The organism is Cupriavidus sp. H18C2 (assembly GCF_049393795.1).
GTDB lineage: Bacteria > Pseudomonadota > Gammaproteobacteria > Burkholderiales > Burkholderiaceae > Cupriavidus > Cupriavidus pauculus_C.
Genome location: NZ_CP186010.1, coordinates 1,402,912 through 1,632,590, shown reverse-complemented (window position 1 = coordinate 1,632,590; position 229,679 = coordinate 1,402,912). Strand labels below are relative to the sequence as shown.

Annotated in this window: 192 protein-coding genes, 4 tRNA genes and 7 pseudogenes (2 of these 203 only partly in view); 101 read left to right on the top strand and 102 right to left on the bottom strand. The window is 68.0% G+C overall.

Going from position 1 to position 229,679, the window contains the following annotated elements; genetic code table 11:
* Window positions 1-1,074, top strand: partial view of a PAS domain S-box protein gene (locus EPAKOI_RS07485; RefSeq protein ID WP_423193407.1) — the 3' portion only. The gene continues 834 nt to the left of window position 1, outside the view; the window shows 1,074 of its 1,908 coding nt (coding positions 835-1,908); the start codon falls outside the window, past its left edge; the stop codon is at window positions 1,072-1,074.
* A gap of 385 nt (window positions 1,075-1,459) precedes the next feature.
* Here the strand turns inward: EPAKOI_RS07485 and pdeM are convergent.
* The 5 genes and pseudogenes from pdeM to EPAKOI_RS07460 all read right to left on the bottom strand — a co-directional run.
* A pseudogene (pdeM, locus tag EPAKOI_RS07480) lies at window positions 1,460-2,128 on the bottom strand (ligase-associated DNA damage response endonuclease PdeM); the annotation flags it as partial.
* Window positions 2,125-4,815: a ligase-associated DNA damage response DEXH box helicase gene (locus tag EPAKOI_RS07475; RefSeq protein ID WP_423193406.1), complete on the bottom strand. Its 2,691-nt coding sequence runs from the start codon at window positions 4,813-4,815 to the stop codon at window positions 2,125-2,127. The gene EPAKOI_RS07475 and the pseudogene pdeM, both read right to left, overlap by 4 nt.
* Entirely contained in the window at window positions 4,812-6,479 is a 1,668-nt protein-coding gene (locus EPAKOI_RS07470; RefSeq protein WP_423193405.1) for an ATP-dependent DNA ligase, read from the bottom strand. Before EPAKOI_RS07470 ends, EPAKOI_RS07475 begins: the two co-directional genes overlap by 4 nt.
* Window positions 6,476-7,573 (bottom strand): ligase-associated DNA damage response exonuclease, encoded by a 1,098-nt coding sequence (locus EPAKOI_RS07465; RefSeq protein WP_423193404.1) that lies wholly within the window; start codon window positions 7,571-7,573, stop codon window positions 6,476-6,478. Before EPAKOI_RS07465 ends, EPAKOI_RS07470 begins: the two co-directional genes overlap by 4 nt.
* Before the next feature lie 25 nt (window positions 7,574-7,598).
* A complete protein-coding gene (locus EPAKOI_RS07460; RefSeq protein WP_124684308.1) occupies window positions 7,599-7,880 on the bottom strand; it encodes a hypothetical protein in 282 nt (93 codons plus the stop codon).
* Between the two features lie 296 nt (window positions 7,881-8,176).
* Between EPAKOI_RS07460 and EPAKOI_RS07455 the strand changes: the two genes are divergently transcribed.
* The 12 genes and pseudogenes from EPAKOI_RS07455 (at window position 8,177) to purT (ending at window position 26,263) form a co-directional block, all read left to right on the top strand.
* A complete protein-coding gene (locus EPAKOI_RS07455) occupies window positions 8,177-9,028 on the top strand; it encodes an STAS domain-containing protein (protein WP_423193403.1) in 852 nt (283 codons plus the stop codon).
* Window positions 9,029-9,045: 17 nt separating this feature from the next.
* Window positions 9,046-9,408: an STAS domain-containing protein gene (locus EPAKOI_RS07450; protein WP_124684310.1), complete on the top strand. Its 363-nt coding sequence runs from the start codon at window positions 9,046-9,048 to the stop codon at window positions 9,406-9,408.
* Window position 9,409: 1 nt separating this feature from the next.
* Window positions 9,410-9,820: an anti-sigma regulatory factor gene (locus EPAKOI_RS07445; protein WP_253699850.1), complete on the top strand. Its 411-nt coding sequence runs from the start codon at window positions 9,410-9,412 to the stop codon at window positions 9,818-9,820.
* Window positions 9,795-10,841 (top strand): ATP-binding protein, encoded by a 1,047-nt coding sequence (locus tag EPAKOI_RS07440; protein ID WP_423193402.1) that lies wholly within the window; start codon window positions 9,795-9,797, stop codon window positions 10,839-10,841. Before EPAKOI_RS07445 ends, EPAKOI_RS07440 begins: the two co-directional genes overlap by 26 nt.
* Window positions 10,842-10,891: 50 nt before the next feature.
* Window positions 10,892-11,824: a sensor histidine kinase gene (locus EPAKOI_RS07435; RefSeq protein ID WP_216643983.1), complete on the top strand. Its 933-nt coding sequence runs from the start codon at window positions 10,892-10,894 to the stop codon at window positions 11,822-11,824.
* Window positions 11,814-13,781, top strand: coding sequence for a response regulator (locus tag EPAKOI_RS07430; protein WP_423193401.1), 1,968 nt, complete (start codon window positions 11,814-11,816; stop codon window positions 13,779-13,781). Before EPAKOI_RS07435 ends, EPAKOI_RS07430 begins: the two co-directional genes overlap by 11 nt.
* Before the next feature lie 264 nt (window positions 13,782-14,045).
* A complete protein-coding gene (locus EPAKOI_RS07425) occupies window positions 14,046-16,226 on the top strand; it encodes a TonB-dependent siderophore receptor (protein ID WP_423193400.1) in 2,181 nt (726 codons plus the stop codon).
* Between the two features lie 505 nt (window positions 16,227-16,731).
* Window positions 16,732-16,803, top strand: a pseudogene (locus tag EPAKOI_RS07420) (ESPR-type extended signal peptide-containing protein); the annotation flags it as partial.
* A gap of 70 nt (window positions 16,804-16,873) precedes the next feature.
* Window positions 16,874-20,890: a beta strand repeat-containing protein gene (locus tag EPAKOI_RS07415; RefSeq protein ID WP_423193399.1), complete on the top strand. Its 4,017-nt coding sequence runs from the start codon at window positions 16,874-16,876 to the stop codon at window positions 20,888-20,890.
* On the top strand, window positions 20,820-21,206 hold the full coding sequence (locus tag EPAKOI_RS07410; RefSeq protein ID WP_423193398.1) for a hypothetical protein: 387 nt from the start codon (window positions 20,820-20,822) through the stop codon (window positions 21,204-21,206). The genes EPAKOI_RS07415 and EPAKOI_RS07410 overlap by 71 nt, the downstream gene beginning before the upstream one ends.
* 465 nt (window positions 21,207-21,671) lie before the next feature.
* On the top strand, window positions 21,672-24,815 hold the full coding sequence (locus tag EPAKOI_RS07405; RefSeq protein ID WP_423193397.1) for a filamentous hemagglutinin N-terminal domain-containing protein: 3,144 nt from the start codon (window positions 21,672-21,674) through the stop codon (window positions 24,813-24,815).
* A gap of 245 nt (window positions 24,816-25,060) precedes the next feature.
* Window positions 25,061-26,263, top strand: a complete 1,203-nt coding sequence (purT, locus tag EPAKOI_RS07400; protein WP_313839405.1) for a formate-dependent phosphoribosylglycinamide formyltransferase — start codon at window positions 25,061-25,063, stop codon at window positions 26,261-26,263.
* A 537-nt stretch (window positions 26,264-26,800) separates the two neighbouring features.
* Here the strand turns inward: purT and EPAKOI_RS07395 are convergent.
* From EPAKOI_RS07395 to EPAKOI_RS07365, 7 genes are all read right to left on the bottom strand, one after another.
* The gene (locus EPAKOI_RS07395; RefSeq protein ID WP_124684318.1) at window positions 26,801-28,141 is read right to left on the bottom strand and encodes a mechanosensitive ion channel family protein; all 1,341 of its coding nucleotides are present in this window, start codon (window positions 28,139-28,141) and stop codon (window positions 26,801-26,803) included.
* A gap of 78 nt (window positions 28,142-28,219) precedes the next feature.
* The gene (locus EPAKOI_RS07390; RefSeq protein WP_313840178.1) at window positions 28,220-29,410 is read right to left on the bottom strand and encodes an HD-GYP domain-containing protein; all 1,191 of its coding nucleotides are present in this window, start codon (window positions 29,408-29,410) and stop codon (window positions 28,220-28,222) included.
* 49 nt (window positions 29,411-29,459) lie between these two features.
* Complete coding sequence (locus EPAKOI_RS07385; protein WP_423193396.1) at window positions 29,460-30,140, bottom strand: hypothetical protein; 681 nt, start codon at window positions 30,138-30,140, stop codon at window positions 29,460-29,462.
* Window positions 30,137-30,799 (bottom strand): SCO family protein, encoded by a 663-nt coding sequence (locus EPAKOI_RS07380; RefSeq protein ID WP_423193395.1) that lies wholly within the window; start codon window positions 30,797-30,799, stop codon window positions 30,137-30,139. The genes EPAKOI_RS07385 and EPAKOI_RS07380 overlap by 4 nt, the downstream gene beginning before the upstream one ends.
* A 10-nt stretch (window positions 30,800-30,809) precedes the next feature.
* Window positions 30,810-31,412 carry a c-type cytochrome gene (locus EPAKOI_RS07375; protein WP_124684321.1) on the bottom strand — a complete coding sequence of 201 codons (603 nt, stop codon included), beginning with the start codon at window positions 31,410-31,412 and terminating at the stop codon, window positions 30,810-30,812.
* A 1-nt stretch (window position 31,413) separates the two neighbouring features.
* Window positions 31,414-32,010 carry a cbb3-type cytochrome c oxidase subunit II gene (locus EPAKOI_RS07370; RefSeq protein WP_423193394.1) on the bottom strand — a complete coding sequence of 199 codons (597 nt, stop codon included), beginning with the start codon at window positions 32,008-32,010 and terminating at the stop codon, window positions 31,414-31,416.
* A 3-nt stretch (window positions 32,011-32,013) separates the two neighbouring features.
* Window positions 32,014-33,597 (bottom strand): cbb3-type cytochrome c oxidase subunit I, encoded by a 1,584-nt coding sequence (locus EPAKOI_RS07365; protein WP_423193393.1) that lies wholly within the window; start codon window positions 33,595-33,597, stop codon window positions 32,014-32,016.
* Between the two features lie 328 nt (window positions 33,598-33,925).
* On the opposite strand from EPAKOI_RS07365, the gene EPAKOI_RS07360 reads away from it, so the two are divergent.
* Entirely contained in the window at window positions 33,926-35,005 is a 1,080-nt protein-coding gene (locus EPAKOI_RS07360; protein WP_423193392.1) for a DnaJ domain-containing protein, read from the top strand.
* Between the two features lie 69 nt (window positions 35,006-35,074).
* On the opposite strand, the gene EPAKOI_RS07355 is transcribed toward EPAKOI_RS07360, so the two are convergent.
* The 7 genes from EPAKOI_RS07355 to mltG form a co-directional block, all read right to left on the bottom strand.
* The gene (locus EPAKOI_RS07355) at window positions 35,075-35,818 is read right to left on the bottom strand and encodes an ankyrin repeat domain-containing protein (protein ID WP_124684324.1); all 744 of its coding nucleotides are present in this window, start codon (window positions 35,816-35,818) and stop codon (window positions 35,075-35,077) included.
* Window positions 35,811-36,608, bottom strand: coding sequence for a TatD family hydrolase (locus EPAKOI_RS07350; RefSeq protein WP_313840184.1), 798 nt, complete (start codon window positions 36,606-36,608; stop codon window positions 35,811-35,813). Before EPAKOI_RS07350 ends, EPAKOI_RS07355 begins: the two co-directional genes overlap by 8 nt.
* Before the next feature lie 13 nt (window positions 36,609-36,621).
* Window positions 36,622-37,131, bottom strand: coding sequence for a GNAT family N-acetyltransferase (locus EPAKOI_RS07345; protein WP_423193391.1), 510 nt, complete (start codon window positions 37,129-37,131; stop codon window positions 36,622-36,624).
* Window positions 37,132-37,174: 43 nt separating this feature from the next.
* Window positions 37,175-37,594, bottom strand: a complete 420-nt coding sequence (locus EPAKOI_RS07340) for a PilZ domain-containing protein (RefSeq protein ID WP_409559085.1) — start codon at window positions 37,592-37,594, stop codon at window positions 37,175-37,177.
* A gap of 105 nt (window positions 37,595-37,699) precedes the next feature.
* A complete protein-coding gene (locus tag EPAKOI_RS07335) occupies window positions 37,700-38,713 on the bottom strand; it encodes a DNA polymerase III subunit delta' (RefSeq protein ID WP_423193390.1) in 1,014 nt (337 codons plus the stop codon).
* Window positions 38,714-38,798: 85 nt separating this feature from the next.
* Window positions 38,799-39,401 carry a dTMP kinase gene (gene tmk / locus EPAKOI_RS07330; protein WP_423193389.1) on the bottom strand — a complete coding sequence of 201 codons (603 nt, stop codon included), beginning with the start codon at window positions 39,399-39,401 and terminating at the stop codon, window positions 38,799-38,801.
* A 4-nt stretch (window positions 39,402-39,405) separates the two neighbouring features.
* Window positions 39,406-40,404 (bottom strand): endolytic transglycosylase MltG, encoded by a 999-nt coding sequence (mltG, locus tag EPAKOI_RS07325; RefSeq protein ID WP_423193388.1) that lies wholly within the window; start codon window positions 40,402-40,404, stop codon window positions 39,406-39,408.
* 207 nt (window positions 40,405-40,611) lie between these two features.
* Here mltG and EPAKOI_RS07320 point away from each other — a divergent pair, with 207 nt between their 5' ends.
* Genes EPAKOI_RS07320 through EPAKOI_RS07310 form a run of 3 tightly spaced genes read left to right on the top strand, consistent with a single transcriptional unit; the run spans window position 40,612 to window position 42,826 of the window.
* Window positions 40,612-41,622, top strand: coding sequence for a YgfZ/GcvT domain-containing protein (locus EPAKOI_RS07320; RefSeq protein ID WP_124684330.1), 1,011 nt, complete (start codon window positions 40,612-40,614; stop codon window positions 41,620-41,622).
* Window positions 41,623-41,642: 20 nt separating this feature from the next.
* Complete coding sequence (locus tag EPAKOI_RS07315) at window positions 41,643-41,933, top strand: DUF4936 family protein (RefSeq protein WP_423193387.1); 291 nt, start codon at window positions 41,643-41,645, stop codon at window positions 41,931-41,933.
* A 35-nt stretch (window positions 41,934-41,968) separates the two neighbouring features.
* Window positions 41,969-42,826, top strand: a complete 858-nt coding sequence (locus EPAKOI_RS07310) for an NRDE family protein (protein ID WP_124684332.1) — start codon at window positions 41,969-41,971, stop codon at window positions 42,824-42,826.
* Between the two features lie 22 nt (window positions 42,827-42,848).
* Here the strand turns inward: EPAKOI_RS07310 and EPAKOI_RS07305 are convergent, their stop codons facing one another.
* On the bottom strand, window positions 42,849-43,973 hold the full coding sequence (locus EPAKOI_RS07305) for a citrate/2-methylcitrate synthase (protein ID WP_423193498.1): 1,125 nt from the start codon (window positions 43,971-43,973) through the stop codon (window positions 42,849-42,851).
* A 126-nt stretch (window positions 43,974-44,099) separates the two neighbouring features.
* Between EPAKOI_RS07305 and EPAKOI_RS07300 the strand changes: the two genes are divergently transcribed.
* The 4 genes from EPAKOI_RS07300 (at window position 44,100) to EPAKOI_RS07285 (ending at window position 47,631) form a co-directional block, all read left to right on the top strand.
* Entirely contained in the window at window positions 44,100-45,053 is a 954-nt protein-coding gene (locus EPAKOI_RS07300) for a 2-hydroxyacid dehydrogenase (RefSeq protein ID WP_423193386.1), read from the top strand.
* Window positions 45,054-45,069: 16 nt separating this feature from the next.
* Window positions 45,070-45,750: a fumarylacetoacetate hydrolase family protein gene (locus EPAKOI_RS07295; RefSeq protein ID WP_423193497.1), complete on the top strand. Its 681-nt coding sequence runs from the start codon at window positions 45,070-45,072 to the stop codon at window positions 45,748-45,750.
* Window positions 45,751-45,789: 39 nt separating this feature from the next.
* Entirely contained in the window at window positions 45,790-46,548 is a 759-nt protein-coding gene (locus EPAKOI_RS07290) for an SDR family oxidoreductase (RefSeq protein WP_423193385.1), read from the top strand.
* Window positions 46,549-46,638: 90 nt separating this feature from the next.
* Window positions 46,639-47,631, top strand: a complete 993-nt coding sequence (locus EPAKOI_RS07285; protein WP_423193384.1) for a Bug family tripartite tricarboxylate transporter substrate binding protein — start codon at window positions 46,639-46,641, stop codon at window positions 47,629-47,631.
* 34 nt (window positions 47,632-47,665) lie between these two features.
* Here EPAKOI_RS07285 and EPAKOI_RS07280 read toward each other — a convergent pair whose 3' ends face one another.
* Window positions 47,666-48,100 carry a GNAT family N-acetyltransferase gene (locus EPAKOI_RS07280; RefSeq protein WP_124684337.1) on the bottom strand — a complete coding sequence of 145 codons (435 nt, stop codon included), beginning with the start codon at window positions 48,098-48,100 and terminating at the stop codon, window positions 47,666-47,668.
* 176 nt (window positions 48,101-48,276) lie between these two features.
* On the opposite strand from EPAKOI_RS07280, the gene EPAKOI_RS07275 reads away from it, so the two are divergent.
* The 7 genes from EPAKOI_RS07275 (at window position 48,277) to denD (ending at window position 55,206) form a co-directional block, all read left to right on the top strand.
* Window positions 48,277-49,020 carry a FadR/GntR family transcriptional regulator gene (locus EPAKOI_RS07275; RefSeq protein ID WP_423193383.1) on the top strand — a complete coding sequence of 248 codons (744 nt, stop codon included), beginning with the start codon at window positions 48,277-48,279 and terminating at the stop codon, window positions 49,018-49,020.
* A gap of 10 nt (window positions 49,021-49,030) precedes the next feature.
* Window positions 49,031-49,924 carry an L-threonate dehydrogenase gene (ltnD, locus tag EPAKOI_RS07270; RefSeq protein WP_423193382.1) on the top strand — a complete coding sequence of 298 codons (894 nt, stop codon included), beginning with the start codon at window positions 49,031-49,033 and terminating at the stop codon, window positions 49,922-49,924.
* 4 nt (window positions 49,925-49,928) lie between these two features.
* Window positions 49,929-51,200 carry a 3-oxo-tetronate kinase gene (otnK, locus tag EPAKOI_RS07265; RefSeq protein ID WP_423193381.1) on the top strand — a complete coding sequence of 424 codons (1,272 nt, stop codon included), beginning with the start codon at window positions 49,929-49,931 and terminating at the stop codon, window positions 51,198-51,200.
* Window positions 51,197-51,841: an aldolase gene (locus EPAKOI_RS07260; RefSeq protein WP_423193380.1), complete on the top strand. Its 645-nt coding sequence runs from the start codon at window positions 51,197-51,199 to the stop codon at window positions 51,839-51,841. Before otnK ends, EPAKOI_RS07260 begins: the two co-directional genes overlap by 4 nt.
* Window positions 51,842-52,035: 194 nt before the next feature.
* A complete protein-coding gene (locus tag EPAKOI_RS07255; RefSeq protein WP_124684342.1) occupies window positions 52,036-53,394 on the top strand; it encodes an MFS transporter in 1,359 nt (452 codons plus the stop codon).
* A gap of 39 nt (window positions 53,395-53,433) precedes the next feature.
* Window positions 53,434-54,216 (top strand): 2-oxo-tetronate isomerase, encoded by a 783-nt coding sequence (otnI, locus tag EPAKOI_RS07250; protein ID WP_423193379.1) that lies wholly within the window; start codon window positions 53,434-53,436, stop codon window positions 54,214-54,216.
* Between the two features lie 18 nt (window positions 54,217-54,234).
* Window positions 54,235-55,206 (top strand): D-erythronate dehydrogenase, encoded by a 972-nt coding sequence (gene denD, locus EPAKOI_RS07245; protein ID WP_124684344.1) that lies wholly within the window; start codon window positions 54,235-54,237, stop codon window positions 55,204-55,206.
* Between the two features lie 188 nt (window positions 55,207-55,394).
* On the opposite strand, the gene EPAKOI_RS07240 is transcribed toward denD, so the two are convergent.
* The 3 genes from EPAKOI_RS07240 to EPAKOI_RS07230 all read right to left on the bottom strand — a co-directional run bounded on the left by EPAKOI_RS07240 (window position 55,395) and on the right by EPAKOI_RS07230 (window position 57,998).
* On the bottom strand, window positions 55,395-55,832 hold the full coding sequence (locus EPAKOI_RS07240) for a YbgC/FadM family acyl-CoA thioesterase (RefSeq protein ID WP_124684345.1): 438 nt from the start codon (window positions 55,830-55,832) through the stop codon (window positions 55,395-55,397).
* A 59-nt stretch (window positions 55,833-55,891) separates the two neighbouring features.
* On the bottom strand, window positions 55,892-56,875 hold the full coding sequence (locus EPAKOI_RS07235; RefSeq protein WP_423193378.1) for a tripartite tricarboxylate transporter substrate binding protein: 984 nt from the start codon (window positions 56,873-56,875) through the stop codon (window positions 55,892-55,894).
* A gap of 112 nt (window positions 56,876-56,987) precedes the next feature.
* Window positions 56,988-57,998 (bottom strand): alpha/beta hydrolase fold domain-containing protein, encoded by a 1,011-nt coding sequence (locus tag EPAKOI_RS07230; protein WP_423193377.1) that lies wholly within the window; start codon window positions 57,996-57,998, stop codon window positions 56,988-56,990.
* 280 nt (window positions 57,999-58,278) lie between these two features.
* Between EPAKOI_RS07230 and EPAKOI_RS07225 the strand changes: the two genes are divergently transcribed.
* The gene (locus EPAKOI_RS07225; protein ID WP_124684348.1) at window positions 58,279-58,800 is read left to right on the top strand and encodes an O-acetyl-ADP-ribose deacetylase; all 522 of its coding nucleotides are present in this window, start codon (window positions 58,279-58,281) and stop codon (window positions 58,798-58,800) included.
* 33 nt (window positions 58,801-58,833) lie between these two features.
* Here EPAKOI_RS07225 and EPAKOI_RS07220 read toward each other — a convergent pair whose 3' ends face one another.
* The 11 genes and pseudogenes from EPAKOI_RS07220 to EPAKOI_RS07170 all read right to left on the bottom strand — a co-directional run bounded on the left by EPAKOI_RS07220 (window position 58,834) and on the right by EPAKOI_RS07170 (window position 71,282).
* Window positions 58,834-59,754, bottom strand: a complete 921-nt coding sequence (locus EPAKOI_RS07220; RefSeq protein WP_313837878.1) for an alpha/beta hydrolase — start codon at window positions 59,752-59,754, stop codon at window positions 58,834-58,836.
* A gap of 66 nt (window positions 59,755-59,820) precedes the next feature.
* The gene (locus EPAKOI_RS07215; protein WP_124684349.1) at window positions 59,821-60,723 is read right to left on the bottom strand and encodes an SDR family oxidoreductase; all 903 of its coding nucleotides are present in this window, start codon (window positions 60,721-60,723) and stop codon (window positions 59,821-59,823) included.
* A gap of 196 nt (window positions 60,724-60,919) precedes the next feature.
* A complete protein-coding gene (locus tag EPAKOI_RS07210) occupies window positions 60,920-61,855 on the bottom strand; it encodes a glutathione S-transferase family protein (RefSeq protein ID WP_423193376.1) in 936 nt (311 codons plus the stop codon).
* A gap of 39 nt (window positions 61,856-61,894) precedes the next feature.
* Window positions 61,895-62,737, bottom strand: coding sequence for a class II aldolase/adducin family protein (locus tag EPAKOI_RS07205; RefSeq protein ID WP_423193375.1), 843 nt, complete (start codon window positions 62,735-62,737; stop codon window positions 61,895-61,897).
* A gap of 38 nt (window positions 62,738-62,775) precedes the next feature.
* A complete protein-coding gene (locus EPAKOI_RS07200) occupies window positions 62,776-63,789 on the bottom strand; it encodes an NADP-dependent oxidoreductase (protein ID WP_423193374.1) in 1,014 nt (337 codons plus the stop codon).
* Window positions 63,790-63,847: 58 nt separating this feature from the next.
* Window positions 63,848-64,279 (bottom strand): PaaI family thioesterase, encoded by a 432-nt coding sequence (locus tag EPAKOI_RS07195; RefSeq protein WP_124684353.1) that lies wholly within the window; start codon window positions 64,277-64,279, stop codon window positions 63,848-63,850.
* 45 nt (window positions 64,280-64,324) lie between these two features.
* Complete coding sequence (locus EPAKOI_RS07190) at window positions 64,325-65,107, bottom strand: SDR family oxidoreductase (protein WP_423193373.1); 783 nt, start codon at window positions 65,105-65,107, stop codon at window positions 64,325-64,327.
* Between the two features lie 62 nt (window positions 65,108-65,169).
* Entirely contained in the window at window positions 65,170-67,029 is a 1,860-nt protein-coding gene (locus EPAKOI_RS07185; RefSeq protein WP_124684355.1) for an acyl-CoA dehydrogenase, read from the bottom strand.
* 198 nt (window positions 67,030-67,227) lie between these two features.
* Complete coding sequence (locus EPAKOI_RS07180; protein ID WP_313837770.1) at window positions 67,228-68,406, bottom strand: acetyl-CoA C-acyltransferase; 1,179 nt, start codon at window positions 68,404-68,406, stop codon at window positions 67,228-67,230.
* An 88-nt stretch (window positions 68,407-68,494) separates the two neighbouring features.
* Window positions 68,495-69,164: pseudogene (gene pncA / locus EPAKOI_RS07175) on the bottom strand (bifunctional nicotinamidase/pyrazinamidase).
* 36 nt (window positions 69,165-69,200) lie between these two features.
* Window positions 69,201-71,282 carry a 3-hydroxyacyl-CoA dehydrogenase NAD-binding domain-containing protein gene (locus EPAKOI_RS07170; protein ID WP_423193372.1) on the bottom strand — a complete coding sequence of 694 codons (2,082 nt, stop codon included), beginning with the start codon at window positions 71,280-71,282 and terminating at the stop codon, window positions 69,201-69,203.
* A gap of 521 nt (window positions 71,283-71,803) precedes the next feature.
* Here EPAKOI_RS07170 and EPAKOI_RS07165 point away from each other — a divergent pair.
* Window positions 71,804-73,294 (top strand): amino acid permease, encoded by a 1,491-nt coding sequence (locus EPAKOI_RS07165; RefSeq protein WP_423193371.1) that lies wholly within the window; start codon window positions 71,804-71,806, stop codon window positions 73,292-73,294.
* Between the two features lie 65 nt (window positions 73,295-73,359).
* Here the strand turns inward: EPAKOI_RS07165 and EPAKOI_RS07160 are convergent, their stop codons facing one another.
* From EPAKOI_RS07160 to EPAKOI_RS07135, 6 genes are all read right to left on the bottom strand, one after another.
* Window positions 73,360-74,073 carry an ABC transporter ATP-binding protein gene (locus EPAKOI_RS07160; RefSeq protein WP_313837774.1) on the bottom strand — a complete coding sequence of 238 codons (714 nt, stop codon included), beginning with the start codon at window positions 74,071-74,073 and terminating at the stop codon, window positions 73,360-73,362.
* The gene (locus EPAKOI_RS07155) at window positions 74,070-74,849 is read right to left on the bottom strand and encodes an ABC transporter ATP-binding protein (protein ID WP_124684362.1); all 780 of its coding nucleotides are present in this window, start codon (window positions 74,847-74,849) and stop codon (window positions 74,070-74,072) included. The genes EPAKOI_RS07160 and EPAKOI_RS07155 overlap by 4 nt, the downstream gene beginning before the upstream one ends.
* Window positions 74,846-76,156 carry a branched-chain amino acid ABC transporter permease gene (locus EPAKOI_RS07150; protein ID WP_423193370.1) on the bottom strand — a complete coding sequence of 437 codons (1,311 nt, stop codon included), beginning with the start codon at window positions 76,154-76,156 and terminating at the stop codon, window positions 74,846-74,848. Before EPAKOI_RS07150 ends, EPAKOI_RS07155 begins: the two co-directional genes overlap by 4 nt.
* A gap of 3 nt (window positions 76,157-76,159) precedes the next feature.
* Complete coding sequence (locus EPAKOI_RS07145) at window positions 76,160-77,107, bottom strand: branched-chain amino acid ABC transporter permease (protein ID WP_124684364.1); 948 nt, start codon at window positions 77,105-77,107, stop codon at window positions 76,160-76,162.
* A 109-nt stretch (window positions 77,108-77,216) separates the two neighbouring features.
* Window positions 77,217-78,476 carry a branched-chain amino acid ABC transporter substrate-binding protein gene (locus EPAKOI_RS07140; protein WP_124684365.1) on the bottom strand — a complete coding sequence of 420 codons (1,260 nt, stop codon included), beginning with the start codon at window positions 78,474-78,476 and terminating at the stop codon, window positions 77,217-77,219.
* Window positions 78,477-78,621: 145 nt separating this feature from the next.
* Window positions 78,622-80,247 (bottom strand): 3-(methylthio)propionyl-CoA ligase, encoded by a 1,626-nt coding sequence (locus EPAKOI_RS07135; RefSeq protein ID WP_423193369.1) that lies wholly within the window; start codon window positions 80,245-80,247, stop codon window positions 78,622-78,624.
* Between the two features lie 432 nt (window positions 80,248-80,679).
* On the opposite strand from EPAKOI_RS07135, the gene EPAKOI_RS07130 reads away from it, so the two are divergent.
* The 8 genes from EPAKOI_RS07130 to EPAKOI_RS07095 all read left to right on the top strand — a co-directional run bounded on the left by EPAKOI_RS07130 (window position 80,680) and on the right by EPAKOI_RS07095 (window position 85,829).
* The gene (locus EPAKOI_RS07130; protein WP_423193368.1) at window positions 80,680-82,230 is read left to right on the top strand and encodes a protein adenylyltransferase SelO; all 1,551 of its coding nucleotides are present in this window, start codon (window positions 80,680-80,682) and stop codon (window positions 82,228-82,230) included.
* 37 nt (window positions 82,231-82,267) lie between these two features.
* On the top strand, window positions 82,268-82,675 hold the full coding sequence (msrB, locus tag EPAKOI_RS07125) for a peptide-methionine (R)-S-oxide reductase MsrB (protein ID WP_124684368.1): 408 nt from the start codon (window positions 82,268-82,270) through the stop codon (window positions 82,673-82,675).
* A 93-nt stretch (window positions 82,676-82,768) separates the two neighbouring features.
* Window positions 82,769-83,323, top strand: coding sequence for a septation protein A (locus EPAKOI_RS07120; RefSeq protein ID WP_313837778.1), 555 nt, complete (start codon window positions 82,769-82,771; stop codon window positions 83,321-83,323).
* Window positions 83,324-83,369: 46 nt separating this feature from the next.
* A complete protein-coding gene (locus EPAKOI_RS07115) occupies window positions 83,370-83,654 on the top strand; it encodes a BolA family protein (protein ID WP_423193367.1) in 285 nt (94 codons plus the stop codon).
* A 35-nt stretch (window positions 83,655-83,689) separates the two neighbouring features.
* Window positions 83,690-84,484 carry a peptidylprolyl isomerase gene (locus EPAKOI_RS07110; protein ID WP_423193366.1) on the top strand — a complete coding sequence of 265 codons (795 nt, stop codon included), beginning with the start codon at window positions 83,690-83,692 and terminating at the stop codon, window positions 84,482-84,484.
* A gap of 220 nt (window positions 84,485-84,704) precedes the next feature.
* Window positions 84,705-84,998, top strand: a complete 294-nt coding sequence (locus EPAKOI_RS07105) for a hypothetical protein (protein WP_124684372.1) — start codon at window positions 84,705-84,707, stop codon at window positions 84,996-84,998.
* A gap of 211 nt (window positions 84,999-85,209) precedes the next feature.
* On the top strand, window positions 85,210-85,653 hold the full coding sequence (locus EPAKOI_RS07100) for a hypothetical protein (RefSeq protein ID WP_124684373.1): 444 nt from the start codon (window positions 85,210-85,212) through the stop codon (window positions 85,651-85,653).
* 38 nt (window positions 85,654-85,691) lie between these two features.
* A complete protein-coding gene (locus EPAKOI_RS07095; protein WP_172966060.1) occupies window positions 85,692-85,829 on the top strand; it encodes a hypothetical protein in 138 nt (45 codons plus the stop codon).
* 69 nt (window positions 85,830-85,898) lie between these two features.
* On the opposite strand, the gene purL is transcribed toward EPAKOI_RS07095, so the two are convergent.
* The gene (gene purL, locus EPAKOI_RS07090) at window positions 85,899-89,945 is read right to left on the bottom strand and encodes a phosphoribosylformylglycinamidine synthase (RefSeq protein WP_423193365.1); all 4,047 of its coding nucleotides are present in this window, start codon (window positions 89,943-89,945) and stop codon (window positions 85,899-85,901) included.
* A 220-nt stretch (window positions 89,946-90,165) separates the two neighbouring features.
* A complete protein-coding gene (locus EPAKOI_RS07085) occupies window positions 90,166-90,744 on the bottom strand; it encodes a winged helix DNA-binding protein (RefSeq protein ID WP_124684375.1) in 579 nt (192 codons plus the stop codon).
* A gap of 300 nt (window positions 90,745-91,044) precedes the next feature.
* Here EPAKOI_RS07085 and EPAKOI_RS07080 point away from each other — a divergent pair, with 300 nt between their 5' ends.
* The 6 genes from EPAKOI_RS07080 (at window position 91,045) to pgi (ending at window position 98,484) form a co-directional block, all read left to right on the top strand.
* Window positions 91,045-92,016 carry a TRAP transporter substrate-binding protein gene (locus tag EPAKOI_RS07080; RefSeq protein WP_423193364.1) on the top strand — a complete coding sequence of 324 codons (972 nt, stop codon included), beginning with the start codon at window positions 91,045-91,047 and terminating at the stop codon, window positions 92,014-92,016.
* Between the two features lie 133 nt (window positions 92,017-92,149).
* Window positions 92,150-92,701 (top strand): TRAP transporter small permease subunit, encoded by a 552-nt coding sequence (locus EPAKOI_RS07075; RefSeq protein ID WP_423193363.1) that lies wholly within the window; start codon window positions 92,150-92,152, stop codon window positions 92,699-92,701.
* Entirely contained in the window at window positions 92,701-94,011 is a 1,311-nt protein-coding gene (locus tag EPAKOI_RS07070; RefSeq protein WP_124684378.1) for a TRAP transporter large permease, read from the top strand. Before EPAKOI_RS07075 ends, EPAKOI_RS07070 begins: the two co-directional genes overlap by 1 nt.
* Before the next feature lie 129 nt (window positions 94,012-94,140).
* Window positions 94,141-95,679 carry an NAD(P)H-hydrate dehydratase gene (locus tag EPAKOI_RS07065; RefSeq protein ID WP_423193362.1) on the top strand — a complete coding sequence of 513 codons (1,539 nt, stop codon included), beginning with the start codon at window positions 94,141-94,143 and terminating at the stop codon, window positions 95,677-95,679.
* On the top strand, window positions 95,676-96,635 hold the full coding sequence (locus tag EPAKOI_RS07060) for a DMT family transporter (RefSeq protein WP_313837784.1): 960 nt from the start codon (window positions 95,676-95,678) through the stop codon (window positions 96,633-96,635). Before EPAKOI_RS07065 ends, EPAKOI_RS07060 begins: the two co-directional genes overlap by 4 nt.
* A 220-nt stretch (window positions 96,636-96,855) precedes the next feature.
* Complete coding sequence (gene pgi / locus EPAKOI_RS07055; protein WP_313837785.1) at window positions 96,856-98,484, top strand: glucose-6-phosphate isomerase; 1,629 nt, start codon at window positions 96,856-96,858, stop codon at window positions 98,482-98,484.
* Window positions 98,485-98,530: 46 nt separating this feature from the next.
* Here the strand turns inward: pgi and EPAKOI_RS07050 are convergent, their stop codons facing one another.
* Window positions 98,531-99,229, bottom strand: a complete 699-nt coding sequence (locus EPAKOI_RS07050; RefSeq protein ID WP_423193361.1) for an ABC transporter ATP-binding protein — start codon at window positions 99,227-99,229, stop codon at window positions 98,531-98,533.
* A gap of 88 nt (window positions 99,230-99,317) precedes the next feature.
* On the opposite strand from EPAKOI_RS07050, the gene EPAKOI_RS07045 reads away from it, so the two are divergent.
* Window positions 99,318-99,902, top strand: a complete 585-nt coding sequence (locus EPAKOI_RS07045) for an arylesterase (RefSeq protein ID WP_313837786.1) — start codon at window positions 99,318-99,320, stop codon at window positions 99,900-99,902.
* Window positions 99,903-100,010: 108 nt separating this feature from the next.
* On the opposite strand, the gene EPAKOI_RS07040 is transcribed toward EPAKOI_RS07045, so the two are convergent.
* The 8 genes from EPAKOI_RS07040 to mnmC all read right to left on the bottom strand — a co-directional run bounded on the left by EPAKOI_RS07040 (window position 100,011) and on the right by mnmC (window position 111,286).
* A complete protein-coding gene (locus EPAKOI_RS07040; RefSeq protein WP_313837787.1) occupies window positions 100,011-101,954 on the bottom strand; it encodes a SurA N-terminal domain-containing protein in 1,944 nt (647 codons plus the stop codon).
* Window positions 101,955-102,344: 390 nt separating this feature from the next.
* A tRNA-Asp gene (locus tag EPAKOI_RS07035) sits at window positions 102,345-102,421 on the bottom strand.
* 38 nt (window positions 102,422-102,459) lie between these two features.
* Window positions 102,460-102,535 (bottom strand) — tRNA-Val (locus EPAKOI_RS07030).
* Between the two features lie 246 nt (window positions 102,536-102,781).
* Complete coding sequence (lon, locus tag EPAKOI_RS07025; RefSeq protein ID WP_124685116.1) at window positions 102,782-105,193, bottom strand: endopeptidase La; 2,412 nt, start codon at window positions 105,191-105,193, stop codon at window positions 102,782-102,784.
* A 266-nt stretch (window positions 105,194-105,459) separates the two neighbouring features.
* Complete coding sequence (clpX, locus tag EPAKOI_RS07020) at window positions 105,460-106,737, bottom strand: ATP-dependent Clp protease ATP-binding subunit ClpX (RefSeq protein WP_124684385.1); 1,278 nt, start codon at window positions 106,735-106,737, stop codon at window positions 105,460-105,462.
* 275 nt (window positions 106,738-107,012) lie between these two features.
* Window positions 107,013-107,663: an ATP-dependent Clp endopeptidase proteolytic subunit ClpP gene (gene clpP, locus EPAKOI_RS07015; protein ID WP_124684386.1), complete on the bottom strand. Its 651-nt coding sequence runs from the start codon at window positions 107,661-107,663 to the stop codon at window positions 107,013-107,015.
* Window positions 107,664-107,769: 106 nt separating this feature from the next.
* Entirely contained in the window at window positions 107,770-109,119 is a 1,350-nt protein-coding gene (gene tig / locus EPAKOI_RS07010) for a trigger factor (protein WP_124684387.1), read from the bottom strand.
* Window positions 109,120-109,276: 157 nt separating this feature from the next.
* Window positions 109,277-111,286, bottom strand: a complete 2,010-nt coding sequence (gene mnmC / locus EPAKOI_RS07005; RefSeq protein ID WP_423193360.1) for a bifunctional tRNA (5-methylaminomethyl-2-thiouridine)(34)-methyltransferase MnmD/FAD-dependent 5-carboxymethylaminomethyl-2-thiouridine(34) oxidoreductase MnmC — start codon at window positions 111,284-111,286, stop codon at window positions 109,277-109,279.
* A gap of 114 nt (window positions 111,287-111,400) precedes the next feature.
* Between mnmC and EPAKOI_RS07000 the strand changes: the two genes are divergently transcribed.
* On the top strand, window positions 111,401-112,258 hold the full coding sequence (locus EPAKOI_RS07000; RefSeq protein WP_423193359.1) for a 23S rRNA (adenine(2030)-N(6))-methyltransferase RlmJ: 858 nt from the start codon (window positions 111,401-111,403) through the stop codon (window positions 112,256-112,258).
* Here the strand turns inward: EPAKOI_RS07000 and EPAKOI_RS06995 are convergent.
* Window positions 112,233-112,571 carry a VanZ family protein gene (locus tag EPAKOI_RS06995; protein WP_313837790.1) on the bottom strand — a complete coding sequence of 113 codons (339 nt, stop codon included), beginning with the start codon at window positions 112,569-112,571 and terminating at the stop codon, window positions 112,233-112,235. The two genes, EPAKOI_RS07000 and EPAKOI_RS06995, sit on opposite strands and share 26 nt — an antisense overlap.
* 155 nt (window positions 112,572-112,726) lie before the next feature.
* Between EPAKOI_RS06995 and EPAKOI_RS06990 the strand changes: the two genes are divergently transcribed.
* A complete protein-coding gene (locus EPAKOI_RS06990) occupies window positions 112,727-112,927 on the top strand; it encodes a DUF2188 domain-containing protein (RefSeq protein WP_409559026.1) in 201 nt (66 codons plus the stop codon).
* Here EPAKOI_RS06990 and EPAKOI_RS06985 read toward each other — a convergent pair.
* On the bottom strand, window positions 112,903-115,611 hold the full coding sequence (locus EPAKOI_RS06985) for an excinuclease ABC subunit A (RefSeq protein ID WP_423193358.1): 2,709 nt from the start codon (window positions 115,609-115,611) through the stop codon (window positions 112,903-112,905). The two genes, EPAKOI_RS06990 and EPAKOI_RS06985, sit on opposite strands and share 25 nt — an antisense overlap.
* A 700-nt stretch (window positions 115,612-116,311) precedes the next feature.
* Here EPAKOI_RS06985 and wecB point away from each other — a divergent pair.
* From wecB to EPAKOI_RS06935, 10 genes are all read left to right on the top strand, one after another.
* The gene (wecB, locus tag EPAKOI_RS06980) at window positions 116,312-117,484 is read left to right on the top strand and encodes a non-hydrolyzing UDP-N-acetylglucosamine 2-epimerase (protein ID WP_423193357.1); all 1,173 of its coding nucleotides are present in this window, start codon (window positions 116,312-116,314) and stop codon (window positions 117,482-117,484) included.
* A gap of 72 nt (window positions 117,485-117,556) precedes the next feature.
* Complete coding sequence (locus EPAKOI_RS06975) at window positions 117,557-117,925, top strand: hypothetical protein (RefSeq protein WP_423193356.1); 369 nt, start codon at window positions 117,557-117,559, stop codon at window positions 117,923-117,925.
* A gap of 71 nt (window positions 117,926-117,996) precedes the next feature.
* Window positions 117,997-119,823, top strand: a complete 1,827-nt coding sequence (locus EPAKOI_RS06970; RefSeq protein ID WP_423193355.1) for a hypothetical protein — start codon at window positions 117,997-117,999, stop codon at window positions 119,821-119,823.
* 62 nt (window positions 119,824-119,885) lie between these two features.
* Complete coding sequence (locus tag EPAKOI_RS06965; RefSeq protein WP_423193354.1) at window positions 119,886-121,298, top strand: glycosyltransferase family 2 protein; 1,413 nt, start codon at window positions 119,886-119,888, stop codon at window positions 121,296-121,298.
* Between the two features lie 2 nt (window positions 121,299-121,300).
* Complete coding sequence (locus tag EPAKOI_RS06960; RefSeq protein WP_423193353.1) at window positions 121,301-122,404, top strand: hypothetical protein; 1,104 nt, start codon at window positions 121,301-121,303, stop codon at window positions 122,402-122,404.
* Window positions 122,401-123,411 carry a hypothetical protein gene (locus tag EPAKOI_RS06955; RefSeq protein ID WP_313837796.1) on the top strand — a complete coding sequence of 337 codons (1,011 nt, stop codon included), beginning with the start codon at window positions 122,401-122,403 and terminating at the stop codon, window positions 123,409-123,411. The genes EPAKOI_RS06960 and EPAKOI_RS06955 overlap by 4 nt, the downstream gene beginning before the upstream one ends.
* Before the next feature lie 78 nt (window positions 123,412-123,489).
* On the top strand, window positions 123,490-124,332 hold the full coding sequence (locus tag EPAKOI_RS06950) for a YaiO family outer membrane beta-barrel protein (protein WP_313837797.1): 843 nt from the start codon (window positions 123,490-123,492) through the stop codon (window positions 124,330-124,332).
* 2 nt (window positions 124,333-124,334) lie between these two features.
* Window positions 124,335-125,135, top strand: a complete 801-nt coding sequence (locus tag EPAKOI_RS06945; RefSeq protein ID WP_423193352.1) for a hypothetical protein — start codon at window positions 124,335-124,337, stop codon at window positions 125,133-125,135.
* Between the two features lie 17 nt (window positions 125,136-125,152).
* On the top strand, window positions 125,153-125,449 hold the full coding sequence (locus tag EPAKOI_RS06940) for a hypothetical protein (RefSeq protein WP_423193351.1): 297 nt from the start codon (window positions 125,153-125,155) through the stop codon (window positions 125,447-125,449).
* A gap of 155 nt (window positions 125,450-125,604) precedes the next feature.
* The gene (locus tag EPAKOI_RS06935) at window positions 125,605-126,540 is read left to right on the top strand and encodes a LysR family transcriptional regulator (RefSeq protein ID WP_423193350.1); all 936 of its coding nucleotides are present in this window, start codon (window positions 125,605-125,607) and stop codon (window positions 126,538-126,540) included.
* Here the strand turns inward: EPAKOI_RS06935 and EPAKOI_RS06930 are convergent.
* Both EPAKOI_RS06930 and EPAKOI_RS06925 read right to left on the bottom strand, forming a co-directional pair.
* Complete coding sequence (locus EPAKOI_RS06930) at window positions 126,512-128,818, bottom strand: molybdopterin cofactor-binding domain-containing protein (RefSeq protein ID WP_423193349.1); 2,307 nt, start codon at window positions 128,816-128,818, stop codon at window positions 126,512-126,514. The two genes, EPAKOI_RS06935 and EPAKOI_RS06930, sit on opposite strands and share 29 nt — an antisense overlap.
* Window positions 128,815-129,297 carry a (2Fe-2S)-binding protein gene (locus tag EPAKOI_RS06925; RefSeq protein WP_124684400.1) on the bottom strand — a complete coding sequence of 161 codons (483 nt, stop codon included), beginning with the start codon at window positions 129,295-129,297 and terminating at the stop codon, window positions 128,815-128,817. The genes EPAKOI_RS06930 and EPAKOI_RS06925 overlap by 4 nt, the downstream gene beginning before the upstream one ends.
* Before the next feature lie 180 nt (window positions 129,298-129,477).
* Between EPAKOI_RS06925 and EPAKOI_RS06920 the strand changes: the two genes are divergently transcribed.
* A complete protein-coding gene (locus tag EPAKOI_RS06920; RefSeq protein ID WP_423193348.1) occupies window positions 129,478-130,734 on the top strand; it encodes an MFS transporter in 1,257 nt (418 codons plus the stop codon).
* Window positions 130,735-131,044: 310 nt separating this feature from the next.
* Window positions 131,045-131,440: pseudogene (locus EPAKOI_RS06915) on the top strand (phage virion morphogenesis protein); the annotation flags it as partial.
* A gap of 206 nt (window positions 131,441-131,646) precedes the next feature.
* Here EPAKOI_RS06915 and EPAKOI_RS06910 read toward each other — a convergent pair.
* The 4 genes and pseudogenes from EPAKOI_RS06910 to EPAKOI_RS06895 all read right to left on the bottom strand — a co-directional run bounded on the left by EPAKOI_RS06910 (window position 131,647) and on the right by EPAKOI_RS06895 (window position 135,426).
* Window positions 131,647-132,860, bottom strand: a pseudogene (locus EPAKOI_RS06910) (MFS transporter).
* A gap of 11 nt (window positions 132,861-132,871) precedes the next feature.
* Complete coding sequence (locus EPAKOI_RS06905; protein WP_423193496.1) at window positions 132,872-134,068, bottom strand: chromate transporter; 1,197 nt, start codon at window positions 134,066-134,068, stop codon at window positions 132,872-132,874.
* A gap of 58 nt (window positions 134,069-134,126) precedes the next feature.
* Entirely contained in the window at window positions 134,127-135,095 is a 969-nt protein-coding gene (locus EPAKOI_RS06900; protein ID WP_423193347.1) for a chromate resistance protein ChrB domain-containing protein, read from the bottom strand.
* A 124-nt stretch (window positions 135,096-135,219) separates the two neighbouring features.
* Entirely contained in the window at window positions 135,220-135,426 is a 207-nt protein-coding gene (locus tag EPAKOI_RS06895; protein ID WP_423193495.1) for a YHYH domain-containing protein, read from the bottom strand.
* Between the two features lie 631 nt (window positions 135,427-136,057).
* On the opposite strand from EPAKOI_RS06895, the gene EPAKOI_RS06890 reads away from it, so the two are divergent.
* Complete coding sequence (locus EPAKOI_RS06890) at window positions 136,058-136,675, top strand: phage baseplate assembly protein V (protein WP_313837804.1); 618 nt, start codon at window positions 136,058-136,060, stop codon at window positions 136,673-136,675.
* Window positions 136,676-136,717: 42 nt separating this feature from the next.
* Window positions 136,718-136,930: pseudogene (locus tag EPAKOI_RS06885) on the top strand (hypothetical protein); the annotation flags it as partial.
* Window positions 136,931-137,013: 83 nt separating this feature from the next.
* Here EPAKOI_RS06885 and EPAKOI_RS06880 read toward each other — a convergent pair.
* From EPAKOI_RS06880 to EPAKOI_RS06855, 6 genes are all read right to left on the bottom strand, one after another.
* Window positions 137,014-137,718 carry a hypothetical protein gene (locus tag EPAKOI_RS06880; RefSeq protein ID WP_423193346.1) on the bottom strand — a complete coding sequence of 235 codons (705 nt, stop codon included), beginning with the start codon at window positions 137,716-137,718 and terminating at the stop codon, window positions 137,014-137,016.
* A 324-nt stretch (window positions 137,719-138,042) separates the two neighbouring features.
* A tRNA-Leu gene (locus EPAKOI_RS06875) sits at window positions 138,043-138,129 on the bottom strand.
* Between the two features lie 221 nt (window positions 138,130-138,350).
* Complete coding sequence (locus tag EPAKOI_RS06870) at window positions 138,351-139,676, bottom strand: MFS transporter (protein ID WP_423193345.1); 1,326 nt, start codon at window positions 139,674-139,676, stop codon at window positions 138,351-138,353.
* Window positions 139,677-139,837: 161 nt separating this feature from the next.
* Window positions 139,838-141,160 (bottom strand): amidase, encoded by a 1,323-nt coding sequence (locus tag EPAKOI_RS06865; protein WP_423193494.1) that lies wholly within the window; start codon window positions 141,158-141,160, stop codon window positions 139,838-139,840.
* A 65-nt stretch (window positions 141,161-141,225) separates the two neighbouring features.
* Complete coding sequence (locus EPAKOI_RS06860; protein WP_313837807.1) at window positions 141,226-141,903, bottom strand: DUF2848 domain-containing protein; 678 nt, start codon at window positions 141,901-141,903, stop codon at window positions 141,226-141,228.
* A 34-nt stretch (window positions 141,904-141,937) separates the two neighbouring features.
* Window positions 141,938-142,651, bottom strand: coding sequence for a GntR family transcriptional regulator (locus tag EPAKOI_RS06855; protein ID WP_423193344.1), 714 nt, complete (start codon window positions 142,649-142,651; stop codon window positions 141,938-141,940).
* Window positions 142,652-142,884: 233 nt separating this feature from the next.
* On the opposite strand from EPAKOI_RS06855, the gene EPAKOI_RS06850 reads away from it, so the two are divergent.
* Window positions 142,885-143,667, top strand: a complete 783-nt coding sequence (locus EPAKOI_RS06850; protein ID WP_313837881.1) for an IclR family transcriptional regulator — start codon at window positions 142,885-142,887, stop codon at window positions 143,665-143,667.
* A 377-nt stretch (window positions 143,668-144,044) separates the two neighbouring features.
* Here the strand turns inward: EPAKOI_RS06850 and EPAKOI_RS06845 are convergent, their stop codons facing one another.
* Entirely contained in the window at window positions 144,045-145,292 is a 1,248-nt protein-coding gene (locus EPAKOI_RS06845; RefSeq protein WP_423193343.1) for a Zn-dependent hydrolase, read from the bottom strand.
* A 261-nt stretch (window positions 145,293-145,553) separates the two neighbouring features.
* Here EPAKOI_RS06845 and EPAKOI_RS06840 point away from each other — a divergent pair, with 261 nt between their 5' ends.
* The 7 genes from EPAKOI_RS06840 (at window position 145,554) to EPAKOI_RS06810 (ending at window position 152,893) form a co-directional block, all read left to right on the top strand.
* A complete protein-coding gene (locus EPAKOI_RS06840; RefSeq protein WP_313837882.1) occupies window positions 145,554-147,131 on the top strand; it encodes an ABC transporter substrate-binding protein in 1,578 nt (525 codons plus the stop codon).
* Between the two features lie 93 nt (window positions 147,132-147,224).
* A complete protein-coding gene (locus EPAKOI_RS06835) occupies window positions 147,225-148,175 on the top strand; it encodes an ABC transporter permease (protein WP_423193342.1) in 951 nt (316 codons plus the stop codon).
* Window positions 148,176-148,183: 8 nt separating this feature from the next.
* A complete protein-coding gene (locus tag EPAKOI_RS06830; RefSeq protein ID WP_313837810.1) occupies window positions 148,184-149,071 on the top strand; it encodes an ABC transporter permease in 888 nt (295 codons plus the stop codon).
* Between the two features lie 2 nt (window positions 149,072-149,073).
* Complete coding sequence (locus tag EPAKOI_RS06825; RefSeq protein ID WP_423193341.1) at window positions 149,074-150,156, top strand: ABC transporter ATP-binding protein; 1,083 nt, start codon at window positions 149,074-149,076, stop codon at window positions 150,154-150,156.
* A gap of 18 nt (window positions 150,157-150,174) precedes the next feature.
* Complete coding sequence (locus EPAKOI_RS06820) at window positions 150,175-151,206, top strand: ABC transporter ATP-binding protein (protein ID WP_313837812.1); 1,032 nt, start codon at window positions 150,175-150,177, stop codon at window positions 151,204-151,206.
* A gap of 35 nt (window positions 151,207-151,241) precedes the next feature.
* A complete protein-coding gene (locus EPAKOI_RS06815) occupies window positions 151,242-152,432 on the top strand; it encodes an amidase (protein WP_423193340.1) in 1,191 nt (396 codons plus the stop codon).
* Window positions 152,433-152,479: 47 nt separating this feature from the next.
* The gene (locus EPAKOI_RS06810) at window positions 152,480-152,893 is read left to right on the top strand and encodes a DUF3830 family protein (protein ID WP_423193339.1); all 414 of its coding nucleotides are present in this window, start codon (window positions 152,480-152,482) and stop codon (window positions 152,891-152,893) included.
* Window positions 152,894-152,927: 34 nt separating this feature from the next.
* Here EPAKOI_RS06810 and EPAKOI_RS06805 read toward each other — a convergent pair whose 3' ends face one another.
* Both EPAKOI_RS06805 and EPAKOI_RS06800 read right to left on the bottom strand, forming a co-directional pair.
* On the bottom strand, window positions 152,928-156,038 hold the full coding sequence (locus tag EPAKOI_RS06805) for an efflux RND transporter permease subunit (protein WP_423193338.1): 3,111 nt from the start codon (window positions 156,036-156,038) through the stop codon (window positions 152,928-152,930).
* Window positions 156,039-156,047: 9 nt separating this feature from the next.
* Window positions 156,048-157,175 (bottom strand): efflux RND transporter periplasmic adaptor subunit, encoded by a 1,128-nt coding sequence (locus EPAKOI_RS06800; protein ID WP_423193493.1) that lies wholly within the window; start codon window positions 157,173-157,175, stop codon window positions 156,048-156,050.
* A gap of 496 nt (window positions 157,176-157,671) precedes the next feature.
* Here EPAKOI_RS06800 and hpnD point away from each other — a divergent pair, with 496 nt between their 5' ends.
* A complete protein-coding gene (gene hpnD, locus EPAKOI_RS06795; protein WP_423193337.1) occupies window positions 157,672-158,502 on the top strand; it encodes a presqualene diphosphate synthase HpnD in 831 nt (276 codons plus the stop codon).
* A 32-nt stretch (window positions 158,503-158,534) separates the two neighbouring features.
* On the top strand, window positions 158,535-159,797 hold the full coding sequence (locus EPAKOI_RS06790) for a Zn-dependent hydrolase (protein WP_423193336.1): 1,263 nt from the start codon (window positions 158,535-158,537) through the stop codon (window positions 159,795-159,797).
* Here EPAKOI_RS06790 and EPAKOI_RS06785 read toward each other — a convergent pair whose 3' ends face one another.
* Window positions 159,798-159,920: a hypothetical protein gene (locus tag EPAKOI_RS06785; RefSeq protein WP_423193335.1), complete on the bottom strand. Its 123-nt coding sequence runs from the start codon at window positions 159,918-159,920 to the stop codon at window positions 159,798-159,800.
* Between the two features lie 536 nt (window positions 159,921-160,456).
* Here EPAKOI_RS06785 and ompR point away from each other — a divergent pair.
* The 6 genes from ompR (at window position 160,457) to EPAKOI_RS06755 (ending at window position 166,345) form a co-directional block, all read left to right on the top strand.
* Complete coding sequence (gene ompR / locus EPAKOI_RS06780; protein WP_010810107.1) at window positions 160,457-161,179, top strand: two-component system response regulator OmpR; 723 nt, start codon at window positions 160,457-160,459, stop codon at window positions 161,177-161,179.
* Between the two features lie 22 nt (window positions 161,180-161,201).
* On the top strand, window positions 161,202-162,551 hold the full coding sequence (locus EPAKOI_RS06775; RefSeq protein ID WP_124684419.1) for an ATP-binding protein: 1,350 nt from the start codon (window positions 161,202-161,204) through the stop codon (window positions 162,549-162,551).
* Between the two features lie 246 nt (window positions 162,552-162,797).
* The gene (locus EPAKOI_RS06770; RefSeq protein ID WP_423193334.1) at window positions 162,798-164,087 is read left to right on the top strand and encodes an MFS transporter; all 1,290 of its coding nucleotides are present in this window, start codon (window positions 162,798-162,800) and stop codon (window positions 164,085-164,087) included.
* 280 nt (window positions 164,088-164,367) lie between these two features.
* Window positions 164,368-164,916 carry a peroxiredoxin gene (locus EPAKOI_RS06765; RefSeq protein ID WP_124684421.1) on the top strand — a complete coding sequence of 183 codons (549 nt, stop codon included), beginning with the start codon at window positions 164,368-164,370 and terminating at the stop codon, window positions 164,914-164,916.
* Window positions 164,917-165,036: 120 nt separating this feature from the next.
* Window positions 165,037-165,558 (top strand): carboxymuconolactone decarboxylase family protein, encoded by a 522-nt coding sequence (locus EPAKOI_RS06760; protein WP_124684422.1) that lies wholly within the window; start codon window positions 165,037-165,039, stop codon window positions 165,556-165,558.
* Between the two features lie 205 nt (window positions 165,559-165,763).
* Window positions 165,764-166,345 (top strand): GNAT family N-acetyltransferase, encoded by a 582-nt coding sequence (locus EPAKOI_RS06755; RefSeq protein ID WP_124684423.1) that lies wholly within the window; start codon window positions 165,764-165,766, stop codon window positions 166,343-166,345.
* A gap of 22 nt (window positions 166,346-166,367) precedes the next feature.
* On the opposite strand, the gene ispF is transcribed toward EPAKOI_RS06755, so the two are convergent.
* Together ispF and ispD are read right to left on the bottom strand one after the other, a co-directional pair.
* Window positions 166,368-166,874: a 2-C-methyl-D-erythritol 2,4-cyclodiphosphate synthase gene (gene ispF / locus EPAKOI_RS06750; protein WP_124684424.1), complete on the bottom strand. Its 507-nt coding sequence runs from the start codon at window positions 166,872-166,874 to the stop codon at window positions 166,368-166,370.
* Window positions 166,875-166,908: 34 nt separating this feature from the next.
* On the bottom strand, window positions 166,909-167,697 hold the full coding sequence (gene ispD / locus EPAKOI_RS06745; RefSeq protein WP_313837822.1) for a 2-C-methyl-D-erythritol 4-phosphate cytidylyltransferase: 789 nt from the start codon (window positions 167,695-167,697) through the stop codon (window positions 166,909-166,911).
* Window positions 167,698-167,811: 114 nt separating this feature from the next.
* On the opposite strand from ispD, the gene mfd reads away from it, so the two are divergent.
* From mfd to EPAKOI_RS06715, 6 genes are all read left to right on the top strand, one after another.
* Window positions 167,812-171,264: a transcription-repair coupling factor gene (mfd, locus tag EPAKOI_RS06740; RefSeq protein WP_423193333.1), complete on the top strand. Its 3,453-nt coding sequence runs from the start codon at window positions 167,812-167,814 to the stop codon at window positions 171,262-171,264.
* Window positions 171,265-171,319: 55 nt separating this feature from the next.
* Entirely contained in the window at window positions 171,320-172,528 is a 1,209-nt protein-coding gene (argE, locus tag EPAKOI_RS06735) for an acetylornithine deacetylase (protein WP_423193332.1), read from the top strand.
* 102 nt (window positions 172,529-172,630) lie between these two features.
* Complete coding sequence (gene serB / locus EPAKOI_RS06730) at window positions 172,631-173,485, top strand: phosphoserine phosphatase SerB (protein ID WP_423193331.1); 855 nt, start codon at window positions 172,631-172,633, stop codon at window positions 173,483-173,485.
* Window positions 173,486-173,823: 338 nt separating this feature from the next.
* Complete coding sequence (locus tag EPAKOI_RS06725) at window positions 173,824-174,057, top strand: hypothetical protein (RefSeq protein WP_253699871.1); 234 nt, start codon at window positions 173,824-173,826, stop codon at window positions 174,055-174,057.
* Window positions 174,054-174,344, top strand: a complete 291-nt coding sequence (locus EPAKOI_RS06720; RefSeq protein ID WP_423193330.1) for a hypothetical protein — start codon at window positions 174,054-174,056, stop codon at window positions 174,342-174,344. Before EPAKOI_RS06725 ends, EPAKOI_RS06720 begins: the two co-directional genes overlap by 4 nt.
* Before the next feature lie 10 nt (window positions 174,345-174,354).
* On the top strand, window positions 174,355-175,986 hold the full coding sequence (locus EPAKOI_RS06715; protein WP_423193329.1) for a PepSY-associated TM helix domain-containing protein: 1,632 nt from the start codon (window positions 174,355-174,357) through the stop codon (window positions 175,984-175,986).
* Between the two features lie 72 nt (window positions 175,987-176,058).
* On the opposite strand, the gene EPAKOI_RS06710 is transcribed toward EPAKOI_RS06715, so the two are convergent.
* From EPAKOI_RS06710 to phaC, 8 genes are all read right to left on the bottom strand, one after another.
* Complete coding sequence (locus EPAKOI_RS06710; RefSeq protein ID WP_423193328.1) at window positions 176,059-177,273, bottom strand: cystathionine beta-lyase; 1,215 nt, start codon at window positions 177,271-177,273, stop codon at window positions 176,059-176,061.
* A gap of 95 nt (window positions 177,274-177,368) precedes the next feature.
* A complete protein-coding gene (locus EPAKOI_RS06705) occupies window positions 177,369-177,935 on the bottom strand; it encodes a hypothetical protein (RefSeq protein ID WP_124685124.1) in 567 nt (188 codons plus the stop codon).
* Between the two features lie 85 nt (window positions 177,936-178,020).
* Window positions 178,021-179,205: a beta-ketothiolase BktB gene (gene bktB / locus EPAKOI_RS06700; RefSeq protein WP_124684433.1), complete on the bottom strand. Its 1,185-nt coding sequence runs from the start codon at window positions 179,203-179,205 to the stop codon at window positions 178,021-178,023.
* 115 nt (window positions 179,206-179,320) lie between these two features.
* On the bottom strand, window positions 179,321-180,694 hold the full coding sequence (gene rimO, locus EPAKOI_RS06695; protein ID WP_124684434.1) for a 30S ribosomal protein S12 methylthiotransferase RimO: 1,374 nt from the start codon (window positions 180,692-180,694) through the stop codon (window positions 179,321-179,323).
* A 277-nt stretch (window positions 180,695-180,971) separates the two neighbouring features.
* Window positions 180,972-181,523: a polyhydroxyalkanoate synthesis repressor PhaR gene (gene phaR / locus EPAKOI_RS06690; RefSeq protein ID WP_124684435.1), complete on the bottom strand. Its 552-nt coding sequence runs from the start codon at window positions 181,521-181,523 to the stop codon at window positions 180,972-180,974.
* A 411-nt stretch (window positions 181,524-181,934) separates the two neighbouring features.
* Window positions 181,935-182,675, bottom strand: a complete 741-nt coding sequence (locus tag EPAKOI_RS06685; protein ID WP_124684436.1) for a 3-ketoacyl-ACP reductase — start codon at window positions 182,673-182,675, stop codon at window positions 181,935-181,937.
* A gap of 111 nt (window positions 182,676-182,786) precedes the next feature.
* On the bottom strand, window positions 182,787-183,965 hold the full coding sequence (locus EPAKOI_RS06680; RefSeq protein WP_423193327.1) for an acetyl-CoA C-acetyltransferase: 1,179 nt from the start codon (window positions 183,963-183,965) through the stop codon (window positions 182,787-182,789).
* 75 nt (window positions 183,966-184,040) lie between these two features.
* Window positions 184,041-185,972 (bottom strand): class I poly(R)-hydroxyalkanoic acid synthase, encoded by a 1,932-nt coding sequence (gene phaC / locus EPAKOI_RS06675; protein WP_423193326.1) that lies wholly within the window; start codon window positions 185,970-185,972, stop codon window positions 184,041-184,043.
* Window positions 185,973-186,289: 317 nt separating this feature from the next.
* Between phaC and EPAKOI_RS06670 the strand changes: the two genes are divergently transcribed.
* On the top strand, window positions 186,290-186,523 hold the full coding sequence (locus EPAKOI_RS06670; RefSeq protein ID WP_124684439.1) for a hypothetical protein: 234 nt from the start codon (window positions 186,290-186,292) through the stop codon (window positions 186,521-186,523).
* On the opposite strand, the gene pgeF is transcribed toward EPAKOI_RS06670, so the two are convergent.
* Together pgeF and EPAKOI_RS06660 are read right to left on the bottom strand one after the other, a co-directional pair.
* Window positions 186,520-187,314, bottom strand: a complete 795-nt coding sequence (gene pgeF, locus EPAKOI_RS06665; RefSeq protein WP_423193325.1) for a peptidoglycan editing factor PgeF — start codon at window positions 187,312-187,314, stop codon at window positions 186,520-186,522. The two genes, EPAKOI_RS06670 and pgeF, sit on opposite strands and share 4 nt — an antisense overlap.
* Entirely contained in the window at window positions 187,298-188,506 is a 1,209-nt protein-coding gene (locus tag EPAKOI_RS06660; RefSeq protein ID WP_124684441.1) for an RluA family pseudouridine synthase, read from the bottom strand. Before EPAKOI_RS06660 ends, pgeF begins: the two co-directional genes overlap by 17 nt.
* Before the next feature lie 16 nt (window positions 188,507-188,522).
* On the opposite strand from EPAKOI_RS06660, the gene EPAKOI_RS06655 reads away from it, so the two are divergent.
* On the top strand, window positions 188,523-189,353 hold the full coding sequence (locus EPAKOI_RS06655; protein ID WP_124684442.1) for an outer membrane protein assembly factor BamD: 831 nt from the start codon (window positions 188,523-188,525) through the stop codon (window positions 189,351-189,353).
* A gap of 446 nt (window positions 189,354-189,799) precedes the next feature.
* Window positions 189,800-190,396, top strand: a pseudogene (locus EPAKOI_RS06650) (sugar transferase); the annotation flags it as partial.
* On the opposite strand, the gene EPAKOI_RS06645 reads toward EPAKOI_RS06650, so the two are convergent.
* From EPAKOI_RS06645 to EPAKOI_RS06600, 10 genes are all read right to left on the bottom strand, one after another.
* Window positions 190,390-191,382, bottom strand: a complete 993-nt coding sequence (locus tag EPAKOI_RS06645; protein ID WP_423193324.1) for a hypothetical protein — start codon at window positions 191,380-191,382, stop codon at window positions 190,390-190,392. The pseudogene EPAKOI_RS06650 and the gene EPAKOI_RS06645 sit on opposite strands and share 7 nt — an antisense overlap.
* A gap of 70 nt (window positions 191,383-191,452) precedes the next feature.
* Complete coding sequence (locus EPAKOI_RS06640; RefSeq protein ID WP_423193323.1) at window positions 191,453-192,742, bottom strand: lipopolysaccharide biosynthesis protein; 1,290 nt, start codon at window positions 192,740-192,742, stop codon at window positions 191,453-191,455.
* Window positions 192,733-193,944, bottom strand: coding sequence for a polysaccharide pyruvyl transferase family protein (locus EPAKOI_RS06635; protein WP_423193322.1), 1,212 nt, complete (start codon window positions 193,942-193,944; stop codon window positions 192,733-192,735). The genes EPAKOI_RS06640 and EPAKOI_RS06635 overlap by 10 nt, the downstream gene beginning before the upstream one ends.
* Window positions 193,941-195,062 (bottom strand): glycosyltransferase family 4 protein, encoded by a 1,122-nt coding sequence (locus tag EPAKOI_RS06630; RefSeq protein ID WP_423193492.1) that lies wholly within the window; start codon window positions 195,060-195,062, stop codon window positions 193,941-193,943. The genes EPAKOI_RS06635 and EPAKOI_RS06630 overlap by 4 nt, the downstream gene beginning before the upstream one ends.
* 23 nt (window positions 195,063-195,085) lie before the next feature.
* Window positions 195,086-197,290 carry a polysaccharide biosynthesis tyrosine autokinase gene (locus EPAKOI_RS06625; protein WP_423193321.1) on the bottom strand — a complete coding sequence of 735 codons (2,205 nt, stop codon included), beginning with the start codon at window positions 197,288-197,290 and terminating at the stop codon, window positions 195,086-195,088.
* Window positions 197,287-197,733, bottom strand: coding sequence for a low molecular weight protein-tyrosine-phosphatase (locus EPAKOI_RS06620; protein WP_423193320.1), 447 nt, complete (start codon window positions 197,731-197,733; stop codon window positions 197,287-197,289). The genes EPAKOI_RS06625 and EPAKOI_RS06620 overlap by 4 nt, the downstream gene beginning before the upstream one ends.
* The gene (locus tag EPAKOI_RS06615; RefSeq protein WP_313837836.1) at window positions 197,730-198,830 is read right to left on the bottom strand and encodes a polysaccharide biosynthesis/export family protein; all 1,101 of its coding nucleotides are present in this window, start codon (window positions 198,828-198,830) and stop codon (window positions 197,730-197,732) included. The genes EPAKOI_RS06620 and EPAKOI_RS06615 overlap by 4 nt, the downstream gene beginning before the upstream one ends.
* A gap of 171 nt (window positions 198,831-199,001) precedes the next feature.
* A complete protein-coding gene (locus EPAKOI_RS06610) occupies window positions 199,002-201,110 on the bottom strand; it encodes an ATP-dependent DNA helicase (RefSeq protein ID WP_423193491.1) in 2,109 nt (702 codons plus the stop codon).
* A gap of 218 nt (window positions 201,111-201,328) precedes the next feature.
* Window positions 201,329-201,532, bottom strand: a complete 204-nt coding sequence (locus EPAKOI_RS06605; protein ID WP_124684450.1) for a YdcH family protein — start codon at window positions 201,530-201,532, stop codon at window positions 201,329-201,331.
* Window positions 201,533-201,587: 55 nt separating this feature from the next.
* Window positions 201,588-202,316 (bottom strand): hypothetical protein, encoded by a 729-nt coding sequence (locus EPAKOI_RS06600; RefSeq protein WP_423193319.1) that lies wholly within the window; start codon window positions 202,314-202,316, stop codon window positions 201,588-201,590.
* Between the two features lie 210 nt (window positions 202,317-202,526).
* On the opposite strand from EPAKOI_RS06600, the gene EPAKOI_RS06595 reads away from it, so the two are divergent.
* The gene (locus EPAKOI_RS06595; RefSeq protein WP_423193318.1) at window positions 202,527-204,884 is read left to right on the top strand and encodes a Tex family protein; all 2,358 of its coding nucleotides are present in this window, start codon (window positions 202,527-202,529) and stop codon (window positions 204,882-204,884) included.
* Between the two features lie 248 nt (window positions 204,885-205,132).
* Here EPAKOI_RS06595 and EPAKOI_RS06590 read toward each other — a convergent pair whose 3' ends face one another.
* The 8 genes from EPAKOI_RS06590 to EPAKOI_RS06555 all read right to left on the bottom strand — a co-directional run bounded on the left by EPAKOI_RS06590 (window position 205,133) and on the right by EPAKOI_RS06555 (window position 214,970).
* A complete protein-coding gene (locus EPAKOI_RS06590; protein WP_124684453.1) occupies window positions 205,133-207,034 on the bottom strand; it encodes a potassium transporter Kup in 1,902 nt (633 codons plus the stop codon).
* 396 nt (window positions 207,035-207,430) lie between these two features.
* Window positions 207,431-208,147 (bottom strand): ABC transporter ATP-binding protein, encoded by a 717-nt coding sequence (locus EPAKOI_RS06585; protein WP_124684454.1) that lies wholly within the window; start codon window positions 208,145-208,147, stop codon window positions 207,431-207,433.
* Window positions 208,144-208,917 carry an ABC transporter ATP-binding protein gene (locus tag EPAKOI_RS06580; protein ID WP_124684455.1) on the bottom strand — a complete coding sequence of 258 codons (774 nt, stop codon included), beginning with the start codon at window positions 208,915-208,917 and terminating at the stop codon, window positions 208,144-208,146. The genes EPAKOI_RS06585 and EPAKOI_RS06580 overlap by 4 nt, the downstream gene beginning before the upstream one ends.
* Window positions 208,914-209,993 (bottom strand): branched-chain amino acid ABC transporter permease, encoded by a 1,080-nt coding sequence (locus tag EPAKOI_RS06575; RefSeq protein WP_423193317.1) that lies wholly within the window; start codon window positions 209,991-209,993, stop codon window positions 208,914-208,916. Before EPAKOI_RS06575 ends, EPAKOI_RS06580 begins: the two co-directional genes overlap by 4 nt.
* A gap of 169 nt (window positions 209,994-210,162) precedes the next feature.
* Entirely contained in the window at window positions 210,163-211,029 is an 867-nt protein-coding gene (locus EPAKOI_RS06570) for a branched-chain amino acid ABC transporter permease (protein WP_124684457.1), read from the bottom strand.
* 111 nt (window positions 211,030-211,140) lie between these two features.
* Window positions 211,141-212,358, bottom strand: a complete 1,218-nt coding sequence (locus tag EPAKOI_RS06565) for an ABC transporter substrate-binding protein (protein ID WP_423193316.1) — start codon at window positions 212,356-212,358, stop codon at window positions 211,141-211,143.
* Between the two features lie 74 nt (window positions 212,359-212,432).
* On the bottom strand, window positions 212,433-213,260 hold the full coding sequence (locus EPAKOI_RS06560) for an alpha/beta fold hydrolase (RefSeq protein ID WP_423193315.1): 828 nt from the start codon (window positions 213,258-213,260) through the stop codon (window positions 212,433-212,435).
* A gap of 33 nt (window positions 213,261-213,293) precedes the next feature.
* Entirely contained in the window at window positions 213,294-214,970 is a 1,677-nt protein-coding gene (locus tag EPAKOI_RS06555) for a benzoate-CoA ligase family protein (protein ID WP_423193314.1), read from the bottom strand.
* A 264-nt stretch (window positions 214,971-215,234) separates the two neighbouring features.
* On the opposite strand from EPAKOI_RS06555, the gene EPAKOI_RS06550 reads away from it, so the two are divergent.
* From EPAKOI_RS06550 to aat, 9 genes are all read left to right on the top strand, one after another.
* The gene (locus EPAKOI_RS06550) at window positions 215,235-216,191 is read left to right on the top strand and encodes a helix-turn-helix transcriptional regulator (RefSeq protein WP_124684460.1); all 957 of its coding nucleotides are present in this window, start codon (window positions 215,235-215,237) and stop codon (window positions 216,189-216,191) included.
* A 115-nt stretch (window positions 216,192-216,306) separates the two neighbouring features.
* Window positions 216,307-217,989 carry a 2,3-epoxybenzoyl-CoA dihydrolase gene (gene boxC, locus EPAKOI_RS06545; RefSeq protein WP_423193313.1) on the top strand — a complete coding sequence of 561 codons (1,683 nt, stop codon included), beginning with the start codon at window positions 216,307-216,309 and terminating at the stop codon, window positions 217,987-217,989.
* Window positions 217,990-218,029: 40 nt separating this feature from the next.
* Entirely contained in the window at window positions 218,030-219,454 is a 1,425-nt protein-coding gene (boxB, locus tag EPAKOI_RS06540; protein ID WP_423193312.1) for a benzoyl-CoA 2,3-epoxidase subunit BoxB, read from the top strand.
* A 27-nt stretch (window positions 219,455-219,481) separates the two neighbouring features.
* Window positions 219,482-220,759 (top strand): benzoyl-CoA 2,3-epoxidase subunit BoxA, encoded by a 1,278-nt coding sequence (gene boxA, locus EPAKOI_RS06535; RefSeq protein ID WP_423193311.1) that lies wholly within the window; start codon window positions 219,482-219,484, stop codon window positions 220,757-220,759.
* A gap of 96 nt (window positions 220,760-220,855) precedes the next feature.
* Window positions 220,856-221,242 (top strand): antitoxin Xre/MbcA/ParS toxin-binding domain-containing protein, encoded by a 387-nt coding sequence (locus EPAKOI_RS06530; RefSeq protein ID WP_124684464.1) that lies wholly within the window; start codon window positions 220,856-220,858, stop codon window positions 221,240-221,242.
* Window positions 221,202-221,966 carry an RES family NAD+ phosphorylase gene (locus tag EPAKOI_RS06525; protein ID WP_423193310.1) on the top strand — a complete coding sequence of 255 codons (765 nt, stop codon included), beginning with the start codon at window positions 221,202-221,204 and terminating at the stop codon, window positions 221,964-221,966. The genes EPAKOI_RS06530 and EPAKOI_RS06525 overlap by 41 nt, the downstream gene beginning before the upstream one ends.
* Before the next feature lie 111 nt (window positions 221,967-222,077).
* Window positions 222,078-222,154, top strand: a tRNA-Met gene (locus tag EPAKOI_RS06520).
* Window positions 222,155-222,373: 219 nt separating this feature from the next.
* Window positions 222,374-222,958 carry an NUDIX hydrolase gene (locus EPAKOI_RS06515; protein WP_124684465.1) on the top strand — a complete coding sequence of 195 codons (585 nt, stop codon included), beginning with the start codon at window positions 222,374-222,376 and terminating at the stop codon, window positions 222,956-222,958.
* Between the two features lie 34 nt (window positions 222,959-222,992).
* A complete protein-coding gene (gene aat / locus EPAKOI_RS06510) occupies window positions 222,993-223,757 on the top strand; it encodes a leucyl/phenylalanyl-tRNA--protein transferase (RefSeq protein WP_423193309.1) in 765 nt (254 codons plus the stop codon).
* Window positions 223,758-223,761: 4 nt separating this feature from the next.
* Here the strand turns inward: aat and EPAKOI_RS06505 are convergent, their stop codons facing one another.
* Window positions 223,762-224,151, bottom strand: coding sequence for a hypothetical protein (locus tag EPAKOI_RS06505; protein ID WP_423193308.1), 390 nt, complete (start codon window positions 224,149-224,151; stop codon window positions 223,762-223,764).
* A 181-nt stretch (window positions 224,152-224,332) separates the two neighbouring features.
* On the opposite strand from EPAKOI_RS06505, the gene EPAKOI_RS06500 reads away from it, so the two are divergent.
* From EPAKOI_RS06500 to EPAKOI_RS06480, 5 genes are all read left to right on the top strand, one after another.
* Window positions 224,333-225,130, top strand: a complete 798-nt coding sequence (locus EPAKOI_RS06500; protein WP_124684468.1) for an arginyltransferase — start codon at window positions 224,333-224,335, stop codon at window positions 225,128-225,130.
* Between the two features lie 117 nt (window positions 225,131-225,247).
* Window positions 225,248-226,285 (top strand): quinone-dependent dihydroorotate dehydrogenase, encoded by a 1,038-nt coding sequence (locus EPAKOI_RS06495; protein WP_124684469.1) that lies wholly within the window; start codon window positions 225,248-225,250, stop codon window positions 226,283-226,285.
* Window positions 226,286-226,647: 362 nt separating this feature from the next.
* The gene (locus tag EPAKOI_RS06490) at window positions 226,648-227,628 is read left to right on the top strand and encodes an ABC transporter substrate-binding protein (RefSeq protein ID WP_124684470.1); all 981 of its coding nucleotides are present in this window, start codon (window positions 226,648-226,650) and stop codon (window positions 227,626-227,628) included.
* Window positions 227,629-227,728: 100 nt separating this feature from the next.
* Window positions 227,729-228,625, top strand: coding sequence for an ABC transporter permease (locus EPAKOI_RS06485; protein WP_124684471.1), 897 nt, complete (start codon window positions 227,729-227,731; stop codon window positions 228,623-228,625).
* Window position 228,626: 1 nt separating this feature from the next.
* Window positions 228,627-229,421 (top strand): ABC transporter ATP-binding protein, encoded by a 795-nt coding sequence (locus EPAKOI_RS06480; protein ID WP_124684472.1) that lies wholly within the window; start codon window positions 228,627-228,629, stop codon window positions 229,419-229,421.
* Window positions 229,422-229,603: 182 nt separating this feature from the next.
* On the opposite strand, the gene EPAKOI_RS06475 is transcribed toward EPAKOI_RS06480, so the two are convergent.
* On the bottom strand, window positions 229,604-229,679 hold the end of the coding sequence (locus tag EPAKOI_RS06475) for a hypothetical protein (RefSeq protein WP_423193307.1). It continues 194 nt past the right edge of the window; 76 of the gene's 270 nt are visible here — the last part of the coding sequence; its start codon lies off the right edge, out of view; the stop codon is at window positions 229,604-229,606.

Genomic DNA, 229,679 nt, shown 5'->3' with positions numbered 1-229,679 from the left:
TTCCTGGCAACGCTTTCGCACGAACTGCGCAATCCGCTGGCGCCGATCCGCAACGCGCTGACCGTGATGCAGATGCGCGCCGACGACCCCGAGGCCATGCAGAAAAGCGTGGGGCTGGTGGAGCGGCAGATGTCGCACCTGACCCGGCTCGTCGACGACCTGCTGGACGTGGGCCGCATCGCCGCCGGCAAGATCGACCTGCGGCTGGAGTCTGTGGACGCGCGCGAGATCATCGCGCTGGGCATCGAGGCGTCCGAGCCGGCGCTGGCCACCAAGGCCCAGACCGTCAGCGTGACCACCGACGCCTCGCCCATGCCGCTCTACGCCGACCGCACGCGGCTGAGCCAGGTGATGCAGAACCTGCTGCTCAATGCGTCGAAGTTCTCGCAGCCGGGCTCGCAGATCGCCGTGTCGGCGTCGATCCGGATGCGCACGCTGGTGATCCAGGTGATCGACCGCGGCCGCGGCATCTCGCCCACGGCGCTGGAATCGATCTTCAACCTTTTCGTGCAGGAAGACCGCCCCGGCAGCACCGCGCAGGGCGGGCTGGGCATCGGGCTGTCGCTGTGCCGGTCGCTCGTGGAAATGCACGGCGGCTCCATCGCCGCCACCAGCGAGGGCCCCGGCCTGGGTGCCGCGTTCACGGTGCGGCTGCCGCTGGCGGCCACGCCGGAAACACCGGCCACGGGCGACGGCGACGGCGTCCACACCGGCCGCAAGCGCCGCGTGCTGCTGGTGGACGACAACCGCGACGCCGCCGACAGCATGTCGATCCTGCTGGAAATGTCCGGCCACGAAGTGACCATCGCCTACGACGGCATGGAAGCCATCCACGCCGCCGCCCGCGTCCGCCCCGACGTGGCACTGATCGACCTGGCCATGCCCGGCATGGACGGCTTCGCGGTCATCCACGCGCTGCGCGGCATGCCCGCCTTGGCCAACACCCGCTACGTCGCCCTGACCGGCTTCGGCCAGGCCTCCGACCGCGAACAAACCAAGGCCGCCGGCTTCGACGTGCACCTGGTGAAACCGGTGGAGCTGGACTTGCTGCTGAAGGTGATGATGGGGGATTGAGATGGGGGCGGATGGCGGGCTGGGCAATTTGCACCGCCCGGCCCTCTCCCCCGCCCCCTCTCCCGCAACGCGGGAGAGGGGCTGGGGGTGAGGGCGTTGAAGCTCTGCTTGCCGACAAGTCGCAATTTGAACCGCCCGGCCCTCTCCCCCGACCCCTCTCCCGCAACGCGGGAGAGGGGAGCAAAACAGCGGGATATCGAGCGCTAAGGCGAATTCCCGCGACGGTTGTCTCCCCTCTCCCGCCTGCGGGAGAGGGGCTGGGGTGAGGGCGTTGAAGCTCTGCTTGCCGACAAGTCGCAGTTTGAACCGCCCGGCCCTCTCCCCGCAACGCGGGAGAGGGCAGCAAGACAGCAGCAAATCCAGCCGCAGCCCCACCATCACCCCCCGGCAACCCCCACACGCGGCCATCGCCCACTACGTAGATCCGTTCCCCCTGCCCGGCGCGCACGGTGGCGTGGCCGGTGAACGCGCCGAACGCTGGCAGGATCATCCGCGTAGCGCCGACCACGAAGCATGGCAGCCGCAGCACGTCGCTGCCGCGGCCGCGCAGTACGCACGCCGGGTGCAAGTGGCCAGCCAGCACGTACCCGTCGGCCCGGGCGTCCGGTTCGTGGCACAGCGCGAACGGCGGGGCCATCAGCGGTTCGCTGACCACCTCGAAGCCGAGTCCTTCGGGCGGATCGCCGGCATGGGTGTCGTGGTTGCCGCGCACCAGCGTGCAGCGGACCCGCGTCGGCAGCGCGCGGCGCCAGTCGTGCAGGGCCAGCACCACGGCGGCCGTGCGGGCGGCGCGGGCGTGCAGGAAATCGCCCAGGAAGACCAGGTCGCGGACCGGGTACTGGCGCGTCAGGTCCAGCAGCCGGCGCAGGTTGTCGGCCGTGGTGCCGTGCGGCACGGGCTGGCCGAGCGCGCGGAATGCGGCGGCCTTGCCGATGTGGACGTCGGCCAGCATCAGCATCGCGGCGTCCGGCCACCAGACCGCGTGCTCGGGCAGCAGCCACAGCGTCTCGCCGGCCAGCCGCACGGCCTGGGCGCCTGCGTCTTCCGGGGTCATAGCAGCGGCAGCGGTTTCGACGGCTTGCGCGGGCGACGCGGCCGGCGCGGCCCGGCCGGGCCGGCGTGGTCGGCCATGCCGAATTTCGCGGCGTCGGCCACGGTCGCGGCGTCCACGTCGTGCATCGGGCCGCGATACTTGCCCGTCTCGGGCTCGGCGGCGGCCTGCTCCAGTTCGGCCAGCATCCGGGCGATACGGTCGGCCAGCTTCTCGGTGCTCAGTTTCTCGCGCAGGAACTCGACGATCAGCGGGAACGACAGCGGCGACGGCCGCCGCAGCGGGCGCAGGTCCAGTTCCAGCGCCGCCAGCCGCGCCAGCGTATCGGCCAGCCGGTGGGCGTCCAGTTCCTGCATCAGCACCTCGCGCTCGGCCTGGCCCAGCAGCAGGTTGTCCGGATCGTGCTTGCGGAACACCTCGTAGAACAGGCTCGACGATGCCTGCAACTGCCGCGCGCTGTGGTGCGCGCCCGGATAGCCCTGGAAGATCAGCCCGGCCACGCGCGCGATTTCCCGGAAACGCCGCAGCGACAGCTCGCCCGCGTTGAGGCTGCCCAGCACGTCGGCCGCCAGGTCGCGCTGCTGTTCCTCGGCCAGCACCTCGGGCAGCCAGCGGCCCCAGTCCAGCGGCGCCGACGCCAGCAGTTCCAGCCCATAGTCGTTGACCGCCACCGAGAACGTGGCCGGCACCTTCTGCCCCAGCCGCCACGCCAGCAGGCTGCCCAGCCCCAGGTGGACCGACCGCCCCGCGAACGGGTACAGGAACAGGTGCCAGCCCTCCCGCGAGTGCAGCGTCTCGGCCAGCAGCGTGCGGGGCGATGGCAGCGCCGACCAGCGCCCCTGCAGTTCGACGATGGGCGCGATCAGAGGCAGCTCCGGCGTGCTCGCGGGGTCCAGCCGGCCCGCCTGCACGTCGTCGAGCGTGGCGACGACGGCCTCGGCCAGCTCGGTCGACAGCGGCATCTTGCCGCCGTTCCAGCGCGGCACCGACGCCCGCTTGCCCGTGGCGCGGCGCACGAACGCCGTCATTTCCTGCACGCGCACCAGTTCCAGCAGCCGGCCGCCGAACAGGAAGCAGTCGCCCGGGGCCAGCCGCGCGATGAAGCCTTCCTCCACCGTGCCCAGCGACGCCCCGCCGCTGCCCGCCCGCGTCCAGAACCGCACCTGCATCGACGCATCGCTGACGATGGTCCCCACGCTCGTGCGATGGCGCCGCGCCAGCCGCGCGTCGGGCACGCGCCAGATGCCGTCGTCGTCGGGCATGGCGCGGCGGTAGTCGGGATAGGCCGACAGCGTCGGCCCGCCCTGCCGCACGAAATCCAGGCACCAGCGCCATTCGTCGTCGGTCAGCGCGCGGTAGGCCCAGGTCTGGCGCACCTCGTCCAGCAGCGCGTCGGCCGCAAAGCCGCCGCCCAGCGCCACGGTCACCAGGTGCTGCACCAGCACGTCGAGCGGCTTGTCGGGCGATTCGCGCGCCTCGATCCGCCCGGCCTCGATGGCGCGGCGGGCCGCCACCGCCTCCACCAGTTCCAGGCTGTGGGTCGGCACCACGGTCACGCGCGACGCCCGGCCCGGCGCGTGGCCCGACCGCCCGGCCCGCTGCAGCAGCCGCGCGACGCCCTTGGGCGAGCCAATCTGCAGCACGCGCTCCACCGGCAGGAAGTCAACGCCCAGGTCCAGGCTGGACGTGCAGACCACGGCCCGCAGTGCGCCGTTCTTGAGATTGACCTCGACCCACTCGCGCACGGCCCGGTCCAGCGAGCCATGGTGCAGCGCGATCTGGCCGGCCCATTCCGGCCGCGCGTCCAGCAGCGCCTGGTACCAGAGTTCGGCCTGCGAGCGCGTGTTCAGGAATACCAGCGTGGTGCTGCTCTCGTCCAGCTCGCGCACCACGTGCGGCAGCATCGACAGGCCAAGATGCCCGGCCCACGGAAAGCGTCCGGCGCGGTCCGGCAGCAGCGTATCGACGATCAGCGTCTTGGGCGTGTGGCCGTGCACCAGCGTCCGCCTGGCCTCGGGCACGCCCGCCAGCAGCACGTCGCGCGCATGGTCCAGGTTGCCAAGCGTGGCCGACAGCCCCCAGACGCGCAGGTCGGGCTGCCAGCGGTGCAGCCGCGCCAGCGCCAGCTGCACCTGCACGCCGCGCTTGCTGCCGATCAGTTCGTGCCATTCGTCGACGACCACCAGCCGCACGCGGCCCAGCGTCTCGCGGGCATCGGCGCGGGTCAGCAGCAGCGACAGGCTCTCGGGCGTGGTGACCAGCGCGGTCGGCAGCCGGCGCGCCTGCGCAGCGCGCTCGCTGCTGCCCGTGTCGCCGGTGCGAAGCTGCACGGTCCAGTCGAGTCCCAGTTCGGCCAGCGGCGCCTGCAGCGCGCGCGTGGTATCGGCGGCCAGCGCACGCATCGGCGTCAGCCACAGCACGGTCAGCCCGGGCGGCGCGGCACCGGCGCGGGCCGGCGGCTCGGCAAAGGCCAGCAAGGCGCCCAGCCAGGCGGCGTAGGTCTTGCCGGTGCCGGTGGTGGCGTGCAGCAGGCCGCTCTGGCCACGGACGATGGCGTCCCAGACTTCGCGCTGGAACGCGAACGGCTCCCAGTTGCGGGCCGCGAACAGCGCCGGCAGCGATTCCGCGACGGGCGGCGCCGGCGTGAAAGACGGGTCCGCCGCCGGGCGGGCAGGCTTGCGGGGGGTCATGCGGCGTCCTTGGCTGGGGCCGGCGGCAGCATCGCTTCCAGCGTGGCCAGCGTGTCGGCCTCTTCCACCGGCTTGTCGGTGCGCCAGCGCAGCATCCGCGGAAAGCGCACCGCGATGCCGCTCTTGTGCCGGCCGCTGCGCCCGATGCCTTCGAAGCCCAGCTCGAAGACCTGCGTCGGCGTGACGCTGCGTACCGGGCCGAACGATTCCACGGTGGTGCGCCGCACGATGGCGTCCACCTCGCGCATCTCGGCATCGGTCAGCCCCGAGTACGCCTTGGCGAACGGCACCAGCGCGCGGTCCGGCGTGCCGGGCGGCGCGTTCCAGACCGCGAACGTGAAATCGGTGTACAGGCTGGCGCGCCGGCCGTGGCCGCGCTGGGCGTAGATCAGCACGGCGTCGACGGTATAGGGGTCGATCTTCCACTTCCACCAGATGCCGACGTCGCGCGTGCGGCCGGCCCCGTAGCCGGCGTCGGCGGCCTTGAGCATGAAGCCTTCCACGCCAAGCTCGCGCGAGGTCTCGCGCAGCCGGGCGAAGTGCGGCCAGTCGTCGGCCTCTACCAGCGGGCTCAGTTCCAGCGCGGGGTGGATGTGCGCGGCCACCACGCGCTCCAGTTGCGCGCGGCGCTCGGCCTGCGGGCGGGCGCGCCAGTCCTCGCCCTGCCATTCCAGCAGGTCGTAGGCCATCAGGATGGCCGGCGCGTCACGCAGCAGCCGGGCGCCCACGGTCTTGCGGCCAATCCGTTGCTGCAGCAGGCCAAACGGCTGCACGCGGCCGTCGATCCAGACGATGATCTCGCCGTCGATCACGGTGCCGTCGGGCAGCGTGCCGGCGGCTTCGGCCAGTTCCGGAAAGCGGTCGGTAATCAGTTCCTCGCCGCGCGACCAGAGCCACGACTGCCCCTGGCGCCGCACCATCTGCGCGCGGATGCCGTCCCACTTCCATTCCACCAGCCAGCGGCCCGGCGCGCCCAGCAGCGTGTCGAATTCATCGACCGGCGCCTGCAGCGGATGGACCAGGAAGAACGGGTACGGCTGGCCGCCGCGCGGCAGCGTGGCGCCCTCGCCGGTGTCCGGCGCCACCAGCGCCTGGAACCGCTCGGGCGTGGGCCGCAGGGCAATGTCGGTGTAGCCGACCAGCCGCTCGGCCACGCGCTTGGGATCGATGCCGGCCACCTCGCCCAGCGCGCGCGTGACCAGCAGCTTCGACACCCCCACGCGGAAGCTGCCCGTGATCAGCTTGAACAGCACCAGCCGGCCGCGCGCGTCCAGCGGGCGCCACAGCGCGTCCAGCGCCGCCGCCTGCACGTCGGGCGGCTGGCCGCGCAGCGGCAGCAGGCGCTGCTCGACCCATTCGGCCAGCCCGGCCGTATCGACATGCTCGGCGTCGGGCAGCAGCAGCGCGATGGTCTCGGCCAGGTCGCCCACGGCCTGGTAGCTTTCCTCGAACAGCCATTCGGGCAGCGCCGCGGCGCGCTGGGCCAGCTCGCGCAGCGCGGCCACGGGCACGATCTGGCGCGGCTTGCCACCGGCCAGGAAGTAGACGGCCCAGGCGGCATCGGCTGGCGGCGCCCGGTGGAAATAGGCGGCCAGCGCGGCCAGCTTGGCCTTGCTAGACGTGGTGCCGTCCAGTTCGCTGTACAGGTCGGCAAACGCCTTCATGCCGCGCCCTCCCCGGCCTCCGGCTGGCTCGACTGGCTTGGCTCGCGCTGCTCCATCGGCTCGGCGGCGGCGCCGGTGGCGTCGTCGTCATCGCCGAATTCGGTGCGAAAGCCCTGGGCGTCCAGCCCCTGCTCGCACAGGTAGCGGACCATCACGGGCACGTTGCCGTGCGTCACGATCACGCGCTGGGCGCCGGTGGCGCCGATGGCCGACAGCAGGCCGGGCCAGTCGGCATGGTCGGACAGCGCGAAGCCGCGATCCACGCCCCGGCGGCGTCGGGTGCCGCGCAACTGCATCCAGCCGCTGGCAAAGGCGTCGGACGCATCGCCAAAGCGGCGCAGCCAGGTGGAGCGCTGGGCCGACGGCGGCGCCACGACCAGCGCGCGCCGCAGGGCCGGGCTGCGCGCGGGCAGATCGGCCGTGGTCATGGTGGGCGGCAGCGCCACGCCGGCGTCGGCATAAGCGCGTGTCAGGCTGGTCATCGCCCCGTGCAGCACGATGGGGCCCGGCATGGCCAGGTCCGCCCCGGCGTGGCGCAGCAGCCCGTGCAGCAACCGCTGCGCCTTGCCGAACGCATAGCAATAGAGCACGCTGGCGCGCCCAGCTGCCGCGTTGGCCTGCCACCAGTCGAAGACCTCGGCCATCAGCGTGGCCTGGCGCTGCCAGCGGTAGATCGGCAGGCCGAACGTGCTTTCGGTGATGAAGGTGTCGCAGCGCACGGGCTCGAACGCGTCGCAGGTGCCGTCGAACTCGACCTTGTAGTCGCCGGACGCCACCCAGACCTGCCCGCCGTGTGCGAGCCGCACCTGCGCCGATCCCAGCACATGGCCGGCTGGATGCAGGCTCAGCGTGACGCCGTGGTGGGTGATGCGCTGGCCGTACGGCAGCGTGTCCAGCGTGATGCCGGGCAGCCGGGCCAGCAGCACGCCCCGGCCGGGCGCGGCGCACAGGTAGCTGCCGTGGCCAAACCGGGCGTGGTCCGAATGGGCGTGGGTGATGACGGCGCGCGCCACGGGCCGCCAGGGATCGATATAGAAGTCGCCGGGCGGGCAGTACAGCCCCTCCGGCCTTGCCACGATCAGGTCTGAAGCCATCTCCGCCATGTTCCCGGCCAGCCGGCTAGCCCGGCGCGCCCTCCCGATCCGCCTTGCCGCCCTGCCGGGCGCGCTCGGCCTTGTCCGCCTTGGCCTGGCCGCGGATGTTCAGCACCGCCAGCGCAAACTGCAGCACCACCAGCGCCCAGGCGCCGGTGTGCCAGCCCCAGCCCACCCACATCGCGTTGCTGACCAGGAAGCACCAGAACCCGGCCTTGCGGCGGCCCGCCGACTCGCTGCCGACCAGCCATGTCGCCAGCACCGTGATGGCCATCGCCGGCCATTGCAGTACGTCCAACCAGTCCAAGCTCGACCCTCCCCCGAACACCGTGTCCTGCCCGATGCTCCCAGCCTAGGGCGCGCCGGCCGGGCGCGGCAGCCGGGCCAATCCCGTTCCGGTGTCGGCGGTTTCTCACAGCCGGCCCGGCGCCGGTTACTATCGACATCGCAATATGCTTAATTTTGATCCGCCGTCAATCAGCCGCCCGCCGATAGTGTGAGCTATCAATCTCTCCTAGAATGGGGAGATTCATCTCCGGCCGGCGCGGTCCTTGCGTCGGCCATATTCCATCCATCCGAGCCAACCCATCTGAGCAACTGCCCATGCGCACCGAAAACCAGCGTCTTGCCGACCTCCTGCGTCAGGAACAAGACAACATCATGCGTGGCTGGACCGAGGAGTACCACATCTATGCCGAAGGCCGCGGCCTGACGCAGAACGTGGCGATCGAACAGCAGGGCATCCTCCGCGCCCTGGACGCCGGGCTGCGGGCGAACGGCGAACCGGGCAACTTCAGCGCCGGCGCCTGGACCGAACTGCGCGAGGCGCTGGCCGCGCTGTCGCGCAACCGCGCGGCACAGGGCGAGACGGCCGACGTGACCAGCGGCTTCGTGCTGGCGCTCAAGCGGCCCATCTTCGAAGCGCTGCAGCGCCAGTCGAGCGGCGTGGAAGGCCAGATCGACGTGATCTGGCTGATGTCGTCGCTGGCCGACCGCATGGCGCAGTGGACCGTCTCCACCTACCAGAAGACGCGCGAGGACATCATCGTGCGCCAGCAGCACGAGCTGATGGAGCTGTCCACGCCCGTGATTAAGCTCTGGGACGGCGTGCTGGCGGTGCCCGTGATCGGCACGCTGGACAGCAGCCGCGCCCAGATCGTGATGGAAACGCTGCTCGAACGGCTGGTGGAAACCGGCTCGGCGCTGGCCATCATCGACATCACCGGCGTGCCCACCGTGGACACGCTGGTGGCCCAGCACCTGATGAAGACCGTCACGGCCATCCGCCTGATGGGCGCGGAGAGCATCATCAGCGGTATCCGGCCGCAGATTGCGCAGACCATCGTGCACCTGGGCATCGACCTGCAGGGCATCATCACCAAATCGACGCTGGCCGACGCGCTGGGCACCGCCATGCGCATGTCCGGTCACATCGTGTCCCGCAACGCCAACTGATCGCCGCCACCCCTGCCATGGAACGCATTCCAATCTTGCGGATGGGCAAGAACCTGCTCGTGACCATCCAGATCGACATGCAGGACCAGACGGCCCTGCAGCTGCAGGAAGACCTGGCGACGATGGTCGAGAAATCCGGCGCGCACGGCGTGCTGATCGACGTCTCGGCGCTGGAAATGGTCGACTCGTTCATCGGCCGCATGCTGGTGAGCATCTCGGACATCAGCCGTATTCTCGGCGCCACCACGGTCGTGGTCGGCATCCGCCCCGCCGTGGCCATCACGCTGGTAGAGCTGGGCCTGTCGCTCGGCGGCGTGAAGACCGCGCTCAACGTGGAGCGCGGGATGGCGATGCTGGATGCCGCCGCGCAGGTGGCCTGACGTGACGACCGACCTTGCCCAGACCGGTAGCGCCCCCATCCGCGACGAACGCGACATCGTCCAGGCCCGCGCCGTGGTGCGCACCCTGACGTCGCAGCTGAAGTTCTCGCTGGTGGAGCAGACTAAGATGATTACGGCGGCCAGCGAGCTGGCCCGCAACACGATGGTGTACGGCGGCGGTGGCGAAATGCGCTGGGAGCTGCTGACCGAGGGCATGCGGCGCGGGCTGCGCCTGCATTTCGAGGACCGGGGCCCGGGCATTCCCGACGTCGAGCAGGCGCTCGTCGACGGGTGGACCTCGGGCGGCGGGCTGGGCATGGGCCTGTCCGGCGCGCGCCGGCTGGTCAACGACTTCCAGATCCGGACTCAAGTTGGCGAGGGAACCTGTGTCAGCATCACTCGGTGGAAGTAGGAACCACGGGCCGCACCTGGCCGTGCCGATGGGCGACCCCAGCCGCGTGGGCGAGGCCCGGCGGCATGCCGCCGAGATGGCCACGCGCCTGGGTTTCGACGCCACGCAGGCCGGCAAGCTGGCGCTGGCCGTCAACGAGTTGGGCAACAACCTGCTGCGCCACGCCACGGGCGGGCGCCTGCTGCTGGCCGCGCGCGAGCTGGCCGGCACGCTGGCCATCGAGCTGCTGTCGATCGACGACGGCCCCGGCATGGCCGACCTGCAGGCGTGCATGCGCGACGGGTTTTCCACGGCTGGCAGCGCCGGCCAGGGCCTGGGCGCGGTGCGCCGCATGGCCGACGACTTCGACGTCCATACGCGCGCCGGCGACGGCAGCCTGATCCTGGCCCGCTTCTACCGCGACCGCGAGCCCGGCGACCGGCCGCGCCGCCCCAACGGCGGCTTTGCCGTGGGCGCGGTCTGCCTGGCCGCGCCGGGCGAGCGCGTCAGCGGCGACGGCTGGAGCGTGGCCGTGCAGGATGACCGCGCCGACGTGGTGGTCGTGGACGGGCTGGGCCACGGCCCCGACGCCGCAGACGCCGCCATGGCCGCGCTGACCCTGTTCGACGTCCGGCACGGCGCCGCACCGGGCGCCTACGTGGAACGCGCCCACGCCGCGCTGCGCGGCACGCGCGGGGCCGCCGTGGGCGCCTACCGGCTCGACCGCAACAGCCACCGCGTGCGCTTTGCCGGCGCGGGCAACATCCTCGGCCGCGTGATCTCCGGCATCGGCGACCGCACGCTGGTCAGCCAGAACGGCACGGCCGGCCTGCACGTGCGCGCCGTGCAGGAGCAGGAAATGGAATGGCCGCAGCACGCGCTGGTGGTGCTGCACTCCGACGGCATCCAGTCGCGCTGGCAGTTCGACGACCCCACCCTGCTGCAGCGCGACCCGGCCATCGTGGCCGCCTTCGTCCTGTGGAAGTTCAGCCGCGGCCGCGACGACGCCACCGTGGTGGTGGTACGCCGGGCGGAGCGCTGACCATGACCGTTTCAGATACGCTGCCAGACAACCTTCCCGCCATGCCAGACATGCCCGCCTCCGACCCCGCCCAGCGCGCCACCCCGGACGACATCGCCGCGCTGCGCGCCGCGCTGGACGCGCGCGACCAGGAAGTGCTGGCGCTGCGCGCCGAGATCGAGGAAACCAACCGGGGCGTGGTGGCGCTCTATTCCGAACTCGACATGCAGGCCGAGCAGCTACGCCAGGCCACCGAGCTGAAGAGCCGCTTCCTGGCCTACATGAGCCACGAGTTCCGCACCCCGATCGTGTCCATCCAGAGCATCACGCGGCTGCTGATGGACCGCGTGGACGGCCCGCTCACGGCCGAGCAGGAAAAACAGGTCAAGTTCGTGCGCGACACGGCGGCCGAGTTTGCCGAGATGGTCAACGACCTGCTGGACCTGGCCCGGCTGGAAGCGGGCCGCGTGGACGTGTCGCCCGCCTGGTTCGACATGGTCGCGCTGTTCGACGCGCTGCGCGGCATGTTCAAGCCCGTGCTGACCAACCCCGACGTGTCGCTGATCTTCGAGGAGCCGCACGGCGTGCCGAAGCTGTTCAGCGACGACCGCAAGGTGTCGCAGATCCTGCGCAACTACATCTCCAACGCGCTGAAGTTCACGCCCAGCGGCGAGGTGCGCATCGCGGCCACCTGCGAGGCGCCGGGCACGATCACGTTCTCGGTGCGCGATACCGGCATCGGCATCCCGCCAGAATCTCACTGCGAGGTGTTCCAGGACTTCGTGCAGATCGATTCGCCGCTGCAGCGGCGCTACCGGGGTTCGGGCCTGGGCCTGGCGCTGTCCAAGCGGCTGGCCGAACTGCTGGGCGGCCACGTGGGCTTCGAGAGCCAGGTAGGCGTGGGATCGCGCTTCTTCGTGACGCTGCCCACCACGTTCCCGGCCGCCGACCTGGAACTGCCAGCGCGGCCGGCGGCAGCCGCCGGAGACCACCATGCCGGATGACCATCGCGACACCCGCCCCGCCCCGCAGGCCAGCCCGCTGGTGCTGGTGGTGGACGACAACCCGGTCACGCGCTACGCCACGGTGCGCGTGCTGACGGCGGCCGGCTATCGCACCATCGAGGCCGAGAGCGGCCAGGAGGCGCTGCAGCGGGCCGACCTGAGCGTGTCGGCCGTGGTGCTGGACGTGAACCTGCCCGACATCGACGGCTTCCAGGTCTGCCGCTCGCTGCGCAGCCGGCCCGAGACGGCCACCGTGCCCGTGGTGCACCTGTCCGCCACCTACGTGGCCGACTACGACAAGGTGCGCGGGCTGGACGCCGGCGCCAGCGCCTACCTGATCCATCCGGCCGAGCCGGGCGTGCTGGTGGCCACCATCGCGTCGCTGCTGCGCGCCAGCGCGGCCGAGCGGTCCATGCGCGAGAGCGAGGCCCGCTTCCGCGCGATCTACCACCAGGCCATCGGCGGCATCTGCACGCTGGACCTGGCCGGGCGGTTCGTCGACGTCAACCCGGCCATGCTGACCATGCTGGGGCGGCCCGAGGCCGCGCTGGTGGGCCAGCCCGTGGCCGCGTTCGCCCCGCCCGAGTTCCGCGAGAAGGTGGCCGAGGCCACCGGCCACACGGGCCAGACCGGCTGGCAGGGCACGTTCCCGCTGTGCGACGCGCGCGGCGAGACCATGCACCTGGAATGGAGCATCTCCGCCGTGCTGGAAACCGGCGTGAAGGTGGCCGTGGTGTCGAACATCACCGACCACGTCAACCTGGAACGCCAGCGCGAGCAGTTGATCGAGCGCGAACAGGCCGCGCGGGCCGCCGTGGAGCGGCTGAACCGGATGAAGGACGACTTCATCGCCATCCTGTCGCACGAACTGCGCAACCCGCTCAACGTGATTTCCGTCTGGACCCACGTGCTGGCGCGCCATATCGACTCCGAGGAAGGCCGCCGCGGGCTGGCCGCCGTGGAGCGCAACATCGCCATCCAGCGGCGGCTGGTGGCCGACCTGGTCGACGTGTCGATGCTGAACGTCGGCAAGATGAAGCTGGAACGCGAGCGCGTGAACCTGCCCGAGCTGGTGCGCAGCGCCGTGGACACGATGCAGACCCAGGCCGCCGAGCGCCACGTGACGCTGGACCTGCGGCTGGCGCCGACCGTGGCGATGTCCGCCTGGCTGGACGCCGCGCGCTTTCAGCAGATCCTGTGGAACCTGGTGTCCAACGCAATCAAGTTCTCGCCCGAGGACGGCACGGTGCAGATCGAGCTGTCGTCGGACGCCGACAACCTGCATCTGCGCGTGATCGACAACGGCCGCGGCATTCCGCAGGAATTCCTGCCGCTGCTGTTCGACCGCTTTACCCAGAGCGAGGACGCCAACCGCCGCAAGCACGGCGGGCTGGGCCTGGGGCTGGCCATCGTCAAGCACCTGGCCGAGATGCATGGCGGCACCGTGCAGGCGTCCAGCGCCGGCGTGGGCCTGGGCGCCACCTTCGAGGTGGTGATCCCGCTGATGCCGACCGCGCCGGCCGAAATGCTGCCGGCCCAGGAAAAGCCGGCGCTCAAGCAGTCGGTGCCGCTGACGGCGCTGGACGTGCTGATCGTGGAAGACGACGCCGACGCTGCCGCCGCGCTGTCGGCCATCCTGGTCGACTACGGCGCCCGGGTGCGCACGGCGCGCGACTGCGACGAGGCGCTGGACGCCGTGCAGCAGGCGGTGCCCGACCTCGTCATCAGCGACATCGGCCTGCCCGGCCGCGACGGCAACGACCTGATCCGCGAGATCCGCGTGCGCGAGGCCGTGGAGGTGCTGCCGCGCGTGCCGGCCGTGGCGCTGACCGCGTTCACCCGGCAGCAGGACCGCCGCGCCGCCATGGAATCGGGCTTCGACGCGGTCTGCGGCAAGCCGCTGCGGCTGCAAGAGCTGATGGATGCCATCGAGGTGGCGCTGACGCCGACGCGGTAGTCGTTGGCTTGCATCTGTGCGTGGATGTGGCTTTAACGCCATATCGACGCATTCACGCATTGTTGATCGTCGCCGCAACAATGTGTCGAAATCGTATCGACACGGCCATCTGTTGGAAATAACACACCGAAACGGCCTGGAAACGGCGCCCGACCCGCGCGGCGCTTGACGCCTCAATGGCCGGGGCCGCATTATTCCGCCCTGCCACACAAATGCGAATCGTTCGCATTTGTGTCTACATTTCCAATAAGAGCCATTCCTGTCATGACGTCCTGCCCGTCGCCGGCCCGCCGCCGGCCTTCCGCGCCTTCGCGCGTCCGTCCCATCGCCGCTTTTGCCCGTGCCGCCGTGCTGGCCGGTTTTCCGCTGTGCGGCACCGTGCTGGCCCAGACGGCGCCCGCCGACCAGGCGCTGCCGTCGGTGACCGTGAGCGCGCGGCAGGATGTCGACGTCGGCCCGCAACTGCAGAAGAAGGCGTCGGGCGGCGCGCTGGGCAGCCGCACGCAGCTCGACACGCCGTTCTCGACTACCGTTGTGGGCAGCGAGGACATGGCCGACCGCCAGGTGGCCAAGATCGGCGACGTGTTCTTCAACGACGCCTCGGTCTCGGACAACAGCAACGGCAACAACGCCTGGGCGGCCTACACCACCGTGCGCGGCCTGCAACTGGACTGGCGCAACGCGTACAAGATCAACGGCATGCCGTTCATCAGCTATGGCCTGACCCTGCCCTACGAACAGCTTGAGCAGGTGGAGCTGCTGAAGGGCCCGAACGGCTTCATGTACGGCTTTGGCAACCCCGGCGGCACCATCAACTACGTCACCAAGCGTCCGACCGACCAGTTCACGGCCAGCGTGGAAGTGGGCTACCGTTCGTCGCACGTCTGGAGCGAGCACGTGGACGTGGGCGGCCGCGCCGGCCCCGACAACATGTTCGGCTACCGCCTGAACCTGACGCACGAGGAAGGCAAGCCGTCCAACGCGGTCGGGCTGAACCGCAACTCGGTGTCGCTGGGCCTGGACGCCCGCATCACGCGCGACCTGACCTGGACGTTCGACGGCATCTACCAGGACCGCAACACGTGGGGCGCCACGCCGTCGTTCTATACCGGCGGCATCACCAACGGCCAGCTTCCCGGCGTCATCAGCGGCCGCGGCGGCCTGCTGGGCGGCCCGGACACACACTTCTACTCGAACCTGCAGTTCTACCAGACCGGCCTGCGCTACAACCTGAACCCGGACTGGACGGTCAGCACCAGCTACAGCTTCAGCAAGCAGTCCCGCAGCCGCAACGAGACCACGCTGTTCCTGACCGATGCCTCGGGCGACTACACCAGCTCGCGCTACGACGGCGCCGAAAGCCAGCAGTTCAGCAACTGGACGACGATGGTCGAGGGCAAGTTCCGCACTGGCATCTTCCGCCACGAACTGGTGGCCGGCCTGAGCTGGCAGAAGCAGATCGACCGCTTCAGCAGCAACGCGTACAACAACTTCTCGCTGGCCGACGGCAACATCTACGGCCCGTACACGGGCGTCTACTGGAGCCAGACCGCGTTCCAGAAGTACCGCGCCGGCGATACCACGCAGAAGGCCGCGTTCGTCAGCGACACCATGCACCTGACCGACCAGTGGTCGGTGCTGGCCGGCCTGCGCGTCACCAACTTCGAGCAGAACAGCTACAACGCCAACGGCGTGGGCAACACCAGCTACACCAAGAACGGCCTGGTCTCGCCGACCGCCGCGCTGATGTACAAGCCGTGGGCGTCCACCACGTTCTACGGCAGCTACGTGGAATCGTTCGACGGCGGCGGCGTGGTGGGCAGCACCTACCTCAATGCCGGCCAGGGCCTGACCCCGGCCAAGAGCCGCCAGTACGAAGTGGGCGTGAAGACCGACCAGGGCAAGTGGAACGCCACGGCCGCGCTGTTCCGCATCGAACGCCGCAGCGAATTCACGCGCGACAACGGCGCCGGCGTGCTGCCGTCGTTCGTGCAGGACGGCCAGTCGGTCTACCAGGGCCTGGAACTGGCCGCGTCGTCGCGCATCGGATCGCAGTGGGAAATTGGCGGAAGTACGATGCTGCTGCATAGCGAGTACACCGAGGGCGACACCAACATCGGCAACCGCGTGGCGGGCGCGCCCAACTTCCTGCTGACCGGCCGGGTGGCATACCGCGTACCGTTCGTGCCGGGCCTGAAGGTAGGCGTGGACGGCAAGTACACCGGCCCGACCAAGCTCAACGCCTCCAACACGGCCACGCTGGGCGGCTACACGGTGTTCAACCTCGGCGCCACGTACAACACGCGCGTGGCCGGCAAGGACCTGACGCTGCGCGCCGCGCTGACCAACCTGACCAACAAGCGCTACTGGGGCTTCCAGTACGAGAACTACATCCAGCCGGCCGATCCGCGCGCCATCAGCCTGAGCGCCAAGATCGCCTACTGATCGTTCCATCGCTTGATCGTCTGATCGCTTGATCGTCTGATTACCAGATCGCCCGTCGGTCCGGTTCCGCGCCCGGTTCTGCCGGGCGCTCTGCATTCCCCGCCTTGCGCACGCGCGTCGGCCGTTTCCTGAGACGGTCGGCGTCGCCCTTCTTCGCCTCCCCTCCCATTTCCATCGTAGTTCTACGAGTTCGTACGTCTGAGAGACGTTCGGAAGCTTGTCCGTTGACTACGGCGAGGTCTTTTCTCGCAACTTGGAGGCGCCTTTCGTATTTCTACGATTCCCCGCCCCTACCCAGATTCCTAGCATTGCCATCAAGGAAATCGCGGGGACCAGGTACGTCCACAACCCGCGCGGCATGTTCAGCAAGCGCGCCCCCCGGATTCCCGAGCCAGAGCGAGTCATCTCGCGCTTTATGAATTGACGCATGACCCCACTTCGGCCGCGCCTTCCTGCGGCATAACCGGGCCGCGTCACGTTGCAACTTCTGTTGGGTTTCTCAACCATGAACAAGAATCGGTATCGCCGCGTATTCAGCAAGCATCTCGGCATGCTTGTGGCCGTTGCGGAGAATGTGAAGAGCCGCGGCAAGGCGCCGGGTGAAGGCAGCGCCGGAGGCATCGCCCCAACTGGGCGTGGTATCGGCGATGACGGCCATCGCCCTCGCCCTGTTTGCCTGGGACATGGACGAAGCCCGTGCCCAAGGTCTGCCGACCCAGGGCAACGTCGTGGCCGGTCAGGCCACCATCTCGCAGCCGAACGGCTCGACGATGACCATCAATCAGGGCAGCCAGCGCGCTGTCATCGACTGGAACAGCTTCAGCATCGGCCAGGGCAACACGGTCCAGTTCAACCAGCCCAACGCGCAGGCCCAAGCGCTGAACCGCGTGATCGGCGGCCTGCCCTCCAATATCCATGGTTCCCTGCTGGCCAACGGCCAAGTGCTGATCCAGAACGCCAACGGCGTGCTGTTCGGCCGAGGCGCAGTGGTCAATGTCGGCTCGCTGCTGGCCACCACCAAGTCCATCGACTCCAACGCCTTCATGGCCGGCAGCCCGCTGGCACTGAGCGCCACCGGCACGCAGGCCGGCATCATCAACGAAGGCTCCATCAACGCCCAGGGTTACGTGACGTTCATGGGCGACCAGGTTCGCAACGCGGGCGACATCAAGACCGGCCCGGGCGGACAAGTCCTGCTGGCCGCTGGCGATAGCGCCACGGTCGCGCTGCACAACGGCCAGGGCATCTCGCTGGTCCTGAACGACGCCACCGCCAACGCGCTGGCGGAAAACAGCGGCAACATCCATGCCCAAGACGGCACGGTCCTCATTACCGCGCGCGGCAAGGACACGCTCCTTAATACGGTGGTGAACCTGTCCGGCGTCGTCCGCGCCGGCACGGTCGTGGCCGATGCCGGCAAGACCGGCGACGTGGTCATGACCGGCAGCATCGACGCCTCCAACCGCAACGGCGGCCAGGGCGGCACGGTGGTACTGGCCGGCGACCGCGTCGGCCTGTTCGACAGCGCCTCGATCGACGCTTCGGGCGACTCGGCCGGCGGCAAGGTCATCCTTGGTGGTGACTCGCTGGGCAAGCTCGAAGGTACGGAAGCTCGCAAGCTGCTGCAGGACGGTGCTGGCTTCGCCAACTTTACGCAGGTGGGCGTCAACGCGCGGATCGATGCGGGTGCACGGCATGGCGATGGCGGGTTCGTGGAAACCTCGGCTCACAACCTCAACGTCCAAGGCACGGTGACCGCCTCAGCGCCGAACGGCAAGTCTGGCGAATGGTTGATCGATCCGACCGATATCACTATCGGCACAGGTAACGATGCTGGCTACAGCGGTAGCGTCTCGGGTGGCTTCACGCCCACGGGCAGCACTGCCACGGTTCGCAACACGTCCATCAACGACGCCCTGAACGCAGGCACCGACGTCACGATCACCACGGCCAGCTCAGGTACGGCGGCCGGGAATATCGTGCAGAGCGCCGGTGCCGACATTACAAAGACCGGCGGCGGCGCGGCGAATCTCACGCTGGTGGCAAACAGATCGATTACCCTCAACGGCAATATCACGTCCACCTCCGATGCGCTGAATCTGAATCTGACCTCGGGGATGGGCGGCGGATATGGCACCGTTTTCCAAGCAAGCGGCAGAACCATCGACTTGAATGGCGGACGGCTAACGGCGTACGGGGACACGACAAGCGCCTCAAGCGGCCATGCCATCAACATAAGCGGCACCCTGGCAAATATCGGCGGCGGCACCATTACGGGCTTTAGCGCCGGCAGCATTGGCGTGTATATGAACACCGCCCTGACGCAGGTGGGTGGCAGCCTCTCCATCTATGGCAGTTCCCGCTCGCAGACCGGCATCTATATTGACAACGGATCCAACCTTACGATCTCCGGAGGCTCGCAACTGGTCATCAATGGGGACGGTGGCGGCTACGACGGCATCATGCGCCGCGGCGTTCTTACCCTCAATGATGATGCCGCCGTCAGCTTGATTGGCAACACGACGGGCAATTTGTACTCGGGCATTCGTCTCAACACGCTCAAGATTACAGTCAACAACAACGCCTCGCTGGATATCGAAGGCCGCTCCACGGGCTCAGGAATCGACTCGCAAGCCGTGACGATCCTGGGTGGCAATTACGCGACCAGCAGCATCTCGGTCTCGGGCAACGGGGTCGTCAACATTACCGGCGTAGGCAACTACGCGGAAGGTATTCGAGCCTGCGGTCCGACGTCTATCAATATCTCGGACAACGGCGCGGTGAACCTCACCGGTACATCGAACAACGAGTCAGGCATATGGTTCGACACACTTCGGTATGACCTGCAGAACAATGCCACGCTGAATCTCAGCGGCAGCGGTAACGGATCGAATCCCGAATGGGCCGGCGTGGCTATCCTTGGCCAAGGATCCATGTCCGGAGACAGCAAGCTGACAGTCAACGGCGACGGACCCAAGGCCGCCGGTGTACGTTGGCAAGGTACGTTGAATATGTCGGGAAACGCGACCGTCGACATGACCGGCCAGTCGGATACCCAGGACGGCGTACTGATCCAAACCGTCATCAACGCCACTGACGATGCTCGAATCAACGTTTCGGGCACGTCGCGCGCCAACACCGCCACCTCAGCCGGCGTGCGCTTCGCATCCAACTCCAGCCTGAATCTCTCTGGAAACGTGAAGACCGACATCACTGGCGATTCGCGGTACCGTGAAGGGGTCCATTTCCAGGGTGGCGTCAACATCACCGACAACGCCTACATGAACGCTACCGGCACCTCCAGCGGTGGCGGTGACGCGGGCATCGGCGTGCGCGTGGGCACCACCAGCAACATTACCGTGAACGGCAACGGTACTGCCGTCCTGACGGGCGCCGCCCCCGACGGCCGCGACCACGCGCTAGAGGGCCGCATGCGGGTAAACGGAAACGGTGCCATCCACATCCTGACCGGCGATCGCGTCGCGCCTACCGATGGCAATGGCAACGGGACTGACGGTAACGGCGCGGACGGTGGCAACGGCTCCGACGGTGGTAACGGCACCGATGGTGGCAACGGCACCGACGGTGGTAACGGCACCGACGGTGGCAATGGCACGGACGGTGGCAATGGCACCGACGGTGGCAACGGCTCCGACGGCGGCAATGGCTCCGATGGTGGCAACGGCTCCGACGGTGGCAACGGCTCCGACGGTGGCAATGGCTCGGACGGTGGCAACGGCCCCGACGGTGGCAACGGCTCCGACGGTGGCAACGGCTCCGACGGTGGCAATGGCTCCGACGGTGGCAATGGCACCGACGGTGGCAATGGCTCCGACGGTGGCAACGGCACCGATGGCGGCAATGGCTCCGATGGTGGCAACGGCACGGACGGCGGCAATGGCGCGGACGGTGGCAACGGCTCCGACGGTGGCAATGGCTCCGACGGTGGCAACGGCTCCGACGGTGGCAACGGCTCCGACGGTGGCAACGGCTCCGACGGTGGCAACGGCTCCGACGGTGGCAACGGCACGGACGGTGGCAACGGCACGGACGGTGGCAACGGCACCGATGGTGGCAATGGCTCCGACGGCGGTAACGGCTCGAACGGTGGCAACGGCTCCGACGGTGGCAACGGCTCCGACGGTGGCAATGGCTCCGACGGTGGCAACGGCACCGACGGTGGTAACGGCTCCGACGGTGGTAACGGCTCCGACGGTGGCAACGGCTCCGACGGTGGCAACGGCTCCGACGGTGGTAACGGCTCCGACGGTGGCAACGGCTCCGACGGTGGCAACGGCTCCGACGGTGGCAACGGCTCCGACGGTGGTAACGGCTCCGACGGTGGCAACGGCACCGACGGTGGCAATGGCTCCGACGGCGGCAATGGCACTGACGGTGGCAACGGCACCGATGGTGGCAATGGCTCCGACGGCGGTAACGGCTCGAACGGTGGCAACGGCTCCGACGGCGGCGACAAGACGCCTGACGGTGGTTCGGACGGTTCCAGGCGGTTCGGGCTCGGGTGGCTCCAACTCGGGTGCCACGGCCGGTGCGATCCTGGGCGCGGTTGGCGCGGGCGGTATCCTCGCCTACGTGATCGACGACCTGGCCGACGCAAGCTGGTACCTCGATGCCCCGGTGCCCCTGACCGTCGAGTCCGATGAGGACAAGGCGTGGGAAGGTGCGCTGATGTCGGGTGCCACCGTGGAGGTGAAGGGCACGACTGCAATCGTCCAGGTGAAGACACGCACCGGGACGGTCGAGCGGGTTCTGACCCTGCAGGACGGCGCCAACGGGACGAAGCACTTCGTCTACGAGGACCCCGTCACCAAGACCAAGGCCGATCTGGCGGTGAACATGGAGACACGCGAGTTCTTCTACACCGAAGCCGGTGCCCCGAACGGCAAGCGATACGTCGTGAAGAGCCACGGCTGGTTGAAGGACGGCACGCCCTCGAAAGCTGCCGCTCCGGCAAGCTGATTGCGGGCTCTCAACTAGAAGCTACTAGCTAGCATCTGCCTGTAGGAAAACGATGTGCCGGTGTCGAAAGACGTCGGCACATCGTCCTTTTCCGAGGGGCAATCAGAATCTGTTGGTCCCCTGCTCCACTTCCCAAGTCATCGTAGTTCTACGAAATATTTCACCGGGCTCTGCGCAGACCCCCGTCGCTTCGTGACGCTGCGACATTTGCATGCAACCCCGCTGCGTGTTTCGTGTTTCTACGATTCCCCGCCCTTCCCCAGGTTTCTAGCATTGCCATCAAGGAGATCGCGGGACCCGGTACGACCACAGACCGCGCGGCAACTCAAGTAAGCGCGCCCCCCGATCCCGAGCTAGAGCGGGTCAACTCGCGTTCCATGAATTGACGCACGACGCCTGCATCGGCCGCCTTCCTGAAGGCAGAGCCGAGCCGCGTCACGTCGCAACTTCTGTTGGGTTTCAACCATGAACAAGAATCGGTATCGCCGCGTATTCAGCAAGCATCTCGGCATGCTTGTGGCCGTTGCGGAAAATGTGAAGAGCCGCGGCAAGGCGCCTGGTGAAGGCGCCGCTGCGGAGGCATCGCCCCAACTGGGCGTGGTATCGGCGATGACGGCCATCGCCCTCGCCCTGTTTGCCTGGGACATGGACGAAGCCCGTGCCCAAGGACTGCCGACCCAGGGCAACGTCGTGGCCGGCCAGGCCACCATCTCGCAGCCGAACGGCTCGACGATGACGATCAATCAGGGCAGCCAGCGCGCTGTCATCGACTGGAACAGCTTCAGCATCGGCCAGGGCAACACGGTCCAGTTCAACCAGCCCAACGCACAGGCCCAGGCGCTGAACCGCGTCACGGGTGGGCTCCCCTCCAATATCCACGGCTCGCTGCTCGCCAACGGGCAGGTGCTGATCCAGAACGCCAACGGCGTGCTGTTCGGCCGGGGTGCAGTGGTGAACGTCGGCTCGCTGCTGGCAACGACGAAATCCATCGACTCCAACGCCTTCATGGCCGGCAGCCCGCTGGCACTGAGTGCCACCGGCACGCAGGCCGGCATCATCAACGAAGGTTCGATCAACGCCCAGGGTTACGTGACCTTCATGGGCGACCAGGTCCGCAACGCCGGCGACATCAAGACCGGCCCGGGCGGACAAGTCCTGCTGGCCGCCGGCGATAGCGCCACGGTCGCGCTGCACAACGGCCAGGGCATCTCGCTGGTCCTGAACGACGCCACCGCCAACGCGCTGGCGGAAAACAGCGGCAACATCCATGCACAAGACGGCACGGTCCTGATTACCGCGCGCGGCAAGGACACGCTGCTCAATACCGTGGTGAACCTGTCTGGCGTGGTCCGCGCTGGCACGGTCGTGGCGGACGCCGGCAAGACCGGCGACGTGGTCATGACCGGCAGCATCGACGCCTCCAACCGCAACGGCGGCCAGGGCGGCACGGTGGTACTGGCCGGCGACCGCGTCGGCCTGTTCGACAGCGCCTCGATCGACGCTTCGGGCGACTCGGCTGGCGGCAAGGTGATCCTTGGTGGCGATTCGCTCGGCAAGCTGGAAGGCACCGAAGCGCGCAAGCTGCTGCAGGACGGTGCTGGCTTTGCCAACTTCACGCAGGTGGGTGTCAACGCCCGGGTCGATGCCGGTGCACGGCATGGCGACGGCGGGTTCGTGGAGACGTCAGCCCACGACCTTAACGTCTTCGGCACCGTGACCGCCGCCGCGCCGAACGGCAAGTCGGGTGACTGGCTGATCGATCCGACCGACATCATCATCACCACGTGGGATTCCGGCTACACCGGCAGCGTCAGCGACGGATTTACGGCGGGCACCACCGGAGCCAAGGTCAGCAACACGTCGATCAACAACGCGCTGAACAACGGCACGGACGTCATGATCAGCACCGCCAGCTCGGGTCCCGCGGCCGGCAATATCACGCAGCAAGCGAATATCACAAAGACCTCGGGTGCCGCGGCCAACCTCACGATGATTGCCCAGGGGAATGTCTCCCTGACCCGCATCACCACAACTGGCGAGGCCATCAATCTCACCATTCGGGCGGGCGAAGGCACCGGCAAGGGCAGAGTGACATCGACTACAGATACCGTCCTCGACCTGGGCGGCGGCTACCTCGATATCGCGGCGACGTCGGAACTTCGCGGCACTCATGGCGCCGTGGAGCTTTACGGCCGCACATCGAATATCGGTGGCGCGACGATCGTCGGCCATGGGAATCTGGGGATGGGCGTTATCCTGAGTAACTTCACCGTCCTTGGCGACGGCCATCTGGAAGTCATCGGCACGTCGAAGGGCTATTACCATGGGGTAATGTTCAGCGGGACGGTGAACATCGGTGGCAATGGCACTGCTAACATTTCTGGCACGTCGACCGATAATTCTGGGGTATACCTTGGCGGGCAACTCAACGTGTCCGGCAACCGCACGGTTAACTTCAACGGTAAATCCCGCGACAGCTACGGTGTGTACATGCAGAGCCCCGGCCTCACCGCCAGCGAGAACGGGACCATCAACATCAACGGCCGATCGGAGAATGGGACCGGCATCTACATCTCAGGCAGCCAAGTCGAGCGCGATAACGGCGAGATCAACTTCAACAGCCAAGACCGTGCAGGTCCAGAACCCGTTGTGCCCCCGGACGACGGTAACGGCTCGAACGGCGGCAATGGCACCGACGGCAATGGTTCCAACGGTGGCAACGGCCCCGACGGTAACGGTGACGGCCCGGACGGGAACGGCAATGGGCCCGACGGCAACGGCAACGGTCCCGACGGCAACGGTAACGGCCCGGACGGCAATGGCAACGGCCCGGACGGTAACGGCAATGGGCCCGACGGTAACGGCAATGGGCCCGACGGTAACGGCAATGGGCCCGACGGTAACGGCAATGGCCCGGATGGAAACGGCAATGGCCCCGACGGGAACGGTAACGGCCCTGACGGCAATGGCAATGGTCCCGACGGAAATGGCAATGGCCCGGATGGGAACGGCAACGGCCCCGACGGTAATGGCAACGGTCCTGACGGGAATGGCTCCGACGGCGGTAACGGCTCGAACGGCGGCAACGGCTCCGACGGCGGCGACAAGACGCCTGACGGTGGTTCGGACGGCTCGGGCGGTTCGGGCTCGGGTGGCTCCAATTCGGGTGCCACGGCCGGTGCAATCATGGGCGCGGTTGGCGCGGGCGGTATCCTGGCCTACGTGATCGACGACCTGACCGACGAGACGTGGTACCTCGATGCCCCGGTGCCGCTGACGGTCGAGTCCGACGAGGACAAGGCGTGGGAAGGTGCGCTGATGTCGGGTGCCACCGTCCGGGTGAAGGGAACGACGGCCACGGTCCAGGTGAAGACCAGGTCCGGGACTGTCGAGCGCACGCTGACGTTGCAGGACGGCGCCAACGGGACAAAGCACTTCGTCTTCGAGGACCCCGTCACCAAGACCAAGGCCGATCTGGCGGTGAACATGGAGACACGCGAGTTCTTCTACACCGAAGCCGGTGCCCCGAACGGCAAGCGCTACGTCGTGAAGAGCCACGGCTGGTTGAAGGACGGTTCTGCGCCCGAATCGGCTGCGGCGGCCCGCTGACCGAGGGAGGCGAACCGGAACCCTGACCAGTACTCAGAAGTAACCCAGCAGTAACCCAGCAGTAGAAGACCAATGTGCCGGCGTCGCAAGACGTCGGCACATTGCCGTTTACGCCCCCGCCCGCCGCAAACCACCACCCGCCGCCGCCCCATGCACACCATCCGCGCCAGCCCCTCGACCCCGGCAACCACGCCGCACCGCCTTGCTACAATCGCGTCTTTTCTTCCTCCCGCGAGCCCCCCGCCATGACGACCCTTGGAACGCCCCTCTCCCCCTCCGCCACCAAAGTCATGCTGCTCGGCTCCGGAGAGCTCGGCAAGGAAGTGCTGATCGCGCTACAGCGCCTGGGCGTGGAGACCATCGCCGTCGACCGTTACGAGAACGCGCCCGGCCAGCAGGTGGCGCACCATGCCCGGACGATCACGATGAGCGATGGCGATCAGCTCAAGGCCCTGATCGAGGCCGAGCGGCCGCACCTTGTGGTGCCCGAGATCGAAGCCATCGCCACGCCGACGCTCGAAGCGCTGGAAGCCGCCGGCGTGGTGCGCGTGATTCCCACCGCGCGGGCGGCCCGGCTGACGATGGACCGCGAAGGCATCCGCCGCCTGGCCGCCGAGACGCTGGGCCTGGCCACGAGCCCGTACAAGTTCTGTGATTCGCTGGAAGAGCTGCAGGCCGCCATCGACGGCGGCATCGGCTACCCGTGCGTGGTCAAGCCGGTGATGAGCAGCTCGGGCAAGGGTCAGAGCAAGATCGACGGTCCCGAGGGCGTCAAGGCGGCCTGGGACTATGCGATGGCCGGCGGCCGGGTCAGCCATGGCCGCGTGATCGTCGAGGGCTTCATCGATTTCGATTACGAGATCACGCTGCTGACGGTGCGCGCCGTCGGCGCCAGCGGCCAGGTGGAGACGCATTTCTGCGAGCCGATCGGACACGTCCAGGTGGCCGGCGACTATGTGGAAAGCTGGCAGCCGCACCCGATGCACCCGAAGGCACTGGAAGCCGCCCAGCACATCGCCCGCGCCGTCACGGCCGACCTGGGCGGCCAGGGCCTGTTCGGCGTGGAACTGTTCGTCAAGGGCGAGCAGGTCTGGTTCAGCGAAGTCAGCCCGCGCCCGCACGACACCGGCATGGTCACGATGATCTCGCAGTGGCAGAACGAGTTCGAACTGCACGCCCGCGCGATCCTGGGGCTGCCGGTGGACACCAGCCTGCGCGCGCCGGGCGCCAGCGCGGTGATTTATGGCGGAGTCGATGCGGAAGGCATCGTGTTCGACGGCGTCGACGAGGCGCTGCGCGTGCCGCAGACCGAACTGCGCCTGTTCGGCAAGCCGGAGTCGTTCACCAAGCGTCGGATGGGGGTGGCACTGGCCTACGACGCCGACGTGGAGACCGCCCGGCGTCGCGCCAAGGAGGCCGCGGCAAAGGTCAAGCCGCGCAAGGGCTGAGAGTTTTTGGGATTGGATGCGCTGGCCCTCTCCCCCGACCCCTCTCCCGCGATGCGGGAGAGGGGAGCAAACCGGCGGGAGATTTGCTTCTAGCAGGCTTGAAATTCCACTGTCTGGCTCCCCTCTCCCGCCTGCGGGAGAGGGGTTGGGGGAGAGGGCGTTGAGGCTCTGCTTGCCGACTGGCCGCAGTTTGGACTGCTGGCCCTCTCCCCCGGCCCCTCTCCCGCGATGCGGGAGAGGGGAGCAAACCGGCGCGGAATTTGAACCTAGCAGGCTCGAAATTCCCGCTGTCGCGCTCCCCTCTCCCGCCTGCGGGAGAGGGGTTGGGGGAGAGGGCGTTGAGGCTCTGCTTGCCGACTGGTCGCAGTTTGGACTGCTGGCCCTCTCCCCCGGCCCCTCTCCCGCGATGCGGGAGAGGGGTTGGGGAGAGGGCGTTGAGGCTCTGCTTGCCGACTGGTCGCAGTTTGAACTGCTGGCCCTCTCCCGCGATGCTGCAGAGGGAGGTCAAACCAGCGGCCCCACGCCCTCCACCGCCCCTCAAACCACCCGGTCCGCCCTGTCCATCGGCGATTGCGTTGGCTCCCTGGCCCCTGGGTCTGTCGCCGCGGCGGCCAAAGCAGCGTGGGCGCCATGGGGTGAAAACTCCCGCACGCCGGCCAGATCGGCGCCGGACGGCGCCTGGTACAGCCGCAGCCCCAGTTCCGGCAGGATGGCCAGCAGGTGGTCGAAGATATCGCCCTGGATGCGCTCGTAGTCCATCCAGCCCGTGCGGTTGCTGAAGCAGTAGACCTCGATCGGGATGCCCTGCGAGTCGGGCTCCATCATGCGCAGGTTCAGCAGCAGGTCGTGGTGGATGTCGGGGTGCGCGCGCAGGAAGGCGATGCCGTACGCCCGGAACGTGCCCAGGTTGGTCAGCCGGCGGCGGTTCACCGGGTCGGTGTTCTCGCCCAGCAGCGCGCGGTTGGTCTGCTCCACCTCCTGCTGCTTGACCTCCAGGTAGTCGTGCAGCAGCCGGAACCGCATCAGCGCCGTCACCTCGTCGTCGTCCAGGAACCGCACCGTGGAAGCGTCGATCCGCAGCATCCGCTTGATCCGGCGCGCGCCGGATTCGAACATGTGGCGGTAGTTGCGGTAGCTTTCCGAGAACAGCTTGTACGTGGGCACCGTGGTCACGGTGTTGTCCCAGTTCTTGACCTTGACCGTGTGCAGCGCGATGTCCATCACGAAGCCGTCGGCGTTGGACTGCGGCATTTCGATCCAGTCGCCAATGCGCAGCATGTCGTTCGACGTAAGCTGCGTGCTGGCCACCAGCGACAGCAGCGTGTCCTTGAACACCAGCAGCAGCACCGCCGACAGCGCGCCGATGCCCGACAGCATCCACAGCGGCGAGCGGTCGATCAGGATCGACAGCACCAGCACGCCGCAGACCAGCCACAGGGCCAACTGGGCGATCTGGACGTAGCCCTTGATGGACCGCGTCTGGGCACGCCGGCTGTTGGCGAAGACGGTCTGCCAGGCCGCCAGCACGCCGGACAGCATCAGGAACATGCTGACCCACGTGCCGGCGTGCGCCAGTCGTTCGATCAGGATCGAGAATTTGCCCAGGTCAGGCACCTGGCTGATGCCCACCGTGATCACGGCCAGGAACACCGCGTAGCCCAGCCGGCGATAGGTGCGATGGCGCATCAGCGCGGCGGCCCATTCGCGGTTGCCGGACAGGCTCAGCACGCGGTAGACCACGCGGCCCACCACCCGGGCCACCAGCCACTGCGACAGCGCGGCGATCACCACCAGCGCCAGCACATACAGCGAGATCTGTGCCCAGGGATGGGCGGGAATGCGTTGCTGGAACAGGTCCAGCAGGGCGTCAAATGTCATCGGGAGAATGCAATCGGTCGGACCGGACAAGCCCCGAGTTTACTACCACCGCCCTGCCCGGCCCGCCGCCGGCCCGGCTTACCTGGCGTGGGGCGCGTACATCGCCATCAACTGGTCGTCGCTGAAGCCCCACTGCTTGGCGTCCTCGAAGGCGATGACCGTGTCGTCGTCGTGCGACAGGTCCAGCACTTCGGGCGGCAGCGGCTTCGAATCGGTCACCGAGTAGAACACCATCACGCGCGGCCGCAGCGGTTCGCCCTCGTTCTGGCCGCAGACCACGGCCAGCCGGCCCGAGCGCAGCCGCAGCACCGTGCCCAGCGGATAGATGCCGATGGTGCGCGTAAACGCCTTGAACACGCGGCGGTCGAACAGCGTGTCGACGCGTACGGCGATGTACTCCATGGCCCGCGCCGGCGACCACGCCTGGTGGTTCGGCCGCGGCGACGTCAGCGAATCGTACGTGTCGCAGATGGCCGCGATCTTGGCGTGGATGCTGATCTCGTGCTCCAGCAGCCCGAACGGGTAGCCCCGGCCGTCCACGCGCTCGTGGTGGTGCACGCAGACGTCGAGCGGGATGTTCGTGTAGAGCCGGGCCTCGTTCAGGATGCGATAGCCGGCCGACGGGTGGCGCCGCATCTGCTCCTCCTCGGCCGGCGACAGGTCGCCCGCCTTGAGCAGCAGCGCGTCGGGCAGCGTCAGCTTGCCGATGTCGTGCACCAGCCCGGCCAGCCCCAGTTCGCGCACCTCGCCGTCGGGCAGCTTCAGGTTGCGGCCCACGGCGATCATCAGCGCGCAGACCGAGAACGCGTGCAGGTAGGAATAGTCGTCCTTGGCCTTGAGCCGGGCCATGGCCAGCAGCGCCTGGGAATGGCGCGACAGCGACGTCGATGCCGAATCCACCAGCAGCAGCGCGCCGTGGGTTTCCAGCGCGCGGCCCATGCGCACGTCGTTGAACAGGTTGCCGATCAGCGCGCGGCCGGTCTTGATCAGCTCGCGCGCCCGTTCCAGCTCATCCTCGAAGCTGGCCTCGGGCGCGTCGTCGCCGGCGTCGGCCTCCATGGTCTCCGGCGTGGCCGGCGTGGGCAGGTTGCGGCCCTTGAGGATGTCGATCCAGACGTCCTGCACGTTGGCCGACTGGATCTGCTCCACCTGCTCGTCGCTGGTGACCAGGAACCGCGACCGCCAGAACGGGTGGTTCATCCACGGCCCGCCCAGCCTTGCCACGAACATGCCAATCTGTAGCTGTTCCGCCTTGATTCTTCTCAGCATGCGCTCGCCCCTATCAAATGGCCCGCGCGGACGCGCCGCGCGCTGCCGATCAAGCGGGGCTCTGGTCAGGCCCCGTCTTGTGATGACACTTCTCGTTGGCCGCCTTTATCGGCAGCCTGCCCGCTTTCTTTAGTTTTTTTCGCATCCCGGCCGATGGCGCGGCGTCCGCCTGCCGCGCGGCCCAGGCCAGCAGCCAGCCCCCCAACCCCAGCGACAAGGCGATCAACCCGGCGCCAGCCACGCGCTGGTCGTCCAGCAGGTAGCTGGCGCAGAGCCGCGCCGGCGCGTCGACGAACAGGATGCCAAAAGTCAGGCCCATCCAGACCAGGTTGCCGCCAAAAAACAACACCAGCGGCCACGGCGCCAGCCGCACGGCCAGCGCGGCGGCCAGCCCGGCCGCGCAGACCGACACGTCGCGCGCCACCCCGAGCGGCCACGCCATCCGCGACAGGTCGATGGCGATCGGCAGCATCCAGACGCCATAGCCGGCCGACGCCGCCACCAGTAGCGCCAGCGCATGGGGCCGCAGCCGCGCCAGCGCGCGGGCCCGGCGCCGGGGCGCCCAGCGGGCCGCCAGCAGGCGCGGCAGCAGGCAGCCCGCCGCGAACAGGCCCGGCAGCAGCGCGAGCATCAGCAGCGCCATCGACGACTCGAACAGGCCGCGCAGCGGCGGCAGCGCGGGCAGCCCCAGCAGCGCCGCCAGCCACCAGCCCGCGCGGATGCGCCTCATCGCGGACCCCGTCGGGCGTGCGCCAGCGCTGATGCATAGGCCGTCTGGAAGTCTTCGAGCGGATAGGTCGCCAGCACCGTGCCGTCGGCGCCGACCACATGCAGGCCGCCGTTGTGCGCAAAGCCGCCCAGGCCGTCCGGGATGGCGATCACGTCGGCATCGGCCAGCAGCCGCGCCATGTCGGCCGGGGCCACGGCCGCCGCCACGCGCCAGCCCGGCGCGCGGGCGTGGTGGGTGCTGGCATAGCCGCGCAGGTCCGGCAGCATGTCGCGCGGATCGAACGACAGCGACACCAGCGCGATGCGGCCGGCCATGCCGACGGCGTCGCGCTGCCGCTGCAGCTGGTCGAACTCGGCGCCCAGCGCCCGGCAGACCGTGGCGCAGCGTGTGTAGATGAAATCGACAAGATAGACGGCCGGCGGCGGATCGTCGGCCGTCGCAGCCTCACGGGCGGCACCGGCAGCACCGGCGCCGCCGAACAGCCGCACGCGCTGGCCGTCGTGCGTGTGGACGTCGATCGGCGGCAAGCGCAGCGTCTGGCGCGCGATACGGGCCGCGCGCCGCTGGTCGAGCGTCCACGCCGACAATCCGTCGGTCAGCCCGTGGATTGCCGCGCCCGCCAGCGCCAGCACGCCGGCCAGCACCGCCCACGGCGGCAACGGCCGGCGCCTAGCCGCCCGGCTTGCCGAGGGCGGCGTCACCATCGTACGGCGCCTGCATGGCGGCGGTGTCGGCGCGGGCGGCGGCCACGGTCGCGGCCGTCACGGGCGGCGCGGCATTGCCCCACTGGCTGCGCACGTGCGTCAGCACGGCGGCGATCTCGGCGTCGCCAAGCTGGTCGGCAAACGCCGGCATGGCGCCCTGGTAGGCCGTGCCCTTGACGGTCAGCTTGCCGGTCACCCCGCGCAGCACGATCCGCGCCGCCGTGGCGTCCGGCCCCGTCACCCATTCCGATCCGGCCAGCGGCGGAAACACGCCCGGCAAACCCTGCCCGCTGGCCTGATGGCAGGCCACGCAACGGCTCTGGAACACGGCGGCGCCATCCACGGCGGCGGACTTCGGCTGGCCGCGCAGGTCGGCCTCGGTGCGGCGGTCGCCGAGTGCCGGCGGCTGGTCGATCGGCGCCGTGGCGATATACCACGCGCCCCACCCCACCAGCACGGCCACCATCGCCAGCACGTAGCGCGGAATCGGCGCGCGGTTCTCGTGCGGGTCGGCGTGCTCGCGGGCGCGGGCGGCCGTGGCGTGGCGGTCATCGCGCGAATCTGTCATGTCAGTCTCCCGCCCTGGCCGCCGCCGGCAGTGCGGCCCCGGTCCGGTTCAGCGATTGCAGGTACGCCACCAGGTCCAGCGCGGCGGCGGTCGGCACCACCACCTTGCCGATGGGCGCATAGCCGGGCGGCAGCGGCACGGCCTTCTCGCCGGCCTCGGGCGCGTCCTTGACGTCGAACAGGTACGGGTAGCTCGGCATGATGCTGCCGCTGACGTACGCGCGCGGCTGGTACAGATGACCCAGGTGCCAGTCCGCGCTGGGCTGGCGCACGCCGATATTGAGCAGGTCCGGCCCGGTGCGCATGGTGCCCAGCAGGTGCGGCTTGTCGTAGTAGTAGTCGCCGGCCACGGCAGCCCGGCCCCAGCCCCGCCTGGCGTCCGGGGCAAAGCTGCTGTCGCGCGGCTGCTGGGAATGGCAGTAGATGCAGCCGTTGGCGATGTAGACCTCGCGCCCGCGCAGCTGCGCGGCCGTATAGGGCTTGACGCCCTCGGTGGGCTTCACGTCATGCAGTTGCAGGTAAGGCAGCACCACCAGGGCGCTGGTCGCCAGCGCCAGCATCGTCATGCCGCCGGCCAGCAATACGCTTTCGTTGTTCATCGCTCAGACTCCCTGCGCCGGGGCTCGGCGCGGGTGGAACAGCGCCGGACGGTCGCGGTTGGGCCCCAGGCCCACGATCACGCAGACGAAATTGGCGGCAAAGCAGAGATGGCTGGTCAGCATCATCAGGCCGCCCAGCGAGCGCGCCTTCAGGTACGGCACGGTCAGCAGCACCGAATCCATGAACGGCCGCGCGGCGTCCAGCATCGCCAGCCCCTGCAGCCAGCCGCCGATGGTCAGGCTGACGAAATAGACGCCGATGCCGCCCACGGCCAGCCAGAAGTGGCTGTAGATCAACCAGCGGTACGGCCATTCCCGGCCCGTGATGCGCGGCACGATGAAATAGATGGCGCCAAAGAACGCGAAGCTGACGAACGCGTAGAGCCCCAGGTGGGCGTGCGCCACGGTGTAGTGCGTGAAGTGGGCCACGCGGTTGACCCCGCGCAGCGCCTCGAACGATCCCTGGATCGAGCTCAGCGTGTACATCATCCCGCCGAAGGTGACAAAGCGCAGCGTCGGCGAATCCACCAGCCGGCGGAAGTTGCCGCGCAGCGTCTGGTGCTGGTTGATCGAGAACGCGATGACCGGGATCAGCATCATCATGCTCTGCACCACCGACAGCGTGATCAGCCAGCCCGGCACCGGCCCGCCCACCAGGTGATGCCCGCCCACCTGGCCGTAGAAGAACGCCAGCGCCCAGAACCCCAGCAGCGACAGGCCGTACGACTTCACCGGCTGGCCGATGACCTTGGGCAGGAAGTAGTAGATCGACGCCAGCGCCAGCGGCGTGTAGAACAGCCCCAGCACGTTATGGCCGAACCACCAGTTCATCGTGGCCTGCTCCACGCCGAAATGGAGTCCGGGGAAGTTGGCCACCAGGAACAGCACCGGGAACCAGAACAGCGCGCAGCCCATGTACCAGACCGACACGTAGAGGTGATCCACCTTGCGGTTCAGCAGCGTCAGCACCAGCGGAAAGCCGACGAACGCGCCGCCGGCCACGAACAGGATGTCTACCTGCCACGGGATCTCCAGCCATTCGAGCCCGTCCGAGATGCCCGCCGCGATGCTGCCCACGCCCGCGATCAGCCCGGCGTTCCACAGCGCCGCGCCCAGCACGGCCCAGCGCGCGCCCACCAGTTCGGTGCGCAGCAGACGCGGCAGCAGGAACATGGCGATACCCAGCCCGGCCATCGGCGCCCAGCCGTAGGCCACGGCATTGAGGTGGATCGTGCGGATGCGGCCGAACGTCAGCCACGGCACCGACGCCCACAGGTCGGGCGCATGGAGCTTGACCGATGCCGTGAGCCCGGCCGCCGACGCCACCACCAGCCACACCATCGCGCAGCACAGGAACAGGAAGACCACCGGCGCCGACGACCGGTCGGCCGCCTCGCGCGAGGGGTCGGGCAGCCCGGCGCGGGCAGCGCCGGGGTCTTCGGGATGGCCGGTTTCGGCATCGCCGAAGATGACCCGCGCGGCGGCCGGCGAGGTATCGAAGAAGCCTTTCTGCATGCTCCAGATAAACGCCCCGAGGGCGAAGACGGAGAGCAGGAACGCTGACAACAGGATGGCAACGGTGTTCATGGCAGGCTCGCGGGCGCGGGCGGACATCGGGGGCGGAACAGGTCAGGCACGGGTCGCGCCGGGCGACCTCCTGAAAAGTTGCATCGAAGATACCGATTCAGCCAGGCCGGGCCAATCATCCTTAGGTGCTACTGCGGCCGCGGCCGCCGCCGACTAGAATTCGCGGCCCCTGCCACGTCCAGGCACTTTGTTGGGCACCCCGCAGACACGCGCCCGCCCGTGGCGCGACACTGTCGGCGCCGCCCCGTCCTGCGCAGAAAAGCCTTGAAAATGGCGGCCACTTGCCGTTATCTGTTGTCGACCACCGCCATTGCGTCTTTCCCGCTTGATGCATACCCACTACGACAACCTCAAGGTTTCCCGCGACGCGCCGCCCGAAGTCATCCGGGCCGCCTACAAGTCCTTGAGCCAGAAATACCATCCCGACCGTCACGCCGACGGCGAGGAAGCCAACCGCATCATGCGGCTGCTGAACGCCGCCTACGACGTGCTGCGCGACCCCGACAAGCGCGCCGAGCACGACCAGTGGATCGCCGCCGAGGAAAAGCGCGAGGCCGAGCAGCAGTTGCGCCGCGCGCAGGCCCAGCGCACCGCCGCCGCCCAGCGGCAGGCGGCCCAGCGCCAGCAGGCGGCCCGGCAGGCCGCGCGGCCCGCGCAGGCGGGCGGCGGCAACGCCGGCCAGGCCCGCCCAGGGCCGGAGGACAGCCAGCAGGACGCGCCGTTCCGCGCGCGCAAGGCGTCGCGTCCGCGCGCCGAGCGTCCGGCCCGCAACCGTCCCGCCGATGGCCCGGCCGCGCCGCTGCCGAAGTACGGGTCGTTCGCGCTGTACGCGGCCATCGGCGCGATCATCCTGATCCTGCTGGGCGACTGGTCCGGCAGCGGACAGGCGTCGGCCAGCGACGGCACCCGTGCGGCGCAGCCGGCCAGCACGGTGCAGACGCTGGCCAAGGCGCTCACGCCGGGCACGGCGCCGGGCGCGTCCGATCGCCGCTACACGCGGCCGTCGATGACGCCGCGCGGCATGCCGTGGCCCGACCACTCGGGCTACCTGCCGGGCTATCCGGTACTCAATGGAAATGGACTGTCGACGCTGACGGTCGACAACTCGGGCAGCGCGTCCGACGTCCTGCTGAAGCTGGTGGCCGTCGACGGCAACGCGCCACTGCCCGTGCGCACGAGCTTCGTGCGGGGCGGGTCGTCGTTCACGATGGAAAACATCTCGCCGGGCGCCTACGACCTGCGCTACCAGAGCCTGGATTCGGGCGAGATCTTCCGCTCCGAGCGCTTCGACCTGAGCGAGATCCGCGAGGCCCGCGGCACCAGCGCCAATCGCAACGTTTTCAAGCTGTACGCGGTGCCGGGCGGCACCTCGCGCTCGGTGGCGATCTCCGAGCGGGAATTTCCCTGACGCGCCACGGCGTCAGGGCATGGCCGGCGCGGTCGGCGCGGTCGGCACGATCGGCCACCGGCGGCTGGATCAATACGCCTTGGGTTGCGGCTGGCCGTTGGGCGGCACGTAGGGCTTCGGCTTGGGTGCCGCCGGCGGCACATTGCCGTAGAGCTTCTGCCAGCGCGACTTCAGGCCGTCGGCAATTTCCTTCTGGTTGTACTGCTCGGCAAAGTCGATCACCGTCATGCCCTGCTGGTTCTTCAGGCGCAGGTCCGCGCCCTCGTCCAGCAGCAGCTTGACCGTGTCGATATGGCCGCCGCGCGCCGCCATCATCAGCGGCGTGGTGCCATTCGGGCTTTCGGCGTCGATATAGGCCGCATGGTCCACGAGGTACTTGACCACGTCGTTGTGGCCGTTGGTCGCGGCGTAGTGCAGCGGCGCCCAGCCCTTCTTGTTGACCTCGGCTTCCTCGCCGTCGACCATCAGCTTGATCATGTCCAGCTCGCCGTTGAGCGCCGCCATCATCAGCGCGTTCTCGCCAGCCGGGTTGGTCTTGTCGAAGTCGATGTTCTTGGCCTTGATCAGCGCCGTGGCCGCTTTCTTCGATTTCTCGCGCAGCGCCACCACCAGCATCGGGTTGCCGCGGTTGTCCACGAGGTTCGGGTCCACGCCCTTGGCCAGCAGCTTCTGCACCGTGTTGCCGTCGTCGAATTCCACGGCCTTGCGCATGTCGTCGGCCGGGGCGGCCTGCACCAGCGCGCAGCCCGACATCGCCGTCAAACCCACCAGCGCCATGGCCGACGCCAGGCGTCGAATCTTCAGATCAAGCATGAGCATTCCTGTCTATGTGCTTGAAAAGGCGGAAGAAATTTTCCGTGGTCTGTTCCGCCACCTTTTCCACCGGCTCGCCGCGCAGCTGGGCGATGAACTCGCCCACATGGCGCACCCAGGCCGGTTCGTTGGTCTTGCCGCGGTATGGCACGGGGGCCAGGTACGGCGAATCGGTCTCGATCAGCATCCGGTCCAGCGGCACCTTCTTCGCCGTTTCCTGCAGGTCGGCGGCGCTCTTGAACGTGACGATGCCCGAGAACGAGATATGGAAGCCCTCGTCCAGCGCCTGCTTCGCAATGTCCCAGGTCTCGGTGAAGCAGTGCATCACGCCGCCGGCCTCGCGGGCGTTTTCCTCGCGCATCAGCCGGATCGTGTCGTCGGCCGACGAGCGGGTATGGATGATCAGCGGCTTGCCGGTCTGGCGCGCGGCGCGGATATGGGTGCGAAACCGCTCGCGCTGCCATTCCATGTCGGCGATGCTGCGGCCGTTGAGCCGGTAGTAGTCCAGCCCGGTCTCGCCGGTGCCCACCACGCGCGGGTGGGCGGACAGGGTCACCAGCCGTTCCAGCGTCGGCTCCTCGGCGTCTTCCTCGTAATCGGGATGCACGCCCACCGACGCGTAGAGATTGGGATGCTGCTCGGCCAGCGCGAGCACGCGCGGGAAATCCTCCAGCGTCACCGAGATGCACAGCGCGTGCGTGACCTGGTTGGTCTTCATGTTTTCCAGCAACTGGGGCAGGCGCTGCGCCAGCTCGGGAAAATCGATATGGCAATGGGAATCGACAAACATGGTGCTGCCCGTATCAGTCGAGCCGGCGGCCCAGGATTACCAGGTCGCGCTCCACGCCGTCGAGCACGGCCACGCGCGGCAGGTCGCCCCAGCGCGAGAAGCCGTGGCGCTCGAACAGCGCCAGGCTCGGCGCGTTATGGCCAAAGATAAAGCCCAGCAGCGTGTTCACGCCCACCTTGGGCGCATGCGAGATGGCCTCGTCGAGCAGCAGCCGGCCCAGGCCCTGGCCGCGGAAATCCTCGTGGAGATAGATCGAGATCTCGGCCGTGGCGCCGTAGGCGGGCCGGCCGTAGAAGTCCGAATAGCTGACCCAGCCGGCCATGCGGCCATCGGCGGCCTCGCAGACCCAGAGCGGACGGCGCGCGGGCTGGTGCGCATCGAACCACGCCTCGCGCGACGCCACGCTGACCGGCTCGGTATCGGCCGTGACCATGCGCGACGCCACGGTGCTGTTGTAGATGTCGACGATGCCGGGCAGGTCGTCGCGCGTCGCCAGACGCAGCGTAAAACCAGATTTACTCATAAATACAATAACTTGCGAAGCAAACTTCGCCTTTCACATCAGGTTAGAGGGTCTGCGTGGGGCGCCCCGATTCGATGGCCTTGCCCAGCAGTTCCTCGACCGCGCGCCGCAGCACGCGGCCGTTTTCGTCGTCCGGCAGATGCACGCCCACGCCGGGCGTCTTCATCGGCGTGCCGGCCGGGGTGATCCATGCCACGGTGCCCTGCACCTGGTACTTCTGGGGCCGGTCCAGCAGCGACAGCACCAGGAAGACCTGCTCGCCCAGCCGGAACGGCCGGTTCGACGGCACGAAGATGCCGCCGCGCGCCAGAAACGGCATGTACGCGGCGTACAGCCCCGCCTGGTCCTTGATCGACAGCGACAACACGTTGGGCCGCTGCGGCGCGCCGCTTGCGGGCCCCGTGGCCGGATTGCCGGGCATCGCCCCCGCTGCGCGCGGCGGCGTCGTGACTGGTGCATTCATGTTCGACCCCTGACTGCTGCCGGCTTGTGCCGGCTATTGGATTTAGGAAACACGTGGCTCGACTTTTACCACGTGTGCCCATCGATGCCTATGCTTTTGTACCGGTCAGCGGAACAACTGGCGGTAGTCCAGAAAGACCGATTCCATGACCAGCCGCGCCGCCAGCGGATGGCTCTCGCTGCGCCGGTGATTGACCAGCCGCGCCGCGAACGCCTGCAGCCGGTGCGCGTCGGTGGCGCCGGCGCAACGGGCCAGCGCCGCCTGTTCCTTCGGGAAGTAGCGCACCGCGCCCGTGCCGACGCACAGCGCCAGCAGGTCGTACGTCCAGCGCTGCAACACGCCCAGCACGGCCGGCACCGGCAGCTTCTGGAGCTGGTCGGCCGCCGCCAGCGCATCAAACGCCGCGCCGGCGCCAAGCTGGCTCACCAGCCAGCGTTGCAGCGGCTGCTCCTCGGCCTCGGCGGCGTGCAGCGCGGTCAGCGGCGCCCCGCCGGCCACGGCCAATTGGGCCTCGACGTCGGCCACGCCCTGGCTGCGCAGCCAGTCCAGCGCCGCCGCCAGGGTCGGGCGCGTCACCGAGAACTGGCGGCAGCGCGACAGGATAGTCGGCAGCACGCGGTCGATACGGTCGGTCACGAGCAGGAAGACCGTCGACGGCGGCGGCTCCTCCAGCGTCTTGAGCAGCGCGTTGGCGCCCTCGGTCTGCAGCGCATCGAGCGGATAGACCACCACCACGCGCAGCCCGGCCCGGTGCGTGCCAACGCCCACCGCCTCGATCAGCCCGCGCACCTGCTCCATGCGGATGATCTTGCTGGGCGCCTTCTTCTTGCTGCCACCCGCCTCGGCATCGCCCTCGGCCGCGTCGCCGGCTTCCAGCGCCTCCGGCCGCACCACGGTGAAATCGGGATGGTTGCCCTGGCTGAACCAGTGGCAGGCGCTGCACCGGTCGCACGGCTGGCCGTCCGCCAGCGGCGTCTCGCACAACAGCCCCTGCGCAAAGTGCAGGGCGAGGTCGCGCTTGCCGATGCCTTGCTGGCCATGCAGCAGCAACGCGTGGGGCAGCCGCTCGCGCAGCGCCGCCAGCCGTTGCCAGTCGTCTTGTTGCCAGGGATAGAGCATGCAGATCAATCGGTTAGCGCGTGGTGCTCATGTATTGTCGGAGGCGTCCGCGGACACATCATCACGCGCATATATCGTAGGAATATCAGAGGCTTGCGAGGATTTCTTCAAGCGTCACGCGAATCTCGTCGATCGAGCGCGTGGCATCGATCACGCGAAAGCGCTGCGGCGACTCGGCGGCCCGGCGCAGGTACTCGGCGCGGGTGCGCTCGAAAAACGCGCGCGACTCGGCTTCGAACTTGTCCGGCTCCCGCGCGTTCGCCAGCCGGGCGGCGGCCGTTTCCAGCGGTACGTCGAACAGCAGCGTCAGGTCCGGCTGCAGGCCGCCCTGCACCCACTGCTCCAGCACCTCCAGCCGCGCGCGAGGCAAGCCGCGCCCACCGCCCTGGTAGGCAAACGTGGCGTCGGTGAAGCGGTCGGAAATCACCCAGTCGCCCCGGGCCAGCGCCGGTTCGATCACTTCGGCGATATGCTCGCGGCGCGCCGCGAACATCAGCAGCGCCTCGGTCTCCAGGTCCATCTGGCGATGGAGCAGCAGGCGGCGCAGGTCCTCGCCCAGCGGCGTGCCACCGGGTTCGCGCGTGGTGACGACGGTGGCGCGTTCGCGCAGGCGGCCGGCCACCCATTCGACATGGGTACTCTTGCCGGCGCCGTCGATGCCTTCGAAAGTGATGAATCTGCCGCGCATGGAATCAGGGTTTTCCGCGCTGGTACTTGTCGACCGCGCGGTTGTGTTCAGGGAGAGAGCTGGAAAAGTGGCTGCTGCCGTCGCCACGGGCCACGAAGTACAGCGCATCGGTGGGCGCCGGCGTGGTGGCCGCGGCCAGCGAGGCCAGGCCCGGCAGCGCGATGGGCGTCGGCGGCAGGCCCGTCCGGGTGTACGTATTGTACGGGGTGTCGGCCTGCAGATCGCGCTTGCGCAGGTTGCCGTCAAAGGTCGGCCCCACGCCATAGATCACGGTCGGATCGGTCTGCAGCATCATGTTCTTGCGCAGCCGGTTGACGAACACGGCGGCGATCATCGGCCGCTCGCCGGCCTGCCCGGTTTCCTTCTCGACAATCGACGCCATGATCAGCGCCTCATACGGCTTCTTGTACGGCAGGTCCGGCGCGCGGGCGTTCCAGGCGTCGTTCAGGCGCTTCTGCATGGCCCGGTAGGCGTGCTTGTAGAGGTCGATGTCGCTGCTGCCGCGCGCGAACAGGTAGGTATCGGGAAAGAACAGCCCTTCGGGTGACGTTTCCGCCGCCCCGATGGCCTGCATCAGCTCGGCGTCGGTCATGCCCCTGGTGTCGTGCCGGAGCGCCGGGCTGGCATCCACGGCCGCGCGCATCTTGCGGAATTCCCAGCCCTCGATCACGGTGACCACGTAGTGCGACACCTCGCCCCGGGCCAGTTTCTCGATCACGTCCAGCGGCGTCACGCCGGTTTCGAACTGGTAGCCGCCCGCCTTCAGGTCGGCGCCATGCCGGGTCACGCGGGCCAGCAACTGGAACAGGCGCGGGTCCATGGGCACCCCGCCGCGCTGGATCTGCCGGCCGACGCTGGCCACGCCGGAGTTCGGCTTGACGATGACCTCGACGGGCGACGCGGACAGCGTGAGCGGCTGATGGGCCCACCAGGCAAAGCCGCCGGCAGCGGCGACGGCAAAGACCACCAGCGCCCCGACCAGGCGCGAGAACAGACGTTTCATGAAAGTGAGGATAGGGCCCGCCGCCTTGCCCCCGCCGGCGGGTCGGGATCAAGGGCGCGGCCGGCCGGAATGGCGACAGGCCCATATAATACCGGGAGCCTTGTGGCCGATGTGTCACCGAGCGTTACCGTCCGGCCCGCACACGTTGTGTTTCGCGCGTGGCGCCCCCAATTCACCGCATCCCTTCGATTTCCAGGACCGTTCCGCATGTCCGCCAATGATTTCCCGTCGCTTGCCGACAGCCTCGCCGCCCTGCCCGCCGCCGGCATCGTGACCGCCCCCGCCGGGCTGGGCCTGATCCGCGTGGCCGGCGACGACGCCGCCAGTTTCCTGCACACCCAGCTCACCAACGCCGTGGAAGACCTGCCGGCCGATGCCGCGCGGCTGGCCGGCTATTGCTCGCCCAAGGGCCGGCTGCTGGCCAGCTTCCTGGCCTGGCGCGACCCCGACGGCATCGTGCTGCAGTTGTCGGCCGACATCCAGCCGGCCATCCAGAAGCGGCTGTCGATGTTCGTGCTGCGCGCCAAGGCCAGGCTGTCGGACCTGTCCGCCACGCATCGCGTGCTGGGCGTGGCCGGCGCCGGTGCCGAGGCCGCGCTGGCCCAGGCCGGGCTGCCGGCGCCGCACGGCCCGCTGGCCGTGGCGCAGGCCGATGGCGCCACCGTCATCCGCCTGCCCGACGCCGAGGGCCAGCCGCGCTGGCAGGTGGTGGCCGCCGCCGAACGCGCCGCGTCGCTGCAGCAGGCGCTGGGCGGCACGCTGGCCGCCGCCGCGCCGGCGTTCTGGGACTGGCTCGACATCGGCGCGGGCATCCCGCGTATCGCCGCCGCCACGCAGGAGCAGTTCGTGCCGCAGATGATCAATTTCGAGCTGATCGGCGGCGTGAATTTCCGCAAGGGCTGCTATCCGGGCCAGGAAGTGGTGGCGCGCAGCCAGTACCGCGGCACGCTCAAGCGCCGCATGTGGCGTGTGCATGGCGAAGGCGACGTACCGGCCCCTGCCGCCGAGATCTTCCGTCCGGAAGACCCCGGCCAGCCGTGCGGCATGGTGGTCAACGCCGCGCCCGCGCCGCAGGGCGGCTGGGACGGCCTGGCCGAGCTGAAGATCGACGCCGCCACGGGCGCGCTGCACCTGGGCGCCGCCGATGGCCCGGCGCTGGCCACGCGTGCGCTGCCGTACGAAGTGCCGCTGCCCAACGAGGCCGAGGCGGCCGGCTGAACGCCCCCGGGAACTCCACCATGAGCGATCATCTCTACGTCTACTTCAAGGTGCCCGACGCGCACGCGGCCGACGCCCTGCCGCACTGGCACCGCTGGATGGAAACGGTCGCCGAGGCAACCGGGATTGGTGGTACGCTGATGCGCAGGCCCGAGACCCGGGCCGGCCTGCAGACGTGGATGGAGTGTTATGCCGATGTCCCGCCCGCGTTCGATGCAACGCTCGACGGTCTCTGGCGCCAGACCGGTCTGGCGCAATGGATCAGCGGCGAACGCATGAGCGAGCGGTTCATCGACCTCGACGCGCTGTAGCCCCCGCGGGCCAGCGCCGTAGCAAAGGAAGCCCCATGTGTCTGATACTGGTGGCCTGGCAATCCCACCCGGACTATGCCCTGGTGGTGGCCGGCAACCGCGACGAATTCTATGCCCGCCCGGCGGCGCCCGCGCACTGGTGGCACGACGCCCCCGAGGTGCTGGGCGGCCGCGACCTGGCGGAAGTGATTGGCGATGCCGGCACGTGGATGGGCATCGCCAATGCCGCGTCGCCCGAATGGCCCGACGACTCCCGCGCGCGCTTTGCCGCGCTGACCAACTTCCGCGCCCCGTCCGAAAAACGCACAGACGCCCGCTCGCGCGGCGAGCTGGTGTCGCATTTCCTGCGCGGCGGCCAGGGCCCGGCCGACTACCTGCAGGACCTGGCCCGCGCGCACGGCGCCTACAACGGCTTCAACCTGCTGGCGAGCGACCTGCACGATCTCTGGTGGTACAGCAACCGGTCGAAGTCCGGCCAGCCGCAGCGGCTCAAGCCGGGCCTGTACGGCCTGTCGAACGCGCTGCTCGATACGCCGTGGCCCAAGGTGCGCAGCCGCGTGGGCGCGCTGTGCGAGGTACTGGCCGCCGACCGTGGCCAGTTCGGATCAAGCCCCGACCCGTACCTGCAGATGCTGGCCGATGAGAAGCAGGCGCCCGACTGGGAATTACCCAGCACCGGCGTGGCCCCCGAGTGGGAAAAGCTGCTGTCGTCGGCGTTCATCCGCTCGCCCAGCTACGGCACGCGCGCCAGCACGGTGCTGCGTGTGCGCCATGACGGCCGGTTCGATTTCGTCGAGCGCAGCTTCGACGCCGACGGCCAGACCGGCGAGGTCAGCTACCAGGGCCGCCTCAACGTCACCCGCGACACCGGCACCGTGCCGGCGCCGCGCTAGTCCTCCGCGCTAGTCCTCCGCGCTAGACCCGCGCCGGGGCCGCGCCGACGTAGCGGCCGCGCGGGCGAATCACCTGCCCCACGCTCAACTGTTCCAGGCTATGCGCCAGCAGCCCGACGCTGCGCGCGATGGCGAACGTGCCGAACGCGGCGTCGTCCGGCAGCCGGTAGTGCGTGACCAACGCCGCCAGCGCCACATCAAAGTTCGGCTGCAGCCCGGTCAGCCGGGTGGCCTTCTCGATAAAGCGCGCGATCACGGGCGGCGGATCGAACCGTTTCAGCAACGCCGCCGCGCGGGGGTCGCCCTCGGGATAGAGATGGTGGCCAAAGCCCGGCAGCGGCTGGCCCGTCGACAGATGGTGCGCCAGCACCTCGTCCTCGCCCTGGCGATCCAGTTCCGCGAACAGCGCCTTGACCCGGCCCGACGCATCGCCATGCAGCGGCCCCGACAGCGTCGTCAGCCCCGACAGCAGGCAGGCCGGCAGCGACGCCCCGGTGGATGCCGCGATGCGCGCCGCGAACGCCGAACTGGTCAATTCGTGGTCGAGCAGCAGCACCATCGCAATCCGTAGCAATTCGGCCACCGCTGGCGGCTGTCCCCAGCCCTGCGCCAGCCGCAGGTGCAGCGGCTGCGCGCCCGGCTGCGCGCCGAACGCATTGGCCAGCAATCCCACCAGCTCCTGACCCTCGCCATGCAGCACGCGCGTCATGCGTCCGTGCGTGGAATGGCCGGTCGCGGCGCGCTCGGCCAGGGCCTGGAACGCGGCCACGCGGCCCGGCTTGCCGATCGGCGTCGATGACGAAAAATCCACGGGCTGGGCGGCGTCCCAGAGCAGGTGCGCGGCCTGCTCCAGCGTGGCCGATTCGGCCAGCGCCACGGCGTCGTGGCCCCGGTAGTAGAGCCGTTCGCGCACGAATGTCGAGATGGCGGTGGGGATGCTCGGCTCGGCGCCGAACAGCGTGTTGGTGGCCAGCGTCTCGTGCTTGCGCCCGGCCTGCTTGCGGCGCGACAGCATCGCCACGTCCTCGGCGCGGTACAGGCTGCGGCGCGTATCGGTCGGGTCGGACATGACCTCGATCTTGCCGCGACTCACGTATGCATAGACGGTCTGCGGCCGCACACCCAGGCGCGAACACGCCTCGTCCATCGAAATCCAGGTTCCCACAAGTCACTCGCTTGGCTGATTTATGTTGATTTTATATATCAAGATTGCGTCGACAATCAACTATTGCCTACGATGCTGTCAACCTGCAACGAGAGACAAGCCCCCGCGATGAAGCCCCAGATCCTGCAACTGAATCCGATCCTGATCCCGGCCGCCAATGAAGAGCTGGCCGCGCTTTACCACGTGCACAAGTTCTTCGAGATCGCCGATCCGGCCGCCTGGCTGCGCGAGCACGGCGCGTCGATCCAGGCCGTCATCACCGGCGGCCACACCGGCATTTCGCGGGCGATGCTGGAGCAGTTGCCGGCGCTCAAGGTGGTGGCCGTCAATGGCGTGGGCACCGATGCCGTGGACCTGGCGTGGTGCCGCGAACGCGGGCTGCCGGTCACGGCGACGCTGGGCGCGCTGACCGAGGACGTGGCCGACCTGGCCATCGGTTTGCTGATCGCGGCCTGCCGCAACATCTGCGCCGGCGACCGCTTCGTGCGGGACGGCCAGTGGGAACTGCATCCGTCGCCGTCGGCGATTCCGCTCGCGCGCCGCTTCAGCGGCATGCGCGTCGGCATCGTCGGCATGGGCCGTGTCGGCCGGGCCGTCGCCACGCGCGCCGCCGCGTTTGGCTGCCCCATCCGCTATACGGACCTGCGTGCGATGGATGACGTGCCGCACACCTTCGTGCCTGGCCTGCTCGACCTGGCGCGCGACAGCGACGCGCTGGTGCTGTGCGCCGCCGCCGACAAGGCCGAGGGCATCATCGACGCCGCCGTGCTCGACGCGCTGGGCCCGCGCGGCTATCTGGTCAACGTGGCGCGCGGCCGGCTGGTCAACGAGGCCGATCTGGCGCAGGCCATCGAGGCGGGCCGCATCGCGGGCGCCGGGCTGGACGTGTTTGTCGACGAGCCGCGCGTGCCGGCGGCGCTGCGCCAGTCCGACCGCACCACGCTGCAGGCCCACCGCGCCAGCGCCACGTGGGAGACGCGCGGCGCCATGGCCCGCATGGTGCTGGACAGCGTGGCCGAGGCGCTGGCCGGCAAGCGTCCGACCATGAGCCTGACCACCTGAGCGCGCCATGGTGGCCATGACCGAATACGTCGTCCCGCCGCTGGCGCCGCGCGCGCTGCCCGTGGTCGGCAGCACCGCGCAGTTTCCCGTCGCCCGCGTGTTCTGCATCGGCCGCAACTACCGCTGGTCGCCCGACGAGCCGGCGCCGCGCGAAATGCCCGCGTGGTTCATGAAGCCGGCCACGGCCGTCGAACCCGCGCGTGGCGCGCTGCCCTACCCGCCCGGCACCGACGAGTTCTGCCATGAGGTGGAACTGGTGGTCGCCATCGGGCGCGGCGGCCGGGACATCGACCCGGGCCAGGCGCTGGCGCATGTCTGGGGCTATGCGGTCGGGCTCGACATGACGCGGCGCGACCTGCAGCGGGTTGCCAAGCAGTCCGGCGGCCCGTGGGAACCGGCCAAGGCATTCGACCATTCGGCGCCGTGCAGCCCGATCCTGCCGGCGGCGCGCTGCGCAGACCCGGCCAGCGGCGCCATCCATCTGTCGGTCAATGGCGAGACGCGCCAGCGCGCCGATCTGGCCGATTTGCTATGGCCGGTGCCCGAGCTGGTGGCGATGCTGTCGCGCTCGGTGGCGCTGCTGCCGGGCGACCTGATCTTTACCGGCACGCCGGCCGGCGTCGCGCCGTTGCAGCGCGGCGACGTGGTGCGCGCCGGCGTGGCCGGCATCGGCGATATCGCGCTGACCGTCGGCTAGACGGCCCCGCCCCCGCGACACAACACAAAAGGAGACACCATGAACGCATCCCGACGCATTGCCCTGGTGACCGGCGCTGGCAGCGGCGTGGGCCGGCTGACCGCGCTGGCGCTGCTCGACGACGGCTGGACCGTCGTGCTGGCCGGCCGGCGCGCCGACCCGCTGCAGACGCTGGTGGCCGACGCCGCCACGCGCGGCCAGTCCGCGCTGGCCGTGCCGACCGACGTGACCAACCCGGCCAGCGTGCAGGCGCTGTTCGACACCATCGAGCGCGCGTTCGGCCGGCTCGACCTGCTGTTCAACAACGCCGGCGTCAACGCCCCGGCCGTACCGGTCGACGAACTGCCGCTGGAAAAGTGGTTCAACGTGATCGACACCAATGTGACCGGCGTCTTCCTGTGCGCGCGGGCCGCGTTCGGCCTGATGCGCCGCCAGACGCCGCAGGGCGGCCGGATCATCAACAACGGCTCGGTGTCGGCCCACACGCCGCGGCCGTTCACGGCGCCGTACACGGCCAGCAAGCACGCGGTCAGCGGGCTGACCAAGGCGCTGGCGCTCGATGGCCGCGCCTACGGCATCGCCGCCGGGCAGGTCGACATCGGCAACGCGCTGACCGAGCTGTCCGAGCGCATGACGCGCGGCGTGCTGCAGGCCAACGGCACCACGGCGCCCGAGCCGATGATGGACGCCCGGCACGTGGCCGACGCCGTGCGGCACATGGCGTCGCTGCCGCTGGACGCCAACGTGCTGAACATGACCGTCATGGCCACGGCCATGCCGTTCGTCGGCCGCGGCTGACTTCCCGATCCCCGCGCGCCCCGGCTTGGCAGCCGGGGGGGCGCCACCAGAGTTGACATCAGCTCAACCGCATCCATACGGAGACAAACCATGCGTATCACCACTCGCCCGTTCACGACCCTGATTGCCACGATGGCCGGCTGCGCCGCCATGATGGTGGCGCCCGGCACGGCCCTGGCCCAGCCCAACTACCCCGCCCGTCCGGTCACGATCATCGTGCCCGCGCCCGCTGGCGGCGGCATCGACCTGATCGCGCGCGTGGTTGGCGAGAAGCTGTCGGTCAAGCTGGGCCAGCCGTTCGTCGTGGAAAACCGCCCCGGCGCGTCCAACAACCTCGGCACGGCGATGCTGGCCAACGCCAAGCCGGACGGCTACACGATCGGCATCGTCGGCGGCAGCCACAACATCAACAAGTTCCTGTTCAAGAACCTGGGCTGGGACCCGGAAAAGAGCTTCGAGCCGATTGTCTACACGCACGAGATTCCACTGGTGTTTGCCGCGTATCCCAAGCTGCCGGTCAAGACCGTGCCGGAACTGGTGACGTGGATGAAGGCCAATCCGGCCGAGGCCAAGGTGGCCACGTCGGGCCGTGGCAGCGCGCAGGAAATGGCCGCCGAGATGTTCCGCATGGTCAGCGGCGCGCCGGTGCTGCTGGTGCCGTACAAGGGCTCGTCGGCCGCGCATCCGGACCTGATCGCGGGCCGCACGGTGCTCTACATCGACACGATCAGCGCCATCCAGGAACAGGTGAAGTCGGGTAACGTGCGGGCGCTGGCGGTGTCCACGCGCAAGCGGTCCAAGGCGCTGCCGAACGTGCCGACGGCCGAGGAACAGGGCCTCAAGGGCTACGACGCCAACACCAATGGCGGTTTCCTGGCGCCGGCCGGCACGCCGAAGGAAATCGTGGCGAAGCTCAATGCCGAGATCAACGCCGCGCTGAAGCTGCCCGAGGTGCGGGCCAAGCTGGAAGCGGCCGGTATCGAGGTACAGGGCGGCACGCCGCAGGAGTATGCGGCGCTGATCAAGTCGGACCTGGCCAAGTGGGGCAAGGTGGTCAAGGAGGCGGCGATCCAGCCGGAATGACCGTCGGGCGGGCCCGCGCCGCCTGGCGCCGGGCCTAGCCGATGCGCTTGCGCATCTCCACGTGCGGGATGCCGGCTTCCTCGAATTCCCCGCCCACCTGCGCAAAGCCCACGCGCGCATAGAACGGCGCGGCGTGGGTCTGGGCGTTCAGGATCAGCTCGGCGTAGCCGAGTTCGGCCGCCTTGGCCATCAGGGCGTCCAGCACCCGGGCACCCATGCCGGTGCCGCGCGCCGATTTCAGCACCGCCATCCGGCCGATGTGGCCGTCGGGCAGCAGCCGGCCGGTCGCCACGGGCGTGCCGTCGGCGTCGAAGGCCAGCGCGTGCCAGCTTGGCGCGTCCATGTCGTCCCATTCCAGTTCCACCGGCACTCCCTGCTCCTCCACGAACACGCTGTAGCGGATGGCGCGGGCGCGCTCGCGGGCGTCATCCCATGGGCAGACCAGGACGGAATTGGCAGTGGCGGACATGATGCGGGGGAATCAGGAAGTCGGAAGAGAGGCGCAATCATACGCCGCGCCTGGTCAAGCCGCCAACGCGCGTTGTGCGATTACCGGACAGCGTGCGCACCATCCTAGGGATAACCCGCCTGCCACACGTCCGTGAAATTTGTATGATGACCTGACTACCCGATGACGTGACGACGATGTTCCAGAAAATTCCTGCCCGTGCGTTGACCGACAGCGTGGCCGAACAGCTACTCGAAAAGATCGAGGGCGGCGTGTTCCCGCGCGGCGCCAAGCTGCCGACCGAGGCCGTGCTGTCCGAGGAGTTCGGCGTCAGCCGGACCGTGATCCGCGAGGCCATCGCCCGGCTCAAGTACGAGGGGCTGGTGGAATCGCGCCAGGGCAGCGGCGTGTTCGTGACCGAGCAGGCCGGCATCCGGCCGCTGCGGATTGACTACACCGACGTCGCCACGCTGGAATCGGTGCTGCAGATCGTCGAGCTGCGCCGGTCGATCGAGGCCGAGGTGGCCGCGCAGGCCGCCCGGCGCCGCTCCGACGCGGCCATGGCGGGCATCGACGCCGCACTGACGCGCATCGATGCCGAGGTGGCCGACGGCGGCGACGGCGTGGCCGCCGACGTGGCGTTCCACCGCGCCATCGCCGAGGCCACCGGCAACCCCTACTTCCTGAAGACGCTGGCGTTCCTGAGCCAGTACCTGGAAACCGCCACGCAGGTCACCCGGACCAACGAGGCGCGCCGCGAGGATTTCTCGCGCCAGGTGCGCGAGGAGCACCAGGCCATCGTCGCCGCCATCCGCGCGGGCGACCCCGACGCCGCGCGCAACGCGGCCCAGAACCACATGTACAACGCGGCGCGCCGGCTCTCGCAGCTTGGCGACGACGACAGCGCCGCCGGCGACCTGCCGTCCGGCCTGTCGCACTGAGGAGAATTCCATGTCCAGAAATATTGGCGTCATCGGCCTGGGCGCGATGGGCTACGGCGTGGCGCAGTCGCTGCTGCGCGCCGGCTTTCGCGTGCATGCGTGCGACCTGCGCGACGACGTGCTGCGCCGCTTTGCCGATGCCGGCGGCGTGCCGTGCGGCAGCCCGGCCGAGCTTGGCGAACGCTGCGACGTGGTGCTGACGCTGGTCGTCAACGCCGCGCAGACCGAGGCCGTGCTGTTTGGCGAACAGGGTGCCGTGCCGAAAATGGCGGCCGGCAAGCTCGTGATTGCCAGCGCCACCGTGCCGCCCGGCTTTGCCGAATCGCTCGGCAAGCGGCTGGCCGGCCATGGCCTGCTGATGCTCGACGCGCCGGTCTCGGGCGGCGCGGCCCGTGCCGCCAGTGGCGAAATGACGATGATGACGTCGGGCCCGGCCGATGCCTACGCGCTGGCCGAGGACGTGCTGGACGCCATCGCCGGCAAGGTCTACCGGCTGGGCGACGCCCACGGCGCCGGCTCCAAGGTCAAGATCATCAACCAGTTGCTGGCCGGCGTGCATATCGCCGCGGCGGCCGAGGCCATGGCGCTGGGCCTGCGCGAAGGCGTGGACCCCGACGCGCTGTACGACGTGATCACCCATAGCGCCGGCAATTCGTGGATGTTCGAGAACCGCGTGCCGCACATCCTGGCTGGCGACTACACGCCGCTGTCGGCCGTCGACATCTTCGTGAAGGACCTGGGCATGGTGCTGGACACGGCCCGCACCAGCAAATTCCCGCTGCCGCTGTCCGCCGCCGCGCACCAGATGTTCATGATGGCGTCCACGGCCGGCCACGGCGGCGAGGACGATTCGGCCGTTATCAAGATCTTCCCGGGCATCGACCTGCCGCAGCCCAAGGAGTAAGACGATGAGCAACCGTCCCCTGCTTGGCTGCATCGCCGACGACTTCACCGGCGCCACGGACCTGGCCAACACGCTCGTGCGCAACGGCATGCGCACCGTGCAGACGATCGGCGTGCCGGTCGGCACGGTGGACGCCGACGCGGTGGTCGTGGCGCTGAAGTCGCGCACGATCCCGGCCGACGACGCCGTGGCGCAGTCGCTGGCCGCGCTCGAATGGCTGCGCGCCCAGGGCTGCCGCCAGTTCGTGTTCAAGTACTGCTCGACGTTCGATTCGACCGACGCCGGCAACATCGGCCCGGTGGCCGAGGCGCTGCTGGGCGCGCTGGGCAGCGACTTCACGATCGCCTGCCCGGCCTTCCCCGAGAACGGCCGCACGATCTTCCGCGGCCACCTGTTCGTGGCCGACACGCTGCTCAGCGAATCGGGCATGGAGCACCATCCGCTCACGCCGATGACCGACGCCAACCTGGTGCGCGTGCTGCAGCGCCAGAGCCAGGCGCCCGTGGGCCTGCTGCGCTACGACACGGTGGCGGGCGGCGCCGCTGCCATCCGCGCCCGGATCGACGCACTGCGCGGCCAGGGCGTGAAGCTGGCGATTGCCGATGCGATTTCCGACGCCGACCTGCTGGCGCTGGGCGAAGGCTGCGCCGCGCTGCCGCTGATCACGGGCGGCTCGGGCATTGCGCTGGGCCTGCCCGAGAACTTCCGCCGCGCCGGGTTGCTGCCGGTGCGCGACAACGCGGCCGAGGTGCCGGCCGTGGCCGGGCCGGGCGTGGTGCTGGCCGGCAGCGCGTCACGCGCGACGAACGGCCAGGTGGCGCGCTGGATCGCCCAGGGCCGCCCGGCCATGCGGATCGATCCGCTGCGGCTGGCCCGCCAGGACGGCGTGGTGGACGAGGCGCTGGCCCTGGCCGCGCAGCACGACGACCCGGTGTTGATCTACGCCACCGCGCAGGCCGACGAGGTCAAGGCCGTGCAGGCCGAACTGGGCGTGGCGCGCGCCGGCGAGCTGGTGGAGCACGCGCTGGCCAGCATCGCGGCCGGGCTGAAGGCGCGCGGCACGCGACGCTTTGTGGTGGCGGGCGGCGAGACGTCGGGCGCGGTGGTCCAGGCGCTGGGCGTGCAGTCGCTGCGCATCGGCCGCCAGATTGCCCCCGGCGTGCCGGCCACGGTCACGCTGGACGACGCGCCGCTGGCGCTGGCCCTGAAATCGGGCAACTTCGGCGGCGAGGACTTCTTCGACGAGGCGCTGCGGGCGCTGGGAGCGGCGGCATGACATCGAGCCGGGAAAGCGCACTGCGCGAGGAAATCTGCCAGGTCGGCGCCAGCCTGTACCAGCGTGGCTACACGGTCGGCACGGCCGGCAACATCAGCGCCCGGCTGGACGACGGCTGGCTGATCACGCCGACCGATGCGTGCCTGGGCACGCTGGACCCGGCGCGCGTGGCCAAGGTGGCCACGGACGGCACGTGGGTGTCTGGCGACAAGCCGTCGAAGACGCTGACGCTGCATCGCTGCGTCTACGACAACAACCCGAACGCGCACGGCGTGGTCCACGCGCATTCGACGCACCTGGTCGCGCTGACGCTGGCCGGCGTCTGGCAGCCCGACGACGTGCTGCCGCCCATCACGCCGTACTACGTGATGAAGGTCGGCCATATCCCGCTGATCCCCTACCACCGCCCCGGCGACCCGGCCGTGGCCGCGCGCGTGGCCGAGCTGGCCAACGCCGTGCGCGGCGTGCTGCTGGCGCGGCTGGGGCCGGTGGTGTGGGAAGACAGCGTGTCGCGCGCGGCATGGGCGCTGGAGGAGCTGGAAGAGACCGCCCGGCTCTGGATGATGCTGCGCGACAAGCCCGGGGCGCTGGACGAAACCGCGCTGGCGGAGCTGCGCGACACGTTCGGCGCGAAGTGGTAGGCCGGTAGGTCCGTCCACGCCACACCCATAGTTTTGCGCCCCGCTGCCGCGCGCGGCGGCGGGGCCGGGGGAGAAGGCCAGCGCCCGGACCGGGCGACGACCCATAACAACGCCCTGCCCTCTCCCCGGCCCGGTCCCGCCCAGCGGGAGCGGGAGACCACCCCCAGCCGGTTCCATCAAGGAGACTTTTCAAAATGACCGCATCCAACCCCGCGGTGGGGACCCCTGCCGCCGACGGCCGGCTAGACGCCGACCAGGCCGTTGAAAAACGCGCCTACAACAAGGTGTTCTGGCGCATCATGCCGTTCCTGATGCTGTGCTACGTGATCGCCTATCTCGACCGCGTCAACGTCGGCTTTGCCAAGCTGCAGATGGCGCAGGACCTGCAGTTCTCGGAGACCGTGTTCGGCCTGGGCGCCGGCCTGTTCTTCATCGGCTACTTCCTGTTCGAGGTGCCCAGCAACCTGCTGATGCACAAGATCGGCGCGCGGGTCTGGATCGCGCGGATCATGATCACCTGGGGCATCATCTCGGCCGCGTTCGTGTTCGTGCAGACGCCGACGCAGTTCTACGTGATGCGCTTCCTGCTGGGCCTGGCCGAGGCCGGCTTCTATCCGGGCGTGATCCTGTACCTGACGTACTGGTACCCGTCGCACCGGCGCGCCAAGATGATCGCGCTGTTCATGTCGGGCATCCCGGTGGCCGGCATGTTCGGCAACCCGCTGTCGGGCTGGATCATGGACGCCTTCCACGACACGCACGGCTGGGCCGGCTGGCAGTGGATGTTCTTCATCGAGGCGCTGCCCGCGTTCGTGATCGGCATCGTGACGGTCTTTGTGCTGCGCGACGGCATCGACAAGGCCCCATGGCTCAGCGCCGACGAAAAGCGCGTGCTCAAGCGCAACATCGAGGACGACGAGCGCGCGGCGTCCGCCGCGGCCACCACGGGCGGCCAGCGCAACGTGCACTCGCTGGGCGCCGTGTTCAGCGACCGCCGCGTCTGGTGGATGTGCCTGATCTACTTCTGCTTCGTGACCGGCCAGTACGCGCTGACGTTCTGGATGCCGACGCTGGTCAAGGCCAGCGGCGTGACCGGCAACCTCAACATCGGGCTGCTGTCGGCCATTCCGTTCCTGTGCGCCATCGTGGTCATGAACATCCTGGGCCACAGCGCCGACGCCCGGCGCGAGCGCCGCTGGCACCTGATCGTGCCGGCGCTGATGGGCGCCACGGGCTTTGCGATTGCGGCATCGTTCACCCACAATACGACGGTGGCCATCGCGGCGCTGTCGCTGGCCGCCGCCGGGGTGCTGACCTGCGCGCCGCTGTTCTGGTCGCTGCCGACCGCGTTCCTGAGCGGCATCGCCGCCGCGTCGGGCATCGCCGTGGTCAACTCGGTGGGCAACCTGGCCGGCTTTGTGTCGCCGTACATGGTGGGCGCGCTCAAGGACCTGACGCAGAGCACGCAGCTGCCGATGTACGTGCTGTCGGCCATCCTGGTGGTGGGCGCGCTGCTGGTCTGGCTGACGCCGGCGAAGCTGGTCAACCGTTGATATCGAACCTGTCGAACCTGTCGTCCAAGGAGACCTGACATGCCGCGCTTTGCCGCGAACCTCTCGATGATGTACACGGAGCACGACTTCCTGGACCGCTTTGCCGCCGCGGCAAAGGACGGCTTCCAGGCCGTGGAGTACCTGTTCCCGTACGACCATCCGGCCGCCGAGATCCGCAAGCGGCTCGACGACCACGGCCTGACGCAGGCCCTGTTCAACGCGCCGCCGGGCGACTGGGCCGCCGGCGAACGCGGCATGGCCGCGCTGCCGGGCCGCGAGGCCGAGTTCCGCACCGCGTTTGCCCGCGCGCTGGAGTATGCGGCGGTCATCGGCAACGACCGCGTCCACGTGATGGCCGGCATCGTGCCGGCGGACGCCGACCGCGCCCGCTGCCGCGCGGTCTACCTGGAGAACCTGGCCTACGCGGCTGCGTCGGCCGCCGCGCACGGGATGACCGTGCTGATCGAGCCGATCAACGCGCGCGACATGCCCGGCTACTTCCTGAACCGGCAGGACGACGGCCAGGCCATCTGCCAGCAGGTGGGCGCCGCCAACCTGAAGGTGCAGTTCGACTGCTACCACTGCCAGATCGTCGAGGGCGACATCGCCAGGAAGCTGGAGCGCGACTTTGCCGGCATCGGCCATATCCAGATTGCCGGCGTGCCCGAGCGCCACGAGCCGGACGTGGGCGAGCTGAACTACCCGTACCTGTTCGACGTGATCGACCGCCTGGGCTACACCGGCTGGATCGGCTGCGAGTACCGGCCGCGCGCCGGCACGTCGGCCGGGCTGGGCTGGCTCAAGCCGTACCTGAAGCGATAACCGAGGATTGTCCGCACCATGAACGTACTGATCACCGGCGGCGCCGGTTTCCTGGGCCTGCAGCTGGCCCGCCTGCTGCTCAAGCGCGGCAGCCTGAACCTGGACGGCCGCGCCGTCTCCATCGACCGCCTGACGCTGCTGGACGTGGTGGCGCCGCAGATCGACGATGCCCGCGTGCGCGTGGTGACCGGCGACCTGTCGGACCCCGCCGTGCTGGCGCAGGCCATCGACCGCGACACCGGCGCGATCTTCCACCTGGCCGCCGTGGTCAGCGGGCAGGCCGAGGCCGATTTCGACCTGGGCATGCGCGTGAACCTGGACGCCTCGCGCGCGCTGCTGGAAACGTGCCGCCAGCTCGGCCACGTGCCGCGCGTGGTGTTCACGAGTTCGGTGGCGGTGTACGGCGGCAAGCTGCCGGCCGTGGTGCAGGACGACACGGCGCTGAACCCGCAGTCGTCGTACGGCGCGCAGAAGGCCATCGGCGAGCTGCTGCTGTCCGACTACAGCCGCAAGGGCTTTGTCGATGGCCGCGTGCTGCGGCTGCCGACCATCAGCGTGCGGCCGGGCAAGCCGAACGCGGCGGCATCGTCGTTCGCCAGCGGCATCATCCGCGAGCCGCTGGCCGGCGTGGCCGCCAACTGCCCGGTGCCGCCGGACACCGCGCTGTGGCTGCTGTCGCCGCGCGGTGCCATCCAGGCGCTGGTCAACGGCATCGAACTGGACGGCGCCCGCTTTGGCAACCGCCGCGTGGTCAACCTGCCGGGGCTGTCGGTGACGGCCGCCCAGATGGTCGACGCGCTGCGCCGCGTGGCCGGCGACGCCGTGGCCGACCGCGTGACGTGGCAGCGCGAAGAACGCATCGAGAAGATCGTCGGCACGTGGCCGGCCGCGTGGGACACCACCCGCGCCCTGGAACTGGGCTTCGTCGGCGACGCGAGCTTCGACGACGTGGTGCGGGGGTATGCGGAGGATGCGGGGGTTGTGGTTTGATTGAAGGGCGTCGGCGGGGGAAAGGCTTGCCCTCTCCCCCGACCCCTCTCCCGCCATGCGGGAGAGGGGAGCACCCCGACAGCCGTCGAAATGCCCGTGGTGGTCTCCCCTCTCCCGCGTTGTGGGAGAGGGGCCGGGGGAGAGGGCCAGCGCCCCGCCCCCCACCACGCCCATCCAATCACCCCCAATCACCCCCCCGGCTTCACCACCTCCCACGCCCCGATCGTCTCCCGCACCTGTGCCGGGATTGCCGCCGACTTCTGGGTCTTCGGGTCGGCGCACACATAGACGATCTCGCCGGTAATCAGGTGTTCCTCGCCGCGATACATCTCCACGCGGAACAGCATGCTGGAGCGGCCCAGGCGTGCCATGCGGCCGCGGATGTCGAGCATGTCGTCGAAGCGGGCCGACGCGTGGTATTCCAGCGTCGACTTGACCACGAAGATGTCCACGCCGTGGGCGTGCAGCACGTCCTCGGGATAGCGGATGCCCACCGCGCGCCAGTATTCGGTCACGCAGATGTCGCAATACGTCAGGTAGTGGGCGTTGAAGACGATCGACTGCGGGTCCACTTCGGCCCAGCGCACGCGCAGCGGCATGCTGTGGCGGAAATCCTCTTTTGCCATGCGGCTCCCCAAAAGCAAAACGGGGCGCTCCGTGGAACGCCCCGCCGGTTCATTGCGGCTTACTGCGGCTTGGCCAGCCCCAGCTTTTCGATGATTGCCCGCTCGCGCTTGACCGTGTCGGCGGCAAACGCGGCGTACTGGGCGCTGCCCATGTAGTACGGCTCCATGTCGAACTTGGCCAGCGACTCGCGGTAGTTCGGCATCTCCATGGCCTGCTTGAACGCGTCATGCAGCTTCTTGACGATGGCCGGGTCCGTGCCCTTGGGCGCCACCAGGCCGAACGGCGACGTCTGCACGATGCCCATGCCCAGTTCCTTGAGCGTCGGCACGTTCGGGAAGCGGGCCGAGCGCTTGTCGCCCCACGTCGACAGCAGGCGCAGCTTGCCCTGCTCCACGTACTGGGCCCAGGCCGGCGTGTCGGCCACCGACATCACGTGGCCGCCCAGCAGCGCCTGCATCGATTCCGAATTGCCCTTGTACGGGATGTGCGAGAACTGCACGCCCTGGCGCATGGCCAGGTCTTCCATGGTCAGGTGCAGCGTGGTCATCGACCCCGGCGAGCCGTAGGTGAGCTTGCCCGGGTTGGCCTTGGCGTAGGCGATGTACTCCTGCATCGTCTTGATCGGCGAATCGGCCGGCACGACCAGGCCGAACGAGTAGCCGGCCAGGTTGATGACGTAGCTCAGGTCCTTGACCGGGTCCCAGTTGATCTTGGTGGTGTACGGCAGGCGGTAGACGGGCATGGCCACCTGGGCCAGCGTGTAGCCGTCCGGCGCGGTGGACTGCATCATCTGCGCGGGCAGCACGCCGCCGGCGCCGGGCTTGTTCTCGACGATCACGGGCTGGCCCAGGATCTTCGAGGCGTTTTCCGCGAGCACGCGGAACGGGATGTCGGTGGAACCGCCGGCGGTGTAGCCGATCACGAGGCGGATCGGGCGGTTCGGAAACTTGTCCGCCTGGGCGTGGGCCGGCATGGCGGCCAGTCCGACAGCGGCCGAAGCGGCGAGCAGGCCCACCTGGGCCATAAAGTGGCGGCGTTGCATGAGTAGTGTCTCCTTCTGCTGCAAAAATGCACTGTTGCGACTTCGATAAAGCGTGAAACAGGTGCTGGCCCGCCCCCGGTTCTGGTGGGGGGTCGGGCCGGAATGCGTCGTGCTACGTCCCGGGCGCCGCCCCAAAGGCTTGCCGCAGGGCGGCCACGGCGTCGGCATGGGCGCCGGCCACCGCGTGGATGAAGCGCCCGAGCTTGAAGAAATCGTGAATCATCGTCGGATAGTCGGCCAGCGTTGCCACAACGCCCGCCGCCCGGAGCTTGGCCGCGTAGGCCACGCCCTCGTCGTGCAGCGGGTCGTAGCCGGCCACGGCTATCCAGGCCGGGCAGACGCCGCGCACGTCGGCCCCCTGCCCGCCGCCATCGAGCGGCGCAAAGCGCCAGTCGTCGCGGCTGGCGTCGCGGTCCAGGTACTGCGCGAAGAACCATTGGATCATGTCGGCCGTCAGCAGGTAGCCGTCGGCCAGCGCGCGGTGCGAAGGCGTGTCCTGCCGCGCGCTGGTGCCCGGATAGACCAGCATCTGCAGCACCGGCGCCAGGCCGGTATCGCGGGCCTCGATGGCGCAGGCCGCGGCCAGCGTGCCGCCGGCGCTGTCGCCGCCCAGGGCGATGCGCGCCGGGTCGGCGCCCAGGCGGGCCGCTTCGGCGAACACCCAGTGCAGCACGTCGAATGCATCGTTGGCGGCGGTCGGGAATTTCCAGTCCGGGCCGAGCCGGTAGTCCACCGACAGCACCAGGCAGTCCGCGCCGTTGCAGAACACGCGGCACAGCGAATCGTGCGAGTTGACGCTGCCGACCGTGAAACCGCCGCCATGGAAATAGACCAGCAGCGGCAGCGGATCGGCCCAGCTGGCCTCGCGCGGCGCGTACAGCCGCACCGGAATGGCAAACCCGTCGCGCGCCGGCACCGTGAAATCCTCCACGCCGTGCACCGGGGCCGGCGACAGATCCAGGATCGGCGCGCTTTTCTCGTAGCCGATCTTGGCGTCGGCCGGGTCCATCGTATGGATGGCCGGACGCCTGGCGCGCGCAATCAGCTCCAGCAACTGCGCGACCTGGGGGTCGAGCGGCTGGGCAGGCAGGCCGGGAACGGACGGGGCGGGCTGGGCGGACATGGTGACAGGCGGTGTCGGGCGGTCGGTCAGTGTAGACCAGCCCCGACCGGGGGCGTTCGGGTGACGGAGGTTCGAATTGTGAACGGTCGTTCGATTTCCGTATATTGCCAGCGTTTGACCCGCCCGGCAGTCCGAAATAACCCTCGACATTGCCTTTGCTGCACCTTTTGCGCGATCACCGGCCATGCTGCCAGCAGCACGTTTGCCGCCTATGCTGGAGGGGTGCCGCGCCGGGCATGACGCCCGCGGCACCGGCAGCCCCATCGAACCAGGAGACACCATGACAGGCGAACACTTGCAGGTTGTGCACGGGGATATCACGCGGATGGAGGTTGATGCCATCGTCAATGCCGCCAACAGCGGGCTGCTGGGCGGCGGCGGCGTGGACGGCGCGATCCATGGCGCGGGCGGGCCGGCCATCATGGCCGCGTGCCGGGCCATCCGCGACGCACAGGGCGGCTGCCCGGCCGGCGAGGCGGTCATCACCACGGGGGGCCTGCTGCCCGCGCCGTACGTGATTCATGCCGTGGGGCCGGTCTGGCACGGCGGCAGCCAGAACGAGGACGCGCTGCTGGCCGGCGCCTACCGCAACAGCATCCGGCTGGCCGCGGAGCACAACCTGCGCACCGTGGCGTTTCCGAACATCAGCACCGGCATCTATGGGTTTCCGCGCGAGCGGGCGGTGGACATCGCCATCGGCGCCGTGCGCGAGGCGCTGGCCCGCGCGCCCAGCATCGAGCAGGTGACGTTCGTCTGCTACGACGACGAGAACTACCGGCTCTACCGGCAGCGGCTGGCCTGAGCCGCCCTGCCCGGTCGGCCGGGCTGGCAGCGCTCAGGGCAGCGCGCTGCGGATCAGCAGGTTCACCCGTTCGGGTTGCTCGTGGATGATCCAGTGCGTGCCTTCGGGAATGCGCTCCAGCCGCAGGTCGGGCACGAAGTCGCCCAGCCCGTCGACCAGCGTCTTGGGCAGCGCGCGGTCGTTCTCGCCCCAGATCACGAGCGTGGGAACGCGCACGACGAACATGGCCGGGTCCAGCCGAGAAATGTCCGGCGCGGTCTCGCCCTGGGCCGGCGGGTGCATCGGCGTGGCCCGGTAGTAGTTCACGCCGCCGGTCAGCGGATGCGAGCCGTCGTCGCCCGGTTCCGACCACGCGCCGTGATAGCGGCTGCGCGTCTCGCCGGTGAACCAGGCCGGCAGCGCGCCGGCTTCGCCAGTCAGCATCTTTTCCAGCAGCGCGAAGTCGTTGGCGGCCAGCGCCTGCTCGGCGCCGGGCTTGCGCAGCCAGTTCATGTAGGCCGACGCCTGCTGCTGCGCCGGGTCGGCCGACAGCGCGCGGGCGAACAGGTACGGGTGGGGCGAGTTGATGATGACCAGCCGCTCCACCAGGTCGGGCCGCTGCGCGGCCAGGTTCCAGCAGACGGCGCCGCCCCAGTCGTGCGCCACGATCACGCAGCGTTCGTAGCCGAGCACGCGGATGAACTGCACCAGGTCCTCGACCAGCAGCTTCGGCTTGTAGGCATCCGGGCTGGCCGGCTTGCTCGACAGGTTGAAGCCGCGCAGGTCGGGTGCCACCGCGAAGTGGGTCTGGCCGAAATCGGCAAGCTGGCGCTCCCAGGCGTACCAGAACTCCGGAAAGCCGTGCACGAACAGGATCAGCGGCTTGCCCTGCTCGCCCGCGCTGCCGTAATGCAGCCGCGTGCCGTTGGGCAGGTTGGCGAACTGCAGGTGGTGAATCACGGCGGGTGCGGTCATCATGGTCTCCCTGGCCATCTCTGCCATCACTGGTCTCCCGTTCGACGATGCAAGAATGTGGCCAGGTCAGCCGCGCAGCGCGGCCACCAGGCCGGCGCGCACCTCGGGCTTGTCGCCAAACGCATCGCCGGGGTTCTGCTGGCGGACGATGTGTTCCATGCGGGACTGCACCGTCGCCAGGGCCTGCGGGTGCGAATAAATATAGAAGCTTTCGTCGCGGATGGCGTCGAATGTCAGCCGCGCCACGTCGGCGGCGGTGACCTTGCCCGAGCTGACCGCCTTGTCCGACAACGCCTGCGACACCATCTGCGAGCGCGTGGGCGGCGCCTCGTTGGCCAGCCCTGCGGGCCGGTTGCGGTGCGACTGGCTGATGCCGGTTGGCACGAAGTACGGGCACAGTACCGAACAGCGCACCTGTTCGGTGACCAGGCCCAGGTCGTGGTACAGCGTCTCGGTCAGCGACACCACGGCGTGCTTGGACACGTTGTAGACGCCCATCGCCGGCGGGTTCAGCAGCCCGGCCATCGACGCGGTGTTGACGATGTGGCCCTGGAAGGACGGGTCCTTCCTGGCGGCGTCCAGCATCAGCGGCGTGAAGATGCGTACGCCGTGGATCACCCCGTACAGGTTGACCCCGAGCACCCATTCCCAGTCCTTCTCGGTGTTTTCCCAGACAAAGCCGCCCGCGCCGACGCCGGCATTGTTGAACACCAGGTTGACCTCGCCAAACGCGGTCATCGCCGCGTCAGCCAGCGCCTGTACCTCTTCGGCCTTCGACACGTCGGTGCGCAGGCCGATGACCTGGGCGCCCTGGCCCTTGAACTCGGCCACGGTGGCGTCTAGCGCGTCTTCCTGGACGTCGGCCAGCACCAGCCGCATGCCCATCTGCGCGCCCATCCGCGCAAACTCCTTGCCGAATCCCGACGCCCCGCCGGTAATCACGGCAACCTTGTTCTCGAATTGCTTCATGGGTGTCTCCTCGATGTTGTCTATGGTCTTTGGTCTTTGGTCTTTGCTCCCCTCTCCCGCACGCGGGAGAGGGGTTGGGGGAGAGGGCTCGGCCGATCCATCAGCGACCTGTCTGAATTTGACCCGCCTGCCCTCTCCCTGGCCCCTCTCCCGCTGGCGGGAGAGGGGAAACACCGTTGGCTCACCGCACAGGCAGTCAGCCGGCCGCCTGCACGTGGTAGTTCTGGCGCGGGAAATGGACGTTGACGGCGCCGCCGCGGGCGTCCTGGCGGCGGATCGTCACCACGTGCTCGGTCAGCGTCAGCAGCAGGCCGGACACCGGGTCCTTGGCGTAGTCGGTGGGCGTGACGGTCACCGCGTCGCCGGCGGCAAAGCCGGCGCCGGGAATGATCGTCGGGTCATGCGGCAGCGGATCGTGGTCGTAGGCGTCGGCCAGCGCCGATTCGGACGGGATCACGCGCAGCTTGCCGTGCCCGTACGCCTGCATGCGCGCATACCACGTCTTGACCAGCGGATAGCCGTCCAGCAGCGCCGCCAGCGCCGTGGCGCGGCGGACGAACCAGAGGCAGTGGAACAGCGAGAAATCGGCAATCGACAGCTCCGGGCCGGCCACGTGCTGCACGCCCGCCGCGAACTGCTGCTGCAGCGACCCGAGCGTTTCGTGCAGCATGGCGGCGGCCTCGGGCAGCGGCATGCGCAGCGCGTTGGTGTCGCCGCGCATGGCCTTGCGGTCGGCCATGAACGCCTGTACCTGCGCCGGCGACAGGTGCGCCAGCATCGACTGCACGCCCGCGGGCTGCATGGCGTAGGTGACGGCGGCCGTGAACAGTGCGCTGTCCAGCCACGCGGCCATGATCCGCGACTGGGCCGCCTGGAAGGCGGGATACAGCGGCGGGTTCGGCGCCATCCGGTCCAGTACGGCGCAGATCAGCGCGGTATCGCAGTAGATGTCGGCGCCGATCTGCATCACCGGCGTGCGGCGGTAGCCGCCGGTCAGGGCCGTCACGTCGGGCTTGGGCATGATCGGCGGGATTTCCACCGCGCACCAGGACAAGCCCTTGGCGCCCAGCACGAGCCGGACTTTCTCCGAGAACGGCGAGGTTGCGTATTGATGAAGGATGATGTCGGGCATCTTGGCCTTTCCAGCGGTTCGAGGTCGATCGACCCCGTCTTAATCGAGCAGATCCGGCTGTTCTTTCACGATGCGGGCGTAGAGCGGCTGGAACTGGAACCACCCGGCCTGGGCCGTGCCGACGATCGAGTACGACTGGCGCGCCGCGGCGTCGCTGATCAGCTTCGGCGCCTGGCCGGTACGCGCCGCCGCCGATTCGGCCAGGATCTGCACCTGGCACGACCGCTCCATCGTGATGAACCACCACGCGGCCTCGTCCACGGTCTTGCCGACGGTCAGCAGGCCGTGGTTCTGCAGGATGGCCGCCTTGTTCGGCCCCAGCGCGTTGGCAATGCGCTGGCCCTCGTCCAGCTCCACCACCACCCCGCCAAAGTCATCGTACAGCGCATGGTCGTTGTAGAACGCGCAGACGTCCTGCGTCAGCGGGTCGAGCTTGCGGCCCAGCGTGGACCACGCCCGCCCGTAGGTGCTGTGCGAATGCGCGGCGGCCACGGCGTCCTCGCGCGTCTGGTGGATGCGCGAGTGGATGGCAAAGGCGGCCGCGTTGACCGGATAGTCGCCCTCCACCACGTTGCCATGGTGGTCGCAGCGGATCAGGTTCGACACGTTCACCTGGCTGAAATGCACGCCGAACGGATTGACCCAGAACGTGTCCGTGAACTCGGGGTCGCGGGCCGTGATGTGGCCGGCCACGCCCTCGTCGAACCCGAACTTGGAGAACAGCCGGAACGCCGCCGCCAGCCGCTGCTTGCGGTGCAGCCGCTCCTGCGCCGGCGTGTCGAACCGGGACGGGCGCGGCAGCACGCGGTAACGGGCCTTGATCTCCTCGGACAGGCCAGCGGCCATCTCGTCCTTGTCGACAGCGGTTTGCGGGGCGTTCATGGGCGGTCTCCTGTGCTTTTGTGGGGATGGGGCGCCGGTCAGGCCAGCTTGACGAGCTGCTTGCCGAAGTTCTTGCCCTTGAGCAGGCCCATGAAGGCTTCCGGCGCGCTGGCCAGGCCCTCGGCGATGCTCTCGCGGAACTTCAGCTTGCCCTGCGCCACGTAGCCGCCCAGCTCCTTGAGCGCCTGCGGCCAGACGTCCATGTGCTCGGACACGATGAAGCCCTCGATCCGGCAGCGCGACACCAGGATGGCGCGCGGGTTGCGCAGCGGCATGTCCTGGCCGTCGTAGCCGGCGATCAGGCCGCAGACGGCGATGCGGGCGAACGGGTTCAGGCGGGCCAGCACCACGTCCAGGATGTCGCCGCCCACGTTCTCGAAATAGCCGTCGATGCCGTTCGGCGTCACGGCCTTGACCATCGCGTAGAGTTCCTTGGCGTCCTTGGCGACCTTGTAGTCGACGCAGGCGTCAAAGCCCAGCTCGCCGGTCACGTAGTCGCACTTTTCCTTGCCGCCGGCCACGCCCACCACATGGCAGCCGGCCAGCTTGGCCAGTTGGCCGACCACGCTGCCCACCGCGCCCGACGCGGCGCTGACGACGATGGTCTCGCCCGCCTTCGGCCCGATGATCTTGTTCAGGCCGTACCAGGCGGTCACGCCGGGCATGCCCACCGAGCCCAGGTAGGCCGACAGCGGGATGTGGGTCGTGTCCACCTTCTGCATGCCGCCGCCGTCGGTGATGCCCATTTCCTGCCAGCCGAACATGCCGACGACCTTGTCGCCAACGTTCCACTTCGGGTTCTTGCTGGCGACGACCTCGCCCACGGTGCCGCCGATCATCACCTCGCCCAGCGGCTGCGGGTCGGCGTACGACTTGCCTTCGCTCATGCGGCCGCGCATGTACGGGTCCAGGGACAGGAAATGGTTGCGCACCAGCACCTGGCCGTCGGCCAGCTCCGGCACGGGCACTTCCTCCAGACGGAAGTTGTCCGGCGTGACGGCCGCCGTGGGGCGCGAGGCCAGGACGATGCGCTTGTAGGTTTGCTTCGACATGATCGTTTCCTTCGCTTCGGGGATAGAGGGTGAAAGGAGGATGGCTGGCGCGACGGGATCAGCCGTCGGCGCCGGAATCGGCCGCGCCGGTGTCCCGTTTGGGCGGCATCCGCTTGATGTACTTGAACGTGCCGGACGCCCTGGACACGATCTTGCCGTCGGCGTCGACGATCTCGCCTTCGCAGAACACCATCGTCGACGTCCGGTGCACGGTCTGGCCGCGCGCGGTCAACTTGCCGCGCCCGGGCGCCATGAAACTGGTCTTCATCTCGATGGTGACCACGCCGCGGCCGTCGGTGTCGGCCGAACGGCCGGCGATGGCCATGGCCACGTCCAGCAGCGTCATGATGACGCCGCCGTGGGCCATGTCCCAGCTATTCTGGTGGCGCTGCTGCAGGTCGAGCTCGATCTCGCTGCGGCCGCCCTCCATGTAGTTGCAGAGCACGCCGAGATCGGCCAGGAACGGAATGTTGAGGGGGCGCTGGGTCATGTTGGGGGCGGGTGGAAATGCGTGGCGTGATTATGCGCCGATGGACTAGACCGCGCTCACCCCGCCATCCACCGCCAGCACCTGACCCGTGATGTGCTTGCCGGCGTCCGACGCGAACAGCAGCGCGGCGCCCTTCAGGTCTTCGTCGTCGCCCAGCCGGCGCAACGGCACGCCTTCGCACATCTTGTCCACGCCCAGCCGCTCCAGCGAGCCCTTGGTCATCTTGGACGGGAAGAACCCCGGCGCCAGCGCGTTGACCGTGATGTTGTGCTCGCCCCATTCGGCCGCCAGCGTGCGCGTGAAGTTGACCACGGCGCCCTTGGACGTGTTGTAGGCGATGGTCTCCATCGTCCCCGGCGGGTTGCCGGCCAGCCCGGCGATCGACGCCACGTTGATGATGCGGCCGTGGCGGCGCGGGATCATCGACAGCTTGCCGATCCGCTGCGACAGCAGGAACAGCCCGCGGATGTTCAGGTTCATCACCTTGTCCCACGCCTCCACCGGGTGGTCCTCGGCCGGTGCGCCCCAGGTGGCGCCGGCGTTGTTGACCAGGATGTCGACATGGCCAAGCCGGGCCAGCGCCGCGTCGGCCAGGCGGGCGATCTCGTCGTCGCGCGCCGCGTCGGCGGCAATCCAGTCGGCCTCGATGCCGCACGCCTTGAGGTGCGCCTGGGCCGAAGCCAGCTCGTCGGCCTTGCGCGCCGACAGCACCAGCCGCGCGCCCTGCTCGCCCAGCGCCTCGGCAATCTGCAGCCCCAGGCCGCGCGAGCCGCCCGTGATCAGCGCCGTGCGGCCCTTCAGATCGAACAGTTGCCCGATGGTCTTCATGTATGTCTCCTTGTGTACGCGTGTACTCGTGTACTTGTCAGCGTTCCGGCGCGGTTGGCGGCTCAGAACCAGCTGTCCTGCATGTCGAGCGTGGTGCGGTCCAGCGACGCCAGCAGGTCGAGCTGCGGGTAGACCTTCGGCAGCTCGAACCGGAAGAAGTACGCCGCCGCGGCCAGCTTGCCGCGATAGAAGTCGGCTTCCTCGCCCGCGGCGCCGTCCAGCGCCTGCCGGGCCACCAGGGCCTGTTCGAGCCAGATCCACGCCACCACCACGTGGCCGAACGCTTCGAGATAGACCGATGCATTGGCCAGCGTCACGTTCGGATCGCCGGCCGCCCACAGCGTGCGCGTGACCTCGGCCAGCCGCGCGGCGGCCTTGCCCAGCGCGGCGGCCTGCTCGCCCAGCGTGGCGTCGCCGCTGCCGGCCGCGCGCGCGCAGGTGGCCTGCACGCGCTGACCGAGCAACTGGAACGCCGCGCCGTCCTGCATCACGACCTTGCGGCCCAGCAGGTCCAGCCCCTGGATGCCGTGCGTGCCTTCGTGGATCGGGTTCAGGCGGTTGTCGCGGTAGAACTGCTCGACGTTGTATTCGCGCGTGTAGCCGTAGCCGCCGTGCACCTGGATCGCCAGGCTGTTGGCCTCCAGGCACCATTGCGACGGCCAGCTCTTGGCGATCGGGGTCAGGATGTCCAGCAACAGCGACAGGTCGCGCTGCGTGGCCGCGTCGCCGGCCGCGCGGGCGGCATGTTCGTCGTCCACCAGGCGCGCGCAGTACAGGTTCAGCGCCAGGCCGCCTTCGACGTAGCTCTTCTGCGCCAGCAGCATGCGGCGCACGTCGGCATGTTCGACGAGCCTCACCTGCGGGCTGGCGGGGTCCTTGCCCTGCGGCCCCACCGGCCGGCCCTGCGGACGGTTGCGCGCGTAGTCCAGAGCGTGCAGGTAGCCCGTGTAGCCCAGCGCCACCGCGCCCAGGCCCACGCCGATGCGCGCCTCGTTCATCATGTGGAACATGCAGGCCAGGCCCTTGTGCGGCTCGCCCACCAGGTAGCCGATGGCGCCGGCCTTGCCGCCGGGCCGGTACTTCATGCCTTCGCCAAAGTTCAGCAGGCAGTTGGTGGTGCCGCGATAGCCCATCTTGTGGTTCAGGCCGGCCAGCACCACGTCGTTATGCTCGCCCAGCGAGCCATCCTCGTTGACCAGGTACTTCGGGACGATGAACAGCGAGATGCCCTTGACGCCGGGAATCAGCTTGCCGTCCGGCCCCGGGATCTTGGCCAGCACCAGGTGGACGATGTTGTCCGACAGTTCGTGCTCGCCGGCGGAAATCCACATCTTGTTGCCGCGCAGCCGGTACTGCTGGCCTAGCGGCGATTCGCCCTCGTAGTCGGCGCGCGTGGCCACGTCGGACAGCGACGATCCGGCCTGCGGCTCGGACAGGCACATCGTGCCGAAGAAGCGCCCTTCCAGCTCCGGCCGCACGAACGTGTCGATCTGGGCCGGCGTGCCGTGCGTCAGCAGCAGGTTGGCGTTGCCGATGGTCAGGAACGGGTACGAACTCGTGCCGACGTTGGCGGCCTTGAACCACGCGAACGCCGCCTTCTCCAGCGTGACCGGCAGTTGCATGCCGCCGTACGCGTAATCCTGGCCGGCGGCCATCAGGCCGGCCTCGCAGAACGCCTTCAGCGCGGCCTTGACCTCGGGGATGATGGTGACCGTCTCGCCATCGAAGTGCGGTTCGTTGGCGTCGCTCTTCTTGTTGTGCGGCGCGAACAGGTCCGTGGCGATCTTCTCGCAGGTATCCATCGCGGCGTCGAAGGTCTCGCGCGAATGGTCGGCAAAACGGGGAATCTGGGTCAGTGTCTCGGCCTGGAGCCATTCGTACAGCACGAAGTTGAGATCACGACGGGAAAGAATCAGCGACATGGAATGCGGGGCTCCGGGCTGAGACGACTGGAAGTCGATGGGGAAGGTTGTTGCTCCCCTCTCCCGGGAGCGAGAGGGGGGTTGGGGGAGAGGGCAAGCGGCTCAGGACACGACAGGTCGCGTGATGGAGCCGCCCCGCCCTCTACCCCGGCCCCTCTCCCACAGGGAGAGGGGAAAACATCGGCCGAACGACGCGCCTTACAGCACCTCGAACAGCCCGGCGGCGCCCTGGCCGCCGCCGATGCACATCGTCACCACGACGTACTTGACGCCGCGGCGCTTGCCTTCGATCAGCGCGTGGCCGACCAGGCGGGCGCCCGACACGCCGTACGGGTGGCCCACCGCGATGGCTCCGCCATTGACGTTGAGGCGGTCCATCGGGATGCCGAGCTTGTCGGCGCAGTACAGCACCTGCACGGCAAACGCCTCGTTCAGCTCCCACAGGCCGATGTCCTCGACCTTCAGGCCGGTCTTCTTGAGCAGCTTGGGCACCGCGAACACCGGGCCGATGCCCATTTCGTCAGGCTCGCAGCCGGCCACGGCAAAGCCGCGGAACACGCCCAGCGGCTGCAGGCCCTTGGCGGCCGCCACGCGGGCGTTCATGACCACGGCTGCCGACGCGCCGTCCGAGAACTGCGACGCATTGCCGGCCGTGATCACGCCGCCGGGCATGGCGGTGCGGATCTTCGACACGCCTTCCAGCGTGGTGTCGGCGCGGATGCCCTCGTCGGCATCGATCGTCACTTCCCTGGTCATCAACTGGCCGGTGGCCTTGTCGGCGACGCCGGCGAGCACCGTCATCGGCACGATCTCGTCCTTGAACTTGCCGGCTTCCAGGGCGGCGGCCGCGCGCAACTGGCTCTGCACGCCGTACTCGTCCTGGCGCTCCTTCGAGATGTTGTAGCGCTTGGCCACGTTCTCGGCGGTCTGCAGCATGCTCCAGTAGATTTCCGGCTTGTTCTTGTTGAGCCAGCTTTCCTGGATCATGTGGCGGTTCATCTCCTGCTGGACGCACGAGATGGACTCCACGCCGCCCGCCACGAAGATGTCGCCTTCATCGGCGATCACGCGCTGCGCGGCCATGGCGATGGTCTGCAGGCCCGACGAGCAGAAGCGGTTGACGGTGGCACCCGGCACGGTGACCGGGCAACCGGCGCGCAGGGCAATCTGGCGCGCGATGTTGGCGCCGGTGGCGCCTTCGGGGTTGGCACAGCCCATCAGCACGTCTTCCACTTCGCCGGCCTCGATCTTGGCGCGCGCGATGGCATGCTGCACCGCATGGCCGCCCAGCGTGGCGCCATGGGTCATGTTGAAAGCGCCCTTCCAGCTCTTGGCCAGCCCGGTGCGGGCCGTGGATACGATGACTGCCTCGTTCATGTGTTGCTCCTCGGTATCTTGGTGTCTCCGCCTGCCGCGGAGGAATGTTCGGTGTGTTGGGTAGCGCTCGGGGCGGACGGGTCGCGGATCAGGATTCGGGCAGCCACGGGTTGTGCGGGCCGCTGGTGCTGACGAGCAACGCCTGCGACGTCGTGCGCTGGACGCCGGCCTGGGCCAGGTCCTGCCACGCCCGTGCCAGCGACCCGTCGAGGTCGATGGCACGGCACGCATCCTCGACGACCACCGCCTCGAAGCCGGCGGCGCGCGCATCGAGCGCGCTCCAGGCCACGCAGTAGTCGGTCGCCAGGCCCACGCAGACCACGCGCCGCACGCCCTGCTCGCGCAGGTAGCCGGCCAGGCCGGTGCGCGTGGCGCGGTCCGCTTCCAGGAAGGCGCTGTAGCTGTCCACGCCGGCCTGGTGGCCCTTGCGGATCACCAGCCGCGCATGCGGCACGTCGAGCCCGGCATGCAGCGCCGCGCCCGGCGTGTCCTGCACGCAGTGGTCGGGCCACAGCACCTGCTCGCCATAGGCAAGCCTGGTGGTCTGGAACGGCGCATGGCCGGCGTGCGACGTGGCAAACGACGCGTGGCCGGCCGGATGCCAGTCCTGCGTCAGCACCACATGCTCGAACGCCCGCGCCAGCCGGTTGATGACGGGCACCACCTCGTCGCCCTGCGGCACGGCCAGCGCGCCCCCCGGGCATGAAGTCGTTCTGCACGTCGATCACCAGCAGGCAGTCCTGCGCGCCGTAGGCCATGGTTGCGGTCTCCCTGTCCGTTTCCGTCCGGGCCGGTCAGCCGTTGAAGCCCTTGCCTTCGTCGGCCAGCTTCTGCAGCAGCGGTGCCACGGTCCAGGCTTCGCCGTGGTAGCCCTTGGCATAGCGCTTCATCGACTGGGCGACGTTGAACAGGCCCACCTGGTCCGCGTACAGCATCGGGCCGCCGCGGAACAGCGGGAAGCCGTAGCCGGTCAGGTAGACCATGTCGATGTCCGACGCCTTCGAGGCAATGCCCTCTTCCAGGATCTTGGCGCCCTCGTTGACCAGCGCGAACACCAGGCGCTCGACGATTTCCTCGTCGGAGATCTTGCGGCGCGTGATACCGAGTTCCTTCGAATGCTCGACGATCATCTCGTTGACCTGCTGGTTCGGGTACGGCTTGCGGTCGCCCGCCTTGTAGTCGTACCAGCCCGCGCCGGTCTTCTGGCCAAAGCGGCCCAGTTCGCAGAGCTTGTCGGCGGTCTTCGAGTACTGGATGTCCGGCTTGTCCACGGCGCGGCGCTTGCGGATGGCCCAGCCGATGTCGTTGCCGGCCAGGTCGCCCATGCGGAACGGGCCCATGGCAAAGCCGAACTTCTCGATGGCCTTGTCCACCTGCTCGGGCAGCGCGCCTTCGTCCAGCAGGTAGCCGGCCTGGCGGCTGTACTGCTCGATCATGCGGTTGCCGATGAAGCCGTCGCAGACGCCCGACACCACGGCCGTCTTGCGGATCTTCTTGGCGATCTGCATCACGGTGGCCAGCACGTCCTTGCCGGTCTTGTCGCCGCGCACCACTTCCAGCAGCTTCATCACGTTGGCCGGGCTGAAGAAGTGCATGCCCACCACGTCCTGCGGACGCTTGGTGAACGACGCGATCTTGTTGACGTCCAGCGTCGACGTGTTCGACGCCAGGATGGCGCCGTCCTTCATCACTTCGTCCAGTTTCTTGAAGACGATTTCCTTGACGCCCATTTCCTCGAACACGGCCTCGATGACCATGTCGGCGTCCTTGATGTCGTCATAGGACAGCGTGGTGGTCAGCAGGCCCATGCGCTGCTCGACCTTTTCCTGCGTCAGCTTGCCCTTCTTGGCGCTGTTCTCGTAGTTCTTGCGGATCGTGGCCACGCCGCGGTCCAGCGCTTCCTGCTTGGTTTCCAGCATCGTCACGGGGATGCCGGCGTTCAGGAAGTTCATGGTGATGCCGCCGCCCATCGTGCCGGCGCCGATCACGGCCACCTTCTCGACCTTGCGCACCGGCGTGTCGCCGGGGACGTCCGGGATCTTGCTGGCGGCGCGCTCGCCGAAGAACGCATGGCGCAGCGCGCGCGATTCCGGCGTGCCGACCAGGTACATGAACCCTTCGCGCTCTTCCTTCAGGCCCTGCTCGAACGGCTTGAGCGATGCGGCCACGGCTTCCACGCACTTCGACGGGGCCGGGAAGTTCTTGGCCACGGCGGCCACGGTGTTCTTGGCGAAGGCCAGGAAACCCTCGGCGTTCTCGTGGCGCACCTTCAGGTCGCGCACCTTCGGGTACGGGCCGGGGGCCGCGGCCACGTTCTGCGCGAACTTGACGGCGGCCGGCAGCACGTCGCCATCGACGATCTCGTCGAACAGCTTCGAACCAGCAAACTTTTCCGAGGGAATGGCCGTGCCGGACACGATCATGTTCAGCGCGTGCTCCAGGCCGATCAGGCGCGGCAGGCGCTGCGTGCCACCGGCGCCCGGCAGTAGGCCCAGCTTGACTTCGGGCAGCGCGATCTGGGCGCCCTTGGCGGCCACGCGGTAGTTGCAGCCCAGCGCCAGTTCCAGCCCGCCGCCCATGGCGACCGAGTGGATCGCGGCCACGACCGGCTTGGTCGACGCTTCCAGCGCGCGGATCACCGAATGCAGCGTCGGCTCCTGCGTGGCCTTGGGGGTGTTGAATTCGCGGATGTCGGCGCCGCCCGAGAACGCCTTGCCGGCACCGGTAATGACGACGGCCTTGACGGCGGCATCGTCCAGCGCACGGGTCAAGCCTTCGACGATGCCCAGGCGGGTGCTGTGACCGAGCCCGTTGACGGGGGGATTGTCGAGCGTGATAACGGCTACGCCGTCCTGTACCTGATACTGCGCGGTCATACGCGTTCCTTTGGTAGCTGGGAGCCCTTCGTTCTTCCTAGGGGCTCATGGGTTGTCTCGGGATTCGAATTCTCGAATGGAGTTCTTGCTATGGGTACCGCCAGGACTATCGGCGCCGGCCCGGCCGGGCCCGCAATCCCTTGTGCCACAAGCCCCGGGGGCTGGAGAGCGGAACAAGCATACACAAAATAGCACGGTCGTTCAATTTCAATTTTCTGCGATGGAAAGCGCGTCATGCGCGGCCTTCATGCCGCAGTTTTCCGCCGTTCATGTTGAGCCTGCAGGCACCCCGAAACCCTCAGGGGGAACCCGTAGAGCGCGGCGTTCGAAGACGTCGATTATGGAGAAAGAGGCACTTGCAGCGCGGTGCGACGAAGCACGACTCGATTATTTGACGCCGACCTCCAATCGTGGGCGGCGAGAGCCGGTAAACTCGCGCCTTTCGTTTTTCCGGATGCGCGCCTGCCCTGGCTCAGAAAGCCAACGTGCAATGCCGCGCGCCTGACGACCCAGCGACCCTGATGTCTTCCGACCCTACTTCCGACACACACCAGCATCCGGTCGTCGAGCACGACGACCTGCACCGCAAGCTCAAGGCGCGCCACCTGACGATGATCGCCCTGGGCGGCGCCATTGGCACCGGGCTGTTCGTGGCCTCGGGCGCGTCCATCGCCCAGTCCGGCCCCGGCGGCGCGCTGCTGGCCTACTGCCTGATCGGGCTGATGGTCTACTGCCTGATGACGAGCCTGGGCGAGCTGGCCGTCCACATGCCGGTGGCGGGATCGTTCGTTACCTACAGCGCGCTGTACGTGGAGGAAGGATTCGGCTTCGCGCTGGGCTGGAACTACTGGTTCAGCCTGGCCGTGACCATCGCAGTGGAGCTGACGGCCGCGCAACTGGTCATGCAGTACTGGTTTCCGGACGTGCCAGGCATCTATTGGAGCGCGGGCTTCCTGGCGCTGATGTTCGCGCTCAACGCCTTCTCGGTGCGCGGGTTCGGCGAGGCGGAGTACTGGTTCGCGCTGATCAAGATCGTGACCGTCACGGTGTTCCTGATCGTCGGCGTGCTGATGATCTTCGGCATCCTGCAGGGCGGGCCACAGTCGGGCTGGCACAACTTCACCATCGGCGAGGCGCCGTTCGTGGGCGGCCTGCCCGGCATGTTCATGGTGGCGATGATCGCGGGATTCTCGTTCCTCGGCACGGAAACGGTGGGCGTGGCGGCCGGCGAGGCCGACGATCCGTCGCGCACCATCCCGCGCGCCATCCGCCAGACGTTTTGGCGCATCCTGCTGTTCTACGTGCTGGCGATCCTGATCATCGGCGTGCTGATTCCCTACACCGACCCGAGCCTGCTGCGCAACGACGTGACCGACGTGGGCGTCAGCCCGTTCGCGCTGGTGTTCCGCCACGCCGGCCTGGCGCTCGCGGCCGGCGTCATGAACGCGGTGATCCTGACCGCCCTGCTGTCGGCCGGCACATCGAGCATGTACGTCTCGACGCGGATCCTGTACGGCCTGGCCGTCAGCGGCCGCGCACCCCGGGCCTTCGCCCGGCTGACCAACAACGGCGTGCCGTTCAACGCGCTGCTGGCCACCACGGCCGTCGGGGCGCTCTGCTTCTTCAGTTCGCTGTTCGGCGACAAGGCGCTGTACCTGTGGCTGCTCAACACCTCCGCCATGACCGGCTTCTTCGCATGGTTCGGCATCGCGGTCAGCCACTACCGCTTCCGCAAGGGCCTGATCGCCCAGGGCTACCAGGTCACCGACCTGGCCTACCGCTCCCCGCTCTACCCGTTCGGCCCGATCTTTGCCGGCGTCCTGTGCCTGGCCATCGTGGTCGGCCAGAACTACCAGGCCTTCACCGACATCCCGGGCCGCTGGCAGGAAATCGTCGCCACCTATATCGGCGTGCCGGTGTTCCTGGCGCTGTGGCTCGGCTATCGGCTGGTGCGGAAGTCGCGGGTCGTCGCCTATGAAGACATGCCGTTCGATATTGAGAGGAAGGGGTAGCAGGCAGTGTGATCGCCGCGGCCACCGACGCCCCCTTGATCGTCAGCAACGTGGCCATCCCCGCCCTACACCTCCAGCCACTCCTTCCTGACCTGCGCGTTGGCCTTCAGGTCGCGCGGGGTGCCTTCGAACACGATGTGGCCGTGTCCCATCACGTAGACGCGCTGCGAGATATCCAGCGCGATGGCGAGCTTCTGTTCGATCAGCAGCACCGAGACGCCGCGTTCCTTGAGCGTTTTCAGGAAATCCCCGACCAGGGTGACGATCATCGGCGCCAGGCCCTCGGTGGGTTCGTCGATCAGGATCAGGTCGGGGTCGCCCATCAGGGTGCGGCACAGCGTCAGCATCTGCTGTTCGCCGCCGGACAGCACGCCGGCCGACGTGTTCTCGCGTTCCTTGAGGCGCGGGAACATGCGGAACATGTCGTCCACGCTCCAGCGCGGCGTCTGCTGGCGCGGGTTGCGTTTCTCGCCGAGCAGCAGGTTCTGGCGCACGGTCAGCGTGGGGAAGATGTCGCGGTTCTCGGGCACGTAGCCGATGCCGGCGTGCGCGATCTCGAACGTGCGGCGGCCCAGGATCTCCTGGCCGCGAAAGCGGACCGACCCCTCGGCGCGGACCATGCCGAGGATGGCCTTGGCCATGGTCGAGCGGCCCACGCCATTGCGGCCCAGCAGCGCGACGATCTCGCCGTCGTCGATGTGGGCGTCCACGCCGTGCAGGATGTGGCTCTTGCCGTAGTAGGCATGCAGGCCGGTGACTTCGAGCATGGGCTGGCTCATCCAAGCGCTCCTTCTTCGGCGTGTTCGTCGAGCGTGGTGCCCAGGTAGGCTTCCTTGACGCGGCGGTTGTTGCGGATGGCTTCGGGCGTGTCCGTGGCGATGACCTCGCCGTAGACCAGCACCGAGATCCGGTCCGCCAGCCCGAAGACCACGCTCATGTCGTGCTCCACCATCACCAGCGTCTTGCCGGCCGTGACCTTGCGGATCAGTTCGACCGCATGGTCAGATTCAGACCGGCTCATGCCGGCGGTGGGCTCGTCCAGCAGGATCACGTCGGCGCCGCCGGCGATGGTGATGCCGATCTCCAGCGCGCGTTGCTCGGCGTAGGTCAGCAAGCCGGCCTGGGTGTTGCGGCGATGCTGCATGCCGATCAGCTCCAGCACCTCCTCGGCGCGCTCCTTCGCGTCGCGCAGTGCCGACAGCCGGTGCCAGAACGAATACTTGTAGCCCAGCGCCCAGAGCACCGCGCAGCGCAGGTTCTCGAACACCGAGAGCCGGTGGAAGATGTTCGTGATCTGGAAGCTGCGCGACAGCCCCATGCGGTTGATCTCGAACGGCCGCAGGCCGGCGATGCTCTGCCCGTTCAGCTTCACGGTGCCCGACGTGGGCGAAAACCGCCCGGAGATCAGGTTGAACGTCGTGGACTTGCCCGCGCCATTCGGCCCGATCAGCGCGTGGCGCTCGCCCTTGCCGATGGACAGCGTGACGCCGCGGATGATCTCGGTCTGGCCGAATTTCTTGCGGACGTCGGAAAGTTCCAGTGCGACCATGCTCATGCCCTCCCCGTTTCGGCCTGGATGGCGTCCAGCTCGGCCCGCACCTTGCCGCCCGTCCAGCGCCACGCCGCGAAGCCCACCGCCCACAGCACGGCCGCCACGATCCACGGCGCCAGCGTGCCCGCGTCGAAACCGATGCCCAGCAGCGACATCGCCGTGCCATTGGCGCTGTCCACCTGGACCTTGTAGACCATCTCGACGGTCAGGATGGCGGCCGCCAGCAGCACCAGCCCGGCCACGCCGGCCTGCGCGTACGACGGCAGCATGCGGCCAAACTGCTTGCGGGCCACCAGCGGCAACTGCATCAGCAGCAGGCTTGCGATGCCGCCGGGCACGAACATCACCATCATCACGAAGAACAGGCCCAGGTACAGCAGCCACGCCTTGGTCAGGTCCGACAGCGCCACGGCGAACAGCGTGAACACGATGGCGCCGATGACCGGGCCGAAGAACACGCCCGCCCCGCCGATGAACGCGGCCAGCAGCACGCCGCCCGAGCGCACCGCGCTGACGTTCTCGGCCGACACGATCTCGAAGTTGATGGCCGACAGCGCCCCGGCAATGCCGGCGAAGAACGCGGACAGGATCAGCACCAGGTAACGCACGCGCTGGGTGTTGTAGCCGATGAATTCCACGCGCTCGGGGTTGTCGCGCACGGCGTTGGCAATGCGGCCGAGCGGCGTCTGCGTCCACGCGTACATCGCCACCATCGACAGGAAGCACCAGATGGCGATCAGGTAGTACACCTGCCGGCCGGGGCCGAAGGTGATGCCCAGGAACGGGTCGCCGACCACGCGGTTGGTCGAAATGCCGCCCTCGCCACCGAAGAAGTCCGGGAACATCAGCGAGCTGGCGAACACCATCTCGCCGATGCCCATCGTGATCATGGCAAACGTCGTGCCGGACTTCTTGGTCGTCACGTAGCCAAAGATCACGCCGAAGAACGCGCCGGCCAGCCCGCCCACCAGCGGCAGCATCGACACGGGCAGCCAGACCTTGCCCGCGCCGACCATGTTCAGCACGTGCACGGCGATGAACGCGCCCAGGCCCGAATAGACCGCATGCCCGAACGAGAGCATGCCGGTCTGGCCCAGCAGCATGTTGTACGACAGCGCGAAGATGATCATGATGCCCATCTGGGACATCAGCGTGACCGCAAACCCGCCGGTGAAGATCAGCGGCATGACCAGCATCAGCAGCGCGGTGGCCGTCCAGATCACCCAGCGCGCCAGGTTCAGCGGGCGGTAGCGCAGCGTGCGTCCCGTGACCACGGGCTCGGAGCGTTGTTGCATCGTCGTGGACTCCATCGCTCAGCTCTCCCGGGTACCCATGAGCCCGCGCGGGCGGAAAATCAGCATCACCACGAGCAGCAGGTACGGCAGCACGGGCGCCACCTGCGCCACGGTCAGCTTCCATACCGAACTGAGCGGCGTGGCGTCTGTGACCGGCCAGCCGAAGCTGCCGAACAGCCCGGCCAGCGACGCGTCGATGGTTACCGCGAACGTCTGCAGCACCCCGATCAGGATCGACGCGATGAACGCGCCGACCAGCGACCCCATGCCGCCGACCACCGCCACCACGAAGACGATGGACCCAACGGCCGCCGCCATCGACGGCTCGGTCACGAACGCGTTGCCGCCGATCACGCCGGCCAGCCCCGCCAGCGCCGCCCCGCCGCCGAACACCAGCATGAACACGCGCGGCACGTTGTGGCCCAGGGCCTCCACCATCTCCGGATGGGTCAGCGCGGCCTGGATCACCAGCCCGATGCGCGTGCGCGTGAGGACCAGGTAGATCGCCACCAGCATGCCCAGCGACACGAGCATCATGAAGGCGCGGTATTTCGGGAAGGACGAGGTGAAGACCGTGAACAGCGGCCCGTCGAGCTCGGCCGGGATGCGGTACGGCACGGCGGCCAGGCCCCAGACCAGCTTGACGCCTTCCTCGATCAGGTAGGCCAGCCCGAACGTGAACAGCAGTTCGGCCACGTGGCCGTATTTGTGGACGGTGCGCAGCCCGAACCGCTCCACCAGCGCGCCGGCGCCCGCCACCAGCAGCGGCGCCAGGATCAGCGCGGGCCAGAAGCCCAGCTTGGTGGCCAGCGTGTAGGCAAAGTAGGCGCCCAGCATGTAGAAGCTGGCGTGCGCGAAATTGAGCACGCCCATCATGCTGAAGATCAGCGTGAGCCCCGATGACAGCATGAACAGCAGCAGGCCATAGCTGATGCCGTTCAGTAGCGAGATGACGAAGAATTCCACGGCAAGTCCCTCAGGGCGGTTCCCGGAGCTGGAACGCAACCCGGCAAAAGCCATATTGTCGGGGGTTCCCGCGTCACGGGGAACCCCATCCCACGTCGTGGCCCCGGTATCAGCCGCCGCTGCCCGGACGCTTCATCTGGCACGAGGTGGGCTGCGCCGCCACGAACTGGTCGAGCGCCGCCTCGGTCTTCCAGCCATAGCCGGTGTTTTCCTGGTCGAACTTGATGTCCTTGCCGTTGACCTTGGTCCAGGTGGCCACCACCAGCGGCTGCTGGGCCTGGTGGTCCGTGTTGCGCATCTCCACGGTGCCGTTCATGCTTTCCACCTTGATGCCTTCCATGGCCTTGGCCACCTTGACGGGATCGGTGGAGCCGCTGTCCTTGAACGCCTTGGCCAGCATGGCGATGCCCGTGTACGACGCCATCACGTAGAAATCGTCGTTGTACTTCTTCTTGTAGCCCTCCACGATGTCCGCGCCGCGGAACGTCTGGTTGTTCGGGTTGTAGTACCCCACGTACTTGACGCGCTCGGCGCCGGCCGCGCCCATCGCCGTCGGCACGCCGGTGGTGGCGGCATAGTAGGTGTAGTAGTTGACCGGCAGGCTGGCGTCCTTGCCCGCCTTGATCAGCAGCGCCAGGTCGCTCCCCCAGTTGCCGGTGATGACCGTGTCGGCGCCCGACGCCTTGATCTTGGCGGCGTACGGTGCAAAGTCCTTGACCTGGGCCAGCGGGTGCAGGTCCTCGCCGACGATCTGGATGTCAGGCCGCTTGCGCTTCAGGTAGTCCTTGGCGGCGCGGGCCACCTGGTGGCCGAACGAGTAGTTCTGGTTGATCAGGTAGACCTTCTTGACGTTCGGGTCCTTGGCCAGGAACGTGGTCAGGGCCTCCATCTTCATGTCCGAGTTGGCGTCCAGCCGGAAATGCCAGTAGCTGCATTTGCTGTTGGTCATGTCCGGGTCTACCGCCGCATAGTTCAGGTAGACGATCTCCTTGCCAGGGTTGCGCTCGTTGTGCTTGGCCACGGCGTCTTCCAGCGCCAGGCCCACCGACGACCCGTTGCCCTGCACGATGTAGCGGATGTTCTGGTCCACCACCTGCTTGAGGATGGTCAGGCTTTCCTGCGGGCTCAGCTTGTTGTCGAAGCCCACCACCTCGAACTTGTGCGCGCCGCCCCAGCCCTTCTGGTTCGCCACGTCGGCCACGTACTGCCAGCTCTTGAGCTGGTTCTGCCCCACGGGGGCCATCAGCCCCGACAACGGATCGATGAAGGCGATCTTCACCGTTTCGGCGGCCGCCATGCCCGAAGCCAGCGCCGAACCCAGTGCAACCACCGCAGCCACACTTCTTACCAGCGGACGCAACGTCGTCATACCTGTCTCCTTCACTTTGTTGTCGTTGGCGATTGGCGACCGCCCGCGCCCTCCTCGCGCGGGCGGCCGCGTCTGCGCTTGCCCCGGCGGGGCACCGCAAATGCCTGCCGCCTGACCGGACCGTCCGGCCCGGCGGCGCGCCGCCTCAGGCGGAGGGCAGCTTGTAGTCCTTGAACTGCTCGCGCAGCTTCAGCTTCTGCATCTTGCCGGTGGCCGTCAGTGGAATCTCGGTGACGAATGCCACGTCGTCCGGAATCCACCACTTGGCGACCTTGCCTTCGAAGAAGGCCAGCAGTTCCTCGCGCGTGACGTCCATGTTGGGGCGCCGGACCACCACCAGCAGCGGGCGCTCGTCCCACTTCGGGTGATAGGCCGAGATGCAGGCGGCCATGTGCACGGCCGGGTGCGCGGCGGCCACGTTCTCGACGTCGATCGAAGAAATCCACTCGCCGCCGGACTTGATCACGTCCTTGCTGCGGTCCGTGATCTGCATGTAGCCCTCGTCGTCGATGGTGGCCACGTCGCCGGTCGGGAACCAGCCATCCACGAGCGGATCGTTGTCGTTGCGGTAGTAGCGGTCGATGACCCACGGGCCGCGCACGAGCAGGTCGCCGAACGCCTTGCCGTCCCACGGCAGTTCCTGGCCCTCGCCGTCCACGATCTTCATGTCGACGCCGTAGATCACGCGGCCCTGCTTTTCCAGGATCTTGTGCCGGGCGTCCTCGGGCAGATCCTTGTGGCGCGCCAGCAGCTTGCACGACGTGCCCAGCGGCGACATCTCGGTCATGCCCCAGGCGTGGATCACTTCCACGTCCAGCGCCTCCAGCGCGCGGATCATCGCCGGCGGCGCGGCCGATCCGCCGATCACCGTGCGGCGGAACGTGGAGAACTTGAGCTTGTTGGCCTGCACGTGCTGGAGCAGGCCCAGCCAGACCGTCGGCACGCCGGCCGAGAACGTCACGCCTTCCTGCTCGAACAGTTCATAGAGCGATGCGCCGTCCAGCTTGGCGCCCGGAAACACCAGCTTGGCGCCCACCAGCGGCACCGAGTACGGCAGCCCCCAGGCGTTGACGTGGAACATCGGCACCACCGGCAGGATCACGTCCTTGGCCGAGCAGCCCAGCGCGTCGGGCAGCGCCGACGCATACGAGTGCAGCACCGTCGACCGGTGCGAGTACAGCGCGCCCTTGGGATTGCCCGTGGTGCCCGACGTGTAGCACAGGCTCGACGCCTGGTTCTCGTCGAGCGCCGGCCAGGTGTACGCGCCGTCCTGGGCGTCGATCAGGTCCTCGTAGCACAGCAGTTCCACCTTCGGGCTGGCCGGCATGTGGGCCCGGTCGGACATCATGACCCAGCCCTTCACGTTCGGGCAGTGCGGCGCCACGCCCTCCACCAGCGGCAGGAACGTGGCATCGAAGAAGACATAGCGGTCTTCGGCGTGGTTGACGATGTAGGCGATCTGCTCCGGAAAGAGGCGCGGATTGATCGTGTGGCAGACCGCGCCCATGCCCGAGACGCCGTAGTAGATCTCCAGGTGGCGGTAGCCGTTCCAGGCCAGCGTGCCCACCCGGTCGCCCTGCTGCACGCCCAGCGCCTCCAGCGCCTGCGCCACCTTGCGGGCGCGCAGTTCGCATTCCCGGTAGGTGTAGCGATGCAGATCTCCTTCTGTTCGCCGCGAGACGATTTCGGTGCTGCCGTAGTAGCGCGCAGCGTGCTTGATGATGGAGGAAATGAGCAGCGGCGCGCTCATCATTTGACCCATCAATGCCATGAAACGGTCTCCTTGGTTCGGAAGAAAACGAACAACCGTTCTTATTTTTGGCCGATCTTTCCCACACCCTGCAAAAGCATCGACAAAAATGAAGAAACTTGTTGGTGATGTTGGTGGACTGACGCGAAGGGGGTCTCTCTCTCACAACCCAGACGCGTACCCTGCCATGCACGGGATTGATGTCCACCATATGCGTCGTTTTTTGAATGGTCTACGAGCAGCGGACAACCCTTGGCCGACAGGGGAAAACCGGTGCAAGTACAATACTGCGAGCCCTGATGTGTCTCAATATGTCGTTTTCCCCTAGCGTCATGCACGCCGTCTATGTGCACCCGAACGGGGCCCGCGGCAATGCCATCCGGCGCACGCCCCGGCCAGCGATTGCACCGGGCCGCTCAACGGCCACCACCCGCCCCCACGCCAGCGCATACGATGCCTACTGATTCCACCGACGTCCCGCCGCGCATCCCGTTCGCCGTGCCCTTTGCCACGGCCCCGGGCATGGCGGCGCTGGGCGAGCGCTTTTTCACGCGGCTGGCGCCCACGCCGCTGCCTTCGCCCTACCTGGTCAGCGTCGCGCCGGCCGCCGCCGCCCTGCTGGGCTGGGATGCCCCGGGGCTGGCCGCCGCCAGACAGGACCCGCGCTTCCTGGACACCTTCATCGGCAACGCCGTGCCCGACTGGGCCGATCCACTGGCCACGGTCTACTCGGGACACCAGTTCGGCGTCTGGGCCGGCCAGCTTGGCGACGGCCGCGCGATCCGCCTGGCCGAGGCAAAGATGCCCGACGGCCCGTGGGAGATCCAGCTCAAGGGCGCCGGCCTGACGCCCTACTCGCGCATGGCCGACGGCCGCGCGGTGCTGCGGTCGTCGATCCGCGAATACCTGTGCTCCGAAGCCATGCACGCGCTGGGCGTGCCCACCACGCGCGCGCTGGCCATCGTCGGCTCCGATGCGCCGGTGCGGCGCGAGACGCTGGAAACCGCCGCCGTGGTCACCCGGCTGGCGCCGAGTTTCATCCGCTTTGGCCATTTCGAGCATTTCGCGGCGCGCGAGGACCACGCGTCGCTGAAGCAACTGGCCGATTTCGTCATCGACCCCTTCTATCCGGCCTGCCGGGAGGCCGCCAGCCCGTACCAGGCCCTGCTGCGCGAGGTATCGCTGCGCACCGCCGACATGGTCGCCCACTGGCAGGCGGTTGGCTTCTGCCACGGCGTGATGAATACCGACAATATGTCGATCCTGGGCCTGACGATCGACTACGGTCCGTTCGGCTTCCTGGACGCCTTCGACGCCAACCACATCTGCAACCATTCCGACCAGCAGGGCCGCTACGCGTACAGCCAGCAGCCGCAGATCGCGTTCTGGAACCTGCATTGCCTGGCCCAGGCGCTGCTGCCGCTGTGGCGCGACACCGCCGCGGCCGACGCCGAAGCCGCCAAGGAAGCGGCCGTGGAAGCCGCCCGCGAGGCGCTGGACCCGTTCCGCGACCGCTATGCGGCCGCGTTCTTCCGCCATTACCGTGCCAAGCTGGGCCTGCGCACCGAGCAGGACCAGGACGAGACGCTGATGACCAACCTGTTCCGCGTGATGCACGCCAATCGCGTCGACTACACGCTGTTCTGGCGCAATCTGGCCAGCGTGGCGTCCCAGGACGCCTCCGGCGACGCCCCGGTGCGCGACCTGTTCCTGGATCGCGCCGCCTGGGACGCCTGGGCCGCCAAATATCGCGCCCGCCTGCAGGCCGAACAGTCGGACGACGCGGCGCGCGGGGTTGCAATGCGCCAGGTCAACCCGAAATACGTGCTCCGGAACCATATGGCCGAAACCGCGATCCGCGCCGCCCGCGACAAGGACTTTTCGGAAACGGACCGTCTGCTGGCCGTGCTGTCGAAACCGTTCGACGAGCAGCCCGAGGCGGCCCGCTACGCCACCCTGCCGCCCGACTGGGCGTCGGGGCTCGAAGTCAGTTGTTCGTCCTGAGCCGCGCGCTACGCGGCCTGCCCCCAAAGGAAACGAGATGACCACCAACAAGACCGACGCCGAATGGCGTGCCCAGTTGTCCGACATCGAATACCGCGTGACGCGCGAAGCGGCCACCGAGCGCCCGTTCACCGGCCGCTACTGGGACCATTGGGACCAGGGCATCTACCACTGCGTGGGCTGCGGCACGCCGCTGTTCGAATCGGCCACCAAGTTCGATGCCGGCTGCGGCTGGCCGAGCTATTTCCGGCCGATCAACGGCGAGGTCATCGCCGAGCACGTGGACCATAGCCACGGCATGACCCGCGTGGAAGTCCGCTGCAAGGAATGCGGCAGCCATCTGGGCCATGTCTTCGAGGACGGCCCCGCGCCGACCGGCCTGCGCTATTGCATCAACTCGGCTGCGCTAAAATTCGACGATCGCGATCCGGCCGACCGCGGGTGACGCCACCCGCACACCGGGCGCGTCGTCCGATCCGCCCCGCGGATCGCCCCCGGCCAGGCCGCCGCGCCTGGCCGCCAACCTGATTTGGTCCGCATGAAATTCCTGTTCGACCTGTTCCCGGTCATCCTGTTTTTTGTCGCCTTCAAGCTGTTCGGCATCTATGAGGCCACCGCCGTGGCCATCGTGGCGACGGTGCTGCAGATTGCCTGGGTGCGTTTGCGCCACGGCAAGGTGGAGCCGATGCAATGGGTCAGCCTGCTGATCATCGGCGTCTTTGGCGGCGCGACGATCGTGCTGCACAACGAAACGTTCATCAAGTGGAAGCCGACCGTGCTGTACTGGCTGTTCGCGGTCACGCTGGTGGCGTCGGTCATCGGCTGGCGCAAGAACCTGATCCGCGCGATGATGGGCAAGCAGGTGACGCTGCCCGAGCCGATGTGGGGCAAGCTCAACGCCGCCTGGGCCGCGTTCTTCGCCGTGATGGGGGTGCTGAACCTCTACGTGGCGTACCAGTTCTCCACGGACACCTGGGTCAACTTCAAGCTGTTCGGCAGCATGGGGCTGATGGCCGTCTTCATCGTGGCGCAGAGCGTCTGGCTGTCGCGCCACATCCAGGAAACCCCGTCGCAGGAAGGCCGCTCCGAGTAAGCCGGCGCCCGCCCCTGCCCGCCACTATTCATTGGAAGGACCACCGATGGCCGCCGATCCCGCCACCATCGAGACGCTGCTGCACGCGGCGCTCCAGCCCACCCGCCTGACCGTGCAGGACGACAGCGCGGCCCATGCCGGCCACGCCGGCGCGGCCTCTGGCGGGGGCCATTACAACGTGCTGATCGTGAGCGACCGGTTTGCCGGCCACTCGCGCGTGGCGCGCCATCGTATGGTGTATGATGCGCTGCGCGAACTGTTCCCCTCGCAAATCCATGCGCTGGCCGTCAGCGCCTACACCGACCAAGAATATCAATCCCGCGAAGCATGACGCGACGCGCTCTCGCTACTTTCAGACCTGACCCCATGAAGACCACCGTCCTCTCGTTCAGCCTGGCGGCTGTGCTCGCTGCTGGCAGCCTGCCCGTGTTCGCCCAGAACGCCGCCGTTGTGAATGGCAAGCCCATCCCGTCGGCCAAGGTGGACAAGCTGATCGCCGGCACCGGCCAGCCCGCCACGCCCGAACTGCGCGACCGTGCACGCACCATGCTGATCGATCGGGAACTGCTGGTACAGGAAGCGTCCAAGCGCGGCATCCTGCAACGGGACGACATCCAGGACCAGCTGGAACAGGCCCGCCTGAACGTGCTGGCCGGCGCCGTCTTCGAGGACTACGTGCGCACCCACGGCGCCAACGACGACGAACTGCGCAAGCAGTACGACAAGATCAAGGGCCAGTTCGGCAACGGCAAGGAATACCATGCCCGCCACATCCTGGTAGAGAAGGAAGCCGACGCCAAGGCCCTGATCGCCAAGATCAAGGGCGGCGCCAAGTTCGAGGACATGGCCAAGTCGTCGTCGAAGGACACCGGCTCGGCAGCCAACGGCGGCGACCTGGACTGGGCCAACAGCGGCAGCTACGTGCCGGAGTTCTCGGCCGCCATGACCGGCCTGAAGAAGGGTCAGATGACCGACACGCCGGTCAAGACGCAGTTCGGCTGGCACATCATCGAACTGGTCGACGTGCGCGACGCCAAGATCCCGTCGTTCGAGGAAGTGAAGCCCCAGCTTCAGCAAATGCTGATGGGCGACCAGGCCTGGCAGCGCGAGCAGTTCCAGGCGATGATGAAGTCGCTCAAGGACAAGGCCAAGATCCAGTAACCCTGGCCCCTTGCTCAACGAAAACCGGCGCCCATGCGCCGGTTTTTGCTTTTTTAGGGCCCGCCGCGCCGGCCAACCGTGTGCGGTTTGGCGCGCTCGGTAACACACTGGTGCAGTTTGCCGGTTTCCTTGCCCCGCCCCGGTCAGTAATATCGGACGGATCGACAACACGGCCGGACACCCGTCCCGGCCAGTCACCGGTTGCGGAGATTCAAGGCTTATGGGTGTGACCAACGGCTACTGGTACATGTGGCACCTGTACTCAAGCGGCATCGTCTATTGCGCCCTGGGCATGCCACACGTGGAATGCACCAACGGCCGCTGGCGCGACCTGCACCGCCATCTGCCCGCGCGAGACCGCTACGCGCAGTCCAAGCTGCTCCAGGCCACCATCGCCTTCATGGAAGTTCGCGGCGAGATTGCCGTCCCGCCCGGCGCCGACCGCATGCGGCTGCTGTATTCCCGCTACCTGCCCTGGAGCGCGCGGCTGGGTGGACAGGGGTCGCCGGCATAACGCACGGCGAGAAATCGGTCCGAAGTCGCCTGTCCCGTTGCACTTTGAGACGCGTCTCATGACCTGACTCAAGCTCCCGGTTTTCGGACACACAAGTTCACAAAACCCCTCTTGGCGCCCCATTGCCCGCGGCCTAGGATCACACCGCTGTCACCGGGCGAGCAGCCATCGCTGCCCCGCGCAGCGCTATCCATCGGCTCTCGGGGACGACATGGGAGAGGTATCCACACTGGTCGGCTGGCTCGTCTTTAACGTGGCGATTCCACTATTGGCGCCGTTCGCACTGCTGCCTTTTGCCAAGGTGGCCGTGTTCTCGCGTTCGCGCAGCCAGGGCATCGTGCGGCGGGCGATTCAGGACGGGCAACTGCTCTGGGCAGCCATCCCGATCAGCGCCAGCGCCTGCTATGCGCTGGCATGCTGGATCGACCAGTCCGATGGCGAGAGCTTCATGGCATGGGCGTTGATGGGCCTGCACGTGGCGCTGATCGTGGCCGACGCGCTGCTCGTCATGCTGGGTACGCTCGACGCCTATCCGCGAAGCCGGCGCAAGCGCGGGGAACTCGATCGGGTCCTCTACCTGTCCGTGGTCCTCAGTATCGCCAGCGCCGGGGCGTATGCGTACGCCCAGGTGGTCTTCGTGACCGGCGGCACTTGAGACCGCCACTTTCAAACCTTTCTGACTGGAGAAATCACATGAACAAGTTCCTGACCCGCCTGCTGGAAGACGACGAATTCCAGGGCAAGGCTGCACGCCGGCTGGCATGGGGCGTCATCATCTACACCACGCTGACGATCCTGTTCTGTGAATGGCTGCGTCAGACCGGGCGATGACGCCGGGCCCCGACGCCAAAAAAAACATCCGCGCGAAGGCGGACGTTTTTTCCAAGGCGGCAGGTCCTGTCAACCGACCCACTTGCGCGCGTTGCGGAACATGCGCATCCACGGGCTGCCGCCGTCCGGGACGGCCTTCCAGGCGTCCGGGGCCCAGCTCATGGTGGCGGTGCGGAACACGCGCTCCGGATGCGGCATCAGCGCCGTGAAGCGGCCGTCGATAGTGGTCACCGACGTGATGCCTTCCGGCGAGCCGTTCGGGTTCAGCGGATAGGTCTGCGTCACCGCGCCAAGGTTGTCGACGAAGCGCAGCGCCACGTTGACCTTGCCGATGTCGCCCTGCTGCGAGAAGTCGGCAAAGCCTTCGCCGTGCGCCACCGCGATCGGGATGCGGCTGCCTTCCATGCCGGCGAAGAACACCGACGGCGACTGCTGCACTTCCACGGTCACGAAGCGGGCTTCGTATTGTTCCGACTGGTTGCGCGTGAACTTCGGCCATGCACCGGCGCCCGGGATGATCGGGGCAAGGTTGCTGAGCATCTGGCAGCCGTTGCACACGCCGAGCGCGAAGGTGTCCTGGCGGTTGAAGAAGGCCGCGAACTGCTCGGCCATCTGGCCGTTGAACAGGATGGTCTTGGCCCAGCCCTCGCCGGCACCCAGTACGTCGCCGTAGCTGAAGCCGCCGCAGGCCACGAAACCCTTGAAATCGGCCAGGCTGGCGCGGCCGGCGATCAGGTCGCTCATGTGCACGTCGACAGTCTCGAAACCGGCCACGTCCATGCTGTAGGCCATCTCGATCTGCGAGTTCACGCCCTGTTCGCGCAGGATGGCCACGCGCGGCCGGCTGCCCGTGGCGATGAACGGGGCGGCGATGTCCTCGGCCGGATCGAACGTCAGCACGGGGCTGATGCCGGGGTCGGCGGCGTCCAGCACGCGGTCGTACTCGCTGTCGGCGCAGGCCGGGTTGTCGCGCAGGCGCGCGATGCGCCAGCTCACCTCGGTCCAGATGCGCTGCAGGTCGGCGCGAGCGGCGCCAAAGACCTTCTTCGCATCGCGGTAGATCTCGATCTGGTCGTTCGTGTTCGGCTTGCCGATCACATGGCTGCAGGCCGACAGGCCGGCCTCGCGCAGCACGGCGAATACCGCGTCGCGCTCCTCGGCCCGCACCTGGATCACCGCGCCCAGTTCTTCCGAGAACAGCGCGCGCAGCGTCTGGTCGTTGCGGCGCTCGGCAATCTGCTGGGCCCAGTTCTTGGCGTCGCCGTAGTCCTGCTCCTGGTTGGGATCCAGCGTCAGCATGTCGACGTTCAGCGACACGCCGGTGTGGCCCGCAAACGCCATTTCGGCCACGGCCGCCATGAAGCCGCCGTCCGACCGGTCGTGATAGGCCAGCAGCTTGCCGTCGCGGTTCAGGCGCTGGATCACGTTGAAGAAGTTCTTCAGGTCCTCGGGGTTGTCCACGTCCGGCGCGCTGTCGCCCACCTGCTGCGTCACCTGTGCCAGGATGCTGCCGCCCAGGCGGTTCTTGGCGCGGCCCAGGTCGATGGCGATCAGTACCGAATCGCCCAGGTCGGTGCGCAGTTGCGGCGTCAGCGTGCGGTTGACGTCATCCACGGCCGCGAACGCCGAGATGATCAGCGACACCGGCGCCACCACTTCCTTGTCGCCGTCCGCGTCGGACCACTTGGTCCGCATCGACAGCGAATCCTTGCCCACCGGGATGCTGATGCCCAGCGCCGGGCACAGCTCCATGCCCACGGCGTGCACGGTGTCGTACAGCCGGGCGTCCTCGCCGGCCACGCCGCACGCGGCCATCCAGTTGGCCGACAGCTTGACCTTGTTCAGGTCCTTGACCGGCGCGGCGGCCAGGTTGGTCAGCGCCTCGCCAATGGCCATGCGGCCCGACGCGGGCGCGTCGATCACGGCCAGCGGCGTGCGCTCGCCCATCGTCATGGCCTCGCCGGCACGGCCCTTGTAGTCGAGCGTGGTCACGGCCACGTCCGCCACCGGCACCTGCCACGGGCCCACCATCTGGTCGCGGGCGTTCATGCCGCCCACGGTCCGGTCGCCAATCGTGATCAGGAACGACTTGCTGGCGACGGTCGGATGGCGCAGCACGTCGGTGACGGCCTGCTCCAGCGAGATACCGGTCACGTCCACCGGCGGCAGCGCCTGTGCCACGCGCTGCACGTCGCGGTGCATGCGCGGCGGCTTGCCCAGCAGCACGTCCATCGGCATGTTGACCGGGTAATGCTCCTTGAGCGCCGCTTCGACGTGGGCGTCCACGAGCAGCAACTGCTTTTCTTCGGTGGCGATGCCGACCACGGCAAACGGGGCGCGCTCACGCTCGCACATGGCCTGGAAGCGCGGCAGGTCGTTCGGCGCAATGGCCATCACGTAGCGTTCCTGCGACTCGTTGCACCAGATCTCGGCCGGGGACAGGCCCGACTCCTCCAGGTGCACCTGGCGCAGGTCGAAGCGCGCGCCACGGCCGGCGCCGTCCACCAGTTCCGGGAACGCGTTCGAGATACCGCCCGCGCCAACGTCGTGGATCGACAGGATCGGGTTCTCGTCGCCCAGCTGCCAGCAGGCATTGATCACTTCCTGGGCACGGCGCTCCATCTCGGGGTTGCCGCGCTGCACGGAATCGAAGTCCAGGTCGGCCGTGTTGGTACCCGTGGCCATCGAGCTGGCGGCGCCGCCGCCCATGCCGATGCGCATGCCCGGGCCGCCAAGCTGGATCAGCAGCGTGCCGGCCGGCAGCGGGTCCTTGTGGGTGTGGCCGGCGTCGATGTTGCCGATGCCGCCGGCGATCATGATCGGCTTGTGGTAGCCGCGCACGGTGCCGCCGACGTTCTGCTCGTAGACGCGGAAGTAGCCGCCCAGGTTGGCGCGGCCGAATTCGTTGTTGAACGCGGCGCCGCCCAGCGGGCCGTCGATCATGATCTGCAGCGGCGACGCGATGCGGTCCGGCTTGCCGGTCACGCCGGGCTTGTCGTCGGGATTGCGGTGCGCCACCGGCTGGGCCGCGTCGCGGGCGTTTTCCCAGGGCTGGACGGCGTCCGGCAGCATCAGGTTCGACACGGTGAAGCCGGTCAGGCCGGCCTTGGGCTTGGCCCCGCGGCCCGTGGCGCCTTCGTCGCGGATTTCACCGCCGGCGCCCGTGGAGGCCCCCGGGAACGGCGAGATCGCCGTGGGGTGGTTGTGCGTCTCCACCTTCATCAGCGTGTGGGTCAGCGCCTCGTGGCGGCCATATTTCTGGTCCGCGCCGCGCGGGAACCAGCGCTCGGCCACATCGCCTTCCATGACGGCCGAATTGTCCGAATAGGCGACGATCGAGCCCTGCGGGTTCAACTGGTGCGTGTTGCGGATCATCGCGAACAGCGACTTGTCCTGCGCCGCGCCGTCGATGGTCCACGTGGCGTTGAAGATCTTGTGGCGGCAGTGCTCGCTGTTGGCCTGGGCGAACATCATCAGTTCGACGTCGGTCGGGTTGCGGCCGAGCTTGCCGTAGTTTTCCAGCAGGTAGTCGATCTCGTCCTCGGACAGCGCCAGGCCCATGGCCGTGTTGGCGTCCACCAGCGCGCTGCGGCCGGCGGAAATGTCGATGAACTGCAGCGGCTTGGCCTGCAGCTCCTGGAACAGGCCGGCCGCCTCGTCGCGCGAGGCGATCACGGTCTCGGTCATCCGGTCGAACAGGTGGGCGGCCACGGCGGCACGCGTGCCGGCGTCCAGCGACTTGCGGCCTCGCAGCAGCCCTTTCTTGCAGACCACGGTGATCTCGATGCCGCGCTCGATGCGGTGCACGTGGGTCAGGCCGCAGTTGTGCGCGATGTCGGTGGCCTTGCTGGCCCACGGCGAGATCGTGCCGAAGCGCGGGATGACCACGAAGCGGTCGCCCTCGGGCTGGGCCGCGAACGGCGCGCCGTAGGTCAGCATGGCGCCGATGCGCGTCTGGTCCTCGGCGGACAGCGGCGTGTCCGAATCGACAAAATGCACGAACTGGCCGTGCACCGATTCAATATCGGCGTCGACTTGTTGGAGCGCGGCAAGCAGGCGTTGCTGACGGAAGGCGGAAAGCGCCAAAGCGCCGGGGAAGCACGAGAAATGCGCCATGATCGGTACGGTCAGGAGGCGAGGAGGTGGGGCTGAAGCGGCTGCCGGCACTGCTGAATGGAATGCCGACTGTCGGAAAACCGCTATTGTACCTTGTTGGCGCCCGCTTTTTGCATTGCGCAATGCGCCGGGGACGGACAGCGGCGGGAAATCCCGACGCGACCGCCGCCCGGTGGCGCATCCGGCGCCCGCCCTGCCCCCTCCCGCCCCTGCCTGCCGCTCAGAGCGACGTGGCCGAGCGGGCCGCCTGCTCGTATAGGCCGGTCAGCACCCGCAGCAGCCGCGCCAGTTCGCCAATCTCGACGTTTTCGTCGCTGCCCTCGGTGAAATTGCTGGTCAGGCACTGCTCGCGGATCTCGCGATACCGGGCGCAGGCCTCGGCGCCGGCCTCGGTCGTCGCGTAGGTCGCCTCCTTGCCCACCCGCTCGCCGGCCACCAGGCCCAGCCCCACCAGCTTCTTGAGCGAATACGTCACCAGGTGGGTGTCCTCCACGTTCAGCACGAAGCAGATGTCCGCCAGCCGCTTGGCCCGGCCGCGGTGGTTGACGTGGTGCAGCACCAGCACGTCCAGGAAGGTCAGGTCGCGCACGCCGGCGGCACCCATGCAGCGCACCACCCAGCGGCTGTAGGCGTTGTAGGCCGTGTTCAGGCCGAATTCGAACTCCGACAGCTCCGGGCTGCGCACCGAGACCAGGTGCGACGACGACACGATGTTGACGCCGGCGGCGCGGGCCAGCGGGCGCGTCTCCCCGGCGGCGGGCGCGTCGGCAAGGCGGTCGGGGGCGGGCTTGCGGGGCATGGGGCAGGTCTCCGGAACAATAGGGGCGGTGGCGATAGGTGAAAGCCCGGGGCGGCGCCGGGCAATTTTGGCTTGACAGTTTATCGGCGAATTATGAGCATGAACACATGAATTCGTGACTGGGCATGGCCCTTGCATCGGCTGCGGCGGCAGATCGTCGCCGCACCGAAAAGGCGCCAGCCCGTTGCCGTGACCGCAGTACCGCCCCGCAGCCCATGGCCACCGGGACGGCGGCAGTTCCAGGTAGTTCCAACCCGCGCAGCCGGGCAGCGCCCGTGCGCCACACCAGGAGAGATCGAGATGCGAGTCAAGGCAATGGCAGTCGCGGCGGCGGCACTGCTGCTGGGCGCCACGGCGGCACGGGCGGAGACCAAGTGGGACCTGCCCACCGGATACCCGGCCACCAACCTCCACACCGAAAACCTGCAGCAGATGGCCACCGACGTGGAGCGCGCCACCGGCGGCAAGCTCAAGATCGTGATCCACCCGAACGGATCCCTGCTCAAGGCCAACGAAATCAAGCGCGGCGTGCAGACCGGCCAGGTGCAGATGGGCGAAATCCTGATGTCGCTGCTGGCCAACGAGAACCCGGTCTTCGGCGTGGACGCCGTGCCGTTCCTGGCCACCAGCTACGCCGACGCTTACCGGCTCTGGCAGTCGTCGCGCGCCACCACCGACAAGGTGCTGGACCGCCAGGGCATGAAGCTGCTCTACGCCGTGGCCTGGCCGCCGCAGGGCATCTACGCGAACAAGCCGATCAACAGCGCCGCGGACATGAAGGGCCTGAAGTGGCGCGCCTACAACCCCGCCACGTCGAAGATCGCCGAACTGGTCAGCGCCCAGCCGGTGACGATCCAGGCGGCCGATCTGGCGCAGGCGCTGGCCACCGGCACGGTCAACTCGTTCATGTCGTCGGGCGCCACGGGCGTGGACACCAAGGTCTGGGAATCGGTCAAGTACTTCTACACGGTTGACGCCTGGCTGCCGAAGAACATGCTGGTGGTCAGCAAGAAGGCGTTCAACGCGCTCGACAAGCCCACGCAGGACGCCCTGCTCAAGGCCGTGGCCGACGCCGAGAAGCGCGGCTGGCAGGTATCGGAGCAGAAGACCAAGGAATACCTGGCCACGCTGTCCAAGAACGGCATGACCGTGGCGCCGCCGTCGGCCCAGCTCAAGACCGACATGCAGAAGGTGGGCGAGGTCATGGTCAACGACTGGGCGAAGAGCGCGGGCGACGACGGCAAGGCCATCCTCGACGCCTATCGCAAGTAGACCCTGAAAGCAGTCCCGGCCGGCCTGCCGACGGTGGGCCATGCCGGTTTGCACGCAGCATGGCCGGACGCCGGGGCCGCCGCCCCGGTCCGGCCCGCCCTTCGCCATTGCGCCTCACAGGTAGCCCGTACCCATGGAAGCCCCCATCCCCCGCAAGCGCTGGCTCGACCGGCTGCTTGACCTCTTTGCCGCGCTCGGCGCCATCTGCATCCTGGCCGTCTGCATCGTCATGATCGCCATGTCGATCTCGCGCGAGACGCTGATCGTGCTCAAGGGTGGCGACGACATTGTCGCGTGGCTGTGCGCCGCGTCCGCATTCCTGATCCTCGGCCAGACCTTCCAGCACGGCGGCATCGTGCGCGTGGAGATGCTGCTGGAGGCCGTCGGCCCGAAACGGCGCTGGGTGCTCGAAGTGCTGTCTCTGTCGATCTGCCTCGTGTTCGCCGCCTACGCCGCCTGGGCGCTGGGCGCGTTCGCCTGGCAGAGCTGGGAGATCAACGACGTGTCGCAGGGCCAGATCGTGATCCCGCTCTGGATTCCGCAGAGTTTTGCCGTGCTGGGCACGCTGGGCTTCCTGCTGGCGGTGGCCGACGAATGGCTGCGCGTGGTGCGCCGGCAGAAGCCGCGCTACCAGCTGGCGCAGGAAGCCAAGCTGGCCGCCGGCGACTTCGGGGAGACCGTCTGATGAGCACCGTACTTGTTGCCCTGATCCTGCTGCTCGTGATGATGGTCTTCCTGGCCATCGGCGCATGGATTCCGGTGGCCATCGCCGTGACCTCGTGGGTCGGGCTGGTGGTCTTCTCCGACCACGACGCGCTGGTCAACCTGGCCAACGCCTGGTGGTCGTCCAGCGCGTCGTACACGCTGGCGTCGCTGCCGCTGTTCGTCTGGATGGGCGAGATCCTGTTCCGCACCAAGCTGTCCGAGCAGATGTTCAACGGGCTGTCGCCGTGGCTGAACTGGCTGCCGGGCCGCCTGATGCACGTCAACATCCTGGGCTGCGGCATCTTCGGGTCGGTCTCGGGGTCGTCGGCGGCCACCTGCGCGACGATCGCCAAGTCGGCCCTGCCCGAGCTGACCCGGCGCGGCTACGACGAGCGCATCACGCTGGGGTCGCTGTCGTGCGCGGGCACGCTCGGCATCCTGATTCCGCCGTCGATCACGATGGTGGTCTACGCGGTATCCGCCGACGTGTCGATCATTCGGGTGTTCCTGGCCGGCTTTCTGCCCGGCCTGCTGCTGATGCTGCTGTTCTCGGGCTATATCGTCGTGTGGGCGCTGATGAACCCGTCGCGCACGCCCGCCGCCGAGACGTTTGGCTGGCGCGCGCGGCTGGCATCGATCCGCCAGCTGCTGCCCTGCATCGTCCTGATCGCGTTCATCACGTGGATCATGATGGCCGGCTACTCCACCGCCACGGAAGCGGCCGCCTACGGCGTGGTGGCGTCGCTGGGGCTGGCCTGGGCCGGCGGGTCGCTGACGCGCAAGGCGTTCTGGGAAAGCCTGATGTCGGCCACCCGGCTGACCGCGATGATCATGTTCGTGCTCGGCGCCACGTCGTTCCTGTCGGTGACGATGAGCTTCACTGGCATTCCGCGCGCGCTGGCCGAATGGGTGGCCGCGCTGCACCTGTCACCGTGGGCGCTGATCGCGGTGCTGACGGTCATCTACATCGTGCTGGGCACGGCGCTGGACGGCATCTCGATGATCGCGCTGACCACGGCCACGGTGCTGCCGATGGTGCAGGCCGCCGGCTTCGACCTGGTCTGGTTCGGCATCTTCATCGTGCTGCTGGTGGAGATTGCCGAGGTGACGCCGCCCGTGGGCTTCAACCTGTTCGTGCTGCAGAGCATGACCGGCAAGGACAGCAACTACATCGCGCGGGTGTCGCTGCCGTTCTTCATGATGATGGTGGTGGCCATCGCGATCATCACGGTCTGGCCCAGCGTGGTCACGTGGCTGCCGGACGTGGTGATGGCCAAGGAACTCAAGTAGCGCGTTGTCCCCTACACTGTCTGCTTCTGGCCGGCCCGCACCCACGGGCCGGCGCCCGCCTTCCGCATGACCGTGCCATGACCGCCGTGCCACCCGCCCCAGCCCCCCGCCGATCCCGCATCCGCCTGGATGCCGCTCGACACCGCCGAACCCGCCTCGCTCTACGACGTGGCCACGATCCGCCGGATCGAACAGGCCGGCCTGGCCGCCACGCCGCCCTTCACGCTGATGTCCCGCGCGGGTGCCGCGGCGGCGGATTGGGTCGGCCAGCACGTACCCGACGGGCGCATTCTGTTCCTGGCCGGCGCCGGCAACAACGGCGGCGACGCGCTGGTGGCCGCCACGCGGCTGCACCAGGCCGGGCGGCAGGTGGAGGCGTGGCTGCTGGCCGACGCAGACCGGCTGCCCGACGATGCCGCCCGCGCCTGGCGCGAGGCCCGCGCCGCCGGGGTGCCGGTGCTGGCGATGCCGCGCGACCCGGCCGCCGCCCTGCCGCCGTGGCCGGCCGGCTGCGCCGCCGTGGTCGACGGCCTGCTCGGTATCGGCCTGAACCGGCCGGCGGACGGGGAAATGGCCCGCTGGATCGCCCAGCTCAATGCGTCGCACCTGCCCGTGCTGGCGCTGGACATCCCGAGCGGGCTGTTTGCCGATACCGGCGCCGGCCAGCCCGCCGTGCGCGCGGTACGGACGCTGACCTTCCTGGCCGCCAAGCCCGGCCTGCTGACGCTGGACGGCCGCGACTGCGCCGGCATCGTCGACATCGCGCCGCTCGGCCTCGACTACCCGCCCGCCACGCCGCCCGTGGCGCTGGTCAACCAGCCCGGCGCGTTTGCCGATGCCCTGCCGCGCCGCGACCATGCCGCCAACAAAGGCCGCTATGGCAGCCTGGCGGTGATCGGCGGCAACCACAGCATGACCGGCGCGCCGCTGCTGGGCGCCCGCGCGGCGCTGCATCTGGGCGCGGGCCGTGTCCATGTCGGATTCCTGGCCCAGCCGGCGCCGCCTGTCGATCCGGTTCATCCGGAGCTGATGCTGCATGCCGTCGACCAACTGCCATGGGACGCCATGTCGGCCTTCGTGGCCGGACCCGGCATGGGCAGCGACGCCGCGGCCCGCCAGCAACTGGCGCAATTGATCGACCGGTGCGCCCGCGACACCCTGCCGCTGGTGCTCGATGCCGACGCACTGAACCTGCTGGCGGCAGACCCAGCGCTGGCGCGGCAACTGACCGACAGCGGGCTGGAGCCCGTCATGACGCCGCACCCGCTCGAAGCGGCGCGGCTGCTGGGCAGCGGCGTGGCCGACGTCCAGCGCGACCGGCTGGCCGCCGCCCGGGCGCTGGCAACGCGCTGGCATGCCACCGTCGTGCTCAAGGGATCGGGCACGGTCATCGCCACACCGGGCGGCGCGCCGGCCGCCATCAATCCCACCGGCAACGCCGGGCTGTCCACGGCCGGCACCGGCGACGTGCTGGCCGGCATGATCGGCGCGCTGCTGGCCCAGGGCATGGCCCGCGAGGCGGCCGCGCGCGCGGCGGTCTGGATCCACGGACGCGCGGCGGACCGCCTGGTCGCCAGCGGCACCGGCCCGGCGGGCATGACAGCGAGCGAACTCTACCTGCCGGCGCGGGACATCCTGAACGCGCTGCTGCGCGGCGCGGCCGCATGACGCGGGCCGCGACACTACCGCAAGGCACTGACGGTGGCACGGGTGGCGACCATTCCCGTCGCCAGTTGCTGACCGGCATCGCGCTGCTAGTGGTCGGCCAATGGATCCTGAGCCTGCTCGACGCCACGGGCAAGACGCTAACCCAGCAAGGACTGCCCGTGGTGGCCGTGGCCTGGGTGCGCTACCTTGGCCATGTGGTGGCGATCTTCCTGCTGATCGGGCCGGCACGATGGCAGCGGCTGTCGCGCCCGGCCGCGCCGCGCCTGCAGTGGCTGCGCGGCGCGCTGATGCTGGCGTCGACGCTGGTGTTCTTCAGCGTGCTGAAGCTGATGCCGCTGGCCACGGCCACGGCGCTGAACTTCTGCGCGCCGCTGATCGTCGTGGCGCTGTCGCCGTGGCTGCTTGGCGAACGGCCGGGCCTGCACGCGCGCTGGACCCGCTGGATCGGCGTGGGCATCGGCTTCGCAGGGATGCTCGTGGTGGTGCGGCCGGGCGGCGAGCTGGATGCGTTTGGCGTGGCGCTGGGGCTGCTGTCGGCGTTGCTGTTCGCGCTGCTGCAGATGCTCACGCGGCGCATCGCCGCGCATGACGCACCCATGACCACGCTGATCCAGAGCGGCGTGACCGGGGCCGCGCTGACGACGCTGCTGGTGCCGTTCTTCTGGTTCGAGGCGGTGCCGACGGCGCTGCAATGCGCGCTGCTGGTATCGGCCGGCCTGACCGGATCGCTCGGCCACTACTTCGTGATCCGCGCGTTCCAGTACGCCGACGCGTCATTCCTGAGCCCGTTCCTGTACCTGCAGATCTTCTCGGCTACCGTGGTCGGCTACTTCGCCTTCGGCCACCTGCCAGACTGGACTACCGCGCTGGGCATCGCCGTGATCTGCGCGGGCGGCGTGTGCGTGGCGGGCGGCGAGCCGCTGCTGCGCCGGATCGCCACACGGCTGGGACGCTGACGCGACCCGCCACGCACAAAGTGGCGGGCCGTGTCTATGCGGCAGGACGTCAGACAAGCGCCGATATGGCGCCGGCTGCGTGGCTGCTAACGTTGCGGATGTTCGCAAGCACGGTTACTTTTTGCTGCGACTTTCGGCTTTTGACGTCGTATCCCAGCGATATACTTGCGCAGGGCCTTGCCGGACGGCGCGGCCCCGCTCCCAGACTCCAGAACTTCGCATGCCCACTGAACTCCACGCCTGGACCGCTCTCCGCCAACACCACGATGCCATCCGCCACACGCCGATGCAGCAATGGTTTGCCGAAGCCGAGGCCGCGCGCCGTGTGGAGGACTTCTCGCTCGAAGCGGCGGGCCTGTACCTCGATTTCTCGAAGAACCGCATCACGTTCGAGACCTTCGCGCTGCTGATGAAGCTGGCCGAGGAAGCGGGCGTGACCCAGCGCCGCGACGCCATGTTCGCCGGCGAACATATCAATACGACCGAAGACCGCGCCGCGCTGCACGTGGCGCTGCGCGCCCTGCCCGATGCCCCGTTCAAGGTCGACGGCCAGTCGGTGATGCCCGGCATCCAGGACGTGCTGCACCGCATGCGCGACTTCGCCGGTCGCGTGCGCACCGGCGCCTGGACTGGCTTCAACGGCCAGACCATCACCGACATCGTCAACATCGGCATCGGCGGCTCGGACCTCGGCCCGCGCATGGTCTGCCGCGCGCTGGCTCACCTGGCGGACCCCAAGGGGCCGCGCATGCATTTCGTGTCGAACGTCGACGGCACCGAGCTGGCCGAAACGCTCGTGCGGCTGGACCCGGCCCGCACGCTGGTCATCGTCTGCTCGAAGACGTTCACGACACTGGAAACCATGGCCAACGCGTGCAGCATGCGCGAGTGGTTCCTGCAGAACGGCGTGGCCGAAGACCAGTTGGCCCGGCACTTCGTGGCGGTGTCCACGAACCGTGAGGCGGTGGTCAAGTTCGGCATCGACCCGGCCAACATGTTCGAATTCTGGGACTGGATCGGCGGGCGCTTCTCGCTCTGGTCGTCGGTCGGCCTGTCGATCGCGCTGGCCGTGGGCTTTGACGCGTTCGAAGACCTGCTGCTCGGCGGCCGGACCATGGACGACCACTTCCGCACGGCCCCGCTGGCGCGCAACATGCCGGTGGTGCTGGGCATGCTCGGCATCTGGTACCGCAACTTCTTCGGCATGCCGACGAGCTGCATGGCGCCCTATTCCACCTCGCTCGAACTGTTTCCGGCGTTCCTGCAGCAACTGGAGATGGAGAGCAACGGCAAGTCTGTGCAGATCAACGGCGATCCGGTGCGGTCCGACACCTCGCCCGTGGTCTGGGGCACGGCCGGCACCAACGGCCAGCACGCCTACTTCCAGATGATCCACCAGGGGTCGCAGATCGTGCCCGTCGATTTCGTGGCGCCGCTGGTGCCGCCGCGCAGCCTGCCCGGCCATCACGCCAAGCTGCTGGCCAACTGCTTTGCCCAGGCCGAGGCGCTGATGCGCGGCCGGACCGCCGAGGAACTGCGCGCCGCCGGCGTGACCGACGAGGCCCGCGTGCCGCACATGGTGTTCGACGGCAACCGGCCAAGCAACATGCTGCTGATGGAAGACCTGACGCCGCACGTGCTGGGCGCGCTGATCGCGCTCTACGAGCACCGCACGTTTGTGCAGGGCGTGGTCTGGAACATCAACTCGTTCGACCAGTGGGGCGTGGAGCTGGGCAAGATCCTGGCGCGGCCCATCGAACAGGAACTGACCGGCAAGGGCGAGGCCACGCACGATGCGTCGACGGCGGCCCTGATCGCCCGTGCCCGCGGCGTCCTCGGGCGCGGCTGAGCGCCCGCCCGAACAGGACGGCGGCCCCGGCGGCCGCCATGGCATTTCAGACTTCGGTACCCATCAATTCGTCGCTGGCCACGCGGCCGGCTTCGATCGTCAGGATGCGCCCGCAGCGCGCGGCCACGGAGCGGTCATGCGTGACCAGCACCAGCGTGGACCCGGCATCGCGGTTCAGCTCGAACATCAGCGCTATGACGGCCTCGCCGGTCGCGGTGTCCAGGCTGCCGGTCGGCTCGTCGGCAAACAGGATGTCGGGCCGCGCCACGAACGCGCGCGCCAGCGCCACGCGCTGCTGCTCGCCGCCGGACAGCGTCCGCGGGTAGTGCGTCAGCCGCTTGCCGAGGCCCACCCGCTCCAGCATCTCCGTGGCACGCTCGCGCACCTGCGACGTTTCGCCGCGCAACTCCAGCGGCAGCATGACGTTTTCGAGCGCCGTCAGGTGCCCGACCAGCTGGAACGACTGGAACACAAAGCCGACATGGCGCCCGCGCAGCGCGGCGCGCTGGTCTTCGTCGAGCTGGAACAGGTCCTGCCCATGGAGCCGCACGGTGCCGGTGCTGGGCAGGTCCAGGCCCGCCAGCAGGCCCAGCAGCGTCGATTTGCCGGAGCCGGACGCGCCAACGATGGCCACCGTTTCGCCGGCCGTGACGGAAAACGAGACGTCGTGCAGAATCGTGAGCGAACCTGTCGTGTCGGCGACGGTCTTTCCGAGTGACTCGACAGCAAGAATGGAAGAGGACATGCGCGAGAAGATTCCCAACGTTGGGCGCCGGCGGATGCTGGCAGCCTGTTGTGCGACAGCCGTCGCCCTGCTTTGTTCACCCGCCGCCATGGCGCAGGCCCCGTCGGCGCCCGCCGTGCTGGTGCTGGGGGACAGCCTGTCGGCCGAGTACGGCATCGCGCGTGGCACCGGCTGGGTCAGCCTGCTGCAGGAGCGGCTGCGCCGCGAGCGGTTCGATTATAGCGTCGTGAATGCCAGCATCAGCGGCGAGACCACGGTGGGCGGCAAGACCCGCCTGCCCGACCTGCTGAAGCGGCACAAGCCGGCCGTCGTCGTCGTCGAACTGGGCGCCAACGACGCGCTGCGCGGTTTCTCGCTGCCATCCACGGAAGCCAACCTGCGCGCCATCATCGGCGACGCCCAGAAGGCGGGCGCCAAGGTGGTGCTGGTCGGCATGCGCATCCCGCCCAACTACGGCGCCGACTACACCGAGCGCTTCTTCGGCCTGTTTCCGAAGCTGGCCAAGGAGTATCGGACCGAACTGGTGCCGTTCTTCCTCGACAAGGTCGTCACGCGGCCCGACTGGTTCCAGGAAGACCGCATTCATCCCACCTCGGCCGCCCAGTCGGCGCTGCTCGATACCGTGTGGCCAGCGCTCAAGCCGCTGCTCCGGACATCTGCCAAGACTGGCTGACCCGTCGGGCTCGTCCGGCTCGCCAGGCTCGTCCGGCAGCCAAAAGGAAAAAGCCCCTGCGGTGCGTCACCGGCAGGGGCTTCTTTTCGACGGGCGTCGTGCGCCGCGTCAGTTCGTGGCCGGGGCGCTGCCCGCCGCGTCTTCGGTCTTGGCCGGACGCAGCAGCTTCACCTTGGCCTGCGCCTTGAGCGCGTCGTAGTAGGCCGCCAGTTCGGTCTGGCCGGCAAGCTGGCTCAGTTGCTGGGCATCGGCATCGCGCTGGGCCGCATTGCTCTGGGTCGGCGTGCCAACCTTCGTGATCCGATACAGCGCGTAGCCATCGGCGCCCAGGTCCACGCCCACGACGGACGGCAGCTTGGCGGCGTCGGCGCGCATGATCGCGTCCACGGCCTTCGGCGACAGGCCGTCAGCCTTGGCCCGCGACACCGTCATCACCGGGCCGAAGCCGCTGGCGCTGTCGGCCTTGCGTAGTGCTTCAAGCCTGGCCTCGCCATCCTTGCGCGCCAGTTCGGCGGACTGCTGGGCGATGTAAGCCTGGCGCACCTGGGCTTCCACGTCCTCGAACTTGCGGGCGGCGGCCGGCCGGTATTCGGCGATGCGGGCCGACACCAGCGTGGTCGGATTGACCTGGATGGCTTCGGTATTGCGCTTGTTCTTGATCGCGTCATCGCTGAACAGGGCCTTGAGCACCTTCTCGTTGTTCAGCGGGCTGTCCTTGCCCAGCGCCGGGTTCGGGTTGCGCGTGACGTTGTCGGCAGTCTGGATCGTCAGCTTGAACTTGTCGGCGGCCGGCTTGAGGCTGTCGGCCTGCTCGTAGACCGTGTTGCCGAAGGCGTCGGCCAGTTCCGTGTACTTCTTGCTGGCCAGTTGCTTCTTCAGTTCGGCTTCGAGCTCCGGACGGACCTCATCGAGCGAACGCGTGGCCGACGGCTTGATGCCGGTCAGCTTGATGATGTGGTAACCGTAGTCGGTTTCGACCAGATCGCTGATCTGGCCGTCCTTGAGCGCGTACATCGCGTCCTCGAACGGCTTCACCAGCGCACCGCGGCCCATGAAGCCGAGGTCGCCACCCTTCTCGGCCGAACCCGGGTCCTGGGAATTCTTCTTCGCCACGTCGGCAAAGGTTTCCGGATGCTTGCGCACCTCGTCCAGCAGCTTCTGCGCCTTGTCCTTGGCGGCCTTGCGATCAGCCTCCTTGGCGTCCTTCGGGGCCGTGATCAGGATATGGCTGGCGCGGCGCTGCTCTTCGGTCCGGAAACGCTGGACGTTGCTGTCGTAGTAGGACTTCAGCTCTTCCGGCGTCACCGCCTGGCTGGCGGCCAGCGCGTCGCCCGAAAGCACGACGTACTCGACCTTGGCCTGCTCCGGCGTGGTGTAGGCCGACAGGTGGGCCTCGTAGTACGCCTTCAGCGCGGCGGCGTCAGGCGTGACCTTCGACGTGAAATCGGCCGGCTTGATGTTGAGCGCCTGGACGTCGCGCTGCTGGTCGCGGATGGCGATCAGGCGGTCGAGCAGCGACTTCGGCACGAACGCCGTGGTGCCCACCGCACTGCCAAGCTGCTGCGTCGCCAGTTCGAACCGCATGCGCGATTCAAGCTGCTCGGGCGTCAGCCCTTGCTGGGCCAGCAGCTGGACATAGCCCTTCTCGTCGAACTTGCCGTCCGCGCCATAGAGCTGCGCCACGGCGGGAATGGCCGCGATCGCCTCGCGCAGCTGGTCCTTCGTCACGGTCAGGTTCTTCTTGGCCGTGGCGTCGGCCACCACACGTTGCTGGATCAGTTGGTCCAGCACGGACTGGCGCGCCGCGGCGCCTTCGAACATGCGCGGATCATAGTTGTTGCCAAGCATCTGGCGCATGCGCTCGCTCTGGTCACGCACGACGTTGTCGACCTCCTGCACGGTGATGGTCCGGCCATCCACCTTGGCAAGATCGTGCGAGCTGTCCATGAAGCGCGAGTAACTCTCGACACCGAAGAACACGAACGACGGGAAGACAAGCACCAGCAGCAGCATAAGCATCAGGCGCCGGTTGTTGCGTACGAAATCAAGCATGCTGTTCGGGTTAAAGGGTTGGGCCTTGGGCCGACGGTCAAACTTCGCGATTCTATCAGGAGCGGCGCGCTGCACCGACGGAAAGTCCTGCAGGAAGCTTTTGAGAGGTCAAAGAAATGCGTTGGCGATGATGGCGCCAACAGAGAAGAAGGCTCGCTGCGCACTCATGCGACGGCCATAAAAAAACCCGCTTGCGCGGGCATTTTTATTTGGCGGAGTGGACGGGGCTCGCCTACATCCTGCAGGCCGCGGTCGCGCTTGCAAGCGCGACCCTTCTCGCCCCGCGCGGAAGCCGCGCAGGCGGCTTCCTCCACTCCGTAATCGGACGCCCGCTTCGCGGCCGAGTCACATTACCAAATAAAAAAACCCGCTTGCGCGGGCATTTTTATTTGGCGGAGTGGACGGGGCTCGAACCCGCGACCCCCGGCGTGACAGGCCGGTATTCTAACCAACTGAACTACCACTCCAGATCGGGCCCTTTTCGGCAACGCGCAACGGTCAAGTGTGGTGGGTGCTGAGGGGTTCGAACCCCCGACCTACGCCTTGTAAGGGCGCCGCTCTACCAGCTGAGCTAAGCACCCACTTGGACCGTGCAAGCCATTTGCCTGCAGGGAAATCCCGCTTCGCACGATTCGGCAGATGCTGCTGGTTGCCGCTGTTTGCGTTGCGAGGCCGCGATTGTAATACGAGACTTTTCGATTTGCCAAGCATTGATTGCAGGATGCCGCCACGCCACATCGCTGCGCCAATCGGCACCCAACGTGAGGCGCGCGGGCATAAAAAAACCGCGGGATACGATCCCGCGGTTCTTGTCCGAGCGTTGGCGCTCAGTGGTGGATGCGCTCCACCTGGGCCGCCGCCTTGTCTGCCACTTCGGCAGGCTTGGCTTCTTCCTCAGGCAGGGCCTCTGGCTTGCGTTCGAGTGCCAGCTCCAGCACCTTGTCGATCCAGCGCACCGGCACGATCTCGATGGCGTTCTTGACGTTGTCGGGGATGTCCGCCAGGTCCTTGACGTTCTCCTCCGGGATCAGCGCCAGCTTGATGCCGCCCCGATGGGCCGCCAGCAGCTTTTCCTTGAGACCGCCGATCGGCAGCACCTCGCCGCGCAGCGTGATCTCGCCCGTCATCGCCACGTCCGCACGCACCGGGATACCGGTCAGCACGGACACCAGCACCGTGGTCATCGCGATACCGGCGGACGGACCGTCCTTCGGCGTCGCGCCCTCGGGCACGTGGATGTGGATGTCGCGCTTCTCGAACATCTCGTCCGCGATACCCAGGCGACGCGCTCGCGACCGTACCACCGACCGCGCGGCCTCGACCGACTCCTTCATCACGTCGCCCAGCGAACCGGTACGCGAGATGTTGCCCTTGCCCGGCATGATCGCGGCTTCGATGGTCAGCAGGTCGCCGCCCACTTCCGTCCACGCCAGACCGGTCACCTGGCCCACCTGGTTTTCCTTGTTGGCCAGGCCGAAGTCGTACTTGCGCACGCCCAGGAACTTGTCGAGGTTCTCCGAATCGACCTTGACCGCACCCGACTCCTTCTTCAGCAGCAGGAGCTTGACCACCTTGCGCGCGATCTTCGACACCTCGCGTTCCAGCGACCGCACGCCAGCTTCACGCGTGTAGTAGCGGATGATGTCGCGGATGGCCGCTTCGGTGACGTCGATCTCGCCCTGCTTCAGACCGTTGTTGCGGATCTGCTTCGGCAGCAGATAGCGCGTGGCGATGTTCACCTTCTCGTCTTCGGTATAGCCCGAGAGGCGGATCACTTCCATGCGGTCCAGCAGCGGCGGCGGGATGTTCAGCGAGTTCGACGTCGCCACGAACATCACGTCCGACAGGTCGAAGTCCACTTCGATGTAGTGGTCCTGGAACGTGTGGTTCTGTTCCGGGTCCAGCACCTCGAGCAGCGCCGACGACGGGTCGCCACGGAAATCCATGCCCATCTTGTCGATCTCGTCGAGCAGGAAGAGCGGATTGCGCACGCCGACCTTCGACAGGCTCTGCAGGATCTTGCCCGGCATCGAGCCGATGTACGTCCGGCGGTGGCCGCGGATCTCGGCCTCGTCACGCACGCCACCCAGTGCCATGCGCACGAACTTGCGGTTCGTGGCGCGTGCCACGGACTGGCCGAGCGAGGTCTTGCCCACGCCGGGGGGCCCCACCAGGCACAGGATCGGCGCCTTGACCTTGTCCACGCGCTGTTGCACGGCAAGATACTCAAGGATGCGTTCCTTGACCTTCTCCAGGCCGTAATGGTCCTCGTCCAGCACGCGCTCGGCGTTGGCCAGGTCGTTGTTGACCTTGCTCTTCTTGCGCCACGGCAGGTTGACCAGCGTGTCGATATAGTTGCGCACGACCGTGGCTTCCGCCGACATCGGCGACATCAGCTTGAGCTTCTTGAACTCGGCGTCGGCCTTCTTCTTGGCCTCCTTGGGCATGCGCGCGGCCTTGATGCGCTTGTCCAGTTCCTCGAGGTCGGCACCTTCCTCGCCCTCGCCCAGTTCCTTCTGGATGGCCTTGACCTGCTCGTTCAGGTAGTACTCGCGCTGCGACTTCTCCATCTGGCGCTTGACGCGGCCACGGATACGCTTTTCCACCTGCAGGATGTCGATCTCGCCCTCGAGCTGCGACAGCAGGCTCTCCAGACGCTCGGTGACCTTCACCATCTCCAGGATCTTCTGCTTCTGCTCGAGCTTGATCGGCAGATGCGCGGCGATGGTGTCGGCCAGGCGGCCGGCCTCGTCGATGCCCGACAGCGACGTCAGGATCTCGGGCGGGATCTTCTTGTTGAGCTTCACGTACTGGTCGAACTGCGACACGATGGCGCGGCGCAGCGCCTCCGTCTCGGCCGACTCGTCGGGTGCCGGCGGCACCGGTACGGCTTCGCACATGAAGTGCGAATCGTCCTCGCTCACTTCGGTGATGTTTGCACGCTGCGTGCCCTCGACCAGCACCTTCACGGTACCGTCGGGCAGCTTCAGCATCTGCAGGATATTGGCGATGCAGCCGACCTCGTAGAGGTCTTCCGCGGTCGGTTCGTCTTTGGCGGCGGTCTTCTGTGCCACGAGCATGATGCTCTTACCCGACTCCATCGCAGTCTCGAGCGCCTTGATGGACTTCGGGCGACCCACGAACAGTGGGATCACCATGTGCGGAAACACCACCACGTCGCGCAGCGGCAACAGTGGGAGGCGAATCGGCTCAGCCGGGAGGAGTTGTGTTCCGGACATCATTTTCCCCAGTCAGTCATTTAAGGCGTAAATAGGGTCGCGGGAATCGATTGCAAGATACCCATCATCAATTCCCGGGCGCTCCTGATGTGACCCAAAGCGCACCCACGACCCACTCTGAAACAGCATACCCGCGTTTGCTCCCGTTCGTTTGTGGAATTGAAGAAAAAAAGCCGCTCGCTTTCCAGCGAACGGCAGCTTGAAAGTGTCGCCAGTCTGGGAAGGACCCCGCGGGTCCCGCGCGTTCGGCGTCAGTTGGACCTCGCTCAGTTCGACCCTGCCACCTTGGGCTGCTGCTCTTCGTACATCAGCAGCGGCGGTGCGTCGCCGGTGATCGTGTTCTCGTCGATCACCACCTTCTGCACGCCCTTGTAGTTGGGCAGGTCGTACATGACGTCCATCAGCGATTGTTCGAGGATCGAACGCAGGCCGCGGGCGCCCGTCTTGCGACGGATCGCCTTGCGCGCGATGGCCGACAGCGCACCCGGACGAATCTCGAGTTCCACGCCTTCCATCGCCAGCAGCTTCTGGTACTGCTTGACCAGCGCGTTCTTGGGCTCGACCAGGATCTGCATCAGCGCGGCCTCGTCGAGCTTGGCCAGCGTGGCCACCACGGGCAGACGCCCGATCAGTTCCGGAATCAGACCGAACTTGATCAGGTCTTCCGGCTCGGTCTGAGGCAGGACTTCGCTGACTTCGCGCTCTTCCTTGCTCTGGACCTGGGCGTCGAAGCCGATACCGGTCTTGTCCGAACGCTGCATGATGACCTTTTCCAGGCCATCGAACGCACCGCCGCAGATGAACAGGATGTTCGTCGTGTCCACCTGCAGGAAGTCCTGGTTCGGATGCTTGCGGCCACCCTGCGGCGGCACCGACGCCATCGTGCCTTCGATCAGCTTCAGCAGCGCCTGCTGCACACCCTCGCCCGACACGTCGCGCGTGATCGACGGGTTGTCCGACTTGCGCGAGATCTTGTCGATTTCGTCGATGTAGACGATGCCGCGCTGTGCCTTCTCGACCTCGTAGTTGCAGTTCTGCAGCAGCTTCTGGATGATGTTCTCGACGTCCTCGCCCACGTAGCCGGCTTCGGTCAGCGTGGTGGCGTCGGCAATCACGAACGGCACGTTCAGCAGGCGCGCCAGCGTCTGGGCGAGCAGCGTCTTGCCCGAGCCCGTGGGCCCGATCAGCAGGATGTTGCTCTTCGACAGCTCGACATCGTCCTTCTTGCCGAGGTGTTTCAGACGCTTGTAATGGTTGTACACCGCGACGGCCAGAATCTTCTTGGCCTGTTCCTGACCGATGACGTACTGGTCAAGGCTTTCGCGGATTTCGTGGGGCGTGGGCAGATCAGAACGGGTGACCGCGGCGGCGTCCTTGTCGGTCGCGGCGGCCTCGTCACGGATGATCTCGTTGCACAGGTCGATGCATTCGTCGCAAATGAACACCGACGGGCCCGCGATCAGCTTCTTCACCTCGTGCTGGCTCTTGCCGCAGAACGAGCAGTAAAGAAGTTTCTCGCTGGATGAACCTTTTTTGTCCGCCATAGGAATCAGTCACATTAGCCGTGTCGTCCCGCCAGGTCCGAGACCGGGCGGGAAACGCATTAAACGCATCATACGCCAAAACAATTGGCGCAGTCGGCGGCATCCCCTGCATGTGGGGCAAAACGCAAAAACGAGGCGTACAGCCTCGTTCCGGTGTAGCCTTCGTCATTTGGGACGACGAGAGACTCAAGCGGCAGGTCACCGGCGGGCCGGTCACCGCCCGGACACTTCCGAGTGGAGCGTCCGGACTGATGTGCCGACACACCGGCCGGATTTCAACCGCGGCGCGTGATCACCTTGTCGATCAGGCCGTAGTCCACCGCCTGGTCGCCACTCATGAAATTGTCGCGGTCGGTGTCCCGGGCGATCTTTTCCACGGGCTGGCCGGTCACTTCGGACAGGATGCTGTTCAAGCGCTCGCGCAGGTACAGGATCTCGCGGGCCTGGATCTCGATGTCCGACGCCTGGCCACGCGCGCCGCCCAGCGGCTGGTGGATCATGATGCGGGAATTCGGCAGCGCGCTGCGCTTGCCCTTGGCGCCGGCGGCCAGCAGGAAGGCGCCCATGCTCGCGGCCATGCCCATGCAGAGCGTCTGCACGTCGGGCTTGATGAACTGCATCGTGTCGTAGATCGCCAGGCCGGCCGAAACGGAACCGCCGGGCGAGTTGATGTACAGCGACACATCCTTGTCCGGGTTCTCGCTTTCCAGGAACAGCAACTGGGCCACGACGAGGTTGGCGGTCTGGTCGTTGACCTCGCCCACCATGAAGATCACACGTTCCTTGAGCAGGCGCGAGTAGATGTCATACGCGCGCTCGCCCCGGCCGGACTGCTCGACAACCATCGGCACCAGTCCGAGACCCTGGGTCTCCAGGGCGGAAGCCTGCGTGGTGGCGAGACGATCAAGCAAATCATTGCGGGTCATGCAGGTTCTCCAGATATTCAGGAATGGCGCCAACCGACCAGCGCGCGAGGCCGGCTGGCGTCGACCGGTGCCGCGCGCCTGGCGCGGCCGCCGGTCAGGCCCGACCTCAGGCTTGCTCGGGCGCGGCGGTGAGTTCCTCGAACGACACCGACTTGTCCGAAACCTTGGCCTTGTCGCACACGAAATTTACCACGTTGTTTTCGAGCACGTAGGCTTCCATCTCGGCCAGGCGCTGCTGGTCGCCGTAGTACCAGCGCATGACTTCCTTCGGGTCCTCGTAGCTCTTGGCAAAGTCCTCGATCTCGGCCTTGACCTGGTCCGGCTTGGCTTCCAGGCCGTTGGCCTTGACGATCTCGGCCAGGATCAGACCCAGCTTCACGCGGCGCTCGGCCTGCTGGGCGAACATCTCGGCCGGAATGGGCATGTCCTTGGCGTTCGGCATGCCGCGTTGCTCCAGGTCGCGGCGGGCCATTTCCACCAGGCGCTCCTGGTCCTGCTCGATCAGGGCCTTCGGCACGTCCAGCTCGCTCACCTTCAGCAGCGCTTCCATGACCTGGTCCTTCAGCATGGCGTGCGTGCGGCGCTTGACTTCGCGCTCCAGGTTCTCGCGGATGTCGGCGCGCATCTTTTCCACGCTGCCGTCGGCGATGCCGAGCGACTTGGCGAACGCATCGTCCACTTCCGGCAGGTGCGCCCACTCCACCTTCTTCAGCGTGATGGTGAACTCGGCGGTCTTGCCGGCCACTTCCTTGCCGTGGTAGTCCTCGGGGAACGTCAGCGGGAACGTCTTGGCCTCGCCTTCCTTCAGGCCCAGCGTGGCTTGCTCGAACTCGGGCAGCATGCGGCCTTCGCCCAGCACGTACACGAAGTCCTCGGCCTTGCCGCCGGCGAACTCGACGCCGTCGATCTTGCCGACGAAGTCGATGGTCACGCGGTCGCCGTTCTGGGCGGCCACTTCGCTGCCGCCGTCGCCGTGGGCGCCGGCTTCGCCGCGGTGGTGGTAGTGCACGCGCTGCTTGCGCAGGATGTCGACGGTCTTGTCGATCTCGGCGTCGCCGATTTCGGTCTTGGTGCGGGTCACCTCGGCGGCCGACAGGTCACCGATCTTGACTTCCGGATACACCTCGAACGTGGCCTCGAAGGCCACCTCGTCGTCGGCCACGCCTTCGGTCTTGATGTCGAACTTCGGCTGACCGGCCACCTTCACGTCCTGGGCCTGGGTGATGTCGAAGAACTTGCGGGCAGCCTTGTCGAAGCGCACTTCGAATTCCACCTGCTGGCCGTATTGCTTCTCGACCATCTTCATCGGCACCTTGCCCGGGCGGAAGCCGGACATTTTCACGGTCTTCGACAGACGAGCCAGGCGCTCCTGGGTTTCCTTCTGCACTTCGGCCTTGGGGATAGCCAGGGTTACCTTGCGGTCCAGCTTGCCGAGGTTTTCAATGACGTTCGACATGGTCGTTAATCCAATCCAGAAATAGTTGTTGTCAGCGCCACCGCCTGCGCGCCTGCCGCCCGGCCGCGGCCGGTGCTCGCGAGCGGAGGTCTCCGCGCAAACGGAAAACGCGGATTATCGCACGGTTTTGGTTCGGTTCCGGCAGTTTTTACCCTAGTCAGTCATCATCCGGCTCCGCATCCGGCCCCGCCGCGCCAGCCACCTGCCCATGGCGCAGCGCGCGCAGCAGCAGCCGTGCGGGGTCGATGGCGTCGGCCAGGTCCGCCTCCAGCGGCAGCGGTTCGCCTTCGATCTGGCACGCCACCAGTTCCGCACCCAGCGCAGCCCATGTGAGGCCGCGCGACGCATAGGCAAGGGCCGCGTAGAGGCCCGGCAGGCGCGGCACGTCGCGCAGGTGGGCGCCGCGCAGCGATGCGGCATGGTCGCGCACCTGACTGACGTCGGGCAGGCGTCCGATCAGCGGCAGGCGGTTGTGCGTCACCGTGCGCACGCCCACATAGCCGTGCAGCGTGGCGGGATCGATGGCGGACAGCCCGGCGGCCTGCCCGGGCAGCAGCCCGGCCAGCCGGGCGAGGTTGGCGGCGTGGACGGCGGCGCTTTCTACCAGCGGACCGTCGTCGGGCTCGTAGCTCGACCCGACGCGCGCCCCGCCCGCCTCGCCACGGGGCAGCAGGTAGCCGGCACCGGTGACGACACAGTCGGGCCAGCCGCCCAGTGCCTGCACCTGCCCCGCGTCGAGGTCGGTCAGTTGTCCGCGCACCCGGCGCAGCGCCAGCAGGTGATCCGGCAGCAGCGACTCGGCCTCGTGGGCATTGGCCAGCACCAGTACGGGCGCGCTGGCCAGCACCGCGCCGGCCGCGTCCATCACCTGCCACTGGCCGTCACGATGTTCGATGCCCGCCACGCGGCAGCCGAAGCGCGCGTCGAGCCGGTCGCCGGCCGCCGCGAGCTGCGCGCGGCAGATGTCCGGCGGCGCCACCCAGCCACCCTGCGGAAACCAGAGCCCCCCGCGCGGCACCGGCGCGCCATGCTCACGGGCGGCCTCTTCCGCCGACATCCAGCGCACGAACGATTCGGGAAACCCCAGCGCGTCCAGCGCGGCCCCCTGCGCCGCATGGTCGGCGTCATCCTCGCCGATCTGGAGCACGCCGCAGCCGTGCCAGTCCACCGGATGGCCGGCCTCCGCCAGCGCCTGCCACGCGCGCAGCGCATGCAGGTTGCCGGCGCGCGACAGTCGCGACAGCAGGCTGTCATCGGCGGATACGTGCGCGTGCATCGCCGCTGCCCGGTGACCGGACGTCTGCCGCGCCGGCCCCGCGTGGGCGTCGAACAGCGTCACGCGCCAGCCGCGCGCGGCCAGCCGCTCGGTGACGGCACAGCCCGCCAGCCCGGCGCCGATGACGATCGCATGGCGCGTCGGCCATTGGGCGGGCTCGGGCGGCGCGTGCCGGCGATTCTTCCAGGCCGGCGCAAAGCGGGCCACGGTCATGTCCCGCTTACCGCCAAAGCCCGGCGCCTTGCTGACATCGAAACCGGCCGCCTGCAGGCCCCGGCGCACGAAACCCGCGGCCGTATAGGTCGCCAGCGTGGCGCCGATGCGCGCCAGCCGGCCCAGGCCGCGGAATACAGTATCCGACCACATATCGGCATTGCGTGCCGGCGAGAAGCCGTCCAGATAGAACGCGTCGGCGCCGGCCACGAGCTTCGGCAGCAGCGCCTGCACATCGCCAAACGCAAGCGTCAGCGTGACCGCGCCGTCGTCGAACGTCAGGCGATGGAGCCCCGGCAGCGCGTCGGGCCACTGTGCTTGCAGAATCTGCGCCAGCGGCACGAGATTGCCCAGGCCGGCATGCAACTGGGCCAGCCCGTCGCGCGTAAACGGGTGCTTTTCAATGGAAACGAAGTGCAGGCGGCGGCAGCGGTGGGGATCGTCGCGCCACGCCTGCCACGTGGCCAGGAAGTTCAGCCCCTGCCCGAAGCCGGTTTCGACGATGACAAACTGCTCGCGCCCGGCCCAGTTGCCGGGCAGGCCGTTGCCGCCCAGGAACACGTGCCGCGCCTGCGCCAGGCTGCCGGCGGAGCTGTGGTAGACATCGTCGTACGTTGGGGAATACGGGACGCCCTGGTCGGAAAGCACGGGCGCGGCGGACTCGATGGCACGCGGCATGATGATCGGGAATACGGCCGGAAATGGCGGCGGATGGTAGCATAGCGCCCTTCGCGCCAACCGCCCGCCGGGCCTTGTTCCACCTAAGTTTGCGCGCCGTCATCCCGCCTTGCCATGCTCAGTTATCGTCACGCCTTTCACGCCGGCAATCACGCCGATGTCCTCAAGCACGCCGTGGTCGTCCAGTTGCTGGACTACCTGACGCAGAAGGACAAGCCGTTCTGGTATGTCGATACCCACGCCGGCGCCGGCCTCTACGCGCTGGACCACGCCTACGCCCAGAAGAAATCGGAGTTCGAGACCGGAATCGGCCCGCTCTGGCGCGCCCGTGCGAGCGGGCAGCCGCTGCCGGACATGCTGGAGGCGTACCTGGATCAGGTGCGCGAACTGAACCCCGATGGCAGCCTGAAGCACTACCCCGGCTCGCCGTGGCTGGCCTGGCAGATGCTGCGCGACGCCGACCGGCTGCGCCTGTTCGAACTGCACAGCACCGAGATCCAGGTGCTGCGCGACAACTTCCGCGGCGCCGGCCGCAAGGTCATGCTCTACGACGGCGACGGCTTCAATGGCATCCGGGCCATCCTGCCGCCGCCGCCCCGCCGCGCGCTGGTGCTGATCGATCCGTCCTACGAGGACAAGCAGGACTACGCACGCACGCTGGACACGCTGAAGGCCGGGCTGGAGCGCTTTGCCACCGGCGTCTATGCGATCTGGTACCCGGAAGTCCAGCGGCGGGAATCGGTGCAACTGCCGGCGCAGCTCAAGCGCCTGCCGCTCAAGAGCTGGCTGCACGTGACGCTGACCGTCAAGCATCCGGTGGAAGGCGGCCTGGGGCTGCACGGCAGCGGCATGTTCGTGGCCAATCCGCCGTGGACGCTCAAGGCCGCGCTGGAAGCGGCGATGCCGGTGCTGGTCGACCTGCTCGGCCAGGACGCCGGCGCGCAGTTCACGCTCGAATCGCTCGATAACTGAGCATCAGCCCGATGGCGATGCCGAGGCTGTCGGCCAGCAGGTCCGGCCACGAGGCGTCGCGGTAGCTGGTCAGCGATTGCAGGATCTCGATCAGCCCGCCATAGGCCACCAGCCCCACGATCACCGGCCACACCCGCCCCGGCCAGCTACGCACGCCCAGCGCGGCCAGCACGCCGAAGGCCAGCATGTGGTTGGTCTTGTCCCAGCCCGTGGTGGGCTCGGGGATGTCCGGCGGCAGCAACGACAGCACTAGCACGGCCAGCGCGCAGAGGCCGAACAGCAGCCGGAAATGGTTGGAAGTCAGACGGGGCACCGGGCGAGCGTGAAGGAACGATGGCAGCGAGCATCGTACAGGACCGCGGCTGGGTCTGTGCCGCAGGCCACAGTCGCGTGTAGGACCGCGCCCGATACAAGGGCCGGCCGCGCCGCCCGACACTTGTGCATCGGATCCTCAATGGGAGATGCATCATGGCCGACAACATCCATGTAGTGCCCACCGAGCGCAACGGCTGGGCCGTCGAAGTCGAAGGCACGGACGGCGCCACGTCCCACTACCCGTCCCAGGAAGAAGCCATCGCGGCCGGCATGGAAAAGGCCAGGCAAGACCGCGTCGAACTGGTCATCCATGGCCCCGACGGCGAGATTCAGGAGCGCAATGATTTCAGTTGAGGGGTAGAACCAAGTTCCGCCGCGAGATAGTCCGCCGTCACGCTCGCGGTGGACGTCGCGATGGCGGCGGGCGGGCCGCTTGCCACGATCCGCCCCCCTTGGTCGCCGGCGCCGGGGCCGATGTCGATGACCCAGTCCGCCTGCGCCACCACCCGCATGTCGTGTTCCACCACGACCACCGTGTTCCCGGCGTCCACCAGTCGCTGCAACTGCATCATCAGCCGATCCACATCGGCGGGATGCAAGCCGTTGGTGGGCTCGTCGAGCACGTAAAGCGTGTCGCCCCGCTGCGTGCGCTGCAGCTCGGTGGCCAGCTTGATCCGCTGCGCCTCGCCGCCCGATAGTTCCGTGGCCGGCTGCCCCAGGCGCAGATAGCCAAGCCCGATATCGCGCAAAGCCGTCAGGGCGCGCATCGCCGGCGCCTCGTCGGCAAAGAATGCGCAGGCCGCGTCGACGGTCAGGTCCAGCACCTCGGCGATGTTCCGGCCCTGCCACAGGATCTCCAGCGTCTGCGGGCGATAGCGCGTGCCGTGGCATGCCGAGCACGGCGCGTAGACACTTGGCAGGAACAGCAGCTCCACGCTGACGAACCCTTCCCCCTCGCATGTCGGGCAGCGGCCCTGCGCAACGTTGAACGAGAAACGGCCGGCCGTGAAGCGACGTTTGCGCGCGGCGGGCGTGGCGGCGAACAGCTTGCGGATATGGTCGAAGAGCCCGGTGTACGTCGCCAGGTTGGAACGGGGCGTGCGGCCGATGGGTTTCTGGTCCACGCGCACCAGCCTGCGCACCGATTCCATGCCCCCCGCGATGCGGCCTTCGGTCGGCGCGTCGGTCACCGCGAACAGCGGGTCGCGGTCGTCCTCGGCATCGGTGTCGTCGGTACGGCCCAGGTGCCGGTTGACGAGTTCGGGCAGCGCCTGGCTGATCAGGCTCGACTTGCCCGACCCCGAAACGCCGGTCACCGCCGTGAAGGCGCCCAGCGGGATATCCACATCCACCCGATGGAGGTTGTTGCGCGAGACGTGGGCCAGCTTGAGCCACCCCGCCGGCGCCCGGGGCGCGCGCGCCGCCTGCTCCGGCGGGCCGAACAGGTAGGCCGCGGTGCGCGAGTCCGCGATACCGGCAAGGCCGTCCGGCGGGCCGCTGTACAGCACGCGTCCGCCATGCTCGCCGGCGGCGGGCCCGACATCGACGATCCAGTCGGCCTGGCGCATGGTCCGCGTATCGTGCTCGACGACGAACAGCGAGTTGCCGGCGGCCTTCAGGCGGCGCAGCGCCACCAGCAGCGCCTCGCCGTCGGCGGGATGCAGCCCGGCCGAGGGTTCGTCGAGCACATAGACCACGCCGAACAGCTGCGACGAAATCTGCGTGGCCAGCCGCAGCCGCTGCAGTTCGCCCGAAGACAGCGTGGGGGTACTGCGATCGAGCGACAGGTAGCCCAGGCCCAGATCGATCAGCGTGGACAAGCGCTCGATCAACTCGTCCGCGATGCGTTGCGCCGCCAGCCGCTTCTCTTCGGACAGGTTCGGCGTCCGCCGCACGTCGGGGGCCGCCTTGTGGGCCGAGCCGCCGGCCGCCACGCGTCGTGCCGTATCCGCGCGGGCGGCCTTGCGGCTCAGCACGGCCCCGCCGGCATCGCCCTGCCCCGGCACCTCGCCTTGCGCGATGGGGCGCATGAGTTCGGCCACGCGGGCCAGCGGCAGGCGGGTGAATTCGCCGATGTCCAGGCCGGCGAACGTCACCGACAGCGCCGCCTTCTTGAGCCGCTTGCCGTGGCACGCCGGGCAGTCGCGCCCGATCATGTACTGCGCCACGCGCTTCTTCATCAGCGGGCTCTGCGTGGTGGCAAAGGTCTGCAGGACGTAGCGCCGGGCGCCGGTAAACGTCCCCTGGTAGCTCGGCTCCAGCTTGCGCTTCAGCGCGGCACGCACCTCGCGTGGCGTGAATCCGGCGTACACCGGGACGGTCGGTTGTTCATCGGTGAAGAGGATCCAGTCGCGGTCCTTCTTCGGCAGGTCGCGCCAAGGCGTATCGACGTCGTAGCCGAGCGTCACCAGGATGTCGCGCAGGTTTTGGCCGTGCCACGCGGGCGGCCACGCGGCCACCGCGCGCTCCCGAATGGTCAGCGAGTCGTCGGGCACCATCGACTGCTCGGTGACATCGTAGATGCGGCCAAGCCCGTGACATTCCGGGCAGGCGCCCTCGACGGTATTGGGCGAGAAATCCTCGGCGTAGAGCATCGGCTGCCGTGCGGGATAGGTTCCGGCGCGCGAATACAGCATGCGCACCAGGCTCGACAGCGTGGTAACGCTGCCCACCGTCGATCGCGCGTTGGGCGTGCCGCGCTGCTGCTGCAGCGCCACAGCGGGGGGCAGGCCCTCGATGCTGTCGACATCCGGCACGCCCACCTGATCGATCAGCCGCCGCGCGTACGGCGCGACGGATTCGAAGTAGCGCCGCTGGGCCTCGGCGTAGAGCGTGCCGAAGGCCAGCGAAGACTTGCCCGAGCCGGAAACGCCCGTGAACACCACCAGCGCATTGCGCGGGATATCGACGGCCACGTCCTTGAGGTTGTGCTCGCGCGCGCCGCGTACCCGGACGAAGTTGTCCAGTGCCGGCGGCACGTCTGGCGCCTCCGGAGCGGAACGGTCCTTCAGCCGGGGGGGTCTCAAATCGTCACGCATGTGCGCCTCTGCTTGTTTAGGTTGCCGGCGGCTGGCTTGCGCACGGTTCTTGGCGCCAAGCCGCAGGAAGCGTGCCAGAGGCGACTTTCACCTGTCCGCTATCTCCAACGCAGCCCCAAAATAATAAAAATCACGCTTCTGCCAGAAAAGAAGTGCACGGATTCTCATTTCTGCAACCAAATCCGCCTAGTTCTGCGTGTGTACGGCGAACAAGGGACTTGATCCATTTGGATGAGGACGCCGGACTACAAAACCACGGTTAATGAACCTTGGCGCGCGCCGTGCAAATCCACTTCATCTATCTGACCGAGGCAAAATCTGCATGTGCAGGTTAGAGGGTGGCCCGGTCTGTGCGCGAAGTAACAGATAGGTTGCGTTTTCACAGCGCGTGACCGACTCGTCCTGCCGCCTCCGAAATTCATCAGATGGTTATTGTCGGCGCACTTCGCGCCCTCCGCTGTGGCGTTGGCGGCCGATTAGCGTATCGCCCGGCACGCACTGGCGGGTGACAGCAGGTTGCACGCCTGCAACCTTTGTCCGGAAACGCGAACGATGCGGTGCTTGCCGCCGGTGCGCCCCCGCCCAAGTGTTCAGGGATTGCGCCCTGCTGGCACATACATCGCTCTCTCCATCCGTCCGCATCGGTGAACCGTCAACGCCTCTGCGGGCCGACGAATCGATACGAGGGGAGAGAGCCGACATGCGCAGAAAAGTCCTCGCCGTATTTGGGACCCGGCCTGAAGCCATCAAAATGGCGCCGCTGGTCCACCGCATCAAGGCTGCCAGCGATTTCGAGCTGCGAATCTGCGTGACCGGCCAGCACCGGCATATGTTGGACCAAGTGCTGCGGCTGTTCGACATCGTCCCCGATTTCGACCTGAACGTGATTACCCAGGGCCAGACACTGGCCGGCATTACCACGCGGGTCCTGAACGGGGTGCACGAAGTGCTCGACAGATTCCAGCCCGAAGTCGTGCTGGTGCATGGCGATACCACGACAACCCTGGCCGCCACGTTCGCGTCGTTCTATCGAAACGTTGCGGTGGGCCATGTCGAAGCCGGCTTGCGCACGGGCGATCTGCGCGCGCCCTGGCCCGAGGAGATGAACCGCCGCGTCACGGACGTGATGGCGTCCTGGCACTTCGCGCCCACGCAGCAGGCCATGGACACGCTGGTACGCGAAGGCGTGGATCCCGCCCGTATTCGCCTGACGGGCAACACGGGGATCGATGCGCTGCTGAACGTCAAGCAACGCCTGGAGGCCGATGCCGAGATGCAGCGCAGCATGGCCGACCTGTATCCGTTTCTCGATCCCGACCGCAGCCTGATTCTGGTGACCGGTCATCGACGGGAAAACTTCGGCGCGCCTTTCGAGCGGCTCTTCACCGCGCTGCGCACACTGGTGGATCGCAATCCCGACATTCAGATCGTCTATCCCGTTCACCTGAATCCGCGCGTGCGCGAGCCGGTGCACGCCATCTTGTCCGGGCACCCCGATATCCATCTGATCGAGCCGCAGGAATACGTGCCATTTGTCTATCTGATGTCCCGCGCACGGCTGATCGTCACCGATTCCGGCGGGATTCAGGAGGAAGCTCCGGCATTGGGCAAGCCGGTGCTGGTCACCCGGGATACCACCGAGCGGCCGGAGGCCGTCGCGGCCGGCACGGCGCGGCTGGTGGGCACTGATCCGGCTCGCCTGATCGCGGCAGCGGAACTGCTGCTGCACGATCCCGATGAATACGCCTGCATGTCTCGCGCCCATAACCCGTTTGGCGACGGGCGCGCGAGCGAACGCATCGTCCACGCGCTGCAAGGCAAGCGCGAGTTCAAGGCGGCAGGAATGGGGCAGCTGGCCGCTGTCGCGAGTTAGTAGCCGGTGGATCTGCCCGCGACGGGTATGCCCGACGCGCGCGCAGCACGCCGTCTTCGCAGGAGTACGGATATGAAACGCAGTGAAGGGAAATCCCGTTGGATGCGGCCGGCAGTCAGCGTTGCCACGCTGCTCGCTATCGGCCTGTCTGCCGTCCCGGCTTCGGCCGCGACCTTGTCGTCAGAGGCGACCGCGGTGTCGGCGAACGCGCCGCTGTATCTTCCCGCGAGCCCCAGGGACCCTGGCGGCCTCCTCGGTTATGACCACGACTATCAGATCGACCTGAACTACGAGGCGCACGACCACGGCCAGAACAAGAAGGACATGGACAAGCTGAAGACCAAGAAGCCGAAGAAGGCGGTGACCGGACCGAAGGTCAAGGCAGGCACCTACACCCTGGCCCCAGCGCCCGAGGCCGAAGTGGAGCCTGAAATCAAATGAACCGGCGTCTGCGACAGGACGCGCCATGTGCGCCTCCCGTCCGTCCCGCAATCTTCCGCTGGGAGAAGGCCATGCCCTGCAAACCACAACTCATCTTTCGGCAATGCCGCGACTGGATCGTCCGGTTGCTGGCGACGCTCGCGCTTGCGCTGCCGACGATCGTTTTTGCAGCGACCAATCAGATTGGATTGCTGTTGCCCGATGGCTTTCCGTTGCCGGACCCGCGCGTGTCCGCCTGGCTCGACGCCGCCCAGGAAGAGGGCCTGAAAATCACCGTCATCAACGACGCACAGGTCCAGCAGGGCATCACGACCGCCCAGTTCTCCGGCGTGATCCTGCCTGACCAGGTACACGTGAATGCCAGCGACGCGCTGATTGCCGCGCTGGAAACCTACGCCAGCCAGGGCGGCAACCTGATGCTGGTCTACGATTTCGGCGCACTGACGACCACCGGGTTCTACGCGTCGCCACGCAGTCGGCTCAGCAACCTGGCCGGCGTCGACTACGTGCTCTATGACCAGTTGCTCGGCAACATGATCGGGTTGGGACCGATCGTGGGCCTGAGCAGTACGTTACGTACCATCCAGGTCCCGCCGGGAAAGTCGATGGTCTGGACGGCGTCCAATTCGGACCCTGTCGAGGGGATTTCCGGATACGTCTACGGCTTTCTCACGTATCCCAGCTTCGTGACGCAAGGCGCCTACACCGGCACGGCGCTGATGACATCGCCCAACTTCGGGCTCGTGGTCGGGCTGCGCAGCTTTGGCTCGGGTCGGGTGCTGTTCGTGAACACGCCGCTGTCCTATCTGAAGGGCCAGACCGACGGCATGCTGATGCACGGCCTGCTGCGGTACTTCGGCGCCAACCTGATGAAAATGCCGCGGCTGTCGGCGCAACCCAAGGCGCTCGGCGGGCTGGTACTGAACATGCACTTCTGCGCGGGCGACCAGATCGCGCCGGCCTACACGATGAAGAACTGGGGCGTCTTCAACAAGGGCCCGTTCTCGATCTCGATCACGGCCGGGCCGGACAAGATCGCCGTCGGCGACGCCAAGGGCGTCAACCTGTCGCAGAACGCGAGTGCCCAGCAGCTTGTGCAGTACCTGGTGCTGAAAGGACACAAGGTAGGCAGCCATGGCGGATGGATGCATGATTTCTGGGGCGCCAACGCCAGCGAGACCAACCAGTCGACGTTCGAGCAGTACCTGGTCATGAACCGGCAGAGCGTGGATGGCGTGACCGGCCAGGCGTCGAAGGGGTATGCCGCGCCGGAGGGCAATACGCCCAAATGGTCGGTCAACTGGCTCGAAGCCCAGGGCACGAGCGCCTACTACTTCCTGGGCCATACGGGCTTGGGGCCCACGCGCAGTTACCGCGATGGCACGCTCACGAACGAAGCCATCCGCGCCTTTCCGGTCATGCCGTTTGGCCAGAACGCCACCTTCGAAGAGTTCAGCGAGTTCAACGTCCCGGCCGCCGACATCACCGCCTGGTATCGCAAGCTGATCGACTTCGTGGCCCAGAACCGCACGGGGCGGCTGATCTACCTGCATCCGCTTGGCGCGGTGGGCTACCAGTCAGTGCTCAACTCGATGTTCAACCGCGCCGCGACGCAAGCATCGAACGGCCGCTTCCGCTGGTACACGATGGAAGCGCTGGGCGACTTCAGCCAACGGCGTCAGCAAACGAGCTGGCAGGCCACGGACCTGGGCAACGCCTGGACGATCCAGGCAAGCCACCCTACCGACCTTAGCGACATGGCCTGGGTGCTCCCGCGCAACGCGTACACCCAGCCCGTCATCACCCAGGGATTTGGCATTGTCACGTGGGACGGCAACAACTGGATCGTGACGGCCGTCAGCGGCACATCGCTGACGTTTATCAGCGGCAAGCTGTAGTGCGCATGCCGGGTCCTCGCATCCGATGCGCGATGCGAGGACTCATCCAACCGGACACCCTGATGCGATTCAACAAGCCTGCCAGACTTCTCACCGCCCGCTGGCCGCTGGCCTTGCTGGGCGTGGTCGTGGCGCTGCTGGCGCTGCCTGTGCAGGCGCTGGAACGCGTCGAGCGTGATAACGGACGCGCACTGGAGGTGGTCGAAGGGACGCCCGTCGACGCCATCTTCCTGACCACCCTGCTGCTGCTGATCGTCGCGCTGGTACTGCTATATGCCGTACGGCACTACCTGTTCACGCTGAACCGCCTGTTCGGCCGGCAGCGCCACCCGTATCTGGATATCGATGTGGCCACCTGGCCCACGCTGACCGTGCTGATCGCCGCGCACAACGAAGAGGCCGTTATCGCCGGCTCGCTGGAGTGCCTGTTGCATGCGGACTATCCCGCCGACCGCATCACCCTCATGCCGGTGAACGATCGCTCCACCGATCGGACGCAAGAGATCATCGATGACTATGTGGCGCGGTATCCGGGCCGCATCACGCCGTTTCACCGGGTCGGCGGCAAGCCGGGCAAGGCCGCCGCACTGAAGGATGCCAGCGCGCTGGTCACCGGCGAGATCGTCGTGGTGTTCGATGCCGACTACCTGCCCCCTGTCGGGCTGCTCAAGCAACTCGTGGCGCCGTTCTTCGATCCCGAGGTCGGCGCGACCATGGGCCGCGTCGTGCCGATGAATCTCGGCCGCAACCTGCTGACGCGCCTGCTGGACCTGGAGCGCTCGGGCGGCTATCAGGTCGACCAGCAAGCCCGCATGAACCTGAACCTCGTGCCGCAGTACGGCGGCACCGTCGGCGGCATTCGCATGCGCGCGCTGGGCAGCGCCGGCGGCTGGCATGACGACGTGCTGGCCGAGGACACGGACCTGACCTACCGGCTGCTGCTGGCGGAGTGGAAGACGGTCTACCAGAACTGGTCCGAGTGCTATGAAGAGGTGCCGGAAACCTGGCCGGTACGGGTGAGGCAGATCATGCGCTGGACCAAGGGCCATAACCAGGCGCTCTATCGCCATGGATGGCGCATGGCGTCGTGCCGGCACCACGGCATCATCGAAAGGATCGACGGCGTCGCGCTGCTGGGCATCTACATGATGGCGCCGCTGATGCTGCTCGGCTGGCTGCTCGCCATCCTGCTCTTCTACTCCGGCGGCCTGGCATTGCTGGGCACGGCCGTCATGCTGTTCGCGCTGATGTCGTACGGCTCCCTGGGGAATTTCGCGGCCTTCTTCGAGATCGCGGCTGCCGTTCACCTGGATGGCAGCCGTGAGCGCATCCGGTTGCTGCCGCTGAACTACTTCGGGTTCCTGGTCAGCATGCTGAGCGTCTCGCGCGCGATCCTCGACCAGATCGTGGTCGATCACTTCCTCGGCCGCGAACTGCGCTGGGACAAGACCGCCCGCTATCGGCAGGGAGGCTGACCATGTGGCCCCTGCTGCTCGCAGGGCTCACCCTGCTGGTATTCACGCTGCCGCTGATGCCCGCGATCATCGAATGGCAACGCCGCAGCGACATCCGCCCGCTGGCCATCGACCCCGACCACACACTCGACGTGGCCGCGGTTGCCGCCGAGTTCCGCGCCATGGTCACGCGCCTGAAGGACTTTCCGGCGCAGGCCGACATGGACGGTACAACCACCTCGCTCGGTCCCATCTCGCACGTCAACGGCAGGTTCGCACTCGACACCACGGACACCGGCGCCGGCCAGTGCCACCAGACGCTGGTGGCCAGCGACGTGCTCGCGCTGCCGAACAGTTATACGTTCACGAAGGCGATCTACGCCCACGATGGGCTACTCACTGGCCAGGACAACGTACTCGAATCATTGATGTCCGATGGCGTGATCGTGCTGGGCCATGGCAGCGCCTTGCGCCGCTGGGCCCACGCGCGCTGCCTGAAGATCGAACCAGAATGCAGCTTGCAAGGGCCTGTCTGCGCCCAGCACGCCATCCTTGTGAATGGCGATTGTTCGTTCACCTCGCTGCGAGCCCCCGTGATCCGCTTTGGCGGGCCCGCGCTTGCCACGGCCGACGACGGCGACGGTCCGAGCGATCCGCCTACACAGACGCATACGGATGCGGTCCAACCGCTCGCTCCCGGCGACGCCCGTGACGGCCGCTGGTTCGTGACGCGCGACCTCACCCTGCCCTCCGGCGGCTCCTACGAGGGCGACCTGATCGTGCACGGCAGCCTGTGGATCGGCACGGGCACGCAGATCGTCGGAAGCGTCAAGGCCAGCGGCCGCATCACCGTGGCGCCACACGTACGCATCGACGGCGCATTGATTGCAGGCGGGGGCATCGCGATCGGCGGATGTTCGCGCATTACCGGGCCGGTCGCGGGCGAGCGCGAGATCGAGGTCGGCCCCGATTGCGTGTTCGGCAGCCCGGCACGGCCCACGACCGTCGTGGCATCGGTCCTGCGGGTGTATCCGGGCACGGTGGCCCACGGCTCGGTCTGTGCGCTGGAAGACGGTAGAGCCATCGCGCCCTGTGTACAACCGCTGATAAACGAGCCCACACCATGAGGATATTGGCCAGCCTTCTCCTGCTTGCCGCCAGCTTGAGCCAGCCTTGCGCCCATGCGGCCGGCGCGGAGTTGACGCTACAGGGCTACCAGCGAGCGGACGGGGCCATCACCACCTACTTCAATGGCGATTCGGTCGACCCCTACTTCGCGTCCAAGGCCCTGCTGGCCGCGCAGGATGCGGGCATCTCCACATCGACGACGGCGCAGCGCTGGATTGCCTGGCTGCTGCCGCGACAGCACCCGGATGGGCGCTTCGACAGGTATTGCATGAAGGGCCAGCAGATGACCAGTTGCCAGTTGGCCGACGCCGACGATGCGCTGATGGCGGCATGGATGGAGTTGCTGGTGCGTTCGGCGCCAAAGAGCGGCTTGCCCCCCGCGTGGCGCGCCAGCTTCGACAAGGCCAGCCAGCATCTGGAGACGCTTCGAAACCCGAAGACGCGCGTGTATCACATCTCCGCGTCGCTACCGGTAGCGCTGCTGATGGATAACGTGGAGGTCTCCAGTGCGTTCAAGGCGGTCGGCCGCTATCGCCAGAGCCAGGGCGACAACGCCGGGGCCGAGGCATGGATGCGCAAGGCCGGGCAACTGGACCGCGACATCCTGAGCGTCTTCTGGCGCGGCGAGGAAGGCTACCTGGTGAGCACGCAGCAGCCCAATACCAATCAGTTCTACCCGGACGCCGTGGCGCAGATCTTCCCGATCCTTGCCGACATCCGGCCCGCCGGCCGCCCGCGCGCTGCCGACTACGGCCTGTGGATGCAGCAGCACCGCATGACGTGGCTGGGCATGTCCGAAGTCGACTACCCGTGGGGACTGGTGGCACTGATCGCCGACAAGATGAACGACAAGGACGCGATTGCCTGCTGGCGGATGCGCTCGGTCCAGTTCCGCCATGGCAGCCACTGGAATGTCCTGGAGGAGGCGCTGTACGTCGCGTTCGAAAAACGCCTGACCCCGGACCAGGCGCTGGCGCCGCCGCCAGCCGGCTTGAAATGCCGTTGAAGGCGGCAGGCAGACGCTGGGCCCGAGGGTCCTGAAGCGACCCCTTGCTCTTGATCGATGGAAACGACAGGAGAACGCATGGAGAAGCCCGCTTGTCACACAGCCCGGTTCGCGCGGCCGCTGATTTGCGCGGGCGGCCTGCTTGCACTGCTGATCGCTGCCGATGCCAGCGCCCAGGCCGAAGCCACGCCTCCACGGACCTTCGTGCCCTTGCTGACCGGCTTCGTCGAAGGCGGGATCGGTCACGCCAACCTTACCGGTGACAACGCCAACTGGAACGACCAGTACTTGCGCGGCGGCGTTCACCTGACGCCGAAGGACTACGTCACCGGCGAGATCAGCCACCAGAGCCATTTCGGGGACCAGGGCACCTTCTTTGGCCTGGGCTACACCCGCATCATCGATGACGACTGGTACGCGTTCCTGAGCGCGGGCACCAGCAGTGGCGGCTTCTTCCTGCCCGAAGTGCGCGTCGACGGCATGCTGTTCCGCAAGCTGCTGGAGAAGAAGAACCTCGTCGCCAGCGCCGGCTTTACCTACTACCGCGCGAAGGACGTCTATACCGACAAGGCGCTGCTGCTTGGCCTGACCTACTACTTCGACGCGCCGTGGATCGTCCAGGTCGGCGCCCGGCTCAACCGCAGCGATCCGGGCAACGTGCGCTCCAACCGCGGCACCGTCGCGGTGACCTATGGCCGTGACAAGGACCAGTACATCACGCTGCGATACGACGGCGGACGTGAAGCCTACCAGCTCACTGGCGAGCAAACGGTGCTCAGCGACTTTACCAGCCACGAGGTTTCGCTGAACTGGCGAAAATGGTTCACCAAACGCTACGGCATCAACCTGCGCGCGGTGTACTACGAGAATCCGTCCTACAAGCGCAAGCAGGCAGAGATAGGGTTTTTCGTCGAGTTCTAGCCATGAAAGACGATCGCGGCGAGCCGACCACTGCCTCGGACCCCGGCCGGGCGCTAGGGTTGCACACACTGTCTCTGGCCAGACACCGATCGCTCGATCGCCTGACGCTCTCTCCGTCGACAATGGTCGGCATCGTGCTGGTGCCCGCCCTGTTCAACGCGATCGAATGGCGTCTCAGGGGACAGTTGAGCGCCAACTGGGCCGGCGTGCTCGCTTTCTGGCTCGACAAGCTCGGCATCGAGGGCACCACCGGCGAGCACAACGTGTCGTTCATCTGGTTCAACCTGCCCCTGCCCTATCTGGAAGTCGCGGCCGGCCCGCCTGATGCGCGGACGTGGTGGACAACGCTCGTCGTCACGCTGCTGGCGTGCATACTCGCGCGGTATATCCGCGGCCGCTTTCTGCCGCTTCGTTACCTGCTGCTGTTCGCCATCTGCATCGAAGCCACGGCGCTGATGTACTTTGCCGTCGGCGGAAAGAGCTTTCCGTACACGGTGAGCGGCTACGTCGACAACGGCGTCAAGACGTCCGCCGTCCTGTTGTTCGTGCTGCCCTGGGGGCACGCGCTCGTGTACTACATCTTCGATTTCTCGTGGTCGAGGAAGGTTTTGCTGACCGTCCTGAGCATTGCATTCGTCGTGGTGGCAGTCCCTCTTCAGATGGCGCTGCACGTCTATCTGCTGTCGCGCGGCTCGCTGATGATGATGCCGCTGTTGTCGTTTGTATTCGGCCCGACGCTGATCATACTGGGCTGCATTGCCTTGTATGGCTGGGCGATGAGCTGGGAGCGAAACGTGTCGTGAACCCGGACGCTGCGTCCATGGAACCGCCGAAGGTTCCCGCCGCCAGGGATCGCTTCCCCGGCAGGACGCTCTTTGCGCTGCTGGAGTCGATACGCTTTGGCGAGTACGAAGCCGAAGGAAGATGGGCGCCGACCATGGCCGCCGCCAAGGCCCAGACGCAGGACATTACGTCGGTGGATTCGCGCGAGTACCGGTTCTTTTGCGTCGCGCCGGAGCATTCCGGGGGCTATCGGATCGTGCGCGTCGTACCGTGCTCGAACGCTGTGGGGCGCAACCACACGGTCAATGGCGTACACGTCCGCAGCGACGGCTGACAAGAGCGGCAACCATCCCCCCCAAGGTCGCACTGCCTCTCGACAAAACACTTGCGCACCACACGCGCCGGGCTCAACAATAGCGGGAACATTCATGAGATGCGTTCATGGCGCCCTTCGCGGCGCCTGGACCAGATTCCCCGCAGAGAGCTGCCATGCCCCGCCACAACCTTAACGATCTGCTCGCATTGGTCACTGTCGCGCGCGAGCGGAGCTTCACGCGCGCGGCGGCTCGCCTGGACGTCACGCAATCCGCGTTGAGTCACACCATTCGCAATCTGGAGGCAAGGCTGGGCGTGCGGCTGCTGACGCGCACCACGCGCAGTGTGTCGACGACCGATGCCGGCGAACGGCTGATCCGGTCCATCGGACCCAAGTTCGATGAAATCGAAGCCGACCTCTCCGCTGTGGCCGAGCTTGGGGAGCGCCCGGCAGGCACCATTCGCATCACGTCCGTGGACCATCCAATCGATGCCATCATCTGGCCTCGCCTGGCCAAGGTCTTGCCGCAGTATCCGGACCTCAACGTCGAGCTGACGGTGGACTATGGACTGACCAACATCGTCGGCGAGCGCTACGACATTGGCGTGCGGTTTGGGGACCAGATCGAGAAGGACATGATCGCCGTGCGCATCAGTCCCGACGTGAAGATGGCCATCGCGGCGTCTCCCGCCTATTTCAAGGGCCGCGACAAACCGATGGCACCGCGCGACCTGCTATCGCACCGCTGCATCAACCTGCGGCTCTCCACCAGCGGCGGACTCTACGCATGGGAACTGGCCAAGGGGTCCAAGAAGGTCCAGGCGCGCGTGGAAGGCCAGGTGGTCTGCAATAGCGTCAACCAGATGCTCAATGCCGCCCTCGACGGCTTCGGGCTGGTTTTCCTGCCATTGCCGGTCATCCAGCCTTATGCGGACAAGGGAAAACTGGTCAAGGTCATGGAGGACTGGTGTCCCACGTTCCCTGGTTATCACGCGTTCTATCCCAGCCGCAGGCAGTCGTCGCGGGCGCTCAAGATTGTGATAGACGCCATCCGGCACAAGCCGGACGGCGTTGCCTCGACTAAGCCTGCGAAAGCTGGTCACGGATAGGCAGCGACCGGATCCGTGTTCCCGTCGCCGCGAAGATTGCATTGCAGAGTGCCGGCGCGATGGGCGGCACGGGCGGCTCGCCCACACCGCCGGGTGGCACCGCAAAATCGCCGCCCACCATCCACGTATGGATGGCCCGTGGCGCCATATGCGACCGCAGGATCTCGAAGTCGTGGAAGTTGCTCTGCTGCACGCGGCCGTCCTTGAACGAGATCTCTCCCAGCATCGCCAGGCTGATGCCCATCACGCAGCCGCCTTCCACCTGTGAACGGATGCGCTCCGGGTTGACCTGTGGCCCGCAATCGATCGCCATGTCCACGCGCGGAATGGTGATCTGACCCTTGGCATCCACCGCCACTTCCACCACGGTCGCCACATACGTCACAAAGCTGTAGGCCATGGCAATGCCAAGACCATGACCCTTGGGCAGCTTGCGGCCCCAGTTCGCCCGGCGCGCGGCTTCCTCGATGACGCGGCGCATGCGGCCGGTATCGAGCGGATACACGTCCGGCGATTCGTTGTAGTTCCAGCTATCCGACAGCGTCGCGGGATCGATCTTGCGCGGCGGGCCGATCAGCTCCAGCAGGTAGTCCTTCGGATCGCGACGGGCCTGATGCGCCAGTTCGGCAACAAAGCTCTGTACCGCAAAGGCATGCGGGATGTTGGATACCGAGCGGAACCAGCCGATGCGCGTGTGCGCCGGCACATCGGCGGACTCCAGGCGGATCGACGGAATCTGGAACGGGATGTTGATGGCCGACATCCCCGCTTCAAAGGGGGCCTTGCCCTCCGCGCCGGCCTTGAACGTCGAGGTGATGGTGGGCGCCGCGGACCTGTGCAGCCATGCCGTGGGCTTGCCATTGGCATCCAGCACCGATTCCATGCGCTCGACCGAGACAGTGTGGAAATAGTCGTGGTGAATGTCGTCGTCGCGCGTCCATTGCAGCTTGACCGGCGTGCCGCCGATGGCCTTGGACACCAGCGCTGCCTCGGAAATGAAGTCGGCCATCGACTTGCGGCCGAAGCCGCCGCCCAGCAGTGTCAGATGCAGCGTCACGTCCCTGGCGTCGAGCCCGACGTGCTTCGCCACGCTTTCCAGTGCACCCTGAGGCGCCTGCGACGGCGCCCAGATCTCGCACTTTCCATCGACGAAGCGCGCCGTGGCCACGGGCGTTTCCATCGACGCATGCGCGAGGTGCGGAATGTAGTACTGGGCTGCTACCTTGCGCTGGCCAGCGGCTGCCAACAGTGCGGCCAGGGCATCGCCATCGTTACGCAGCGGCTTGCCGGGCTGCAGCACGGCCGCTTCCAGGGTGCGGCGGAACACGGCGGAATCGTAGCTGGCATTGGCGCCATGATCCCATTCGAGCTTCAGCGCCGCCCTGCCCTGCATCGCCGCCCACGTGTTGGTCGCCACCACGGCAACCCCGCCCACCGGATTGAACAACGGCGGACCGTCATAGCCCTTCAGCTCGACGATGCGCAGGACACCCGGTACCTTCAGCGCGTCGGTGCCATCCACCTTGCGCAGCTTGCCGCCGAACACGGGCGGGCGCGCGATGACGGCGTAGACCATGCCCGGCAGCCGCACGTCGATACCGTAGGTGGCCTTGCCGCGCGCGATATCGCGGCTGTCGGCGGGCATGATCTTGCCCTTGCCGATATAGCGGAATGCATCCGGCTGCTTGAGGCGCAGCTGGTCTTGCTTCGGCACCGGCTGACGCATCGCGGCCTCGGCCAGTTCGCCATAGCCGATCCGCCGGCCGCTTGCCGCGTGAATGACTTCGTGGTTGCGCGCCTGCACTTCGGTGGCCGGCACTTTCCACTGCGCAGCGGCGGCGGCTTCGAGCATGTGCCGTGCCGATGCCCCCACACGACGCATCGGCGCCAGAAAATGCCGCATGCTGCGCGATCCGTCGACGTTCTGGCTGCCATAGCGGGCCTCGTTGGCGTCGGCCTGAACGATCCTGACGCGGCTCCAGTCGGCTTCCATTTCGTCGGCAACCACCATCGGCAGGCTGGTTCGCACGCCCGTGCCCATCTCCGCACGATGCGCCACGATGGTCACGGTGCCATCCCGCGCAATCGAGACGAATACCAGCGGGTTGTCCACGATGCCGCCTGGCATCGCTGCGCCGCCGTACTTCTTGTCAGCCTCCGCCGCGGCTGCCTTGGTAACCAGGCCGCCGAACTGGAGCGACAACGCGAACACCGCGCCCGCCTGCAGCAGACGGCGGCGCGCCGGTTGTTCGAGGGTGTCGAGATCGGTGCGCGTCATGCCTTGGCTCCCGTCTTGTTGGCCGCAAGGCGTGTCGACGCCAGCTTCACCGCCGCATTGATGCGGTTGTAAGTGCCGCAGCGGCAGAGGTTGCCGCTCATTCCGGCGACGATCTGCTCGTCCGTGGGCTTGGGATTCGCTTTCAGCAGCGCAGTGGCGGTCATGATCTGCCCCGCCTGACAGTAGCCGCACTGGGCGACGCCCAGTTCGACCCATGCATCCTGGACGGCCCGGCCTACGCGATCCGATTCCATCGATTCGATCGTGCGCACCTGCTTGGTGCCCACGGCGGAGATGGGCGTGACGCAGGAGCGGACCGGCTGGCCATCGACATGGACGGTGCAGGCGCCGCAAAGCGCCATGCCACAGCCAAACTTGGTGCCCGTGAAGCCCAGCGCATCGCGGAGCGTCCACAGGAGCGGGGTGTCGGACGACAGGTCGACCTCATGAGCCTGGCCGTTGATGTTTATCTTTGTCATGGACGGATGGGAGGCGGGGGACCGGGGAATGGTATCGGATACGCGCCGATTTCATTACGCACCCTGGCTCATTACCGTCATGAACACAGATCATCAATCTGTTTCATGAGACTGGCTCATCAAGGCAACAAGTATTGAGCAGCTAGTCAAGCGACCGCCTTTCTCGCGATGATACGGCCGATGGAAAAACCCGTACCCTCCCAGACCTCACCCTCTCATTCCTCCCAGCCGGCTGCCTACTGGAGCGGCGTATTCGCGATGACGCTCTGCGTATTCGCGCTGATTGCCTCGGAGTTCATGCCCGTGAGCCTGCTGACACCGATGTCGGCGGACCTGCAAGTCACCGAAGGGATGACCGGCCAAGGCATCGCCATCTCCGGCGCCTTTGCGGTCTTCACAAGCCTGTTCATCTCCATCATCGCCGGCAGTGCGAACCGCAAGGCCCTGTTGCTGGGGCTCACGGCGGTCATGGCAGTATCGGGCGCCATCATTGCCGTGGCGCCCAACTACACCGTCTATATGATCGGGCGCGCATTGATCGGCGTCGTCGTCGGCGGCTTCTGGTCGATGTCGGCGGCCACGGCCATCCGCCTGGTCCCGGCGCACCAGGTGCCGCGCGCGCTGGCGATCTTTAATAGTGGCAACGCACTGGCGACCGTCGTCGCGGCCCCGGTCGGTAGCTACCTCGGCGCACTCATCGGCTGGCGCGGTGCGTTCTATTGCCTGGTCCCGATTGCGCTGGTCGCGCTTGCTTGGCAATGGTTCAGCCTTCCCTCGATGCCGGTGCCGACGCCGCCCCACGGGAACGGAAACGTCTTCGCGCACCTGAGGCGCCCGGTCGTCGCGCTGGGCATGCTGGCGGCCGGCGTGTTCTTTTCCGGGCAATTCACGCTGTTCACCTACGTCCGGCCGTTCCTTGAAACGGTCACGCGGGTCGATGCGTCCAGCCTGTCGCTGATCCTGCTGGCGATTGGCGTGGCCGGATTCATCGGGACCATGCTGATCGGCGCGGTACTGACGCGGGCGTTCTACCCCACGCTTGTCATCATCCCGACGCTCATGGCTTCCATTGCGCTCGCACTGATCGGCCTGGGCCATCACACGGCCGCTGTCGTCGTGCTGCTGGCGCTGTGGGGACTGGTGGCAACGGCGGCGCCGGTCGGATGGTGGAGCTGGATTACCCGCACGTTCCCGCACCATGCCGAGGCAGGCGGCGGCCTGATGGTCGCCGTGGTCCAGCTGTCGATCGCACTGGGCTCCACCGTGGGCGGCATCCTGTTCGATCGATACGGCTATCGCAGCACACTCGAAGCCAGCGCATCGCTACTGATTATCGGCGCCATCCTGGCATGGATGACCGCCCGCGCCGCGAAGACGGAGGGGGTCTGGGGTTTCGATGATCGATCCGCTCACGTGCAAGCCGGGGAGGCACGGTGAAGTTTTCAGCTGGCGCCTGGCCCGAACCTGGATAAAGGAAAAGAGGCATTCCGGGGATTTCTGAGCAGATTCAAGAATGTGCCTAAAGGATACTTGGTGCGAAGAATGGGAAATCAGTTCTTCCCCAGAATCAATTGTTTAGGGGCTTTTTGGGGGGATTCTGGGTAATCCCTCCGGGGAGGACTGCCAGGCCCTCGCAAGCGCAGACGGCCGCGCCCTTCCAGCTGCCGGCCGTCACCATTCCGACGGCGCCTCGGCTTCGCGCTTCAGTGCCCACACATCCTGCCGCCGGCTGGAAACTGCCATCGGCATGAGCGACCTGGACGACCTCACCGCCTGGGCCGGCGCCCTCCTGCACAACCTGGCGCCCAGCCAGCGCCGCACCCTCATGCGCGCTGTCGCGGCCGAGCTGCGCCGGCGTCAGACCCTGCGCATCGCCGCCCAGCGCAACCCCGACGGCACCTCCTACGAGCCACGCAAGCCGCGCCTGCGCGCGAAGGCGGGGAGCGTCCGCCGCAAGATGTTCGGAAAGCTGCGGACAGCGCGGTTCATGAAGACGCAGGCGGACGCCAACAGCGCAGCCGTGGAATTCGCCGCCAGCGTCAGACGAATCGCCGCGGTCCACCAGTTCGGCCTACGGGACCGGGTGAACCGCGGCGGCCTGGTGGTGGAGTATGCGCAGCGGGAGCTGCTGGGACTGGCTGACGGGGGATGTGGAGCGGCTGGGGGGATTCGGTGGTGGGGGTGGTGGGGGTGGTGGGGGTGGTGGGGGGATAGGGCGGAGGGCCGTTTTCGACCCTTTGCAGTCCCCCGAGCATTGCAGTGCCACCGACAGCTTTAGGCCGGTGAACGGACATGTAGAGTCGCCGCCCCGGACACCGGAGGTTTGCGATGGGTTGCATCTCAGTTGCGTCAGTTCAACGTTTTGGTCTGCCTGAACGCCGCCAGGATGGCCAGGTCATAGCCGATCTTCAGCAAGCCGCAAGCCAGCAGAGGGGCTCCGGTCCAGCCTATTGCCATGACGCCACCGGCAAGCATCGGGCCGATCGCTGCGGCCAGGCTGCGCGGCACTGCGGTGAGACTTGCTGCCGCACTGCGCTCGGCGGGGGTGACGACTGCCATCACGAACGCCGTTCGCGTTGGCACATCCATCTGGGACAGTGCGCTGCGCGCCAGCAGCAACAGTAGCGTCAGGGACAACGACGGTGCGAACGCCGCCGCAATCAGGAACATGCTGGATGGAATATGCGTGAACACCATGGTGTTCAATAATCCGATTTTCCGGGCGAGCGGCACCGCGGCGAGTTGGGACGCCGTTGTCAGCAGCCCCGCCCAGAAAAAGAATTGTCCTGCTGCACCGGGCGTCATGCCGAAACGCTGCATCAGCCAAAGTGATAGCAAGGCATTGACGACCAGGCCGCCTGCGAATGCATCCACGCTGAACAACATTGCCAGTCGCACGACTATGCGGCGCGCTGGACCTAACGGTGCTGGTGGCGACATTGATTGCGGATGTGGATCGGGCAATCTCGCATAGAGTGCCCACAGTGCGATGCCCGACAGCGTGTAGACGGCGAACATCAGACGCATGGCGTCAAGAGACGATACGCCGGCATGCATGGACATCCAGCCCGGAATGGCTGCGCCAACGCCCCGAACGCTGCGGACAGGGAACCCGCAAGACCGTAGCGTGCAAACAGTGCCGTGCGTGAATCGGATGTCGCCGCCTCGGCCAGTCGTGATTGTTCCAACGGCAGGAACACGCTCACATCGCCCGAGTTTGGGTTCAGTGTGCCGATGAATGCGACGATCAACAGTGGCCATAGCGATGTCAGGCCCGCAAAGGCCGCACCAGTGATTGCCATCAGGACGGCGGCCAACATCAGCAGGCGCCGCTGTGCAAAGCGATGGCCGACAAGTCCAACGAGGATGGTGGCGAGTGCCGAGCCGATCAGCGTGGCACTGCTGATCGCACCCACTGCGAACTGGTCGAAGCCGAGGGCCAGCAGGTACGCGGGCAGGAGCACGGCAATGAAGCCATCGCAGAAGCCACGCAACGAGCGTCCGGCAAGCAGCGGTATGACACTCGCTTCGACACCGGACGGCACGATGAGGCGGGCAAGCATGATGCGCCGTATCAATGGTGCAGCAATGGGTAGACCACCAGACCGATCAATGCTGCGCCAGCAACAATCATCGGCTCTGACAGCGTCTTGAATCTGAGCAGCAGTGCAACCGTGGCGAGCGCAAGCAGGGCAGTCGGGATATCGACAATCGAGCGTTTCGCCAGCACGATCACCGCGCCGGTGATGGCGCCGATGGCCGCTGCTGTTACGCCATCGACGAATGCCAGGATCGCGGGCAGCTTGCCGTATTTCTTGAAGTACGGCGCGGGGAGGACGGTGAACAGGTAGCAGGGCAGAAACGTCGCAGCGGCTGCCACACAGGCGCCAGGGAAGCCCGCCACGAGGTAGCCGATGAAGCCCACGGTGATGACAACGGGGCCGGGCGTGATCATCGCGACGGCTACGGCATCGACAAACTGCTTGTCGTTCAGCCAGTGGTGCTCGGTCACCACGCCGCCGTACAGGAATGGCACGATGGCAAGTCCCGAACCGAACACGAACGCACCTGCCTTGGCAAAGAACACGGCGATCTGCGACAGCAGCGGCCAGTCAACCGTACTCATCATGCCGCCCGCCGCCAGCGGGGTGGCCGCTATCGCATTCAGTCTGCCTTGCCGCAGCCATTTGGGCGGCGCGCGGCAGAACCATACCAGCACGCCAGCCGCGAGGAACAGCCACGCAACCTCCGATTCGGTGATCACCGTCACGGCGACAAGTACGAGATAGATCAGCCAGAGTAGCTTGTCCTTGCCTACGCTCTTCTTGGTCAGCTTGTAGGCGCTGATGGCGATGATGCCGATCACCGCAGCACCCACGCCGTAGAACACCGATTGCATCCAGGGCAGGCCACCGAATCGCACATACGCCCAGCCAAGCGCCAACACCATCAGGAACGAAGGCAGCACGAAGGCGATACCGACCAACGTTGCGCCGAGGATGCGGTAGTGCACATAGCCGAGGTAGATCGCGAGTTGCGCCGCGAGCGGACCCGGTGCGAGTTGCGCCAGCGACAGACCTTCCTTGTAGTCGCCATCGGTGATCCACTGCCGTGCATCGACCAGATCGCGGTGCATGTAGCCGGCAAGCGCTACCGGACCACCGAAACCCAGCGTGCCGAGTTTCAGGAAGTACAACACCAGTTGACGCAACGTGTAGCTGGGAAGATCGTGCGTTGGCTCGACCGAGGCAGATGGCTGGGGCGCGTTCATCTTGTCGTGTGTGGAGTGTGTTGCGGTGATCTGGAAGCCGTCGACCAACTATCGTGTCCTAACGTTTGCGCGCGCTGGAAAAATGCGCATAGAGCGAGTCGAGGACATCACCCATCTCGTCCAGCAAAGCATCGTCATCGGGCAGACGCTCGCGAGCCCCTGCCAATATTGCTTCGAAGCCACTGGCTTCCGCAACGGGCGTGCCGCCGATGTCGAGCACATGCACCATCTGGCCCAGCCGCGCCAGTCCCTTGTTCTCGTCGAGTGCAAAACTGGCGAGCAGCACCTCGAAGGAAACTCGGTCGCCCACATGCGTGAAGACGGCGCCATCGAAGTCGAATCCGAGCGCATCTTCCGGGCACTGGTGTATGTCCTCGAGCCACAGGAAGGTGGCATGGGGATCGATGAAACGCCGGATCAGCCAGGCGCAGGCAACGCGATCCACCCAGAGGTGTTGCCGGGTGGCCCAGCGTCGTCCCTGATACTGCGCCGGGTCACGACGCGGAATACGACCAGTCCCGCCTTGCGGTTCCCCCGGCGACAGCATGATGTCGATGGCCGCGTTGAAATCGCGCCACTGCGACTCGGCACGGGCTGTGGACTCGTTCGGGAAGAAATCGATCTTGCGGATGGCATCGTATTCACGACCATACCGGCGCGTCATCCGCAGCAATTCAGCTTCGTTGGCATCGGCCAACGTTGCGCGCGCGCCGGAGACTTCCGTCATCCAGTCTGCATAATCGGCAGTGCGATCGAACAGCGCGCGGTATTCGGCATCCTGCTCGGGGGTCGTGGCTTGCGCGGAAAGCGTCCAGACCTTGCCATCCTCACTGATCGCGTCTTTAGAGAGCGTCTGCAGAGGCTCACGCAATCCTGCGAGATCGGGCAGCAGATACACCCCGTCGCGTAAGACGGCCGCACCGAGCGCCTTGATGCCGCGCCAGAACCGCATGCGGGCGGTGGCGGCAGAGGTGGGCAGGCTGACGACCAGCAGAACCCATGGGGAGGAGGAAGGAACAGGCGTCATGCGCCCAGCTTAGTGGGGCGTAGCTCCCGTTTCAATGTTGTAGAGATCTCTACAAAAATCCGAATTGGATGGATTAATACGCACATTCTGCAACGACCCGAGTCCGGGCCGCTACCGGAGTGTTTTAGTGGCAGTGACGAATACCCGTACTGTGGTCCACGTGGCACCCTTGGCGATCGGTGCCGCCACTATGCGCGGCGGCAACTCCGGATGCGCAAGCGAGGATAGTGACAAGAACAATAGCGATACGTTTCACGATGTCTCCCTGAGTCGATGTGGCGGTCTTGGTTTGCCGCGCGGCCAAGGTAGCATTGCGCCGCCGTTCAACCATCCCCGCTACGGTAGGGAGTGTGGCAGTCCGGCTACACACTGAGGACGCACGGAAGAAACCAGCCTTGATCGAATTGAGGCTCAAGGCGTGGCGCAGCCCGGCCCAGTAGAGGTTCGAACCGTTGACCCCGAAGATTGACGGGCAATTACATCTTGGCAATAAAACCGGACCGTCGAAGGCGCTGCATAGAATGCCGCGAACAGCTGGGCCTTCCATTGCGACGGCTCTGCTGCGGTCCGCTGCAAGTCTTCCGATCTTCCCTTAGCCCTCGTATATCCATGTCGCCAATCAGTACCAGGCTTCAGTCTTCTCTTCGTCTATCGACAACCGCGCCGCCCAACCGTTGCCCGCCAGGCGAGCAACGTGTGATCTGGTAGTGCTCCAGCGTGCTTGCGCGTAGAGGGCAGGTCGGGTGTCCTGGCGCTTCCCGACCAGGCTTCGGGCGCTTGAGGAGTTTGTGGTGTATCGAGACTGCTGGGCAGCCAATGGCTGCTTAGGGAAAACGGGGACATTCGCGTCCGCTGTGCTGAGTGACTGCTAGTGGCCGAATGCAGCCCCCTCTCGTTGTCACCCCACCCCCCACAACACCCACCCCACCACCCTCCCGCGCGCCTGAGGCACGCTGGAGGGTATGCATTCCGCTGAGCTTTCCCGCCTTCTCGCCAACCTTATTCGCCTCGGCTCTGTCGTCGAGGTACGCCACGCACGGCCTCCGCGCGTGCGCGTCCGGTCTGGCGGCAATACCACCGACTGGCTGCCCTGGATTGAGTGTCGCGCCGGCGCAACGCGGACGTGGTCGCCGCCGACCGTCGGGGAGCAGGTCGTGCTGCTCTGCCCCAGCGGCGAGCTGCGCAACGGGGTGGTGCTGTGCGGCATCCCGTCCGATCACGTTGACACGCCGAGCCATAGCGCCACCGAGACCGTCACGGTCTACCCGGACGGCGCGACAACTTTCTACGACCACGCCAGCAGCACGCTGACGGTCGCCGGCGTGCACCGGGTCATCCTGGAGGCCGCCGCCAGCGTGCTGGTGTCCTGCCCGGACACGACGTTCACCGGCGATGTGACCGTAAGGGGCCTGCTGTCCTACCAGAACGGCATCGCCGGGCATGGCGGCGAGCACGGCAACGTGATCAGCGGCGCCCTGACGCACCAGGGCGGCGCGCTGTCGTCCAACGGCGTCGTCCTACATGAACACGACCACGGCGGCATCCGACGTGGCGGCGACCGGACGGACGGCCCGCGATGAGCTACGTCGGCCTGAACCGCGCCACCGGCGGCGCCATCGCAGATCTGCCTGCACCGCAGGGACGCTCTCAACGTCCTGCGGGAGATTCCTGACGCGTTCGTCGACCTGTTCTTCACCGACCCGCCCTGGCAGCTACCGAGCCTGACCGACGCCGTCCAGGCCGCCGGCTTCATCTGGCGTGGCGTCCCCGTTTGGGACAAGACGCCCGACGGCGCCAGGCCCCGCACGGGGGCTTTGTCATCTCGCCGCCGTTTCTGCTAGGCGCCAAAAACGCGCCCGCTCTGGCACGCCAGCCAGCGTCGCTAACTCTCTCCGTACGCCCGCGGCTGCAGTTACTACTACAACGCCCCCACCGGCTCGACCGTCACAAAAAACAACTTCATGACCGGCACCGCTGAGTAGCGGATCCGCAGTCCGTCTCGATCCAGTATCACCGGCTCGGGGTCGTCCTTGTTGCGCTTGATGTTTGAGCCAAGCTGTTTGGTCGCTCTGTTAAACCAATCTGCGCTCCCTCCTTGTCTACCTTTTTCCATCCAGTCGGGGAAAGTGTTGGCAAGGACGGACGCAACCAGAACGGCCGTCTCTATTGCGCCCGCTTTGTCATCACTGGCGATCCCGAACATCATCGTGTAACTGCGGAGGTCGGCTTTCTCACCGATCGTTTCGAGATGCAGGTGGGGGTTCAGGCGAATCGACTCACGTGGGCTTCCGTCGCGCAGCGGAACACTCGCAGAGCGCTCCAGGACAGGAAGATCCCCCAGGATCTGAAGGGTACTGCGTCCGATGGTCGCCGTGCCGGTGGAGGCCGACGGCTCTTTGTCGGGGCCTGTCGCCTTTTCCGTCGATTGGGTGGACTCTTGCGCCTCAGGTTTTGAACTTCCCTCGTCCGCGCATTGGGCCAGTATGCCGATGACGATGACCGCCGCCACGACGCCTTTGAGCACGGCTGTGCGGTTCGACTTCCTTCTGACGCCACAGTGCGGGCATGCCCGTGCCTTGTCAGAGATCTCTCTGTTGCATTCGCCGCAGTTAACCAAAGCCATTTCGATACGTCCTCCTATGTCCAACGTGCCTGCACAGTGCTGAGCGTGCAGCGTGAGTTGGGTTGTTGACCGTGGGGAACCAATGAGGCCACGGCCTGCTAGGGGGCGCTTGAAAACGGTTTACAGCTGGATCGAACGAAGCATGAACTCCGCCAATGTCATGGGGCTTCTTTGGGGGAATTTTGGGGGCGAGGCAAAAATTATATGTGATTCTTGAAGGGAAATCCGGGGGGTGCTGTGAACGCATAACACCCGCAAATCCTTCTGGGACAAGGCATTCCGGGAATTTCAGAGCAGATGCACGAATGTGCTCTACAGGATACTTGGTGCGAGGGAGGGGACTCGAACCCCTACACCATTGCTGGCGTCAGGACCTAAACCTGGTGCGTCTACCAATTTCGCCACCCTCGCAGTCCTGGGACCGGATCGCAAAGCAGGTTCGCAAAGCAAAAAAGGCGGCTTGAGCTGCCCGCCTTTCTTGATTTGGCTTGCTTTTGGCGCCTGGCGCGCCGGGATCCGGTTCGTGCCGCTGGCTTGACTTCTGGCCGCGGCGCGATAAGGAAGCGGATTGTAGCGCAAGGCGGACAGGGAATCCAGCCCCCTGCCCCGCCCTGGCGGCCGCCTCCGCCGGGTTACTGGCGGGCGCGGATGAAGGCGATCACCAGCACGGTGGCGCAGGCCTCCAGCGCGGCCACGAAGTACAGGCCGGACGAGAGCTGGCCGGTGGTGGTCTTGAACCAGCCAATCATGTACGGCGCCACGAACCCGGCCAGGTTGCCGATGGAGTTGATCAGCGCGATGCCGCCGGCGGCGGCGGTGCCGGCCAGGAAGGCGGACGGCAGCGACCAGAACACGGGGAAGGCGGCCAGGATGCCGATCGACGCGACGGTCAGCGCGATCAGGGCCAGCACGGCGCTATGGAGCCAGAGGCCGGTCAGCGTCAGGCCCACGGCGGCCAGCAGCGTGGCCAGCGCGCAGTGCATGCGCCGCTCGCCGGTGCGGTCCGAGTGGATGCCGTTGAGCACCATGGCGATCGTCCCCGCCACGAACGGGATGGCCGACACCAGCCCGATCTGCAGGTTGCCGTGGACGCCCAGTTCCTTGATGATCGACGGCGACCAGAACGCGATGGTCGCGTTGCCGCTCACCACGCAGAAGTAGATCGCGGCGCAGATCCAGACCCGGGCGTTGGCAAACGCGTCCTTCAGGTGCGAATGCTTGGCCGGGTCGCGCGCCTCGGCCTCCACGTCGCTCGTGACGATGGCCTGCTCCCGGGCGTTGAGCCAGCCCGCGTTGGCCGGCTTCTCGGGCAGCCACGCCAGCACGGCAAAGCCCGCCAGCACCGACGGAATGCCTTCGATCACGAACAGCCACTGCCAGTTGGCCAAGCCGTCCACGCCATCCATCGCGCTCATGATGAAGCCCGCCAGCGGCCCGCCAATCACGCCCGCGATGGCGAACGACGTCATGAACAGCCCGTTGATGCGCGCCCGCCGCGCGGCCGGGAACCAGTACGTGAGGTACAGCACCACGCCCGGAAAGAAGCCGGCCTCGAAGATGCCGAGCAGGAAGCGCAGCGCGTAGAACTGGCCGGGCGTCTTGACGAAGATCATCGCCATCGACGCCAGCCCCCAGAGGATGGTGATCCGCGCCAGCGTCTTGCGGGCGCCGATCTTCTCCAGCAGCAGGTTGCTCGGCACCTCGAACAGGAAGTAGCCGATGAAGAAAATGCCCGCGCCCAGGCCGTAGACGGCCTCGCTGAACTGCAGGTCCTGCAGCATCTGGAGCTTGGCAAAGCCCACGTTGACGCGGTCGATCCACGCCAGGATGAACAGGAAGACGAGGAACGGGATCAGGCGCACGGTGATCTTGCGGTACGCCTCGTTGCGTTGCTGCGCCAGTTCCGCTGGCGGCAGGTTCTCCAGGGCGCCCGGGGCGCCGGTCATCACGGAAGACATCGGTGACTACTCCTTGGGTGTGGTGGGTGGGACACCGCTACATTGGCGGCGTCCTCGCGCAGTGCGCTGTGCTGGCGCGTGCGTGCCGGGCAGGTGGGAAGCTGCCCGTCGGTGCGGGAATCGGGGACCGCGCGGCCGGGCCGGGCCGGCCGCGGGGCGCCTCAGCCCAGCGCCTGTTCGATGGCGGCCGATACCTGCAGCACGCGGGCATCGCTGCCCGTCACGCCGCAGACGCCGAGCCCCATGCCCTCGCCCATCGGCAGTGACGTGGCGCAACCGTCCAGGAAGTTGATGACGCTCGGGTTGCGCAGCACCAGGCCGTTGATCGCGAAGAAATCCTCGTCGCGCGTCAGCGCGTCCAGGCGCGGCGGGCGCACCGCCACGCTCGGCATCAGCCAGGCGTCGGCATCGCGCAGCAGCCAGGCCGCGCGCTGCTGCATCGCGCGGCGCTCTTCCAGCAGCACGATGTAGTCCGCGGCGCTCAGCTTCTCGCCACGGCGGATGCGCTGCGCCACGCGCGGGTCGTACTGGTCGCCACGCTCGGCCAGCAGCGTCCGGTGCCACGTCCACGCCTCGGCGGCGGTCAGGCCCCCGGCGGCGTTGATCTCGGGCAGGCGCCGCAGCTCGGGGAAATCGAATGGCACGATCTGGGCGCCCTGGGCCGACAGCCGCTGCACGGCCGCCTCGAATGCCTGGCCGACCTCGGCGTCGATGCCGTCGAACACGAAGTCGCGCGTCACGTACAGGCGCAGGCCGCGCAGCGGCGCCGGCCGGGTGTCCAGCGTCTCGCCGCTCAGCACCGCATCCATCGCCGCGCAGCACGCCACCGAGCGGGCCAGCGGGCCGGCCGAATCGAGCGAGGTCGACAGCGGCACGCCGCCGTCCAGCGGCACGCGCCGCGCGGTGGGCTTGAAGCCGGTCAGGCCGCAGAACGCCGACGGAATGCGGATCGACCCGCCCGTATCGGTACCCAGCGCCGCCACAGCCATCTGCCCGGCCACGCTGACCGCGCCGCCCGACGTCGAGCCGCCGCTGATCCGATCCGGATCGAACGGCGTGCGCGGCGTGCCGTAGTGCGGGTTCAGGCCCAGCCCGGAGAACGCAAACTCGCTCATGTTGGTCCGGCCGATCAGCACCGCGCCGGCCGCCCGCAGGCGCGCCACGGCCACCGCGTCGGCCTGCGCCGGGGCATTGCCGTCCAGCGCCTTGGCGCCCGCCCGCGTCACCTGGCCGCGAACGTCGAACAGGTCCTTGATCGACACCGGCAGGCCGGCCAGCGGCGACGCCACCATGCCGGCCGCGCGGGCCTGGTCGGCGGCGCGGGCCTGCGCCAGCGCGCCGTCGGCATCCACGGTCAGGAAGGCGGTGCCGCCGGCCTGGCGGTGGCTGTCGATCCGGGCCAGCGCCTGCTCGGTCAGCGCGACGCTCGTGGTGCGGCCGGCCGCCAGCGCGGCGGCAAGGTCGGCAATGGTCGGGGCGGTCATCGTCATCGTGGTTCGCTCTCTCGGTTACGAAATGGGCAGGAAAGTGGGCAGGAAAGTGAGCTGTCTTACTCGGCCACGGCCAGCGTTTCCACGCGGTAGGCGTGGCGCAGGCTGCGGTTGCGCACGGGGTCATGCAGTTCGACTTCGAACGATTCGCCATGACCCATCTCGCCGATCACGGCCTGGGTGCCGCAGAACATCGCCGTGCCCGGCGGCAGCTGGTCCTCGCCGGTCAGGCGGCCAATCAGGTCGCGCGGGTCCAGCAGGCGCGTGACCTTGCCCTCCTGGTACAGCGCGCGCTGGCCGTCGCGCACGCGCCAGCAGCGCATCTCCAGCGCGTCCCAATGGTCGGCCACCTCGTCGAACCGCCACACTTCGCGGCCCATCGGCTTGGCGCACATCTGCTTGGACACGGTCACGTCGTACGCCTCGACCTTGCGGTCGGTGTGGTCCGAGCCGATGCCGATGTACAGCGCGTCCGGGCCCTGCAGCAGCACGAACTCGGTCTCGCCCGACGAATCGTCGCGCGGCACTTCCAGCACGTCGGCGGTGGTCAGCAGTTGCGCGGCCAGCGGGTAGAACGTGGGCACCGTGGCGGGCGGCTTCACGCCGATGGCCTTCAGCTCGTCGATATGGTGCTGCACGGCGTCGCGGTCGCGGCCGGTCCAGCCGGCGATGATCAGTCGTTCGATGTCGAGGGCGAGTGCGCCCCCGCCGGCTACCTGGAGTTGCAGAGTCGGCATGGCTTGCTACCTTGTTGCGAGGAAAAGAAGTCGGTCAGAGGGTCCGGATGATGTTCTTCCGGAATTCGTCGATATGCGCGCGGATCGCGTCGCGCACGGCCGGCACGTCGCGCCGCTCCAGCGCATCCACGATCTCCAGGTGCTCCTGGTAGACGTTCTCAAGATGCTGCGGGTCGGAAAGCGACAGGAACCAGAAACGGGCCTGCTTCTCGTGCAGGCCACGTAGCAGTTCGGCCAGAACGCGGTTGCGCGACGCGGCGGACATCGCGGTATGGAATTTCAGGTCCAGCGACGCCAGCGCGGGAATGTCGCGCCGGGCGATCAGGTCGGGCGAACGGTCGACGATGTCGCGCATCGCCTTGAAATCGCTGTCGTGGCCGCGCTCGCAGGCCAGCGTGGCGCACAGCACCTCGTTGGTGGCGCGGACCTCGATCATGTCCAGCACCTCGTTCAGCGACAGCGGCGTCACCAGCACGCCCTTGCGCGGCAGGATCGACACCAGCCCTTCCACTTCCAGCCGATGCAGCGCCTGGTGAACCGGCGTGCGGCCCAGGCCCAGCAGCGCGGCCACCTGCGCCTCGTTCAGCGGCTCGCCGGGCCGGAACTCGCACGCGATGATGCGGCGCTTGATCTCGGTGTACGCCTGCTCGCGCAGCGCGGCGCCGCTCTGGGCGGCCGTCGGCGGCGCGGACGTTGCCGCTTCGGCGCTAGAGTCGGCGTTGCCGACGAGTCGGATGGGATTGGCCACGGGCACTGCCTGGGTCGTTTGAAGTTGTTGTGATACTAGTGTGATATTTCACTGACGGCAAGGCGGGGCGACGTAGGGGTAAACGCGCAGAACCTTGTCAGCACTAGGCGCGCGGGGTGGCGCCGCGTATCATGGGCCACCCGTCACGAATCGATAATCGATTCATCCATATCTTGGTGCAATATGCTTCCATCGTGGTGCAGCGGGTCACGACGATGGTGCCCGCCGCCAACATGCAAGCCACTGAAGACCGTCCCGATCCCCTGTTCAACCAGTCGCTGGAAAAAGGCCTGGAGGCACTGCGGGCGTTCAGCGCCGTCCACCGCACGCTGACCCTGGCCGAACTGGCCGCGCTGACCGGCATGAGCAAGAGTTCGGCACAGCGCACGGTCCATACGCTGGAGCGCCTTGGCTACGTCGACAAGCACCCGCAGACGCGCCGCTTCCGGCTGACGCCGAAGGTCATGGAGATCGGCTACAACTACCTGGCCGCCGACGCGCTGATTCCCATCGCCAGCCCGTACCTGTCGCAGTTGGCCAATGCCAGCGGCGAGACGGCCAACCTGACCGAGCCGGTGGGGCTGGACATGGTCTACGTGGCGCAGTTGATGACCGCCAAGCACATGCCCGTGCTGACGCCCGTGGGCATGCGGATTCCGATGTACTGCACGAGTTCGGGCCGCGCCTATCTCAGCAAGCTGCCCGACGCGCAGGTGCGCGCCATGCTGGAAGCATCCACGCGGGCGCCACGCACGCCGGCAACGCTGACCGACGTCGACGCGATCTTCGAGGCGGTAGTGGCCTGCCGGACGGTCGGCTACGCGTGCAACGAGGAGGAACTGTTCCTGGGCGACATGGGCATCGGCGCGCCGATTGTGAACAGCCGCGGCGAGGCTGTCGGCGCGGTCCACGTCTCCCCGCCCGCCAGCCGCTGGACAATGGCCGACGCCCAACGCCGCCTCGGCCCGCTGGTGATCGAGTGCGCGTGGGCGATTTCAAGGTCGATCGGGCATTAGGCGGGGTTCGTCATTCGGCATGAGGATTTTCTCCCCTCTCCCGCCTGCGGGAGAGGGGTTGGGGGAGAGGGCCAGCGCATCAAACTGAGACCGGTCGGCAAGCAGAGCCTCAACGCCCTCACCCCCGGCCCCTCTCCCGCACGGCGGGAGAGGGGAGCAAAAAATCACAGCGGGAGGGGGCAAAAAACTACTCGATAGCCTGGACTTGTACCTCCTGTTTTCTCCCCTCTCCCGCCTGCGGGAGAGGGGGTTGGGGGTGAGGGCCAGCGCATCAAACTGCGACAGGTCGGCAAGCAGAGCCTCAACGCCCTCACACCCGGCCCCTCTCCCGCACGGCGCGAGAGGGGAGAAACACCGGGCATGACGCCATCCCTCGCCTACCCCGCATGCTCCAGCATCGCCTGCAGCAGCACGTTGGCGCCGGCCTCGATGTGTTCGGGTAGTGCATCTTCCAGTTCGTTATGGCTGATGCCGTCCTTGCACGGCACGAAGATCATGCCGGTGGGGGCGCGGCGGGCCACGTAGACGGCGTCGTGGCCGGCGCCGCTGACCACGTCCATGTGTGGCAGGCCCAGCCGGGCGGCGGCGCGGCGTACGCTGTCCACGCAGGCGGGTGCGAACAGGCACGGCTCGAACTTGACCACCTGGCGGATTTCCACGGCCACGCGCGCCGCGTCGGCGATGCCGGCAAACGCCGCGCGCATGGCCGCGTCCATCCGGTCCAGGCCGTCCTGGCCCAGGTTGCGAAAGTCCACCGAAAAATCCACCCGCCCCGGAATCACGTTGCGCGAATTTGGCGTGACCTCGACAAAGCCCACCGTGCCGCGCCCGTGCGGCGCCTCGTCGCGCGCGATGCGGTTCACGGTCTCGATCATCCGCGCCGACGCCAGCAGTGCATCGTGGCGCAGCGCCAGTGGCGTGGGCCCGGCGTGGGCGTCCTGGCCGGTCACGGTCACGTCGTACCACTGCTGGCCCAGCGCGCCCGACACCACGCCGATCGGCAGCCCGGCCGCCTCCAGCACCGGCCCCTGCTCGATATGCGCCTCGAAATAGGCCGCGTACATGCCGCCGGGCACCTCGCCGGCCGGCTGGGGGCCGTGGTAGCCGATGGCGGCCAGCGCGTCGCCCACGCTCACGCCGTCGCGGTCCCGCTGCGCGCGGGCGTGGGCCGCGTCGAACACGCCCGCGAAGACGCCCGAGCCCATCATCACCGGCGTGAAGCGCGTGCCTTCCTCGTTGGTCCAGAACGCCACCTCCAGCGGCGCGCGCGTGCGGATGCCCAGGTCGTCGAGCGTGCGCATGACTTCCAGCCCGGCCAGCACGCCAAAGTTGCCGTCGAACTTGCCACCCGACGGCTGCGTGTCGATGTGGCTGCCCGTGGCCACGGCCGGCGCGTGCGGGTCCGTGCCGGCGCGCCGCGCGAAGACGTTGCCGATCTCGTCCACGCGCACGTCCAGCCCCGCCTCGCGGCACCACTGCACGACCAGGTCGCGCCCGCGCCGGTCCTCGTCGGTCAGCGCGATGCGGCACACGCCGCCCCTGGGCGTGGCGCCAATCTCGCCAAGCGCCATCAGCGATTGCCACAGGCGGGCGCCATTGATGCGGGGAGTGAATTGCGAATCCATGTCTCGGTGGTCTGCGGTGAGTGAAGATGGATTGCCCCTGTGCAAGAAGCAGACCACGCGCGGCGGACGTCGCGATGGTGCATGGCCACTGGCACATCACTTGCTAGACCGGAGGCAGTCCCATCCCGCACCTTCACCCATCACCCAGGAGCCCTGCCTGTGACCCAGAACACGTCTTCCCCAGCGACCGGCCTTGCCGCCGCGCTCCGTTGCGTCTCCGCCGCCGTCGCGCTCTCGCTGCTCGCCCTGCCCGGCGCGGCCATGGCGCAGAAGGTGCTGCGCATCGGCATGACCGCCGCCGACATCCCGCGCACGCTCGGCCAGCCCGACCAGGGCTTCGAGGGCAACCGCTTCACCGGCATCCCGATGTACGACGCGCTGACCCAGTGGGACCTGTCCAAGTCCAACGGCCCGAGCCTGCTGATCCCGGACCTGGCCACCGAGTGGAAGGTCGACGACAAGGACAAGACCAAATGGACCTTCAAGCTGCGCCCCGGCGTGAAGTTCCATGACGGCTCGGCCTTCAACGCCGACGCCGTGGTCTGGAACGTCAACAAGGTGCTCGACAAGACCGCCAGGCAGTTCGATCCGAGCCAGGTGGGCGTGACGGCGTCGCGCATGCCCACGCTGCGCGGCGCGCGCAAGATCGACGACCTGACCGTGGAACTGGTGACGTCCGAGCCGGATTCGTTCCTGCCGTACAACGTCTCGAACCTGTTCATGGCGTCGCCCACGCACTGGGAGAAGAAGCTCGCGGCCGTGCCGGCGTCGGTGACCGACCCGGCCGAACGCAGCAAGCAGGCGTGGGTGGCCTTTGCCGCCGATGCCTCGGGCACCGGCCCGTTCAAGATGACGCGCTTCGTGCCGCGCGAGCGGCTGGAGCTGGCAAGGAACCCGGCGTACTGGGACAGCAAGCGCGTGCCGAAGATCGACAAGGTCGTGATGCTGCCGATGCCCGAGGCCAACGCGCGCACGGCGGCGCTGCTGTCGGGCCAGGTCGACTGGATCGAGGCGCCCGCGCCCGACGCCGTCGCGCAGATCAAGAGCCGCGGCTTCGAGGTCTACGCCAACGCCCAGCCGCACATGTGGCCGTGGCAGCTCTCGTTCGCGCCGAACTCGCCGTGGCTGGACAAGCGCGTGCGCCAGGCCGCCAACCTCTGCGTGAACCGCTCTGGCCTGAAGACGCTGCTGGGCGGCTACATGGCCGAGGCCAAGGGCATCGTCGAGGCCGGCAACCCGTGGTGGGGCAATCCCGCCTTCGACATCAAGTACGACCCCGAGGCGGCGCGCAAGCTGATGGCCGAGGCCGGCTACTCGGCGGCCAAGCCGGTCAAGGTCAAGGTGCAGGTGTCGGCGTCCGGATCGGGCCAGATGCAGCCGCTGCCGATGAACGAATACGTGCAACAGAACCTCAAGGCGTGCTACTTCGACGTGGACTTCGACGTCGTGGAATGGAACACGCTGTTCACGAACTGGCGCATCGGCGCCAAGGACCCAAGCGCCCACGGCGCCAACGCCATCAACGTCAGCTTTGCCGCGATGGACCCGTTCTTTGCGATGGTCCGCTTCGTCAGCACCAAGACGCAGCCGCCGGTATCGAACAACTGGGGCTTCTTCGGCAACGCCGAGTTCGACAAGCTGATCGAGACGGCCCGCACGTCGTTCGGCGAGAAGGACCGCGACGCCGCGCTGGCCCGGCTGCACGCCCGCATCGTCGAGGAATCGCCGTTCGTGCTGATCGCCCACGACGTGGGCCCGCGCGCGATCTCGAAGAAGGTCAAGGGCGTGGTCCAGCCGCAAAGCTGGTTCATCGACATCGCGACGATGTCGATGGATTGAGGCTGGCGGCGGTGTCTGCGCCCCTCTCCCGCCAGGCGAGAGAGGGGCGCCATCTTGAAACGATTTCGCTCCCCCCACAGCCGGCCACAGACCATGACTTACCTGCTTCGCCGCATCCTGTATGCGCTGCCGATCCTGCTTGGGGTCGCCCTGCTCTGTTTCTCGCTGGTCCATATCGCACCCGGTGACCCGCTCGTGTCGGTGCTGCCGCCGGACGCGTCCGAGGAACTGCGGCTGCAGCTGACCGCGCTGTACGGCTTCGACAAGCCGTTCCTGGAGCAATTTCTCCACTGGCTGGTCCGCGCGCTGCACGGCGACCTGGGCACGTCCATCGCCACCAACCGGCCGGTGATGGCCGAGGTGTCCAACGCCGTGGTCAATTCGATCCGGCTCGCCACCGTGGCCACGCTGATCGGCTTCACGGCCGGCTGCCTGTTCGGCTTCGTGGCCGGCTACCTGCGCGATTCGGTGTGGGACCGGCTCGCCTCCGTCGTCTCGGTGCTCGGCGTCAGCATCCCGCATTACTGGCTGGGGATGGCGCTGGTCATCGCGTTCTCGGTGCTGCTGGGCTGGCTGCCGGCCACCGGCGCCGGGCCGGGCGGCTCGGGCGACTGGGCGTGGGACTGGGAGCACGTGCAGTACCTGCTGCTGCCGGCCGTGACGATGTCGGTCATCCCGATGGGCATCGTCGCGCGCACGATCCGGGCGCTGGTGGCCGAGATCCTGTCCAACGAGTTCATCGTCGGGCTGCGCGCCCGGGGCCTGTCGGACGTTGCCGTGTTCCGCCACGTGGTCAAGAACGTGGCGCCCACGGCGCTGTCGGTGATGGGCCTGCAGCTTGGCTACCTGCTGGGCGGGTCGATCCTGATCGAGACCGTGTTCTCGTGGCCGGGCACCGGCTTCCTGCTGAACGCGGCAATCTTCCAGCGCGATTTTCCGCTGCTGCAGGGCACGATCCTGGTGCTGGCCGTGTTCTTCGTGCTGCTCAACCTGGTTGTCGACGCGCTGCAGACGCTGTTCGACCCCCGCATCCAACGCCACTAGGAGCCGCCATGGAACTGACGCTGAACAAGGGCGCCGCGCCGCTGCCGGTGGAGCGCTCGCCGGGCTACTGGCGCACCGTGGGACGCCGCCTGCTGCGCAACCGGCTGGCCATGGCCGCCGCGCTGGTGCTGCTGGCGCTGATCGCCACGGCCGTGTTCGCGCCGGCACTGATGCCGGCCGACCCCTACGCCTCGTCGATCCTCAAGCGGCTCAAGCCCATCGGCTTCGAGGGCTACCCGCTGGGCACCGACGAACTGGGCCGCGACATGCTGTCGCGGCTGATGCTGGGCGCGCGGCTGTCGCTGTTCATGGGCATCACGCCGGTGCTGCTGGCGTTCGTGATCGGCAGCGCCATCGGCATCGTGGCCGGCTACGCGGGCGGCTGGACCAACACGGCCATCATGCGCGTGACCGACATCCTCTACGCGTTCCCGTCGGTGCTGCTGGCCATCGCGCTGTCCGGCACGCTGGGCGCCGGCGTGGGCAACGCGCTGCTGTCGCTGACCATCGTGTTCGTGCCGCAGATCGTGCGCGTGGCCGAGAGCGTGACCACGCAGGTGCGCAACCGCGAGTTCGTCGATGCCGCGCGGGCCTCGGGCGCCTCGTCGCTGACCATCGTGCGCGCCCACGTGCTCAACAACGTGCTCGGGCCGATCTTCGTCTACGCCACCAGCCTGATCTCGGTGTCGATGATCCTGGCCTCGGGGCTGTCGTTCCTGGGGCTGGGCGTCAAGCCGCCCGAGCCCGAGTGGGGCCTGATGCTGAACACGCTGCGCACGGCCATCTACACGCAGCCGTGGGTGGCGGCCCTGCCCGGCGCGATGATCTTCCTCACGTCGATCTCGTTCAACCTGCTGGCCGACGGCATCCGCTCGGCCATGGAAATCAAGGAGTGACCATGGCCGACGCGTACGTTGCCCCCGCCGCCCAACCGCTCCGCGACATCGGCGGGCCGGCCCAGCCGCTGGTCATCGCCCGCGACCTCGTCAAGCACTTTCCGCTCAAGTCGGCCGTGCCGCTGCGCAGCGGCGGCGTGGTGCGCGCCGTCGACGGCGTCAGCTTCGACGTGCTCAAGGGCGAAACGCTGGGCGTGGTGGGCGAATCGGGCTGCGGCAAGTCCACCACGGCGCGGCTGCTGATGCAGCTGACGCCGCACGACCGCGGCGAGCTGATCTTCGACGCCCAGGGCGTGGGCTCGGCCCAGTTGCCGATGAAGGCGTTCCGCAGCCAGGTGCAGATGGTGTTCCAGGACAGCTACGCGTCGCTGAACCCGCGCCTGACGATCGAGGAATCGGTCGCGTTCACGCCGCGCGTGCATGGCGTGCCGGCCCGCGAAGCCACCGAACGGGCGCGCTACCTGCTGGAGCGCGTGGGGCTGGACCCCCGGCGCTTTGCCGGCCGCTATCCGCACGAGCTGTCGGGCGGGCAGCGCCAGCGCGTGAACATCGCGCGGGCGCTGGCGCTGCGGCCCCGGCTGGTGATCCTGGACGAGGCGGTCTCGGCGCTGGACAAGTCGGTCGAGGCCCAGGTGCTGAACCTGCTGCTCGACCTCAAGGCCGAGTTCGACCTGACCTACGTGTTCATCAGCCACGACCTCAACGTGATCCGCTACCTGTGCGACCGCGTGATGGTGATGTACCTGGGCAAGGTGGTCGAGATCGGCGACACCGAGGCGGTCTACGCCAACCCCGCGCACCCGTACACGCGGGCGCTGCTGGCGTCGATGCCGTCGATGGACCCCGACCACCGCACGCTGGCCGCCCCGCTGGCCGGCGATCCGCCGAACCCCATCAACCCGCCGCCCGGCTGCAGCTTCCACCCGCGCTGCGCCCGCGCCGAGCCGGTCTGCGAACGCCGCGCACCGGTGCTGTCCGACGCGCTGGCCGGCCATCCGGTCTCGTGCCTGATGGCGATGCCCGACGGCGGCCACTCGCTGCCGCTACGCCGGCTGTCGCCGGGCCTGCACGCGGCCACGCCCTGATTCCACCGGAGGATTCCGATGTCCCAACTTCCCGACCCGGGCGCCCCGCAACCCCAGCCCACCCCGGCGCCGGCCGTCTCGGTCCGCGACCTGCACGTCACGTTCGCGGGCGGCGGCAAGCTGATCCGCGCCGTCAACGGCGTCTCGCTCGACGTGGCGCCCGGCGAGGCCGTCGCGCTGATCGGCGAATCGGGCTCCGGCAAGAGCGTCACGCTGCGCGCGCTGATGCGGCTGCACCCGCCCCGGCGCACGACCATGACCGGCCAGATCCGCGTGGACGGCCACGACGTGCCGGCGCTGGACAAGCGCGCGCTGGCACGGCTGCGCGGCGGCACCATCGCGATGGTGTTCCAGGAGCCGCTGCTGGCGCTGGACCCGGTCTACACGATCGGCCAGCAGATCGTCGAATGCATCCGCACGCACCGCAAGGTGTCGAAGGCCCAGGCCCACGCGCTGGCGTTGCAGGCGCTGGAGGCGGTGCGCATTCCCAGCCCCGAGCGGCGGCTGGCCGCCTATCCGCACGAGATGTCGGGCGGCATGCGCCAGCGGGCGATGATCGCGCTGGCGCTGTCGGCCCAGCCCCGCATCCTGCTGGCCGACGAGCCGACCACGGCGCTCGACGCCACGGTGCAGATCCAGGTGCTGATCCTGCTGCGCGAGCTGCAGCGCGCGCTGGGCCTGTCGATCGTCTTCGTCACGCACGACATCGGCGCGGCGGTGGAAATTGCCGACCGCGTGGCCGTGATGTACGGCGGGCGCATCGTCGAGGAAGGCCCGATCCGCACGCTGCTGCGCGACGCGCGCCATCCGTACACCATCGCGCTGCTGCAGAGCCGCCAGCACGGCATGGACCGTGGCCAGCGGCTGCAGGCCATCGGCGGCGCGCCGCCGGACCTGGCCGCGCTGCCGCCGGGCTGCACGTTCGCGCCGCGTTGCCCGCAGGCCCGGCCCGACTGCCTGGCCGCCGTGCCGCCGGCCGTGTCGCTGGGCGGCGGGCATCGCGTCAGTTGCCTGCGCGTCGAAGCCCCCGCCGCCGAATGCGCGGCCTGAACCCGATTCCATCCCGCCACAAGGACCCCGCCTCCATGAGCCTGGCCACCCATCCCGCCCGCGCCTTCCTGCCCTACCCCGACGCCCCCGTGCCGCACGCGCCGGGCGGCCCGCTGCACGGGCTGACGTTCGCGGTCAAGGACCTGTTCGACGTTGCCGGCTACCCCACCGGCGGCGGCAATCCGCACGTGCTGGCCCGCTCCGGCATCAAGACCGCCACCGCGCCCACGGTGCAGAAGCTGCTGGATGCCGGCGCAGCCTTTGTCGGCAAGGTGCACACCGACGAGCTGGCCTTCTCGATGAACGGCCAGAACTACCACTACGGCGGCCCGTTCAACGGCGCCGCGGCGGACCGCATCACGGGTGGCTCGTCGTCGGGCTCGGCGTCCGCCGTCTCGCACGGCCTGGCCGATATAGCGCTGGGTACCGATACGGGCGGATCGGTGCGCGCGCCGGCCAGCCACTGCGGGCTGTTCGGCATCCGGCCCACCCATGGCCGCATCTCGCTGGCGCAATGCATGCCGCTCTGCGCGTCGCTGGACGCCTGCGGCTTTTTTGCCTGCGACATCGCCACGTTCGCGCGCGTGGCCGACGTGCTGTGCGGCGCCGATGGCGACCCGCTGCCCGCCCGGCCCCGGCTGCTGCTGGCCGCCGACCTGTTCGGCCTGCCCACGCCCGAGGCCCGCGCCGCGCTGGCGCCGACCGTGGCCCGGATCGAATCGGTACTGGGCAAGGCGGTGCCTGTGGAGGTAGCCGACCGGCCGCTGACGGACCTGTACTGGGCGTTCCGCTACGTGCAGGGATGGGAGGCGTGGCAGGCCGATGGCGCGCTGATCGAGCAGTACGGGCTGCAGCTTGGCCCCGACGTGGCCGGCCGGTTCGCGTTCAGCAAAGGCGTGACCGAGGCCCAGTTTGCCCACGCGTCGGCCGTGCGGCGCGAATTCACGGCCCACCTGGGCCGACTGCTCGGCCACGACGGCGTGCTGGTGCTGCCGACGATGCCGGACATCGCGCCGCTGCGCACCACGCCCATGGAATCGCTGGAGGACTACCGCACGGCCGCCGCCCAGACGCTGTGCCTGACGCCGCTGTCGGGCTTTCCGCAACTGAGCCTGCCGCTGTCCGGGCGCGCCGGCGCGCCGCTGGGCATTTCGCTGCTGGGGCCGCGCGGCGCCGACCGCAGCCTGATTGCCGTGGCCGAGACGCTGATGGGTGGACTATCCTGAACCACGGCAACGCCGCCACCCTGCAACCCGAACCCGCCAGAACCCCCATGACCCGTCTCCGCATCACCGCCGCCGGCCACACCTTCGTCGCCGAAACCCACCCCGACGCGCCCGACACGGTAGCCGCGTTCCTGAAGCTGCTGCCGTACCGTCAGAAGCTGATCCACGTGCGCTGGAGCGGCGAAGGCTGCTGGATTCCGCTCGGCGAGTTCCGGCTGGGCGTCGGCTTCGAGAACCACACCAGCCACCCGTCGGTTGGCGACATCCTGTTCTACCCGGGCGGCTACAGCGAGACCGAGATCATCCTGGCCTACGGTAGCTGCTGCTTCGCCAGCAAGATGGGGCAGCTCGCCGGCAACCACTTTCTGACCATCGTCGAGGGCAAGGAAAACCTGCGCGCGCTGGGCACCAAGGTGCTCTGGGAAGGCGCGCAGGACGTGGTCTTCGAACTGGCGGATTAAGCCCCGGCTGGCCCCGGCGGGCCCGGGCGGTGGCCTAGCCCGCCATCACGCCGCGCTCGTCCTCGGGCGGCTTGACGCGGAACCACGTGGCGTAGAGCGCCGGCAGGAACAGCAGCGTCAGCACCGTGGCCACCACCAGGCCGCCCATGATCGCCACGGCCATCGGGCCCCAGAACGTCGAGCGCGACAGCGGGATCATCGCCAGCACGGCCGCCGCCGCGGTCAGGATGATCGGCCGGAAGCGGCGCACGGCCGACTCCACGATGGCCTGCCACGGCGGCAGCCCGGCGCGGATGTCCTGCTCGATCTGGTCCACCAGGATCACCGAGTTGCGGATGATCATGCCCAGCAGCGCCGTGATGCCAAGCTGGGCGACAAAGCCCATCGGCGAATGCAGCAGCAACAGCGTGGCGGCGGCGCCGATCAGGCCCAGCGGGCCGGTCAGGAACACCATCACCGCGCGCGAGAAGCTGTGCAACTGCAGCATCAGCAGCGTGAAGATCAGGAAGATGCACAGCGGCAACTGGGCGGCAATCGACGCGCCCGCCTTGCCGCTTTCCTCCTCGGCCCCGGCAATCGTGATCCGGTAGCCGGCCGGCAGCGCCGCGCGGATGGGGTCGAGCTTCGGATTGATCTGCGCGGTGACGGTGGGCCCCTGGATGCCGTCGACGACGTCGGACTGCACCGTGATGCCGAAGTCGCGGTTCTCGCGCCAGATCACGCCCGGCTCCGACTGCAGCGTGACCCGGGCCACCTGCGTCAGCGGCACGGCCCGGCCGGTGCTGGTGGGCACCAGCACGTTGTTCAGGTCGGACATCGTGTCGCGCTCGTTGCGCGGCGTGCGCATGATGATGTCGATCAGCTTGTCGGCGTCGCGGTACTGGCCCACCGGCACGCCGGTCAGCACGGCCTGCGTGGCCCGGGCGATGGCGTTGGTGGTCACGCCCAGCGCGCGCGCCTTGTCCTGGTCCAGCTCCAGGCGCAGCATCTTGACGTTCTCGTTCCAGTTGTCGTTGACGCCCACCGTGTTCGGGTTGTCGTCCATGATCGCGCGCACCTGGTCCGCCACCTTGCGCACGCCGGCGGCGTCGGGCCCGATCACGCGGAACTGCACCGGGTACTGCACCGGCGGGCCGTTCGGCAGCAGCTTCACGCGGCCGCGAAGCTGCGGGAATTCGTCGGCCAGCACGCGCTCGATGCGCTTGCGCAGCGCGTCGCGCGCCTCCACGGTCACCGGCATCACGATGGCCTGGGCCACGTTCGGCTGCGGGAAGATCTGGTCCAGCGGCAGGTAGAAGCGCGGCGCCCCGTTGCCGACGAACGACGTCACGCTCTGCACGGCGTCGTCGCGCCGCATGGCGGCCTCGAACCGCCGGGTCACGGCCTCGGTCTCGGCAAAGGCGGTGCCCTCGGGCATCCACAGCTCCACCATCAGCTCGGGCCGGCTGGAATCGGGGAAGAACTGCTTTTCCACGTACTTGAACGCCAGCAGGCCCAGCGCAAACCCGGCCAGCGTGATGACGATCACGGTCTTGCGCCACGTGACGCACCAGTTCACCAGGCGGCGAAAGCGGGCGTAGAACGGCGTGTCGAAGACCTCGTGGTGGCCGCCGTCGCTGGCCCGCGTCTTCAGGATCAGATAGCCCAGGTACGGCGTGAAATAGACCGCCGCCAGCCACGACAGCACCAGCGCCAGCGCCGTGACCGCGAAGATCGCGAACGTGTACTCGCCCACCGTGGACCGGGCCAGCCCCACCGGCAGGAAGCCGGCCGCCGTGATCAGCGTGCCGGTCAGCATCGGCATGGCCGTGGAGGTGTAGGCAAAGGTGGCGGCCTCCATCTTCGAGAAGCCTTCCTCCAGCTTGCGCACCATCATCTCCACCGCGATGATGGCGTCGTCCACCAGCAGCCCCAGCGCGATGATCAGCGCCCCGAGCGATATCTTGTGCAGGCCGATGCCGAAGATGTTCATGAACAGGAACGTCACGGCCAGCACCAGCGGGATGGTCAGCGCCACCACCAGCCCCGGACGCACGTCCAGCCGCAGCGGCCGGGTATGGAGCCCCAGCGCCACGAAGCTCACGCCCAGCACGATCACCACGGCCTCGATCAGCACGTGCACGAACTCGCCCACGCTGCGCTTGACCGCCTGGGGCTGGTCCTGCACCTGGTCCATCTCGATGCCCACCGGCAACTGGCCGCGCAGGCCGTCGGTCACGCGGCGCAGTTCCTTGCCCAGCGCGATGATGTCGCCGCCCTTTTCCATCGAGATGCCCAGCCCAATCACGTCCTTGCCGTTGAACCGCATCTTGCTGACCGGCGGATCGACATAGGCGCGGTAGACGTGGGCAATGTCGCCCAGCCGGATGTTGGCAATGCCGTTCGGCCCGCGCAGCACCAGGTTCTGCAGGTCTTCCACGTCGCCAAGCTGGCCGGTCACGCGGACCTGCAGGTTGTCGGTCGGGGTGACGAGTACGCCACTGCCGGTGGGATTGTTCTGCTCGGCGATCTGGTTGGCGATGGCGTTGATGTCGAGCCCAAGCTGCGCAAAGCGCGTCTGGTTGAACTCGATGAAGATCTTCTCGTCCTGCAGCCCCAGCAGCGTGACCTTGGCCACGGCCGGGATGCGCAGCAGTTCCTGGCGGACCAGGTCCGCGTACTCGCGCAGTTCCTTGTAGTTGAACCCGTCGGCGGACAGCGCGTAGATGGAGCCGTAGACGTCGCCGAACTCGTCATTGAAGAACGGCCCGCGCACGCCCTGCGGCAGCGTCTGCTGGATATCGCCGATCTTCTTGCGCACCGTGTACCAGATCTGCGCGGTGTCCTTGGCCGGCGAGTTGTCGGCCAGCTGGAAGATCACGGTCGTCTCGCCCGGCTTGGAGAAACTGCGAATCTTGTCGGCGTACGGCACTTCCTGCAGTTGCCGCTCGATCTTGTCGGTGACCTGCACGGCAATCTGCTCGGCCGTGGCGCCGGGCCAGAACGCCTGCACCACCATCACGCGGAACGTGAACGGCGGGTCTTCGTCCTGGCCAAGCTGGAAGAACGCCAGCAGGCCGCCCAGCAGCAGCACGACCAGCAGGTAGCGCGTCAGCGGCTGGTGTTCCAGCGCCCAGCGCGACAGGTTGAAGCGGGAATGTTCCATGCGCCGCCCTCAGCCCAGGCGGCGGTCGAGGGCGCTCAGCGGCGCGCCCGGGCTGGACGCGGGCTGGGCCGGCGCCACGCTCTGCATCGGCTTGACCTTCTGGCCGGCCTTCAGCAGATGCACGCCGGCCGTGACGATGGTCTGGCCCGGCGCCAGCCCCTGGCGGATCTCGATCAGGTTGCCCTGCGCCTCGCCGAGCGTCACGGGCACCGGCCTGACCGTGCCGCTGCCGGCCTTGTCGGCCTTGTCTGGCTGATAGATCCACACCTGGTTGGTGCCCTTGTCCTGCAGCAGCGCGGTCAGCGGGATGCGGATCGTGCCGGCGTCGCCCGCGCGGGTGAACTGCACGGCGGCCGTCATGCCGATGCGCAGGTCCGCCGGCGGGTTCGGAATGCTGACCCGGGTGGGATAGGTGCGCGTCACCGGGTCCGCCGCGCCGGAAATCTCGCGCACGCGGCCCGGCAGCAGGCGGTCCGGATCGGCCCAGGTATGGACGGTAACGTCGGTGATGCCGCGCAGCATGTCGACCTGGTCCTCGGGCAGGCCGATGGCCACTTCCTTCTCGGCGGTCTGCGCCACGCGGATGACCGGCTGGCCCGGCGTGACCACCTGGCCCACCTCGGTATCGACGGCCGTGACCACGCCGTCCGCGTCGGCCGTCAGCACCGCGTAGCCGGTCTGGTTCGACTGGTTGCGCAGGTTGGCCTGGGCCTGCTCCAGCCGCGAGGCGGCCGAATCGTAGGTGGCCTGCCGGCGGTTCAGTTCGGCGGCGCTGATGAAGTTCTTGGCCGCCAGCTCCTTGTAGCGCTTCAGGTCGGCGGCGGCCAGGTCGCGGTCGGTCCGCGCGGCGTCGTACTGGGCGCGCGCGCCCGATTCCGCCAGCGCCAGGTCGGTGGGATCGAGCCGCGCCAGCGGCTGGCCCTTGCGCACCGTGGCGCCCACATCGACCAGCCGGGCCGCGATCTTGCCGCCAACGCGGAAGCCCAGCCGCGATTCGATACGCGGACGGACCTCGCCCGAGAACTCGAACGCGGTCTTGCCGGCCGACGGGCTGAGCTGCATCACGCGCACCGGCCGCACGGTCTCCACGGGCTCCGCCTGCTTGCCGCAGCCGGCCAGCGTCACCAGCCCGGCCATGGCGGCCAGCGCGGCCAGCCGCCCCGCCCGCCCGCGCACGACGCCACGGCGCCGCGTGGCGCCAGCCGGGGGGAGCATGGGGAGAACCTGAACTTCAGCGGCCGCGACTTCCGGCCCGGCGTATGGCACTGGCATGGACAAGCGTGTTGAGTCGGTGGAAAGGATGACGCTACTGCACTTCTGGAATGCTGCGGCCGGACGGCCGGGGAGGATCGGCTCCGGGGCACCTCTGGGGGTGCTTCATGGTGCCCGGAGCCGGCCGGCCGATGGGCCAGCGTCGCACGGGAAATAAATAACTTTGCGGTCAGCAATATAGCGACCGGCCTGAGGTGCGTCAAACGCCGGATGACGAACAGTCGTATGGCGCGACAAAATGTCGTCCCGCCGGCGCGGCTGGCAGCGGGATGGCGTCGCTGGCGGCGGCCGCGCGCCGTGGCGCCGATGTTACAATTCGCGGCTTTGGCGCCGCCCCGCCATCCCACAGAAAGAGATTGGCGTGACGCCCGATCAGTATTGCCAGGACAAGGCCGCAGCCAGCGGCTCCAGCTTTTATTACAGCAGCCTGCTCCTGCCCCCGGAGCGCCGCCGCGCGCTGACCGCGCTGCAAGCCTGGCGGCTGGAACTCGATGCCATCGTTCACGAGGACCATGACGCCGGCGTGGCGCTGCAGCGGCTGGACTGGTGGCGCGCCGAACTGCGCCGGCTCTACGACGGCACCCCGAACCACCCGGTCAGCCTGGCGCTGCAACCGCACCTGGCCAGCCTGCCGCAGGCCGAGATGACCCAGGTGCTGGACGGCACGGAGATGGACCTCGCCCAGTCGCGCTATTTCGATGACGCCGCGCTGGGCCGCTATGCGCGGCTGGTGGGCGGCACGGTGGGCCGGCTGACGGCCCGGCTGCTCGGATTCACCGACCCGCTGACGCTGGACGCCGGCGAGAAGCTGGGCCTGTCGCAGATGCGCGTGCGGATCATCCGCGAGGTCGGCCGCGACGCCCGCCAGGGCCGTATCTATATTCCCGTGGAAACGCTCCAGCGCTTCGAGGTGCCGGCGGCCGACATCATGCAGTCGCGCCATTCGGCGCCGTTCGTCACGCTGATGCGCGACCAGGCGGCGCAGGCGCGCGCCCTGTACCAGGAGGCGCTGGCCCTGCTGCCCCGCGCCGACCGCCGCGCCCAGCGCGCCGCGCTGGCGCTGGCCGCCATCCACCACGCGCTGCTCGACGAGATCGAGGCCAGCGACTTCCAGGTGCTGACCCAGCGCATCTCGCTCACGCCCATGCGCAAGCTCTGGGTGGCATGGAAGACCTGGCTGCGCAACCGCTGACCCCCTCCGAAGTACCGACCCCCCCCGACGCCATGACCACCGCCACCCCTTCCCTCGGCCAGTCGATCCTGGACCACGCCGACGCCCTGGCCCGCCATTCCGACATGGAAGGCGGCCTGACCTGCGCGTACCTGACGCCGGCGCACCGCCAGGCCCAGGCGCTGCTGGCGCGCTGGATGGAAGACGCCGGCATGGCGGTGCGCGTGGACGCCATCGGCAACGTGATTGGCCGCTATGCCGCCGATCCGGCCGAGGCGAACCCCAAGGTGCTGATGACCGGCTCGCACTTCGACACGGTGCGCAACGGCGGCCGCTATGACGGCCGGCTGGGCATCCTGCTGCCGATCGCCGTGGTCGGGGCGCTGCGCGACGCGGGCATCCGGCTGCCGTACCACCTGGACGTGGTGGCCTTTGCCGAGGAAGAAGGGCTGCGCTTCAAGACCAGCTTCCTGGCCAGCAGCGTGCTGGCGGGCCGCTTCGACCCGGCGCTGCTGGACCGCACGGACGCCGACGGCGTGACGATGCGCGAGGCGCTGGCGGCGGCCGGCTTGCCCGGCGGCGGCGGCCTGGACGCGCTGCGTGCGGCGGCGGTCGATCCCGCCACGCTGGCCGGCTTTGTCGAGGTCCATATCGAACAGGGGCCGGTGCTGCTCAACCGCGGCCTGCCGCTGGGCATCGTCACGCAGATCGCCGGCAGCAGCCGGTTCCAGGTGCGGGTGGAGGGGCTGGCCAGCCATGCCGGCACCACGCCGATGGACATGCGCCGCGACGCCGCCACGGGCGCGGCCGAGATGATCCTGCTGGTGGAGCAGCGCTGCGCGCAGGTGCCGACGCTGGTGGGGACGGTCGGCCAGTTGCAGGTGCCCAATGGATCGAGCAACGTGATTCCGGCCGCCTGCGTGTTCTCGATGGATATCCGGGCCGGCGAGGACGGCATCCGCGAGGCCGCCATCGCCGATATCGTGGCCGGCATCGAGCGGATTGCCGTGCGGCGCGGGCTGACGGCCGCCGTGGAACGCGTGACGCCGGTCAATAACGCGCCATGTGCGCGCTGGCTGATGGATCAGTTCGCGGCGGTGCTGAAGAAACGGGGGGCGCAGGCGTTCGAACTGCCGTCGGGCGCCGGGCACGACGCGATGATGATGCAGCGGATCACCGACGTCGCCATGCTGTTCGTCCGGTGCGGCAACGGCGGCATCAGCCACAATCCGCTGGAGACGATCACGGTGGAAGACGCCCAGCAGGCGGCCGAGGTATTCGTGGATTTCCTGCGGCACTTCCGGGCGGCGGCCTGATCAGCTGCCCCGGTACATTTCCTTGCCGATGTCGTAGAGGTTCTTGCGCAGCGTCTTGCGCTCGTCGGGCGACAGGCGCTGGCTGCCGCCGCGCTGGCCCTGGCGCGACGCGCGCTCGGCCATGTCGCGCTCGGTCTCGGCGCGGTCGCCGCGCCGGGGCGGCTGGCGGTTGCGGTCCGGCGGGGGCGGATTGCCCCCCCCTGCCCGCCGGGCGGCTGGCCCTTGGGGTGAAGCAGGTGCGCCATGCCCGCCGACTGGGCGTGCGCCGAGGCGGGCGCCACGGCCATCAGCAGGGTCATGCCGGCAAGCCAGGCCACGCGCGCGCAGAATGTGCGACGCAGGGTTTGCCCGTGCCGGTTTTGCTTCACTTTCATTGGATAATGGCGGTTTCGACTGTGGCCTCCGGACGGTCCTCATGACCGCGCCGGCAGCGCACCGGCATGCCCCCCAGGACGACCGCAAGGGCGGTGCCAGCGTCGCGGGAAGGCATGCGCGATGCCCGTGGCGACCGTCCGCAAGGCCCCCGTGTCATCGGGCCCTGGCAAACGGTTTGCGGAGTGTAAATGCACAAAAGGTGCACGCCGCCATACCACGGGGTAAAGTATGTAACCTTTTGTTAAGCCATTTTGAGCGAAAGCGATAGTCGCTAAGATACCGCCATGGAAAATACCAGCCACAAGATTCTCGTCGTGGATGACGACCCGCGCCTGCGCGACCTGCTGCGCCGCTATCTCGGCGAGCAGGGCTTCACGGTACTCGTGGCGGAAAACGCCACGGCCATGAACAAGCTCTGGCTGCGCGAGCGTTTCGACCTGCTGGTGCTGGACCTGATGATGCCCGGCGAAGACGGGCTGTCCATCTGCCGCCGCCTGCGCGGGGCCAACGACCAGACCCCTATCATCATGCTCACCGCCAAGGGCGAGGACGTGGACCGCATCGTCGGCCTGGAAATGGGCGCCGACGATTACCTGCCCAAGCCTTTCAACCCGCGCGAGCTGATCGCGCGCATCCACGCGGTGCTGCGCCGCAAGGGCCCGGCCGAAGTGCCGGGCGCCCCGTCCGAGACGCCCGAGACGTTCGCGTTCGGCGATTTCGTGCTGAACCTGGCCACCCGCACGCTGACCAAGAACGACGAGGAAATCACGCTCACCACGGGCGAGTTCTCGGTGCTCAAGGTCTTCGCCCGCCATCCGCGCCAGCCGCTGTCGCGCGAAAAGCTGATGGAAATGGCGCGCGGCCGCGAGTACGAGGTGTTCGACCGCAGCCTGGACGTGCAGATCTCGCGCCTGCGCAAGCTGATCGAACCCGATCCGAGCAACCCGCGTTTCATCCAGACGGTCTGGGGCCTCGGCTACGTCTTCATCCCCGATGGCGTGAAGTAATTCCGGTCGCACAGGCAGCATCGTGGCGACCGCCCTCGGCCGTACCGCAACGCGGTTCTTTGGTTCGCTGTTCTGGCGAACCTTCATGCTGATCGCCCTTCTGCTGGCGATCTCGCTGGGTATCTGGTTCCAGAGCTACCGGCTCTTCGAACGCGCGCCGCGCGCCCAGCAGATCGCCATGCAGGTGGTCAGCGTGGTCAAGCTCACCCGCGCCGCCCTGCTTTACTCGGACCCTGCCCGGCGCCGGTTCCTGCTGCTCGACCTCGTGCAGAACGAGGGCATCAAGGTCTATCCGCGCGAAAAGGACGACGACTTCGCCGCGCCCAAGGCCAACCCGTTCCTGACCCAGCTTGTGCAGCAGGAAATCCGCGGCCGGCTGGGCGAGGACACGGTGCTGGCCACCACGGTCAACGACATTCCCGGCGTCTGGGTCAGCTTCGAGATCGAGGGCGACGACTACTGGGTGGCCATCAGCCCCGAGCGCTTCGAGCGCGTGCCGGGCATCCAGTGGCTCTGGTGGAGTATCGCCGCGCTGCTGCTGTCGATCATCGGCGCCGCCTTCATCACGGCCCGCGTCAACTACCCGCTCAAGCGGCTGGCCAACGCCGCACGGCTGATCGGCTCGGGCGGCGAGGCCCCGCCGCTGCGCGAACAGGGCGCCAGCGAGGTGGCCCAGGCCAACCGCAGCTTCAACCAGATGGTGCGCGACCTGCGCCAGCTCGACGACGACCGCGTGGTCATGCTGGCCGGCATCTCGCACGACCTGCGCACGCCGCTGACCCGGCTGCGGCTGGAAACCGAGATGTCCCCGGTGGACAACACCACGCGCGACGCGATGATCGCCGACATCGAGCAGATGGACGCCATCATCGGCCAGTTCCTGAACTACGCCCGGCCCGGCCAGGAGGTGGTGGAGCCGGTGGACCTGTCCACGCTGGTCCAGGAATCGGTCGGCGTCTATGCCGCGCATGACGACGTGCGCGTGCACGTGCGCTCCGACGGCCCGGTCATGGCCGTGGCCAACCGCATGGAAATCCAGCGCATCCTCGACAACCTCGTGGAAAACGCGCGCCGCTATGCCAAGGACGAGGAAACCGGCATGGCCGACGTGGAGATTTCCACGCGCGTGGAGGACAAGGAGGCCGTGCTGATCGTGGCCGACAACGGCCCCGGCGTGCCCAACGAGCAGCTGTCGCTGCTGACCCGGCCGTTCTACCGGCTCGACACCGCGCGCAGCGAGGCCAAGGGCGCCGGGCTGGGCATGTCGATCGTCAACCGCATCCTGCAACGCAACGGCGGCCGGCTGGTGCTGGCCAACCGCCCCGCGCCCCGCACGGGCCTTGTGGTCAGCGCGCGCTTCCGGCGCGCCTGAGCGCCAGGTTGCGCCGCCGCACCACCGGTTGCGCGTTGACAGGTTTTCTTCAGCATTTGATAGGCAACTGAAAGGTCGCTGACAGGCGAATGACAGCGTCATTGCGCACACTTCACGCCATCGACAGGCCGATGCATACCACGGCATCCAATGTCATGGCGCGCCTGCCGCAACCCTGATCCGCCATGGCTCACAACGATCGACAACATGCCGCCGGGTCCACCGGCGGCTGACCGAGAGACAGCCATGTCCAGCACCCCCACCTCCCAGCACGGTTTCCGGACTGTGTTCCGCGTTGTCAGCGGCAATTTCCTCGAAATGTACGATTTCATGGTCTACGGCTTCTATGCCGCGGCCATCGCCCGTACGTTCTTCCCGTCCGGCAACGAGTTCGCGTCGCTGATGCTGTCGCTGGCCACGTTCGGCGCCGGCTTTCTGATGCGGCCGCTGGGCGCGATCGTGCTGGGCGCCTATATCGACCACCACGGCCGCCGCAAGGGGCTGATCGTCACGCTGGTGCTGATGGCGCTGGGCACGCTGCTGATCGCGCTGGTGCCCGGCTACGCCACCATCGGCGTCGCCGCGCCGCTGCTGGTGCTGCTGGGACGCCTGCTGCAGGGCTTCTCGGCCGGCGTGGAGCTGGGCGGCGTGTCGGTCTATCTGGCCGAGATTGCCAGGCCGGGCCAGAAAGGCTTCTACGTGGCGTGGCAGTCGGCCAGCCAGCAGGTGGCCGTGATCTTCGCGGGCCTGCTGGGCGTGGTGCTGCATGCCACGCTGGCGCCGGCGCAGATGGACGACTGGGGCTGGCGCGTGCCGTTCCTGATCGGCTGCCTGATCGTGCCGTTCCTGTTCATCATCCGGCGCTCGCTGGAGGAAACCGAGGCGTTCCGCGCGCGCAAGCACCGGCCGTCGGTGCAGGAAATCTACCGGTCGATGCTCGATAACTGGCGCATCATCGTCGCCGGCTGCCTGCTCGTGGTCATGACCACGGTGTCGTTCTACATGATCACGGCCTATACGCCGACGTTCGGCAAGACCGTGCTCAAGCTGGACGACGTGGACAACCTGATCGTCACGATCTGCGTGGGCCTGTCGAACTTCATCTGGCTGCCGCTGATGGGCGCGCTGTCCGACCGCGTGGGCCGCAAGCCGCTGCTGGTGGTCTTCACCGTCGCCACGCTGGTGACGGCGTATCCGGCCGTGTCGTGGCTGGTGGCCGCGCCGTCGTTCCAGCGCCTGCTGATGGTGGAACTGTGGCTGTCGTTCCTGTACGCCAGCTACAACGGCGCGATGGTCGTGACGCTGGCCGAGGTCATGCCGCCGGCCGTGCGCACCGCCGGCTTCTCGCTGGCGTACAGCCTGGCCACGGCGCTGTTCGGCGGCTTCACGCCGGCCATCTCGACCTACCTGATCCACAGCACCGGCAACAAGGCCGCGCCGGGCCTCTGGCTGATGTTTGCCGCCGCCTGCGGGCTGGTGGCCACGCTGGTGATCTTCCGCGCCCGGCGCGAACAGACGGCGCTGCATCCGGCCTGACGACGCGCGCCGCCTTCACGCGGCTGACACGTTCGCGTGGCACACGTAGCGGTGGTGCCGCAGGCTTGCCCGGCGGGTGCATGGCATACTTGCGGCTGTCCATTTGTGCAGCGTTCCGGACGCCGCCTATCGGGCCGGTTAAGAAAACCAATTGGCCTTGGCGCGCGGCGGCACGCATACTCACAGCTTTCGTGCAAATGCGATGGACTTCCCGGCGGCAATGGGAACCACATCGCGCAGTGCAACGCCTCAATCTGTTCAACCGTATCAGGAGAAGTCAATGAAGACCGTTGGTGACAAGCTCGAAGCCTTCAGCATCGTTGGTGTCAAGCCGGGTTTCAACAACCACGAAGAGAATGGCCAGTCGGCTTTCGAAGACATCACCGAAAAGTCGTTCGAGGGCAAGTGGAAGATCATCTACTTCTACCCGAAGGACTTCACGTTCGTGTGCCCGACCGAAATCGTGGCATTCGCCAAGCTGAACAACGACTTCGCCGACCGCGACGCCATCGTGCTGGGCGGCTCGACCGACAACGAATTCGTGAAGCTGGCATGGCGCCGCGAACACAAGGACCTGAACAAGCTGAACCAGTGGCAGTTTGCCGACGTGACCGGCTCGCTGGTGGACCAGCTTGGCGTGCGTGACAAGGCCGCCGGCGTGGCCCTGCGCGCCACCTTCGTCGTCGACCCGGACAACGTGATCCAGCACGTGTCGGTGAACAACCTGAACGTCGGCCGCAGCCCGGACGAAGTGCTGCGTATCCTGGACGGTCTGCAAACGGACGAACTGTGCCCGTGCAACCGCGCCGTCGGCGGCGCCACGCTGTAATTGGCACTGCCTGCCGGCCACATCAGGTGCCCGGTACATCGCATGGAGGGGCCAGCGGCCCTTCCATGCCGAAACCCGCTATGTGCGGGTTTTTTGAGCCCTCGTCGATAGGAGAAATAAATGGAATTCCTCAGCACGATTAAGAATCTGGTTCCCGACTACGCCAAGGACATCCGCCTGAACGTGGATGGCACGATTGCCCGCTCGACGCTGGAAGGCAACGACGCGGTCGGCGTGGCGCTGGCGGCGGCCTTCGCGGCCAAGAGCAAGGTGATCGTCGACGTGATCCGCAATGCCAACGTGCTGTCGCCCGAGGAAGTGACGGCCGCGCAGACGGCCGCCGCGCTGATGGGCATGAACAACCTCTGGTACCCGTACGTCGAGATGGCCGAGGACCCGGACCTGGCCAGCCAGCCGGCCGGCCTGCGCATGAACGCCTACGCCACCCACGGCGGCGTGGACAAGCGCCGCTTCGAGATGTACGCGCTGGCCGCGTCGATCATCGGCAAGTGCCATTTCTGCGTAAAGTCGCACTACCAGCTGCTCAAGAACGAGCAGGGCATGAGCGCCCAGCAACTGCGCGACGTGGGCCGCATTGCCGCCGTGATCGGCGCGGCAGCCAACGTCATCGCCGCCGAATAAGCGGCTTCGCGGCCCAACGGGCCGCAAGTACCGCGCGGCACGCCGCAAGGCGGGCAAGGCCGGCGGACGCCTGGGAGCGTCCGCCGGCCTTTTTCCTGTCTCGGTCAATTGGTGTTGTCCGACACGCGAACCAGCGGAACGACCCGGTGCATTTGTGGATGGCGCGGCCTACAATCGACGCAAGGTCACGAACTTCGCTGTCGCCATGAGCACCTTGCCTTCCCCGAACTCGCCGCGTTTCAGGTTCCGGCTGGCCGCGGTACACGACTGGGGCGATATCGCCGCGGTCACCCAGCAGGCCTACGGGCAGTATGAACTGGAGATCATGGAGGATTGCCGGGCGTCGTTCCAGCGCGGCATGCAGTCCGTGCTGGCCGCCAAGGACAATCCCGACATGGAATGGTGGGTCGCCGAGACCGACCACGGTATCAGCGGCGCCGTGCTGTTCTGCCATCCGGGCGCCACGCTGCCCGCGCTCGACGATTCCACGATCACGCTGACGCAGCCCGAGGCCCGGCTGCTGTCGGTCAGCCCGCAGGCGCGCGGCCTGGGGCTGGGCAAGCGGCTGATGCAGATCTGCATCCAGCGCGCCCGCGATATCGGCGCCCAGACGCTGGTCTGCCGCGCGATGCCCGAGATGGACTCCGCCATCAAGCTCTGCGAGCAGATGGGCTTCCAGAAACGCACCGAAGCGGGCTCGCGCCACGGCGCCATGGCGCGGCTGATCGACTACGTCTACCCGATCACGGCCGAGGCGCCCGCCGCGCCGTCGCCGGCCGCCCCCTGATCTGCCGGGCGGCCGCCGGCCGTCAGTCCTGCGCGTCTTCCGGCCGGCGGTAGATCAGCACCGCCGCCTGGGCGACGATCCCCTCTTCCTTGCCTTCGAACCCCAGCTTCTCGTTGGTCTTGGCCTTGACGTTGCAGCGCGTGACGGGCAACCCCAGGTCCTCGGCCAGGTTTGCCACCATGCCGCCGATGTGCGGCGCGAGCTTGGGCTTCTGCGCGATGACGGTGGCATCGACATTGCCGATCTCGAACCCGGCCTCGCGCACGCGCCGCGCGGCCTCGCGCAGCAGCACGCGGCTGTCGGCGCCCTTGAACTCGGCGGCGGTGTCCGGAAAGTGGCGGCCGATGTCGCCCAGCGCGGCGGCGCCGAACAGTGCGTCGGTCACGGCGTGCAGCAGCGCGTCGGCGTCCGAGTGGCCCAGCAGGCCGCGGTCATGGGGAATGTCCACGCCCCCGAGGATCAGCTTGCGCCCCGGCACCAGGGCGTGCACGTCATAGCCCTGCCCTACGCGAATATCGAACGGATTCAAAACGACTCCTTGCAAAAATGGTTCGGGGGCCGGCTCAGGCGGCCGGATGCCCCGTGCGCAGCAGCACGTCGGCCAGCGCGAAGTCTTCCGGGTAGGTCACCTTGAAGTTGCGCAGCGAGCCGTTGACCAGGCGCGGATGCAGGCCCAGCCGCTCGATGGCGCTGGCCTCGTCGGTGACCACGGCGCCAGCGGCCATGGCGTCTTCCAGCGCATGGCACAGCACGCCGATGCGGAACATCTGGGGCGTCTGCGCCTGCCACAGGCCGTCGCGCGGCACGGTGCCGCCAATGCGCGCGGTGGCGTCGGCGCGCTTGAGCGTGTCGGGCACCGGCACCGCCAGGATGCCGCCGATCGGCTCGCTGGCCGTGTCGTCTGACTCCACGGCCCGCACCAGCGTGTCGATCATCGCCGTGGTCAGGCCGGGGCGCGCGGCATCGTGGACCAGCACCCAGTCGGTGTCCCGGGCGCCCAGCGTGCCCAGGTGATGCAGGCCGGCCAGCACCGAGGCGTGGCGCGAATCGCCGCCGACGAACGCGGTATCGAACCGCAGGCCGGCAAACGCCTCGGCGCCAAAGCGCGACGCCAGCGGCATGTCGTCGGGCGCCAGCACCAGCGCCGTGGCGCTGATGGCCTCGCTGGCCGAGAACGCGGCCAGCGCATACCAGAGCATCGGCCGGCCCGCCACGGTCTGGTACTGCTTCTGCACGGCGCCACCGGCACGGCTGCCGGTTCCGGCACAGGGAATCAGGGCGAATCGACGATCGGACACGTTTATGGGGCCTGGGGAAAAAGTGAGCCGGCCAGCGGGCCGGCCGGTGCGCATTCTATAATACGGCCCTCGCCCGCCGCCATGGCTGGCATGATCGACCGCCCTGCCCGCTGAGCGCCCCGCGCCCCTGCCGGCGGGGTGTCGTCGTTTTTGCGTTTACTGCTGCCAATGCCTGACACCGTTACCGCATTTCCCTTCGCCGCCCTGCCCCTGGTCAAGCCCGGCCTGCGCCATGCCGTGAGCGGCCTGACCGGGTCCGCCGACGCGCTCGTGGTGGCCGCCTACGCCCGCCAGCATCGCGGCACCGTGCCGATGGTGGCCGTGGTCTGCGCCAACGCCATGGACGCGCAGCGGCTGGCCGAGGAAATCCCGTGGTTCGCGCCGGAACTGCGCGTGCGGCTGCTGCCCGACTGGGAAACGCTGCCCTACGACAGCTTCTCGCCGCACCAGGACCTCGTCTCCGAGCGCCTGGCCACGCTGCACGACATCCAGACCGGCCAGTGCGACGTGATGATCGTGCCGGCGTCAACGGCGCTCTACCGGCTGGCCCCGCCGTCGTTCCTGGCGGCCTACACGTTCTTTTTCAAGCAGGGCGAGCGGCTGGACGAGGCGGCGCTCAAGGCGCAGTTCACGCTGGCCGGCTACGAGCACGTGAGCGCCGTGATGCGTCCCGGCGAATACAGCGTGCGCGGCGGGCTGATCGACCTGTATCCGATGGGGTCGGCGCTGCCGTACCGGATCGACCTGTTCGGCGACGAGATCGAGACCATCCGCGCGTTCGATCCCGATTCCCAGCGCAGCCTTTACCCGGTCAAGGAAGTCCGGCTGCTGCCGGGCCGCGAGTTTCCGCTGGACGAGCCCGCGCGCACGGCCTTCCGGGGCCGCTGGCGCGAGGTGTTCGAGGGCGATCCGACCAAGTCGCCGATCTACAAGGACATCGGCAACGGCGTGCCGTCGGCGGGCATCGAGTACTACCTGCCGCTGTTCTTTGAAGAAAGCGCCACGCTGTTCGACTACCTGCCGGCCGGCACGCAGCTGGCGTTCGCGGGCCAGGTGGACGACGCCATCCGCCGCTTCTGGGCCGATACCACCCAGCGCTACACCTTCATGCGGCACGACCGCGAGCGGCCGCTGCTGCCGCCGGCCGAGCTGTTCCTGTCCGAGGAGCAGTTCTTCGTCGGCGCCAAGCCGCTGGCCCGGCTGGTGCTGCAGCGCGAGCCGTCGCCGGCGGACCAGCCGTCGCTCGCGGCCAGCCTGCCCGACGTCTCGGTCAACCGCCGCGCCGAGGACCCGCTGGTCAACCTGGAAGCGCTGCTGCTGAACAAGGCCACGCGCGTGCTGATGTGCGCCGACTCCGCCGGCCGGCGCGAGACGCTGATGCAGTTGTTTGCCGAAAGCGGGCTGCGGCCGATGGTGGTGGACGATTTCGCGGCGTTCCTGGCCGGCGATTCGCATTTCTCGATCGCCGTGGCGCCGCTGCAGACCGGCTTCGCGCTGCCCGGCGCCCAGCTGGCCTTCGTCACCGAGAACGAGCTGTACGCCGGCACCGCGCGCCGCGCCGGCCGCCGCAAGCAGGAGCAGGCCAGCACCGTCGACGCGATGGTGCGCGACCTGGCCGAGCTGAAGATTGGCGATCCCGTGGTGCACAGCGAGCACGGCATCGGCCGCTACCAGGGCCTGGTCACGCTGGACATGGGCCAGGGCGACGAGGAATTCCTGCACCTGGACTACGACAAGGGCAGCAAGCTCTACGTGCCGGTGCACCAGTTGCACGTGATCTCGCGCTATTCGGGCGCCGATCCGGACACCGCGCCGCTGCACTCGCTGGGCACCGGCCAGTGGGACAAGGCCAAGCGCCGCGCCGCGCAGCAGATCCGCGACACGGCGGCCGAGCTGCTGAACCTGTACGCCCGCCGCGCGCTGCGCCAGGGCTTTGCGTTCCCGCTGCAGCCCAAGGACTACGAGACCTTTGCCGAAAGCTTCGGCTTCGAGGAAACCCCGGACCAGGCGGCCGCCATCTCGGCCGTCATCGCCGACATGACGTCAGGCAAGCCGATGGACCGGCTGGTCTGCGGCGACGTGGGCTTCGGCAAGACCGAGGTGGCGCTGCGCGCCGCGTTCGTGGCCGTGCTGGGCGGCAAGCAGGTGGCCATGCTGGCGCCCACCACGCTGCTGGCCGAGCAGCATTTCCAGACCCTGTCCGACCGCTTTGCCGAATGGCCGGTGCGCATCGTCGAACTGTCGCGGTTCAAGACCAGGAAGGAAGTAGACGCGGCGATCAAGCAGATCAACGAGGGCACGGTGGACATCGTCATCGGCACGCACAAGCTGCTGTCCGACGAGGTGAAGTTCCAGCGGCTGGGCCTGGTCATCATCGACGAGGAACACCGCTTTGGCGTGCGCCAGAAGGAAGCGCTCAAGACGCTGCGCGCCGAGGTGGACGTGCTGACGCTGACCGCCACGCCGATCCCGCGCACGCTGGGCATGGCGCTGGAAGGGCTGCGCGACTTCTCGGTCATCGCCACGGCGCCGCAGAAGCGGCTGGCGATCAAGACGTTCGTGCGCCGCGAGGAAGACGGCGTGATCCGCGAGGCCATCCTGCGCGAGCTCAAGCGCGGCGGGCAGGTCTACTTCCTGCACAACGAGGTGGAGACGATCGAGAACAAGCGGGCCCGGCTGGCCGAACTGGTGCCCGAGGCGCGCATCGCCGTGGCGCACGGCCAGATGCACGAGCGCGAACTGGAGCGCGTGATGCGCGACTTCGTGGCCCGCCGCGACAACATCCTGCTGTGCACGACCATCATCGAGACCGGCATCGACGTGCCCACCGCCAACACGATCCTGATCCACCGCGCCGACCGCTTCGGCCTGGCGCAGCTTCACCAGTTGCGCGGGCGCGTGGGCCGCAGCCACCACCAGGCCTACGCCTACCTGCTGGTGCATGACGTGGACGGGCTGACCAAGCAGGCGCAGCGCCGGCTGGAGGCCATCCAGCAGATGGAGGAACTGGGCTCGGGCTTCTACCTGGCGATGCACGACCTGGAAATTCGCGGCGCGGGCGAGGTGCTGGGCGACAAGCAGTCGGGCGAGATCCAGGAGATCGGCTTCCAGCTTTACACCGACATGCTCAACGCGGCCGTGAAGTCGCTCAAGGCCGGCAAGGAGCCGGACCTGATGGCGCCGCTGGCGGCCACCACCGAGATCAACCTGGGCACGCCGGCGCTGCTGCCGAACGACTACTGCGCCGACGTGCACGAGCGGCTGTCGCTCTACAAGCGGCTGGCCAACTGCGAGACGGCCGACCGCGTGGACGACATCCAGGAAGAGCTGATCGACCGCTTCGGCAAGCTGCCGCCGCAGGCCCAGGCGCTGATCGAGACGCACCGGCTGCGCATTGCCGCCGCGCCGCTGGGCGTGCGCAAGATCGACGCCGGCGAGGCCACGGTCAGCGTGCAGTTCGTGCCGAACCCACCGATCGACGCCATCCGGATCATCGACCTCGTGCAGAAGAACAAGCACATCAAGCTGGCCGGACAGGACAAGCTGCGCATCGAGGCCAAGATGCCCGACGTGGGCGCCCGCGCGCAGACCATCAAGCACACGCTGCGCCAACTGGCCTGACCGGGCCAGCCGGTGTAGCATCACACCCTTGACACATCAACGTTTTCGACCGCCCATGCAAGCCGCCGCCCCCCGCACCGCCGACCACGAAGCCCCGCAGCGCGGCAGCGCGCTGGACTGGACCCAGCGCCTGGTGTCGTTCGACACCACGTCGCGCCACTCGAACCTGGGCCTGATCGAAGCGGTGCGCGACCACTTCCTGGCCAAGGGCCTGCGCCCGCACCTGAGCTACAACCCGGCCGGCGACAAGGCCAACCTGTTCGTCACGGTGCCGGCCGCCAACGGCGCCACCGACGGCGGCATCGTGCTGTCCGGCCACACCGACGTGGTGCCCGTGGACGGCCAGAACTGGACCACCGACCCGTTCAAGCCCGTGATCCGCGACGGCCGGCTGTACGGCCGCGGCACCTGCGACATGAAGGGTTTCATCGGCACCAGCCTGGCGCTGCTGCCGACCATCCTGGACGCAAGGCTGCGCGAGCCGGTGCACTACGCGCTGTCGTTCGACGAGGAAATCGGCTGCATGGGCGCGCCGTACCTGCTGGCCGAACTGCGCGACCGCGGCGTGACGCCGGCCGGCTGCATCGTCGGCGAGCCGACCAGCATGCGCGTGATCGTGGCGCACAAGGGCATCAACGCCTACCGCTGCTGCGTGAAGGGCCAGGCGGCCCACTCGTCGCTGACGCCCAAGGGCGTCAACGCCATCGAGTACGCGGCGCGGCTGATCTGCTACATCCGCGACATCGCCGACGAGTTCAAGGCCAACGGCCCGTACGACCAGGCGTTCGACGTGCCGTTCACGACCGCGTCCACCGGCACGATCCACGGCGGCATCGCGCTGAACACGATCCCGGCCGAGTGCGAGTTCGTGTTCGAGTTCCGCAACCTGCCCGGCGTGGACCCCGAGGCCATCCTGGCGCGGATCCAGCAGTACGTGAACGACGTGCTGGTGCCGAAGATGCGCGCCGAGCACGTGGATGCCGGCATGGCGATCAGCAAGATCGCGGCGGCGCCGTCGCTGGACGCGGCCGAGTCCGACGCCATCACGCAACTGGTGCGCGCGCTGACCGCCGACCGCGAGACCAACAAGGTGGCCTACGGCACCGAGGCCGGGCTGTTCCAGCGCGCCGGCATCCCGGCCGTGGTCTGCGGCCCCGGCGACATCCAGCAGGCCCACAAGCCCGACGAATTCGTCGCGCTGGACCAGCTGGCCGCGTGCGAAGCGTTCCTGCACAAGGTTGTGGACAGCCTGCGCGTGGCCTGATCGGCCAGCCGGCCCCCGCCCGCGCGGGAGCCGGCCGCCGCGCAGTACAATACCGCCCTCCCGGCCGCCCTACCCGGCCGCCCGTATCCGTTTCCTGCCGTCATGCCCCTGATTCTCCAGAGCCTGTCCCCGCTGTCCGCCGCTGACCTCGATGCCGTGCGCAAGGTGGCCAACGCTTCCGCCTTCGCCCCGCGCAGCGACACCGTGGCCGCCGCCGAGGACTGCGATCCGCTGACCCCGGCCCTGCGCGACGCGCTGGACGCCGTGTGCGGCGTACGCGGCATCGACTGGGCCGTGGTGCCGGCCGGCCGCAAGCTGTCGGACTTCCGGCTCGTGGCGATGGACATGGATTCGACGCTGATCACGATCGAATGCATCGACGAGATTGCCGATTTCTGCGGGCTCAAGGCCGAGGTGTCGGCCATCACCGAGGCCGCCATGCGCGGCGAGATCACCGATTTCAACGAAAGCCTGCGCCGCCGCGTGGCGCTGCTCAAGGGCCTGGACGCCAGCGTGCTGGACCGCGTCTACGCCGAGCGCCTGCGCCTGTCGCCGGGCGCCGAGCGAATGCTGGAGGCCGTGCAGGCGCTGGGGCTGAAGACGCTGCTGGTGTCGGGCGGCTTTGTCCACTTCACCGACCAGCTCAAGCCCCGGCTCAAGCTCGATTTCACGCGCGCCAACACGCTGGAAATCGTCGACGGCAAGCTGACCGGCAACGTGGTGGGCGAAATCGTCAATGCCGATGTCAAGGCCCGCACCGTGCGCGAGGTGTGCGCGCAGATCGGCGCCGATCCGTCGCAGGCCATCGTCATGGGCGACGGCTCGAACGACCTCAAGATGATGGCCGTGGCGGGGCTGTCAGTGGCCTTCCGCGCCAAACCCGTGGTGCGGGCGCAGGCCAGCGTCGCGTTCAACCACGTGGGGCTGGACGGCCTGCTGAACCTGTTCTCCCGCTGAGCGGCGTACCGGCCACGCGGCCCGCTCCCCTGTTCCGCCGCTGACGTCCGTCGGCGGCAGCTTCACTACCTGCCCGCCGTCCGGCACCCTGCTGCGCGCACAGTTCGATGCGTCTGTCACATTACATTTCCGTCATTGGCATTTCGGTCACATGCGCACGGCACTGCAACATAAGGCCTTGATTTCCTTGTGAAATCAAATGCGAATCATTATTATTAGTCCTTTCCCGCCTGACCGATCCCCACCGGGTTGCCCGACGCATGCAAGCGTTTGCCGTACTTCTATCCCTGGCCGCCGCGGCGTGCCTCTATCTTTCCGCCCCTAACCAGGTGCTTTGCGTGGACGCCAGCAACGACGGCCGCGCCCCGCTGCCGCCGCGCCTGCTGTTCTGGCTCGGCGTCGCGCTGGCCGTGGCCGGCACGTGGGTCATGAGCGTGCCCGAGGGCTGGCCCGTGGCCATCGCCGCCACGCTGGTGACGCTGACCTGCAGCCTGTCCGCCTGGCCGTTCATCGGCACCTGGATCCACCACAAGCGCTACGACGACATGCCGGGCGAAGGGAGCGCATCATGATCGGCACCAAATGGCTCGCCGGCGCGCTGCTGGGCCTGCCGCTGGCCATCGCGCTCTGCACGCTCGGCATTCTCTGGCTGCCGGGCGGCTGGGAAGGCGGCGTCGTGCTCGCCATCATGCTCAGTTTCGTCCTGTGGGTGGCCATCATCAGCCTGAGCCTGCTGTGCCAGACCAGCCGCGCCGCGTGGCTCTGGCTGATCGGTGGCAACCTGGTCTGCTACGGCATCCTCTGGGCGGTCCGCCTCATGCATGCAATGCCCCCCGCGTCGACGGGCCTGGGCCATTGAGGAAATGCTCATGAAACCCAATACCCTGCGCGTCTTCAATACGCTCCATACCTGGGTCGGCCTGATGGCCGGCTGGGCGCTGTTCATCGCGTTCTTCGCGGGCGCCATCACCGTGTTCCACCACGAGCTGCACGTGTGGCAGAACCCGGACCGGCTGGAAGGCCGGCACGCCACAGAGGTCCACGTCGAGGGGCCCGCCATCGACGCTTTCGTGCAGAAGCTGATCGCCGTCCACCCGGACGCCGCCAACAGCGTCTACGTTGGCCTGCCGAGCAAGGAAGAGCCGGACTTCAACGCCTACTGGCAGGACAAGGCCGGCGAGTGGCACACGATGAGCGGCGAGCGGCTGGGCGGCGACAAGGCGGCCCAGAACGACACGTCGCTGGACCACGTGACCGGCGAGCTGTCGGCCTTCCTGAACGCCCTGCACTACTCGCTGGGCCTGGGGCTGAACGGCATGTACTTCATGGGCGTGATCTCGGTGCTGTACGGGCTGGCGCTGGTGTCGGGCGTGATCCTGCACCTGCCGCGCCTGAAAAAGGACCTGTTCTCGGTCCGCCCGGGCCGCAACCTCAAGCGGTTCTGGATGGACACCCACAACGTGCTGGGCCTGTTCAGCCTGCCGTTCCACCTGATCTTCGCGGTGACGGGCGCGTTCTTCTGCCTGTCGCTGGTCATGGTGATGGTGTTCAACATGCTGACGTTCGACGGCAAGCTGTTCGAGGTGGTGCCGCGCGTGACCAGCGCCACGCCCGAGGTGTCGGCGTCGGGCCGGCCCTCGCCGACGATGTCGTCGGCCCAGTTGCTGGCCATCGCACGCGAGCACGGCGGCGAACGCTTTACCCCGAGCGCGATCCGCTTCCAGCGCTATGGCGACGCCAACGCCGTGGCGGAAGTGCGCGGCGACAGCGTGCGGGCGCTGGGCAACGGCGGCTCGGTCGGCATCCATGCCGCCGCCAACGAGCCGAACGCTGGCCAGTTGATCGCCAACCAGACGGCCGGCGCGCGCGACACGAACCACATGGTGTACAGCGCCATGTTCGCGCTGCACTACGGCACCTATGGCGACCTGGCCGTGCGGCTGGTGTACCTGATCGCCGGGCTGGCCGGGGCGTTCCTGTTCTACTCGGGCAATCTGCTGTGGATCGAGACGCGGCGCAAGTCGCGCCAGGCCGAGCAGCCGCGCGTGCACAAGCTGCTGGCGCAGGCCACGGTCGGCGTCTGCATCGGCACCTGTATCGGCGTGGCGCTGTGCTTCCCGGCCGCGCTGCTGTGGCCGGAGCGTGCTGTCAGCTACGTGTTCTGGCCGGCATTCGGGCTGTCCCTGGCCTGGGCGCTGATCCGTCCGCCGATCCGGGCGGCCGTGGAACTGCTCTACGTGGCGGCGCTGGCGACGCTGGCCGTGCCGGTGTCCAACTGGGTGCTGACCGGCGACCACCTGTTCGCGGCGGCGCTCAACGGCCGCTGGGTGATTGCCGGGTTCGACATTGGCGGCCTGGCGCTGGCGGTGGGCTACGTCGCGCTGGCCCGTGCCACGCAGCGCCGCACGCAGAACGGTCCGGCCGAGTCGGTCTGGGCCATCCGCAGCGCGACGCCCGAGGCGGCGCCGCAGGCCACGATGCGCAAGGCCGACGCCTCCTGAGGTCGGCTTGCCCATGCAAAAGCCCCGCATTCGCGGGGCTTTTTTGTTGGCCGGATGGCGCGGGGCGGAGGTTCAGCGGAGCTGGGTCTCCATCGCCTGCTTCAGGTCGCCGATCAGGTCGCGGGTGTCCTCCAGGCCGATATAGAGCCGCACCAGTTCGCCGGCGTTCTCCCAGCCGGCGGGCGGCCACGTGCCGGCCGGGCGCATCGTATCGACGTGGTACGGCACCGCCAGGCTGTGCGCCCCGCCCCATGACCAACCGATGGCAAACAGCTTCAGCGCCTCGACAAAGGCGTCCACCTGCTCGCGCGAGTACCGGTCGTGCAGGATGATCGAAAACAGGCCGCCGGCGCCCGTGAAGTCGCGCGTCCACTCGGCATGGCCGGGGCAGTCGGGCAGCGCCGGGTGCAGTACCCGCGTGACTTCGGGCCGCTGCTTCAGCCATTCCGCCACTTCGCGCGCCGCGCGGTCATGGGCAGCGAGCCGCACGGGCATGCTCGCCAGCCCGCGCAGCACCAGGAAGCAATCGTCGGCCGAGACGCCCCAGCCCATGATCATGCGGGTGCGCTTGAGCCGGTCGTGGACCTTGTCGTCGCGCGTGATCACGGCGCCCATCAGCACGTCGCTCCCGCCCGACTGGTACTTGGTCAGCGCCTGCACCGAGATGTCGATGCCCTTGTCGAACGGCTTGAAATAGACGCCGGCCGACCAGGTGTTGTCGATGGCAGTCAGCACGCCGCGCGCGCGGGCGGCGGCCACGATGGCGTCGCAGTCGGGCACTTCCATCGTCACGGAGCCGGGCGCCTCCATCCAGATCAGCCGCGTGTTGGGCTGGATCAGCGCCTCGATGCCCGCGCCGATGGACGGGTGGTAGTAGCGCACCGTCACGCCATACTCACGCGCCAGCCATTCGCCGTGGTCGCGGTTGGGGCCGTAGACGTTGTCCGGCACCAGCACGTCGTCACCCGACCGCAGCAGCGCGAAGTAGACCAGCGAGATCGCCCCCATGCCCGACGGCAGCAGCAGCGTGTGGCGGCCGCCTTCGATCTGGGCCAGTTGCTGGCACAGCGCCTCGCTGGTGGGGGTGGCGTGCAGGCCGTAGCGCCAGTAGGTCTTGCTGGCATCGCCATAGGCGCGCAGCTCGGCCAGGTTGCGGAACACGATGGTGGAACCGCGATACGTGGGCGTGGAGAACGAGGCAAAGCCCGGCGCGATGTCGAGATCGGGCTGGACGGCGGTGGTCTGGATAAAGCGCGGCGGGTGGTTGGACGAGTCGGAAGCGGACACGGCGTGGTTCCCTGGAGAAGACGGATCGAACGTCCGAGCTTACCAGCAAATGCCGCGCCCGCCACGCGGCCGGGCGCCGCTGCCGGGCGGAGAACCTAGCGGGGCTTGGTCGTCGTGATCGACGACTTGGGCGGCGGTGGCGCGTAGGTGACGCCGCTGCTGGGCGTCATGTCGAATGGCGGGATCACCAGGTAGCCGCCGAATGGCCGGATCAGGAACGGCAGGACGATGGCCGGGTTGTAGGCGTCGGTCCACGTGCCGCGCACCGCGCCGTTCCGGTCGATCTGGCCTTCCCAGTTGCCGGACACCCGCGTGCCGTCGTCGGACTCCTCCATCAGGAAGGTGCCGTTGTCCCATTCGCCGGACAGCAGCCGCACGCCCTTGCCGTCGCCAATCGAGTACTCGCCCTGCAGGCTGTCCCGGGTGTCGGTCTTGGGCGCGATGCGCATCTTGACCGGTTTGTCGCCAACCGTGCCGACGTAGACCGGGTACTGCGAATATTCCTGCCGGGGTGCCAGCATCCGCGCCGGCCCCGTCGACAGGCTTGTCCCGCGCCTGGCCTCGCCAGACTTGATGGCATCGTTGATGCCGAAGCCGCCCTGCCCGCCCGTCGACAACGACTCCGGCCCGGCGGCCAGCGCTGCGGCGGGCAGCGCCAGCATTCCGGCCAGGATCGACAGGCAAAACGTGCGGGGCAGGACAGGACGGGACAAGGGCGCTTCCTCGGGCGATGGGCGTCGGGTGACTTTAAACGCGCTCGAAGATTGCGGCAATCCCCTGGCCGCCGCCGATGCACATCGTCACCAGCGCGTAGCGGCCCTGGACGCGCTGCAGCTCGTGCACGGCCTTGACCGTGATCAGCGCGCCGGTGGCACCGATCGGATGGCCCAGCGAGATGCCCGAGCCGTTCGGGTTGACCTTGGCCGGATCCAGGCCCAGCGCCTTGGTGACGGCGCACGCCTGGGCGGCGAATGCCTCGTTGGCTTCGATGACGTCGAGGTCCTTGACCGACAGGCCGGCGCGCTCCAACGCGATCTTGGTGGCGGGCACCGGGCCGATGCCCATCGTCTTCGGATCGACGCCGGCATGGCCGTACGACACCAGGCGCGCCAGCGGCTTCAGCCCGCGGCGCTCGGCTTCGGCGCGCTCCATCAGCACCACGGCCGCGGCCGCGTCGTTCAGGCCGGACGCATTGCCGGCCGTGACCGTGCCGTTTTCCTTGACGAACACCGGCTTGAGCTTGGCCATGTCGTCCATCGTCGCCTCGTGCCGCACGTGCTCGTCGGTGTCGAACACCACGTCCCCCTTGCGGGACTTCAGCGTGACCGGGACGATCTGGTCCTTGAAGTACCCGGCCTTGATCGCGGCCGACGCGCGGCGGTGCGATTCCAGCGCCGTCTCGTCCTGCTGCTGGCGCGAAATGTCGTATTCCCGGGCCACGTTCTCGGCCGTCACGCCCATGTGGATCGTGTGGAACGGGTCATGCAGCGCGCCCAGCATCATGTCGATCAGCTTGGCATCGCCCATGCGGGCGCCCCAGCGCGCCATCGGCGCCAGGTACGGCGCGCGGCTCATGCTCTCGGCGCCGCCGCCGATGGCGACCTCGGCATCGCCCAGCAGGATGGTTTGCGCCGCGCTGACGATGGCCTGCAGGCCTGAGCCGCACAGGCGGTTCACGGTCATGGCCGGCGCGTGGATCGACACCCCGCCGTTCACGGCCGCCACGCGGCCCAGGTACATGTCCTTGGGCTCGGTCTGGATGACGTTGCCGAACACCACGTGGCCGACGTCGTCGCCGGACACCGACGCGCGGGCCAGCGCCTCGCGTACCACCAGGGCGCCCATTTCGGTCGGGGCCAGATCCTTCAGGCTGCCGCCGAAGGTACCAATGGCGGTGCGCACACCGCTGACAACCACCACTTCACGTGCCATGTCTCGTCTCCATGCGTTCATGTTGCGGTGCACAGTATAGTCGTCCATCGCCAAAAGCGAACGACCGTACTTTTACCTAATCGTCTGGTCGAGCACGCCTGCGGGACGACCTCCGTCAGGCGATTTCACCCCACAGGTCGTGGCCGTCGGCGCCGGTAATCCGGACGTTCACGAAGTCGCCCGTCTTGTAGCGCTGCGACGGCTTGGCGGCCGGGTCGATGTAGACCAGCCCGTCGATCTCGGGCGCGTCGGCCGACGACCGGCCGATGCCGCCATCCTGGTTGACCTCGTCCACCAGCACGCGCAGCGTCTGGCCCACCTTGCGCTGCAGCCGGCGGGCCGACACGGCCTCGGCCACTTCCATGAAGCGCGCGCGGCGCTCTTCGCGCACCGCGTCGGGCAGCGCGCCCGGCAGGTCGTTGGCCGTGGCGCCCTCCACCGGCGAGTAGGCAAAGCAGCCCACGCGGTCCAGTTCGGCTTCGGCGATGAAGTCGAGCAGCGTCTGGAATTCGGCCTCGGTCTCGCCGGGAAAGCCGGCGATGAAGGTGCTGCGGATGGTCAGCTCCGGGCAGATCTCACGCCAGGCACGGATGCGGTCGAGCGTCTTTTCGGCATTGGCCGGACGCTTCATGCGCTTGAGCACGTCGGGGTGGGCGTGCTGCAGCGGCACGTCCAGGTACGGCAGCACGTGGCCCTGGTTCATCAGCGGGATGACCTCGTCGACGTGCGGATACGGGTAGACATAGTGCAGGCGCACCCAGGCGCCGTACTGGCTGGCCAGTTCGCCCAGCGCCGCCACCAGCTCGGTCATGCGGGTCTTGAGCGGCCGGCCGGCCCAGAAGCCCGTGCGGTACTTGACGTCGACGCCATAGGCGCTGGTGTCCTGCGAGATGACCAGCAACTCCTTGACGCCGGCCTTGAACAGGTTCTCGGCTTCGAGCATGACTTCCGCCACCGGCCGCGACACGAGGTCGCCGCGCATCGACGGGATGATGCAGAACGAGCAGCGGTGGTTGCAGCCTTCCGAAATCTTCAGGTAGGCGTAGTGCTTGGGCGTGAGCTTGATGCCGGCGGCCGGCACCAGGTCGGTGAACGGGTCGTGCGGCTTGGGCAGGTGGGTGTGCACCGCCTGCATGACCTCGCCCAGCGCGTGCGGGCCGGTCACGGCCAGCACCTTCGGATGGACCGACGACACGATATCCTGCCCCGCCGCGTCCTTCTTGGCCCCGAGACAGCCGGTGACGATCACCTTGCCGTTCTCGGTCAGCGCCTCGCCGATGGCGTCCAGGCTTTCCTGCACCGCTTCGTCGATAAAGCCGCAGGTGTTCACGACCACCAGGTCGGCGCCGTCGTAGGTGCCGCTGATGGCGTACCCCTCGGCGCGCAATTGCGTGATGATCTGCTCCGAATCCACAAGGGCCTTCGGGCAGCCAAGTGACACAAAGCCGACTTTCGGCGCAGGATTGGACAGATTGGTTTCAGACGACATGGGGCACCGCGAATGTGGGGGTATAAGGGCGGCCGACCGTCCCCGGTGGCGCGCCGCGCTGGACTGACGGCATGCGGCGAGCCTGCCGGGCGCCGTCCTTGCCGTGAAAGGCGGAGATTTTACCCTGATGCGGCCGACTTGGCGTGCCCGGCGCCCAATCGCGCCCCCAGGGCGCCCCCTTCCGTCTCCCGGGCGGAATTCATCCCTTCAAGCAAAAAGCCCTGCCAACCTCGCAGGGCCCTTCTTCTAGCCGCCTTCGGGCGGCCGCCAGGCGGCGTTACTTCTTGTCCGTCTGGTTGAACGGGAACGTGCCGAACATGCTCTTGGCCTGGTTCTGCATCTGTTCCTGCATCTGCACGAACAGGTTCTTGCTCTGCTCGATGTAGTTGCTCATCATGCCCTGCATCATCGGGCCCTGCAGGTTCATGAACTGCGACCACATGTCGGGGCTGAACGCCTCGCCCGAGTACAGGCCCTTCGAGTTCTCGGCCAGCTTGTTCTGGATGTCGATGAACGCCTGGATGTTCTTTTCCAGGTAGGTGCCCATCATGCCCTGCATCGCGTGGCCGTAGAAACGGATGATCTGCGACAGCATGGCGCTGGAGAACATCGGCACGCCGCCCGTTTCCTCTTCCAGGATGATCTGCAGCAGGATGCTGCGCGTGAGTTCCTCGCCCGACTTGGCGTCGACGACCTTGAAGTCCTCGGTGTCCATGACAAGTTGCTTGACGTCCGCGAGCGTGATGTAGGTGCTGGTCTGCGTATCGTAGAGCCGGCGATTGGGATATTTCTTGATCAGTCGCTCTGCGCCTTTCTTGGTCGTGGCCATCGATGCTCTATCCTTTTGTCGTCGCTGATGCCGGCGGGGGCATCCGCTGCTGCGCCGCCTCGGCAACGCTGCTGCACTGCATGCGATGCAGTGCGCAATTGGGGCCGCGTCCCGGGGGTGCCGGGCGCCTGCGCCGCGCAAGATACAACCGGACCAGACCCTAAGCCAAGCGCTCTACTTTGGTGCCGGTTGCGCCATTGTCCTGATTCTATGCTCAAGAAAGCACTATGGAAAGCGGGCCGGCTTTAAGGAAAACCCGCAGCAAAACGGCGTTTCAAACAAAAACGCCGCCCGGCGCCAGCAGGCGCGGGACGGCGTTGGGCCGGCAACCGGGGACGGCAGCCCCCGGCTTGTGCAGTGCGCTGGATGCGGCGCATCAAGCGGCCGCGCTGCGCACCGCGCCGCCGGGCGTCAGCCCATGTGCAGGCCGCCGTTCAGCGAGAAGTCGGCGCCGGTCGAAAAACCCGACTCCTCCGACGCCAGCCAGGCGCAGATCGACGCAATCTCTTCCGGCTCGCCCAGGCGCTTGACCGGAATCGTCGCCACGATCTTGTCCAGCACGTCCTGGCGGATCGACTTGACCATGTCCGTGGCGATATAGCCCGGCGACACCGTGTTGACGGTCACGCCCTTGGTCGCCATCTCCTGCGCCAGCGCCATCGTGAAGCCGTGCAGGCCGGCCTTGGCCGTGGAGTAGTTGGTCTGGCCGAACTGGCCCTTCTGGCCGTTCACCGACGAAATATTGACGATGCGGCCCCAGCCGCGGTCGGCCATGCCGTCGATGACCTGCTTGGTCACGTTGAACAGCGACGTCAGGTTGGTGTCGATCACCGCGTCCCAGTCGGCGCGGGTCATCTTGCGGAACACCACGTCGCGCGTGATGCCGGCGTTGTTGATCAGCACGTCCACCTCGCCGACCTCGGACTTGACCTTGTCGAACGCGGCCTTGGTCGAATCCCAGTCGGCCACGTTGCCTTCGGACGCGATGAACTCGAAGCCAAGCGCGCGCTGCTGTTCCAGCCATTTCTCGCGGCGCGGCGAGTTCGGGCCGCAGCCCGCCACCACCGTGAAGCCGTCCTTCGCCAGGCGCTGGCAGATCGCGGTTCCGATGCCGCCCATGCCGCCGGTCACATATGCAATGCGCTGAGTCATATCCACTCCTGGTTGCTCGATCGTCGGGATCGAAGCTTGGTCGTTATTGTCGATCGCGGCGGCCGCCTTCCTCGGTACGGGCCGCCGGATCACCCCTCAATGCACTGCCCTTCAACGCTCCACTGCCAGCGCCACACCCATGCCGCCGCCGATGCACAGCGAGGCCAGGCCCTTCTTCGCGTCGCGACGCTTCATTTCGTGCAGCAGGGTCACCAGGATGCGGCAGCCCGATGCACCGATCGGATGGCCGATGGCGATGGCGCCACCGTTCACGTTGATCTTCGACTGGTCCCAGCCCATCTGCTGATGCACGGCCAGCGCCTGGGCGGCGAACGCCTCGTTGATCTCCATCAGGTCCAGGTCCTTGACCTCCCAGCCCGCGCGCGACAGGCAGCGCTTGCTGGCCGGCACCGGGCCCATGCCCATCACGGCCGGGTCCACGCCGGCGTTGGCGTACGCCTTGATCGTCGCCAGCGGCGTCAGGCCCAGTTCCTTGGCCTTGGCGGCCGACATGACCACCACGGCGGCGGCGCCGTCGTTCAGGCCCGACGCGTTGGCGGCGGTCACCGTGCCGGCCTTGTCGAACGCCGGCTTCAGCCCGGCCAGGCTGTCCAGCGTGGCGCCGTGGCGCACGAACTCGTCGGTCTTGAACGCCACCGGGTCGCCCTTGCGCTGGGGAATCATCACCGGCACGATTTCCTCGTCGAACTTGCCCGCCTTCTGGGCGGCCTCGGCCTTGTTCTGCGAACCGACGGCGAATTCGTCCTGCGCCTCGCGCGTGATGCCGTATTCCTTGGCGACGTTCTCGGCCGTGATGCCCATGTGGTACTGGTTGTACACATCCCACAGGCCGTCGACGATCATCGTGTCGACCAGCTTGGTGTCACCCATGCGGAAGCCGTCGCGCGAGCCCGGCAGCACGTGCGGGGCGGCGCTCATATTCTCCATGCCGCCGGCCACCACGATCTCGGCCTCGCCGGCCAGGATGGCATTGGCGGCCAGCATCACGGCCTTCAGGCCCGAGCCGCACACCTTGTTGATGGTCATGGCCGGCACCATGTCGGGCAGGCCGGCCTTGCGCGACGCCTGGCGCGCCGGGTTCTGGCCCGAGCCGGCCGTCAGCACCTGGCCCATGATCACTTCGCTCACCTGGTCCGGCTTGACGCCGGCGCGCTCCAGCGCGGCCTTGATCACGATGGCGCCCAGTTCCGGCGCGGGAATCTTCGCCAGGGAGCCGCCGAACTTGCCAACTGCGGTGCGGGCTGCGGAAACAATGACGATGTCGGTCATTTGAGGTCCTTTCAAGAAATCGGATCGCGGATCGGTTCGATGCGGGCCGGACATGCCGCCCGGCCCAGGTGAGAATCAGGCGCGCTGCTTGACGTAGCGTCCCGGCGCGGGTTCGATGACCGGGTAATGGGCGTTGCCCAGCGACGCCGCCGCGGCGCGTTTCTGCCCCGCCTGCTTGCCCAGCCAGGCCATCCAGTCGGGCCACCAGCTACCCGGATGCTCCTGCGCGCCGGCCAGCCATTCCTGCGCGGTGGCGGGCAGCGCGTCGTTGGTCCAGTGGCTGCGCTTCTTCTTGGCCGGCGGATTGATCACGCCGGCAATGTGCCCGGACGCGCCCAGCACGAAGCGCAGCTTGTTGTTCAGCAGCGCGGTGGATGCGTATGCCGACGCCCACGGCACGATGTGGTCCTCGCGCGACCCGTAGATATAGGTCGGCACGTCGATGGCGCCCAGGTCCACCGGCGCGTTGCAGACGGTCAGCTTGCCGGGCACCTTCAGTTCGTCCTGCAGGTACGTGTGGCGCAGGTACCAGCAGTACCACGGCCCCGGCAGGTTGGTGGCGTCGCCGTTCCAGAACAGCAGGTCGAACGGCACCGGCGTGTTGCCCTTGAGGTAGTTGTCGACCACGTAGTTCCAGACTAGGTCGTTGGGCCGCAGGAACGAGAACGTATTCGCCAGCTCCACGCCGCGCAGCAGCCCGCACGGCGCGCCGGCCGCGCCGCCCAGCGTGGCTTCGCGCAGCTGCACGTGGGCCTCGTCGACAAAGACGTCGAGGATGCCGGTGTCCGAGAAATCGAGCAGCGTGGTCAGCAGCGTCAGGCTGGCGGCCGGCTGTTCGCCGCGCGCGGCCAGCACGGCCAGCGCCGTGGAGACGATGGTGCCGCCCACGCAGAAGCCCAGCACGTTGATCTTGTCCTGGCCGCTGATGTCGCGCGCCACCTCGATCGCACGGATAGCCGCGTGCTCGATGTAGTCGTCCCAGGTACGCTCGGCCATCGACGCGTCGGGGTTGCGCCACGACACCAGGAACACGGTGTGGCCGTTCTCCACGGCATGGCGCACCAGCGAGCTTTCCGGCTGGAGATCGAGGATGTAGTACTTGTTGATGCACGGCGGCACCAGCAGCAGCGGCCGCGCGTAGACCTTGTCGGTCAGTGGCTGGTATTGCAGCAGCTGGAAGTATTCGTTTTCGTAGACCACGGCGCCTTCGGTCACGGCAACGTTGCGGCCCACCTCGAAGGCGGCCTCGTCGGTCTGCGAGATCTTGCCGCGCTGCAGGTCTTCCAGCATGTTGCGCACGCCGTTGCGCAGCGATTCGCCGCCCGACTCGATCAGGCGCTGCTGGGCATCGGGGTTCAGCGCGAGGAAGTTGGCCGGCGACATGGCGTCGACCCACTGCGACACGGCAAAGCGGATGCGCTGGCGCACCTTCGGGTCCGCCTCGACGGCGTCGGCCATCTCGGTCATCGCGCGGGCGGTCAGCAGGTAGAACGCGGCGGTGTAGCGGTAAGGGGCATTGTTGCGCCAGGCCGGGCTGGCAAAGCGGCGATCGGACAGGCGCTGGCTGGCGGCCCCGCCGTCGCCATTGCCCGCAGGCGTGCCGTTGGCGGCCATGGCGCCCTCGCCCATCTCGCGCCACAGTTCGGCAAAGTCCTGCATGTAGCGCTGCTGGATGGCGGCGAGCTGGTCCGGGGCGATCTTGACCGCGGCACCGTTGACGCCGCCGGCCGGAAAGGCTTGCTGGAACGCCTTGGCGAAGGCGTCGCCGCCGGGGAATCCACCAGGAAAGCCGCCTGGAAATCCGCCCGGCATGGCACCCTGGAAACCGGCGGGGAACGCGCTGGCCAGGCCCGCCGGAAAACCGGCCGGCATGGCGCCGTTGGCTTCGGGTACCCACTGACGGGACCATTCCAGCCATGCCGCTGGATCGAATGGCCCCGGCGCAAATTGAAACGGTTGGGACTTGTCTTCCGGTCCGGAAGATGCCGCACCTTTGCCGGTCGCCATGATGTGATCGTCTCTCTGCCAGTCGTGATGGTCGACGGCTCGGGGTAACTGTCTCCCGACCCGCCCCGTATCCGGGTTGCGTCCGCTGAGCGCCTGAGGCCGCCCGCTTCTTACGCTATGCTTGCCGGCGAAACCCTGGGAAAGCTTCCCGGTTCCGATACATTTCGAGGCATTGTTGCCTTGCAATGTAGACGCTGTCAATGCGGAATTCCGGATTGCGGCACGGCGCCCCGGGAAGTGAAGCCCGACCTACCGGACGGTAATCCTGGCGCGGGTTCCCGGCCTCCGCATTCCTACCCGAGAGAGATGAAGGTCTGATGTATATCGTGGCAATTGGCTGGCTCTACGTGGCCCTGATGATGGCCATCACGGAGACCAGCGTGGTCGCCGGCGTGGCCACCTTCCTGGGCTATGGCCTGGCGCCCGTGTCGCTGGTGCTGTACATCATGGGCACCCCGGGACGCCGCCGGCGCCGCAAGGCGCGCGAAGCGGCGGAAGCGGAGGCGGCGCGAGTGTCGCCGCCGCCCGCCGAGGAACGCAACGGCGGCTAGTCCGCCAGCCAGACCAGCGTGGCCATGCGGCCCGTGGTGCGGTCCCGTCGATACGAATAGAAGCGGTCGGCGTCGCTGACCGTGCAGGTCCCGCCGCCGAACACCTGCTGGCAGCCGGCGCGCGCCAGCCGGGTCCGCGCCAGCGCGTACAGGTCTGCCAGGTACTTGCCCGGCGCGCCCGGCACGAATGCGGCCGCCACGGCGTCGCGCTCGGCCGGCAGCGCCTGCTGCAGGAACGCTTCGCGGACCTCGGCCCCGACCTCGAACGATGCCGGCCCGATGGCCGGCCCCAGCCATGCCAGCCACTGCGCCTGGCCGCCCGCGCGCGCCGCCATGCGCGCCAGCGTGGCCTCGATGACGCCGTCGCAGAGCCCGCGCCAGCCCGCGTGGGCGGCGCCCACCACGGTCCCGGCGGTGTCGCAGAGCAGCACGGGCAGGCAGTCGGCGGTCATGATCGCGCAAACGTGCCCCGGCGTCGTGGCGATGCTCGCGTCGGCCCGAGGCACATCGGCATCGGCGCCATCGTCGGCCGTCACCACCCCGCAGCCATGCACCTGTTCGAGCCAGCGCGGCATGGCCGGCAGCCGGCTGGCCAGCCGGGCGCGATTGGCCGCGACGGCCGCAGGGTCATCGCCGACATGCGTGCCCAGGTTCAGCCCGCCGGCCGCGCCGCCAGCCAGCCCGTACGGGCCGACGCTGACCCCGCCGCGCCGCGTGGTCTGCAACGCCCGCACGCGCGCCGGCGCGGGCCAGTCCGGCACGATCCAGTCCGCGTCAGTCGTCGTGGTCATCGGCTTCCCCCTCGTACCACTCGGGCTCGTCATGCTCGTCATCGGCGTCGTCGTCCGCCTGACCCTCGAAGTCCAGCGCATCGATCAGCGCCTGCAGGTCCTCGGGCGGCTCGGCTTCCCAAGACTTCTTGCGGCCGGTCACCGGGTGCACCAGCCCCAGCCGGTAGGCATGCAGCGCCTGGCGCGTGAACGGCACCGGCAGCGGCACGCGCACGGCGGGCCGCTGGCCGCGCTGCGTGGCCTTGTGGTAGACCGGGTCGCCCACCAGCGGGTGGCCGATCGATTCGAAATGCACGCGGATCTGGTGGGTGCGGCCCGTTTCGAGCTGGCACATCACCATCGACACCTTGGCACGGCCCAGCGGCACCGTGCCCAGCGTCTCGAAGTGGGTGCGCGACGGCTTGCCGCTATTCGTATGCACGATGGCCATGCGCGTGCGCTCGCGCGGGTCGCGGGCGATGGGGGCGTCGATGGTGCCCTCGTCGGGCGTCTCGCCCCAAACCAGCGCGATGTACGTCCGCTTGACCGTGCGCGCCTGCAACTGCCGCACGAGGTCGGTCTGCGCGGTCAGCGTGCGGGCGACAACCATCAGGCCCGACGTTTCCTTGTCCAGCCGGTGCACGATGCCGGCGCGCGGCAGGCGCGCGGCGGGCGGGTCGCGATGCAGCAGGCCGTTGAGCACGGTGCCGCTCCAGTTGCCGGCCGCCGGATGCACCACCAGCCCGGCGGGCTTGTTGATGACCAGCAGCGCGTCGTCCTCGTAGACCACGTCCAGCGGCACGTCCTCGGCCGTGAACGCCATCGACTCGGGCGCGGCCTGCGGGTGGATCTCGATCTGCTGGCCCATCTGGACCGATGCCTTGGCCCGGCTCGGCTCGCCGTCCACGCGCACGGCCCCGTCCTCGATCCATTGCTGGATGCGGCTGCGCGAGAACTCGCTGAAGTGGCGCGCGAGCAATTTGTCGAGCCGCTCGCCGTGGGCGGCGCTGTCGACTTCCAGGTAGAGGGGCACCAGGTCTGGCGCGGCGGGCGCCGTGGCGGGCACCTCGTCGTTGAACTCGCCGGCGTCGTCGAACTGGTCGTCCAGGTCGTCGGATTCCGCGGCGGTCACTTCCGGCGCGTCGGGGTGGCGTTCCAGACCGTTTTCGGTGCTGGGGCTTCGGCTATAATGCTTGGCGCTATTTTTTTTCATCCGGAACAGGTTGCCCATGCAATTGCAGAGCATGAAACGCGCGCAATGGCGCGCGAAAATTGGAGCGGTTTTGCTCGCAGGCGGATGCGTCATGCTGTCTGCATGCGGCCTGCTGGGAGACCAGCCTGACGAAACGGCCGGCTGGTCGGCCAACAAATTATATTCGGAAGCCAAGGATGCCCTGGATGGCGGCGACTACACGCGCGCCGTCAAGCTCTACGAGAAGCTGGAGGGCCGCTACCCGTTCGGCCGCTTCGCGCAGCAGGCCCAGATCGACACGGCCTACGCCAACTACAAGGACGGCGAGACCGCCGCCGCGCTGGCCGCCGTGGACCGCTTCATCCAGCTCCACCCGAGCCACCCGAACATCGATTACGCCTACTACCTCAAGGGCCTGATCAACTTCAACGACAACCTGGGCTGGCTGGGCCGCTTCTCGGGCCAGGACCTGAGCGAGCGCGACCCGAAGGCCGCGCGTGCCGCCTACGACGCGTTCCAGACGCTGATCACGCGCTATCCGGACAGCAAGTACGCGCCCGACGCCACGCTGCGCATGCAGTACATCGTCAACTCGCTGGCCCAGCACGAAGTCCACGCCGCCCGCTACTACTACCGCCGCGGCGCCTACCTGGCGGCCGTGAACCGGGCCCAGCAGGCGCTCAAGGACTATGACGGCGCGCCGGCCAACGAGGAAGCGCTCTACATCATGGTCCGGTCCTACGACGCGCTGGGCATGAAGGACCTGCGCGACGACGCCGCCCGCGTGATGGAGCGCAACTACCCGAACAGCGACTTCATCAAGTACGGCCAGCGCCGCAAGGACAAGTCCTGGTGGGAAGTGTTCTGACCGACTGACCTGCCACCCCGGCAACGGAAAAGGCCGAGCCCCGGAAACGGGCCTCGGCCTTTTTTTTGTCCCTGCGGAATGCCTGGCCAGGCATTCGAGCCCCACGCCGCGCCACCACCCCGCGCGCCCTGCCCGCCAGCCCCCTTTTCCTGCATCGTCAGCAACCCCTTCACGTCCGGCAACCGCGGCAAGGCTGGCAAAGCGGCAACTGACCAAGAGTCGAATAAATACTAGGGTGTCGATAAATGACACTGACTATGATTCTTGCCAGTTGACGGAAAGAAGCCGACAGGCAACGCGAGCGCCTCGCGCCACGCATGGCCCGGCTGACCATTCCGCGCGCCCCCATACGACGGCAGGCGGCCACGGCGCACGCCTGCCGGCCCGCCACCCTACTGTATGGAGTCTCGTCGATGCCCGCACGGAAATGCCGGGTTCAATGGCGCGTCAAGCGTACGCTCGATATCGTCATTGCCACCACACTACTTTTGGCACTTTCCCCCCTACTGGCGCTGCTTGCGCTGCTGATCAAACGCGATGGCGGCCCCTGCTTCTTTAGCCACCCGCGCGTCGGCATGCATGGGCGAACGTTCAGGTGCCTGAAATTCCGTTCGATGGTCCGCGACGCCGACAAGGTGCTGAATGACCTGCTTGCGTCGGACCCCAAGGCGCGCGCCGAATGGGAGCAGGACTTCAAACTGCGGAACGACGTGCGCGTGACCCGGCTGGGACGCTTCCTTCGCCGTACGAGCCTGGACGAACTGCCCCAGCTCTGGAACGTGCTCCTGGGCGACATGAGCCTGGTTGGCCCACGGCCACTCGTCGAGAAGGAGCTCGGGCAATACGGCGAAGCGGCCCGCTACTACCTGCGCGTGCTCCCCGGTATCACCGGACTATGGCAAGTCAGCGGCCGCAGCGAGACGTCGTACGAGCGCCGCGTGCTGCTGGACGTCAGCTACGTCAAGAACTGGTCGCTGGCGGGCGATCTCCGCATCCTGTTCCGGACGGTTGGCGTCGTGCTGGGCGGACGGGGCGCCTATTGACTGGGAGGCCGGCCCTGCCCTGGGCCAGCCGTCAGCAGCCGCATGGACAGCAGCGCGACGCTCGACAGATGCCGCATGTAGCTGCCGAGGTCTGGCTCGAACAGCATGGACACGGCAATGTGTGCCGCCACCAGGTACGCCGGCACGGCCCGCGTAGGCCGCACCGACAGCATGCCCCGCATCAGGCGCATCCCCGGTGGCACTACCGCCAGCAGTACCCAGCCCTGCATCGCCAATTCCTTGATGCCAGGGCTCCAGAGCAGGGCCAGGTTCAGCCGCGCCATGGCATACAAGTAGTTGCCGACGAATGCCGCCAGGCTCGTGGGAGCAAACAGATTGTAGAAACTGGTACGCGCGCCGTAGGGCGACTGGGAGACCAGATAGTCGACCGCCAGGTCCCGGGGCTGCTGGAGCGCAACGAACACTGCGGACGGTAGCCACGCCATGCCCAGCGACAGCGCGGCCACGATCACGATCCGCCAGCGCCAGCCCACACGGCAGAGCAGATACAGCCCAAGCGCCAGTCCCGCGATCAGCGCGAAGTACGCGCGCAGCGTGACGGCGTAGACCAGGTACAACGCGAGCATGGCCACCCAGCCGCGCAACGGACGGTCGTCGCGGCCGGCCGCCGCGGCGATGACGAGCGCCATCACCACCACCAGCGTGTCCTTCGTGGCAACGAACAGATTGAAGACAACGCACGGCGCCGCCAGTACGATGGCCCCGGCCAACAACCCCAGCCGCTCGGCGCGGATCAGCATCGACCAGAGGAACCACGCGCCGGCGCCCATCACCAGTCCGTCCAGCGCAGGCCCCATCGCCGCGAACAGCCGGCCCACCGCGTCAAAGGAACTGCCCGCGTAGGTGTCGGCGCCGAGCATCTGGTCCTGGATTTTCTGCGCATCCCGAAAGATGGCAGCGGGCAGCAGCCGTGCCGCATTGAGGTACACCAGCCCGTACAGCAGCGCGGCGCCACCGGCAATCACACGCCGGACGCCAGGGCTCAGCCATGGTCCGGCCCTCAGCATGCCGGATCCCCGGCCGCCCGCGTTGCCGTCAAGACACACCCCTGTCAGCCGCAGCCGGCCGCGCCAGGCCAATCCCCGCCAGCCGGCGGTACAGGGTCACGCCGAGCCAGCCTGCCACGGCAAGGCTGACAGTGCCATGCGCCAGTGCGGCGCCAGTCACCCCGGCGGTGTGCACCGCCATCCATGCCAGCGGCACTCCGGCCAGCGCCACCAGCGTCATGCCGAGCAGCGTGATGCCCCGCAGTTCCAGCGCGATGGCTGCCGCCCATGCGATATCGGCGACCGAACGCAGGACAAACGACACGAGCAAGATGCCGAAGATCAGCCCGTCGTCCTGGCTGGCTGCCTTGCCCGCCATCATCAGGATGGCATCGCACGCCAGCCAGAGCGCGCCCGCCATCGTCAGCGTAGCAGCCAGCGTCCATGCCAGTTGCCGCCCGAGCAGCTTCCGGACCCCCGATCCCCCCTGATGCGCGGCACGCGCCAGCACGGGCCCGGCTGTGGTGGCAATGGCCGCGTGCGCGAGCGTCTGCACGGCGTTGGCGATGGCCCAGAGGAACACATAGCGCCCGAGTTCCTCGGCAGGCAGCAGCGCGGCCCCGAGAAAGCGCTCCGCATACTGCAAGCCAGCAAGCAGGATCGCAGCCAGATAGATGGCGGCCCCCGCGCGCCAGACGTCCAGCAGCCTCCCCGCCGGCCGGGCCTCTGGCAGGCGACGCGGCTGGACCGGCGCGGATGAGCGCCCCCGCAGGCCCAGGATCAGGTACCACCCGATGGCAATGACCAGCACATCGCCGCAGATCCACAGCATCAGCACGGCCAGCATGCTGCCGATGACACCGCTGGCCAGTCCGGCGATGGCAAGCAGCGCCCACAGCCCGTTACGCGCGAACATCAGCCACGACGCCGCGCGAGTTTGATGCAACGCGAACAGGTAGCCGCTTACCTCGAAGGCCTGGTGCTCCACCATGACCAGCACCGCGATTACCACCGCTACAGGCGCCGTGAAATGGTCCGGCGGCGCTACCCCGCCAAACCGCCAGAGCAGCGTGCCCCCTGCCGCCAGCAGGCCGTAGCAGGCCGCATGGACACCGGCGAGCCGTCCGATGTCCCCGAGCGCTGCCGCCGGGATGCTGGCCAGCCGTCGGTTGCATTCAGCGGAAAAACCCAGCCCCAGCATCTTGGTGCCGATCACCGCCGCCGCCACGGCCATGCCGTACTGCGCCATCGCTGCATACCCCAGCTCCCGCGCAATCGCCAGCGTGAGGGCGAACTTGGCGCCCAGCGACAACGCGCGCAACGCCAGTCTCAACAGCATCGGACATCCATCGGACTGGCTGGGCCATATGGCCACGTGCCACGCAGCGTGGCGACGATCTCCTGCCGCTGCGCCCGTAGCGTGGCGGCGCGCGCCTGCAGGCCGGCGTGGAACGACACCACCGCTCCCGGCGCAAGCACGGTGTCGAGCACGTCGGACGCCTGGAAATCGGCGGCGTTGCTGACCCAGTCCGTCAGCCCCAGGTCCTCGTACGCGCCGAAGCCCTTGCGCTCGTAGCTCAGATGGTAGGCCGGCACACCGGCCAGGACCGATTCCAGCGCGCCATGCAGCCGCACCGACACCACTGCGTCCGGGCGATCGTCGCGCAGCACGTCCCGCAGCAACCCGTGCGGCGTCAAGCCAAGCGCGCGATAGAACGCCGTATCGTCATTGCCGCGCACCGCGCTCTGCACGGCGAACGATACCCGACATTCGCCCCGCAGCCGCTCGATCAGCCGGTGCAGCATCAGCCTGTAATGCTCGCGCCGATCGGGATGCCAGGCCGGCGCTTCACGCAGCACCATGCAGACGTTGCGGACGGGATGCTGGCGGCTTTGGGCTGCCTCGGCGGACGCCACTGCCCCGCCCAGCCGATGGCCCAACTCCAGCACGGCCAGATCGGGGGCCCGCCGCACGTTGGCGCGGCCATCGAGCCACGCCAGCGACCGGTGATCGCGGACATAGACACGCGCCAGCGTCCCCAGTTGCCTTGCCAAGCCATCGCCCAGACTGGACGACGCGCCGCCCGGCCCAGCCACGACAGGCCCGATGCTCTGCGGCAGGTAGATGGCCGGGCGCCCGGACGCTACCGCCGCGCGCAGCTGCACCAGATGGCCGGCCTGCAGTTTGAGCGCCTGCCAGGTATTGCGTGCGCGCAGATAGCCACCGCCCACGCCCACGATCACGTCGGCCGAATCCAGCACCCGGGCAAGGCGCCGCGTCTCGGCGGTTGGTATGGCGACCAGCGCCAGTCCGCACGCCCAGACGCGATGCCAGCCTTGCCGGGCAATCACCGGGGCGGGCAGGACATGATCCATGTCCCCGAATGAAGCGGGGTCCGATGCGACGAGCGTGATCTGGCAGTGCTGTCCCAGCGCCTCACGGATCATGCGGACAGACAGGTCCACCAGCAGGCCGTCTCCGGCATTGCGCCGGCTGTAGGCGTGGAGCAGCGCCACGCGGCAGATGCGCGCCATCGTCATGTACGCTCCTCGACAAGCTGGCGATAAACCGCGGCAGTGCGCGCGACCATGGCCTGCGCGGTGTAGCGGCCCAGCGCGGCCGCGCAACGGCTCGCCAAGCGCCCGCGCAGCGCCGCGTTGGCGTACAGCGTGCGCACCGCCCCGGCCATGGCCTGGGGGTCGTCCTGATTCACCACGACAAGGCCGATCTGCTCGGCATCGACCAGTTCGCTGGCCCCGGCCACGCGCGCCGTCACAATTGGCAGCCCGGCCGCCATCGCTTCCAGATAGACATAAGGAAATCCCTCGTAGCGGCTGGGCACCAGCAGCACGTCGAATGCAGACAGGTACTTCCGCGCATGGTCGACCCTGCCGATCACCCGCACATTGGCTGGCAGGCGCTCAACCGGCCGCCCGGCCGCCGCCTGGAGATCGCCGGTCCCGATCAGGGCGAACTCCAGCGCGCCGCCGACATCGGCCTGAAGCAGTTCGGCCACCCGCACCAGCCGATCCAGTCCCTTTTGATGCGCAAACCGGCCGACAAAGCCGACCATGAACCGCGTAGGGTGCAGGCCCAGTGCGGCCCGTGCCGCATCGCGCCCCAGCAGGCAGACCGGCTGCACGCCGTTGGGAATCGTCACGATGCGGGACGACGGAATACCCAGCGACTCTTGCGCATGCCGTGCCTCGGTCTGCGATACGGCAATCAGGCGATCGGTACGGTGGCGGCCGAGCAATGCTTCCACGCCGCCGAACACCCGGCGCTGAAGCCTGGATAACGACGGATTGAGCGTGTACAGCGCATGCGGCGTGTACACCTGGCGCCATGGCCCCCGGCAGGCCCGGGCCAGCACGCCCGCCTTGGAACTATGACTGTGCACGATGTCGGGCCGCACGCGGGCCAGCAGGCGGGACAGATTCCACCAGGCCGGCACGTCGCGCCAGCCGATACGTCGCGGCATCGGCAGGCAGGTCACACTGGCACAGCAATGCCGCACCGACGCGTCGATGACGGCCGGGTCCAGCCTGTCACCGGCCGGCACCGCCAGGTGCACGTGTTCGCCCAGCGCCGCGAGCCCGCGCACAAGGTCCGCAAGATGCGTTGCAACGCCGCCCGCCGCCGCCTCGGCCACGATCATCACGTTCAAGGGCGATCCGGGGCTCATGCCACGCCCCCGTCGCGCCGTCGCCGGAAGCTGAAGCCGCGTGGCCGCGTGCGCCCCGGCATATCCGCGCCATACCCGCCGTAGCCAGCATAGGGATAGCCGTAGCAGCCCAGGCGAGGCACCAGATCGTTCAGGACCACGCCACCCACGGCCGCGCCGCACTGGCGCAACTGCTTGCACGCCGCGGTCAGGTCGGCCAGCCGCGAATGGCCCGCCCGGGCCACCAGCAGCACCAGGTCGGCATGCCGCGCCAGCCGGGCCGCGTCGGCGGCGGCCAGTGCGGGGGGTGTGTCGATCAGCACGACGTCGTAGCGCTGGCGCGCTTCGCCGAGCAGGGTGTCGAGGTCCGCGCGGGCGAGCATATCGCCAACATGGGGCTGCGGATCGCCGCAACTGATCAGGTCCAGGCCACTGGCCAGCTCCCGCTGCACCACCTGCTGCCAGTCGGCTGCATGGGCGAGCACTTCGGACAGGCCCGGGGCGGCGCCGCGCCCGAACATCCAGTGCAGGGTGCCGCGGCGCATATCGCCATCGATCAGCAACACCTTCTGCCCGGCCGCAGCCAGCACGGCTGCCAGATTGGCGCTGACGAACGTCTTGCCGGCAGCGGGCTCGCTGCCCGTCACCAGCAGCACGTTGCGCTCACGGCTCAAGCTGGAAAGCTGCAGCGCCGTCAGCAGGCTGCGCAGGCTTTCGATGGCCGGATCGGATTTCGCCACACCGCACAACAGACGCTCGTCGGGGCGCTGCCGCGCCGCATCCAGATCCGCCTGCCGGGCCGAGCGCGGCACCACCCCCAGCACCGGTACACCCAGAATATGCTCGATCTCGTCAGGCTCGCTGACGGCGCTGGCCATCCAGTCGGCGGCGAATGCTGCGCCGGCCCCTGCAACGATGCCCGCAAGCATGGCCGCGACCAGCACCATCAGGCGATTCGGCGCCACGGGGTCCTCGGCCACCTCGGCCGGATCCACCACCCGTGCACTGGCCACGCGCCCCGCCTTCATCAGCGCCAGTTGCTGCGCGCTGCCCAGCAGCGACGTGTAGCGCTCGGTGGCGATCCGAACATCGAGTGCCAGTTGCGCGGTCTGCCGCTGCAGCGCCGGCAGGCCGCGCATCACCTTTTCCATGTCCTGCTGCTTCTGCCTGACCACGTCGAGCTGGCGATCGATGGCCATCACGCCCGGATGGGCTTCGGTAAAGCGTGTCACCAGTTCCTGCCGCTTCTGGGTGAGCCAGAGTCGCTGCGTGCCGGCGTCGGACGCGGCCTTGAGGGCGAGCCTCGCCTCCTCGTTCAGGTCCACCACGCCGTGCCGCGCCGTCATCGACGTGTAACGATCCTGGGCCACCTCCAACTCTTGCTTGAGGCTTGGCAACTGCCGTTCGAGGAACACCAGTGACTGCGCCGCCTCCGCCGACTTGCGTTCGACGTTCTGCCGCACATACTGGTCCCCGATCTCTCGCACCAGCGCCCGCAGACGCTCGGGATCATGCCCGGCCAGCGTGACGATCAGCACGCCAGACTGGCGAGCCTTCTCCTGAACGACCAGCCGCCCGCGCACGTCGGCCACGGTCTTCCGCCAGGAATGGCGTACCAGTTCGAACCGGGCATCCGGCTGGCACGCGCAAGCCGCCACCTGTACCCGGAAGTCACCCACGGCCGTGGACCGCACCTGCTCGATGCCCGCGCGGACCCGCATCGGCACGTCGAGCCCCGGCCCCTCAAGCCGCCAGCCTTCGCTTTCCATGGTCAGCACAAACGGCTCGCCCTCCAGGCCGGCCGGGACATCGAAACGCACCACCTCCGGCACGGGTCCCGGCGCGGCGCGCCAGCGCGCCAGCCAGCCGCTGGCGGCCGGCTCGATGCCAATATGCAGGCGCAGCTTGTCCACCGCCCGCTCCACGACGAGCCGGGAGCCGATGATCTGCGTTTCGGCCGCCGGCGACGACTTCATGTCGAACAGGGACGCCGCATCGCCCAGCAGGCTCCATGTCGACGACGACGTGGCCGCGTCGTCCAGCTGGATCATCATGTCGGCCTGGTAGACGGGCCGCGCCAACAGGACGTAGGCCATGCCAGCCAGCGCGAAGGCCATGGCGATGCCGAGCGCCAACCGCCGATAGTGCGATAGCGCCGCAACCAGGCGCCCAATCGTCACGTCGGTCCGGGCAGTGGAGGACTTGAGCGGTGGCAGCGTCATCGCACGTCCTGCCGCTGTAGCGCCCGGATGCGCGGCGCCCAGTCCCGCACGCCCTCGCCCAGGCACGCAAATGCATGCTCGAAAGCCGTCCGCGACCGCCCGCGCGGGTCCGCCACGTCGCCCACCGTGCGATCGCCCAGGCGGAACACCCGCCCCGAGTGCATGGGGTAGCGCAGTTGCAGCGCGGACTTTTGCGCCTCGTCCATCACCAGGACCAGGTTCGCCGCGCTGATCCGCACCCCGGTCAGTTGCGCGGCGCGATGGCCGGTCAGGTCGAGGCCGGCATCGGCCGCCACCGCACAGGCGCGGGGATCGGCCGGCGCACCCACCGGCGCCGCCAGCCCGGCCGACCACACGGTGAGATCGGGCAATGCCTGACGCAGCAGCGCCTGTGCCATCGGACTCCGGCAGAGATTGCCCACGCACACGACAAGGACGATCATTTCAGGACGTTGGCGGTGGAGTTGACGTACTGGGCGCTCGGAATCAACTGGTTCACGACCCGCGCCCAGCGCGTGATGTCTCCGGCGTCGACGTAGACCACGTCGCGCGGCTGCAGCGGGAACCCTTCGGCCAGCGCCATCGCCACCGGGGAGGCGGCGTCCAGGTGGAACACTTCGGGGCGGCCCGAGTCGTGCCTGCGCACCACGTAGATCTGCCGCGGGTCGCTGGTCTGCGGATTCACGCCGCCCGCTTCGCCGAGCGCTTCGTTAAGCGTCAGGCGGCCGTTGCGCGGCAGCACCGCGACGGGCTTGTTGACCTCGCCCAGCACGAATACCTTGCCGTCCTCGCGCTGTTCCACGCGCACGATGTCGCCGCTGCGCAACTGGATGTCTGCGGGATTGCGCCCGGCGCGCAGCAGTGCCGGCAGGTCAACAACCCAGCTCCGCGCCTTGCGGGAAATCCGGATCCGGCTGCTGTCGCCGGTATTGACGTTGACACCGCCGGCCCGGCCTAGCGCCTCGATCAGGGTCATCGGCACGTCGTCCACGTATTGCGGCCCCGGCAGCCTGACCTCGCCGTCCAGGTAAATCCGCTGGCTGCGGTACGCCAGCACCCGCACCGTGACCTGGGGCTGGCGCACCACGCCGGCCAGCGCACGGGTCAGGCGCGTGCGCACCTGGTCGACCGTAAGGCCGGCCACTTTCACCACCCCCGCGTAGGGAAACTGGATGTCGCCGTGATGGCTGACGACGTAGCCGGGCACGCTGGCCGCTCCGCTATAGCCGGGAATTTCGTAGCCGATGCCAACGGTGTAGGTCTGGCTCGGAAAGACCAGCTCGGGATGGTCCCACACGACGATGGACAGGATATCGGCGGGTCCGATACGGTAGGGCTGCACCGCGCCCAGCAGGTCGTCGATGTCCTGGGTGCTGCGCGTCGATCTCAGCGCGTTGACCAGGTCCCACGAAATCGGCGTCACGCCGTCCGGGGCGCTCGCCGCCGGCGCATCGCGGTCGACCCGCATCCCGGGCGCCCATGCGCAGCCAGCAAGCAGGGTGCCGGCCAGCAAAAGCGCCATCGTGATTTGACTTCGCATGGAATCCCGCCTCGTTCAGAAGGCGCGATACTAGCGAGAACCCCGCTGCAAGTTTCTAGGATTAATCCGAAAACGCAGGCCAGCCTGACGGCGGGCCACGGTTCCACGGCCGGCTTGCGATGGTGCCAACCGTTCTGGCTACGTCTGCGCAGCGGGCGCGGGTAAGGCGCCTTAGCCTTGCGCGTCCGCCGGCGGCGCCGCGCGCAGCCCTTCGAGGAAGCGGATCACCGTGTCGGCCTCGCGGGTGCGCGTGAACGGCGGCAGGCTCTGCCAGATCTGGCGCCCGTAGGGCTTCTCCACCAGCCGGGTGTCGCAGATCGTCAGCACGCCGCGATCCGATTCCGACCGGATCAGCCGCCCGGCGCCCTGCTTCAGCGTGATCACCGCATGCGGCAACTGGTGCACCGCGAACGGGCTCAGCCCCTTTTTCTGCAGCACCTCCATGCGCGCGGCCAGCACCGGGTCATCGGGCGGCGCGAACGGCAGCTTGTCGATGATGACCAGCGACAGCGCCTCGCCGCGTACGTCCACCCCTTCCCAGAAGCTCTGGCTGCCCACCAGCACCGCGTTGCCCAACTGGCGGAAGCGGTCCAGCAGTTCGGTGCGGCTGGCCTGGCCCTGCACCAGCAGCGGCAGGTCGATGCCCCGCGCGGCGAACAGGTCGTACAGCATGTCCGACGCCTTCTGCACCGCGCGCAGCGTCGTGCACAGCAGGAAGGTCCGCCCGCCGGCCGCCTCGATCAGCGGCAGCGCCTTTTCCACCACGGCCTCGGTGAACTGGGGCGAATTGGGCGGCGGCATGTCGCGCGGCACGTAGAGCAGGCCCTGCTTGGCGTAGTCGAACGGGCTCGGCAGCGTCAGCGACTGTTCCTTCGGCAGTCCGAGCTGCGCCGCGTAGTGCGCGAAATTGCCCTTGACCGACAGCGTGGCCGATGTGAAGACCCAGGCGCGCGGCTGGCCCTCGCGCTGGCGCGTGAAGATCGGCGCGATCGACAGCGGCGTGCGGTGCAGCTGCACCGTGTGCGAGAAGACTTCCACCCAGCGCACGGTATCGGGCCCTAGATGGGCCGGTTCGGCCGCCGGTGCGACGTCGTCGGTGGCGGCGGGCGTCTCGCCTTCCGCCGGGGCGGCCGGGGCGGGCGGCGGGCCGGTGCGGTCGTCGCGCCAGGCTTCCAGCCGCTCGGACAGTTCTACGGCGCGCCGATGGCACTGCTCCAGCGTCTCGGCCCGCTCGGCCTGCGACGCCAGCGCCTCCACAAAGCCCGCCAGCGCCTCTTCCAGCGCGTCGAGCGTCTCGTAGAACGGCTCGGCGGTACGCGGATCGGCGTCGATCTGGCCCATCGCCATGCGCACGTTGTCCCGGCCAAACGCCAGCCGCAGGTCGCGCGCCGCGCGTTCCAGCGGGGCGCCCAGCGCCACCCAGTCCACGGCATCGCGCGCGTGGGACAACCCCTCGGCCACCGTGTCGCGCGCCAGTTCCAGCAACTGGCTGGTGGACAGCGTCTCGCCGAAGAACAGCGTGGCGGTCTCGGGCAGCTGGTGGGCCTCGTCGAAGATCACGGTGTTGGCGGCGGGCAGCAACTCGGCCATGCCGGTATCGCGCAGCACCACGTCGGCAAAGAACAGGTGATGGTTGACCACCACCACGTCGGCCTGCTGCGCCTCCTTGCGCGCCCGCATCACAAAGCATTCCTTGTAGTGCGGGCATTCGCTGCCCAGGCAGTTGTCGCGCGTGGACGTCACCATCTGCCAGACCGGCGCGTTCTCGGGCACGGCGGCCAGTTCGGCCTTGTCGCCGGTGGTCGTGGTCTGGGCAAAGCGCCCGATGTCGCGCAGCCACGCCGCGTCCTGCTTCGACGCCAACCGGCCGCTGGCCTGCGCGCGCTCCAGGTGGTAGTGGCACAGGTAGTTGGCGCGGCCCTTGAGCAGCGAGACCGACACCGGCACGTTCAGCGCGTGCCGCACGGTGGGGATATCGCGCTGGAACAGCTGGTCCTGCAGGTTCTTGGTACCGGTGGACAGGATGACCTTGCCGCCCCAGAGCATGGCCGGCACCAGGTAGGCAAAGGTCTTGCCGGTGCCGGTGCCGGCCTCGACGATGACCGTGTCGTTGCGCGCGATGGCATCGGCCACGGCCTCGGCCATCTTCTGCTGCGACGCCCGCGGCCGGTAGCCGGGGATGGCCGTGGCCAGCGTCCCGGTCTCGGCAAACATCTGCGAAAGCTGCGCGGACTGCGTGGCCGCCTGGCTGGCCGATGCGGCGACCAGGGCGTCGGCCAGCGTGTCGGTGTGCTGGTCGGTCTGCTGGTCGGTCTGCTGGTCGGCAGGCTGGTCGGCCGCCGGGCCCGCGGCGCCGTCGGCGGCGGGGTCGTGGGCGTCAGGCGTCGGGGCGGCGGCGGACAGGAGGTCGTCGGTGGAAGCTGGCAAGGTGGGGAGTGTCTTGTGTCGCCCCGGCCGGGCGTTGCGCCGGGGGCGGTGTGTGCTGCGGGTGCCAGGTGTCAGGCGGGAACGTCGGGCTCCAGATGCAGTTGCAACAGCGTGATTGCATCCTTGAGCTTCAGGCGGCGCTTCTTGAGCCGGCGCAGTTGCAGTTCGTCGTGGGTCGGGTCGGCGGACAGGCGGTCGATCATGTCGTCGAGGTCTCGATGCTCGATCTGCAACTCGATGATCTGCCGCTCCAGCGTATTGAGGTTTTCATCCATGGTCGATGCTCCCTGGCGGCCGCTGGCGGCCAGCCGCCCGGCCGTGCCACACGAATCAGAAGCCGAACGGGCTGGGCGTGGAGCCCTGGCTGCCCTGCTTCTTCTTTTCCTCGGCCTTGGCGCGCCGCTCGTCCAGTTCTTTCTGGCGGCGCACGGCGTCGGCCTGCTTCTGCTGGTAGGACTGCACGTTCTCCTGCCGCTGGCGGGCCTGCTCGGCGCCCTTCTGCTGCGCCTCGGTCATGCGCGTGTTGAAATCGTCCTGCTTCTTCTGGTACGCCTCGGCGTTGGCGGCCCGCTGGGGCGCCTGCTGGCCGGTCTGCGCGTCGCGCAGCGCCTGTTCCTGCTGCTTGCGGTCGAACGCCTCGCGGCTGGCCTGCTCGTTGGCCGCGCGGCCCGGCTGGGCCGCTTCGTACTCGGCGCGGCGGATGGCCTGCTCGCGGTCGCGCCGGGCGGCGTTGTAGGCGCGCTCGGCGTCGCCCACCTCCAGGTCGCGCTCGCGCAGCACGTGCAGTTCCGCGCGCTGGACTTCCTTGGCCTGCTCGATGCAGCGGTTGACCAGGAACTTGCCGTAGCACTCGCGCTCGGCCAGCGAGAAGCGGTAGTTGGTCCACGCGCGCGAATCGCCGATGGCCTTGCGTTCGGCGTCGAAGTCGCGGGGCTTGCCGGGGTCCGCGGGCAGCGCGGCCGTCGCGGCGGGCGCGGACGCCTGCGCATGGGCGGCGCCCAGGGGGGCGGCCAGCAGGCAGGCGGCCAGTGCGAGCGGGAAAACCGGGGAGGAAGTCATGTAAACCAGGCGAGCCATGACGGCCGGAAGGGGCTTGACGATCATGCCGCGATTCTAGCATCCGGGACCCATCGCCACGGCGCCGCGCGTGGCGCCCGGGCGCCGTCGCCGGCGGGCGCCGAAAAGACGGGGGAAAAGGTGTCTTCCCGTCACCGGAGCGGCCCGGCGCTTGTGGCACAATGCCCCGCTTTCGACTGACACGTATTCTCGATGTCCAATCTGCCTGCTTCCGTCCTGCAAAAGATTGTGTCGCTGATCGCGGCCGAACTGTCCGTGCAACCCCGCCAGGTGGCGGCCGCCGTCGGCCTGCTGGACGAAGGCGCCACGGTGCCCTTCATCGCCCGCTACCGCAAGGAAGTGACCGGCAACCTGGACGACACGCAGCTTCGCAACCTCGAAGAGCGCCTGCTGTACCTGCGCGACATGGAAGACCGCCGCGCGACCATCCTGGCCTCGATCGAGGAACAGGGCAAGCTCACCGACGCGCTGCGCGCGGCCATCGAGGCCGCCGAGACCAAGCAGACGCTGGAAGACCTGTACCTGCCCTACAAGCCCAAGCGCCGCACGCGCGCCCAGATCGCGCGCGAGTGCGGGCTGGAGCCGCTGGCCCAGGCGCTGCTGGCCGACCCGACGCTCGACCCGCAGGCCGAGGCCGCCAAGTACGTCAACGGCAATCCCACCGCCGATGGCGGCGTGCCCGACGTCAAGGCCGCGCTCGACGGCGCGCGCGACATCCTGTCCGAACAGTTCGGCGAGACGGCCGAACTGCTGGGCAAGCTGCGCGACCACCTGTGGCAGAACGGCGTGGTGACGTCGTCGGTCATGGAGGGCAAGGAGACGGCCGAGGAAGAGAAATTCCGCGACTACTACCAGTACAGCGAAACCATCCGCACGGTGCCGTCGCACCGCGCGCTGGCGCTGTTCCGGGGCCGCAACGCCGGCGTGCTGCTGGTCAAGCTGGGCCTGGGCGAGGAGCAGGACGCGATGGTGCCGCACCCGTGCGAGACGATGATCGCGCGCCATGTCGGCATCGAGAACCGCAACCGCCCGGCCGACAAGTGGCTGGGCGACGTCTGCCGCTGGTGCTGGCGCGTCAAGGTGCAGCCGCACCTGGAAACCGAACTGCTGACGCAGTTGCGCGAGACGGCCGAGGGCGAGGCGATCAAGGTGTTCGGCCGCAACCTGCACGAACTGCTGCTGGCCGCGCCGGCCGGCCCCAAGTCCGTGATGGGCATCGACCCGGGCATCCGCACCGGCTGCAAGGTGGCCGTGGTGGACCACACCGGCAAGCTGCTGGAAACGGCCACGATCTACCCGCACGAGCCGCGCCGCGACTGGAACGGCTCGCTGGCCACGCTGGCGCGCCTGGCCAGGCAGCACAACGTGGCGCTGTGCTCCATCGGCAACGGCACCGCCAGCCGCGAGACCGACAAGCTTGTGCAGGACCTGATGAAGGCCGCCCCGGAGCTGAAGCTGACCAAGATCGTGGTCAGCGAGGCCGGCGCGTCGGTCTATTCGGCGTCCGAGCTGGCCGCCAAGGAATTCCCTGATCTGGACGTTTCGCTACGCGGCGCGGTGTCCATCGCCCGCCGCCTGCAGGACCCGCTGGCCGAGCTGGTCAAGATCGATCCGAAGTCGATTGGCGTGGGCCAGTACCAGCACGACGTGAACCAGCGCGAGCTGGCCCGCGCGCTGGACGCCGTGGTCGAGGACTGCGTGAACGCGGTGGGCGTGGACGTCAACACGGCGTCGGCCCCGCTGCTGGCGCGGGTGTCGGGCCTGAACGCGGTGCTGGCGCGCAATATCGTCGATTTCCGCGATGCCAACGGCGCCTTTCCGAACCGCGACGCGCTGAAAAAGGTGCCGCGCCTGGGCGACAAGACGTTCGAGCAGGCCGCCGGCTTCCTGCGGATCAACACCGGCGACAACCCGCTGGACCGCTCGTCGGTGCACCCGGAGGCGTATCCGGTGGTGCAGAAGATCCTGGACCACATCAAGAAGGGCCTGCCCGATGTGATGGGCAACCGCGACGCGCTGCGCGGCCTGTCGCCGCAGCAGTTCGCCGACGACAAGTTCGGCCTGCCGACCGTGCGCGACATCCTGACCGAACTGGAAAAGCCGGGCCGCGACCCGCGCCCCGAGTTCAAGACCGCGACCTTCCAGGAAGGCGTGGAGGACGTGAAGGACCTGCAGCCGGGCATGATCCTCGAAGGCGTGGTCACGAACGTGGCGGCGTTTGGCGCGTTCGTGGACATCGGCGTGCACCAGGACGGGCTGGTCCACATCTCGGCGCTGTCGACCAAGTTCGTCAAGGACGCCCACGAGGTGGTCAAGGCCGGCCAGATCGTCAAGGTCAAGGTCATGGAGGTGGACGTCAAGCGCAACCGCATCGGCCTGACCATGCGCCTGGACGACGAGCCGGGCCAGCAAGCCCCCCGCACGGGCGGCGGCGACCGCAGCAACGACCGCGCCCCGCGCGGCGGCGGCAACCGCGGCTTCGGCGGCGGCCAGCGCCAGCCGGATACACAGGGCGCGATGGCCGCCGCGTTCGCGAAGCTGAAGCGCTGAGCGGAATCCCCCGCGCGCTGGCATTTCGGGCTCCCCTCTCCCGCGCGCGGGAGAGGGGTTGGGGGTGAGGGCCGGCGGTCCAAGCCGAGACAGGTCGCAATTTGCACCGCAACGCCCTCACCCCCGGCCCCTCTCCCGCAGGCGGGAGAGGGGAGAAAACCCCGAGGCAGCTCAAGCCCGCCCCCCCCAAACAAAAACGCCCCGCATCCGCGGGGCGTTTTTCCTGGCAACCGCCAAGTTCTCAATTCTCAAATCTCGACCTTGGTGCCCAGTTCCACCACCCGGTTGGCCGGGATCGAGAAGAAGTCCGACGGCTTGGCGCCGTTCTGATGCATCCACGCGAACAGGCGCTCGCGCCACATCGACATGCCGGGCAGCTTGGACGGGATGACGGTCTCGCGGGCGATGAAGAACGACGTCTCCATCAGCTCGAAGTGCATGTCGAGCTTGCGCTGGGCCAGGTCGAGCACGCGGTTCACGTCCGGGGTCTCCTTGAAGCCGTACTCCGAGGCCAGGATGAATACGCCGCCGCCCAGGTCCTTGCAGGTCAGGCGGTGGTCGTCGTCCACGTAGGGAATGTCGCGCGTGACAAAGCTCAGGAACACCACGCGCTCGTGCAGCACGCGGTTGTGTTTCAGGTTGTGCAACAGCGACACCGGCACGGACTCGGTGCTGCCCGTCAGGAACACGGCCGTACCTTCCACGCGGTGCGGCGGGTGGGCCAGCAGGCCGGCGATGAACGGCTCCAGCGGAATGCCGTCCTCCAGGCTGCGCGCGCGCAGCAGCTTGCGGCCGCTGTGCCACGTCATCAGCAGGAAGAACGCCGTGCTGCCCATCAGCAGCGGGAACCAGCCGCCCTCGGCCACCTTGAGCAGGTTGGCCGAGAAGAACGACAGGTCGACGATCAGGAACGACGCGCCGAGCACGGTCACCAGCACGCGGTTCCACTTCCAGAACCGGCGCATGACGATCACGGCCAGGAACGTCGTGATCAGCATCGTCGTGGTCACGGCGATGCCGTAGGCGGCGGCCAGGTTCTCGGACTTGCGGAACGACAGCACCACCGCAAACACCAGCACCAGCAGCGCCCAGTTGATCACCGGCAGGTAGATCTGGCCGATTTCCGCCGCCGACGTGTACTGGATCCGCATGCGCGGCAGGAAGCCGAGCTGGATGGCCTGGCTGGTCAGCGAGAACGCGCCCGAGATGACCGCCTGCGACGCAATCACGGTGGCCGCCGTGGCCAGCAGCACCATCGGCAACTGCAACAGGTCCGGCACCATCAGGAAGAACGGGTTCTCGATGGCCTGCGGGTTGCTCAGCAGCATCGCGCCCTGGCCGAAGTAGTTCAGCATCAGGCACGGCATGACCATCACGAACCAGCCGTAGCGGATGGGCTTGGCGCCGAAGTGGCCCATGTCGATGTACAGCGCCTCGGCGCCGGTCAGCACCAGGAACACGCTGCCCAGCACGATGAACGCCTGCAGCGAGTGCTCCAGCAGGAACGAAATGCCGAACCACGGGTTGATGGCGGCCAGGATGTACGGCGACTGGATCAGGTTGTAGACGCCCAGCCCGCCCAGCGCCAGGAACCACGCCACCATGATCGGGCCGAACAGCTTGCCCACCGCGCTGGTGCCGTGGCGCTGGATAAAGAACAGCACGCAGAGGATGGACAGCGTGATCGGGATCACGAAATGCGACAGCCCCGGCGCGGCAATCTCCAGCCCTTCCACGGCCGACAGCACCGAGATGGCCGGCGTGATCACCGCGTCGCCATAGAACATGCAGGCGCCGAAGATGGCCGACATCATGATCAGCTTGGCCATGCGCGACCGGGGCGCCGCCGTGCGCAGCGCCAGCGCCATCAGCGCCAGCACGCCGCCTTCGCCGTTGTTGTCGGCCCGCATGACGAACAGCACGTACTTGATCGACACCACGACGATCATCGCCCAGAACAGCAGCGAGATGATGCCGAGCACGGCCTCGTGGCTGAACGGGATGCCGTGGTCCTTGCTGAAACACTCCTTGAGCGCGTACAGGGGGCTGGTGCCGATGTCGCCAAAGACGACGCCGATCGCGCCGATCACGAGCGCACGGGTGCTCGGGCTTTCGACGAAATAATGGCTGGTGGTTGCGGATTGGGTCATGGATTTGGGTCAGGTGAACCGGCTCGCGCCTCTACGTGCCCGACTCTGGCTGCGCGGGCGTGACACCACGGCGCAGTCCCTCCAAAGTGAATCTCCAGGCACATCTTCTCTCACGCTAGCGGCTCCGGTCCCCGGTGGGGCGTGTTGGCCTTCTCAGTTTCTATTGCATTGCACAAACGCGCGCATTCTAGATGAAGAGTCGTGCGACGACCACTGTGGAAGATGCCGGTGTCCACCGGCACGACCGATCAAGCATGGGAAAGAAGGCGGAGATGGTCAAGCCCGGCCTGCGCGGCGCGCGGGCCACGGGCGCCGGGCGGGACGTTGCGAATCGGCGACAGAAGTGGCGCCGGCGCAACCTGATGAAACGCCCGTCAGAATCCTGGCCCGCCCTGTTCAGACGCCCAGGTAGCGGTCCAGCGCGGCCGGCGCGGCGGCCAGCTGGGCGGCGGGCCCAGCCATGACCACCAGCCCCTTTTCCAGCACGACCACGCGGTCGGCATGGGCCAGCACGGCGCGGTAGTTGCGGTCCACCACGATCGACGCGATGCCGGTGCCGCGCACGGTGGCAATCACGTTCCAGATCTCATGGACGATGCGCGGCGCCAGGCCCTCGGTGGCCTCGTCCAGGATCAGGCAGTCCGGGTTGGTCATCAGCGCCCGGCCAATCGACAGCATCTGCTGCTCGCCGCCCGACAACTGCTGCCCGCCGTGGCCCAGCCGTTCCTTGAGCCGGGGGAACAGGTCGAGCACGCGGGCCTCGTCCCAGTCCCGGCGGCCGTTGCAACCGGGCCGCGCGGCCATCAGCAGGTTCTCCCGGACGCTCAGATTCGGAAAAATGCCACGTCCCTCGGGCACGTAGGCGATACCCAGCCGGGCCACCTCGTGCGGCCGCGCGCGCGACATCTCGCGCCCGGCCACGTGGATCTTGCCCTCGCGCTCGCGCACGTGGCCCAGCAGCGTCCGCAGCAGCGTGCTCTTGCCCATGCCGTTGCGGCCCAGCAGGCCCACGGTCTCGCCGGCGTTGACGTGGAAGTCGATGCCGCGCAGCACGTGGCTGGACCCGTACCAGGCGTTGAGCCCGCTGGCGTCGATGATCGGCGTGGGATTCATGCGCCGGCCTCCTCTTCCTCGCCCAGATAGGCCAGTTGCACCTCGCGGTTGGCCCGGATGCCGGCCGGATCGCCCGACGCGATGACCGTGCCGTTGACCATCACCGTGATCCGGTCGGCCACGGCGAAGACCGCTTCCATGTCGTGTTCGACCAGCAGGATGGCGTGGCCCTCGCGCAGCCCGCGCAGCAGGTCGAGCATGCGGGCCGATTCCTCGGCGCCCATGCCGGCCAGCGGTTCGTCCAGCAGCAGCGCCACGGGTTCGGTGGCCAGGCACATCGCCACTTCCAGCTGGCGCTTCTGGCCGTGCGCCAGTTCGCTGGCGACGCGATTCGCATGCTGGGCCAGCCCGGCGCGTTCCAGCGCCTCGTCGGCCAGCGCGCGGCTGGTGCGGCAGCCCTGCGCCGGCTCCCAGAGCCGCCACGCGCGCTGCGCCCGCGACTGGGCCGCCAGCCGGCAGTTCTCGCGCACGGTCAGCGGCAGGAAGATGTTGTTGCGCTGGTAGCTGCGCCCCACCCCGTGGCGCGCCAGCCGCGGCTGCGGCCAGCCCGTGACGTCCTGGCCCTGCAGGTGCAGCCGCCCCTCTGACGGCGGCAGCTCGCCCGACAACAGGTTGATCAGCGTCGACTTGCCCGCGCCATTGGTGCCGATGACGGCGTGGATCTCGTTCAGGTGCAGCGACAGGTCCACCTGGTTGACCGCGGTCAGGCCGCCAAAGCGGCGCGTCAGCATGTCGGCCTGCATGACCGGTACCGGGTTGCGCGCGTTCATACGGCCTCCCGGCTGTGCGGGGCGGCGGTGTCGGCGCTGCCACCGTCGGCCCCGTCCGGGCGCCGCGTCCGGCGTGGCGACCGGTGGCGCAGCACCGCCGGCACGCTGACCAGCCCGCGCGGCAGCAGCGCCACGGCCGCGATGATGAAGCCGCCCATCAGCAACTGCCAGTGCTTGGTCAGGGACCCGAACCATTCGGCCAGCAGCACGAACGAGAACGCGCCCAGCACGGCGCCAGCCAGGCTGCCCACGCCGCCCAGGATCACCATCAGCATGGCGTTGCCCGACTGGTGCCACGACGCGATCTCGGGGTTCACAAAGCCGAACTGGATCGCGTAGAGAAATCCCGCCAGCCCGGCCAGCATGCCGCCGGCCACAAAGGCGCCCAGCTGGTAGCGATAGGTGGCAAACCCGGCCGCCCGCATGCGCTGCTCGTTATGGCGGATGCCCACCAGCGCGTGGCCAAAGCGCGACCGCAGCAGCAGCGCCAGCAGGCCCAGCGTCAGCAGCAGCGCGGCCAGCACCAGCCAGTAGAAGCGCACCGGATCGTTGACCGTCAGCGGCAGTTCCGAGAACAGCCCGAACTCGGGCCGGAAGTAGATATAGGTGCCGTCGCTGCCGCCCGCGATCTTGGTGTCGTGGAACACGAAGTAGACCATCTGCGCGAACGCCAGCGTGACCATGATGAAGTAGATGCCGCGCGTGCGCAGCACCAGCGCCCCCACCACCAGCGCCAGCGCCCCGGCCGCGCCCACGCCGGCCAGCATCAGCAGCCAGCCGTTGCCCGCGCCGCTCTGGGGCGCCAGCATCGCCGTGGCATAGGCCGACATCGCAAAGTAGGCCGCATGGCCCAGGCTGACCAGCCCGGTGTAGCCGATCAGCAACTGCAGCGACAGCGCGAAGATCGCCATGATCATGACCTTGCTGAGCAGCTCGATGTAGTACTTGTGGCTGTCGGCGGTCAGCACCATCGGCGCCGCGCAGAGCAGGCCAAAGGCGACCACCCAGCCGGCCGCGGCCAGCCAGGGCGGACGCCGCGGCACCACCGGCTCAGGGGTTTCGGTGTTGGATTGCATGTCGATATCCGTCAAATTGGGTGCTCCCCTCTCCCGCTTGCGGGAGAGGGGTCGGGGGAGAGGGCCTGGCGGTTCCAGGCCTGACCGGTCGGCATACGAAGCGCCGCGCCCTCTCCCCCAGCCCCTCTCCCGCGATGCGGGAGAGGGGAGCAGACCGGCGGTACATTCCCTACCCCGCCTTGAACAGCCCCTGGGGCTTCCACAGCAGGATCACGGCCATCAGCAGGTACACCAGCACGCCGGCGGCGTCCTGCCAGAACACCTTGCCGAACGTATCGACGAAGCCGATCAGCAGCGACGCCACCAGCGCGCCCTTGACCGAGCCGATGCCGCCGATCACGACCACCACAAAGCAGATGATCAGCACCTGGCCGCCCATGCCCGGGTACACCGACGACACCGGCGACGCGATCATCCCGGCCAGCACGGCCAGCGCCACGCCCAGCGCGAACACAAAGCGGTACAGCACGGTCACGTTGATGCCCAGCGACTGCACCATCTCGCGGTTCGACGCGCCCGCGCGGATCATCATGCCCACGCGGGTGCGGCGGATCACGTAGTACATCGCGCCGGCCACCAGCAGGCAGATGGCCGAGATGAACAGCCGGTACACCGGATAGGTCATGTCGTTGCCGATGGGCAGCGCGCCGTCCAGCAGCGCGGGCACCGGCACGCCGTGCACGTCGTCGCCCACCAGGATGCTGCGCAGTTCCTCGAACACCAGGATCAGGCCGTAGGTCATCAGCACCTGCTGCAGGTGGTCCCGCTGATACAGGTAGCTGAAGAACGCCCATTCCAGCACGTAGCCGAACGCCACGGCCAGCACGATGCCCAGCGGCAGCGCGATGAACAGGTTGCCCGTCAGGCTGGCCAGCGTGAACGCCAGGTAGGCGCCGAGCATGTAGAAGCTGCCATGGGCCAGGTTGATCACGCCCATGATGCCGAAGATCAGCGTGAGCCCGCTGGCCACCAGGAACAGCAGCAGGCCGTACTGCACGCTGTTCAGGCACTGGATCAGAAAGGAGACGATGTCCATGGCGATGCCGGCGCGCTGCCGTCCGGGGAGTCCTGGGGGTCGGTGGGGTCGGTGAATTCGGGAGGGTCGATGGGCGCGGTGCCGGGGGCGCCAGGCCGGCGCCCCGCTGCGTCAGAGCCGGCAGCCGCGCGCCGGATCGGCCAGCGCCTTGACGGCCACGCCGCTGACCTTGTTCTCACGCCCGTCCACCTTGCGCAGGTAGAAGTCCTGCACCGGGTTGTGCGCCTTCGACAGCGTGAACGCGCCGCGCGGGCTGTCCACCCGGGCCGCTTCCATGGCCTTGATGATGTCCGGCTTGCGCGTCATGTCGCCCTTGACCGCGTTGGCACCCACGGCCAGCAGTTGCGCGGCGTCGTAGCCCTGCACGGCGTACACGTCGGGCTGGAGCTTGTACAGCTTGGCGTAGTCGAGCCGGAAGGTCTTGTCGCGCGCGTTGCTGAGGCCGTCGGCATAGTGCAGCGTGGTCTCCAGCCCCTGCGCGGCGGCGCCCTGGGCGTCCAGCGTGCCGTCGGTCAGGAATCCGGAAGCGTAGAGCGGAATCTTGTCCTTGAGCCCGGCCGCCTGCCAGTCCTTGACGAACTTCACCGCGCCGCCGCCGGCGAAGAACACGAACACGGCGTCCGGCTTCAGCGACGCCACCTCGGTAATCAGCGCCTGGAACTCGACGTTCGGGAACGGCAGGCTCAGTTCCTTGACCACCTTGCCGCCCTTGGCCTCGAACGCCTCCTTGAAGCCCTTGACCGACTGCTCGCCGGCCGCGTACTTCCACGTCAGCGTGACCACCTTCTTCATGCCGCGCTCGGCCAGCACGTGGCCCATGGCATAGCCGGGCTGCCAGTTCGAGAACGACGTGCGGAAGATGTTCGGGCCGCACAGCGGGCCGGTGGCCTCGTCGACGCCCGCGTTCGGAATGATCAGCAGCGTGTTGTTTTCCTTGGCCACCTTGACGATGCCCATCTGCACGCCCGAGTGGACCGTGCCGACCACCACGTCGACCTGGTCGCGCTTGACCAGCTTGGTGGCGTTCTCGGGCGCCTTGGCCGGGTCCGATTCGTCGTCGACCTTGAAGTACTCCACATCGCGCCCGCCCAGCTTGCCGCCCTGCTGCGTCACATACATCCGGAAACCGTTCTCGATGGCCGTGCCCAGCGCCGCGTAGGTGCCCGTGTACGGCAGCATGAACCCCACCTTGACCTTGCCCCCGGCGGCCGGCGCGGTCTGGGCGGTGGCCAGGCCGGTGGCGGCCAGCAGCACCGCGGCGGTGCCGGTGGCCAGGGTGGCGGAAAGACGACGAGCGTGCGGCAGCCTGCGCGATGCAATGCGATGCATGGAATCTCCTCCGGATGGTCTTAAGCCAGCGGCGCCGTGCGGCCCGGATCGGGGGCGATCGGCCGCGTCGCCAATTATTTTAGGATTGAAGTATTTGCAGTTATAAACGCCGCGGTCGCCGCCGTCAATGCGCCCGTCTGGTCGCGGTGCGGCGAATGCCCACAGCGCGCGAGTTTAAGCAGTACGGTCTGCGGGGCATATCGCTGGATACCCTCGATCTGGGCCATCGTGCCGTACTCGTCGTCCTCGCCCTGCACGGCCAGCACCGGGCAGCGGATGCCGTCCAGCAGCGGGCGCAGGTCGAAATGCCGGAAGGCCGGATCGAGCCAGATGTCGTTCCAGCCCCAGAACGCCGAGTCCACGTCGGCATGGTGGCGCGCCAGCCGCGCGCGCAGGTCGGTGTGCAGGAAGGTGTCGCGCGTGGTGGCGATGCTGCGCACCGACAGGTCCTCCACCACGATGTGCGGCGCCAGCACGGTCAGGCCGTCCACCGCGTCAGGAAAGCTCGCCGCGTGGATCAGCGCGATCGACCCGCCGTCGCTATGGCCCAGCAGCCACGGCCGGCCATGGCGGCGGCCCGGCCCGATGCCCAGCGCCTCGAACAGCGCGGGCAGCGCCTCGCGCGCCTGGCGGTGCATGAAGTCGACGTCCCACTTTTCGTCCAGCGGGCGCGGCGTGGACCGGCCGTAGCCGTAGCGCGAGAACACCAGCCCCCGGAAGTCGCCCGCCTCGCAGAACTGGCGCGGAAAGTCGCGCCACATGCTGACCGATCCCAGCCCCTCGTGCAGGAAGACGACCAGCGGCCGCCGCTCGCGCCGGGGCCGCAGCCACTGGCACTCGATCTCGATGTGCCGCCCGTCGAACGGAATCCGCACCACTTCGTCCAGCATGTCGCCACCCATTGCCACCCCTCCCCTGCTCCCTGCGCTGCCGGACTACGACAGCCGTGCCGCTTCCTCGCGCTGGCGCAGGCGGAAACGCTGGATCTTGCCCGTGGCGGTCTTCGGCAGCTCCGCCACGCATTCGATCTGGCGCGGATACTTGTACGGCGCTAGCCGGGTCTTGACGAACGCCTGCAGCTCGGCCGCCATGCCGTCGTGCCACTGCTGGCCCGGGCGCAGCACGACGAACGCCTTGGGCTTGACCAGTTCGTCGGCATCGGCCACGCCGATCACCGCCGCCTCCAGCACGGCCGGGTGCTGGGCCAGCGCCGCCTCCACCTCGAACGGGGACACGTAGATGCCGCCAACCTTGAGCATGTCGTCGCTGCGGCCCGCGTAGGTGTAGTAGCCGTCGGCGTCGCGGACGTACTTGTCGCCGCTGCGCGTCCACGCGCCGACGAACGTGTCGCGGCTCTTGTCGCGGTTGCACCAGTACATCAGCGCCGCCGTCGGCCCCTTGATATAGAGGTCGCCAATCTCGCCGTCCGCGCACGGCTCGCCGCGCTCGTCCAGCAGCTTCAGCTCGTAGCCGGGCACCGGCTGGCCCGTGGTGCCGTAGCGCACCGCGCCGGGCCGGTTCGACAGGAAGATGTGCAACATCTCAGTGGAGCCGATGCCATCCAGGATGTCGCAGCCGAAATGGGCCAGGAAGCGGTCGCCGATATCGCGCGGCAGCGCCTCGCCGGCCGACGTGCACACGCGCAGCGCCACGCTGGCCCGGGCCGGCAGGTCGGCGGCCGCCAGCATGCCCGCAAACAGCGTGGGCACGCCGCAGAACACGGTCGGCCGATGGGTAACCAGCCGCTGGAACACGGCCTGCGGCGTCGGGCGCTCGGCCATCAGCACCGTCGTGGCCCCCACCGACAGCGGAAACGTCAGCGCGTTGCCCAGGCCATAGGCAAAGAACAGCTTGGCGGCCGAGAACACCACGTCGTCATCGCGCAGGCCGAGCACGCGCCGGGCGTAGAGATCGGCCGTGTGGAACAGGTTGCCGTGGGTGTGGACCGTGCCCTTGGGCCGGCCCGTGGAGCCGGACGAATAGAGCCAGAACGCCATGTCGTCGGGGCCGGTGGGCGCCACGCGGGCCGTCGGGCGGGCCGCCTCGACCATGCGGGCGACGCTGGCGTCCGCACCGTCTTGCACGCCCGGCGCCGCGAGGATCACGTCCGGGGACAGCCCGGACTTGTCGATGGCCGCCTGCATCGTCGCGCGCAGCGGGGCCGACACCACCACGGCCCGCGCGCCGCTGTGCTCCAGCATGTAGGCGTAGTCGTCGACGGTCAGCAGCGTGTTGACGGCCACCGGCACCACGCCGGCCAGCAGGCAGCCCAGGAAGACGGTCGGAAAGTCGATGGTGTCGAGCGCGCAGACCAGCACGCGCTCCTCGCGCCGGAAGCCCGCGTCGTGCAGCGCGCCGGCAAAGCGGCGGCAGCGGTCGTCGAGCGCGGCAAAGGTCAGCGAGGTGGCATCGTCGATGTAGGCGGTCCTGGCGCCCCGCCCGGCCGCGAGGTTGCGGGCCAGCAAGTCGTCGGCGGCGTTGTAGCGGGCCGGCAGCGTGGCCACGACCGGATCGGTCGCGCCGGCGGGCACGGGCGATGCCTGGGATACGGCCGGGCGCGCCGCCGACTCTGCCGGGGCGGCAGCGGCGGTGCTCGTCATCGGGGGCGTCATGTCTCCACTCCTCTGGCCATCCGGCACGTCGCCAGCACCACCGCGCGCCCGATCTGGCTTCCAGCAGTTTGTCTTGTTGTTCCGACAGCCATGCGCTGCGCCGTCGTTATGACGATGCATTTTATTTCATATCGACTATTATGCAAGCAAGGGTATGCACTATATGGCAGTGCCATGTTGCCCGCCTTGGCCAGCCGCCACGCATTTTGCTGCACGTATAATGCGGCGCCGATCGACCCGCCCTTCCTGCCTACGACTGCCTGCATGCGCCGCGACCCCGACACGCTCCTGACGCCCGACCAACCCGCCGCGCCCCACGCGGAGCCGCGCGCCGCCGAACGGGACCCCTACCTGACGCACCTGGGCGAGCGAATCCGCTCGCTGCGCGCCGCGCGGGGCATGTCGCGCAAGGACCTTGCACGGGGCGCCGATGTGTCCGAGCGCTATTTGGCCAACCTGGAGACGGGCACCGGCAATGCGTCGGTGCTGCTGCTGCGGCAGGTGGCCGGCGCGCTCGACGTGCCGCTGCCCGTGGTGCTGGCCGAGGTCGACGGTCACGCCGCCGGCCATGGCGGCCCGCGCGCCACCGAGTTCTCGCAACTGGTGCAGTGGCTGGCCCAGCTACCGGCCAGCGATCTGGCGCGCGTGCGCGAGGCCGCCCAGCACGCGCTGTCGCCGGCCGAGTCGCACGACGCGCGCCACCGCCGCATCGCACTGATCGGCCTGCGCGGCGCCGGCAAGTCGACGCTGGGCCGGGCGCTGGCGGCGGCCGAGGACATGCCCTTCGTCGAACTCAATGCCGCCATCGAGCAGGAAGCGGGCGCGAGCCTGTCGGAAATCCACTCGCTCTACGGCCAGGCCGCCTACCGCCGCTATGAGATGCGCGCGCTCGAACGCGTGCTGCGCGACCACGACACGATGGTGCTGGCCACGCCCGGCAGCCTGGTGTCGGAGCCGGCCACGTTCAACCTGCTGCTGTCGCGCTGCCTGACGGTCTGGGTGCGGACGTCGCCCGAGGAACACATGGCGCGCGTGGTGGCCCAGGGCGACATGCGGCCGATGGAAGGCAATCGCGAGGCGATGACCGACCTGCGCCGCATCCTGCAGGCGCGCAGCCCGCTCTATGCCCGGGCCGACGTGGCCATCGACACCAGCGGCCAGGATGCCGCATCGTCACTCCAGGCGCTCCAGGCGCAACTGCGGCAGCTCACCGCCCCCTGACCCTTCTCCCGGTCCAGACAACCCATCGCACGGCGGGCCTTGCATCGTCTCCGACGATGCACTATATTTCATCGCAAATGAAATAGCACTATAGTGCATCAAGGAGACGCCCCCCATGTCGACGACGGACCTCGCCATTGAATCCCCCGCCGCGCCGGTGACCTTCGAGCGTCACCCGGACCACTACCGCCACTGGCAGCTTACGTTCGACGGCCCCGTCGCCACGCTGGCCATGAACGTGGACGAGGAAGGCGGCCTGCGCCCCGGCTACGCGCTGAAGCTCAACTCGTACGACCTGGGCGTGGACATCGAACTGCACGACGCGCTGCAGCGCATCCGCTTCGAGCACCCCGAGGTGCGCACCGTCGTCCTGACCAGCATGAAGGAGCGCATCTTCTGCTCCGGCGCCAACATCTTCATGCTGGGCAAGTCCAGCCATGCGTGGAAGGTGAACTTCTGCAAGTTCACCAACGAGACGCGCAACGGCATCGAGGACGCCAGCCGCCATTCCGGCATCAAGTTCATCGCCGCCTGCAACGGCACCACGGCCGGCGGCGGCTACGAGCTGGCGCTGGCCTGCGACGAGATCGTGCTGATCGACGACCGGTCGTCGGCCGTCAGCCTGCCCGAGGTACCGCTGCTGGGCGTGCTGCCCGGCACGGGCGGCCTGACCCGCGTGACCGACAAGCGCCGCGTGCGGCGCGACCACGCCGACATTTTCTGCCTGACCACCGAGGGCGTGCGCGGCCAGCGCGCCAAGGACTGGCGGCTGGTGGACGAAGTGGTCAAGCCGGCCCGCTTTGCCGAACACGTGCGCGAGCGCGCGCAGGCGCTGGCGGCCGGCAGCGACCGGCCGGCCGGAGACACCGGCGTGCCGCTGACGCCGCTGTCGCGCCAGGCCAGCGATGCCGGCTATGTCTATGACACCGTGCGCGTCGACATCGACCGCGCCGCCCGGCACGCCACCATCACCATCGCCGGACCGGCCGGCGGCCAGCCGTCCGACCTCGCCGGCATCGTCGCGGCCGGCGCGCAGTGGTGGCCGCTGAAGATGGCGCGCGAACTCGACGACGCCATCCTGACGCTGCGGACCAATCATCTCGACATCGGCATGTGGCTGCTGAAGACCCAGGGCGACGCCGCGCAGGTACTGGCCGCCGACGCGCTGATGGACGCCCACGCGAGCCACTGGTTCGTGCGGGAGACCATCGGCATGCTGCGCCGCACGCTGGCGCGGCTCGATGTGTCGTCACGCAGCCTGTTCGCGCTGGTCGAGCCGGGCTCGTGCTTTGCCGGCACGCTGCTGGAACTGGCGCTTGCCGCCGACCGCAGCTACATGCTGCAACTGCCCGACTCGCCCGACCAGGCGCCGCGCCTTTATGCCGATGCGGCCAATTTTGGCCGTTATCCGATGCCGAACGGCCTGACCCGGCTGGCCGCCCGGTTCTACGAGGACGCCGACGCGCTGGCCGCGGTGCGCGCGCAGGCCGGCCAGCCGCTGGACGGCCCGGCCGCCGAGGCGCTGGGGCTGGTCACCGCCGCGCCGGACGACATCGACTGGGAAGACGAGATCCGGATCGCCATCGAGGAGCGCGCGAGCCTGTCGCCCGACGCGCTGACGGGCCTGGAAGCCAACCTGCGCTTCGGCGGCCACGAAACCATGGAAACGCGCATCTTCGGCCGGCTGACCGCCTGGCAGAACTGGATCTTCAACCGCCCGAACGCGGTCGGCGAGCACGGCGCGCTCAAGGTATTCGGCACCGGCAACAAGGCACGCTTCGACTGGGACCGGGTCTGACCCTCCCGGCACATCTGGCATATACCAAAGGAGACCCGCGATGAGCATCGATTACAGCCAGAAGATTCCCAACAACGTGAATCTGTCGGAGGACCGGGCGCTGCAGCGTGCGCTGGAACACTGGCAGCCGGCCTTCCTGGACTGGTGGCGCGACATGGGCCCGGACGGCTCGCACAATTTCGATGTCTACCTGCGCACGGCGGTGTCCGTGGACCCGTCGGGCTGGGCGCATTTCGAGCACGTCAAGATGCCCGACTACCGCTGGGGCATCTTCCTGCAGCCGGCCGATGCCGAGCGCAAGATCCATTTCGGCGAGCACAAGGGCGAGGCCGCGTGGCAGGAAGTGCCGGGCGAGCACCGCGCCAACCTGCGCCGCATCATCGTCACGCAGGGCGACACCGAGCCGGCGTCGGTGGAGCAGCAGCGCCACCTGGGCCTGACCGCCCCGTCGCTCTACGACCTGCGCAACCTGTTCCAGGTCAATGTGGAGGAAGGCCGCCACCTCTGGGCGATGGTCTACCTGCTGCACCGCCACTTCGGCCGCGACGGCCGCGAGGAAGCCGAGGCGCTGCTGGGCCGCCGCTCGGGCGACGAGGACAACCCGCGCATCCTGGGCGCCTTCAACGAACGCACGCCCGACTGGCTGGCGTTCTTCATGTTTACCTACTTCACCGACCGCGACGGCAAGTTCCAGCTCTGCGCGCTGACCGAGTCGGGCTTCGATCCGCTGGCCCGCACCACGCGCTTCATGCTGACCGAGGAAGCGCACCATATGTTCGTGGGCGAATCGGGCGTGTCGCGCGTGATCCAGCGCACCTGCGAAGTGATGCGCGAGCGCGACATCCGCGACCCGGCCGATGTGCGCGCCGCCGGCGTGATCGACCTGGAGACGATCCAGCGCTACCTGAACTTCCACTACAGCGTGACGATCGACCTGTTCGGCGCCGACCAGTCGTCGAACGCGGCCACGTTCTACAGCGCCGGCCTCAAGGGCCGCTTCGAGGAAGGCAAGCGCGCCGACGACCACGTGCTCAAGGGCGACGTGTACCGCATCCTGGAAGTCCAGGACGGCCGGCTGGGCGAGCGCGAGGTGCCGATGCTGAACGCGCTCAACGAGGTGCTGCGCGACGACTACATCAAGGATTCGATGGGCGGCGTGGCGCGCTGGAACAAGGTGATCGAGAAGGCCGGCATCGACTTCCGGCTGACCGTGCCGCACAAGGCGTTCAACCGCAAGATCGGCTCGCTGGCCAACCTGCACGTGTCGCCCGAGGGCCAGGTCATCAGCGAGGCCGAGTGGCAGGCCCGCCAGGACCAGTGGCTGGCCACCGACGCCGACCGCCAGTTCGTGGCGTCGCTGATGGGCCGCGTGGTGGAGCCTGGCAAGTTCGCCAACTGGATCGCGCCGCCGGCCATCGGCATCAACCGCCAGCCGGTGGATTTCGAGTACGTCCGCTTCAACTGAACACCGACCGACACGGGACCGACGATCATGGGCGCCGCCGACATCATCAAGCAACATCTGATCGATCCGGAAATCTGCATTCGCTGCAACACCTGCGAAGACACGTGCCCGATCGATGCCATCACGCACGACGACCGCAACTACGTGGTCAAGGCCGACGTCTGCAACGGCTGCGGCGCGTGCCTGTCGCCCTGCCCGACCGGCGCCATCGACAACTGGCGCACGATGTTCAAGGGCCAGGCGTACACGCTGGACGCGCAGTTCGGCTGGGACGAACTGCCGCCCGAGGTGCCGCTCAGCGAATCGGCCATCGAGGCCGCGGCGGAGGCGGAGGCAGCCGACGCGGCCGCGGATGCCGCCGGGCAGGCCATCGGCGATGCCGCGCAGGCCAGCCGGGCCCCGGTACTGCAGCAGGTGGAAACCAGCCGCCACACGTCGCCGCGCGCGCCGTGGTCGGCCGCCCATCCCTACGTCAACCTGCACGGCATCCGCGAGCCGCTGACCGCCACCGTGGCCGGCAACTACCGGCTGACCGAGGCCGATGCGTCGAGCGACATCCACCACATCGTGCTCGACTTCGGCAACCAGTTCTTCCCGGTGCTGGAGGGCCAGGCCATCGGCATCGTCCCGCCGGGCACCGATGCGTCGGGCCGGCCGCACTACATCCGCATGTACTCGGTGGCCAGCCCACGCGACAGCGAGCGGCCCGGCTACAACAACCTCGCCCTGACCGTGAAGCGGGTGGACACCGACCACGACGGCAATCCCGTGCGCGGCGTGGCGTCGAACTTCCTGTGCGACCTGGAGAAAGGCGCCACGGTGCAGGTGACCGGCCCGTTCGGCAACACGTTCCTGATGCCGAACCACCGCGAAGCCAGCGTGATGATGATCTGCACCGGCACCGGATCGGCGCCGATGCGGGCCATGACCGAGCGGATGCGCCGCAACATGGCGCAGTTCGACGGCCGCCGGCTGCTGTTCTTCGGCGCCCGCAACCGCCGCGAGCTGCCCTACTTCGGCCCGCTGCTCAAGCTGCCCAAGGACTTCCTGGACATCCACTTCGCGTTCTCGCGCGACCCCGACGTCCCGCGCCGCTACGTGCAGGACGCAATCCGCGAGGCCGCCGCCGACGTCGCCACCCTGCTGGCGGACCCGCACGGCTATATCTACATCTGCGGGCTCAAGGGCATGGAGGAAGGCGTGCTGGCCGCGTTCCAGCAGGTCTGCACCGACGCCGGCCACGACTGGCCCGCCATCGAGGCGCGGCTGCGCGCCGAAGGACGGCTCCATATCGAAACCTACTAGCGCGTTGGTGCGGCAGGCCGCCTTCGGCCTCGATTTGCAACTTCCCATCTGAAACCTGATACCTATAATGTTTCTCAAGAAACAGGAGTTCAGGCGATGCAATCGAGGCAGATTCCGGAGACCGCGTCCGACGGCCCTGACGCCGGCGTGACGCTGACGAAGGCCGTGATGCGCGCCGCCGGCTTCCTCGGCATCAGCCAGGCCATCGTCGCCAACGTGCTCGGCATCAGCACCGCGTCGGTCTCGCGCATGGCGTCGGGCGGCTATGTGCTCGACGCGCATCGCAAGGAATGGGAGTTCGCCATCCTGTTCGTCCGCCTGTTCCGCTCGCTGGACGCCATCCTGGGCCACGACGAGCAGGCCCGGCTCTGGCTGACCCATGACAACATCGCGCTGGGCGGCAAACCGCTCGAACTGATCCGCACCACCGAGGGCCTTGTCCGTGTCGTTCACTACCTGGACGCCACCCGCGGTCGCCTCTGAGCGCCGGCCGTTCGCGCTGACGCTCTGGCGCGCCGTCGAGGCCCAGCACGTGGTGTCGACCATGGCCCTGGTCGACACGCTCGCCGAACACGCCGTGCTCGAAGCGGTGATCGACGCCGGCAAGCCCGCCGTCCCGCCCGACGCGCGCCACCTGCACTACCTGATTTCCACCCCCTTCCGCTATCCACCCACCGAAGCCGGATCGCGCTTCCGCGGCGGCCAGGACCCCGGTGTCTTCTACGGCGCCGAGTCACTTGCCGCCGCCTGCGCCGAACTGGCCTACTGGCGCTGGCGGTTCCTGATGGAAAGCCCGGCACTGCCCCGCATCGACGCCCGCGCCCAGACGTTGTTCCAGGCGGGCGTCAAAACCACCGGCGTCGCGCTGGACGCGCCTCCGTTTGCCGACGATGCGGCGCACTGGTCCGACCCGGCCGACTACGACGCCTGCCAGACGTTCGCGCGCGTCGCACGCGAGGCGGGCGCCGGCCTGATCCGCTACCCCTCGGTGCGCGACCCGTCCCACGGTGCCTGCGTGGCCGTGCTCACGCCCCGCGCATTCGACCCGCCGCAACCGCTGGCCGCCACCCAATGGATGCTGACCGTCCGCCACGACCGCGTGATCTGGCAGCGCGACGACCTGCGCCAGCGCGAAAGCTTCGAAGTGGAAACCACCGCGTGGCAGCCGGTGCGGCAACGCACAAGCGAAAGTCCCGACGCGCCTTGAACGCGCGACCCGAATCCCGCTCCAATGAAAGAGCAGACGTCGGTATCACAGAAGTTTTAAGTTTCTGTTGCAATGCGCCAACCGACCTCCTATAATCACAGCTTCGACGGACGCGGGGTGGAGCAGTCTGGCAGCTCGTCGGGCTCATAACCCGAAGGTCGCAGGTTCAAATCCTGCCCCCGCAACCAACCGATCCTTGCTCAATCGGTACCGTCAACAGCAAGTCCGCATCAAACCCGCCACTGGCGGGTTTTTTGTTTTCCGGCGCCCGTCATCCGCCGCTCGATCCGGCCCCCGTTTGCGCCCGGCTCCGCACCCCGCGCCCTTGGCGCGTTGCCTCACGCTGGCGCCCCGGCGAGCCCCCGTCGCGGTGATACACTTGCCCCCATTCTTCCCGGACGCCTCCCATGAAATTCTGCTCGAACTGTGGTCATGCGGTTGTGCTGCGCGTGCCAGAAGGCGATAACCGCCCGCGCAGCATGTGCGACAACTGCGGCACGATCCACTACGTCAATCCGCGTAACGTCGTCGGCACGATCCCGGTCTGGGAAGACAAGATCCTGATCTGCAAGCGCGCCATCGAGCCCCGCTACGGCTTCTGGACGCTGCCCGCCGGATTCATGGAAATTGGCGAAACCACGGCCCAGGCCGCCGCGCGCGAGACGCTGGAAGAAGCCGGCGCCCGCGTGGAGGTGGGCGAGCTGTTCTCCATGCTCAACGTGCCGCACGTGCATCAGGTGCATCTTTTCTACCTGGCGCGCCTGAACGACCTGGACATCGCGCCGGGTGAGGAAAGCCTGGAAGTGAAGCTCGTCGACGAGGCCGACGTGCCCTGGGACGACCTGGCCTTCCCCACCGTGATCCATACGCTGCGCTGCTTCTTTGCCGACCGCGCCGCCGGCAAGATCGACGCAGGCAACTTCCGCCTGCATACGCTCGACATCGACAAACCCATGCGGCCGCTGACCAGCCGCGCCACCGTCACACCGTGACCGCGACGCCCGTCGCGACGCCTTCCCACCCGGCATGATTACCTGGCTCGACCCGCAGGATCCGTTTCCGCCGGTCGACCGCGCGCTCGGCCCCGCCAGCGATGCGCCCGGCCTGCTGGCCGCCAGCCGCGACCTGACGCCCCAGCGGCTGCTGCTGGCCTACCGGCAGGGCATCTTCCCCTGGTATTCCGAAGGCCAGCCAGTCCTCTGGTGGAGCACGGACCCGCGCATGGTGCTGACGCCGTCCGCACTCAAGGTGTCGGCCACCTTCCGCAAGACCCTGCGCCGCGTGCTGCGCGATCCCGACTGGGAAATCCGCGTCGACGACAACTTCGTGGCCGTCATGCGCGCCTGCGCCATGACCCGGCGCGACGGCCAGCTCGGCACGTGGATCACCCACGAGATCATCGCGGCCTACACCGCACTCCATCGGCTCGGACTCGCCCACTCGGTGGAAGCCTGGTACCAGGGCGAGCGCGTGGGCGGGCTCTACGGCGTGGCGCTGGGCCGCATGTTCTACGGCGAATCGATGTTCGCGCACCGCACGGACGCCTCCAAAATCGCGCTGGCCGCGCTCTGCGGATTCCTGGACAGCCACGGCGTGACCATGATCGACTGCCAGCAGGAAACCGACCACCTTGCGTCGCTGGGCGCCGCGCCGATCCCGCGCAGCACCTTCATCGCCCACGTCCGCGCCGCCGCCGGGGCCGGCGCGATCGAGCCATGGCGTTTCGACAAGCGCGAACTGGCACGCTGGACCGGCCCCAACGGCCACGCCGACGCGCCGGGCGCCGCCTGACCGCCTATCGGCTGGCCCGCCCTTCGAGCCGGCCCACGCGGACGCCGACTTCCGCCACCGCCTTGGACAAGCCGTCGAGCCGCAGATTGGTCTCGTCCATCCGCCGGTTCGCATCGTCGATGCGCCGGTTGGTGTCATCGATACGCCGGTACGTATCGTCGAACCGGCCACCGATGCGCTTGTCCATTTCATTCATCGCCACGGTCAGCGGCGTGACCTGCGCGTGGATTTCGGTCCGGACCATGCCGACGAACAACTGGCGCTGGTAATCGAGAATGCCGAAGACGCTGACGACGATGCCGAGGCTGACCCCGACCAGCGCCGCCAGGTCGGCGTGACGCCCCCTTTTCTGCTGGCCGACCCGGCCCCCGGCTTCGATAGGCAATGACGCCATGATGTGCTCCTGAAGTATCAGTGCCGCCATCGTACAAACCCGGGGCGCGCCGCACCATGCGACGAGTCTCAAAATGGGGGCCGGCGATCCATCGTTGTCCTGCAGACGTTGCCCGATGGGCTCTGATAGACTGCCACTCAGGCCGACACAGGCGTCCGACGCGCCCCCTTCATTCGACGTCATGAGCAAGCTGAAGGAACTTCCGCTATCCGCGCTGCAGTTTTATGCGACGGCGCCGTACGCCTGCAGCTACCTGGAGGGCCGCATGGCGCGGTCGCAGGTGGCCACGCCCGCCCACCTGATCAACGCCGACGTCTACTCCCGGCTGGTGCGCGCCGGGTTCCGCCGCAGCGGCATCTTCACCTACCGCCCCTATTGCGACGAATGCCGCGCGTGCACGCCGTGCCGCGTGCTGGTGGACCAGTTCCAGCCCGACCGCAGCCAGCGCCGCGCCTGGCGCCAGCATCAGGGCCTGCAGGCGCTGGTGGCGCCGCTGACCTACGTCGAGGAACACTACGCGCTGTACCTGCTCTACCAGTCGATGCGCCACGCCGGCGGCGGCATGGACCAGGACAGCCGCGACCAGTACGAGCAGTTCCTGCTGCAAAGCCGCGTCAATTCGCGGCTGGTGGAATTCCGCGAGCCGCCCGGGTCTGCCGAAGCCGGCAAGCTGAGGATGGTCAGCATGATCGACGTGCTCGACGACGGCCTGTCGTCGGTCTACACGTTCTACGATCCGCTCGTCGCCGGCGCCAGCTACGGCACGTACAACATCCTCTGGCAGATCGCGCAGACGCGGGAGCTGGGCCTGCCGCACCTGTACCTGGGCTACTGGATTGCCGACAGCCGCAAGATGGCCTACAAGGCGCGTTTCCAGCCGCTGCAGGTGCTGACCGGCAACCAGTGGCACGCGTTCGAAGGCCCGGCGGTGGTGCCCGAGCCGCCCGCGCGGCCGCAGCCGGGTCCGGCGCAGGAATAGGCACGGGACCCGGCGCGCGGCGCCGCCATCCACGGCGAACCGGGGTCTGGCCCGACCCGAACGGCTACAATGCCGCCCTGATTCCGACACCTCGCCGGCCCTGCCGCCCTCCTGACCGTGCTCAACGCGCTCTATCCCCTGTTTCGCCCCGCCCTGTTCTCCATGGATGCGGAGGACGCCCACCATTTCACCCTGAACAACCTGATGCGCGCGCAGCGCCTGGGGCTGGCCGGCTGCATCGGCAATGCCATTCCCGACGATGCGCGCACCGTGATGGGCATCCGCTTCCCGAATCCCGTGGGCCTGGCGGCCGGGCTGGACAAGGACGGCGCCTATATCGACGGGCTGGCCGCGTTCGGCTTTGGCTTTATCGAAGTGGGCACGGTCACGCCGCGCGCGCAGGCCGGCAACCCACGCCCGCGCATGTTCCGGCTGCCGCAGGCCGATGCGCTGATCAACCGCATGGGCTTCAACAACGGCGGCGTGGATGCGTTCATCCGCAACGTGCAAGCGTCGCGCTGGAAGGCCGAGGGCGGCGTGCTGGGGCTGAACATCGGCAAGAACGCCGACACGCCGATCGAGCGCGCGGCCGACGACTACCTGTACTGCCTGGAGCGCGTCTATCCGCACGCCAGCTACGTGACGGTGAACATCTCGTCGCCCAACACCAAGAACCTGCGGCAACTGCAGGGCGCCAGCGAGCTGGACAGCCTGCTGTCCACGCTCAAGGCCGCCCAGCAGCGCCTGGCCGACCAGCACAAGCGCTACGTGCCGGTGGCGCTGAAGATCGCGCCGGACCTCGATGACGACCAGATCCGCAATATCGGCGACGCGCTGGTGCGGCACGGGATCGACGGGGTGATCGCCACCAATACCACCATCTCGCGCGACGCCGTGCAGGGGCTGCCCCATGCCGACGAGGCCGGCGGCCTGTCCGGCCGGCCCGTGTTCGAGGCGTCGACGCGCGTGGTGCGCGAGCTGCGCCGCGTGGTTGGCAATGATCTGCCAATCATCGGCGTGGGCGGCATCTTCGACGGCGCCGGCGCGCGGGCCAAGATCGACGCCGGCGCGCAGCTCGTGCAGGTCTACAGTGGCCTGATCTATCGCGGCCCCACGCTGGTGCGCGACTGCGCCGCCGCGCTGCGCCGAGGCTGACCGGGGCCCGGAGACGCCTGTCGGCCATCAGGCGCATTCGCGCCGAAATCAACATTTCGGCGCAATTTCTTGCGGCGCACCCCTCCCCCGTGGGTATTTATCGGCAGGATATGCCGCCATGCAGCACCAAAAGCGATCCCAGCGGGGGCCGAAAATGGTATGCTCGCAGGCTTCGCGCCGTCGTATCCGATGTGACCACGCGCCCCGCCCGCACCTGCCGCCGGGCGTGCGGCGCACTCAGCCGGACCGCCGGGCAGCCCCGCGGCATCCGGCATGCCGCCGGCGCCCGGCAGGACGGCTGCGCGTACCGTTTGCGGCTGACTGAATGAAAAGCACCGAATCCTTCGGGGGAGAACAACTACATGCTGCGTCTCAAGGCATCCACCACCCAGTCCATCCTCGGCAGCGCGGTTGCGCTGGCCCTGCTCTACGGCGGCGCCGTGCAGGCCCAGACGGCGACCGTGAAGGTCCTGTCGATCGTGGACCACCCGGCACTCGACGCCATCCGCGACGGCGTGCGCGACGAGCTGAAGGCCGCCGGCTACGACGCCGACAAGAACCTCAAGTGGGAATACCAGAGCGCCCAGGGCAACCCGGGCACCGCCGCCCAGATCGCCCGCAAGTTCGTGGGCGACCAGCCGAGCGCGATCGTGGCCATCGCCACGCCGTCGGCCCAGGCCGTGGTGGCCGCCACCAAGAGCGTGCCCGTGGTGTACTCGGGCGTGACCGATCCGGTGGCCGCGCAGCTTGTAAAGGCATGGACGGCATCGGGCACGAACGTGACCGGCGTGTCGGACAAGCTGCCGCTGGACAAGCAGGTGTCGCTGATCAAGCGCGTGGTGCCCAAGGCCAAGACGGTCGGCATGGTGTACAACCCCGGCGAGGCAAACTCGGTGGTGGTGGTCAAGGAACTGAAGGACCTGCTGGCCAAGCAGGGCATGTCGCTGAAGGAAGCCGCCGCGCCGCGCACCGTGGACATCGGCCCGGCCGCCAAGAGCCTGATCGGCAAGGTCGACGTGATCTACACGAACACCGACAACAACGTGGTGTCGGCCTACGAATCGCTGGTCAAGGTGGCCAACGAGTCGAAGATCCCGCTGGTGGCGTCCGATACCGACAGCGTCAAGCGGGGCGCCATTGCCGCGCTGGGCATCAACTATGGCGACCTGGGCCACCAGACCGGCAAGGTCGTGGTGCGGATCCTGAAGGGCGAGAAGCCGGGCGCGATTGCCTCGCAGACGTCTGACAACCTTGAGCTGTTCGTGAACACGGGCGCCGCCGGCAAGCAGGGCGTGACGCTGGCGCCGGACCTGGTCAAGGAAGCCAAGACCGTCATCAAGTAATACTGCCGCACGCCGCGCGCCCTACCCTGCGGCGCGCGGCCCGAGGCGCCCCCCATGGCCCTATCCGGGCCGGCCGGACGGCCCGCAAAGGATTTCCCCAATGTCCCTCTTTTCCCTGCTGGGTGCCCTGGAGATCGGCCTGATCTTCAGCCTCGTGGCACTCGGGGTGCTGATCTCGTTCCGCATCCTCAACTTTCCCGACCTCACCGTCGATGGCAGCTTTCCGCTGGGCGGCGCCGTCGCCGCGACGCTGATCTCGGCCGGCCAGGACCCGATCCTGGCCACGCTGGCGGCCATCGTGGCCGGTGCCATTGCCGGCTGGATCACGGGCTGGCTCAACGTGCGCCTGAAGATCATGGACCTGCTGGCCAGCATCCTGATGATGATCGCGCTCTACTCGGTCAACCTGCGCATCATGGGCCGCCCCAACGTGCCGCTGATCACCGAGCCGACGCTGTTCACCATGTTGCAGCCCGAATGGCTGCCCGACTACGTGCTGCGCCCGCTGGTGCTGTTCGTGGTGGTGGTGGCCGCCAAGCTGGCGCTGGACTGGTTCTTCTCGTCGCAGCTTGGCCTGGCGATGCGCGCCACCGGCGCCAACCCGCGCATGGCGCGCGCCCAGGGCGTGCCCACGGGCCGCGCCACGCTGGCCGGCATGGCGCTGTCGAACGCGCTCGTGGCGCTGGCCGGCGCGCTGTTCGCCCAGACGCAGGGCGGCTCGGACATCTCGATGGGGATCGGCACGATCGTGATCGGGCTGGCCGCCGTGATCATCGGCGAGACGATCATCCCGGCGCGCCGGCTGGTGTTCGTGACGCTGGCCGTGGTGATCGGCGCCATCCTGTACCGCTTCTTCATCGCGCTGGCGCTGAACTCGGAATTCATCGGCCTGAAGGCGCAGGACCTGAACCTGGTGACCGCCGCGCTGGTGACGCTGGCGCTGGTGCTGCCGGCCACGCGCAAGAAGCTGTTCGCCCGCAAGAACGGAGGTGCCTGACATGCTGCGCGCAGAGAACCTGAAGCTCACCTTCAACCCGGGCACCCCGATCGAGAACCGCGCGCTGCGCGGCCTGAGCCTGGAGATTCCGTCGGGCCAGTTCGTGGCGGTGATCGGCTCCAATGGCGCCGGCAAGTCGACGTTCCTGAACGCCGTCAGCGGCGACACGATGGTCGACAGCGGCCGCATCCTGATCGACGACACCGACGTCACGCGCCAGCCCGCGTGGGACCGTGCCCACCTGGTGGCGCGCGTGTTCCAGGACCCGATGGCGGGCACCTGCGAGGCGCTGACGATCGAGGAAAACATGGCGCTGGCCATGGCGCGCGGGTCGCGGCGCGGCTTCCGGCCGGCGCTGAACAAGGCGTCGCGCGAACTGTTCCGTGACAAGCTGCGGCTGCTGAACCTGGGCCTGGAAAACCGGCTGACCGACCGGATCGGCCTGCTGTCGGGCGGCCAGCGGCAGGCGGTGAGCCTGCTGATGGCGTCGCTGCAGCCGTCGCGCATCCTGCTGCTCGACGAGCACACCGCCGCGCTGGACCCCAAGACGGCCGCGTTCGTGCTGGAACTGACCGCGCGCATCGTCGAGGAAAGCCAGCTTACGACGATGATGGTGACGCACTCGATGCGCCAGGCGCTGGACTACGGCCAGCGCACGGTCATGCTGCATCAGGGACAGGTGGTGCTGGACGTCTCCGGCGACCAGCGCAAGGGCCTGGACGTGCCCGACCTGCTGAAGATGTTCGAGCAGACCCGGCACGAACAGCTCGACGACGATGCGTTGTTGTTGAGCTGAGCCTCCCACCACCGGAGACTGGCTCCCCCCTCCCGCACAGCGGTAAAGGGGTTGGGGGTGAGGGCATTGAGCATCTGCTTGCCGACTGGTCGCAATTTGCACTGCTGGCCCTCACCCCCGGCCCCTCTCTCGCCATGCGGGAGAGGGGAGCAAACCATCTGCGCGGCCGACGGCTGTATCTCCTACTGAACCGCCCCGGCCTTCTCCAGCCACTTCGCCAGCTGGTCCGTGACCGCCGTGCTCGAAAACGAGCGGCTA

Bases quoted from the DNA above. Each gene is read 5' to 3' on its own strand.
- ompR (WP_010810107.1), top strand. From the start codon at position 160,457: ATGGAAAATACCAGCCACAAGATTCTCGTCGTGGATGACGACCCGCGC.
- EPAKOI_RS07415 (WP_423193399.1), top strand. From the start codon at position 16,874: ATGACGGCCATCGCCCTCGCCCTGTTTGCCTGGGACATGGACGAAGCC.
- EPAKOI_RS06805 (WP_423193338.1), bottom strand. From the start codon at position 156,038: ATGGAACATTCCCGCTTCAACCTGTCGCGCTGGGCGCTGGAACACCAG.
- EPAKOI_RS07085 (WP_124684375.1), bottom strand. From the start codon at position 90,744: ATGCCCCGCAAGCCCGCCCCCGACCGCCTTGCCGACGCGCCCGCCGCC.
- EPAKOI_RS06680 (WP_423193327.1), bottom strand. From the start codon at position 183,965: ATGACCGACATCGTCATTGTTTCCGCAGCCCGCACCGCAGTTGGCAAG.
- EPAKOI_RS06755 (WP_124684423.1), top strand. From the start codon at position 165,764: ATGAGCACCTTGCCTTCCCCGAACTCGCCGCGTTTCAGGTTCCGGCTG.
- EPAKOI_RS06560 (WP_423193315.1), bottom strand. From the start codon at position 213,260: ATGGGTGGCGACATGCTGGACGAAGTGGTGCGGATTCCGTTCGACGGG.
- mltG (WP_423193388.1), bottom strand. From the start codon at position 40,404: ATGAAACGTCTGTTCTCGCGCCTGGTCGGGGCGCTGGTGGTCTTTGCC.
- msrB (WP_124684368.1), top strand. From the start codon at position 82,268: ATGACCACCAACAAGACCGACGCCGAATGGCGTGCCCAGTTGTCCGAC.
- EPAKOI_RS06975 (WP_423193356.1), top strand. From the start codon at position 117,557: ATGAAACGCAGTGAAGGGAAATCCCGTTGGATGCGGCCGGCAGTCAGC.
- EPAKOI_RS07065 (WP_423193362.1), top strand. From the start codon at position 94,141: ATGCCGCTCGACACCGCCGAACCCGCCTCGCTCTACGACGTGGCCACG.
- EPAKOI_RS06600 (WP_423193319.1), bottom strand. From the start codon at position 202,316: ATGACTTCCTCCCCGGTTTTCCCGCTCGCACTGGCCGCCTGCCTGCTG.
- EPAKOI_RS07215 (WP_124684349.1), bottom strand. From the start codon at position 60,723: ATGAAGCAATTCGAGAACAAGGTTGCCGTGATTACCGGCGGGGCGTCG.
- EPAKOI_RS06590 (WP_124684453.1), bottom strand. From the start codon at position 207,034: ATGACCCAATCCGCAACCACCAGCCATTATTTCGTCGAAAGCCCGAGC.
- EPAKOI_RS06570 (WP_124684457.1), bottom strand. From the start codon at position 211,029: ATGGACATCGTCTCCTTTCTGATCCAGTGCCTGAACAGCGTGCAGTAC.
- EPAKOI_RS06925 (WP_124684400.1), bottom strand. From the start codon at position 129,297: ATGACAAAGATAAACATCAACGGCCAGGCTCATGAGGTCGACCTGTCG.
- EPAKOI_RS07110 (WP_423193366.1), top strand. From the start codon at position 83,690: ATGAAGACCACCGTCCTCTCGTTCAGCCTGGCGGCTGTGCTCGCTGCT.
- EPAKOI_RS07335 (WP_423193390.1), bottom strand. From the start codon at position 38,713: ATGCTCTATCCCTGGCAACAAGACGACTGGCAACGGCTGGCGGCGCTG.
- EPAKOI_RS07140 (WP_124684365.1), bottom strand. From the start codon at position 78,476: ATGACGACGTTGCGTCCGCTGGTAAGAAGTGTGGCTGCGGTGGTTGCA.
- EPAKOI_RS07200 (WP_423193374.1), bottom strand. From the start codon at position 63,789: ATGTCGAAGCAAACCTACAAGCGCATCGTCCTGGCCTCGCGCCCCACG.
- EPAKOI_RS06505 (WP_423193308.1), bottom strand. From the start codon at position 224,151: ATGGCGTCATTGCCTATCGAAGCCGGGGGCCGGGTCGGCCAGCAGAAA.
- EPAKOI_RS07395 (WP_124684318.1), bottom strand. From the start codon at position 28,141: ATGACATTTGACGCCCTGCTGGACCTGTTCCAGCAACGCATTCCCGCC.
- otnI (WP_423193379.1), top strand. From the start codon at position 53,434: ATGCCGCGCTTTGCCGCGAACCTCTCGATGATGTACACGGAGCACGAC.
- pgi (WP_313837785.1), top strand. From the start codon at position 96,856: ATGCCCACTGAACTCCACGCCTGGACCGCTCTCCGCCAACACCACGAT.
- EPAKOI_RS06555 (WP_423193314.1), bottom strand. From the start codon at position 214,970: ATGACGCCCCCGATGACGAGCACCGCCGCTGCCGCCCCGGCAGAGTCG.
- EPAKOI_RS07425 (WP_423193400.1), top strand. From the start codon at position 14,046: ATGACGTCCTGCCCGTCGCCGGCCCGCCGCCGGCCTTCCGCGCCTTCG.
- EPAKOI_RS07465 (WP_423193404.1), bottom strand. From the start codon at position 7,573: ATGGCTTCAGACCTGATCGTGGCAAGGCCGGAGGGGCTGTACTGCCCG.
- EPAKOI_RS07180 (WP_313837770.1), bottom strand. From the start codon at position 68,406: ATGAACGAGGCAGTCATCGTATCCACGGCCCGCACCGGGCTGGCCAAG.
- EPAKOI_RS06890 (WP_313837804.1), top strand. From the start codon at position 136,058: ATGCATTCCGCTGAGCTTTCCCGCCTTCTCGCCAACCTTATTCGCCTC.
- EPAKOI_RS07165 (WP_423193371.1), top strand. From the start codon at position 71,804: ATGTCTTCCGACCCTACTTCCGACACACACCAGCATCCGGTCGTCGAG.
- EPAKOI_RS07210 (WP_423193376.1), bottom strand. From the start codon at position 61,855: ATGCCCGACATCATCCTTCATCAATACGCAACCTCGCCGTTCTCGGAG.
- EPAKOI_RS07470 (WP_423193405.1), bottom strand. From the start codon at position 6,479: ATGAAGGCGTTTGCCGACCTGTACAGCGAACTGGACGGCACCACGTCT.
- EPAKOI_RS06615 (WP_313837836.1), bottom strand. From the start codon at position 198,830: ATGCGAAGTCAAATCACGATGGCGCTTTTGCTGGCCGGCACCCTGCTT.
- EPAKOI_RS06720 (WP_423193330.1), top strand. From the start codon at position 174,054: ATGATCGGCACCAAATGGCTCGCCGGCGCGCTGCTGGGCCTGCCGCTG.
- EPAKOI_RS07070 (WP_124684378.1), top strand. From the start codon at position 92,701: ATGAGCACCGTACTTGTTGCCCTGATCCTGCTGCTCGTGATGATGGTC.
- tig (WP_124684387.1), bottom strand. From the start codon at position 109,119: ATGTCGAACGTCATTGAAAACCTCGGCAAGCTGGACCGCAAGGTAACC.
- EPAKOI_RS07185 (WP_124684355.1), bottom strand. From the start codon at position 67,029: ATGTCGCTGATTCTTTCCCGTCGTGATCTCAACTTCGTGCTGTACGAA.
- EPAKOI_RS07475 (WP_423193406.1), bottom strand. From the start codon at position 4,815: ATGACCCCCCGCAAGCCTGCCCGCCCGGCGGCGGACCCGTCTTTCACG.
- boxC (WP_423193313.1), top strand. From the start codon at position 216,307: ATGTCGACGACGGACCTCGCCATTGAATCCCCCGCCGCGCCGGTGACC.
- EPAKOI_RS06800 (WP_423193493.1), bottom strand. From the start codon at position 157,175: ATGGCCGGGCTGGTGACGCTGGCCGGCTGCGGCAAGCAGGCGGAGCCC.
- EPAKOI_RS07255 (WP_124684342.1), top strand. From the start codon at position 52,036: ATGACCGCATCCAACCCCGCGGTGGGGACCCCTGCCGCCGACGGCCGG.
- EPAKOI_RS07235 (WP_423193378.1), bottom strand. From the start codon at position 56,875: ATGCAACGCCGCCACTTTATGGCCCAGGTGGGCCTGCTCGCCGCTTCG.
- EPAKOI_RS06760 (WP_124684422.1), top strand. From the start codon at position 165,037: ATGGAATTCCTCAGCACGATTAAGAATCTGGTTCCCGACTACGCCAAG.
- purL (WP_423193365.1), bottom strand. From the start codon at position 89,945: ATGGCGCATTTCTCGTGCTTCCCCGGCGCTTTGGCGCTTTCCGCCTTC.
- EPAKOI_RS06575 (WP_423193317.1), bottom strand. From the start codon at position 209,993: ATGCAATCCAACACCGAAACCCCTGAGCCGGTGGTGCCGCGGCGTCCG.
- EPAKOI_RS06905 (WP_423193496.1), bottom strand. From the start codon at position 134,068: ATGAACGCGCCCCAGCCATCTGCCTCGGTCGAGCCAACGCACGATCTT.
- phaR (WP_124684435.1), bottom strand. From the start codon at position 181,523: ATGGCCACGACCAAGAAAGGCGCAGAGCGACTGATCAAGAAATATCCC.
- EPAKOI_RS06565 (WP_423193316.1), bottom strand. From the start codon at position 212,358: ATGCATCGCATTGCATCGCGCAGGCTGCCGCACGCTCGTCGTCTTTCC.
- EPAKOI_RS06500 (WP_124684468.1), top strand. From the start codon at position 224,333: ATGAGCAAGCTGAAGGAACTTCCGCTATCCGCGCTGCAGTTTTATGCG.
- EPAKOI_RS07080 (WP_423193364.1), top strand. From the start codon at position 91,045: ATGCGAGTCAAGGCAATGGCAGTCGCGGCGGCGGCACTGCTGCTGGGC.
- EPAKOI_RS07370 (WP_423193394.1), bottom strand. From the start codon at position 32,010: ATGAACAACGAAAGCGTATTGCTGGCCGGCGGCATGACGATGCTGGCG.
- EPAKOI_RS07295 (WP_423193497.1), top strand. From the start codon at position 45,070: ATGACCGAATACGTCGTCCCGCCGCTGGCGCCGCGCGCGCTGCCCGTG.
- EPAKOI_RS06945 (WP_423193352.1), top strand. From the start codon at position 124,335: ATGAAAGACGATCGCGGCGAGCCGACCACTGCCTCGGACCCCGGCCGG.
- pgeF (WP_423193325.1), bottom strand. From the start codon at position 187,314: ATGACCACGACGACTGACGCGGACTGGATCGTGCCGGACTGGCCCGCG.
- EPAKOI_RS06485 (WP_124684471.1), top strand. From the start codon at position 227,729: ATGTCCCTCTTTTCCCTGCTGGGTGCCCTGGAGATCGGCCTGATCTTC.
- EPAKOI_RS06900 (WP_423193347.1), bottom strand. From the start codon at position 135,095: ATGACGCCTGTTCCTTCCTCCTCCCCATGGGTTCTGCTGGTCGTCAGC.
- mnmC (WP_423193360.1), bottom strand. From the start codon at position 111,286: ATGCCGCGTGCCATCGAGTCCGCCGCGCCCGTGCTTTCCGACCAGGGC.
- EPAKOI_RS06990 (WP_409559026.1), top strand. From the start codon at position 112,727: ATGGCCGACAACATCCATGTAGTGCCCACCGAGCGCAACGGCTGGGCC.
- EPAKOI_RS06920 (WP_423193348.1), top strand. From the start codon at position 129,478: ATGGAAAAACCCGTACCCTCCCAGACCTCACCCTCTCATTCCTCCCAG.
- aat (WP_423193309.1), top strand. From the start codon at position 222,993: ATGATTACCTGGCTCGACCCGCAGGATCCGTTTCCGCCGGTCGACCGC.
- EPAKOI_RS06810 (WP_423193339.1), top strand. From the start codon at position 152,480: ATGACCCGTCTCCGCATCACCGCCGCCGGCCACACCTTCGTCGCCGAA.
- EPAKOI_RS06620 (WP_423193320.1), bottom strand. From the start codon at position 197,733: ATGATCGTCCTTGTCGTGTGCGTGGGCAATCTCTGCCGGAGTCCGATG.
- EPAKOI_RS07120 (WP_313837778.1), top strand. From the start codon at position 82,769: ATGAAATTCCTGTTCGACCTGTTCCCGGTCATCCTGTTTTTTGTCGCC.
- EPAKOI_RS07195 (WP_124684353.1), bottom strand. From the start codon at position 64,279: ATGACCCAGCGCCCCCTCAACATTCCGTTCCTGGCCGATCTCGGCGTG.
- EPAKOI_RS07075 (WP_423193363.1), top strand. From the start codon at position 92,150: ATGGAAGCCCCCATCCCCCGCAAGCGCTGGCTCGACCGGCTGCTTGAC.
- denD (WP_124684344.1), top strand. From the start codon at position 54,235: ATGAACGTACTGATCACCGGCGGCGCCGGTTTCCTGGGCCTGCAGCTG.
- EPAKOI_RS06785 (WP_423193335.1), bottom strand. From the start codon at position 159,920: ATGGCCGAGCGCGCGTCGCGCCAGGGCCAGCGCGGCGGCAGCCAGCGC.
- EPAKOI_RS06880 (WP_423193346.1), bottom strand. From the start codon at position 137,718: ATGGCTTTGGTTAACTGCGGCGAATGCAACAGAGAGATCTCTGACAAG.
- EPAKOI_RS06965 (WP_423193354.1), top strand. From the start codon at position 119,886: ATGCGATTCAACAAGCCTGCCAGACTTCTCACCGCCCGCTGGCCGCTG.
- EPAKOI_RS07320 (WP_124684330.1), top strand. From the start codon at position 40,612: ATGTCCGCCAATGATTTCCCGTCGCTTGCCGACAGCCTCGCCGCCCTG.
- lon (WP_124685116.1), bottom strand. From the start codon at position 105,193: ATGTCCGGAACACAACTCCTCCCGGCTGAGCCGATTCGCCTCCCACTG.
- EPAKOI_RS07435 (WP_216643983.1), top strand. From the start codon at position 10,892: ATGCCCGCCTCCGACCCCGCCCAGCGCGCCACCCCGGACGACATCGCC.
- bktB (WP_124684433.1), bottom strand. From the start codon at position 179,205: ATGGCACGTGAAGTGGTGGTTGTCAGCGGTGTGCGCACCGCCATTGGT.
- EPAKOI_RS06660 (WP_124684441.1), bottom strand. From the start codon at position 188,506: ATGAAAAAAAATAGCGCCAAGCATTATAGCCGAAGCCCCAGCACCGAA.
- EPAKOI_RS06955 (WP_313837796.1), top strand. From the start codon at position 122,401: ATGAGGATATTGGCCAGCCTTCTCCTGCTTGCCGCCAGCTTGAGCCAG.
- otnK (WP_423193381.1), top strand. From the start codon at position 49,929: ATGAGCAACCGTCCCCTGCTTGGCTGCATCGCCGACGACTTCACCGGC.
- EPAKOI_RS07095 (WP_172966060.1), top strand. From the start codon at position 85,692: ATGAACAAGTTCCTGACCCGCCTGCTGGAAGACGACGAATTCCAGGGC.
- EPAKOI_RS06840 (WP_313837882.1), top strand. From the start codon at position 145,554: ATGGCGCAGAAGGTGCTGCGCATCGGCATGACCGCCGCCGACATCCCG.
- EPAKOI_RS06865 (WP_423193494.1), bottom strand. From the start codon at position 141,160: ATGACCGCCCCGACCATTGCCGACCTTGCCGCCGCGCTGGCGGCCGGC.
- EPAKOI_RS06605 (WP_124684450.1), bottom strand. From the start codon at position 201,532: ATGGATGAAAACCTCAATACGCTGGAGCGGCAGATCATCGAGTTGCAG.
- EPAKOI_RS07205 (WP_423193375.1), bottom strand. From the start codon at position 62,737: ATGAACGCCCCGCAAACCGCTGTCGACAAGGACGAGATGGCCGCTGGC.
- EPAKOI_RS07355 (WP_124684324.1), bottom strand. From the start codon at position 35,818: ATGCTTGATCTGAAGATTCGACGCCTGGCGTCGGCCATGGCGCTGGTG.
- EPAKOI_RS06860 (WP_313837807.1), bottom strand. From the start codon at position 141,903: ATGCCGACTCTGCAACTCCAGGTAGCCGGCGGGGGCGCACTCGCCCTC.
- EPAKOI_RS06960 (WP_423193353.1), top strand. From the start codon at position 121,301: ATGTGGCCCCTGCTGCTCGCAGGGCTCACCCTGCTGGTATTCACGCTG.
- EPAKOI_RS07050 (WP_423193361.1), bottom strand. From the start codon at position 99,229: ATGTCCTCTTCCATTCTTGCTGTCGAGTCACTCGGAAAGACCGTCGCC.
- EPAKOI_RS06930 (WP_423193349.1), bottom strand. From the start codon at position 128,818: ATGACGCGCACCGATCTCGACACCCTCGAACAACCGGCGCGCCGCCGT.
- EPAKOI_RS06715 (WP_423193329.1), top strand. From the start codon at position 174,355: ATGAAACCCAATACCCTGCGCGTCTTCAATACGCTCCATACCTGGGTC.
- EPAKOI_RS06770 (WP_423193334.1), top strand. From the start codon at position 162,798: ATGTCCAGCACCCCCACCTCCCAGCACGGTTTCCGGACTGTGTTCCGC.
- EPAKOI_RS06655 (WP_124684442.1), top strand. From the start codon at position 188,523: ATGCAATTGCAGAGCATGAAACGCGCGCAATGGCGCGCGAAAATTGGA.
- EPAKOI_RS07350 (WP_313840184.1), bottom strand. From the start codon at position 36,608: ATGTTTGTCGATTCCCATTGCCATATCGATTTTCCCGAGCTGGCGCAG.
- EPAKOI_RS07275 (WP_423193383.1), top strand. From the start codon at position 48,277: ATGTTCCAGAAAATTCCTGCCCGTGCGTTGACCGACAGCGTGGCCGAA.
- EPAKOI_RS07115 (WP_423193367.1), top strand. From the start codon at position 83,370: ATGGCCGCCGATCCCGCCACCATCGAGACGCTGCTGCACGCGGCGCTC.
- EPAKOI_RS07220 (WP_313837878.1), bottom strand. From the start codon at position 59,754: ATGACCGCACCCGCCGTGATTCACCACCTGCAGTTCGCCAACCTGCCC.
- clpX (WP_124684385.1), bottom strand. From the start codon at position 106,737: ATGGCGGACAAAAAAGGTTCATCCAGCGAGAAACTTCTTTACTGCTCG.
- EPAKOI_RS07375 (WP_124684321.1), bottom strand. From the start codon at position 31,412: ATGACAGATTCGCGCGATGACCGCCACGCCACGGCCGCCCGCGCCCGC.
- EPAKOI_RS07230 (WP_423193377.1), bottom strand. From the start codon at position 57,998: ATGTCCGCCCAGCCCGCCCCGTCCGTTCCCGGCCTGCCTGCCCAGCCG.
- EPAKOI_RS06490 (WP_124684470.1), top strand. From the start codon at position 226,648: ATGCTGCGTCTCAAGGCATCCACCACCCAGTCCATCCTCGGCAGCGCG.
- ltnD (WP_423193382.1), top strand. From the start codon at position 49,031: ATGTCCAGAAATATTGGCGTCATCGGCCTGGGCGCGATGGGCTACGGC.
- EPAKOI_RS06825 (WP_423193341.1), top strand. From the start codon at position 149,074: ATGGCCGACGCGTACGTTGCCCCCGCCGCCCAACCGCTCCGCGACATC.
- EPAKOI_RS07300 (WP_423193386.1), top strand. From the start codon at position 44,100: ATGAAGCCCCAGATCCTGCAACTGAATCCGATCCTGATCCCGGCCGCC.
- EPAKOI_RS06845 (WP_423193343.1), bottom strand. From the start codon at position 145,292: ATGGATTCGCAATTCACTCCCCGCATCAATGGCGCCCGCCTGTGGCAA.
- boxB (WP_423193312.1), top strand. From the start codon at position 218,030: ATGAGCATCGATTACAGCCAGAAGATTCCCAACAACGTGAATCTGTCG.
- EPAKOI_RS06835 (WP_423193342.1), top strand. From the start codon at position 147,225: ATGACTTACCTGCTTCGCCGCATCCTGTATGCGCTGCCGATCCTGCTT.
- purT (WP_313839405.1), top strand. From the start codon at position 25,061: ATGACGACCCTTGGAACGCCCCTCTCCCCCTCCGCCACCAAAGTCATG.
- EPAKOI_RS07135 (WP_423193369.1), bottom strand. From the start codon at position 80,247: ATGGCATTGATGGGTCAAATGATGAGCGCGCCGCTGCTCATTTCCTCC.
- EPAKOI_RS06935 (WP_423193350.1), top strand. From the start codon at position 125,605: ATGCCCCGCCACAACCTTAACGATCTGCTCGCATTGGTCACTGTCGCG.
- EPAKOI_RS07310 (WP_124684332.1), top strand. From the start codon at position 41,969: ATGTGTCTGATACTGGTGGCCTGGCAATCCCACCCGGACTATGCCCTG.
- EPAKOI_RS06595 (WP_423193318.1), top strand. From the start codon at position 202,527: ATGTCCAATCTGCCTGCTTCCGTCCTGCAAAAGATTGTGTCGCTGATC.
- serB (WP_423193331.1), top strand. From the start codon at position 172,631: ATGCCCCTGATTCTCCAGAGCCTGTCCCCGCTGTCCGCCGCTGACCTC.
- tmk (WP_423193389.1), bottom strand. From the start codon at position 39,401: ATGCGCGGCAGATTCATCACTTTCGAAGGCATCGACGGCGCCGGCAAG.
- EPAKOI_RS06550 (WP_124684460.1), top strand. From the start codon at position 215,235: ATGCGCCGCGACCCCGACACGCTCCTGACGCCCGACCAACCCGCCGCG.
- EPAKOI_RS07100 (WP_124684373.1), top strand. From the start codon at position 85,210: ATGGGAGAGGTATCCACACTGGTCGGCTGGCTCGTCTTTAACGTGGCG.
- EPAKOI_RS06515 (WP_124684465.1), top strand. From the start codon at position 222,374: ATGAAATTCTGCTCGAACTGTGGTCATGCGGTTGTGCTGCGCGTGCCA.
- EPAKOI_RS06970 (WP_423193355.1), top strand. From the start codon at position 117,997: ATGCCCTGCAAACCACAACTCATCTTTCGGCAATGCCGCGACTGGATC.
- ispD (WP_313837822.1), bottom strand. From the start codon at position 167,697: ATGCGCACCGGCCGGCCCGCTGGCCGGCTCACTTTTTCCCCAGGCCCC.
- EPAKOI_RS07150 (WP_423193370.1), bottom strand. From the start codon at position 76,156: ATGGAGTCCACGACGATGCAACAACGCTCCGAGCCCGTGGTCACGGGA.
- EPAKOI_RS07280 (WP_124684337.1), bottom strand. From the start codon at position 48,100: ATGTCCGCCACTGCCAATTCCGTCCTGGTCTGCCCATGGGATGACGCC.
- EPAKOI_RS07450 (WP_124684310.1), top strand. From the start codon at position 9,046: ATGGAACGCATTCCAATCTTGCGGATGGGCAAGAACCTGCTCGTGACC.
- EPAKOI_RS07360 (WP_423193392.1), top strand. From the start codon at position 33,926: ATGCATACCCACTACGACAACCTCAAGGTTTCCCGCGACGCGCCGCCC.
- EPAKOI_RS06940 (WP_423193351.1), top strand. From the start codon at position 125,153: ATGGAACCGCCGAAGGTTCCCGCCGCCAGGGATCGCTTCCCCGGCAGG.
- EPAKOI_RS07000 (WP_423193359.1), top strand. From the start codon at position 111,401: ATGCTCAGTTATCGTCACGCCTTTCACGCCGGCAATCACGCCGATGTC.
- EPAKOI_RS06480 (WP_124684472.1), top strand. From the start codon at position 228,627: ATGCTGCGCGCAGAGAACCTGAAGCTCACCTTCAACCCGGGCACCCCG.
- EPAKOI_RS07285 (WP_423193384.1), top strand. From the start codon at position 46,639: ATGCGTATCACCACTCGCCCGTTCACGACCCTGATTGCCACGATGGCC.
- EPAKOI_RS06635 (WP_423193322.1), bottom strand. From the start codon at position 193,944: ATGACGATGGCGCGCATCTGCCGCGTGGCGCTGCTCCACGCCTACAGC.
- EPAKOI_RS07260 (WP_423193380.1), top strand. From the start codon at position 51,197: ATGACATCGAGCCGGGAAAGCGCACTGCGCGAGGAAATCTGCCAGGTC.
- EPAKOI_RS07190 (WP_423193373.1), bottom strand. From the start codon at position 65,107: ATGAAGACCATCGGGCAACTGTTCGATCTGAAGGGCCGCACGGCGCTG.
- EPAKOI_RS07240 (WP_124684345.1), bottom strand. From the start codon at position 55,832: ATGGCAAAAGAGGATTTCCGCCACAGCATGCCGCTGCGCGTGCGCTGG.
- EPAKOI_RS07225 (WP_124684348.1), top strand. From the start codon at position 58,279: ATGACAGGCGAACACTTGCAGGTTGTGCACGGGGATATCACGCGGATG.
- EPAKOI_RS07365 (WP_423193393.1), bottom strand. From the start codon at position 33,597: ATGAACACCGTTGCCATCCTGTTGTCAGCGTTCCTGCTCTCCGTCTTC.
- EPAKOI_RS07405 (WP_423193397.1), top strand. From the start codon at position 21,672: ATGAACAAGAATCGGTATCGCCGCGTATTCAGCAAGCATCTCGGCATG.
- EPAKOI_RS07290 (WP_423193385.1), top strand. From the start codon at position 45,790: ATGAACGCATCCCGACGCATTGCCCTGGTGACCGGCGCTGGCAGCGGC.
- EPAKOI_RS06830 (WP_313837810.1), top strand. From the start codon at position 148,184: ATGGAACTGACGCTGAACAAGGGCGCCGCGCCGCTGCCGGTGGAGCGC.
- rimO (WP_124684434.1), bottom strand. From the start codon at position 180,694: ATGTCGTCTGAAACCAATCTGTCCAATCCTGCGCCGAAAGTCGGCTTT.
- EPAKOI_RS07340 (WP_409559085.1), bottom strand. From the start codon at position 37,594: ATGAATGCACCAGTCACGACGCCGCCGCGCGCAGCGGGGGCGATGCCC.
- EPAKOI_RS06985 (WP_423193358.1), bottom strand. From the start codon at position 115,611: ATGCGTGACGATTTGAGACCCCCCCGGCTGAAGGACCGTTCCGCTCCG.
- EPAKOI_RS06630 (WP_423193492.1), bottom strand. From the start codon at position 195,062: ATGATCGTGGCCGAGGCGGCGGCGGGCGGCGTTGCAACGCATCTTGCG.
- EPAKOI_RS06705 (WP_124685124.1), bottom strand. From the start codon at position 177,935: ATGCTGGCGCTGCCCGCCGCAGCGCTGGCCGCCGGGCCGGAGTCGTTG.
- EPAKOI_RS06580 (WP_124684455.1), bottom strand. From the start codon at position 208,917: ATGAACGCGCGCAACCCGGTACCGGTCATGCAGGCCGACATGCTGACG.
- EPAKOI_RS06685 (WP_124684436.1), bottom strand. From the start codon at position 182,675: ATGACTCAGCGCATTGCATATGTGACCGGCGGCATGGGCGGCATCGGA.
- EPAKOI_RS06790 (WP_423193336.1), top strand. From the start codon at position 158,535: ATGACCACCGCCACCCCTTCCCTCGGCCAGTCGATCCTGGACCACGCC.
- EPAKOI_RS06815 (WP_423193340.1), top strand. From the start codon at position 151,242: ATGAGCCTGGCCACCCATCCCGCCCGCGCCTTCCTGCCCTACCCCGAC.
- mfd (WP_423193333.1), top strand. From the start codon at position 167,812: ATGCCTGACACCGTTACCGCATTTCCCTTCGCCGCCCTGCCCCTGGTC.
- EPAKOI_RS06820 (WP_313837812.1), top strand. From the start codon at position 150,175: ATGTCCCAACTTCCCGACCCGGGCGCCCCGCAACCCCAGCCCACCCCG.
- EPAKOI_RS06670 (WP_124684439.1), top strand. From the start codon at position 186,290: ATGTATATCGTGGCAATTGGCTGGCTCTACGTGGCCCTGATGATGGCC.
- EPAKOI_RS07305 (WP_423193498.1), bottom strand. From the start codon at position 43,973: ATGGACGAGGCGTGTTCGCGCCTGGGTGTGCGGCCGCAGACCGTCTAT.
- EPAKOI_RS06850 (WP_313837881.1), top strand. From the start codon at position 142,885: ATGCAAGCCACTGAAGACCGTCCCGATCCCCTGTTCAACCAGTCGCTG.
- EPAKOI_RS07045 (WP_313837786.1), top strand. From the start codon at position 99,318: ATGGCGCAGGCCCCGTCGGCGCCCGCCGTGCTGGTGCTGGGGGACAGC.
- clpP (WP_124684386.1), bottom strand. From the start codon at position 107,663: ATGACCCGCAATGATTTGCTTGATCGTCTCGCCACCACGCAGGCTTCC.
- EPAKOI_RS07430 (WP_423193401.1), top strand. From the start codon at position 11,814: ATGCCGGATGACCATCGCGACACCCGCCCCGCCCCGCAGGCCAGCCCG.
- EPAKOI_RS06625 (WP_423193321.1), bottom strand. From the start codon at position 197,290: ATGACGCTGCCACCGCTCAAGTCCTCCACTGCCCGGACCGACGTGACG.
- EPAKOI_RS06765 (WP_124684421.1), top strand. From the start codon at position 164,368: ATGAAGACCGTTGGTGACAAGCTCGAAGCCTTCAGCATCGTTGGTGTC.
- EPAKOI_RS07455 (WP_423193403.1), top strand. From the start codon at position 8,177: ATGCGCACCGAAAACCAGCGTCTTGCCGACCTCCTGCGTCAGGAACAA.
- EPAKOI_RS06895 (WP_423193495.1), bottom strand. From the start codon at position 135,426: ATGGTTGAACGGCGGCGCAATGCTACCTTGGCCGCGCGGCAAACCAAG.
- EPAKOI_RS07060 (WP_313837784.1), top strand. From the start codon at position 95,676: ATGACGCGGGCCGCGACACTACCGCAAGGCACTGACGGTGGCACGGGT.
- phaC (WP_423193326.1), bottom strand. From the start codon at position 185,972: ATGGCGACCGGCAAAGGTGCGGCATCTTCCGGACCGGAAGACAAGTCC.
- EPAKOI_RS07105 (WP_124684372.1), top strand. From the start codon at position 84,705: ATGGGTGTGACCAACGGCTACTGGTACATGTGGCACCTGTACTCAAGC.
- EPAKOI_RS07155 (WP_124684362.1), bottom strand. From the start codon at position 74,849: ATGAGCATGGTCGCACTGGAACTTTCCGACGTCCGCAAGAAATTCGGC.
- EPAKOI_RS07130 (WP_423193368.1), top strand. From the start codon at position 80,680: ATGCCTACTGATTCCACCGACGTCCCGCCGCGCATCCCGTTCGCCGTG.
- EPAKOI_RS06870 (WP_423193345.1), bottom strand. From the start codon at position 139,676: ATGTCTTCCGTGATGACCGGCGCCCCGGGCGCCCTGGAGAACCTGCCG.
- EPAKOI_RS07040 (WP_313837787.1), bottom strand. From the start codon at position 101,954: ATGCTTGATTTCGTACGCAACAACCGGCGCCTGATGCTTATGCTGCTG.
- EPAKOI_RS06530 (WP_124684464.1), top strand. From the start codon at position 220,856: ATGCAATCGAGGCAGATTCCGGAGACCGCGTCCGACGGCCCTGACGCC.
- wecB (WP_423193357.1), top strand. From the start codon at position 116,312: ATGCGCAGAAAAGTCCTCGCCGTATTTGGGACCCGGCCTGAAGCCATC.
- EPAKOI_RS07170 (WP_423193372.1), bottom strand. From the start codon at position 71,282: ATGACCGCGCAGTATCAGGTACAGGACGGCGTAGCCGTTATCACGCTC.
- EPAKOI_RS06950 (WP_313837797.1), top strand. From the start codon at position 123,490: ATGGAGAAGCCCGCTTGTCACACAGCCCGGTTCGCGCGGCCGCTGATT.
- EPAKOI_RS06640 (WP_423193323.1), bottom strand. From the start codon at position 192,742: ATGCTGTTGAGACTGGCGTTGCGCGCGTTGTCGCTGGGCGCCAAGTTC.
- argE (WP_423193332.1), top strand. From the start codon at position 171,320: ATGCAAGCCGCCGCCCCCCGCACCGCCGACCACGAAGCCCCGCAGCGC.
- EPAKOI_RS07160 (WP_313837774.1), bottom strand. From the start codon at position 74,073: ATGAGCCAGCCCATGCTCGAAGTCACCGGCCTGCATGCCTACTACGGC.
- EPAKOI_RS07345 (WP_423193391.1), bottom strand. From the start codon at position 37,131: ATGAGTAAATCTGGTTTTACGCTGCGTCTGGCGACGCGCGACGACCTG.
- EPAKOI_RS07315 (WP_423193387.1), top strand. From the start codon at position 41,643: ATGAGCGATCATCTCTACGTCTACTTCAAGGTGCCCGACGCGCACGCG.
- boxA (WP_423193311.1), top strand. From the start codon at position 219,482: ATGGGCGCCGCCGACATCATCAAGCAACATCTGATCGATCCGGAAATC.
- EPAKOI_RS07390 (WP_313840178.1), bottom strand. From the start codon at position 29,410: ATGCTGAGAAGAATCAAGGCGGAACAGCTACAGATTGGCATGTTCGTG.
- EPAKOI_RS07385 (WP_423193396.1), bottom strand. From the start codon at position 30,140: ATGAGGCGCATCCGCGCGGGCTGGTGGCTGGCGGCGCTGCTGGGGCTG.
- EPAKOI_RS06585 (WP_124684454.1), bottom strand. From the start codon at position 208,147: ATGAATCCCACGCCGATCATCGACGCCAGCGGGCTCAACGCCTGGTAC.